Origin of the sequence: Antrihabitans stalactiti (assembly GCF_012932915.1) — a bacterium.
GTDB lineage: Bacteria > Actinomycetota > Actinomycetes > Mycobacteriales > Mycobacteriaceae > Antrihabitans > Antrihabitans stalactiti.
Genome location: NZ_VCQU01000009.1, coordinates 112,275 through 332,713 on the forward strand (window position 1 = coordinate 112,275; position 220,439 = coordinate 332,713).

At 63.9% G+C, this 220,439-nt stretch carries 202 protein-coding genes and 3 riboswitches (1 of these 205 only partly in view); of the genes, 93 read left to right on the plus strand and 109 right to left on the minus strand.

Going from position 1 to position 220,439, the window contains the following annotated elements; translation table 11 throughout:
• Nucleotides 1-118, minus strand: the start of a protein-coding gene (locus FGL95_RS23510; RefSeq protein ID WP_206072241.1) for a UDP-N-acetylmuramate dehydrogenase. It extends 1,016 nt beyond the left edge of the window; 118 of the gene's 1,134 nt are visible here — the first part of the coding sequence; it begins with the start codon at nt 116-118; the stop codon falls past the left edge of the window.
• Between FGL95_RS23510 and FGL95_RS23515 the strand changes: the two genes are divergently transcribed.
• The 5 genes from FGL95_RS23515 (at nt 117) to FGL95_RS23535 (ending at nt 4,248) form a co-directional block, all read left to right on the plus strand.
• Entirely contained in the window at nt 117-620 is a 504-nt protein-coding gene (locus FGL95_RS23515; protein WP_169591493.1) for a DUF2505 domain-containing protein, read from the plus strand. The two genes, FGL95_RS23510 and FGL95_RS23515, sit on opposite strands and share 2 nt — an antisense overlap.
• A 45-nt stretch (nt 621-665) precedes the next feature.
• A complete protein-coding gene (locus tag FGL95_RS23520) occupies nt 666-1,175 on the plus strand; it encodes a DUF2505 domain-containing protein (RefSeq protein ID WP_169591496.1) in 510 nt (169 codons plus the stop codon).
• A gap of 7 nt (nt 1,176-1,182) precedes the next feature.
• On the plus strand, nt 1,183-1,959 hold the full coding sequence (locus FGL95_RS23525; protein WP_169591499.1) for a class I SAM-dependent methyltransferase: 777 nt from the start codon (nt 1,183-1,185) through the stop codon (nt 1,957-1,959).
• Between the two features lie 35 nt (nt 1,960-1,994).
• Nucleotides 1,995-3,779 carry an acyl-CoA dehydrogenase gene (locus tag FGL95_RS23530; RefSeq protein WP_169591502.1) on the plus strand — a complete coding sequence of 595 codons (1,785 nt, stop codon included), beginning with the start codon at nt 1,995-1,997 and terminating at the stop codon, nt 3,777-3,779.
• 136 nt (nt 3,780-3,915) lie between these two features.
• On the plus strand, nt 3,916-4,248 hold the full coding sequence (locus FGL95_RS23535) for a hypothetical protein (RefSeq protein WP_169591504.1): 333 nt from the start codon (nt 3,916-3,918) through the stop codon (nt 4,246-4,248).
• A 28-nt stretch (nt 4,249-4,276) separates the two neighbouring features.
• Here the strand turns inward: FGL95_RS23535 and FGL95_RS23540 are convergent, their stop codons facing one another.
• On the minus strand, nt 4,277-5,734 hold the full coding sequence (locus FGL95_RS23540) for a hypothetical protein (protein WP_169591507.1): 1,458 nt from the start codon (nt 5,732-5,734) through the stop codon (nt 4,277-4,279).
• Between the two features lie 86 nt (nt 5,735-5,820).
• Between FGL95_RS23540 and FGL95_RS23545 the strand changes: the two genes are divergently transcribed.
• A complete protein-coding gene (locus tag FGL95_RS23545) occupies nt 5,821-6,543 on the plus strand; it encodes an LmeA family phospholipid-binding protein (RefSeq protein WP_169591510.1) in 723 nt (240 codons plus the stop codon).
• On the opposite strand, the gene deoC is transcribed toward FGL95_RS23545, so the two are convergent.
• Complete coding sequence (gene deoC, locus FGL95_RS23550; protein ID WP_169591513.1) at nt 6,536-7,201, minus strand: deoxyribose-phosphate aldolase; 666 nt, start codon at nt 7,199-7,201, stop codon at nt 6,536-6,538. The two genes, FGL95_RS23545 and deoC, sit on opposite strands and share 8 nt — an antisense overlap.
• Nucleotides 7,202-7,270: 69 nt before the next feature.
• On the opposite strand from deoC, the gene purU reads away from it, so the two are divergent.
• The gene (purU, locus tag FGL95_RS23555; RefSeq protein ID WP_169591516.1) at nt 7,271-8,158 is read left to right on the plus strand and encodes a formyltetrahydrofolate deformylase; all 888 of its coding nucleotides are present in this window, start codon (nt 7,271-7,273) and stop codon (nt 8,156-8,158) included.
• 3 nt (nt 8,159-8,161) lie between these two features.
• Here the strand turns inward: purU and FGL95_RS23560 are convergent, their stop codons facing one another.
• The 6 genes from FGL95_RS23560 to FGL95_RS23585 form a co-directional block, all read right to left on the minus strand.
• A complete protein-coding gene (locus FGL95_RS23560) occupies nt 8,162-9,208 on the minus strand; it encodes an alpha/beta fold hydrolase (RefSeq protein ID WP_240963249.1) in 1,047 nt (348 codons plus the stop codon).
• A 62-nt stretch (nt 9,209-9,270) separates the two neighbouring features.
• On the minus strand, nt 9,271-10,245 hold the full coding sequence (locus FGL95_RS23565; protein WP_338079994.1) for an alpha/beta fold hydrolase: 975 nt from the start codon (nt 10,243-10,245) through the stop codon (nt 9,271-9,273).
• An 82-nt stretch (nt 10,246-10,327) separates the two neighbouring features.
• Complete coding sequence (locus FGL95_RS23570; protein ID WP_169591518.1) at nt 10,328-11,176, minus strand: MerR family transcriptional regulator; 849 nt, start codon at nt 11,174-11,176, stop codon at nt 10,328-10,330.
• A 103-nt stretch (nt 11,177-11,279) separates the two neighbouring features.
• Nucleotides 11,280-11,579 (minus strand): DUF2516 family protein, encoded by a 300-nt coding sequence (locus FGL95_RS23575; RefSeq protein WP_420838079.1) that lies wholly within the window; start codon nt 11,577-11,579, stop codon nt 11,280-11,282.
• A gap of 94 nt (nt 11,580-11,673) precedes the next feature.
• Nucleotides 11,674-12,360, minus strand: a complete 687-nt coding sequence (locus FGL95_RS23580) for a heparin-binding hemagglutinin (RefSeq protein ID WP_169591521.1) — start codon at nt 12,358-12,360, stop codon at nt 11,674-11,676.
• Nucleotides 12,357-12,857 (minus strand): helix-turn-helix domain-containing protein, encoded by a 501-nt coding sequence (locus FGL95_RS23585; RefSeq protein ID WP_169591523.1) that lies wholly within the window; start codon nt 12,855-12,857, stop codon nt 12,357-12,359. Before FGL95_RS23585 ends, FGL95_RS23580 begins: the two co-directional genes overlap by 4 nt.
• A 220-nt stretch (nt 12,858-13,077) precedes the next feature.
• Between FGL95_RS23585 and FGL95_RS23590 the strand changes: the two genes are divergently transcribed.
• The gene (locus FGL95_RS23590; RefSeq protein WP_169591526.1) at nt 13,078-14,289 is read left to right on the plus strand and encodes a DUF7373 family lipoprotein; all 1,212 of its coding nucleotides are present in this window, start codon (nt 13,078-13,080) and stop codon (nt 14,287-14,289) included.
• A 4-nt stretch (nt 14,290-14,293) separates the two neighbouring features.
• On the opposite strand, the gene FGL95_RS23595 is transcribed toward FGL95_RS23590, so the two are convergent.
• Nucleotides 14,294-15,562: a DUF445 domain-containing protein gene (locus FGL95_RS23595; RefSeq protein ID WP_169592015.1), complete on the minus strand. Its 1,269-nt coding sequence runs from the start codon at nt 15,560-15,562 to the stop codon at nt 14,294-14,296.
• A gap of 174 nt (nt 15,563-15,736) precedes the next feature.
• On the opposite strand from FGL95_RS23595, the gene FGL95_RS23600 reads away from it, so the two are divergent.
• Complete coding sequence (locus tag FGL95_RS23600) at nt 15,737-16,444, plus strand: TetR/AcrR family transcriptional regulator (protein ID WP_169592018.1); 708 nt, start codon at nt 15,737-15,739, stop codon at nt 16,442-16,444.
• Here the strand turns inward: FGL95_RS23600 and FGL95_RS23605 are convergent, their stop codons facing one another.
• Nucleotides 16,445-17,437, minus strand: a complete 993-nt coding sequence (locus FGL95_RS23605) for an alpha/beta hydrolase (protein ID WP_169591528.1) — start codon at nt 17,435-17,437, stop codon at nt 16,445-16,447.
• A gap of 273 nt (nt 17,438-17,710) precedes the next feature.
• On the opposite strand from FGL95_RS23605, the gene FGL95_RS23610 reads away from it, so the two are divergent.
• From FGL95_RS23610 to FGL95_RS23635, 6 genes are read left to right on the plus strand one after another with little or no spacing between them, the layout of a single operon-like run.
• The gene (locus FGL95_RS23610; protein WP_169591531.1) at nt 17,711-19,108 is read left to right on the plus strand and encodes an ABC1 kinase family protein; all 1,398 of its coding nucleotides are present in this window, start codon (nt 17,711-17,713) and stop codon (nt 19,106-19,108) included.
• Nucleotides 19,092-20,342, plus strand: coding sequence for a saccharopine dehydrogenase family protein (locus FGL95_RS23615; RefSeq protein WP_169591533.1), 1,251 nt, complete (start codon nt 19,092-19,094; stop codon nt 20,340-20,342). Before FGL95_RS23610 ends, FGL95_RS23615 begins: the two co-directional genes overlap by 17 nt.
• Nucleotides 20,343-20,394: 52 nt before the next feature.
• A complete protein-coding gene (locus FGL95_RS23620; RefSeq protein WP_338079995.1) occupies nt 20,395-21,141 on the plus strand; it encodes a TetR/AcrR family transcriptional regulator in 747 nt (248 codons plus the stop codon).
• 48 nt (nt 21,142-21,189) lie between these two features.
• Nucleotides 21,190-22,170, plus strand: coding sequence for an oxidoreductase (locus FGL95_RS23625; protein WP_169591541.1), 981 nt, complete (start codon nt 21,190-21,192; stop codon nt 22,168-22,170).
• Nucleotides 22,167-22,922, plus strand: a complete 756-nt coding sequence (locus tag FGL95_RS23630) for a class I SAM-dependent methyltransferase (RefSeq protein WP_169591544.1) — start codon at nt 22,167-22,169, stop codon at nt 22,920-22,922. Before FGL95_RS23625 ends, FGL95_RS23630 begins: the two co-directional genes overlap by 4 nt.
• A 17-nt stretch (nt 22,923-22,939) precedes the next feature.
• On the plus strand, nt 22,940-23,797 hold the full coding sequence (locus tag FGL95_RS23635) for a polyphosphate kinase 2 family protein (RefSeq protein ID WP_169591545.1): 858 nt from the start codon (nt 22,940-22,942) through the stop codon (nt 23,795-23,797).
• Nucleotides 23,798-23,806: 9 nt separating this feature from the next.
• Here the strand turns inward: FGL95_RS23635 and FGL95_RS23640 are convergent, their stop codons facing one another.
• Genes FGL95_RS23640 through FGL95_RS23650 form a run of 3 tightly spaced genes read right to left on the minus strand, consistent with a single transcriptional unit; the run spans nt 23,807 to nt 27,696 of the window.
• The gene (locus tag FGL95_RS23640) at nt 23,807-25,039 is read right to left on the minus strand and encodes a S1C family serine protease (RefSeq protein ID WP_338079996.1); all 1,233 of its coding nucleotides are present in this window, start codon (nt 25,037-25,039) and stop codon (nt 23,807-23,809) included.
• 11 nt (nt 25,040-25,050) lie between these two features.
• On the minus strand, nt 25,051-26,091 hold the full coding sequence (locus FGL95_RS23645) for an NAD(P)-dependent alcohol dehydrogenase (RefSeq protein ID WP_169591548.1): 1,041 nt from the start codon (nt 26,089-26,091) through the stop codon (nt 25,051-25,053).
• Between the two features lie 60 nt (nt 26,092-26,151).
• Nucleotides 26,152-27,696 carry a serine/threonine-protein kinase gene (locus FGL95_RS23650; protein WP_169591552.1) on the minus strand — a complete coding sequence of 515 codons (1,545 nt, stop codon included), beginning with the start codon at nt 27,694-27,696 and terminating at the stop codon, nt 26,152-26,154.
• Between the two features lie 129 nt (nt 27,697-27,825).
• Here FGL95_RS23650 and FGL95_RS23655 point away from each other — a divergent pair, with 129 nt between their 5' ends.
• The 3 genes from FGL95_RS23655 to FGL95_RS23665 all read left to right on the plus strand — a co-directional run bounded on the left by FGL95_RS23655 (nt 27,826) and on the right by FGL95_RS23665 (nt 30,774).
• Nucleotides 27,826-29,697 carry an alkyl/aryl-sulfatase gene (locus FGL95_RS23655; RefSeq protein WP_169591554.1) on the plus strand — a complete coding sequence of 624 codons (1,872 nt, stop codon included), beginning with the start codon at nt 27,826-27,828 and terminating at the stop codon, nt 29,695-29,697.
• A 109-nt stretch (nt 29,698-29,806) separates the two neighbouring features.
• The gene (locus FGL95_RS23660) at nt 29,807-30,298 is read left to right on the plus strand and encodes a limonene-1,2-epoxide hydrolase family protein (protein ID WP_169591557.1); all 492 of its coding nucleotides are present in this window, start codon (nt 29,807-29,809) and stop codon (nt 30,296-30,298) included.
• Nucleotides 30,299-30,303: 5 nt separating this feature from the next.
• Nucleotides 30,304-30,774 (plus strand): DUF6328 family protein, encoded by a 471-nt coding sequence (locus FGL95_RS23665; RefSeq protein WP_338079997.1) that lies wholly within the window; start codon nt 30,304-30,306, stop codon nt 30,772-30,774.
• Nucleotides 30,775-30,784: 10 nt separating this feature from the next.
• Here the strand turns inward: FGL95_RS23665 and FGL95_RS23670 are convergent, their stop codons facing one another.
• From FGL95_RS23670 to mbp1, 4 genes are all read right to left on the minus strand, one after another.
• The gene (locus FGL95_RS23670; RefSeq protein WP_169591560.1) at nt 30,785-31,045 is read right to left on the minus strand and encodes a hypothetical protein; all 261 of its coding nucleotides are present in this window, start codon (nt 31,043-31,045) and stop codon (nt 30,785-30,787) included.
• A gap of 36 nt (nt 31,046-31,081) precedes the next feature.
• Nucleotides 31,082-32,173, minus strand: a complete 1,092-nt coding sequence (locus FGL95_RS23675; protein ID WP_169591562.1) for a glutamate--cysteine ligase 2 — start codon at nt 32,171-32,173, stop codon at nt 31,082-31,084.
• Between the two features lie 69 nt (nt 32,174-32,242).
• A complete protein-coding gene (locus FGL95_RS23680) occupies nt 32,243-33,865 on the minus strand; it encodes an HNH endonuclease signature motif containing protein (RefSeq protein WP_169591565.1) in 1,623 nt (540 codons plus the stop codon).
• A gap of 251 nt (nt 33,866-34,116) precedes the next feature.
• Complete coding sequence (gene mbp1 / locus FGL95_RS23685) at nt 34,117-34,359, minus strand: microaggregate-binding protein 1 (protein ID WP_169591567.1); 243 nt, start codon at nt 34,357-34,359, stop codon at nt 34,117-34,119.
• Between the two features lie 160 nt (nt 34,360-34,519).
• On the opposite strand from mbp1, the gene FGL95_RS23690 reads away from it, so the two are divergent.
• Nucleotides 34,520-34,936 (plus strand): ATP-binding protein, encoded by a 417-nt coding sequence (locus FGL95_RS23690; RefSeq protein ID WP_169591569.1) that lies wholly within the window; start codon nt 34,520-34,522, stop codon nt 34,934-34,936.
• Nucleotides 34,933-35,721, plus strand: coding sequence for a SigB/SigF/SigG family RNA polymerase sigma factor (locus FGL95_RS23695; protein ID WP_169591572.1), 789 nt, complete (start codon nt 34,933-34,935; stop codon nt 35,719-35,721). The genes FGL95_RS23690 and FGL95_RS23695 overlap by 4 nt, the downstream gene beginning before the upstream one ends.
• Before the next feature lie 3 nt (nt 35,722-35,724).
• On the opposite strand, the gene metE is transcribed toward FGL95_RS23695, so the two are convergent.
• The 3 genes from metE to aceA all read right to left on the minus strand — a co-directional run bounded on the left by metE (nt 35,725) and on the right by aceA (nt 40,376).
• A complete protein-coding gene (gene metE, locus FGL95_RS23700; protein ID WP_169591574.1) occupies nt 35,725-38,058 on the minus strand; it encodes a 5-methyltetrahydropteroyltriglutamate--homocysteine S-methyltransferase in 2,334 nt (777 codons plus the stop codon).
• Nucleotides 38,059-38,137: 79 nt separating this feature from the next.
• On the minus strand, nt 38,138-39,028 hold the full coding sequence (locus FGL95_RS23705; RefSeq protein WP_169591578.1) for a 3-hydroxybutyryl-CoA dehydrogenase: 891 nt from the start codon (nt 39,026-39,028) through the stop codon (nt 38,138-38,140).
• 55 nt (nt 39,029-39,083) lie between these two features.
• Nucleotides 39,084-40,376, minus strand: a complete 1,293-nt coding sequence (gene aceA / locus FGL95_RS23710) for an isocitrate lyase (protein WP_169591581.1) — start codon at nt 40,374-40,376, stop codon at nt 39,084-39,086.
• A gap of 89 nt (nt 40,377-40,465) precedes the next feature.
• On the opposite strand from aceA, the gene FGL95_RS23715 reads away from it, so the two are divergent.
• Nucleotides 40,466-40,651, plus strand: a complete 186-nt coding sequence (locus tag FGL95_RS23715) for a hypothetical protein (RefSeq protein ID WP_169591218.1) — start codon at nt 40,466-40,468, stop codon at nt 40,649-40,651.
• A gap of 149 nt (nt 40,652-40,800) precedes the next feature.
• On the plus strand, nt 40,801-42,819 hold the full coding sequence (locus tag FGL95_RS23720) for a protein kinase domain-containing protein (protein ID WP_169591584.1): 2,019 nt from the start codon (nt 40,801-40,803) through the stop codon (nt 42,817-42,819).
• A gap of 18 nt (nt 42,820-42,837) precedes the next feature.
• On the opposite strand, the gene FGL95_RS23725 is transcribed toward FGL95_RS23720, so the two are convergent.
• The 4 genes from FGL95_RS23725 to FGL95_RS23740 all read right to left on the minus strand — a co-directional run bounded on the left by FGL95_RS23725 (nt 42,838) and on the right by FGL95_RS23740 (nt 46,675).
• Complete coding sequence (locus FGL95_RS23725; protein ID WP_169591586.1) at nt 42,838-43,638, minus strand: DeoR/GlpR family DNA-binding transcription regulator; 801 nt, start codon at nt 43,636-43,638, stop codon at nt 42,838-42,840.
• On the minus strand, nt 43,635-44,483 hold the full coding sequence (locus tag FGL95_RS23730; protein WP_169591589.1) for a carbohydrate ABC transporter permease: 849 nt from the start codon (nt 44,481-44,483) through the stop codon (nt 43,635-43,637). Before FGL95_RS23730 ends, FGL95_RS23725 begins: the two co-directional genes overlap by 4 nt.
• The gene (locus FGL95_RS23735; protein WP_169591591.1) at nt 44,480-45,346 is read right to left on the minus strand and encodes a carbohydrate ABC transporter permease; all 867 of its coding nucleotides are present in this window, start codon (nt 45,344-45,346) and stop codon (nt 44,480-44,482) included. The genes FGL95_RS23730 and FGL95_RS23735 overlap by 4 nt, the downstream gene beginning before the upstream one ends.
• Before the next feature lie 87 nt (nt 45,347-45,433).
• Nucleotides 45,434-46,675: an extracellular solute-binding protein gene (locus FGL95_RS23740; protein ID WP_169591594.1), complete on the minus strand. Its 1,242-nt coding sequence runs from the start codon at nt 46,673-46,675 to the stop codon at nt 45,434-45,436.
• 137 nt (nt 46,676-46,812) lie between these two features.
• On the opposite strand from FGL95_RS23740, the gene FGL95_RS33005 reads away from it, so the two are divergent.
• The 5 genes from FGL95_RS33005 to FGL95_RS23765 are packed head-to-tail and all read left to right on the plus strand — an operon-like array spanning nt 46,813 to nt 51,567.
• Nucleotides 46,813-47,727 (plus strand): SIS domain-containing protein, encoded by a 915-nt coding sequence (locus FGL95_RS33005; RefSeq protein WP_338079998.1) that lies wholly within the window; start codon nt 46,813-46,815, stop codon nt 47,725-47,727.
• Nucleotides 47,724-48,644 (plus strand): ROK family protein, encoded by a 921-nt coding sequence (locus FGL95_RS23750; RefSeq protein ID WP_338079999.1) that lies wholly within the window; start codon nt 47,724-47,726, stop codon nt 48,642-48,644. Before FGL95_RS33005 ends, FGL95_RS23750 begins: the two co-directional genes overlap by 4 nt.
• Entirely contained in the window at nt 48,644-49,798 is a 1,155-nt protein-coding gene (gene nagA, locus FGL95_RS23755; RefSeq protein WP_169591602.1) for an N-acetylglucosamine-6-phosphate deacetylase, read from the plus strand. Before FGL95_RS23750 ends, nagA begins: the two co-directional genes overlap by 1 nt.
• Nucleotides 49,795-50,730 (plus strand): hexose kinase, encoded by a 936-nt coding sequence (locus tag FGL95_RS23760; RefSeq protein WP_169591604.1) that lies wholly within the window; start codon nt 49,795-49,797, stop codon nt 50,728-50,730. The genes nagA and FGL95_RS23760 overlap by 4 nt, the downstream gene beginning before the upstream one ends.
• 9 nt (nt 50,731-50,739) lie before the next feature.
• Nucleotides 50,740-51,567 (plus strand): class II fructose-bisphosphate aldolase, encoded by an 828-nt coding sequence (locus FGL95_RS23765; protein ID WP_338080000.1) that lies wholly within the window; start codon nt 50,740-50,742, stop codon nt 51,565-51,567.
• Here FGL95_RS23765 and FGL95_RS23770 read toward each other — a convergent pair.
• Nucleotides 51,564-52,166: a DUF1345 domain-containing protein gene (locus FGL95_RS23770; RefSeq protein WP_169591607.1), complete on the minus strand. Its 603-nt coding sequence runs from the start codon at nt 52,164-52,166 to the stop codon at nt 51,564-51,566. The two genes, FGL95_RS23765 and FGL95_RS23770, sit on opposite strands and share 4 nt — an antisense overlap.
• A 9-nt stretch (nt 52,167-52,175) precedes the next feature.
• Nucleotides 52,176-53,405 carry a lipase family protein gene (locus FGL95_RS23775; RefSeq protein WP_338080001.1) on the minus strand — a complete coding sequence of 410 codons (1,230 nt, stop codon included), beginning with the start codon at nt 53,403-53,405 and terminating at the stop codon, nt 52,176-52,178.
• 75 nt (nt 53,406-53,480) lie between these two features.
• Between FGL95_RS23775 and ramB the strand changes: the two genes are divergently transcribed.
• The gene (gene ramB, locus FGL95_RS23780; protein WP_169591613.1) at nt 53,481-54,890 is read left to right on the plus strand and encodes an acetate metabolism transcriptional regulator RamB; all 1,410 of its coding nucleotides are present in this window, start codon (nt 53,481-53,483) and stop codon (nt 54,888-54,890) included.
• Nucleotides 54,891-54,938: 48 nt separating this feature from the next.
• Here the strand turns inward: ramB and FGL95_RS23785 are convergent, their stop codons facing one another.
• Nucleotides 54,939-56,768: an acyl-CoA dehydrogenase gene (locus FGL95_RS23785; RefSeq protein ID WP_169591615.1), complete on the minus strand. Its 1,830-nt coding sequence runs from the start codon at nt 56,766-56,768 to the stop codon at nt 54,939-54,941.
• A 446-nt stretch (nt 56,769-57,214) separates the two neighbouring features.
• Here FGL95_RS23785 and urtA point away from each other — a divergent pair, with 446 nt between their 5' ends.
• From urtA to FGL95_RS23820, 7 genes are read left to right on the plus strand one after another with little or no spacing between them, the layout of a single operon-like run.
• Nucleotides 57,215-58,501, plus strand: a complete 1,287-nt coding sequence (gene urtA, locus FGL95_RS23790) for an urea ABC transporter substrate-binding protein (RefSeq protein ID WP_169591618.1) — start codon at nt 57,215-57,217, stop codon at nt 58,499-58,501.
• A 42-nt stretch (nt 58,502-58,543) separates the two neighbouring features.
• Nucleotides 58,544-59,428 carry an urea ABC transporter permease subunit UrtB gene (gene urtB / locus FGL95_RS23795; protein WP_169591620.1) on the plus strand — a complete coding sequence of 295 codons (885 nt, stop codon included), beginning with the start codon at nt 58,544-58,546 and terminating at the stop codon, nt 59,426-59,428.
• The gene (gene urtC, locus FGL95_RS23800; RefSeq protein WP_169591623.1) at nt 59,425-60,552 is read left to right on the plus strand and encodes an urea ABC transporter permease subunit UrtC; all 1,128 of its coding nucleotides are present in this window, start codon (nt 59,425-59,427) and stop codon (nt 60,550-60,552) included. The genes urtB and urtC overlap by 4 nt, the downstream gene beginning before the upstream one ends.
• Nucleotides 60,549-61,382: an urea ABC transporter ATP-binding protein UrtD gene (gene urtD / locus FGL95_RS23805; protein ID WP_169591625.1), complete on the plus strand. Its 834-nt coding sequence runs from the start codon at nt 60,549-60,551 to the stop codon at nt 61,380-61,382. The genes urtC and urtD overlap by 4 nt, the downstream gene beginning before the upstream one ends.
• Nucleotides 61,375-62,067: an urea ABC transporter ATP-binding subunit UrtE gene (gene urtE / locus FGL95_RS23810; RefSeq protein ID WP_169591627.1), complete on the plus strand. Its 693-nt coding sequence runs from the start codon at nt 61,375-61,377 to the stop codon at nt 62,065-62,067. The genes urtD and urtE overlap by 8 nt, the downstream gene beginning before the upstream one ends.
• Nucleotide 62,068: 1 nt before the next feature.
• Nucleotides 62,069-62,773, plus strand: coding sequence for a GntR family transcriptional regulator (locus FGL95_RS23815; protein WP_169591630.1), 705 nt, complete (start codon nt 62,069-62,071; stop codon nt 62,771-62,773).
• Nucleotides 62,774-62,787: 14 nt separating this feature from the next.
• Nucleotides 62,788-63,339, plus strand: coding sequence for a carboxymuconolactone decarboxylase family protein (locus FGL95_RS23820; protein WP_169591632.1), 552 nt, complete (start codon nt 62,788-62,790; stop codon nt 63,337-63,339).
• On the opposite strand, the gene FGL95_RS23825 is transcribed toward FGL95_RS23820, so the two are convergent.
• Nucleotides 63,336-64,196 carry an SDR family oxidoreductase gene (locus FGL95_RS23825; RefSeq protein WP_169591635.1) on the minus strand — a complete coding sequence of 287 codons (861 nt, stop codon included), beginning with the start codon at nt 64,194-64,196 and terminating at the stop codon, nt 63,336-63,338. The genes FGL95_RS23820 and FGL95_RS23825 overlap by 4 nt on opposite strands.
• A 104-nt stretch (nt 64,197-64,300) precedes the next feature.
• Between FGL95_RS23825 and FGL95_RS23830 the strand changes: the two genes are divergently transcribed.
• Complete coding sequence (locus FGL95_RS23830; protein ID WP_169591637.1) at nt 64,301-64,696, plus strand: winged helix-turn-helix transcriptional regulator; 396 nt, start codon at nt 64,301-64,303, stop codon at nt 64,694-64,696.
• A 7-nt stretch (nt 64,697-64,703) separates the two neighbouring features.
• Here FGL95_RS23830 and lpdA read toward each other — a convergent pair whose 3' ends face one another.
• From lpdA to FGL95_RS23845, 3 genes are read right to left on the minus strand one after another with little or no spacing between them, the layout of a single operon-like run.
• Nucleotides 64,704-66,110, minus strand: a complete 1,407-nt coding sequence (lpdA, locus tag FGL95_RS23835) for a dihydrolipoyl dehydrogenase (protein ID WP_169591640.1) — start codon at nt 66,108-66,110, stop codon at nt 64,704-64,706.
• A gap of 46 nt (nt 66,111-66,156) precedes the next feature.
• Nucleotides 66,157-66,981, minus strand: a complete 825-nt coding sequence (locus FGL95_RS23840; RefSeq protein WP_169591642.1) for a nucleotidyltransferase domain-containing protein — start codon at nt 66,979-66,981, stop codon at nt 66,157-66,159.
• Complete coding sequence (locus FGL95_RS23845) at nt 66,978-67,937, minus strand: membrane dipeptidase (RefSeq protein WP_169591645.1); 960 nt, start codon at nt 67,935-67,937, stop codon at nt 66,978-66,980. Before FGL95_RS23845 ends, FGL95_RS23840 begins: the two co-directional genes overlap by 4 nt.
• A gap of 50 nt (nt 67,938-67,987) precedes the next feature.
• On the opposite strand from FGL95_RS23845, the gene FGL95_RS23850 reads away from it, so the two are divergent.
• Complete coding sequence (locus FGL95_RS23850) at nt 67,988-70,045, plus strand: prolyl oligopeptidase family serine peptidase (protein ID WP_169591647.1); 2,058 nt, start codon at nt 67,988-67,990, stop codon at nt 70,043-70,045.
• 3 nt (nt 70,046-70,048) lie between these two features.
• On the opposite strand, the gene FGL95_RS23855 is transcribed toward FGL95_RS23850, so the two are convergent.
• Together FGL95_RS23855 and ppk2 are read right to left on the minus strand one after the other, a co-directional pair.
• Nucleotides 70,049-70,906 carry an alpha/beta fold hydrolase gene (locus tag FGL95_RS23855; RefSeq protein WP_169591650.1) on the minus strand — a complete coding sequence of 286 codons (858 nt, stop codon included), beginning with the start codon at nt 70,904-70,906 and terminating at the stop codon, nt 70,049-70,051.
• Between the two features lie 59 nt (nt 70,907-70,965).
• Nucleotides 70,966-71,910 carry a polyphosphate kinase 2 gene (gene ppk2, locus FGL95_RS23860; protein ID WP_420838080.1) on the minus strand — a complete coding sequence of 315 codons (945 nt, stop codon included), beginning with the start codon at nt 71,908-71,910 and terminating at the stop codon, nt 70,966-70,968.
• A 130-nt stretch (nt 71,911-72,040) separates the two neighbouring features.
• On the opposite strand from ppk2, the gene FGL95_RS23865 reads away from it, so the two are divergent.
• A complete protein-coding gene (locus tag FGL95_RS23865; protein ID WP_169591653.1) occupies nt 72,041-72,244 on the plus strand; it encodes a PspC domain-containing protein in 204 nt (67 codons plus the stop codon).
• Between the two features lie 7 nt (nt 72,245-72,251).
• Here FGL95_RS23865 and FGL95_RS23870 read toward each other — a convergent pair whose 3' ends face one another.
• The 3 genes from FGL95_RS23870 to FGL95_RS23880 form a co-directional block, all read right to left on the minus strand.
• Nucleotides 72,252-72,887: a TetR/AcrR family transcriptional regulator gene (locus FGL95_RS23870; protein ID WP_338080002.1), complete on the minus strand. Its 636-nt coding sequence runs from the start codon at nt 72,885-72,887 to the stop codon at nt 72,252-72,254.
• A 165-nt stretch (nt 72,888-73,052) separates the two neighbouring features.
• Complete coding sequence (groL, locus tag FGL95_RS23875; protein WP_169591658.1) at nt 73,053-74,678, minus strand: chaperonin GroEL; 1,626 nt, start codon at nt 74,676-74,678, stop codon at nt 73,053-73,055.
• Nucleotides 74,679-74,824: 146 nt separating this feature from the next.
• Entirely contained in the window at nt 74,825-75,862 is a 1,038-nt protein-coding gene (locus FGL95_RS23880) for a DMT family transporter (RefSeq protein ID WP_240963251.1), read from the minus strand.
• Between FGL95_RS23880 and FGL95_RS23885 the strand changes: the two genes are divergently transcribed.
• On the plus strand, nt 75,846-77,648 hold the full coding sequence (locus tag FGL95_RS23885; RefSeq protein ID WP_169591661.1) for a glycosyltransferase family protein: 1,803 nt from the start codon (nt 75,846-75,848) through the stop codon (nt 77,646-77,648). The genes FGL95_RS23880 and FGL95_RS23885 overlap by 17 nt on opposite strands.
• A 3-nt stretch (nt 77,649-77,651) precedes the next feature.
• Here FGL95_RS23885 and FGL95_RS23890 read toward each other — a convergent pair whose 3' ends face one another.
• From FGL95_RS23890 to FGL95_RS23905, 4 genes are all read right to left on the minus strand, one after another.
• Nucleotides 77,652-77,990, minus strand: coding sequence for a UBP-type zinc finger domain-containing protein (locus FGL95_RS23890; RefSeq protein ID WP_169591664.1), 339 nt, complete (start codon nt 77,988-77,990; stop codon nt 77,652-77,654).
• The gene (locus FGL95_RS23895) at nt 77,977-79,425 is read right to left on the minus strand and encodes an ATP-binding protein (RefSeq protein ID WP_169591666.1); all 1,449 of its coding nucleotides are present in this window, start codon (nt 79,423-79,425) and stop codon (nt 77,977-77,979) included. The genes FGL95_RS23890 and FGL95_RS23895 overlap by 14 nt, the downstream gene beginning before the upstream one ends.
• A gap of 11 nt (nt 79,426-79,436) precedes the next feature.
• On the minus strand, nt 79,437-81,131 hold the full coding sequence (locus FGL95_RS23900) for an FAD-dependent oxidoreductase (RefSeq protein WP_169591669.1): 1,695 nt from the start codon (nt 81,129-81,131) through the stop codon (nt 79,437-79,439).
• Between the two features lie 245 nt (nt 81,132-81,376).
• Nucleotides 81,377-81,904, minus strand: coding sequence for a PadR family transcriptional regulator (locus FGL95_RS23905; protein ID WP_169591673.1), 528 nt, complete (start codon nt 81,902-81,904; stop codon nt 81,377-81,379).
• Nucleotides 81,905-81,985: 81 nt separating this feature from the next.
• Between FGL95_RS23905 and FGL95_RS23910 the strand changes: the two genes are divergently transcribed.
• Nucleotides 81,986-82,417, plus strand: coding sequence for a DUF1707 SHOCT-like domain-containing protein (locus FGL95_RS23910; RefSeq protein ID WP_169591675.1), 432 nt, complete (start codon nt 81,986-81,988; stop codon nt 82,415-82,417).
• Nucleotides 82,384-82,836 carry an SRPBCC family protein gene (locus FGL95_RS23915; RefSeq protein ID WP_169591678.1) on the plus strand — a complete coding sequence of 151 codons (453 nt, stop codon included), beginning with the start codon at nt 82,384-82,386 and terminating at the stop codon, nt 82,834-82,836. The genes FGL95_RS23910 and FGL95_RS23915 overlap by 34 nt, the downstream gene beginning before the upstream one ends.
• Here FGL95_RS23915 and FGL95_RS23920 read toward each other — a convergent pair whose 3' ends face one another.
• Nucleotides 82,837-84,057: an oxygenase MpaB family protein gene (locus FGL95_RS23920; protein ID WP_169591681.1), complete on the minus strand. Its 1,221-nt coding sequence runs from the start codon at nt 84,055-84,057 to the stop codon at nt 82,837-82,839.
• Nucleotides 84,058-84,219: 162 nt separating this feature from the next.
• Between FGL95_RS23920 and FGL95_RS23925 the strand changes: the two genes are divergently transcribed.
• Nucleotides 84,220-84,816: a TetR/AcrR family transcriptional regulator gene (locus FGL95_RS23925; RefSeq protein ID WP_169592037.1), complete on the plus strand. Its 597-nt coding sequence runs from the start codon at nt 84,220-84,222 to the stop codon at nt 84,814-84,816.
• Here FGL95_RS23925 and FGL95_RS23930 read toward each other — a convergent pair.
• Nucleotides 84,810-85,472: a TetR/AcrR family transcriptional regulator gene (locus FGL95_RS23930; protein WP_169592035.1), complete on the minus strand. Its 663-nt coding sequence runs from the start codon at nt 85,470-85,472 to the stop codon at nt 84,810-84,812. The genes FGL95_RS23925 and FGL95_RS23930 overlap by 7 nt on opposite strands.
• Nucleotides 85,473-85,682: 210 nt before the next feature.
• Here FGL95_RS23930 and FGL95_RS23935 point away from each other — a divergent pair, with 210 nt between their 5' ends.
• Genes FGL95_RS23935 through atzF form a run of 5 tightly spaced genes read left to right on the plus strand, consistent with a single transcriptional unit; the run spans nt 85,683 to nt 92,170 of the window.
• A complete protein-coding gene (locus FGL95_RS23935) occupies nt 85,683-87,194 on the plus strand; it encodes an amino acid permease (RefSeq protein WP_206072277.1) in 1,512 nt (503 codons plus the stop codon).
• The gene (locus FGL95_RS23940) at nt 87,191-87,937 is read left to right on the plus strand and encodes a DUF1989 domain-containing protein (protein ID WP_169591683.1); all 747 of its coding nucleotides are present in this window, start codon (nt 87,191-87,193) and stop codon (nt 87,935-87,937) included. The genes FGL95_RS23935 and FGL95_RS23940 overlap by 4 nt, the downstream gene beginning before the upstream one ends.
• Nucleotides 87,934-88,551, plus strand: a complete 618-nt coding sequence (locus tag FGL95_RS23945; protein ID WP_169591686.1) for an urea amidolyase associated protein UAAP2 — start codon at nt 87,934-87,936, stop codon at nt 88,549-88,551. Before FGL95_RS23940 ends, FGL95_RS23945 begins: the two co-directional genes overlap by 4 nt.
• Entirely contained in the window at nt 88,548-90,557 is a 2,010-nt protein-coding gene (locus tag FGL95_RS23950; protein WP_169591689.1) for a 5-oxoprolinase/urea amidolyase family protein, read from the plus strand. The genes FGL95_RS23945 and FGL95_RS23950 overlap by 4 nt, the downstream gene beginning before the upstream one ends.
• Entirely contained in the window at nt 90,554-92,170 is a 1,617-nt protein-coding gene (atzF, locus tag FGL95_RS23955; RefSeq protein ID WP_240963252.1) for an allophanate hydrolase, read from the plus strand. Before FGL95_RS23950 ends, atzF begins: the two co-directional genes overlap by 4 nt.
• Nucleotides 92,171-92,231: 61 nt before the next feature.
• Here the strand turns inward: atzF and FGL95_RS23960 are convergent, their stop codons facing one another.
• Entirely contained in the window at nt 92,232-96,341 is a 4,110-nt protein-coding gene (locus FGL95_RS23960; protein ID WP_169591694.1) for a bifunctional nitrate reductase/sulfite reductase flavoprotein subunit alpha, read from the minus strand.
• A 125-nt stretch (nt 96,342-96,466) separates the two neighbouring features.
• Here FGL95_RS23960 and FGL95_RS23965 point away from each other — a divergent pair, with 125 nt between their 5' ends.
• From FGL95_RS23965 to FGL95_RS23975, 3 genes are all read left to right on the plus strand, one after another.
• Nucleotides 96,467-97,192 (plus strand): SIMPL domain-containing protein, encoded by a 726-nt coding sequence (locus FGL95_RS23965; protein WP_169591696.1) that lies wholly within the window; start codon nt 96,467-96,469, stop codon nt 97,190-97,192.
• A gap of 144 nt (nt 97,193-97,336) precedes the next feature.
• Nucleotides 97,337-97,969 carry a VOC family protein gene (locus FGL95_RS23970; RefSeq protein WP_169591699.1) on the plus strand — a complete coding sequence of 211 codons (633 nt, stop codon included), beginning with the start codon at nt 97,337-97,339 and terminating at the stop codon, nt 97,967-97,969.
• A 10-nt stretch (nt 97,970-97,979) separates the two neighbouring features.
• Nucleotides 97,980-99,134, plus strand: coding sequence for a PQQ-dependent sugar dehydrogenase (locus tag FGL95_RS23975; RefSeq protein ID WP_420838081.1), 1,155 nt, complete (start codon nt 97,980-97,982; stop codon nt 99,132-99,134).
• Here the strand turns inward: FGL95_RS23975 and FGL95_RS23980 are convergent.
• Nucleotides 99,131-100,156 (minus strand): beta-ketoacyl-ACP synthase III, encoded by a 1,026-nt coding sequence (locus tag FGL95_RS23980; protein ID WP_169591704.1) that lies wholly within the window; start codon nt 100,154-100,156, stop codon nt 99,131-99,133. The genes FGL95_RS23975 and FGL95_RS23980 overlap by 4 nt on opposite strands.
• 255 nt (nt 100,157-100,411) lie before the next feature.
• Here FGL95_RS23980 and FGL95_RS23985 point away from each other — a divergent pair, with 255 nt between their 5' ends.
• The 4 genes from FGL95_RS23985 (at nt 100,412) to FGL95_RS24000 (ending at nt 104,569) form a co-directional block, all read left to right on the plus strand.
• Nucleotides 100,412-100,687 (plus strand): GlsB/YeaQ/YmgE family stress response membrane protein, encoded by a 276-nt coding sequence (locus tag FGL95_RS23985; RefSeq protein ID WP_169591706.1) that lies wholly within the window; start codon nt 100,412-100,414, stop codon nt 100,685-100,687.
• A gap of 119 nt (nt 100,688-100,806) precedes the next feature.
• Complete coding sequence (locus FGL95_RS23990) at nt 100,807-101,532, plus strand: phosphatidylserine decarboxylase (RefSeq protein ID WP_169591709.1); 726 nt, start codon at nt 100,807-100,809, stop codon at nt 101,530-101,532.
• Nucleotides 101,529-102,401 (plus strand): CDP-diacylglycerol--serine O-phosphatidyltransferase, encoded by an 873-nt coding sequence (gene pssA / locus FGL95_RS23995; protein ID WP_338080003.1) that lies wholly within the window; start codon nt 101,529-101,531, stop codon nt 102,399-102,401. Before FGL95_RS23990 ends, pssA begins: the two co-directional genes overlap by 4 nt.
• Nucleotides 102,398-104,569 carry an AAA family ATPase gene (locus FGL95_RS24000; RefSeq protein ID WP_169591711.1) on the plus strand — a complete coding sequence of 724 codons (2,172 nt, stop codon included), beginning with the start codon at nt 102,398-102,400 and terminating at the stop codon, nt 104,567-104,569. Before pssA ends, FGL95_RS24000 begins: the two co-directional genes overlap by 4 nt.
• Before the next feature lie 67 nt (nt 104,570-104,636).
• Here FGL95_RS24000 and FGL95_RS24005 read toward each other — a convergent pair whose 3' ends face one another.
• From FGL95_RS24005 to FGL95_RS24040, 8 genes are all read right to left on the minus strand, one after another.
• Entirely contained in the window at nt 104,637-105,389 is a 753-nt protein-coding gene (locus FGL95_RS24005) for an isocitrate lyase/PEP mutase family protein (RefSeq protein WP_169591714.1), read from the minus strand.
• A gap of 7 nt (nt 105,390-105,396) precedes the next feature.
• Nucleotides 105,397-105,975, minus strand: a complete 579-nt coding sequence (locus FGL95_RS24010) for an ASCH domain-containing protein (RefSeq protein ID WP_169591717.1) — start codon at nt 105,973-105,975, stop codon at nt 105,397-105,399.
• Nucleotides 105,975-106,382, minus strand: coding sequence for an NUDIX domain-containing protein (locus FGL95_RS24015; RefSeq protein WP_169591720.1), 408 nt, complete (start codon nt 106,380-106,382; stop codon nt 105,975-105,977). The genes FGL95_RS24010 and FGL95_RS24015 overlap by 1 nt, the downstream gene beginning before the upstream one ends.
• Before the next feature lie 4 nt (nt 106,383-106,386).
• The gene (locus FGL95_RS24020; protein WP_240963273.1) at nt 106,387-107,637 is read right to left on the minus strand and encodes a phosphatase PAP2 family protein; all 1,251 of its coding nucleotides are present in this window, start codon (nt 107,635-107,637) and stop codon (nt 106,387-106,389) included.
• Nucleotides 107,638-107,789: 152 nt separating this feature from the next.
• Nucleotides 107,790-108,917, minus strand: a complete 1,128-nt coding sequence (locus tag FGL95_RS24025; protein ID WP_169592046.1) for a glutamate--cysteine ligase — start codon at nt 108,915-108,917, stop codon at nt 107,790-107,792.
• A 24-nt stretch (nt 108,918-108,941) separates the two neighbouring features.
• Nucleotides 108,942-109,598: a superoxide dismutase family protein gene (locus FGL95_RS24030; RefSeq protein WP_169591725.1), complete on the minus strand. Its 657-nt coding sequence runs from the start codon at nt 109,596-109,598 to the stop codon at nt 108,942-108,944.
• 97 nt (nt 109,599-109,695) lie between these two features.
• A complete protein-coding gene (locus tag FGL95_RS24035) occupies nt 109,696-110,181 on the minus strand; it encodes a LytR C-terminal domain-containing protein (protein ID WP_338080004.1) in 486 nt (161 codons plus the stop codon).
• 15 nt (nt 110,182-110,196) lie between these two features.
• Nucleotides 110,197-110,529 (minus strand): DUF3263 domain-containing protein, encoded by a 333-nt coding sequence (locus tag FGL95_RS24040; RefSeq protein WP_169591728.1) that lies wholly within the window; start codon nt 110,527-110,529, stop codon nt 110,197-110,199.
• A gap of 107 nt (nt 110,530-110,636) precedes the next feature.
• Between FGL95_RS24040 and FGL95_RS24045 the strand changes: the two genes are divergently transcribed.
• The 4 genes from FGL95_RS24045 to FGL95_RS24060 are packed head-to-tail and all read left to right on the plus strand — an operon-like array spanning nt 110,637 to nt 113,488.
• Nucleotides 110,637-111,224 carry a peptide deformylase gene (locus tag FGL95_RS24045; RefSeq protein ID WP_169591730.1) on the plus strand — a complete coding sequence of 196 codons (588 nt, stop codon included), beginning with the start codon at nt 110,637-110,639 and terminating at the stop codon, nt 111,222-111,224.
• Nucleotides 111,211-112,149: an N-acetylglutamate synthase, CG3035 family gene (locus FGL95_RS24050; RefSeq protein ID WP_169591733.1), complete on the plus strand. Its 939-nt coding sequence runs from the start codon at nt 111,211-111,213 to the stop codon at nt 112,147-112,149. The genes FGL95_RS24045 and FGL95_RS24050 overlap by 14 nt, the downstream gene beginning before the upstream one ends.
• Before the next feature lie 10 nt (nt 112,150-112,159).
• On the plus strand, nt 112,160-112,660 hold the full coding sequence (locus FGL95_RS24055) for a hypothetical protein (RefSeq protein ID WP_169591735.1): 501 nt from the start codon (nt 112,160-112,162) through the stop codon (nt 112,658-112,660).
• Nucleotides 112,661-112,672: 12 nt separating this feature from the next.
• Nucleotides 112,673-113,488 (plus strand): exodeoxyribonuclease III, encoded by an 816-nt coding sequence (locus FGL95_RS24060; protein WP_169592051.1) that lies wholly within the window; start codon nt 112,673-112,675, stop codon nt 113,486-113,488.
• Between the two features lie 16 nt (nt 113,489-113,504).
• On the opposite strand, the gene FGL95_RS24065 is transcribed toward FGL95_RS24060, so the two are convergent.
• Nucleotides 113,505-113,924, minus strand: coding sequence for a MarR family winged helix-turn-helix transcriptional regulator (locus FGL95_RS24065; protein WP_338080005.1), 420 nt, complete (start codon nt 113,922-113,924; stop codon nt 113,505-113,507).
• Nucleotides 113,921-115,672: an MFS transporter gene (locus FGL95_RS24070; protein WP_169591738.1), complete on the minus strand. Its 1,752-nt coding sequence runs from the start codon at nt 115,670-115,672 to the stop codon at nt 113,921-113,923. The genes FGL95_RS24065 and FGL95_RS24070 overlap by 4 nt, the downstream gene beginning before the upstream one ends.
• A gap of 77 nt (nt 115,673-115,749) precedes the next feature.
• On the opposite strand from FGL95_RS24070, the gene FGL95_RS24075 reads away from it, so the two are divergent.
• Nucleotides 115,750-116,223, plus strand: coding sequence for a hypothetical protein (locus FGL95_RS24075; protein ID WP_169591741.1), 474 nt, complete (start codon nt 115,750-115,752; stop codon nt 116,221-116,223).
• 102 nt (nt 116,224-116,325) lie between these two features.
• Here the strand turns inward: FGL95_RS24075 and FGL95_RS24080 are convergent, their stop codons facing one another.
• A complete protein-coding gene (locus FGL95_RS24080; RefSeq protein ID WP_169591743.1) occupies nt 116,326-116,652 on the minus strand; it encodes an N-acetyltransferase in 327 nt (108 codons plus the stop codon).
• A gap of 121 nt (nt 116,653-116,773) precedes the next feature.
• Nucleotides 116,774-116,882: riboswitch (TPP riboswitch) on the plus strand.
• On the opposite strand from FGL95_RS24080, the gene thiC reads away from it, so the two are divergent.
• Together thiC and thiD are read left to right on the plus strand one after the other, a co-directional pair.
• A complete protein-coding gene (gene thiC, locus FGL95_RS24085; RefSeq protein WP_169591747.1) occupies nt 116,875-118,524 on the plus strand; it encodes a phosphomethylpyrimidine synthase ThiC in 1,650 nt (549 codons plus the stop codon). Its footprint overlaps the riboswitch before it by 8 nt.
• Nucleotides 118,525-118,546: 22 nt before the next feature.
• Nucleotides 118,547-119,389, plus strand: a complete 843-nt coding sequence (gene thiD, locus FGL95_RS24090) for a bifunctional hydroxymethylpyrimidine kinase/phosphomethylpyrimidine kinase (protein WP_169591750.1) — start codon at nt 118,547-118,549, stop codon at nt 119,387-119,389.
• 15 nt (nt 119,390-119,404) lie between these two features.
• On the opposite strand, the gene FGL95_RS24095 is transcribed toward thiD, so the two are convergent.
• From FGL95_RS24095 to FGL95_RS24110, 4 genes are all read right to left on the minus strand, one after another.
• Nucleotides 119,405-120,274 carry an adenylate/guanylate cyclase domain-containing protein gene (locus FGL95_RS24095; protein ID WP_420838082.1) on the minus strand — a complete coding sequence of 290 codons (870 nt, stop codon included), beginning with the start codon at nt 120,272-120,274 and terminating at the stop codon, nt 119,405-119,407.
• Nucleotides 120,275-120,311: 37 nt separating this feature from the next.
• On the minus strand, nt 120,312-121,763 hold the full coding sequence (locus FGL95_RS24100; protein ID WP_169591755.1) for a M28 family metallopeptidase: 1,452 nt from the start codon (nt 121,761-121,763) through the stop codon (nt 120,312-120,314).
• A gap of 94 nt (nt 121,764-121,857) precedes the next feature.
• Nucleotides 121,858-122,628: an ABC transporter permease gene (locus tag FGL95_RS24105; protein ID WP_169591757.1), complete on the minus strand. Its 771-nt coding sequence runs from the start codon at nt 122,626-122,628 to the stop codon at nt 121,858-121,860.
• On the minus strand, nt 122,628-123,572 hold the full coding sequence (locus tag FGL95_RS24110) for an ABC transporter ATP-binding protein (RefSeq protein ID WP_169591760.1): 945 nt from the start codon (nt 123,570-123,572) through the stop codon (nt 122,628-122,630). Before FGL95_RS24110 ends, FGL95_RS24105 begins: the two co-directional genes overlap by 1 nt.
• Before the next feature lie 184 nt (nt 123,573-123,756).
• Here FGL95_RS24110 and FGL95_RS24115 point away from each other — a divergent pair, with 184 nt between their 5' ends.
• From FGL95_RS24115 to FGL95_RS24140, 6 genes are all read left to right on the plus strand, one after another.
• Entirely contained in the window at nt 123,757-124,194 is a 438-nt protein-coding gene (locus tag FGL95_RS24115) for an AMP-binding protein (protein ID WP_169591763.1), read from the plus strand.
• Between the two features lie 145 nt (nt 124,195-124,339).
• Nucleotides 124,340-130,531, plus strand: a complete 6,192-nt coding sequence (locus FGL95_RS24120; protein ID WP_169591765.1) for a non-ribosomal peptide synthetase — start codon at nt 124,340-124,342, stop codon at nt 130,529-130,531.
• 12 nt (nt 130,532-130,543) lie between these two features.
• The gene (locus FGL95_RS24125) at nt 130,544-140,707 is read left to right on the plus strand and encodes a non-ribosomal peptide synthetase (protein WP_169591768.1); all 10,164 of its coding nucleotides are present in this window, start codon (nt 130,544-130,546) and stop codon (nt 140,705-140,707) included.
• A complete protein-coding gene (locus tag FGL95_RS24130) occupies nt 140,704-141,657 on the plus strand; it encodes an ATP-binding cassette domain-containing protein (RefSeq protein WP_169591771.1) in 954 nt (317 codons plus the stop codon). The genes FGL95_RS24125 and FGL95_RS24130 overlap by 4 nt, the downstream gene beginning before the upstream one ends.
• Nucleotides 141,654-142,469, plus strand: a complete 816-nt coding sequence (locus FGL95_RS24135) for an ABC transporter permease (protein ID WP_169591773.1) — start codon at nt 141,654-141,656, stop codon at nt 142,467-142,469. Before FGL95_RS24130 ends, FGL95_RS24135 begins: the two co-directional genes overlap by 4 nt.
• Nucleotides 142,469-143,266 (plus strand): ABC transporter permease, encoded by a 798-nt coding sequence (locus FGL95_RS24140; RefSeq protein ID WP_169591776.1) that lies wholly within the window; start codon nt 142,469-142,471, stop codon nt 143,264-143,266. The genes FGL95_RS24135 and FGL95_RS24140 overlap by 1 nt, the downstream gene beginning before the upstream one ends.
• Nucleotide 143,267: 1 nt before the next feature.
• On the opposite strand, the gene thiG is transcribed toward FGL95_RS24140, so the two are convergent.
• The 3 genes from thiG to thiO form a co-directional block, all read right to left on the minus strand.
• Nucleotides 143,268-144,038, minus strand: a complete 771-nt coding sequence (gene thiG, locus FGL95_RS24145) for a thiazole synthase (RefSeq protein WP_338080006.1) — start codon at nt 144,036-144,038, stop codon at nt 143,268-143,270.
• Entirely contained in the window at nt 144,031-144,246 is a 216-nt protein-coding gene (gene thiS, locus FGL95_RS24150; protein WP_169591779.1) for a sulfur carrier protein ThiS, read from the minus strand. Before thiS ends, thiG begins: the two co-directional genes overlap by 8 nt.
• Nucleotides 144,243-145,319, minus strand: a complete 1,077-nt coding sequence (thiO, locus tag FGL95_RS24155) for a glycine oxidase ThiO (RefSeq protein ID WP_338080007.1) — start codon at nt 145,317-145,319, stop codon at nt 144,243-144,245. Before thiO ends, thiS begins: the two co-directional genes overlap by 4 nt.
• A riboswitch (TPP riboswitch) is annotated at nt 145,316-145,424 on the minus strand. Its footprint overlaps the gene before it by 4 nt.
• 34 nt (nt 145,425-145,458) lie before the next feature.
• Between thiO and thiE the strand changes: the two genes are divergently transcribed.
• Nucleotides 145,459-146,121 carry a thiamine phosphate synthase gene (thiE, locus tag FGL95_RS24160; protein ID WP_169591781.1) on the plus strand — a complete coding sequence of 221 codons (663 nt, stop codon included), beginning with the start codon at nt 145,459-145,461 and terminating at the stop codon, nt 146,119-146,121.
• Nucleotides 146,122-146,166: 45 nt separating this feature from the next.
• On the opposite strand, the gene FGL95_RS24165 is transcribed toward thiE, so the two are convergent.
• Nucleotides 146,167-148,335: a molybdopterin-dependent oxidoreductase gene (locus tag FGL95_RS24165; protein WP_169591784.1), complete on the minus strand. Its 2,169-nt coding sequence runs from the start codon at nt 148,333-148,335 to the stop codon at nt 146,167-146,169.
• A 4-nt stretch (nt 148,336-148,339) separates the two neighbouring features.
• Complete coding sequence (locus tag FGL95_RS24170) at nt 148,340-149,032, minus strand: NUDIX domain-containing protein (protein WP_169591787.1); 693 nt, start codon at nt 149,030-149,032, stop codon at nt 148,340-148,342.
• Between the two features lie 65 nt (nt 149,033-149,097).
• On the opposite strand from FGL95_RS24170, the gene FGL95_RS24175 reads away from it, so the two are divergent.
• From FGL95_RS24175 to FGL95_RS24185, 3 genes are read left to right on the plus strand one after another with little or no spacing between them, the layout of a single operon-like run.
• Nucleotides 149,098-150,513 carry a hypothetical protein gene (locus FGL95_RS24175; protein ID WP_169591789.1) on the plus strand — a complete coding sequence of 472 codons (1,416 nt, stop codon included), beginning with the start codon at nt 149,098-149,100 and terminating at the stop codon, nt 150,511-150,513.
• Complete coding sequence (locus FGL95_RS24180; RefSeq protein ID WP_169591792.1) at nt 150,510-151,490, plus strand: glutamate ABC transporter substrate-binding protein; 981 nt, start codon at nt 150,510-150,512, stop codon at nt 151,488-151,490. The genes FGL95_RS24175 and FGL95_RS24180 overlap by 4 nt, the downstream gene beginning before the upstream one ends.
• A gap of 5 nt (nt 151,491-151,495) precedes the next feature.
• Nucleotides 151,496-153,733, plus strand: coding sequence for a serine/threonine-protein kinase PknG (locus FGL95_RS24185; RefSeq protein ID WP_169591794.1), 2,238 nt, complete (start codon nt 151,496-151,498; stop codon nt 153,731-153,733).
• 49 nt (nt 153,734-153,782) lie between these two features.
• Here FGL95_RS24185 and FGL95_RS24190 read toward each other — a convergent pair whose 3' ends face one another.
• A complete protein-coding gene (locus tag FGL95_RS24190) occupies nt 153,783-154,976 on the minus strand; it encodes an acetate/propionate family kinase (RefSeq protein ID WP_169591796.1) in 1,194 nt (397 codons plus the stop codon).
• Nucleotides 154,973-157,066 (minus strand): phosphate acetyltransferase, encoded by a 2,094-nt coding sequence (gene pta / locus FGL95_RS24195; RefSeq protein WP_169591799.1) that lies wholly within the window; start codon nt 157,064-157,066, stop codon nt 154,973-154,975. Before pta ends, FGL95_RS24190 begins: the two co-directional genes overlap by 4 nt.
• Nucleotides 157,067-157,097: 31 nt before the next feature.
• On the opposite strand from pta, the gene FGL95_RS24200 reads away from it, so the two are divergent.
• Together FGL95_RS24200 and FGL95_RS24205 are read left to right on the plus strand one after the other, a co-directional pair.
• Nucleotides 157,098-157,607, plus strand: coding sequence for a nitroreductase/quinone reductase family protein (locus FGL95_RS24200; protein ID WP_169591802.1), 510 nt, complete (start codon nt 157,098-157,100; stop codon nt 157,605-157,607).
• Between the two features lie 57 nt (nt 157,608-157,664).
• Complete coding sequence (locus FGL95_RS24205; RefSeq protein ID WP_169591804.1) at nt 157,665-158,771, plus strand: GGDEF domain-containing protein; 1,107 nt, start codon at nt 157,665-157,667, stop codon at nt 158,769-158,771.
• A gap of 10 nt (nt 158,772-158,781) precedes the next feature.
• Here the strand turns inward: FGL95_RS24205 and fgd are convergent, their stop codons facing one another.
• The gene (gene fgd / locus FGL95_RS24210) at nt 158,782-159,780 is read right to left on the minus strand and encodes a glucose-6-phosphate dehydrogenase (coenzyme-F420) (protein WP_169591807.1); all 999 of its coding nucleotides are present in this window, start codon (nt 159,778-159,780) and stop codon (nt 158,782-158,784) included.
• Nucleotides 159,781-160,299: 519 nt separating this feature from the next.
• Between fgd and FGL95_RS24215 the strand changes: the two genes are divergently transcribed.
• Nucleotides 160,300-161,109 (plus strand): HAD-IIA family hydrolase, encoded by an 810-nt coding sequence (locus FGL95_RS24215; protein WP_169591810.1) that lies wholly within the window; start codon nt 160,300-160,302, stop codon nt 161,107-161,109.
• Between the two features lie 46 nt (nt 161,110-161,155).
• Nucleotides 161,156-161,959, plus strand: a complete 804-nt coding sequence (locus FGL95_RS24220) for a transglutaminase-like domain-containing protein (protein ID WP_169591813.1) — start codon at nt 161,156-161,158, stop codon at nt 161,957-161,959.
• A gap of 23 nt (nt 161,960-161,982) precedes the next feature.
• Here FGL95_RS24220 and FGL95_RS24225 read toward each other — a convergent pair whose 3' ends face one another.
• From FGL95_RS24225 to FGL95_RS24245, 5 genes are all read right to left on the minus strand, one after another.
• Nucleotides 161,983-162,861, minus strand: coding sequence for an RNA polymerase sigma-70 factor (locus tag FGL95_RS24225; RefSeq protein WP_169591815.1), 879 nt, complete (start codon nt 162,859-162,861; stop codon nt 161,983-161,985).
• A complete protein-coding gene (locus tag FGL95_RS24230; RefSeq protein WP_169591818.1) occupies nt 162,858-164,027 on the minus strand; it encodes an NAD(P)/FAD-dependent oxidoreductase in 1,170 nt (389 codons plus the stop codon). The genes FGL95_RS24225 and FGL95_RS24230 overlap by 4 nt, the downstream gene beginning before the upstream one ends.
• 151 nt (nt 164,028-164,178) lie before the next feature.
• Nucleotides 164,179-165,402 carry an O-succinylhomoserine sulfhydrylase gene (locus FGL95_RS24235; RefSeq protein ID WP_169591821.1) on the minus strand — a complete coding sequence of 408 codons (1,224 nt, stop codon included), beginning with the start codon at nt 165,400-165,402 and terminating at the stop codon, nt 164,179-164,181.
• Nucleotides 165,399-165,806 carry a rhodanese-like domain-containing protein gene (locus tag FGL95_RS24240; RefSeq protein ID WP_169591823.1) on the minus strand — a complete coding sequence of 136 codons (408 nt, stop codon included), beginning with the start codon at nt 165,804-165,806 and terminating at the stop codon, nt 165,399-165,401. The genes FGL95_RS24235 and FGL95_RS24240 overlap by 4 nt, the downstream gene beginning before the upstream one ends.
• A gap of 15 nt (nt 165,807-165,821) precedes the next feature.
• Nucleotides 165,822-165,937: riboswitch (SAM riboswitch) on the minus strand.
• Nucleotides 165,938-166,026: 89 nt separating this feature from the next.
• A complete protein-coding gene (locus FGL95_RS24245) occupies nt 166,027-166,431 on the minus strand; it encodes an Rv0361 family membrane protein (RefSeq protein ID WP_169591825.1) in 405 nt (134 codons plus the stop codon).
• A 175-nt stretch (nt 166,432-166,606) separates the two neighbouring features.
• Between FGL95_RS24245 and FGL95_RS24250 the strand changes: the two genes are divergently transcribed.
• Both FGL95_RS24250 and FGL95_RS24255 read left to right on the plus strand, forming a co-directional pair.
• Entirely contained in the window at nt 166,607-167,980 is a 1,374-nt protein-coding gene (locus FGL95_RS24250) for an FAD-dependent oxidoreductase (RefSeq protein WP_169591827.1), read from the plus strand.
• Nucleotides 167,981-168,072: 92 nt separating this feature from the next.
• Nucleotides 168,073-168,861, plus strand: coding sequence for an amidohydrolase family protein (locus tag FGL95_RS24255; protein WP_169591830.1), 789 nt, complete (start codon nt 168,073-168,075; stop codon nt 168,859-168,861).
• Between the two features lie 21 nt (nt 168,862-168,882).
• Here the strand turns inward: FGL95_RS24255 and FGL95_RS24260 are convergent, their stop codons facing one another.
• Nucleotides 168,883-169,365 (minus strand): DUF456 domain-containing protein, encoded by a 483-nt coding sequence (locus tag FGL95_RS24260; protein ID WP_169591832.1) that lies wholly within the window; start codon nt 169,363-169,365, stop codon nt 168,883-168,885.
• 51 nt (nt 169,366-169,416) lie between these two features.
• Here FGL95_RS24260 and FGL95_RS24265 point away from each other — a divergent pair, with 51 nt between their 5' ends.
• The 3 genes from FGL95_RS24265 (at nt 169,417) to FGL95_RS24275 (ending at nt 173,611) form a co-directional block, all read left to right on the plus strand.
• Nucleotides 169,417-170,514, plus strand: coding sequence for a CaiB/BaiF CoA transferase family protein (locus tag FGL95_RS24265; RefSeq protein ID WP_169591835.1), 1,098 nt, complete (start codon nt 169,417-169,419; stop codon nt 170,512-170,514).
• 67 nt (nt 170,515-170,581) lie between these two features.
• Nucleotides 170,582-171,703, plus strand: coding sequence for a terpene synthase family protein (locus FGL95_RS24270; protein WP_169591838.1), 1,122 nt, complete (start codon nt 170,582-170,584; stop codon nt 171,701-171,703).
• A 114-nt stretch (nt 171,704-171,817) separates the two neighbouring features.
• The gene (locus FGL95_RS24275) at nt 171,818-173,611 is read left to right on the plus strand and encodes a putative bifunctional diguanylate cyclase/phosphodiesterase (RefSeq protein WP_338080008.1); all 1,794 of its coding nucleotides are present in this window, start codon (nt 171,818-171,820) and stop codon (nt 173,609-173,611) included.
• Here the strand turns inward: FGL95_RS24275 and yczR are convergent.
• Complete coding sequence (yczR, locus tag FGL95_RS24280) at nt 173,608-175,089, minus strand: MocR-like transcription factor YczR (RefSeq protein ID WP_169591840.1); 1,482 nt, start codon at nt 175,087-175,089, stop codon at nt 173,608-173,610. The two genes, FGL95_RS24275 and yczR, sit on opposite strands and share 4 nt — an antisense overlap.
• A gap of 61 nt (nt 175,090-175,150) precedes the next feature.
• On the opposite strand from yczR, the gene FGL95_RS24285 reads away from it, so the two are divergent.
• Complete coding sequence (locus FGL95_RS24285) at nt 175,151-175,381, plus strand: hypothetical protein (RefSeq protein WP_169591842.1); 231 nt, start codon at nt 175,151-175,153, stop codon at nt 175,379-175,381.
• A 17-nt stretch (nt 175,382-175,398) separates the two neighbouring features.
• On the opposite strand, the gene FGL95_RS24290 is transcribed toward FGL95_RS24285, so the two are convergent.
• From FGL95_RS24290 to FGL95_RS24305, 4 genes are read right to left on the minus strand one after another with little or no spacing between them, the layout of a single operon-like run.
• Complete coding sequence (locus FGL95_RS24290; protein ID WP_169591844.1) at nt 175,399-175,938, minus strand: methylated-DNA--[protein]-cysteine S-methyltransferase; 540 nt, start codon at nt 175,936-175,938, stop codon at nt 175,399-175,401.
• A 38-nt stretch (nt 175,939-175,976) separates the two neighbouring features.
• Nucleotides 175,977-176,750, minus strand: coding sequence for an SDR family oxidoreductase (locus FGL95_RS24295; RefSeq protein ID WP_169591847.1), 774 nt, complete (start codon nt 176,748-176,750; stop codon nt 175,977-175,979).
• 47 nt (nt 176,751-176,797) lie between these two features.
• Nucleotides 176,798-179,389 (minus strand): helix-turn-helix transcriptional regulator, encoded by a 2,592-nt coding sequence (locus tag FGL95_RS24300; RefSeq protein ID WP_169591850.1) that lies wholly within the window; start codon nt 179,387-179,389, stop codon nt 176,798-176,800.
• Nucleotides 179,390-179,409: 20 nt separating this feature from the next.
• Nucleotides 179,410-180,699 carry an adenylosuccinate synthase gene (locus tag FGL95_RS24305; protein WP_169591853.1) on the minus strand — a complete coding sequence of 430 codons (1,290 nt, stop codon included), beginning with the start codon at nt 180,697-180,699 and terminating at the stop codon, nt 179,410-179,412.
• A gap of 130 nt (nt 180,700-180,829) precedes the next feature.
• On the opposite strand from FGL95_RS24305, the gene FGL95_RS24310 reads away from it, so the two are divergent.
• Entirely contained in the window at nt 180,830-181,423 is a 594-nt protein-coding gene (locus FGL95_RS24310; protein WP_169591857.1) for a hypothetical protein, read from the plus strand.
• A 30-nt stretch (nt 181,424-181,453) separates the two neighbouring features.
• Entirely contained in the window at nt 181,454-181,924 is a 471-nt protein-coding gene (locus FGL95_RS24315) for an ester cyclase (protein WP_169591859.1), read from the plus strand.
• A 276-nt stretch (nt 181,925-182,200) separates the two neighbouring features.
• Here FGL95_RS24315 and FGL95_RS24320 read toward each other — a convergent pair whose 3' ends face one another.
• Nucleotides 182,201-182,572, minus strand: a complete 372-nt coding sequence (locus FGL95_RS24320) for a hypothetical protein (protein WP_169591862.1) — start codon at nt 182,570-182,572, stop codon at nt 182,201-182,203.
• Nucleotides 182,573-182,721: 149 nt separating this feature from the next.
• On the opposite strand from FGL95_RS24320, the gene FGL95_RS24325 reads away from it, so the two are divergent.
• Both FGL95_RS24325 and FGL95_RS24330 read left to right on the plus strand, forming a co-directional pair.
• Nucleotides 182,722-183,393: a hypothetical protein gene (locus tag FGL95_RS24325; RefSeq protein ID WP_169591865.1), complete on the plus strand. Its 672-nt coding sequence runs from the start codon at nt 182,722-182,724 to the stop codon at nt 183,391-183,393.
• Entirely contained in the window at nt 183,390-184,145 is a 756-nt protein-coding gene (locus FGL95_RS24330) for a site-2 protease family protein (RefSeq protein ID WP_169591868.1), read from the plus strand. Before FGL95_RS24325 ends, FGL95_RS24330 begins: the two co-directional genes overlap by 4 nt.
• A 50-nt stretch (nt 184,146-184,195) precedes the next feature.
• On the opposite strand, the gene FGL95_RS24335 is transcribed toward FGL95_RS24330, so the two are convergent.
• The gene (locus FGL95_RS24335; protein ID WP_169591871.1) at nt 184,196-184,822 is read right to left on the minus strand and encodes a TetR/AcrR family transcriptional regulator; all 627 of its coding nucleotides are present in this window, start codon (nt 184,820-184,822) and stop codon (nt 184,196-184,198) included.
• A gap of 74 nt (nt 184,823-184,896) precedes the next feature.
• On the opposite strand from FGL95_RS24335, the gene FGL95_RS24340 reads away from it, so the two are divergent.
• Nucleotides 184,897-186,114, plus strand: coding sequence for an oxygenase MpaB family protein (locus tag FGL95_RS24340; RefSeq protein WP_169591874.1), 1,218 nt, complete (start codon nt 184,897-184,899; stop codon nt 186,112-186,114).
• Nucleotides 186,115-186,207: 93 nt separating this feature from the next.
• Here FGL95_RS24340 and FGL95_RS24345 read toward each other — a convergent pair whose 3' ends face one another.
• From FGL95_RS24345 to FGL95_RS24370, 6 genes are all read right to left on the minus strand, one after another.
• A complete protein-coding gene (locus tag FGL95_RS24345; protein ID WP_206072248.1) occupies nt 186,208-187,719 on the minus strand; it encodes a GMC family oxidoreductase N-terminal domain-containing protein in 1,512 nt (503 codons plus the stop codon).
• Nucleotides 187,677-188,264, minus strand: a complete 588-nt coding sequence (locus FGL95_RS24350; RefSeq protein ID WP_169591876.1) for a hypothetical protein — start codon at nt 188,262-188,264, stop codon at nt 187,677-187,679. The genes FGL95_RS24345 and FGL95_RS24350 overlap by 43 nt, the downstream gene beginning before the upstream one ends.
• Nucleotide 188,265: 1 nt before the next feature.
• Nucleotides 188,266-189,297, minus strand: coding sequence for an alpha/beta hydrolase (locus FGL95_RS24355; RefSeq protein WP_169591879.1), 1,032 nt, complete (start codon nt 189,295-189,297; stop codon nt 188,266-188,268).
• 82 nt (nt 189,298-189,379) lie between these two features.
• Nucleotides 189,380-191,980 (minus strand): LuxR C-terminal-related transcriptional regulator, encoded by a 2,601-nt coding sequence (locus FGL95_RS24360; protein WP_169591880.1) that lies wholly within the window; start codon nt 191,978-191,980, stop codon nt 189,380-189,382.
• Nucleotides 191,981-192,024: 44 nt separating this feature from the next.
• On the minus strand, nt 192,025-192,531 hold the full coding sequence (locus tag FGL95_RS24365) for a hypothetical protein (protein ID WP_169591883.1): 507 nt from the start codon (nt 192,529-192,531) through the stop codon (nt 192,025-192,027).
• 101 nt (nt 192,532-192,632) lie between these two features.
• On the minus strand, nt 192,633-193,271 hold the full coding sequence (locus FGL95_RS24370; protein ID WP_169591886.1) for an ArsR/SmtB family transcription factor: 639 nt from the start codon (nt 193,269-193,271) through the stop codon (nt 192,633-192,635).
• Nucleotides 193,272-193,388: 117 nt separating this feature from the next.
• On the opposite strand from FGL95_RS24370, the gene FGL95_RS24375 reads away from it, so the two are divergent.
• Nucleotides 193,389-195,389, plus strand: coding sequence for a serine/threonine-protein kinase (locus tag FGL95_RS24375; protein WP_169591888.1), 2,001 nt, complete (start codon nt 193,389-193,391; stop codon nt 195,387-195,389).
• 7 nt (nt 195,390-195,396) lie between these two features.
• On the opposite strand, the gene FGL95_RS24380 is transcribed toward FGL95_RS24375, so the two are convergent.
• The 4 genes from FGL95_RS24380 to FGL95_RS24395 all read right to left on the minus strand — a co-directional run bounded on the left by FGL95_RS24380 (nt 195,397) and on the right by FGL95_RS24395 (nt 198,479).
• Nucleotides 195,397-196,581: an FHA domain-containing protein gene (locus tag FGL95_RS24380; protein ID WP_169591891.1), complete on the minus strand. Its 1,185-nt coding sequence runs from the start codon at nt 196,579-196,581 to the stop codon at nt 195,397-195,399.
• Between the two features lie 5 nt (nt 196,582-196,586).
• The gene (locus tag FGL95_RS24385) at nt 196,587-197,372 is read right to left on the minus strand and encodes a PP2C family protein-serine/threonine phosphatase (RefSeq protein WP_169591893.1); all 786 of its coding nucleotides are present in this window, start codon (nt 197,370-197,372) and stop codon (nt 196,587-196,589) included.
• Nucleotides 197,369-197,911: an FHA domain-containing protein gene (locus tag FGL95_RS24390; RefSeq protein WP_169591896.1), complete on the minus strand. Its 543-nt coding sequence runs from the start codon at nt 197,909-197,911 to the stop codon at nt 197,369-197,371. Before FGL95_RS24390 ends, FGL95_RS24385 begins: the two co-directional genes overlap by 4 nt.
• A gap of 91 nt (nt 197,912-198,002) precedes the next feature.
• Nucleotides 198,003-198,479, minus strand: coding sequence for a winged helix-turn-helix transcriptional regulator (locus FGL95_RS24395; protein ID WP_169591898.1), 477 nt, complete (start codon nt 198,477-198,479; stop codon nt 198,003-198,005).
• A 97-nt stretch (nt 198,480-198,576) separates the two neighbouring features.
• On the opposite strand from FGL95_RS24395, the gene FGL95_RS24400 reads away from it, so the two are divergent.
• Nucleotides 198,577-199,743: a thiolase family protein gene (locus FGL95_RS24400; protein WP_169591901.1), complete on the plus strand. Its 1,167-nt coding sequence runs from the start codon at nt 198,577-198,579 to the stop codon at nt 199,741-199,743.
• Here the strand turns inward: FGL95_RS24400 and FGL95_RS24405 are convergent, their stop codons facing one another.
• Entirely contained in the window at nt 199,744-200,319 is a 576-nt protein-coding gene (locus FGL95_RS24405; protein WP_169591904.1) for a TerD family protein, read from the minus strand.
• A gap of 148 nt (nt 200,320-200,467) precedes the next feature.
• Here FGL95_RS24405 and FGL95_RS24410 point away from each other — a divergent pair, with 148 nt between their 5' ends.
• Nucleotides 200,468-200,929, plus strand: a complete 462-nt coding sequence (locus FGL95_RS24410; RefSeq protein WP_169591906.1) for a pyridoxamine 5'-phosphate oxidase family protein — start codon at nt 200,468-200,470, stop codon at nt 200,927-200,929.
• Here the strand turns inward: FGL95_RS24410 and FGL95_RS24415 are convergent.
• Together FGL95_RS24415 and FGL95_RS24420 are read right to left on the minus strand one after the other, a co-directional pair.
• Complete coding sequence (locus tag FGL95_RS24415; RefSeq protein WP_206072291.1) at nt 200,919-201,998, minus strand: FUSC family protein; 1,080 nt, start codon at nt 201,996-201,998, stop codon at nt 200,919-200,921. The genes FGL95_RS24410 and FGL95_RS24415 overlap by 11 nt on opposite strands.
• A 64-nt stretch (nt 201,999-202,062) precedes the next feature.
• Nucleotides 202,063-202,479 carry a DUF3151 domain-containing protein gene (locus FGL95_RS24420; protein ID WP_169591908.1) on the minus strand — a complete coding sequence of 139 codons (417 nt, stop codon included), beginning with the start codon at nt 202,477-202,479 and terminating at the stop codon, nt 202,063-202,065.
• 48 nt (nt 202,480-202,527) lie between these two features.
• Here FGL95_RS24420 and FGL95_RS24425 point away from each other — a divergent pair, with 48 nt between their 5' ends.
• On the plus strand, nt 202,528-203,502 hold the full coding sequence (locus tag FGL95_RS24425; protein WP_169591910.1) for an Rv0361 family membrane protein: 975 nt from the start codon (nt 202,528-202,530) through the stop codon (nt 203,500-203,502).
• Nucleotides 203,503-203,694: 192 nt separating this feature from the next.
• Here the strand turns inward: FGL95_RS24425 and FGL95_RS24430 are convergent, their stop codons facing one another.
• Nucleotides 203,695-204,825, minus strand: coding sequence for a BTAD domain-containing putative transcriptional regulator (locus FGL95_RS24430; RefSeq protein WP_338080009.1), 1,131 nt, complete (start codon nt 204,823-204,825; stop codon nt 203,695-203,697).
• A gap of 10 nt (nt 204,826-204,835) precedes the next feature.
• Nucleotides 204,836-205,873 carry a class II fructose-bisphosphate aldolase gene (fbaA, locus tag FGL95_RS24435; protein ID WP_169591913.1) on the minus strand — a complete coding sequence of 346 codons (1,038 nt, stop codon included), beginning with the start codon at nt 205,871-205,873 and terminating at the stop codon, nt 204,836-204,838.
• Between the two features lie 207 nt (nt 205,874-206,080).
• Here fbaA and FGL95_RS24440 point away from each other — a divergent pair, with 207 nt between their 5' ends.
• Nucleotides 206,081-206,764: a VTT domain-containing protein gene (locus tag FGL95_RS24440; RefSeq protein WP_169592072.1), complete on the plus strand. Its 684-nt coding sequence runs from the start codon at nt 206,081-206,083 to the stop codon at nt 206,762-206,764.
• A 2-nt stretch (nt 206,765-206,766) separates the two neighbouring features.
• Entirely contained in the window at nt 206,767-207,435 is a 669-nt protein-coding gene (locus FGL95_RS24445; RefSeq protein ID WP_169591916.1) for a DedA family protein, read from the plus strand.
• A 1-nt stretch (nt 207,436) separates the two neighbouring features.
• Here FGL95_RS24445 and FGL95_RS24450 read toward each other — a convergent pair whose 3' ends face one another.
• The 12 genes from FGL95_RS24450 to FGL95_RS24505 form a co-directional block, all read right to left on the minus strand.
• Nucleotides 207,437-208,540 carry a glycoside hydrolase family 76 protein gene (locus FGL95_RS24450; RefSeq protein ID WP_169592075.1) on the minus strand — a complete coding sequence of 368 codons (1,104 nt, stop codon included), beginning with the start codon at nt 208,538-208,540 and terminating at the stop codon, nt 207,437-207,439.
• 47 nt (nt 208,541-208,587) lie between these two features.
• On the minus strand, nt 208,588-209,250 hold the full coding sequence (locus FGL95_RS24455) for a TrmH family RNA methyltransferase (RefSeq protein WP_169591919.1): 663 nt from the start codon (nt 209,248-209,250) through the stop codon (nt 208,588-208,590).
• A 2-nt stretch (nt 209,251-209,252) separates the two neighbouring features.
• Nucleotides 209,253-210,035 carry an SDR family oxidoreductase gene (locus FGL95_RS24460; RefSeq protein WP_169591921.1) on the minus strand — a complete coding sequence of 261 codons (783 nt, stop codon included), beginning with the start codon at nt 210,033-210,035 and terminating at the stop codon, nt 209,253-209,255.
• A 50-nt stretch (nt 210,036-210,085) separates the two neighbouring features.
• Nucleotides 210,086-210,823, minus strand: a complete 738-nt coding sequence (locus FGL95_RS24465; RefSeq protein ID WP_169591925.1) for an ABC transporter permease — start codon at nt 210,821-210,823, stop codon at nt 210,086-210,088.
• 7 nt (nt 210,824-210,830) lie between these two features.
• Nucleotides 210,831-211,568: an ABC transporter ATP-binding protein gene (locus FGL95_RS24470; RefSeq protein WP_169591928.1), complete on the minus strand. Its 738-nt coding sequence runs from the start codon at nt 211,566-211,568 to the stop codon at nt 210,831-210,833.
• A gap of 9 nt (nt 211,569-211,577) precedes the next feature.
• Nucleotides 211,578-212,252, minus strand: coding sequence for an LppX_LprAFG lipoprotein (locus FGL95_RS24475; protein WP_169591931.1), 675 nt, complete (start codon nt 212,250-212,252; stop codon nt 211,578-211,580).
• A 168-nt stretch (nt 212,253-212,420) separates the two neighbouring features.
• On the minus strand, nt 212,421-213,152 hold the full coding sequence (locus FGL95_RS24480) for an anti-sigma factor (protein WP_169591934.1): 732 nt from the start codon (nt 213,150-213,152) through the stop codon (nt 212,421-212,423).
• Nucleotides 213,152-213,817: a sigma-70 family RNA polymerase sigma factor gene (locus FGL95_RS24485; protein ID WP_169591937.1), complete on the minus strand. Its 666-nt coding sequence runs from the start codon at nt 213,815-213,817 to the stop codon at nt 213,152-213,154. Before FGL95_RS24485 ends, FGL95_RS24480 begins: the two co-directional genes overlap by 1 nt.
• Nucleotides 213,818-214,002: 185 nt before the next feature.
• The gene (locus FGL95_RS24490) at nt 214,003-215,712 is read right to left on the minus strand and encodes a nitroreductase/quinone reductase family protein (RefSeq protein WP_169591940.1); all 1,710 of its coding nucleotides are present in this window, start codon (nt 215,710-215,712) and stop codon (nt 214,003-214,005) included.
• Between the two features lie 89 nt (nt 215,713-215,801).
• Nucleotides 215,802-216,911 carry a PDR/VanB family oxidoreductase gene (locus tag FGL95_RS24495; protein ID WP_420838083.1) on the minus strand — a complete coding sequence of 370 codons (1,110 nt, stop codon included), beginning with the start codon at nt 216,909-216,911 and terminating at the stop codon, nt 215,802-215,804.
• A 31-nt stretch (nt 216,912-216,942) separates the two neighbouring features.
• Entirely contained in the window at nt 216,943-217,860 is a 918-nt protein-coding gene (locus FGL95_RS24500) for a metal-dependent hydrolase (RefSeq protein WP_169591942.1), read from the minus strand.
• Nucleotides 217,857-218,801: an alpha/beta fold hydrolase gene (locus FGL95_RS24505; protein ID WP_169591945.1), complete on the minus strand. Its 945-nt coding sequence runs from the start codon at nt 218,799-218,801 to the stop codon at nt 217,857-217,859. The genes FGL95_RS24500 and FGL95_RS24505 overlap by 4 nt, the downstream gene beginning before the upstream one ends.
• Before the next feature lie 223 nt (nt 218,802-219,024).
• Between FGL95_RS24505 and FGL95_RS24510 the strand changes: the two genes are divergently transcribed.
• On the plus strand, nt 219,025-219,471 hold the full coding sequence (locus FGL95_RS24510) for a hypothetical protein (RefSeq protein ID WP_169591948.1): 447 nt from the start codon (nt 219,025-219,027) through the stop codon (nt 219,469-219,471).
• A 57-nt stretch (nt 219,472-219,528) separates the two neighbouring features.
• Here FGL95_RS24510 and FGL95_RS24515 read toward each other — a convergent pair whose 3' ends face one another.
• Nucleotides 219,529-220,308, minus strand: a complete 780-nt coding sequence (locus tag FGL95_RS24515; protein WP_169591950.1) for a hypothetical protein — start codon at nt 220,306-220,308, stop codon at nt 219,529-219,531.
• Nucleotides 220,309-220,439 lie beyond the last annotated feature (131 nt).

Consider the following 220,439-nt stretch of genomic DNA (forward strand, 5'->3'; position numbering starts at 1 on the left):
GACCGGCGAGCGGAACAGCCTCCGAGACCTGCGCACCGGCGCGCTCTAGGTCGTCAACGAGGCACGGGTCGATCGCGCGTGGATCAGGCACAACTGCAAACGGTAGCGTGCCGCTCATGGGACACCGCATCGAGCATTCCGCTACGCATACGAAATCCGTTGCAGTACTGCATGCTGCGTTCACGAGCGACCAATTCTGGAACGATCGGCTCGCGGAGATCGGTGGCCCCGGCGCGAAGCTCGTCGATACGTCCGTCACCGGCGACACGTACACCGCGAACATGATTCAGGGCATCGCCGAGCGCTACCTTCCGCCGCTGGTCACCAAGATCCGGCACGGCGACCTACGCATCAATCGCAGGGAAAGCTGGGGACCGGTGTCGAACGGCTCCGCGAACGGCACTTTCCGCGTGACCGTCGACGGTGCACCAGCCGTCATCGACGGCAAGCTCGCACTCACGACCGAGGGCACCGGCTCGAAATTGCACATCGAGGGCAACGTCAAGGTCGACTTTCCCCTGTTCGGTGGCCGTATCGAGGAAGCGATCGGCGAACAGTTGAACCGTCTCAACGACAAAGAGGACGAATTCACCGAACGGTGGACGACGACGCACAGTTAGACGGTCGTTCAAGACGGCCACCGCAGCCCGGTAACCTTTACGCCCATGGCCCGCCGAATCGACTATTCCGCCCGGTATCACTACACCATCGAACAGGTGTATTCGGCGCTCAGCAGCCGCGATTACTGGGAAGAAATCGCCGAGGAGATGCGGAAGTACTCGCCGAATCACCTCGAGTCCTTCAAGGCCGACGAATCCGGTATCGCGCTCGAGTTCCACCACATCCTGCCCCGGGAAATGCTGCCCGAGGTCGCGCAGATGGTCATGCGCAAAGACATGGTGATCACCCGCAAGCAGACCTACTCCCCATTCGGGCCAGAGGTCACCGGCACGTTCGAGGCATCGATTCCTGCAGGTCCCGGCAGCCTGACCGGGACGATGCGCCTCTTTTCGACCGAAGCGGGTTCGACGCTGCGTAGCTCACCCGAAGCGAAGGTCTTCATCCCCGGATTCGGGCCGAAGCTCGAGCAGATGATGCTCGTCAACTTGGTCGACCTGTTCCGCGGCGAAGCCGAGGTCACCGTCCGGTGGCTGGACAGGCTCACGAAGGCCTGACATCACCGTGCCCCCACCGACCCCGAAAGGGGTGATCACTCGGGGCACGACCGGCATCAACCGGTTGCGGCGCAGCGACCGCTGGCTGGTCCATGACGATCAGGTCCGGCGTGTTCTGCTCGCCGCCCCTGATCCACTCGTCGTCGATCTCGGTTACGGCGCGAGTCCGGTGACCACGCTCGAGCTGGCCGCACGCCTACGGACCGTTCGGCCCGACACCCGAGTGGTCGGCCTCGAGATCGATCCGCAACGTGTCGTCGAAGGCCGCGACGGCGTCACCTTCGCGCGCGGCGGCTTCGAACTGGCCGGCCGCCGGCCCGTTCTGGTCCGAGCATTCAACGTGCTGCGCCAATATCCAGAGGATGCGGTCGCGCAAGCGTGGGCGACGATGCAAGCGGGCCTTGCGCCTGACGGCTTGATCATCGACGGCACGTGCGACGAACTCGGTCGGCGCTGTGCGTGGGTGCTGCTCGACGCCACCGGGCCCCTCACACTGACCCTCGCCTGGGACCCGTCGACGACCCCACGTCCGTCCGATGTCGCGGAGCGACTGCCGAAGGCCTTGATCCACCGAAACGTGCCAGGCGAGGGCATTCACGCTCTGCTCACCGCTGCTGACCGTGCGTGGGACGCGACGGCGGCGCTGACGCCGTACGGTCCACGGGTCCGGTGGCGTGGCGCAATGGACCAGCTTGCAGCGCAGGGGTTACCAGTCCGCCCGATCCGGCGGAGACTACGAGATTGTGTACTCACGGTGCCCTGGGCGATCGTGGCGCCACAATAAGTACACTCGCCGCTACGTGTATCGAAAGGACCGTAATGCGCTCGACAGTTCTGTCGCGACGAGACCTCGATTTCCTGCTGTACGAATGGCTCGACATCGAGCAACTCTGCAAGCGCGAGCGTTTCGCAGATCATTCCCGCGAAACGTTCGACGGCATCCTCGACCTGAGCGAGCAGCTCGCGACTCGCTACTTCGCCACGCACAACAAACTCAATGACGCGAACGAGCCGACGTTCGACGGGGAACGCGTGACGATCATCCCGGAGGTCAAGGAGGCGCTCGACGCCTTCGCCAAGGCAGACCTGCTGAGCGCCAGCCTCGACAGCGAGGTCGGCGGGATGCAGTTGCCCGCGATCGTCGCGCAGGCAGGTATGGCGTGGTTCCAGGCGGCGAACCCAGGGACGTCGGGTTACCCCTTCTTGACGCTGGCCAACGCGAATCTGCTTGTCGCTCATGGCACGCCAGAACAGATCCAGACCTACGTTGCCCCGATGCTGGCCGGACGGTTCTTCGGAACGATGTGCCTGTCCGAGACCCAAGCCGGTTCGTCGCTGGCCGACATCACCACCCGCGCCGAGCCGCGCGACGACGGCACCTACCGGTTGTTCGGCTCGAAGATGTGGATCTCCGGCGGCGACCACGACCTGACCGAGAACATCGTGCACCTCGTCCTCGCCAAGATTCCCGGGGGACCTGCTGGGACCAAAGGCATTTCGCTGTTCATCGTGCCGAAGGTCCTGGTGAACTCGGATGGCTCGCTCGGTGATCGCAACGACGTGGTCCTCGCCGGGCTCAACCACAAAATGGGGTTCCGCGGCACGGTCAACACGGTCCTGAATCTCGGCGAAGGCCGGTTCGAGCCGGGTGGCGAGCCAGGCGCGGTCGGTTATCTGATCGGCGAACCGCACCGCGGCCTCTTCTACATGTTCCACATGATGAACGAGGCCCGCCTCGGCGTCGGGCTCGGCGCGACGGCGGTGGGCTACACCGGCTACCTGAAATCGCTGGACTATGCCCGCACCCGCACGCAAGGCCGGTCCGTTGCGACGCGGGATCCTTCGCAGCCGCAGGTGCCGATCGTCGAACACGCCGACGTCAAGCGAATGCTGTTGGCGCAGAAGGCGTACGTCGAAGGCGCGCTCGGGCTCGTAATGTACTGCGGTCGCCTCGTCGACTATCAGCACACCGCCGAATCAGACGACGAGCGGCGCACGTCGACGCTACTGCTCGACATCCTCACCCCGATCGCGAAGAGCTGGCCGTCGCAGTGGTGCCTGGAGGCGAACAGCCTCGCGATCCAGGTGCACGGCGGTTACGGCTATACCCGTGAATACGACGTCGAGCAGCACTACCGCGACAACCGACTCAACCCCATTCACGAAGGCACGCACGGAATACAAGGCTTGGATCTGCTGGGACGCAAGGTCACTCAGCAAGGCGGCGCCAGTGTTGCCGCGTTGGGCGAGCTCATCGGCGCGACGGTCGCCAGGGCTGGCGAAGGGTCCGAGCTTGCGGCACAACTGGATTCGGCCTGGCAGCGCTTGGTAAGCGTGACCGGCGCCATGTTCGCCTCGGGCGACATCGAAGCCGCAATGGCGAACAGCTCGATCTACCTCGAAGCCTTCGGCCACATCGTCATCGCATGGATCTGGCTGGAGCAACTCCTTGCCACCGAGGGACGTGACGGCGACTTCTACGACGGCAAACGCCAAGCGGCACAGTACTTCTTCGCCTACGAGCTCCCCCGAGTCGGTCCGCAGCTGGACCTGCTCGAGTCCCTCGACCGCACCACACTCGACATGAAAGACGCCTGGTTCTAACCCTCGTGAGTCTTTTTGGAGTCTATAGACTCCAAAAAGACTCACGAGTAAAAGGAGTGACAGCGCGGACCGAGCGAGCGTACGGTTCTCACCGAAACACGCCGCGCCGGTCGAGTTCGGTACGACGAGCCGTGCCGTGCGCTTCCGGAAAAGCGAGTCGGTGCTGCGTGTCGTGGATCGCTTCGGCGATCTGGGCGGCACCAACACCGCGGCGGCGCTGGGCAAGCACTACCGCGGTCACGACCGTGTTGTGATCGTCACCGACGAGCAGGCGTGGTTCGACGCGAGCGGTGACGTGAACAGTGCTGTGCCACAGTCGGTTCCGGTCTACACCTGGAATGTGGCAGGTTACCGTGCGGGTCATGCACCTGCCGCGGGCAACCGGTTCACGTTCGGCGGCTTGACCGATACCGGTTTCGGCATGATCGGGCTCATCGAGCGCGGTCAGCGCGGCGATTGGCCGTTCTAGCCGCTGCCTGGCCGGCTGCGCCACTGCTTCAGTGGCGCAGCCGGTCGAACACCGTGCGCGGATAGCCTTGCGCAGCAGCAAGACTCAGCACGGAAATCGGTTCGAACGGCTGCCGCCACAACCCGCCGTGGGCTGCGCCTTCATAGAAGAGCACCTCAGGATTGGCGTTCGGCTCCACAGGTACCGGCGCGAACAGGTCGCTCACCAACTTGGCAGCCATCAATGTTCGAGCCGTGTCGGGTGCGAAAATCTCGACGCCGAAACGCCCAGCACCGTGATAGGCGCTGGCAAGGATGGCGTTCTTCGTCACCGACTGCGTCCAGGACGCAGGCGCAACGTTGAACGAGATCCGCTGCCCCGAGTTGCGAGCAACAACGCCACGCCAGCGTTGAAGGCGTTTCGCCAGGGCATAATTCGGGCCCTGCGCCGAGATCAAGGTATCGGCAAGGCCCCAATGGTTGCCATCGCGATCGACGACTTCGTCGCAGTAGTTCGGCCGCATCAGTGCCGACCGCGTCGCCATTCGGAGCAGTTCCTGCCCGGCAGCCCGCCGGCCGCGCGCCGCCCATCGCCTGCGAGCTTCCGCCATCACATCGGCCTTGACCGCGTAGCAATCGGTGGGCGTCGCGAGGTAGGCGAGCGTCGCCTTCGGGCGGTTCTCGAGAATATCGACGCCGATCACGTCAGCGGCCAGCGTGACCTCGACGTGCGCGCGCCCGTCCGCGTACGCGTACATCCCGAAGACCAACTTCTTGCGCTTGCTGGTGTTCGCGTAGATCCAGTTCAGGACTCCCGAGAAATTGCGTGAAACGTCGACACCCGGACCAGCCGGCCCCGTCGGATAGGTCACCGTGCCCGCGCCGTCTTTGGCCTGCTGCACGATGCGACGCCAGCGGTCCGCACCCGGTAGGTCTATCGCCAAAACCTCGGCACCCCAGTCGATCAACGGCAGATACGGGCCCAACTCCGAGCCCGCGCCGACAACGACTGTTTGGTGGCCCGGGAGCGACAGCCATTGCGGATTGTCGATGACCGCGTCGATTGCAGTGACGAAGCTCGGTTCGACGATGCCGCGGTCGCGCCATGCGCGCAGCTGCGCACGCAGCGCATCGCCTTCGAGAATCTTGTTGCCGAACGGCACCCGCAGCGTTCGTACGGCCTCACGCGTCCCACGAACGACTTCCGATTCGAACCCTGCATCGGCCGCCCCGCTGATGAAGCGCATGAGATTGTGCGCGGACTGCAGCCCGGCTTCGGCGATACCGACCGCGGCAGCCGGCGCGGACGCGCTGACTGCGGTCATCGCGCGGAACGCGTCGGTGTACTCGTGCCGCCATCGCCGCGACGACTCGATCGTCTGCGCAAGGTCGGCGTCGAACCCCCGAACCGCGTCCGCGAGCACTGCGGTAGCGAACAGTGTGGTGCCGCCGCGCGGACTCGTCACGGGGAGGGTGATGCCGGCGTGCGGGTTTCTATCGACGACCATGCGGGAAACGATGCCACGATGCTCCATCCGAGGCGAGAAGGGGGATTCTCAGAGCCTCTTTAGAAACGTCGTGGAGAATCGGTCGAATGCGAAACCGCGCAGTGCTGATCTCCTCACTCATCGTGGCCGCCTTGGTCGCCGCCCTCCTCGCCGGCGAGTTCTACGCCAGGCATACCGCGAAGAAATGCATGTCCGAACAGTTCCGCAACGACCTGGGCACCAACGTCGACATCGGGTTCAGCCCGAAGCCGATGTTGCTGCAGCTGCTCGACAGCAAGGTGCCCTACGTGACCGTCGACAGCGACGACACCGCGTTCGGTCCCGCGCAGCAGATGAAAGTGCACGCTAGGGCGAACAACGTCGACATCGAACAGACGAGCCAGTCCAGCGGCACGATCGGCAGTTCGTCAGCTGACATTTCCTGGCCCACCGACGGCATCGCCGCCACCCTGCAAAACGAGGTCGGCGGGCTCGTCAACGGCGTCACCGCCGATGAGTCGGAGGGCACGCTCAATTTCTCGGTCCTCTCCGGCCTCGCGACGGTCAAGGTGAAGCCGCAGATCGTCGGCGACAAAGTCGAGGTCAAGACGGTGGAGGCGAAAGTGATCGGCCTCGGCGTGCCGTCCGATCTCGTCGACGGCATCGTCAACGCGATCTCGAGCGGCCTGCAGCAGTACCCGCTCGGAATGACTCCGAAATCGCTCGAGATAACCGACAAGGGCGTGGAAATGCGTTTGGAGGGTGGTCAGTTCACCCTTCCCCTCCCTGAGCAGGGTCAGAAAGCCAGCGGCTGCGGGATCCTCAGCTAGGCAGCCCGTCGAGCACGGACCGCGACGCCGAGAGCCCGATCCTGGTGGCTCCGGCAGCGATCATGGCGAGCGCGGCATCCGCGGTCCGGATGCCGCCGCTCGCTTTTACTCCGAGCCGACCCCCGACCGTGTCTGCCATCAACCGAACGGCATGCGTCGTGGCGCCACCTGCCGGATGGAACCCGGTCGACGTCTTGACGAAATCGGCGCCTGCGCGTTCTGCCGCGAGACACACCGCCACGATCGCGTCGTCGGTCAGGACCGCCGATTCGATGATCACCTTCAGGACAATGGACGAGTCCAGGGCCGCCCGCACAGTCGCAATCTCGGCATACACCGCCTCGACATCGCCTGCGACCGCCGAGCCGACATCGATGACCATGTCGATTTCCTGTGCTCCGAACTCGGCCGCGCGGTGTGCCTCGTCGGCTTTGACCGCGCGATGATGCTTGCCCGAGGGGAAGCCTGCAACGGCGGCCACCACCAGGCCCGGTGCGTCGACGGGCAGCATCGACGGCGACACGCAGATCGCGTAGACGCCGAGGTCGCGGGCCTCGGCCACGAGCGCGTTCACATCTGCGCTGGTCGCTTCGGGTTTGAGCAGCGTGTGGTCGATCATGGCGGCAACAGAGGCCCTGGTGGGCTCGGGATCGGACATGCCGCTGAGCCTGTCACACTCGCCCGCTGCTGATTCGTCGTGAGCATGTGGGTGGTAAGACTGAACGCCATGAGTGCGCCACCTCCCGATAGCGACCGCCGGTTCGTCCTGACCCTCGGTTGCCCGGATCAGATCGGCATCGTCGCGCGCATCAGTACCTTCATCGCCGAATTGGGTGGGTCGATCGTCGAAGCCGGCTATCACTCCGACCCGGTCACCGGCTGGTTCTTCACCCGCCAAGCGGTGCGCGCATCGTCGATACCACTCGGCGTCGACGAGTTCCGCTCCCGCTTTCGTGATGTCGCAATGCAACTCGGTCCCGAGACCGATTGGGCGCTGAGTGACACAGGGACCTTGAAGCGAATCGTCCTGCTCGTGAGCAAAGAGCCGCACTGCCTGCACGACCTGCTCGGCCGCGCAGCGGGTGGCGAGTTACCTGCGACGATCGAAGCGGTCATCGGCAACCATGCCGACCTCGCCTCTGTTGTCGAAGCGCACGGCGTGAAGTTCCACCACGTGCCGTTTCCACGTGACCCGGACGAACGTGGTCCAGCATTCGGGCGCATCCGCGAACTCGTCGATTCCCATGAGCCCGACGCCGTCGTGTTGGCACGGTTCATGCAGGTGCTACCGCCGGACCTGTGCGCACACTGGAAAGGGCGCGCGCTCAACATCCATCACAGCTTCTTGCCGTCGTTCGTCGGTGCGAAGCCATACCACCAGGCCTTCGCACGTGGTGTGAAGCTGATCGGCGCGACGTGCCATTACGTGACGCCGGAACTCGACGCAGGACCGATTCTCGAGCAGGACGTCATCCGCGTCGACCACGCGGACGAGGTCCGTGATTTCGTTCGGCAGGGCCGCGACATCGAGAAGTTGGTGCTGGCGCGTGGCCTGCGGTGGCACCTCGAGGACCGTGTTCTCGTCCACGGGGGCAAAACCGTCGTATTCAGCTGAGCGTCAGCCCGCGGCGCCGAGCCGGCGAGGACGACGGCGGCGCGAGCGAAGACGCACGATTTCGTCGTTGAAGGCATCGACAGCTTCGATGTTGCCCATGTGCCCAACCCCGGGCAGTACAACCAATTTGTCGAGCATGCCGGTTCGGTCGAGTGCCTCAGCCAGGCGCAACGAGTGCACGGACGGAGTCAGCCGATCCTGCTCGCCCGTGAGCACGACGGTCGGGACCGCCATGGCTTCGACCGCTTCGGTGAGGTCCAGCGTCGCCAGTGCCCAGCCCCACTGACCTCGCGCGCGTGCCTTGCACGACAGCACGATGCGATGGCAGAAATCCACGGCCTCTTTGTCCGCCTGCGGCGCCAGCCCCACATAGTGAAAGGCTCGGCGCGTCACGATGCCTCGTGGGATCGCGACAGGCGCGCCGACCACGTATTTACCGACCGTGCTCTGGATTCGCGGTACGAGGCTGCCGAGCGACAGAATGTTCAATTCCTGCGCGAGTTGACCGCTCGCGGTGTTCGCGAGCAGCAACGACGACGCGAAGCGTCGGACTTGGTCCGGATGGCGGGACGCCCACGCCATGAGCGTGATCCCACCCATGCTGTGGCCGACGAGTACGGCCTTCTTCCGTGACCGCAGCGAAGCGTCGAGCACAGTGGCGAGGTCGTCGCCCAAAACGTCTGCACTGGGCGTGCGTTTGCCGAGGGTGCTGCGGCCGTGACCGCGCTGGTCGTAGGCGATGACGCGATAGCGGCCTGCAAGCGCATTGATCTGTGGGTTCCAGATCTCGATGCGACAGCTCCAGCCGTGACACAGGACGATCGGCTCGGCATCGGCCGGTCCGTACGCTCGAACGTGCAGGGTGGCGCCGTCGTCGGTGACCACAGGAATTATCTCGTAGTCCAGTTCGGAGTCGCGCAACAGCTCGTCGCGCCAGTTGCGCTGGGTCGGACTTCGGCGCGCCATCACCGAACCCACCGTCGTGCGCACCGCGCCAACGGCGCTCGCCCTGATTCCCGCTCTGCCGGACTGCATCCCCTGTGTGTTCAACCAAACACTCCTTTGTGTCTCCGATCACACCGTACACACACCCGGAATCGAGGGTTGCTGAACTAGCCCGCCTCGGCGACCGCGAGGGTGCGGCGGCGAACGCGACGCTTCGAGAGCGTGCGGAGGCGCACGATTTCGTCGTTGAATGCTTGTGGCGCTTCGATATTGCCCATATGACCAGCGCCCGGAAGGACGAGCAACTGCTCGAGAGAACCGGTCTCGGCGAGCTGGCTCGCGAGGCGCTCGGAGTGGACGGGCGGCGTCAAGCGATCCCGCTCACCAGCAATGACCGTGGTCGGAACGGTGATCTTGTCGAGCGCCTTCGCGATGTCGAGGCCGCTGAGCGCGACACCCCACTTGCCACGGGTGCGGCCCTTGCAGGCGGACACGAGGCGCCAGCAGAAATCGACTTCCTCGGCCGTTGCGGTCGGGGACAACCCAACCCAGCGCATCGGGCGGCGAGTGATGAATGCGGTCGGCAACGGCACCTGAGCACCGAGAACGACCTGACCGAGCAGCCCCGGGATCTGCTTGATCGGGCCACGCAGAGGTACCACCGTGGTTTCCGCGATCAGCCGGTCGGCACCGGTATTTGCAAGCACGACGGAGCTGGCGAACTGCTCGACCTGGTGTGGGTATTTGGCAGCCCACGCCATGATGCTCATGCCGCCCATGCTGTGGCCGACGATCACGGCCTTCTTGCGCGGCGACACGGTTGCGGCAAGTACGGCAGCGAGGTCGTCGGCGAGCACATCGGACGTCAGCTTGATCCTGCCGAGGTCACTCGCGCCGTGTCCGCGCTGGTCGTACGCGATGACGCGATACTTCCCGGCGAGCACGTTGATTTGCGGGTTCCAGTAGGCGATCGAACAGGTCCAGCCGTGGCTCAGGACGATCGGCTCGGCGTCCTTCGGCCCGTACGCGTGCACGTTCAAACGCGCACCGTCCGCCGTGCTGACGGTCGTCACGTCAGGCCGCATCGGCGGCGTTCGCAACAGTTCGTTCTTCCAGCGCGCGTTCGGGTCGCGTGTGGTCACCTAACACTCCTTTGTGTTTCAGCTTGTGGCTCGTGCCACACTAGCGTGCTAGCTCCCCGCTTGCCACTGCAAGCACTGCCCCTCATGATTTCGCCTCGCCCTGAGCCGCGACAGCTAGTTGCTCGGCCGCTCGCTCCAACGCTGCAGAGATCGATTCGTCCATCACGTCGACGAGAATCGAGTGGACGACATCGTGCACCAGCGCACGACCTTTGTTGATCAGCTCGGTCAATCCGGCGACCGCTTCTTCGTCGAGATCCGACGCCACGCCGTCTGCTGGGAAGTACCGGTCCGAGACGAGCTTGACGAACCTGTCCGCCACATCGCGCAGGTCTTTTCGCACGACACCGGCGTTGTCGAGAATGTTCGACAGCGGTACGCCAGCGTCGAGCAGGAGTTCGGTCGCTTCGAGCAGGCGCGGATTGGCGACGCGGTATGCCTGACCGTCGCGCTTGAGCAGTCCACTGCGCAGTGCCTTGGCCAGGTTCGCGTCGAATTCCTCGTCGCCGAACAAGCCGCTCAGCTTCGCTGAGGTCAGTTGTTCCCCGGAAGCGATATCCGGGCGTTCGGGAGCCAGCCTGTCCACGTCCAGCACTTCTTCGACACGCATGCCGTACTGGGCAGCGGTCAGCAGTTCGCTGATGGTGGCAAAGGTGTATCCGCGATCGAGCATGCGGTTGATCAGATTCAGCCGGGCGAGGTGCGACTCGTTGTAGAAGCCGGACCGCCCTTCGCGTCGCGGCGGCGGAAGTAAACCGCGGTCTTGGTAGACCCGAACGTTGCGCACACTGACGCCTGCCTCGCGAGCTAGGTCGTCGATGCGGAATTCACGAGCGGGAGCGGGTTCGCCTTCGGCCTCACGGACGGGCTCGAGAATTGCCGCAATCCCCCGGAGCACACGTGCTGACTCCGACGTGAGGAAGTTGGCCATCAGCGAGCTGCTCCTTTGCAGAGGCGACCTCGTCGGCAGCCATTTCTACAACGGTAACATTGTCACAATGCTCATTGTCAAGGTTTGCGAAACCTTGGTGCGTCTACCAGCGAGGACCGCGCTGGATGTCGTCGACCCGCGGGCGAACGTCGACCAGATAGACGCAGACCGCGACGACGGCGATGATCCCGAGGAACGAAACCGGGTGCACCAGTAAGACGACTAGTAAGGACGCCGCGAGAATGCCGAGCCATACCGGCTTGGTCAGTTTGTCCACGGCTGGGTAGGCGTCGGTGCGCTGCCTGACTGCGTGCACCAGCGCGAAAATCGCCGCGCCGATCGCCAGCAACTGCAACGTCAACATGATCCAGCCGGTCAAGCCGGCAACCGCAGAGAACACCACGACGTCCATCATAGAAGAAGCCGCCCTCGCGCACGTTGTGCGTGAGAGCGGCTGTTCTACGACTGCGTCGAACCGTGCCCAGGTGGGCGAGGTATTAGCTGGTCGACTTCTTGGCCGGAGCCTTCTTGGCCGGAGCCTTGGCCGGGGCCTTCTTGGCGGGAGCCTTGGCCGGGGCAGCCTTCTTGGCCGGAGCCTTCTTGGCGACGGCCTTCTTGACGGCGGCAGCGGCCTCTTCGACCTTCTCGACTGCGTCGTCGGCTGCATCTTCCGCGCGACCGGTCACCTTGTTGGCGAGCTTGGTCGCCTGCTCACGGACGTCCTTGGTGCGCGCAAGCGCATCGTCGACGAGACCTTCGACGCGACCGATGCGCTCTTCGACGACCGGACGGGTGCGGAGACGCTCGACGGTCTCTTCGCCACGCTCGGCAAGATCGGCGTACAGGTCGAGGGCAACCTTGAGGTAGCGCTCAGCAACCGCGCGCAATTCCTCGACGGTGAACTTCTCGCGCAGCTCGGCGAGCTCTTCGGGCAGCTCGGACGGCAGGCCGGCCAGACGCTCGCGCAGGCTCTCGATCTGCTCCTGCAGGTCTGCGGGGAGTGCGGCGAAACGCTCACGAGCTTCTTCGACCCGACCGGAAACGTCGGTGCTGGTGTTCTCGGCACGCTCGCGAGCCTTGGCTACGACGTCTGCAAATGCCTGAACAACCGCGTCGCCTGCGCCAACGGTGGCGTACAGCGGCTTCTTGACGGTTTCGAGACCCTTTTCAGTGGACTCACTCATTTTCCGCTCTCCTCTTCTAGGGAATGGGGGGTTTCGGCTGACAACTCGGGCACATCGGTCGGCGCGAGTTCTTCTTGCGTCGAATCGTTCTCGCGACAAAACGATTCGTAGATTTCCAGAAGCACTTGCTTCTGTCGCTCTGTGATAGCGACATCGGCGAGTAGCGCATCCCGGACTGGGCTGTACGGACGTTGCTCGAGATAACCAGCACGTACGTACAACGCCTCCGAAGACACCCGGAGACCTTTCGCAATCTGCCCGAGAACCTCGGCAGATGGATTTCGCAATCCACGCTCTATCTGGCTGAGATAGGGATTACTGACACCAGCCAGCAGAGCCAACTGTCGCAAGGACACGTGAGCTGCTTCACGCTGAGCCCGGATGAAGCTGCCGATATCTTGCGCGGCATCTTTGACCTTGACTACGCGTGCAGCCAACTCACCGGTGCCGGCCGAGTCTGGTACTTCCGCGTCGGAAGCCTCGGGCGTCTGTGGCATTCTCTGCACTCTCCTGGTTGGTGTTCCGAAATCAACATTAAGTGAGAGTGCTAGCTCTTGCAAGCGCTTGAGCTAGCAACATGCGAGGCGTGGATCACAGTTTTGCGATTGCGCACCCCGTCGCACATCCGCAATGTTTGTTCTTGCGTACCACATTCAATGGCGTGTATTCCTATCACCAATGCGGCCGAAAATGCGCTGCAGGTCGAAAGGGGGGCTCGTGCAATCAGTTACGAAGAGCGGTAGGCGCGCAACGGCGCTGGGGGTAATCGTGGCGTCGGCAGCATTCGCAATCAGCTGTTCCTCGGTCCAAGGGTTCCCCAAAGCGTCCGAACTCGACGTTCGCACGCTCGATGTCGGGGCGTACTCCGCCTCGCCGCCGACAGTCGCCGATCCGAAGACGAAAAATCAGGGCATCGTCATGGAAGGAATGCGCATCGGCGATGTCGTCGCCGACCCCTACGAAGTCGATCCCACGCTCAAAACCGGCTGGAGCTCGACCGTGATCACGGACGTAGTCGTGGCGACCAGGGCGTTGTTCGCCGATGTCGCCGGTCCGGTACTGACCAGGTACGGCATGATCACGGGATTCAGCACCACCGCAGGCGACGCACCCGCGCCCGCGAAAGATTCGAAAGCACCCCACCCGGCGAGTCTGACGGTCACGGTTCTGCGCTTCCCTGACGAGAGCTCGGCACGAGACGCGGCCCGTGAAATCGACGGCACCGATTTCCGCGCAAACAAAGACAACGTCGCCGTCAAAATTCCGGGGCACCCGGATTCGAATTCGCATTGGCGGCCGAATATAGCCTCGCTTGCTGCCACTACGGCGCACGGACAATACGTCGTCGACCTCTTCGCTTTTACCAAAAGTCCGGACCTGACCGCTCTCACGGCGGTCATTTCGAAGGCACTCGATCTCCAAATGCCGCTTTTGGACAAATTCGTTCCGACGCCGCAAGACAAGCTTTCCGATCTGCCGACGAATCCAGATTCGATTCTCAGCCGTACGCTGCCGGCCAAACCCGAAGATATAAAGGTGGACGGCGTCGACACCGCTACCTACGACTCGCGCGGGTATTTGCATCTCGGCAACGATCACGAGGAACGAACTCAGCTGATCGAGAAGGCAGGCATCGAACGGATCGCATTCACCGAAGCCTCCTACGTAATTCGCGCACGAGACTCCCAAGGCGCGGCCGCGGTGCAGGCGTCATACACCGAGAGCGACGACCGGACTGCGGTCGATGGCCCCGAAGGCGTGCCCACCGCGCGATGCATCGAGATCAAGGATCCAGCGCCGGATACGTCGCGCTACTACTGCTACATCGCCTATCGCCAGTACGTGGGGATCGTGAACGGCAACGATCTGAGCGATCTGCAGCGCAAAGCGGCTGCGCAGTACGCCGTCCTGGCCAACAACGAGATCTGAGCGGCTAGCTACCGAACATGAAGTGCGAAATGGTGTAGATCGACAGGCCTGCGAGCGAGCCGACGACCGTGCCGTTGATCCGGATGAATTGCAGATCGCGCCCGACCTGCAATTCGATCTTCTTGCTCGCCTCTTCGGCATCCCAGCGCTCGACCGTGTCGGTGATGATCGTGGTGATTTCGTTCGCGTAGTTGGCGGCGATGTAGCGCGCGCCCGCAAGCAACCACTTGTCGACCTTGCCCCGCATCTCTGCGTCGTCGCGCAGTCGCTCACCGAGCTGCTGGACGTTGTCGCGAACCTTGTTTCGCAGGGTGCTGTTCGGATCGTCGACGGATTCGAGGATGAGCCGCTTCGCGACCCGCCAGGTCGCCGCAGCCAGACCCGTAATTTCTTCGCGGCCCATGATCTCGGCTTTGATCGATTCGGCCTTGACGATCGTCGCCTCGTCGAACTGTAGGTCGCGCGCAAATTCGGTGAGGAAGTTGTTCGCCGCCAACCGCACCTCGTGATCCGGGCGCGTACGGACCTTCCACGTGAACTCGACCAGCTCGCGGTAGATCTTCTCCGACAGGAGGATGTCGACGAACTTAGGCGACCACTGCGGTGAATCGCGCAACACGATCCGGTCGATGGTTTCCTGGCTGCCCAACGCCCACTGATGGGCCCGTTCGGCAAGCATGTCGAGCAACGGGACCTGCCGATTCTCCTTCAGCAGCTCATCGAGGACCTTGCCGATCGGCGGACCCCATTTCGGCTCGGCGATCTTGCGCACGATCGTGTGATCGATGATTTGCTCGACGTCCTCGTCCCGCAACACGCCGACGATCGCGCGAAGGATCGTCGACGTTTCGGCGGCGACACGGTCCGCGTTCTGGGGCACAGCCATCCAGGTGCCGATTCGCAGCGGGACCTGCGCGGACGCGACCTTCGCCGACACGACATCGGGGGCGAGAAAGTTCTGGCCGACGAAGTTGCTCAAGCTCTCGCCGAGTTGGTCCTTCTTCTTCTTGATGATCGCGGTATGGGGAATCGGCAAGCCCAACGGATGCCGGAAGAGTGCAGTGACGGCGAACCAGTCCGCCAACGCACCGACCATTCCCGCCTCCGACGCCGCGCGCACATAGCCGACCCAGCTGCCTGCGCCGCGAGATTCCTGCCAGCGGCAGAACAGGTAGACGACGCTCGCGAATACGAGAAACCCGGTGGCGACGGCTTTCATCCTGAACAGATCGCGTCGCTTTTCCTCGTCGGCGAAGCCACCTCCTGGCTGCATTGCGGGCGCAGCCGCCGCTGTCGGGCTTTGCTTCGGCTCGTCGTCGAGCTCAGTTACGGACACCTGCCCATTGTGCCCAATTTGGACAAGGAGACCCACGTACCGACCGAAACACGTTCCCATTCGGCCTAAGCTGTCCTGAACAAGTGCAACACCGTTCTCTGGAGGCTCCCCCTGACTGCCGAAAGCAGCGTCACGCCACGCGCGAAGGTTTCCAAAACCGACGGGCGCAAAAGACGCTGGCGCGAGCACAAGGTCGCTCGTCGCGAGGAACTCGTCGACGGGACACTGGATGCGATCCGCGTGCACGGCAGCAACGTCGGTATGGATCAGATTGCCGCCGAAATCGGTGTCTCGAAAACAGTGTTGTACCGCTACTTCACCGACAAGAACGATTTGACGAATGCTGCGATGGAGCGTTTCGTCCAAACGATTCTCGCGCCGCGAATCTACGAAGCGATCGGTCGGGAGCTGGACGAATACGGTCTTGCTCGCGCTGCAATTTCGGCATACGTCGAGACGATCGCATCCGACACGGCGATCTACCTATACGTGATGTCGAACGGCGCAGGTACCGATCGCGATGCAGTCGCCGATTCCGAAAAGATGATCGCCGAACTCGTGCACGTGGTGATCACGCAGCGTCTGGCCGCCCGCGGGCACGACACCGAAGGCGCATCGCCATGGTCGTACGGCATCGTCGGCGCGATCCAGCTCGCCGTCCACTCGTGGATCTCCAACCCGGTGATGCCGAGCGAACAACTCATCGACTACCTCACGATGATGATCTGGAGTGCCATCGAGGGAATCGCGCGATCCGGCGGCTCCCGTGAGGTGTTCAACGCGCAGGACCACCCACTGCCGCCACCACCGAGCGCGTAGTCAGCCGACGTTGGCACGAACGAACGCGCCGATGTTGTCGATAGCCTTCCGTCCCTCGGGAATCAGGTCCGCCGCAGCCTGGAACACGTGGAACTGACCTTCGAAAAGTTGGAGTTCGCACGGCACACCCTCTTCGGCGATCTTGGCCGCGATCAGTTCGGCGTCCACCGACAGCAATTCCGACGCGCCAGCCTGAATCAGGACCGGAGGCAGTCCGGACACGTCGAGGTAAAGCGGCGAGTGGACGCGGCCGTACTCGTCCGGGTGCCCGTTCGACCGTTCGAACTCCGTCATCCTCGCGATGAGCGAGACGAGGCCGATCGCAGGGAACAACGGATCGACCATGTCGCCGAGCCATTCGAGCTTTCGGCTTGGATCGGTGTCGATGAACGGCGACTGACAGACCACCGCGGCCGGCTTGCCGAAGCCGCGCTCGACCACGGCTAGTGCCGTCATCAGCGCAAAGTACCCGCCAGCGGAATCACCCGCGACGACGATCTGGTCGGGTGTGTAGCCCTGCTGCAGCAACCACCGATAACCGTCGACGCAGTCGTCGAGCGAAGTGGACACCGGGTGGCCGGGCAACATGCGGTAATCGACGACCAGGGCGGGTGCGCGACACGCTCTCGAAATGTCGGACACGAACCGTCGGTGGGTATTGGGTCCGCAGCAGATGAACGCGCCGCCGTGCAGGTAGAGCAGGACGCGATCACTGTGCGCCCCTGGACCGCGGATGAATTCACCATCGCAATACGGCAGCCGGACCTTGTCGACGAGCGTGCCGGGCAGCGGCCAGAGCGCCTTCGCCGCCCAATCGATAACTCCGTACGGCCATGGGAGATTCGGGGCGTAGCCCCATGCCTGGATAACCGGCCGAACCGTCACTTGCAGGACAGTTCGCAGAGCGCGGCTCCGTCTGCTCGGACCTGAATAGACGCGGATCATCGGAGCTGAAGCATCGGCGCCGCCGCGCGTAGGTCTGGCTAGCGTCATTGCGAACTCCATTGTTCGGGCGGCGACGATGCGAACGTATCGAAGCACCGATTTGGTCGGATGTCCAGCGTCACCCCGGTTCCTTACCAACTGTCCTATCAGATAGCCGAGCAGCCTCCCAGCAAACGCGCCTATAAGGTCGGTGACGGAACCGGCCGCACCCTTCGTAGCGCCCGGGGCAGGTGTGGTCCAGAATGAACACGTCTCGCTTTGACAGGTGTGCCCATCTTGTAAACCTGCGCATGCGATGACCGGATTTGGAGGAATCCACAGATGGCCAAAGGAGTCCCGACGTCGCGGCTCAGCAGAGGCTCGAAGCTTGGCGCCGCCGTGGCCGGACAGATCGTCCGCCACCAGCGCACCCGCGTATCGATGCTCGGCCGGTCCGAGCAAGCGCGGGCACGCATGGCCGAGGAATCGACGATCCAGGCGGCAGAACAGGTGGTCACGGTCCTTGGCGGCATGAAGGGCGTCGCCATGAAGCTCGGCCAGATGTTGTCCATCCTCGACCTCGACCTCGTGCCACCCGACCATCGAGAGTCGTTCCAGCGCAAGCTCGCTGTGCTGCGCGACAGTGCGCCCAAGACGTCCTTCACAGCGATGCGCACCGTCATCGAGGAAGATCTCGGCAAGCCGCTCGACGAACTCTTCGCCGAATTCGACACCGAAGCCATCGCAGCTGCGTCGATCGGCCAGGTCTATCGAGCGACGCTCCACGACGGTCGCAAGGTCGCCGTCAAAGTCCAGTACCCAGGCATTGCGGCAGCAGTCGAAGCGGACCTGAAGAACCTCACCATGTTTGCGAAGTTCTGGCGGGTGGCAATGCCGTGGGTGACGCCGGCGTTACTGGAAGAATTGCAGCTCAATCTGGGTAGCGAACTCGACTACGTGCGCGAAGCCGAAACGCAGCGGCACATCGCCGCACTCTTCGCCGGGCATCCGTTCTTCGCAGTTCCGGACAGCATTCCCGAGCTGTGCAGCCGTCGAGTGCTGGTCACAGAGTTCATCGAAGCGACCAGCTTCGAAGACATTCGCGCCATGCCGCAAGCAGAGCGCAACCGCGTCGCCGAGATCATCTACCGTTTCTACGTCGGTTCGCTGTACACCTACAACGAGTTCTGCGGCGATCCCCACCCCGGCAATGTGATGCTCTGTCCGGACGGCCGGGTCGCGTTCGTCGACTTCGGCTTGTTCAATCGGATGGACCCGGCGCACGTCGAGTTCGAACTCGCGTGCCTGCGCGCGGCAGCCGAGGAACGTGGCGAGGATCTGTACGAGTTGATGGTCGACCACAACGTGATCGACCCAACGGACGGCGTGTCCGTCAGCGAGTGCCTGGACTACGTGTACGCAGCTTCGGAATGGTGCCTCGTCGACCAAGAACTGGCGATCACTCCGGAATTGGCAAGCGGGGCATTCCTTCTCGCGATCGATCCGCGGGCCACCGAGTTCGCCGCGATGAAGCGGCAGAACTTGCCACCGGAGCATTTGTTCTCCCGCCGCGCCGACTTTCTGACGTTCGGTATCGTCGGGCAACTGGCAGCGACCGCGAACTGGCACCGCATCGCGCGAGAGTGGATCTACGGCGAACCCCCGGTAACCGAACTCGGCAGAACCAACCAGCAATGGATTGCCGACAAAGAGCGGAGTAACAATGGCAAGCAAGCGTGAATTCGATCTGGTTCTTTACGGCGCAACAGGTTTCGTAGGCAAGTTGACTGCCCTGTATCTCGCGAAGGCAGCGCCGCCGAAGGCGCGCATCGCGCTCGCAGGCCGCTCGTTGCCGAAGCTGAAGGCAGTGCGCGACGAAATCGGCGGTGTCGCTGCCAATTGGTCCGTCGTGGTCGCAGACGCAAGCGACCAGAACGACCTCGACGCCCTCGCGAAGCGGACCAAGGTCGTCGTGACGACCGTCGGTCCGTACCTTCGCTACGGCCTCCCACTCGTACAGGCCTGTGCGCAGGCAGGCACGCACTACGCGGACCTCACCGGCGAGCCACCGTTCATTCGCGAGGCCATCGACCACTACGACACGGTCGCCGCAGGGTCCGGCGCGAAGATCGTGAACTCGTGCGGCTTCGATTCCGTCCCTTCGGATTTGAGCGCCTACCTGATCTACGAGAAGTCGCTGGAAGACAATACCGGCGAACTCGAGGACACCACACTCGTCGCGAAGATCAAGGGCGGAATGAGCGGCGGCACGATCGATTCCGGACGCGCGATGATGGAAGCAGCCGCGGAGAACCCCGCTGCGCAGCGCACGATCGCCGATCCCTATTCGCTGAGCCCGGACCGCTCGCTCGAGCCGAAGGGCAGGCAATCCGACATTGCACTGCGGCGGGCAAGTTCGATCGACCCGAGCCTCGACGGCTGGGTGACGACATTCGTGATGGCCGCACACAACGGCAAGATCGTCCGTCGCAGCAACGCGCTGCTTGGCTGGGCCTACGGCAAGAACTTCCGCTACAACGAAGTGATGAGCACCGGAAGCTCCATTGCGGCACCGGTGATCGCTGCGGGTGTCACGGGCGGATTGGTGGCCGGAATGGCGACTGGAGCATTGTTGTCACGGGTCAGCTTGGGTCGCAAGGTGCTCGACAAGGTCCTGCCGAAACCCGGCACAGGACCGAGCGAGGAAACCCGCGACAACGGCTTCTTCACCATGAAGACGTTCTCCCGGACCTCTTCCGGCGCAAAGTATCTCGCCACGTTCTCCGCTCAGGGCGACCCTGGCTACAAAGCGACGGCAGTATTGCTCGGCGAGTCCGGCCTGTGCCTCGCGTTCGACGACAAGCAACTCCCGGAACTGTCGGGAATCCTGACCCCCGCGACAGCGATGGGAGAGCCCCTCGCGGACCGACTGAGGGCAGCAGGCATGACCATCACGGTCGAGAGGCTCACCTGACATGTCATACCGCCAGTAGCTAGTACTGGCAGTATGCGATACTATGCCTCGTGTGACCCGACTCGCGAGGGGCGTGAAGCGCCCGCGCACCGACAAGGACCAAGACGGTCCGCGCGTCGATGCGCGCAGCGAGCGGTGGCGCGAACATCGAGTCCAGGTCCGCAACGAACTGGTCGAGGCAGCGATCCGCGCACTCGACAAGATCGGGCCCGAAGTAACGATGGACGACATCGCGCGGGAGGCCGGCGCGGCGAAACCCAAGCTTTACCGCCATTTTTCGGACAAGCTGGATCTCTACTCAGCCATCGTCGAGAACGTTCAGGGGCTGCTGTGGGGCAGAATCATGGCGAGCATCAACCTGCTGGCAGATCCTGCCGGTGAGCTCGTCACCCGCAGCGCAGCCGAGTATGCGCTCGTCGTCACCGAACATCCCAACGTCTTTCGCTTCCTCGTACACAGCCATTTCACCCGGCAAGCCGACGAGTCCGAGCGTGCGATTGCGGCCGCGCAGGATTCGGCCCGCCGCATCGCGGCGATGTTCGCCGAGGCGATGGGTGAACAGAATGTCGACATCGAAAGCACCGAACTCGTCACGTTCGCAATCTTCGGCACCGTCGCGTCGGCGACGGATTGGTGGCTCGGTGCGAATCGGATGGTCGGCCATCCCATGCCCGTCGAAGAGTTCGTTCGCTATCTCAGCGCACTGATCGAGGGAATGATCGGCGCAACGGCTCGAATCAGCGGCATAGTCATAGACCCGCAGCAACCGCTGCACGCCGCATTCGCGGCAAAGGAATGAACGACGTCCCGACCACCCTTGCCGAAGCTTCGGCACAGAAAGCAGAGAATGCCAATGCCCAAGCGTGAAGCATTGCAAAACAAGAACTTTCGCCGTTCCGACATCCCCGACCAGTCCAAGCGCACGATCCTGATCACGGGCGCGAACAACGGACTCGGCCTGCAGGCGGCCACTGCGCTCGCCAAGGCCGGCGCGCAGATTCTGCTGGCGTGCCGCAACCAGGTCACCGGCAACGAAGCCCTCAGCCAGGTCCTCGCGGTCTCGTCACGCACAGACCATCATCTGATTCCGCTCGATCTGGCCGATCTTTCTTCGGTCCGTGCGGCCGCGGCACAAGCCAGCAGCCTTGTCCCTCAGATCGACGTGCTGATAAACAACGCAGGTCTGATGGCGATCCCCCAGGCCCGGACCGTCGATGGCTTCGAAATGCAAATCGGCACAAACCATTTCGGCCACTTCGTCTTGACCGACGCATTGCTGCCCACCTTGCTCGCTGCTCCGGTCCCCCGCGTGGTTTCCCTTGCGAGCATCGCGCACCGGCAGGCCAACATGCGGCTGGAAGACCTGAACTTCGACCGTCGTCGCTACACCCGAATGGGTGCGTACAACCAGTCGAAGCTGGCCAACCTGCTGTTCAGTGCCGAGTTGGCGCGCCGCAGCGATGCCGCACGCACACAGCTCATTTCGGTTGCTGCCCATCCCGGCGTGGCAGCCACCAACCTGTTCGATTCGATGGTCCCGCCGATCCCCGGTGCGCTGACGATCACCCACCTCGGGCTGCGCGCTTTCGGCAACAGCGAAACCGCAGGCGCATTGAGTGAGCTGTACGCGGCAGTGATGCCGGATGTCCGTAACAACGACTACATCGGACCCACCAACCTTGCGGGTGTGCGTGGCCCCGTCCGCCGGTCACCGCGGTCGAGCAAGGCGCGCAACGCCGATCTCGCAAAGGGGCTGTGGGAGAAGTCGGTCGAATTGACCGGTGCCACTTTCGCCCAACTTCAACCGAAAGCGAACTCCACCAAATGAGTCCAGCTTCCAGCGGCATCGACAACGCCCTCGACCGGGCACGCGAACTTCTGCGGGCCGAGGTGCGCAATGCACCGGCCGACGAGGGCTTCATCGACACCCTCGGCACGGAAGCTTCCACGCCGACCGTCGCCCAACGAGCGATGAACAACTCGCTCGTCGCAAAGATCTACGAAAATCTCTGGCGCCCGGCAGGAGTCGCCGCCCTCGGGCTGTGGATGGCGGACGAGCATCAGAAGGCGGCCTACGACCTACGCCTCGGCGGTCCACAGCGCGTTCTCGACGTCGCCTGCGGACCAGGTAACTTCACTCGTTTCCTCGGCTCGAGGCTGGATGGCGACGGCGTCGCGATCGGATTCGACATCTCCCGGCCGATGTTGACCCAGGCTGCGCGGGACAACCGCAGTTCCCATGCTGCCTACATTCGAGGCGATGCTCGCCGGCTGCCTTTCGACGACGGCACCTTCGACGCCGTCTGTTGTTTCGCGGCGTTGTATCTGGTGCCCGAGCCGTTCACCGTGGTCGATGAACTGATCCGGGTGGTACGCCCCGGCGGGCGCGTGTCCATCATGACCAGCTGTGAACGCGGACCGGCGCCTGTTGCCCGTGCCTTCGGATTGATCTCCAAATCCTTCGGCGTCCGGACCTTCGCTCGCAACGAATTCACGAGCGTTCTCATGCGGGCGGGCTTCGTCGAAATCGAGCAGCAAGTTCACGGTGTCGCCCAATTCGTCAGCGCCACAAAACCCTAGACCGCTACCGTCACTGGATGGCGAAAACGAAGAGTGCGTGGAGTAAGCCGGCAAGCGAAGCCCTCCGAGCAACGAAGAAGACCTCGCTTGCAGAATTCAACACGCGCGCTACTCCCGGTTTCAGTGGTGACTCGAATCAAGCGGCGGAATTGCTGACCGAACGCGGTGCCGTGTTTGCCGCGCTGCAGGAGAAGCTGTACGCGAACGGCAGATCGGGCGGCAATCGCTCCGTCCTGCTCGTCCTCCAAGGAATGGATACATCGGGTAAGGGCGGAATCGTCCGCCACGTCATCCGCGCGGCCGACCCCTCGGGCATCGATCACACCTCGTTCGGGGTGCCGACCGAAGAGGAGAAGCGTCACCACTATTTGTGGCGCATCAACAGGGCGTTGCCCGCGGCGGGCCAGATCGGGGTTTTCGATCGCTCGCACTACGAGGACGTCCTCGTCGTCCGGGTACACAATCTCGTACCACCAGAGGTCTGGGGCGCGCGATACGACGAGATCAACGGATTCGAGCGAGATCTGGTCGACGGCGGAACGACCGTCATCAAGGTTGCACTCGTCATCTCGCACGACGAGCAAAGGGACCGGCTCGCCGAACGCCTCGATCGGCCGGACAAGTACTGGAAGTTCAATCCAGGCGACATCGATGAACGCAAACTCTGGCCCGCCTATCAGGAGGCGTATCAGGCGGTGTTCGACAGGACGTCGACCGACTACGCGCCGTGGTATCTCGTCCCAGCCGATCACAAATGGTTCAGCCGACTAGCTGTCACCGAACTCCTGATCGGCGCGTTGGAGGCGATGGAGCTCGACTGGCCCCCTGCCGATTTCGACGTGGAGGCGGAAAAAAAGCGGCTGGCGCAATCCTGACCGGCGCCGTCAGTTCGGCGGACCACCGGCAAGAGTGACTCGCACGACCCGGTGACCGCCCGCCTTGTCTGTCACATCCAGCACGACCACGTCGTCGGGGCTGCGGGCAGAGATCTCCGCACGCAGCGCAGTCGAGGAATCGACGGGCTTTCCATCGATCGCGGTGATGACGTCGCCGGTGTCGAGCCCTGCGGCGTACGCAGGCGAATCGAACACAGCGATCTCGACCTGCGCGCCCATGAACTTCGGTGACTTACTGTCGGAGACAACGACACCCAGGGTCGCCGTCGGCCCGATGTGTACGGTGTCGGATCGCTGCCCGGACCGGATCTGGTCGGCGATTGCCATCGCATCCTTGATGGGAACCGCGTAGCCCTGACCAGGTTCGGGTGCTGCCTGCGGCGTCGGTTCGACAGTGGGCGTGGCGTCTGGATCCGGAGTCATCGATGCCGCGGTGATCAGGCCGATCACCTCGCCTGCGCTGTTGGCGAGCGATCCCCCGGATTGACCGGGCACGACCGTCGCCTCGACCTCGATCAGGCCGTTCAGATACTTGCGCGAGTAGTCCGCCTGGCTGCGCGCAACGATCGTCGCGTCCACATCCGTGACCTTGCCAGCGACGCTCGTCGGCGTGCCACCCGCGCCGCGCGCATTCCCCGAGGCCAATACCTCATCGCCGAATCGCACCTTGGACGAGTCGCCGACGCGCGCGGTTGCCAGGTCGACGGCGTTCACTAACTGCAGCACGGCGACGTCGTGGGTGCTGTCGTACCCGACAACGGTCGCGTCGTAGATCAAACCGTTGCCGACATCGGTGACCTGGATTTCGATCGCGCCTTTGACGACGTGATGACAGGTCAAGATCTGACCGTTCGAGCTCAGCACGATTCCCGTTCCCGCACCACGCATTTCGAGTGGCCCAACGACGACGTCGATGTTCACCAACGTCGGGTTGATGATCGCACTCACAGCGGCGAAGTCCAACGGTGGCGACGGAGCAATCGGCGCAATCGGCGCCGCAGAGGGCGTGTCGCCCTTCCATGGCAGCGTCCAGTTTCGATCGCCGACGACCTTGCCACCCACCACGAGCGCGCCGACGAGAAGACACACCGCGACCAACGCTCGGACCGCTCCCCCGCCCCGCGACGGCGCGGGCGGCTGCGCTGGGAGCAGTGGCGGCGGTTCGGCACCACCCGGCGGCACCCACATCCCGCGCAGGTGTGGTGGCACGTCGGGCGGCACGCTCACATCCTCTAAAAAGTGCCCGCGTCGATGACGAACCGATAGCGGACGTCGCTGGCAACGACGCGATCGTAGGCCTCGTCGATCCGGTCGGCCGAGATTACTTCGATCTCAGCTCCGATGCCATGCTCGGCGCAGAAATCGAGCATTTCCTGCGTCTGCGGAATTCCGCCGACCATCGAACCCGCCAGGCTGCGCCGGTTGTTGGCGAGGAAGAAGGCGCGCACCTCGATCGGGTGTTCCGGCAACCCGAGTTCGACCAGCGTTCCGTCGATCGCAAGCATCGACAAGTACCGGTCGATGTCGAGGTTCACGGAGACAGTGTTGATAATCAAATCGAATCGATTGCGCAACTGCTTGAAGGTCTGCGGATCGCTGGTGGCGTAGTAATGGTGGGCGCCGAGACGTTTGCCGTCCTCCTGCTTGCTCAAGGACTGACTGAGGACGGTCACTTCTGCACCCATGGCGTTGGCGATCTTGACACCGACGTGACCAAGACCGCCCATACCGACGATTGCGACCTGCTTGCCCGGACCCGCATTCCAGTGGCGTAGAGGCGAATACAGCGTGATCCCTGCACACAGCAGCGGTGCGGTGACGTCGAGGGCAAGCCCGTCGGGAATGGACAGGACGAAGTGTTCGGTGACCACGACCTGCGTGGAATATCCACCGAGCGTGTAGCTTCCGTCCGGCAGGGGCGAATTATAGGTAGCAACAACTCTTTTGATGCAGTACTGCTCCTCGCCCGCCACGCAGGCGCTGCATTCGCGGCAGGAATCGACGAAACAGCCGACGCCGACCCGATCCCCCGGTTTGTATTTCGTGACACCGGACCCGACATCGGCGACGAGACCGACGATTTCGTGGCCGGGGACGCAGGGGTACGTGGTCCCCTTCCAGTCGTTGCGTGCGGTGTGGATGTCCGAGTGACATATGCCGGCGTACTTCACGTCGATCAACACATCGGCTGGGCCGAGCTCACGACGGTCGATCGTCACTTTTTCGAACTTTGCGTCGGGTGCTGAGACTGCGTATGCGGCTGCGGTGACCATATATAGAACGTAACGCAGCAGGACCGAATTTGGTCACGACAGAATTTGGTCACGACAAAGTCAGCGCAGCCGTCGTTCTCGCTTCATTCGCTGAACCAGCGCCGAGATGTGGGACTTCACATCATCGAGGCCGGTGATGTAGGCCCAGTAGTCCGGATGCCGACCGCTCAGCTCGGCAGCGATACGGTCGATCCGTTCCAGCTGCGCGTCGAATTCGGCCTGCCACTGGTCAGCGGTGCCGTGATTGAGCGCGAGCATCTGCGCATCGTGCACTTTGAAGCGAACCTCGGCGACCTTGGCCTTCGGGTTGGCCCGCACCGCACGCAGCAACGCAAGCCTGCCGGTGACTGCGTCGACGTTGCGTTCGGCAGTCGACAGGTGAGCCCGGACCGCGCGGGTCAGCTCCAGCGCTCGCTCGGCATCGCCGCGGTCGAGCGCCTCGACGGCCGAGGTCAGAATCGTTTCTGCCTCCACGATCTCAGCGCTGCTGATGCGTTCGTTGGAGATCAGGTCCGCGGAGCATTGCGCGCTGAATTCGCTTTTCAACGACGCGAATGCGGGTTCCAGGCGCTCGGCTCGCGTCTGGACTGCCGACAACCGCGTCGTGACCGAGGCAATGGCAAGCCTTGCGTCGCGCTCCTTGGGCGAGGGCGGCGGCGTCGTGGCGACGGGACGAGTCCGCACCTCGACGGTGGTCGGCTCCTCTGGTGCGGGCGCAGCCTGCGGCTCCGGTTCCGGCGGCACGACCAACTGCGACACCGGTGTCAATGCTGCGACCGCGGCGTCGGCGAGCTCACCGCAACTGCGGAAGCGATCGTTCGGCTTCTTCGCCAGCGCTCGCAGAATCACGTCGTCGAAACCAACGGGTAGCCCATCGCGGACCGCGCTCGGTTGCGGAATCGGCGCCTGCGCATGCCCGTACCAGAGCTGCGGCAGGGTGCTGCCCGGGTACGGTTGCCGACCGGTCAGCAATCGAAAGAGCGTGCAGCCCAAGGCATAGACGTCCATCCGGGGGTCGGGGTCGAGGTTGTCGAACGCCTCCGGGGCCGCGTAGGGCAAGCTCGCGACCATCATGCCGCTGCTGGTCAGCTGCGTCGTCTCTTCGAGCGCTTTCGCGATTCCGAAGTCGGCCAACAACACTCGTTCGCGGCGATTCGAACCGCGTCGCTCCAGCAAGATATTGGCAGGTTTGACGTCGCGATGGAGCACACCCAGTTCGTGTGCGTAGTCGAGCGCTTCGGCGGTCTCGGTGATGATGTAGACGGCCCGCGCAGGCTCCAGCGGACCTTCCGACAGCAGCTTCTCCGCATCGATTCCGGCGACATAGCGCATGGCGATCCACAGCTGGCCACCGTCGCGTCCGCGGTCCTCGACAGCGACGACATTCGGGTGCTCCAACCGAGCCGCGTGCTCGGCCTCCAACTCGAACCTGGAGCGCACATAGTCGTCGCTCGTGAGGTTCTGATGCAGCAGTTTCAGCGCGATCTGGCGAGGTAGGCGCGGATGCGCGGCGAGGTACACCGTGCCCATTCCGCCGACACCGAGCACTCGCTCGATTCGGTAGCCGGCGAACACGGCGCCGGGCCGCAAGACCCCGTTTGCCATCGAACCCACCACCTCCGACGAAAGAGTAGCCGACCCCTGTGACCCGCGCGGTGGCCCGCGATGCGAGATCGGTTACGGTGAGATTGCCGAGCAGCTTCCAAGTCGATTCCACCTCTCGACGGAGCCACGATGGAACAACAGTCACCCTCAGCGAACATCGAAGCGGCGCATGCTGCTCACTTGTCCTCGCTGCCATTCGCCGACACCGATGATTTCGCCGACGCCGATCGCGGCTTCATCGCAAAGTTGGAGCCGGGAGTAATCACAGCCGCCGACGGTCAGGTGGTGTGGGACAACGACGCGTACGGATTTCTGGAAGGTGATGCGCCACCGTCCGTGCACCCGAGTTTGTGGCGGCAGTCGCAACTGGTCGCGCGCCAGGGGCTTTACGAAGTCGTCGAAGGTATTTACCAGGTGCGTGGCTTCGATCTCTCGAATGTGACCTTCGTCGAGGGTGACACAGGCGTAATCGTGATCGACCCGCTCATTTCGACCGAGACAGCAGCGGCCGCCGTGGAGTTCTACCGGGCGCATCGCGGCGCGAAGGACGTTGTCGCCGTGATCTACACGCACAGCCATGTCGACCATTTCGGCGGTGTCTTCGGCGTCGCATCCCAGGCAGACGTAGACGCCGGGAAGATCGCGGTGCTCGCACCCGAAGGTTTCCTAGAACACGCAGTGGCGGAAAACGTCTACGCGGGTACAGCGATGGCGCGACGCGCCGGCTACATGTACGGGGCTGCACTCGCGAAGGGACCGCAAGGGCAGGTCGGTGCCGGTCTTGGCGCGACGACCTCCGGCGGCGAAGTCGGACTCATCGTGCCGACCGTCGATATCAAGACAACCGGCGAGGTCCACACGATCGACGGCGTCGACATCGAATTCCAGATGGCGCCAGGCACCGAAGCGCCGGCTGAGATGCATTTCTACTTTCCGCGCTACCGCGCATTATGCATGGCGGAGAACGCGACCCACACGATGCACAACCTGCTGACCTTGCGGGGTGCGTTGGTTCGCGACCCACATGTGTGGTCGGGCTATCTGACCGAAGCGATCGAAACCTTCGGCGCCAGAAGTGACGTGGCATTCGCCTCGCACCACTGGCCGACCTGGGGTCGCGAGCGAGTCGTCGACTACCTTGCGACTCAACGAGACCTGTACGCCTACCTGCACGACCAGACGTTGCGGTGCATCAACAAGGGCTTCACCGGCGCCGAGATCGCGGAAATGATCGAACTGCCGCCTGCCCTCGAAGCCGCGTGGAGCACGCACGGCTACTACGGCTCGGTCAGCCACAACGTCAAGGCGATCTATCAGCGCTACATGGGTTGGTTCGACGGCAACCCCGCACGGCTCTGGCCACACGAGCCGACAGCGCTGGCCAAGCGTTATGTTGCGGCCATCGGTGGCCTGGATCGAGTTGTCGAAGTTGCTCAGCAAGCGTTCGATGAAGGCGACTATCGTTGGGCGGCAACTCTTCTCGACCACGCCATCTTCACCGACGAGGCGCATTCCGGCGCACGGACGCTGTACGCGAACACGCTGGAGCAGTTGGCATACGGCGCGGAGAACGCAACGTGGCGGAACTTCTTCCTATCGGGTGCAACCGAGCTCAGGGAAGGCAACTTCGGGACGCCTGGTAAGGCGAGCTCGCCCGCCCTCATTGCCCAGCTCACTCCTGAGCAGATCCTGGATTCGCTCTCGATCTCGATCAACGGGCCGAAAGCGTGGAACCTCGACTTGACCCTGGACATGACGTTCACGGATCTGGACGTGAATTTTCGGATCACCGTTCGCAACGGTGTGCTGATCTACGTTGCCAAACCGGCCGATGGGACGGCTGCGGCGACGTTGACGACCACCAAGGGCAGGCTCGTGGGCGTGCTGCTGGGCGACCTCACGTCACCGGGCCTCGAACTCACGGGAGACCAACACGTCCTGCAAAGTTTGATCGGTGTGCTGGAAGCGCGTGACCCGAAATTCAACATCGTCACGCCGTGAAATACCGAGTGGCCGACCGTTGTGACGCACGCGGCGCAGCGAACCTGCGCTTCCAGTCGGTCGAGCGTCCATACTGTTATTCGAGGACATCGACCGACAGGAGCGAGACGTGAACAACGGACATGGCTCGAGGCTCGACCCGGACGTCCGAATGGGCGAAACGCTGGAAGTCGAGGTCGTTCGGGCATTTCTGCGGTCGTTGCAAGCCCTGGACCCTGACGCAGCAGCCGGCCTACTCGCCGAGACCTTCCGGCTGTCCCATTCAGGACTGCCATCGGTACGCGGAAGGTCGGCGTTCCGGCACGTCTTCGGACTGGTCGCAAGCCTTGTCACACGATTCGACATCGTCGCTCTCGACATCGCGGGCAACGGCGAGACCGTGCTGACCGCTCGGCGCGAGTTGGTCAAGATCGGCCCGCTCGAAATGCTGATCTGGGCGTGCGGCACTTTCGAGGTCCGCAGCGGGGAAATCGTCCGAATGCACGACCACTTCGACTGGGCCAACATGACATTCGCCGGCTTGCGGGGGCTACTCGGCATCGTTGCTCCGCCGCTGCGCCCAAGCCGCGCACTGCTGAAACTCCCGTCGCCCCCGAGCTGACCCAGGTGAGCAATACCGGCGACGGGGAGTCACTGCGCAACGAGACGGAAACCGAAGGGCTCGACCGTAATTGGATCAGCCTTCTGCAGGAGCTTCGAGTCGTGCAGACTGGCGTTCAATTGCTCACCGGATTTCTGTTGACGCTGCCGTTTCAAGATCGCTTCGACGCTTTGAGCGACGCGATGAAGGGCGTCTATCTGGCGACCGTCCTCTGCTCCATCGCATCCACGGTGCTGCTGATTGCTCCGGTCGCCACGCACCGGATCCTTTTTCGCAGGCACCGGCTCGACCGGCTCGTCACGGCCGCCCACCGCTATGCAATGGCTGGGCTCGTGCTACTCGGCCTCGCATTGACCGGAGTCGTCGCGATCATGTTCTACCTCGTGGTCGGTGAGGTCGCCGCTATTTGCGCAGCCGTGGGTGTCGCGCTGACCTTTGCGCTGGTCTGGCTCGTGGTTCCGCTACGGAGTCGGTAGCCCGTGGAACTCAGGCTTCCCGGTCGGCGTCGAGGTGCTTGAAGTTGTGCCGACCCGCACGCCACAATAGAAACGCTCCGGCTCCCAATGCCACGACGGTCGCAGCGGCACCGATCGCGCCCCAACCCATGAAGCCATATCCGAGCGCGACCAAGGTCACGGCAAGTCCGCCGATGCCGACCAGCAGGAACACGTAGCCCGCCCATCCGGCTGGGTCGTTCGGTACGGCCGGTTCGCCGACGTCGATGTCCTGAATCGCTTTTTCGTCCATGACTTTCGGTTACCCCTGGCCACCGGGTCGAAACATCTACGACAACGTCCGCCGCGCGCACTCGGTGATGACGTCACTCAACTCTCCTCGGCGCCGCAACGCGCTGAGCTGGCGTGTTGCACCGTTACCGTGGGCAAGCACCTCGGCGACGCCCCGCGCAGCGCTGTCGAACTCGCCGAGTTCGTCGAGAGCCGGACGAACCCTCGTCAGCAATGTATTCAGCAGGTCGGCGGCTGGCAGTACCCGACCGTCGATGACGTCGATCGCTTCGCCTCCGATGCCGTCGTGTGCTCCCTTCCAGTAGGCCGCGCGCAGCGCCTGCTCCTCGAACTGCGGTTCCTCTGCGCCTCTGGCAATGTCCTCGGTCGCGGTCATCACGAGCGCTCGCACGAGGGTCGCGAGCAAGGTGCTCTCCGCGACCGTCGCCGGGACGTCGCTGACCCGAATTTCGACTGTCGGAAAGTTGGCCGAGGGCCGAACATCCCAATAGACCATGCCTGGATCGAGGATGGCGCCGCTGTCCACCATCATGTCCACCAGTTGGTCGAAATGACTCGCCGACCGCAGATACGGCGGCGGACCAGCACACGGCCAGCGCTGCCAGAGAACCGAACGCCAACTGGCATAACCAGTCTCGGCACCGCGGTACACCGCGGAATTTGCGGTCAAGGCCAGTAGAAGCGGCAACCAGGGCCGCAAGCGATTGCTCACAGCCACGGCAATCTCTCGATCGGGCACCGAGACGTGGACGTGCGCGCCGCATATCCCCTGCTCGTGGGCGACCATGCCGAAACGGTCTGCGATTCTCTTGTACCGCGGGGTGTCGGTGATGGGAAACTTCTCGGAGACTGCCGGCGGCACGGCCACCGCAAGTAGCGAGACGCCCGCGTCGGTCGCGGCCTTCGCAGCAGTTTCGCGTAGCTCGCGAAGGTGCTTGCCGAGCTCGATTGCTGTGGTCGAGACGGGTGACGTCGTCTCGACCTGGCAACTGGTGAGTTCCAGCTGCAAGTCGACGCCTTCGCGCCGCGCCGATCGGGCTACTTCCTCGTTCTTGGCAACGGGTAGGCCTGTCGCGGGGTCGACCAGGAGCAACTCTTCTTCGACTCCGAAGGTCGGGCGATCGTTCATTACCCCCGAATACCCAAAGCCACCCCGCTCGAAGCAGGACGAGCCGAGAGCCTGTCTACGGATCAGCTGTCAGAACGGCGCCGGTTCGTCCGGTTGTGTGGTTGGTAGTGCTGGTTGTTCTGGGTTTCGGGTGATGGTGAGTTTCGGTTTGAGGCGTGCCGGTGGGACTGCGGTGAGTCCGCCTCCCGGTGTGGTGATGAAGTGTTCGCCGTGGCTGCTGGTCCAGCGGATTCGGCTGCCGGGCAGTGCTTCCGCGCGCCACAGTCTCAATGTTTTGAGGGTGTGGTGGAGTTGACAGAGGCATTGCAGGTTTTCCGGGAGGGTGAGTCCGCCGTCGGGTGGGTTGGTTTGGTCGAATTCTTCGATGTGGTCGAGTTGGCATTTGGCTGCGGGCACATTGCAGCCGGGGAAGCGGCAGTGCTGGTCGCGGGCGCGGACCAGGGCTGTTGTTTCGGCGTTGGGTCGGTAGATGAACGCCGTTTTCGGTAGTCGCAGGCTGGTCGGTCCTTGGACGCGGCCCACGTGAGTGGGGCGGCGGAACTCGACCGCCCGCGCTAGCGCGACCGGTGCCGGTGCCGGTGTCGGTTCGGCAACTACTTCTGGCGCTGTCGGGTCTGGTTGCGCTGCTGTAGGTTTCGGTTCATCGGGGTCGTGATCGGCCTCGCTCGGCTCAACGGCGGCCGCGGGTTCGGGGATGACGCCGGCGTTGTGTCGCCCGCCGCGGGCGATGAACTGGGTGGCGGGTTCGCGTTCGATGAGGCCGTGTTCTTCGGCGAGGTGCAGGCATTCGGTGAGCATCACTTGCCAGGTGCCGTCTTCGGCGAGGGTGCGGGCGAGGTCGGGGTCGATGGGTCCGTGACCGTCGAGGTAGGCGGGGTTGGAGAGCAGTCCGAGCAGGGTGGCGATATCCACGGTCACTTGGACGAGGGGTGTGCGGCGTTTGTCGCTGCGTGGTTGACCGGCGACAGCGCAGTCGTCGCGTCCGCAGGAGCAGTCGAGGTGGGTTTCGCCGTGCATGAGGGCCATGAACGCGTCGGCCATGCGGTAGTCGCGTCCGCGGGTGTCGTGTGTGCAGACGGTGTCGGCGATTTCGGTGAGCCGTTGCAGCACGGCTTCGGCTTCGTCGGGGTTGACGTGGGCTTCGATGACCGAGAGGGCGTCGCCTCGACGGCGCCGCACCCGACGGAACTGTTGTTGTTCTTTGCGGAGGGCGGCGTATTCGTCGGGGCTGGCCCGAATCAGCGTTTTGTCGATCGCGCGGGCAAGCGGACCGGGTGAGAGCCGCAACGCCGAAGAGAGGATCTCTTCTTCGGCTTTGTCGACGGTGTCGTGGGTGAATCCGGTGGTGGCGCGGCAGATCCGGGCGACGCGGGGGTAGTCGAGTTCGCCGGCGGCGAAGGCGGCATTCACCCGAGGGAGTCGCAACCGCAAATCCATGCCGACGCCGGCGAAGGTTTCGGCGGTGGTTTTGGAGACGCCGAGGCGGACGGCCATTTCGGCGAGGGCGTTGTTGCCGCAGTCGATGATGTCGCCGGTGGCGAGTTCGGCGTCGCGTTCGATCCAGTCCGACCAGAAGTGCCCGGCGGCGGTGATTTTGGCGTGGGCGGCTTTGTTTTCCGCGACGGATGCGGTGGTCATGTGGTCGAGCAGTGAAATGGATTGTGTGAGAAACGATCCCCCGATATCGAACATATGTTCAGTGTACCCGTGATGGAGGACACACGCCAGGATTTTCCTCGGCGAACTTGCACAGAAACCGCAATGTGCGGTGGCCGCTCCGGCGAGTCGTCACGCATCGAGTGGGGACCTGGATGCGCTCGGAACGCCACCAGCCGACATCACCGACCGACCCGCGACAGTCGTTCAAGATAGGCAACTGACAGCCACACAAAACGACCCCACTCGAAGCGGGGTCGTTTTGGGTACTGCCCTGAAGAATGGGGTCAGCGATTCTGCTCCGCGCGCTGCCGCGCCTCATTCACTTCAGCTTCTGCACGAGCCTTTTCAGCCTGCGCCTCGCGCTTGGCGACCTCGAGCTGGGCCTCGCCCTTGTCCTGCTGGGCTTCACCTTCACGAGCCAGGTCGTCGCGGCCGAGTACCGAGCCTGCGACCTCCTTGACCTTGCCCTTGATTTCCTCGACTGCGCCCTTGATGCCTTCGGCGGGTCCGCTGTTTTCTTGAGCCACGTGCATCTCCTCCGGTAGTAATTTGCTTGCACTCCAGGCCTACCCGAGCGTTCCGAACGTTAAACACTGCAACCGGGCGAGCTTGAGAGTGAAGGCAACTGGGTAACCTGTCCGAAGGCGAGGAGCCGCTATCCATGAGCACGGTCGACTCGGAGGTCCGATGGGCAAATTGAACGCGATCGAACCCGACACGCAGTCGGGGAACGCTGTTGTCGAATTACGCGTCAGCGCCGATCCAACCCAGTTGTCCGTCGTGCGTGCGGTCGCAGGCACCATCGCGGGCCAGGACGACTTCGATCTCGACGCGATCGCCGATGTGCGGTTGGCCATGGACGAGGCCTGCTCTTTCCTCATCGTGCGCGCTAAACCCGACAGCATCCTGACGTGCAGCTTCCAGCACTCACCCGACCACCTTCGAGTGCGGATCAGCACGCGCACAGTCGACGGCGAAGCCACGACGTCACGCACATTCGGTTGGTACGTACTAGAGACTCTCACCGATTCGATCGCTCTGGAGCGCGACGGCGACGTCACGGCGATCGAGTTCACCAAGAGCAAGGTTGGCCCGGACGCGTGACGCCCACCGCGAACTCCAATAAGAACTCGCGGAATTCCGACGACTACAACAATGTCGGGGCCGCGTTCGAGGAAATCGACGCTCTCCCGGCCGACGATCCTCGCCGGGCCGCGCTGCGCGACCAACTGGTGGTTCGGTGTCTGCCTCTTGCCGAGCACATCGCTCGACGATTCGACGGCCGTGGCGAACTACACGACGACCTCGTCCAAGTAGCCCGTGTCGGCCTGGTCAACGCGGTCGATCGATTCGACGTCAGCCGCGGCTCCGACTTCATCTCGTTTGCTGTGCCCACGATCATGGGCGAGGTCCGAAGGCATTTCCGCGACACCGGGTGGGCCGTGCGCGTGCCACGCCGGATGAAGGAGCTCCACCTTGCGCTGAGCAAGACGACAAGCGCGTTGTCGCAGCGGCTGGGTAGACCACCCACCGTCAAAGAGCTGTCCGCGGAGCTGGATCTCGACCCCGACGAGGTCAGCCAGGGCTTGGTCGCCGGTAACGCCTATCAGACCGTCTCGGTCGATACGACGGTCGGCAACCGAGGCGAGGACCTCCCGTTGGTCGAGGTGCTCGGCGATTTCGACTCCGCGCTGCAGAACGTCGAGGATCACGAAGCATTGCGACCACTGCTCGAGGCGCTCCCCGAGCGCGAGCGGACCGTGCTGCTGTATCGATTCTTCGGCAATCTCACGCAAACTCAGATCGCCGACAAGTTGGGCATCTCACAGATGCATGTGTCGCGGATTCTCGCGCGCACGCTTGCCCAGTTGCGCGAGAACCTCGAGTAGGGGCTACTGCTCCTGTGCCTTCGCCGCGCGCCGCCGGATACGGCGGGCTGCGGCGACAAGGTTGCGCAACGACGGCTCCAGTTGCCAGCCGTGCCGCGTCTTCAGCCCGCCGTCAGGGTTCGCCCACAAACGGTCTACGTCGATGGATTCAGCTGCACGAGTGAGCAATTCGTCGAGCTCGTCGATATCGGGAATCCGCGCGGACCGACTCTCGTACACACCGGGACCGACGCCACGCGTGAGTCCGGCGCCCTCGGAGACATCGCCCTTGAGAGCCTCGAGGACCCAGTCGATCGAGCGGGTTGCAACGATTGCCGTGACGTCGGCGTCGAGCTCCTCGATTGCGTCGACCACGATCTGCAAGCCGGAATACCCGATGTGCGTATGTATTTGGGTTTCGGCCTTGACGCCGGACGTTGCCAGCCGGAACGCACCGACCGCCCACCGCAAGTACTCCTCGCGCCCCTGGTGCCGGAGCGGGAGCAGTTCGCGAATTGCAGGCTCGTCCACCTGGATGATCTTGACACCGGCGCGTTCGAGATCGACGACCTCGTCTCGGATCGCGAGCGCCACCTGATCCGCTGTATCGAACAACGGCTGATCCTGCCGGACGAACGATCTCGCCAACATCGTGACCGGACCGGTCACCATGCCTTTGACGGGTTTATCGGTCAGCGACTGGGCGAACGTCGCCCACTCGACCGTCATCGGCGCCGGACGTGCGACGTCCCCGTAGAGGATCGGCGGTCGCACACAGCGGGACCCGTACACCTGCACCCAGCCGTTATGGGTAAAGGCGAAGCCCTCCAACAACTCGGCGAAGTACTGGATCATGTCGTTGCGCTCGTGCTCACCGTGCACCAGCACGTCGAGACCGATGTCTTCCTGCAGTCGGATCGTCGCCTCGATCTCGGCCTTGATGCGGTCGGTGTACTCGTCGTACGCCAACCGGCCCTGCCCTAATTCGTACCGCGCCTGGCGGATCGCGTCGGTCTGCGGGAACGACCCCAGAGTCGTTGCAGGGACTAGCGGCAACTGAAGCTTCGCCTGCTGCGCAGCCTTACGCACCTCGTACGGCTCGCGCTCGCGCATCTCCGGCGTGACCGCGTAGACCCGTTGCCGGACAGCGTGTTTCTGCTTGAAATGCACCGAGGTGGGACGTTTGCGCCACTTGTCCGACGGACCATCGGTCAGCGCTTTGGCCAGCGAAACGACCTCCGTCGTCTTCTGCTTCGCGAAAGCCAGCCGGTCGGCGACGTTGCCTTCGATCTCGTATTCGACAAGGACGTCGTAGGGCACATGCAGCAGCGTGCACCCGGTCGATACGACAAGGTCCGGGCAGACCGCAGCGAGCTCATTCAGGTAGGTCAGCGTCACGAAACGGTCTGCGCGCCAGACATTTCGGCCACTGATAACGCCAGCGTAGAGCCGTTTACGTTTGATACCAGGCACTTTGGCGAGATCGTCGGGCTTGACCCGGTGGGACGCGAGGTCGAGACCGATCGCTTCGACCTTGGTCTGCGCGAGGATCGTCAACGCCTCCCCGAAGTCGCCGTACGGTCCGGTGACGAGCATTCGCGGGCGCATCGCCGACGTCGAAAGTCGTTGGTAAGCACGCTCGAACGCGGCCAGCTCTTCGGCTGAGTGATCGCTGGTGAACGACGGTTCGTCCAGCTGAACGCAGGTCGCGCCACGCTTGGCGAGAATCTCGAACAGCTCTTCGTAGATCGGCAGCAGTTTGTCGAGCAGGCCGAGCTTGAATGACGCTTCGTCGACCGCACCGCCAGCGGGATTGGCACCTTTCGGGCCGATCTTGCAGAGCAGCAACAACGACACCGGCCCGAGTACCACCGGCCGAAGTTCGATCCCACGCTCCAACGCACGATCGAACTCGTCGAGCAATGCCTCAGGGTGCAGCGAGAACTCGGTCGTCTCGTCGAGCTCGGGTTGGCGGTAGTGGTAGTTGGTGCCGAAGAACTTCACCAGTTCCAGCGGCGGAAAGTCCGGGCGTCCGCGGCACATCGTGAAGTAGAAATCCAGCGGATCGAGGTCAGCCTCAAGGGGTTTGAACCGCGTCGGCACAGCGCCGAACAGCAGCGCGTTGTCGAGAACATGGTCGTAATAGGAGAAGGTGTTGCCGGGAACTTGAGTGATGCCGGTGGCGGCGAGTTCGCTGAACGCCTGCTCCTGCAGCTCCCGACCGACAGCGATGAGCTCTTCTTTGGTCGAGCTGCCGTGCCAGTACGATTCCAGGGCACGCTTGAGTTCTCGATGCGGCCCGATCCTCGGATATCCGAGAACGCTCGAACCGTATCCCTCGGCCCCTTTACTGGACATCAAGCTCCCTCACAGAGACGAAAAAGTGGGTGCACGGTGAGCCTATCGACTCTCCGTGCACCCACTCTTGTGAAGCCCCTTATTTCGAACTGCGACCGTTCTTGGCCTCGTAGGTGTAGAAGCCCGCACCGGATTTCTTACCCGTCAAGCCCGCTTCCACCATGCGCATGAGGAGCGGCGGAGCCGAGTACAACGGCTCTTTGAACTCCGCATACATGGAGTCGGCGATCGACTTCACAGTATCCAGACCGACGAGGTCGGTCAGTGCGAGTGGACCCATCGGGTGCGCACAGCCGAGCACCATCGCCTTGTCGACATCGTCCTTGGTGGCAAATCCCGACTCCACCATGCGAATTGCCGACAGCAGGTACGGCACAAGCAACGCGTTCACGACGAACCCGGACCGGTCCGCCGAGCGAACGACCTGCTTGCCCAGTACATCGCTCGCGAAGGCCTCCGCACGCTCGGACACAGCCGTGCTCGTCTTCAACGTGGTCACCAATTCGACCAGCGGCAGTACCGGCACCGGGTTGAAGAAGTGCATACCGATGACGCGGTCCGGCGATTTGGTCGCGATGCCGAGCTTCATGATCGGAATCGAGGACGTGTTCGACGCCAACACTGCGTTGGGGTCGGTGACGACCTCGTCCAATTCGCGGAAGATCGCGGTCTTGATCTTCTCGTCCTCGAGAACCGCCTCCACGACGAGCTGTCGATCGGCGAAATCGCCGAGGTCGGACGTGAAGCGCAACCGCCAAGCGGCCTGCTCCCGCTCCCGCTCGGTGATCTTGCCGCTGCTGACACCGCGGTCGAGCGAGCGCAGAATGCGCGATCGCCCGGCCGCGGCCAGCTCACGGGTCTGCTCGAACACCAGCACGTCGATGTGCGCTCGCGCACATACCTCGGCGATCCCGGCGCCCATCTGCCCGGCGCCGATCACGCCGACGCGTTGAATCTTCTCGCTGGTCAACGTCAGCTCCTGTGTTTCGTCATGTAAGCGGTTTCGAGAGAGAAACGGCTCAGCCTTAGTGGAACTGACCCTCTTCGGTGGAGCCCTTCAGCGCCGCCGTGGAGGTGTCCGGGTCGACCGTGGTGGCAACGGTGTCGAAGTAGCCCGCGCCGACCTCACGCTGGTGCTTGATGGCGGTGAAGCCACGCTCGTCGGCTGCCTTGAACTCGCGCTCCTGCAGGTCGACGAAGGCCGTCATGCCCTCGCGGGCGTAGCCGTACGCCAGGTCGAACGCGGCGTAGTTGAGCGAGTGGAAGCCGGCCAGGGTGATGAACTGGAACTTGAAGCCCATCGCGGCGAGCTCACGCTGGAACTTCGCGATGGTCGCGTCGTCCAGGTGGGCCTTCCAGTTGAAGGACGGGCTGCAGTTGTAGGAGAGCAGCTGGTCCGGGAACTCGGCCTTGACGCTCTCGGCGAACTTGCGCGCGACCTCGAGGTCCGGCACGCCGGTCTCCATCCAGATGAGGTCGGCGTAAGGGGCGTAGGCCTTGGCGCGAGCGATGCAGGGCTCGATGCCGTTCTTGATGCCGAAGAAGCCCTCGGCGGTGCGGGTGCCATCGAGGAACGGCTTGTCACGGTCGTCCACGTCGGTGGTGAGCAGCGTCGCGGCCTCGGCGTCGGTGCGCGCGATGACGACGGTCGGCACGTCGGCGACGTCGGCAGCCAGGCGAGCCGAGGTCAGCGTGCGGATGTGCTGCTGGGTCGGGATGAGCACCTTGCCACCGAGGTGGCCGCACTTCTTCTCCGACGCGAGCTGGTCTTCCCAGTGCGTGCCGGCGGCACCGGCGGCGATCATGGCCTTCTGCAGCTCGTAGACGTTCAGCGCGCCACCGAAGCCGGCTTCACCGTCGGCGACGATCGGGACAACCCAGTTGTCGACCGACTTGTCGCCCTCGACCTTGGCGATCTCGTCGGCGCGCAGCAGGGCGTTGTTGATGCGGCGAACGACGTTCGGCACCGAGTTGGCCGGGTAGAGGCTCTGGTCCGGGTAGGTGTGACCCGACAGGTTCGCGTCACCGGCGACCTGCCAGCCCGACAAGTAGATGGCGCGCAGGCCGGCGCGAACCGCCTGGACAGCCTGGTTACCGGTCAGTGCACCGAGAGCGTGGATGTAGTCGTCTTCTTTGTTGACGCCTTCCCACAGGATTTCGGCGCCACGACGGGCGAGGGTGTGCTCTTCGACGACGCTGCCCTGCAGCTTCACGACCTGCTCAGCGCTGTAGGTGCGCGTAATTCCCTTCCAGCGAGGGTTGGTGTCCCAATCCTGCTGGATCTCGGCAGCTGTCTTCGGGGTGCCGGTGGTCGACATCTCTGCTCCACATCTATTGGTTGATCAAGCCCGCCGCGGATCGGCAGGCTTCGCATCTTTGCGAGGCATAACGTGCGTACTGTTTAAGAGTGGCACAGCCGAAAAGTGCCGTCTACCTGTTGCTAATGCCAATCTTGGCTAGCTTTTCAAAGTCGTTTGCTAAGTTTGCAAATCTGCGCGAAGAGTTCACCTCTCTCCTGCGAGCAATTTTTCCGCCGAAAACCGCGCTGGCCTTGTCGTTTGATCGGCCCAAGCCGAACGCGCGTACTGCTTGATTCGGTGCGACGATAAGGGGTCGCCACGGTTGTCGACGGGCATAGTGTGGCAACTCTCACAGTTCGCCAGACCGCCACTCGGCCTCCCCCGGAATTTGGGGTACGCCCTTTCGTTCGTTTGATGCCCGCACAGTGGAATAGTCGGTCGCGTGGAGAGACAGGAGCACTTCGGCCAATTCCGGCTGGAGCGGTTGCTGGGAGCCGGGGGCATGGGCGAGGTCTGGCTGGCCTACGACACCCTCACCGAACGCAATGTCGCGCTCAAAGTGCTGCCGCCGCATCTCTCGACCGACGAGATCTACCGCCACCGGTTCATGCGCGAAGCGAAGATCGTTGCCGCGCTGCGCGAGCCGCACATCGTCCCGATCCACTCGTTCGGCGCCATCGACGGCCAGCTGTACATCGACATGGCGCTCATCGAAGGACGCGACCTCGGCACCATTCTGAAAGCAGGCCGACTGACAGTTCCGGTCGCGGTCGACCTCGTCGCGCAGGCCGCCGACGCGTTGGACAGTGCACACGACGCCGGCCTCGTTCACCGCGACGTCAAGCCGTCGAATCTGTTCGTGACCGACCGCAAGGGCTTCGTCTACCTCATCGACTTCGGCATCGCCCAGTCGTTGAGCGAGAATCGGCTGACCTCGACCGGCTGGGCGGTCGGGACCTTGGCGTACATGGCACCGGAGCGGTTCAGCGGGGACTTCGACGCCAGCGTCGACATCTATGCACTGGCGTGCGTTCTGCACCATTGCCTCACCGGCGAACCGCCGTTCGGCGCCTCGACGACGCCCGAACGCCAGATGCACGGGCACCTCACTCAGCCGCCCCCGCCCGCGAGCAAGGTCAACGCCAGCGTCCCACCGGCATTGGACGCCGTGATCGCGCGCGCGATGGCAAAGAATCCCGCGGACCGCTACCCGAGCGCAGGCGAATTCGGTGACGCAGCGCGGGCGGCGCTCACCTCGCCACTGCCGTTGTCGGGCTCCTCGAGGGTGCTGAAACCGCCTGCGCCGGTTCTGCAACCACCTGCCTCGCCACCGCCCGTCTCGCAGCCCGTCGGCCAGACGACAAGGGTCACCCGACCCGGACCGCCGCCACTGCCGCCACAGGCACCACCGCTGTCGTCCACGCGGCCGAACCGCTCACGATTCGTCTTCGGCGCACTCGCGATATTCGCCGTGCTGGCCATTGCGATCGCGGGGTACCTGTTCGTTGCGCGCGACAAGTCGACCGACACGACTGCCAGCCCCGGGGTCTCTCCCTCTGCGGTGGTCACGACCTCGCAATTGCCTGCGCCGCAGCGAACCGGCGTGATCGAGGTCGGCAGCAATCCGATTGCGATAGCTATCGACGCCACGACCGGGACCGCTTACGTGACCAACGGCGGTAGCGGTTCACTGTCGATCATCGATGTCGCCACCGCAACCGTGCGGTCGACGGTCAAGGTCGGAAAGAGCCCTGCAGGAGTTGCCGTCGACGCCAAACGTCGGGTCGCCTACGTCGTCGACAACGGCGACAATTCGGTGTCGGTGATCGACACAGCCAGCGCGAGCGTGATCGACACGATCGAGGTCGGCGGAAACCCCTGGGACGTTGCAATCGACGCAGACTCGGGCGTTGCGTTCGTCGCCAATCAGGACGACGCCACATTGTCGGTCATCGAGAATCGCGCTGTCGTCTCGACAATCCCAGTCGGCGTCAAACCGATTGTGCCGCTGGTCGATACAGCGAATCACACGCTGTACGTCTCGAACTTGGGCGCCGACACCGTCTCGGCGATCGACACGGTCACGCGCGCGGTCGTCGCGACGATCAAGGTCGGCGACGAGCCCAATGGCGTGGCGCTGGATCCGGCCAACCACGCGCTGTACATCACCAACCGCGCCGCGCACACCGTCTCGGTGATCGACACAGCCACCAAGACCGTGACCGACACGATCTCCGTCGGAACCAAGCCTGTCGCAGTCGCCGTCGATTCCGAAGCCCACACCGCGTATGTGTCGAACATCGACTCCGACTCGCTGTCGCTGATCGATACCAGCACTCGCACCGTGACCGACTCACTCCCCACCGCGAAGCTTCCAGTGGGCGTGGCGGTGGATCCTCGCACGCATTCGATCTACCTGAACAGCTTCGACGCCGGCTCGGTCGAGGTGTTCTCGCGCTGACCTTGGCACTCACGAGGGTTAGACCAAGTCGACCTCGACACCGGCGTCGCGGAGTGCAGCCACGGATTCGGGGTCGGCAGCGGTGTCGGTGACGATCACGGCCACGTCGGTGATCGGGCAGATCCGGGCGAGAGCGCTCGAAGTCAGCTTCTCCGCTCCGGCGACGACGAGCACGGTCTCGGATCGCTTCACCATCTCGGCGGAAATGCCTGCTTCGCCGAGATGCCTGCATTGTGCACCGCCGTCGGCGGTCACGGCGTTGACGCCCAGGATGAGGACGTCCATGCGGATGTCTTCGAGAAAGCGCGCCGCGAACGGACCGTGCAGCTCGTAGGACTCCCGGCGTGCCACACCGCCGATGCAGATCGTCCTGATGTGTGGCCGCAGCACCATTTCGGCGGCGATGTTGAGGGCGTTCGTCACGATCGTCAACGGCTCGCCGCCGGACTGCGCCAGTTGCGGGCGCCCGCCCAACACCCTCGCGATTGCGGTTGTCGTTGTGCCGCCGTTGATTCCGACGACGGCCCCCGCCGCGATTCGATTGGCTGCAGCATCGGCGATCCGTTGCTTGGCATCTTTGCCGACGACTTGGCGATAGCGCGTGGGCAAGTCATAGGCGACCGATGTGGCGACGATTCCACCGTGCGTGCGCGTCGCAAGTTGCTGATCGGCGAGCGAGGTGAAATCGCGACGCACGGTCGCCGCCGAAACCCCGAGCCGCTGTGTGGCGTCCTCGACGGTCAATCGGCCGTTCTCGGCGAGCAGTTCGAGCAATTGGCTCCACCGCAGCGACCGGTCGCTCGGGTTCGGACCACTCATTTCACGCTGCCAGCCGTGAGGCCTGCGACCAGGCGTTTTTCGATCACCGCGAACAAGATGACGACGGGGATGATGGCGACCGCCGAGATACCGAACACGTAGTGCCATGCCGTCTGGTATTGACCGATGAATTTCGTCAGCGCCACCGACAGTGGCTGATTCTCGGGTGTGCTCAAAATGATCAAGCTTGCGGCGAATTCGTTCCAGCAGGCGACGACGGTAAAGATTGTGGCCGTGACGATTCCAGGCCAAACCAAGGGAAGAATCACCCGGATCAGCGTCTGAATCTTGCTCAGCCCGTCCAGTGCAGCGGCCTCTTCGATCTCCTTCGGAACCGACGCGAAGAAGCTGTGCAGAATCCACACCGCGAACGACAGGTTGAAGGCGCCGTTCACCAAAATCATTGCCAGCCAGGTGTTGTGCAGTCCCAAGCTGAGGAATTCGCGCAGCAGACCAGCCGCGAGGACGGTCGGCTGCAGCATCTGGGTCGCGAGCACGAGGAGCAGGAACGGCACCCGTCCGGGGAACCGTCGGCGCGCGGTGTAGTACGCGGCGGGGACTGCGACGAGCAGGACGAGAACCGTTGCGCACGTCGAAATGACGATCGTGCTGACCAAGTTGTACGGCAGCGGCGTCTCCGGCGTCGACCACATATCGACGTAATTTTCGGGATGCCACGACTGCGGAAAGTACGTCGGCGGAATGCGCCGAATCTCGGTCTGCGACTTCAACGAACCGAGCAACATCACGATGAACGGGATGAGAAAGACCAGCGCGATGACGACGCCGACAGCGGTCAGTCCCCACCGCCTGCGCGGACGCTTGTTCCACACGATGTCGGTCATCGATCGACCTCGTCCATCGGCCGGACGGCTACGACGTAGATGCCGATGATCACCAGGATCAACACGAAGTTCAGCACGCTCATCGCTGCCGCGGTGTCGATGTGGCCGCCTTGGCGAAGCAACTTGAACGTCAAAGTTGTTGTCGTGTCGGATTTGTAGCCCGCAATGCTGCCTGTGAGGACCTGCAGAATTGGCAGCGAATTGAAGACGTTGATCATGTTCACGATCGTCGCGACCGCAATAGCCGGACGTAGCTGCGGGAGGATGATCATCCGGTACCGCTGCCACGGACTTGCACCGTCGACCGCGGCGGCCTCCCTGACGTCCGACGGAATCGATTGCAGGCCTGCAAGAATCGTGTACGTCGTGAACGGAATCGACACGAATACCGCCACGACGATCGCCACCAGGAACGCCTGGACCGGCTGCTTGGTGAAGCCGTAGCCGCGGTCGAGCACTCCGAGGTCTACAAGGAGCCGGTTCACGATCCCGACGTCCTGGTCGAGCATGTAGTAGAAGATTGTCGTCGTCATGACCACGGATGCCGCCCATGGCACGAGAATCGCGAGGCGCACCAGTTTGCGTCCCGGAAACTCCTTGTCCAGGAACTGCGCCAACGCGAGCGACAACAGCAACGTCAGCCCCACGACCACGACCACCCAGATCGCGGTGTTGACGAAAATCCGTGCAAGCCCGTCGGTGTCGAAGAGCTCGGAGAAATTTTGCAGGCCCGCGTTGCCGCGATCGCGCCCGGCCGCCGACAAGTTGCGAGTCGACGTCCAGATCATGAAACCGGCGGGGAACAGCACGATCGCCACGATCAGCGCGATCGCCGGACCGATCCACGGCAACGCCACAAGCATGTCGAGAAGACGACTACGACGCTTGCGAATGGAATGCTTGGCGAGCGCCGACAATCCCTCAGCCCTTCTGTGCGAATGCAGCCGAAGCTACTTGGCGGCGTTCGCTACCTTCGTCAAAACCTCGGCGGGGCTTGCTCCTTGGTCGATCGTGCCTGCGAGTTGTTGCAAAGCTCCCTGCGCTGCTCCCCATTTCGGGTTGTTGCTGGGGTAGAACTTCGCCGTCGGAAGAGTTGCGACGAACGTCTTCGTGACCGGGTCTCCTGCCAACTTCTCGGCGCCAGAGATCGTCGTCGGGATGAACCCTTCGGTCTGAACGAATTTCGCATACACGTCGGGTGAGTAGAAGTAGTCGAGGAACTTCCTGACCTTTTCCTGCTTGGCCGGATCGTTCTTGAACGACATCAAATGGTCGGCAACACCGAGCGTGACCGGCACACCCGTCTTGCTCGGCGTCGGTGCGGTGCCGTACTTCAGCCCGGGGTTCTCTTTCGCGAGCTGCGCCACGGTGGGCGGGAGGCCTTCGATCATCCCGACCTTGCCTTGGATGAACGCGTTGATGACGTCTTTGCGATCGGTCGCGCCGGGGTTCGGCTGGGTGGCCTTTTCGTCGATCATCCGCTGCATTGCGGTGACGCCCTCGACATTTGCCGGCGTATCGATCGTCAGCGTCTGATCGTCGCCCCACGAGCCGCCCGCGCCGAACGTCCAGATCGACGTCTCCCCTTGTGCCTCCTCGCTGCCGAGCGGTAGACCGTAACCCGATACGCCACCGAGGTCGTTGATCTTCTTGGCGTCGGCGAGGAGTTCGTCCCAGGTCTTCGGCGGCGCTGTGATGCCTGCCTTGTCGAACAACTCCTGGTTGTAGAAGAGCGTGCGAGTCGACGCGAAGATGGGCAGCCCATACTGCTTGCCGTCGATCGACGCGTTTCGCGCAAAGTCGGGCTGGAAATCAAGGAGTACGCCCTCGGAGACGACGTCTTTCGCCTCGTAGATCAGCTGCTCCGGCTTGACGTAGCTGGCGTAGGCGTCGATGTTGAGGATGTCCGGCGCCGATCCGCTCTGGATCTTGTCCTGAACGGTCTTGTTGATCGTCTTCCACGACTCCATTTGCAGCGAAATATCGACATCGGGGTTCTTGGCCTCGAAGTCTTTGATGATCCCGTCCCAGAGAGCCTTCGTTCCATTTTCGCCGTCGGTGTAGATCGGTGCGAGGAACGAGACCGAGTCCTTGTTGTCTTCGTCGCCACCGAATCCACACGCCGGCGCGCCGAGGGCCGCGCACGTCAGCACAGCCGCCAAGCTGAGCGCTCTCCTGGATAGACTTTTCACGTCGCCGCCTCTCTGAAGACTTCTCCCGCTCAACCTGATCGAAACTTAGGGCAGCAATCTACCGCCAAATATGCTCGAATGTGAGCGATCACCGGCTCATATTGACAGAGATGAGCAGACCTGGGCATTCTGTCTTCGTGACCAACAGCGTCGGTAGGTCGGCGAACGGCTCCTTCCTTGCAGCCGAGGTCGCGAGCCAGCCGCAAGATTGGGCAAACGCGGCGACAACCGCCGAGGTCCATCGTGACCTGTTACCGGCTCCTGGGGAGCGAGTTGCCGCAATCGGCTGCGGCACTTCCCTTTTCATGGCGCGTACGTTCGCATCAGCGCGGGAATCCGGCGGTCAGGGCGTGACGGACGCCTGGCCGGCCAGCGAGGTCCGCACAGATCGCAGCTACGACCGCTACCTGTTCATCTGCAGGTCCGGCACGACGACCGAGGTCGTCGATGCGATGCGGTCCGTCCCGGCGGGATCGCGTTCGACAGTGATCTGCTCCAGCCCGCAGACGCCCGTGCTCGAGCTTGCCGATCCGATTCTCATCGACGAGGTCGACGAGAAATCCGTCGTGCAGACGAGATTCGCGACCACGACGTTGGCAATCCTGCGCTGGCATCTCGGGGAAGATCTGACACCGGTGATCGAGCAAGGCCGCGCCGCACTCGCCGAACCGGACGACGCACTGGCCGGTGTGCGAAACGCCGAGCAGATCACGTTCGTTGGACAGGGAATGGCCGGGCCGCTGGCCGACGAGGCCGCGTTGAAGTTACGCGAATCGTGCCAGGCATGGGTCGAGTCCTACCTGGCGACCGAATACCGTCACGGACCGATCAGCATCGCAGCGCCGGGTCGCGCGGTCTGGGCGCTGGGACCGCTCGTGGCCGGCCTCGCCGACGACGTGGCCGCGACCGGTGCGCACTGGGAACACCGCGACGTCGACCCGATGGCCGAACTCCTTCGAGTGCACCGCCTGTGCCTGCTACGGTCTGCCGACCTCGGACTCGACCCCGACAATCCGCGCAGTCTGCACCGCTCAGTCATTCTCGAACCGTGACGGACAACGAGCTCGTCCTCGGCATCGACGTCGGTGGCTCCACGATCAAGGGTGAGATCAGCGACGGCTGGGGCAAGGTGGTCGCGGCATCGAGTGTTTCGACCCCACGAGGCGACGCGGCGGTCACCGCGATTGCGGAATTCGGTGCTGCACTGCTGGATACCCTCGCCGCCGAACCAAGAGCGCGAGTCGGTCGCGCAGCAGTCCTGCTGCCGGGGATTGTCGACACCGAACACGGAATTGCCGTGTTCAGCGCGAATATCGGCTGGCGCGATGTGCCGGTCGCCGGGGTCTTCACCGAGCGCTGGGGTATGCCTGTCCTCGTCGATCACGATGTCACCGTTGCCGGTTGGGCCGAATGGCGCTTCGGCGCCGGCCGCGGCTACGACGACGTGTGCATCGTCGTTCTCGGCACCGGAATTGCCGGCGCGCTCGCTGTCGGTGGCCGACTCGTCACGGGCGGGCTCGGACAAGCGGGGGAATTCGGCCATGTCGTAGTTCGCCCGAACGGGATCGCTTGCCCCTGCGGGAACGTCGGCTGTGTCGAGACTGTTGCATCGGCGGCGGCAATTGCGCGCGAATACGCCCGGCGGTCGGGTCGATCGGTTGCCGGCGCAGCGGACGTCGTTGCACTCCTCGCGACCGATGCTGTTGCGCAGCAAGTGTGGTCGGAGGCGATCGACGCGCTGGCCGACGGCCTCGCCGGTGTGGTGCACGCCGTGTCGCCGGAACTGCTCGTGCTCGGCGGCGGACTTGCGGCGGCCGAGGACCTGCTCGTGAAGCCACTTCGCTCCGCCCTGGAGGCTCGGGTGCGAGTGGTCCCGGTGCCCGATGTCGTTGTCGGCAGGTTCGGCTCGCGTGCGGGATTGGTCGGTGCCGGACTGCTTGCCTGCATCGGCCAGCGGAGCGAAAGCTGATGAATACCAGCATGTTTGCGATCCGTGGGCGGGTAGTGACGCCGGACGAGGTACTCGGCGACGCGGTCGTGACGATCATCGGCGACCGTATCGAAGCAGTCGACTCGTTCGAAGAATGGCACGCGGCCAACGCGGGCGCGACAGCGCCCCAGCCGGTCGGCACGCTGCTTCCGGGCCTCGTCGACATCCATTGCCACGGCGGAGGTGGGCACGCGTTCACGACGGCCGACGTGACCGAAATGGCAGCTGCGGCAAGGCATCACCATGAGTTCGGCACGACGACGCTGCTCGCAAGCCTGGTGACAGCGCGCCCCGAGACGTTGACCGAGCAGGTCGCGACACTGATTCCACTTGTCGACGACGGGACGCTCGCGGGAATCCATCTCGAAGGCCCGTTTCTGTCCGACGTTCGTTGTGGCGCGCAAGATCCGGCCTATCTGCTGGAGCCCGACCCGGCATTGACGGCCGTGCTGCTCGAAGCGGGTAACGGGCGGGTCCGGGTGATGACTGTGGCACCCGAACTTGACGGCTACGCCGAACTCGCGGCGCAACTCCGCGCACGCGGAGTCATTGTCGCGATCGGCCATACCGATGCGGACTATGCAACAACTCGCGACGCATTGCGCGACGATGCCTGCCTGGTCACGCATTTGGCGAATGGGATGCCGCCGCTGCACCACCGACGCAGCGGACCGGTCGGCGCGTCGCTGGTCGCGGCAGCTGACGGTGACGCGGTCGTCGAGGTGATCGGTGATGGAATCCACGTCGACGCCGGGTTCGTTGCGATGGTGTTCGCCGCGGCTCGTGGCAACGTCGCCCTCGTTACCGATGCGATGGCTGCGGCCGGAATGCCCGACGGCACTTATCAACTCGGACCGCAGCGGGTGGCTGTCGAAGATGGCATCGCGCGCATTGCGAACGGGTCCATCGCGGGCGGTACGAGCCATCTGATCGAAGTGCTGCAGCGTACGGTGCGAGAGTCGGCAATCCCGTTGGTCGACGCGGTGCGAGCGGCCAGCGAAATACCCGCCGCAGTTCTCGGACTCGACGGGACCTGCGGATCCATTCGGCCCGGTCGGTACGCCGACCTGATTGTCGTCGACGACGACCTCGAACTGGGCAGCGTCATGCGGCGTGGCAGCTGGCTGTCGTGATCCTCACCGTCACAGCGAATCCCGCCTACGACGTGACCTACGAAGTCGGCCAGCTCGTCCGCGGCGAAGTCCACCGCGTACGCGCCGTGTTCGAGCGCCCCGGCGGCAAAGGTGTCAACGTCGCGCGGGTCCTCGCTCAACTCGAAAAGTCATTCTGTGTCATGGGATTCGGCAACGCCGAATTCTCGGCGGCGCTTCTCGACCTGGGTTCGACCGTCGACCTCGTGCATGCACTCCCCCGCATTCGGCGAACCCTCGTCCTTTCGGAAACAGCTGCAGGAGTTACTACCTCGCTATGGGAGCCGGGAGCATCGGTGAACGATCCCGACGCCGCGGACCGGCTCGTTGCGCGGGTCCAAAGCCGGTTGGCCGACGCGACCGGCGTCGTGATCTCCGGCAGCCTGCCCGGCGAAACAGCGCCCGACCTGCCTGCCCGGATCGCGCTGGCCTCGACCGAGGCTGGACTGCCGGTGATCTGCGACATCGACGGCGCGGCACTGGAATTGGTGGCGCGGTCCGTACCCGGGGTGGTGCTGGTTCCCAACAGCGACGAACTGCAACGGCTGGCCGGATCACCCCTGCCGACCCCTGGAGACGTTGTCGCCGCCGGCCGCCGACTGCGCGCACAGGGCGTCGGGGCAGTCGTCGCGACGCGCGGCGCAGTCGGGATGATCGCAGTGACCGAGGACGGAGCCTGGCACGCAGCACTTCCAGAGCCGCTGCCCGGCAACCCGACCGGTGCGGGCGATGCAGCTGCGGCCGCCATCATGGCTCATCTTGCAGAGCCCGGACCTCTCGACTGGTCCGCGCTGCTGACCGACGCGGTCGCGACATCCGCCGCCGCAGTCACACGGCCCGTCGCCGGCGAGATAGACAGGGCCTTGCGCGATCACTTGCGTCGGACCGTCCGAATCGAAAAGCTCGATAGCTGAGGAGATGTCGTGCCACTGATAAACATGTCGGCCGCTCTTACGGCAGCTCGACCGGGCGGTCTCGGTTCGTTCAACGTGATCACACTCGAACACGCCGAAGCCATCGTCGGCGGTGCCGAAGCCGCGAAATCCCCTGTTGTGCTACAAATCTCGGAGAACACCGCGAAATACCACCGCGGTCTCGCGGCTGTCGCCGCGGCGTGCTTGCACATTGCGGCAGCCAGCACCGCGAACGTCGTCGTGCACCTCGACCACGCGACCTCGCCCGACCTCGTCCGTGAGGCGGTCGACTTGGGCGTGCGGTCGGTGATGTTCGATGCGTCGATGCTGTCGCACGACGAGAACGTCGAAGCCACTGCGGCAGTGGCAAAGTGGTGCCAAGATCGCGACGTCCACGTCGAAGCGGAACTCGGTGAGGTCGGCGGCAAGGACGGGGTACACGCTGCCGGCGCTCGAACCGACCCAACCGAAGCCGCCGAGTATGTGGCCGCCACCGGCGTCGACGCGTTGGCCGTCGCGGTCGGGTCGTCGCACGCGATGCTCACCCGCGATGCGGTCCTCGATGACGACCTGATCGTCAGAATCGCTGCGGCGGTGACCGTACCGCTCGTGCTGCACGGCTCGTCGGGCGTGCCGGATGCCGGACTGCAGTCCGCCGTGCGGCACGGGATGTCGAAGATCAACATCGCGACTCACCTGAACCAAGTCATGGCGACTGCGGTTCGGTCCGCGCTGACCGACGAACTGCTGGTCGATCCGCGAAAGTACCTCGGGCCAGGCAGGACTGCCGTACAGGCTGAGGTCGAGCGGCTACTCCGCGTCCTAGCGATCGACTAGCTCTTGAGCCAGTCGATCGCGATGGCGACGACCGCGGCGTTGAAGAAGAAGCTCAGTACGCTGTGCGCGGTCACCCGGTTTCGCATCCTTGACGTGACAACGGTGACGTCGGATACGGCGAAGGTTGTACCGATGGTGAATGAGAAGTACACGAATTCCGCCAGCTGCGGATTGGGACATTCGGGAAATTGCAGTCCGCCGCTGTCGAGGCAGGCGCGCGCGTAGATCTGCGCGAATGTCGTGTGCAGTAGCAACCACGACAGCAAGACTGTCGCGGCAGCGACGCCCTCCTCGGTCGGGTTGCTCCCGGTGGCCGAAATCATCACGAAGCCGCCTGCCAGACCAGCACTGCTGGCCACAACCGCGAGCACGGCCGTATACCAACGGGGACCGACCAACTCGGACAGCTGAGCAGCGCGGTCGACCTGTAGTTCGCCGCGCAGGGAGTGCCAACCGAGCACGACGTAGACACCCACCAGCACGTCCCAGGACAGCATCAGCCCAAAGCCGGTGTAGACCTTGAACACGAGCAACACCAGCCAGATGATTCCTAGACCGGTGAGGCTGAACTCGAGTGTCCAGAGGACTCGTTGGCGCATCACACCTATCTAGTTGGTGCTGCAGCCAGGCGCAACAGGCTTGCCTGCGAGCCGGTCGTTCAGCCAGTCGAACGCTGACGGTAGGCCGGACAGGGCGACGATCAGATGCTCGCCGACCAACTCTTCGAGCCGGACTCTGGCCCCCTTCGAGCACCACTCACCGAACAGTCGCTCGGCGCCTTCACGCGGAATCCAGATCTCCTGCTGACCCTGATAGATGAAGACCGGCGCTGTGGGCGCCTGCCCACCCATCCGCGTCGCGGCCAGAACCTGTTGCACGACAGGCGTATCGACGACGTTCGGAACGTCGGTCAACGCCTCGACCGGAATGGGTGCGACGACACCCGGTGGCGCGAGCGCGGCCAAACACCAGTCCTTGGCGATCATTCCGAGCCGCCAACCGTTGTCGTTCATCAGTGGGATCAGTTCGGTGTACTCGCGAGCTACGCCCATCGTCGCCGCAAGGAAAAGGCTCGATGACATGTTCTTGCCGTTCATCGAGCCGAGCAGAATCCGGTAGTCGACTGGCGCTCCGCCCATGACGACGCCTGCAATGTTGAGCTCCGGAGCGTAGGTCGGCGCCAGCTCGGCCGCCCAACCCGCGGCGATCGCCCCGCCGGAATACCCGCTGATGCCGATCGGCGACGACGGCGCCAGCCCGAGCCACGGTGAATTCACGGCCGCGCGAATCGAATCGAGTACGGCGTGGCCCGATATCCGACCCGCGGCATAGGCCTGATGTGGGCCCTGATGGTCGGTCACGATGACCGCGTAGTTCCGAGCAAGGAGAATTTGCACGGCCGCGAGCTCGATCTCACTGCCCCGAGGCAGGGTCCACGACGGCACGCAGGTCAGACCTAGCGAGTCGATCGCCGTGTTGTACGCGACCACCGGTCGCGCCCCGGGTCCGGGCCATGGCGTCAGCGGAACCATCACCGTCGTGACCACCGGAATGGGGCGGTCTTTCGAGTCGGACGACCTGACCAGCAGTTGGGTGGTGGCGACCGGGGTGAGCAGCGGGCCTACCGAGGCGGGGCGCGAACTCAGCACCGTTCCGGGTGCGGCGTTCTCGAAGCCTGGCGGTGCGTCGAACCAGCGATCGCCCAACGGCGTCGGATACAACGCGGCAGGGTCTCGCGGCGGATTCTGCAAATCCGAGATCGGATCCGCTGCGACCGGCGCGGGCACCCCCAGACCGCAGGCCAAAGCGACGATCAGCCCCGCTACCTTTGCGCGCACGAGATGCAGCCTACGACTTAACAACATTGCGAATGAGGCATTTGCAGACCCGGCTACGGTCCGTACGCTGGACTTATGTCCAAGACGTATGTCGGAGCACGGTTGCGGCAGCTCCGCATCGAGCGCGGGATGAGCCAAGTGTCGCTGGCGCAATCCCTCGAAATCTCGGCGAGCTACCTGAACCAGATCGAGCACGACGTCCGACCGTTGACGGTCCCCGTCCTGCTTCGGATCAGCGAGGTCTTCGGTGTGGACACCACCTTCTTCTCGTCGCAGGACGACACGCGATTGATCGCGGAGTTGCAGGAGGTGGCCCTCGACCAAGAAATGGGCATCACAGCCGACGCAAGGGAAATTGCGGACATGGTGTCCACGCATCCGAGCATGGCGCGAGCGATGGTGAACATGCATCGCCGGTATCGCAACACGAGCGCACAACTGGCAGCCGCCACCGAGGAACGATTTGCCGACGGCGCCGGAAGCGGATCGATCAGCAAGCCGCACGAAGAGGTCCGCGACTACTTCTACCAACGGCAGAACTACTTGCACGAACTCGACACCGCCGCAGAGGATCTCACGGCACGGATGCGCTTTCACCGCGGCGATGTCGCCGGCGAGATCGCGCGCAGGCTGACTCAAATTCACGACGTCCAGATCATCGAACGGATCGATCTCGGTCCGAATGTATTGCACCGCTTCGACCCCGACGCTCGTGTGCTCGAGATTTCGCCGCACTTGTCCGGAGGTCAGAAAGTATTCAAATTCGCCGCCGAACTCGCGTACCTGGAATGCGGCGACCTGCTCACCAGGCTGGTCGACGAGGGAAACTTTGCATCCGAGGCGTCGCGGCGCCTGGCGATGCTCGGGTTCGCCAACTACTTCGCCGCAGCCACGGTGCTGCCGTACGGCCAATTCCATGACGTCGCCGAGGATTTCCGCTACGACATCGAACGACTGTCGGCGTTCTTCTCCCAGAGCTACGAAACGATCTGCCACCGCCTCTCGACTCTGCAGCGCCCGAAGCAACGCGGTGTTCCGTGGTCGTTCGTGCGCGTCGACCGCGCGGGAAACATGTCGAAACGCCAATCCGCCACGGGTTTTCACTTTTCGTCGAGCGGCGGCACCTGCCCGCTGTGGAACGTCTACGAGACGTTCGCCTTCCCAGGCAAGATCATGACGCAGATCGCGCAGATGCCCGACGGCCGCAAGTACCTGTGGGTCGCCCGGACAGTCGAGCGCCGCGCAGCCCGATACGGCCAGCCGGGCAAGACATTTGCCATCGGCCTCGGTTGCGAGCTACGCCACGCGGGCCGCGTGGTCTACGCCGACGGTCTGGACCTGGACGACGCCAAGGCCACGCCTATCGGTGCCGGCTGTCGCGTCTGCGAGCGGGAGAACTGTCCGCAGCGCGCGTTCCCGCCGCTAGGCAAGGACCTCGACATCAGCGAACACCGAAGCATGGTGTCCCCCTACGTATTACGCTGACCCTCGTGAGTCTTTTAGGAGTCTATGGACTCCTAAAAGACTCACGAGTCAGAAGGCGGCTTCGTCGAGATCCATGATCTCGGTGTCGATCGACGCAATGATCGCCTTCGTCGCGGCGAGCTTCGGGAGCACGTTCTTGGCAAAGAACGACGCGACAGCGACCTTGCCTTCGTAGAACGGGCGGTCCTTGGCTGACACGTCACCGGCAAGCGCGACCTGCGCGATGTCGGACTGCTTGAGCAGCAACCACCCGATCACCAGGTCGCCGACCGCGTACAGGAACCGAACCGATCCGAGCCCGACCTTGTACAGCTCGGACGGAGTCTGCTGCGCGGCCATCAGGTAGCCGGTCAACGTCATCGTCATCGCTTGTACGTCGTCCAACGCCGCCGCGAGCAGATCACGCTCCGGCTTCAGGCGGTCGGAGTCGTTGTCGATGAACGCCTTGATCTGCCCGGCAAGGTGCCCGAATGCAACACCGCGGTCGCGCGCGATCTTGCGGAAGAAGAAGTCCTGCGCCTGGATCGCGGTCGTGCCTTCGTACAGCGAGTCGATCTTCGCGTCGCGGATGTACTGCTCGATCGGGTAGTCCTGCAGATAGCCGGACCCGCCGAGCGTCTGCAGGCTTTCGGTGAGCAGTTCGTAGGCCTTCTCTGACCCGACGCCCTTGACGATCGGCAGGAGTAGATCGTCGACGCGATGGGCGAGATCGTGATCGGCGCCCGAGACGAGTTGTGCGACATCGTCGTTCTGATGCGCAGCGGTGTAGAGATAGACCGCGCGCAGACCTTCCGCGTACGCCTTCTGCATCGCGAGGCTGCGCCGAACATCCGGGTGGCGGGTGATCGGAACGCGTGGTGCTGCCTTATCCGTCATCTGCGTCAGGTCCGCGCCTTGGACGCGTTCCTTCGCGTAGGCGAGCGCGTTGAGGTAGCCGGTCGACAACGTGCCGCTGGACTTCACGCCGACCATCATCCGAGCGTTCTCGATGACCTGGAACATCTGCGCGATGCCGTCGTGCGTCTCACCGACCAGGTAGCCCACTGCGGGTACATCTGTTGCGCCAAAGGTCAATTCACACGTCGGCGAGGACTTGAGGCCCATCTTGTGCTCGAGACCGGTGACGTAGACACCGTTTCGCTCACCGAGTTCGAGGGTCTCCGGGTCGAACAGGTAGTTGGGGACGTAGAACAGGCTGAGCCCCTTCGTGCCCGGACCAGCACCTTCCGGACGAGCCAACGTCAGGTGGAAGACGTTCTCGGCGGTGTCGGAGACGTCGCCGCCCGAGATGAACCGCTTGACTCCCTCGATGTGCCACGTGCCGTCGGGCTGCTGGATCGCCTTGGTCCGTCCGGCGCCGACGTCGGAACCGGCGTCCGGCTCGGTCAGGACCATAGTCCCGGCCCAGTTCTTCTCGAATCCTGCTGTTGCCCAATGCTTCTGCTGCTCGGTCCCGATGTTGTACAAGACCGAGTTCATCACCGGACCCATGTTGAAGAAGATCGCGGCGGGGTTCGCGCACGTGATGAGTTCCTGGATCGCCCATGCCACCGATGCGGGAGCGGGCACACCACCCATTCCTTCGGGCAGGCCGATGCGGCTCCAGTCGGAGTCGTGGACCGCCTTGACCGTCTTCCGCAGTGCATCGGAGATCGTGATCGAGTGCGTCTCGGCGTCGAAGACTGGCGGGTTACGGTCGGCATCGGCAAACGACTCCGCGATCGGGCCTTCGGCGAGCCGCACGACTTCGGACAAGATGTTGCGGACCGTTTCCGAATCCAAGTCGCCATAGGCGCCGGAATCGAGCAATTCGCCGAGGCCAAGCACCTCGAAAAGGTTGAACTCGATATCGCGGATGTTGCTCTTGTAATGCCCCATGGCGTGACTCCCTCGTCGGCGCAGACCTACGCGCCAGAACCTTGCCTTACGGCGTAGAACCTGCGCAACCGTAGGTTACCCCCAGCGCTTGCGCCTTCGCCGCACCGGAAGTCGACGACGAACACGCCGACCCGGTCAGTGCCATCATTCCTGCCAAGACTGCGGCCAACTTCTTTGCGCGTCGATCGAACAGCATTATTTCCCCCTGATCGCCCCCGATAAATCTTCTCAGGAGTCTATGCGCTCCTAAAGACGCACAACAAGATAGTCCCAACGGCGAGGGCTTTGTAACTCAGCGGAAATCCGGGACACATACTCGTCATCGAGATTCATTCGGGCGCAATACTTTCCCTTTAATGTCTGCGTTCACGAATACAGCCGCTGTATACAACGGCGGATACGCGGCGTGTTCGATCGTCCCTTCCGGTTGAACGAAAGGCCCGTCAATGCCAGATTCTTGTGCCAATCCTCGCCAACGGTCCAGACGCTTTCAGCGATTCGTCGCACTCCCCACTGCAGTCGCGGCCGCCGGACTGGTCCTTGCCGGCTGCGGCTCCAAGGCCGGCGATTCCGAAGCGTCCAAATCGTGTGTCGATACGTCGGGAGACACCGTCAAGGTAGGCGTGCTCAACTCGACCTCAGGGACGATGGCGATCAGCGAGGTGACCGTCCGCGACTCCATCTTGCTGGCCATCGACCAGATCAATGCCTCGGGCGGCGTACTGGGCAAGAAGATCGAACCGGTCCGCGAGGACGGGCAATCCGAGCCGAAGGTATTCGCCGAGAAGGCCGAGAAATTGATCAGCAGCGACTGCGTCGCAGCGGTATTCGGTGGCTGGACGTCCTCGAGCCGCAAGGCCATGAAGCCGGTGTTCGAGGGCAAGAACTCGCTTCTCTATTACCCCGTGCAGTACGAGGGCCTCGAGGACTCGAAGAACATCTTCTACACCGGCGCGACCACGAACCAGCAGATCATTCCGGGCCTCGACTACCTGAAGGAGAAGGGCGTCAAGTCGCTCTATCTCGTCGGCAGCGACTACGTCTTCCCGCAGACCGCCAACCGCGAGATCAAGGCCTACGCCGCCGCGAACGGCATCGAAATCAAGGGCGAGGACTACGCACCGCTGGGTTCGACCGCCTTCGGCACCATCGTCGACAAGGTTCGCGAGAAGGACGCAGACGCGGTCTTCAACACGCTCAATGGCGATTCCAACGTCGCGTTCTTCAACGAATACAACAACAAAGGCCTCAAGGCCGCGGACATGCCGGTGATTTCGGTGTCCATCGCCGAGGAGGAAGTCGCGGCGATCGGCGCCCCGGTGCTGCAAGGGCAGCTGGCGGCGTGGAACTACTACCAAACGGTCGACACACCCGCGAACAAGTCCTTCGTGACGGCCTACCAGGCGAAGTACCCGGGCAAGCCGACGTCCGACCCGATGGAGGCGGCCTACGCATCCGTCTACCTCTGGAAGGCAACCGTCGAAAAGGCGAAGTCGTTCGACGTCAAGGCAATTCAGGACAACGCTGACGGCGTGAGCTTCGACGCACCGGAAGGCAAGGTCACCATCGACGGCAGCAACCACCACATCACGAAGACGGCGCTCATCGGCGAGATCAAGCCGGACGGGCTCATCTACACCGTGTGGGCATCACCCGCGCCGATCAAGCCGGATCCGTACCTGTGCTCGTATGAATGGGCGAAGTCGCTGCAAGATTCGGGCTCCTGCAAGTAACCGGCTAGGCATCGACGAGACATAGAAGGGCGGGACATCGGCATGGAAGTCCTGATCGGGCAGTTGTTCACCGGGCTCAGCCTCGGGTCGATCCTGCTGCTCGCAGCGCTGGGCCTATCGCTGACTTTCGGTCAGATGGGCGTAATCAACATGGCCCACGGTGAGTTCATCATGGCTGGCTGCTACACGGCCTACGTGGTGCAGAAGGTCTTCTCCAGTGCCGGTGTCTCGCTTTTCATCTCGCTCTTCGTCGGATTCATCGTCGGCGGAGCCATGGGCGTGCTGCTGGAGGTGACTCTGATCAACCGGATGTACAAAAGGCCGCTCGACACGCTGCTTGTGACGTTCGGAGTCGGGCTGATTCTTCAGCAGGTCGCTCGCGATATTTTCGGTGCGCCTGCCGTGAATGTCGCATCTCCCGAGTGGCTTCGCGGCGGCGTCGAGATTCTCGGTGCCGTCATCCCGAAGGCGCGAATCTTCATCATGATCCTTGCGGTCGTGTGTGTGGCGGTCCTTGCACTCGCACTGAAGGTGACGCCGCTCGGGCGGCGGATTCGCGCTGTCGTGCAGAACAGGGACCTCGCCGAGACCAGCGGGATATCCAGCCGCAGAACCGACATCAGCACGTTCTTCATCGGATCAGGCCTGGCCGGAGTGGCCGGGGTGGCGCTGACCCTGATCGGCGCGACGAGTTCTACCACGGGCCAGTCCTATTTGATCGACGCCTTCCTCGTCGTGGTGATCGGCGGCCTCGGCCAAGTCAAAGGCGTTGTCATCGCGGCCTTCTCGATCGGACTACTCAATGCATTCATCGAACACGAAACGACGGCATCACTGGCCAAGGTGATCGTGTTCCTCCTGATCGTCGTGTTCCTGCAGGTGCGACCCCAAGGCTTGTTCACAGTCAAGACGAGGAGTCTCGCATGAGTTTCCTGCGCAGCCGAGGCGGCACGATCATCGGCTTTGCCGTCGCTGTTGTTCTCCTGTTCGCTGCGGCCCCCGCCATGCTCAGCGATTTTCGGCTCAATCTACTCGCGAAGTATCTTTGCTTTGCCATCGTGGCAGTGGGCATCGGATTGGCTTGGGGCCGTGGCGGAATGCTCACCCTCGGTCAGGGCGTGTTTTTCGGACTCGGCGCCTTCATGATGGGCATGCATCTGAAGATCGCAGATGCCGAGATCGCGCACAGTGACGTTCCCGACTTCATGGGGATTGCGGGCATTCGCGAACTACCCGCCTACTGGGAGCCCTTCAGGTCACCTGCCTTCGCTCTGTTCGCGATTGTGGTCATTCCCCCGCTGGTTGCGGTAATCCTCGGCTTCGGCGTCTTCAAACGCCGCGTCAAAGGCGCCTACTTCGCGATTCTCAGTCAGGCGCTGGCGGGCGCGATCGCGATCTATCTCACCGGCCAACAGAGCATCGGCGGATCCAACGGGCTCAACGGTTTTCAAACGTTCTTCGGCTTCAACCTCTACGACCCGGTCAACAAGAAGATGCTGTTCTACATTGCCGCAGCAACGCTCATCGTCGTCCTTCTCGTGACGTGGCAGTTGATGAACAGCCGCTACGGCGAACTGCTCGTTGCGGTGCGTGATCAGGAAGAGCGCGTCCGTTTCCTTGGCTACGACCCCGCCAACATCAAAATCGTCGCTTACGCGGTCGCTGCACTCTTCGCGGGAATCGCTGGGGCACTGTTCGTCCCGATCGTCGGATTCATCACGCCGGCAGATATCGGTATCGCTCCGTCGATCGCATTCCTCATCGGTGTGGCAATCGGTGGGCGGACAACACTTTTCGGTCCTGTCATCGGCGCAATTGCCGTCGGTTGGGCTACCAGCACGCTGTCCGAGGAATTCCCGTCGGGCTGGACGTACTTTCAAGGCGCACTGTTCGTCGTCGTCGTCGGCTTCTTCCCCGCCGGCCTTGCCGGTCTCGCTGCGCTGCGGCTACGCCGAAAAGCCAAGGTCGGTCCCGAATCGCCGCCACCACCGGTGGTGACCGAGGGCGTCGACGATGTGACACCCGACTTGGCGAAGGAGCCGGCACGATGACGACAGCGGTCAGCCACGAGCCCACCTTCGGGGGCAACGTGGGGATGGGGACCGAGTACCTCGAAATACGTGGGCTGACGGTCAGTTTCGACGGATTCAAGGCGGTCACGGATGTCGACCTCACCTTGTTGCAAGGCGACCTCAGATTCTTGATCGGCCCCAACGGCGCAGGCAAGACGACCGTGATCGACGCCATCACCGGTCTTGTGCCCGCAACTGGGTCGGTGCGTAAGTCCGGCGTCGAACTGCTCGGTAAGAAGGTGCACCAGATCGCCCGACTCGGTGTCGGGCGAACCTTCCAGACTGCGAGCGTGTTCGAACAACTCACGGTCCTGCAAAACCTCGACATCGCCGCCGGTGCGCATCGGTCCGTACTGACGATGCTGCGCAAGCGTCGCTCGATCTTGCCGAAAATCGAAGAGGCACTGGAAATCACCGGTCTCGGCGATCTCGTCGACAAACCGGCAGGCATTCTGGCGCACGGGCAGAAGCAATGGCTGGAGATCGGCATGTTGCTGGTCCAGAACGCGTCGGTCCTGCTGCTCGACGAGCCCGTCGCGGGCATGAGCGCCGAAGAGCGCGACGAGACCGGAAACCTGTTGCGGCGCATCGGTGGCGAACGCACGGTCGTCGTCGTGGAGCACGACATGGACTTCATGCGCGCGTTCGCGACGTCGGTCACCGTCCTCGCCGGCGGCAAGATCCTCAGCGAGGGAACGGTCGAAGAGGTCCAAGCCGATCCCAAGGTGCAAGCGGTCTACCTCGGCACCGCTGCGGGCGGCGAAGAGCTGGCCAAGGTCGCCGCCGAGACAGGAGAAGCGAATGCTTGAACTCGTCGACGTGCGGACCGGATACGGCCGCTCCGAAGTGATTCACGGTGTATCCCTTTCCGTTCCAGCGGATGGCGTGGCTGCGGTGATGGGCCACAACGGTGCTGGGAAGACGACCCTGTTGCGCGCGGCAGTCGGCCTGCTGCCCGCCAAATCGGGGAAGGTCCTCTTCGACGGCGACGACGTCGGCAAGCTGCGTCCCAGCGCGCGGGTGCGCCGCGGCATCGCATATGTGCCGCAGGGCCAGCAGTCGTTCGGGCAGCTGACCACCATGGAGAACCTGCAGGTCGTCGCCGACGGCCGCAAACGCGGCAAGGCATTGATCGAAGAATCGCTCGAGCTGTTTCCCGCATTGCGCGACTTGTCGGCCAGACGCGCAGGCCTGCTCTCCGGCGGCCAGCGCCAGCAACTCGCCATCGCGCGAGCGTTGATCACCGAGCCGAAGTTGCTGATTCTCGACGAGCCGACCGAGGGAATTCAGCCGTCGGTCGTCGCCGAAATCGAACGGACCATCGTCGAGCTCACCGCGCGCGGTGGGCTCAGCGTGCTGCTCGTCGAACAGCACATCGGGTTCGCATTGCAGGCGGCGCAACGGTATTACGTCCTGCAATCCGGTCGAGTCACCTCCTCCGGCGACGGCGGGGCTGCGGCCGAATCGACCGTTCGCGCCGCGATGGCAATCTGACATGGTCGGCCGGGGGTCGCGACAGGACCGCCCGCTCGGCGAGAAGGTGTACAACTCGCTGCGCAGAGATCTCGCGTCAGGGTCGATCTCGCCGAACGAGCGGCTCGGGGAAGAGCGGCTGGCCGAGCTCTACGGCGTGTCGAGGACTCCTGTCCGCGAGGCATTGGCGCGGCTGCTCGCCGACGGGCTGATCGAGCGTGACCACCATGGTCTGTATCCGTACCGGCCACGCCTGGACGAGCTGGACGGGTTGTACGAACTTCGAGTAACGCTGGAATCCAAAGGAATTCAGCGGGTACTCGACGATCCGACGCTCAGTCACGACCACGCTCTGCTGCGGGCAGAACTCGGGACCTGGGAGCAATACCGAAGCGCATCGCCGAGCGCGGGCTCCGACCTCGTCATCGCCGACGAACATTTCCACATGGTCTTGCTGTCGTCATCAGGCAACCCCGCACTGGCCGACGCATTGGAGGCGGTGAATGCACGGGTACGGCCCGCCCGAGCGCTCGATGCGTTGTCCGACGAACGAATCACCACGATGATCCGCGAGCACGTGCACATCGCCGAGCTCGTACTCGAAGGTCGGCTCAGAGCGGCCCGCGATTCGCTGATCTCCCACATCGCAAGCTCACAGACGACCGTCTTGGAACGTGCCACACGAGCGCTATCGATGGCGAAGCTTGGGCTCGCGGTCCGGGATTGAGTAGCGTCGAAGGCATGACGACACCGCAGCAGTCCGAAGCCCCCCGCATATCTCCGGGGCGACTGAAAGAACTCGGACCGATCAACTGGGTAGTCTGGCAGGTCCTTTCCCGCGGATCGGGCACGCAGGACGCGCATTTGTTCAGCACTCTCGGCCGCGCAGGTGGCCTGTTTCGAGGGTGGCTGTTCTACAGCGGCAAGCTGATGCCAGGCGGAAAGCTCAAGCGTTACGACACCGAGCTGGTCATTTTGCGAATCGCGCACCTGCGCAGCTGCGAGTACGAGACGGACCACCACGTCCGGCTGGGCAAGAGAGCCGGAGTGACGCGCGAGCTGTTCGAACAGGTGAAGGTGGGTCCGACAGCGCCAGAGTGGAGCGACAAAGATCGCGCACTGCTCACCGCCGTCGACGAACTCGTCACGGTCAAGGATCTGACCGACGCGACGTGGGCCGCGCTCGCCGAGCACTTCGACGAGCGGCGGCTGATCGAGTTCCTGCTTCTCGTCGCTCAGTACGACGGATTGGCGACCACGATCACTACGCTGCGGATTCAGCGGGATTTCTAGCGCGCCAAAGCCGTTCGCAGGACAGTTGCGACGGGGGTAGACGAGCGTCCGAGCAGCCGTTGAAGGTCGCCGCTGTCGGTATCGAGGGCGCCTGCAGCGGCGCCGACGTCGGAGTCCGCCAGCACGCTCGCGAATCCCGATGGAACGCCGGCCTGTTCGAGCGCGCTCACGTAATCGGCCGCTGACAGGTTCAGGTAGCGGACAGCTTCGCCACTGACCGCCGAGAGCTGTTGCGCCAGTTCTGCATACGTGAGCCGCTCGTTTCCGCCGAGCTCGTAGACCAACCTGTCGTGCCCCTCGGAGGTCAGGACAGCCGCCGCCGCTTCGGCGTAATCGGCGCGCGCTGCACCGGCGACCTTCCCTTCGCCCGCACTGCCGATCAGTACGCCGCGCTCGACGGTTGCAGCCAGTCCGTTGGTGTAATTCTCCCAGTACCAGCCATTGCGAAGCAGTACATAGGGGACGCCGGACGTCGCGAGAATCTCCTCGGTCGCCTTGTGCTCGGCGGCGAGAGCCAGCGGGCTGCGGGACGCGTCGAGGATGCTCGTGTACGCGATCGACTGCACACCGGCGTCGGCCGCCGCGCGGATCACGTTGGCATGCTGCTCGACCCGCTGCCCCACATCACTTCCGGAGACCAGCAGCAATTTGTCGACGCCTGCGAGCGCTTCCTTCAGCGCAGCCGGATCTTCGTAGGTCGCCTCACGGACGACGACACCACGGTCGGCAAGGTCGGCGACCTTGGCCGAATCCCGCACCACGGCAACAACATCGGCCGGTTCGGTACCTCGCGCGAGCACCGCCTCGACGACGAGACGCCCTAGGTTGCCACTTGCTCCGGTGACGGCGATGGTCATGCGCACTCCAAATTTCGTAGTAACTTCCCTTTCGAATGACACTAACTAAAATGCAGCACTACCGCAATAGCATGTGACCACGGCGACGGTTGTACCATGTATTCATGCAATCGGAGAACGCCGCGTGGGATGCCACCACCCTCGAGGCGGACGTCTTCGACCGGAACTGTCCGTCGCGCGAGACTTTGCTCGACGTCACCGGTCGATGGGGCGTGTTGGCTCTCGTCGCATTGGACGACGGTCCGCAGCGGTTCAACGCATTGCGGCGCCACGTCGACGGTGTGAGTGAGCGAATGCTGTCGCAGACCCTGCAGGCGCTGGAACGCGACGGCTTGGTACACCGCGAAGTACTCGCGGCCATCCCGCCGAAGGTCGAGTACAGCCTGACGCCACTGGGCGAGGAAGTCGCCGATCGGCTACGAGGCCTGATCGAGCTACTCGAAGGGAAGATGCCGGACGTAACGGCGGCGCAGGCCGCTTACGACGCGCGCCGCCGCTGACCGGAAATCAGAAGTTGATCATGTGGCCTGCGAGGCCGTGCAGTGCCTCTTGCAGCGCCTCGCTCAGCGTCGGGTGAGTGTGCACGTTGCGCGTGAGTTCGTTGACCGTCAGGTCCCACTTCTGCGCGAGCGTCAACTCCGGCAACAGCTCGGAGACGTCCGGCCCGATCAGGTGCCCGCCGATGAGTTCGCCGTACTTCTGGTCCGAGATCAGCTTGACGAATCCAGTCGGGTCGCCGAGTCCGTGCGCCTTGCCGTTCGCCGTGAACGGGAAGGTCGCGACCTTGACGTCGTAACCTTCGTCGCGCGCCTGCTGCTCGGTGAGGCCGAAGCTCGCAACCTGCGGCTGGCAGAACGTCGCACGCGGCATCATGCGGTAGTCGTCGATCGGGAGCGTCTCTGCACCTGCAATGGTTTCGGCCGCGACCACCCCCTGTGCCTCCGCGACGTGCGCGAGCTGCAACTTGGCGGTGACGTCACCGATCGCATAGATGTGTGGGACGTTGGTCCGCATCTGGTTGTCGATGGCGATGGCCTTGGGCCGGTCGCTGAGTTCGACGCCGGTGTTCTCCAGCCCGTAGCCCTCCAGGCGCGGAGCGAAGCCGACAGCCTGCAGCACCTTGTCGACGGTGACCGTCTCGATGTCGCCGCTCTTGTTGTCCTTGATCGAGACCGTGACCTTCGAGCCGTCGTCCTCGATCGACTGGACCGCAGCGCCGACCTGAATCTTCACGCCGAGCTTCTTGTAAGCCTTCGTGATTTCCTTCGAGACGTCGGCGTCCTCGTTCGGCAGCGCACGGTCCAGGAACTCGACGATTCGCACGTCTACGCCGTAGTTGGCGAGGACGTAACCGAACTCCATGCCGATTGCGCCGGCACCGACGATGATGATCGACTCGGGCAACTCGCGCGTCAGGATCTGCTCTTCGTAGGTCACGACGTTCTTGCTCAAGGACGTGCCAGGCAGGAGTTTCGTCTCCGTACCCGTCGCGATGATCACGTTGTCGAACGTGAGCGTCTCCGTACCGCCCTTGGACAGCTCCACGCTGATCGTCTTCGGATCGGTGAAACTGCCGAGGCCGTCGAACTCGGTGATCTTGTTCTTCTTCATCAGGAAGTGCACGCCTTTGACGCGACCGTCCGCGACCTTGCGGCTACGGTCGAATGCCACGCCGAAGTCGAAGCTCACGTCGCCCGAGATGCCGAACGTCTTGGCTTCCTTGTTGAAGATGTGTGCCAGTTCGGCATTCCGCAGCAGGGCCTTCGACGGAATACAACCGACGTTGAGGCACACCCCGCCCCAGTACTGCTTCTCGATAATGGCGGTGTTCAAGCCCAGTTGGGCCGCGCGGATCGCCGCGACATAGCCACCGGGACCGGCACCGAGAACAACGACATCGAAGTGTGAGGTCACGGCGACGAGCCTAGTACCGCGCGGTTGCGGCTGCACACGGATCCCCTCACGGCTCCTCGCAGACCGACCTCGTTTCGGCGATCAGTTCCTCGGCGACGGCCAGTGCGTCGGCAAGCTCGGTCGGTGTCGAGCCGAGCTCGCCCATGAGTCGGTGTGCGCGAATCGCGAAATCTGCGGGCGCGTCTGGGAGCGCGCTGGCCGCGGCGATCGCGCCCTTCTCGTTGATCAGCCACCGACCGGCATGGCCATGTAACGCGTGAGCGCAAACTGTGACCGCCCGAAACAGGCACCCTGCGATGAAAGTCGTGTCCGCACGGCCGATGGCTTTGCGCGCGATTCGGACGTCGAACGTCGCCTCCCACAGTCGGGCAACCAGACTCTTGCTCAAGGCCTCTGGATAGTCCCGCATCGTCCGGCGCAGGCCGTCCAACTCTCCCGTTGGGTCGGCGAGAACCAGCGCGAGAGCGAGTTCGCCGGCGTATGCGAAATCCGCGAACCCGAAGGGATGTCCGTTCTGTGCGTGGAACCCGTACGCACCCTGCTTCGCCCCTGCCCAGACCGCGATCACGCGGTCGAGATCGCGGTACAACCAGTCGACCGCGCCGCCCTCGATCGTCAACCACGCCCCACCGTCGACCCAGGGTCCCCATTCACCGCGCGCTGTCACCGTGGCGTCCACTCCTGCCACCTCTCGGGCAAGTCCGGCGAGCGCAGCCGTATCGAGCGGAGGACGGTAGTAGAGCCCTATATCGACGTCGGAGTCCGGCTGATGTGTGCCGCGTGCGCGGCTCCCACCGAGGGTGACGCCGACGATTCCTTCGACGGTGGTCAGCCGGAACGCCAACTCCCGCAACCGCTCATCGCCGATCATTGCCACACCTCCCGCGCGATTCGCATGAAGTTTCCACCCATCACCGCAGCGATCGCGTCGTCGTCGTGGCCACGAACGCGCAGCACGGCATCGAGGGTCAAGGTGTCTTCCGGCGGGACCCAGTGCAGGGGACCCCAGCTCGTATAGGCCGCGGAGAACGCCTCCGGGTTCGTCGCCAGCATCAGATTGAAGTCCGCGTGATCGAAGCTGTAGTCGGACCCGACGCCGACGTGCGAAATGCCGAGGAGATTTACCCCGTATTCGATTTGGTCGGCCATTGCTTCGAGACGACGAGCGTCGTCGCCGGGTCCGTTGACGCCCAGAAAAATTCCGACGCCGTTGATGCCCACAACTCCGCCGGTGTCGGCGCATGCGCGGGCTTGGTCGTCGGTGATGTTGCGGGGATGAGCCCACAGTGAAGCGAAATTGGAGTGGCTGTAGATCGTCGGTCGAGCACTCGTCGCGGCGAGGTCCAAGCCGGTTTGTCGCGAGCAGTGCGAGCCGTCGACGAACATCCCGACCTGATTCATCTCACGGACCAAGTCGCGACCGTATGCCGTCAGACCAGTGTCGTTGCTGTCCAAGCAGCCACAGCCTGCTGCATTGGCGTGGTTGTACGTCGGCAACAGCGAGCGCACGCCGAGGTCGTAGAAGTGGGCGACGTTGCTCAGGTCACCTTCCAAGGGTCCGGAATCTTCGAGATCGAAGGCCAGGGCGATCTTGTCGTTCGCGACGGCGCTGACGATGTCGTCGACCGTCCGGACCGTGTCGAATCGCCCGTCGCTGGTTGCACGGTCGGCGAAGTCGGTCGCGAAAGCCGTCGAGTCCGCGCGCGTTTGTGGCGAATAGCCCACGTTCACAGACAGATACGCGCCAAGGGGGTTGTGGTAGCGCGCGAGCTCGCTGATGTCCGCCGCGTGTATCAGCGGTAGGCAGCAATGCTGTTCCCAGATCACGGCTACAAATGTAAGCGGCCGCCGAACTCGGTGAGCGAGGCTCGGACACAATGGGTGCCGTGAGTGACGATCCCTATCTGTGGCTAGAGGCTGTCGAAGACGAGGAAGCGCTCGGCTGGGTCCGTGAGCGCAACGCCCGCACGACGGCGTTGTTCGCCGCGGGCGAGCAATTCACCGAGCTCGAAGACCGGCTGCTCGCAATGCTGGATGCCGACGAGCGGATACCGCTGCCTGGCCGTCGCGGCAAATTTCTGTACAACTTCTGGCGCGACGCACAGCACACGCGTGGGCTCTGGCGCCGGACGTCGCCCGAGGAGTACCGCAAAGACGAACCCGACTGGGACGTTCTGATCGATCTCGACGCGCTGTCCGACGCTGAGGACGAGAACTGGGTCTGGGCCGGAGCCAGCGTCTTTCGACCGGATCAGCACCGCGCGCTGGTCGAACTCTCCCGCGGCGGCGCCGACGCCGGCGTCGTTCGTGAATTCGATATGGCGACGCGCACATTCATCGATCCCGAGGATGGCGGGTTCTACTTGCCTGAGGCGAAGTCGTCGGTCAGCTGGATCGATCCCGACACCGTCTATGTCGGAACAGATTTCGGCGAAGGCTCACTCACCGAGTCCGGCTATCCGCGGATCGCGAAACGTTGGCGTCGCGGTACCGCACTGGCCGACGCCGAGACTGTGTTCGAGGGTCGGGCGGCCGATATCTCCATCTCCGCAGGATTCGACCGTACGCCCGGCTTCGAGCGCCATTACGTTTCCCGTTCGACCGACTTCTTCAACCACGAGATCTATATCCAGCGCGCGGACGGTTCGCTCGAGCAGCTCGACACACCCAGCGATGCCGGCGAATCCTGGTACAAGAGCTGGCTCTTCGTTCGAACCAAGAGCCCATGGGATGTCGGTGGCAACCAATTTCCGACCGGCGCCCTGCTCGCTATCGATTTCGACTCATTCCTCGCAGGCGAGCGAGATTTCGACATTCTGTTTCTGCCGGACGCGCACACGTCGCTCTACCAGTACACCTGGACCGAGAACCACGTACTCCTGGTGACGCTTTCGGATGTGCAGACCAAGCTGTTCGTCGTCACACCCGGAACGGACGGCTGGACGACCGTGCCGCTCACCGATGCACCCGAGATGGCGTCGACCTCCGTCCTGACCGTCGACCCGCTCGAAAGCGGCGACGAGTTCATGCTGACGAGCAGTGGCTTCACCAATCCCACAACGCTTCTCGCGGGCTCGGTCGGCGCAGACCTCGTTGCCATCAAGCAGCAACCCCACTACTTCGACGCCGAAGGTGTTGTGACCGAGCAGTTCTTCGCACAATCGCTGGACGGCACTATGATTCCGTATTTCGTTGTGCGGCAGGCGAACGCAACCGGTCCAACCTTGTTGGGCGGCTACGGCGGTTTCGAGGTCTCCCGGACGCCGGGGTACAACGGCAGCAACGGAATCGGCTGGCTGTCGCGTGGCGGCATCTCGGTGACGGCGAACATTCGCGGCGGCGGCGAATACGGACCCGAGTGGCACACACAGGCTCAGAAGGCCGGACGACACAAGGTGTACGAGGATTTCGCCGCGGTCGCAACGGATTTGGTCACGCGCGGCATCACAACACCTGATCAACTCGGCGCGGTCGGCGGCAGCAACGGCGGACTTCTGATGGGAGTCATGCTCACGCAGTACCCGAAGTTGTTCGGCGCGTTGGTCTGCCAGGTCCCGCTGCTGGACATGAAGCGCTATCACCTACTCCTCGCCGGAGCGTCGTGGGTGGCCGAATACGGCGATCCCGACGACCCCGCCGAGTGGGACTTCATCAAGCAGTACTCGCCGTATCAGAACGTCGCCCGCGATGCGGACTACCCGCCGATCCTGCTGACGACCTCCACCCGCGACGACCGCGTCCACCCCGGTCACGCACGGAAAATGGCTGCGCGGCTGGAGAAATACGGTCACCGCGTCTGGTATTACGAGAACATCGAAGGCGGTCACGGCGGCGCGTCGAACAACGCGCAGATGGCATTCCAGTCGGCGTTGATCTACGAATTCCTGTGGGACCGCCTCAACCCCCGTGCGCGCGTCTCACCCCCACAGGGGTGAAAATCACGCACGGTCCCGGAGCCAGGTTTCGATTCGATCGACGGTAGAGGCGGAGTTTCGAATCCAGCCGTTGTGTCCCAAGGGTTCCGGCTGATGCCACGTCGTCACGTCGGCATTGGGCACCTTGCCGTAGAGGTGCGCCGCCGATTCTGCCGGTGCGACATCATCGCCCTCGATGGAGATGGACAGAATGGGCAGCTTCAGCCGCGAGATCCGCTCTTCGTAATCGATGTCGGCGTCGGTGGGGTCGAACTTTCCGGTCCGTGCCAGACGCGCCCAGTCGGCGATGAGCACCTTCGACTGCCGACCGAAACCGCCGACTCGATCACCCGGCCAGAATCCGGCGATGTTCGCGGTCAACGACATTGCGGCGGAACCGGCCAGCACCTTCGGCGACCACGGTCCGGTGAAACTCCGGTAATAAGGCGTGCCCGACGCGACGAGGATCATCCCGCCGAGTCGTCCGCGAATACGAGCCGCGTACAGCAAGCCCACCTGTCCACCGAAGCTGTGACCGAGCAGGTAAGGCGTGCTGTCCGGAAAGCGCTCCCGCACAACCTCGAACATCGCCGGGAAGTCGACGGACGCGAGTTCGTGGTAGCCATAGCGGCTGTCGCGCGTCGGCCTCGGTCGGCTGTCGCCTTGACCTCGCAGTTCGACGACGGCGACGTCGAAACCTCGAGACGCCAGGTCCGTAGCGAAGACGTCGTAGTAACCGCCCGGAATGCCCAGGCCTGGAACCACGACGACCACCGGCCGCGGCGCATCAGGCGTCGGCGGATGGCAATGCGGTCCGTTGGCAGGGAAAAGCCAGACCGGAGACGTACTGCCGTCCGGCATTTGGATCTGAACCGTCTCCACGACACGAGCCTAGAACTGTGCGCGAATTTCACCCCTGCAGGGGTGAGACGCGCGCACGGTTACTCGGCTATGACGTCACGCGCGCGGCCGACGATCAGCGGATCGGCTTGACCGACGATCTCCTCGTCCCGGTTGTCGTACTCGAACCGATTCAGGACGTGCCGCATCGCGTTGAGACGGGCGCGCTTCTTGTCGTTGCTCTTGACGACGGTCCATGGTGCGAAGTCGGTATCGGTGGCGCGGAAGTTCTCTTCCTTGGCCGAGGTGTAGCGGTCCCACTTGTCGAGGGAAGCGAGGTCCATCGGGGATAGCTTCCACTGCCGCACCGGGTCGACCTGCCGGATCGCGAACCGCGTGCGCTGCTCCAGTTGCGACACCGAGAACCAGAACTTGACGAGGTGAATGCCGTCGTCGACGAGCATCTGCTCGAAGAGTGGGACCTGACGGATGAAGCGCTCGTGCTGCTCGTCGGTGCAGAAGCCCATGACCCGCTCGACGCCCGCGCGGTTGTACCAAGAGCGGTCGAAGAACACCATCTCCCCAGCTGCAGGCAAGTGGTCGACGTAGCGCTGGAAGTACCACTGCGTCGACTCCCGGACCGACGGCTTTTCGAGTGCGACGACCTTGGCTCCGCGCGGATTCAGGTGTTCCATGAACCGCTTGATGGTGCCGCCCTTACCTGCGGCATCGCGACCCTCGAAGACGATGACCATCCGACCACCGGTGGCTTTGATCCAGTTCTGTAGTTTCAGCAGTTCGATCTGCAACAGCCGCTTGCTCATCTCGTACTCCGAGCGCGACATCCGGTGGTCGTACGGGTAACCCTCACGCCACGTATCGACGATCACGCCGTCGGGATGCGTCAGCAGAACGGGATCGTCGTCATCGTCATCGTCGACCGCGAAGCCGGACGTGTCCGCGAGATCCACCGCGGTACGCAGATCGGCGATGGCACTCAAGTATTTGATCTCGGCAACGTCGGGTCGCGCAGCAAGCTCGGTCACCAGCGGAAAATTAGTCGGCACAGACGTCGCCGTGGTGAACGAGCGATGAACGCGTGGTCGGGAATTTCAGGGTGCAGATCAGGGTCAATCCCGATGTTGCGCGCGGACCGCCCCAGACAGACTGGGACACATGACATTCGAAACGCAACCCGCCCGCCCGTTCGTCCGTTCCAGTTCCGACCGTTGGGTCGCCGGTGTGTGCGCCGGCCTCGCCGACTACTTCGGGCTGGACCCTAGCCTGGTCCGCGCAGCTGTTGTCGTCGGTTCGCTGTTCTCGTTCGGAACAGTCGCGCTGCTCTACATCGCAGCGTGGATCCTGATGCCGGAAGCCTGAAAGCCGGTCAGGTAGTTGCGCCGATCGCGCCGATCAGGGTCCGCGTCAGGACCCTGATCACGTCTTCCAGTGACGGGCGCGGATCGGCCATGCTCCAGTCGTACAGGACGTAGTTGACCGCGCCCAGCAGCGCACTCACCCGCATCTCGTAGTCGCCTGCCGGAATTTCGCCATGAGTGGCGGCATCCTCGGCGGCGTGGGCAATCAATCCGCTCCAGATCTTGCGCTGCTGGAGCCGATACTGCTCGACCCTCGGACTTGCTCCGACGGCCTCGACGATCGCGACCTTGGCTCGCCGAGGGTCCGTACCAATTGACCTGATGTAGGCACGCGTGCACGCCTCGACCATGCGCGTGACGCCGTCGTTCGCGGTTGCCGCAAGTGCCATCGCGACCGCCTGTCGCGAGTCTGCCTCGATCGTGTCGAACAGCTCGATGAGCAGCGCTTCACGCCCGGCGAACTCTTCGTAGAACTGCCTCGAAGACAGTCCGGCAGCTTTGCAGATTGCACCGACCGAACTGTTCGAATAGCCGTCGCGCGAAAACACGGTCAGACCCGACTCGAGGAAACGCTCTCGGCGCTGCCTTTGTCGGTCTTCGATCGGGAGGCCCGCATAGGTGCGGCCGACTGATACGTGCGTCACACCCAAAACCATACCCAATGCCCGGTATGAATAGATATAGCAGTCTTCATGTTTGTCAAGGACGCTCGAAAGATACGGCGAAATAGAGATCCATACGGACCAGAGCCAAGAAAAGGGCCGGCCTGCCCAACGGCAGACCGACCCTTTTGTCGTACTGGGGTGGACTTAGAAGTCCATACCGCCCATGCCGCCGGTCGGGTCGCCCGCGGGCGCTCCGGCCTTCTCCGGCTTGTCGGCGACAACGGCTTCGGTCGTCAGGAACAGAGCCGCGATCGACGCTGCGTTCTGCAGTGCCGAGCGGGTGACCTTGACCGGGTCGTTGATGCCGGCCTTGAGCAGGTCCTCGTACTCGTTGGTGTCGGCGTTGAGGCCGTGACCTGCGGGGAGACCGCGAACCTTCTCGGCTACGACGCCAGGCTCGAGGCCCGCGTTGTAGGCGATCTGCTTCAGCGGTGCTTCGAGGGCTACGCGCACGATGTTCGCGCCCGTTGCCTCGTCGCCGACGAGCTTGAGGTCGTCGAGAGCAGGCGCTGCCTGCAGCAGGGCCACGCCACCACCGGCGACGATGCCCTCTTCGACGGCTGCCTTGGCGTTACGCACGGCATCTTCGATGCGGTGCTTGCGCTCCTTCAGCTCGACCTCGGTGGCTGCGCCCGCCTTGATGACTGCAACGCCGCCGGCCAGCTTGGCCAGGCGCTCCTGCAGCTTCTCGCGGTCGTAGTCCGAGTCGCTGTTCTCGATCTCGGCGCGGATCTGCGCGACGCGACCCTTGATGGCTTCGGCATCGCCGGCGCCTTCGACGATCGTGGTCTCGTCCTTGGTGACGACAACCTTGCGCGCCTGTCCGAGGAGCTCGATGCCTGCGGTCTCCAGCGAGAGGCCGACCTCTTCGCTGATGACCTCGCCACCGGTGAGGATGGCGATGTCGGCGAGCTGCGCCTTGCGACGGTCACCGAAGCCAGGCGCCTTGACGGCGACGGACTTGAAGGTGCCACGGATCTTGTTGACGACGAGGGTCGACAGCGCTTCGCCCTCGACATCTTCGGCGATGATCAGGAGCGGCTTGCCGGCCTGGATGACCTTCTCCAGCAACGGAAGCAGGTCCTTGACCGTCGACACCTTGGAGCTGACGAGGAGGATGTAGGGATCCTCCAGGACGGCTTCCTGACGCTCGGCGTCGGTGGCGAAGTAGCCCGAGATGTAGCCCTTGTCGAAGCGCATGCCCTCGGTGAGCTCGAGCTGCAGGCCGAAGGTGTTGGACTCCTCGACCGTGATGACGCCTTCCTTGCCGACCTTGTCCATGGCCTCGGCGATGAGCTCGCCGATGGACGGGTCGCCTGCGGAAATGCCAGCAGTGGCGGCGATTTGTTCCTTGGTCTCGACCTCGACGGCGTCGCGAAGCAGGCGAGCCGTGACGGCCTCGACGGCCTTCTCGATGCCGCGCTTCAGGCCGAGCGGGTTGGCGCCGGCTGCGACGTTGCGCAGGCCTTCGCGAACCAGCGCCTGGGCGAGAACGGTAGCGGTGGTGGTGCCGTCACCTGCGACGTCGTCGGTCTTCTTGGCGACCTCTTTGACGAGCTCGGCACCGATCTTCTCGTAAGGGTCGTCCAGCTCGATCTCCTTGGCGATGGAAACACCATCGTTGGTGATCGTGGGGGCGCCCCACTTCTTCTCCAGAACGACGTTGCGACCCTTGGGGCCCAACGTCACCTTGACTGCGTCGGCGAGGGCATTGAGTCCCCGCTCGAGGCCGCGACGGGCCTCTTCGTCGAACGCGATGATCTTGGCCATTGCGAAGTGATCCTCCGGAACATTGAGGTTGACACGCAGGACGAGCCTCTTGGGGTCGTCCCATACAAGCTGCTGGCCAGGCGCGGTGCCCGCGACGGACGCTCGGGCGTGTCAATTGCCCGACCTCACCGGTCCCGACCTGGCACTCACGGTTCGAGAGTGCCAACTGCCTTTTTAGCACTCGGGTGTGGCGAGTGCAAGGTCGGGACCGGGTCCACCTCGACGGAATCGCGTGCCATGGCAATCGTGGCGGCGACCATCACGATCACGGCGATGATGAGGATCGCGGACACGGCGGCGCCGGCACCGAGGTATTCGCCGAGCACGAGGAATCCCAGCGTGGTGGCAACGACGGGCTCGGCAACGGTCGATGCGGGCAGCGAAGCCTGTAGCGAACCTGCCTGATACGCGTTCTGCTGCATCACCGTCGCGGTGAGGCCGACGACGACGAGGGCGTAGGTCTCCCCCGACGTGAACAGCGCGCCCAGCCCACCACCGGCATGTGCAACGACGCCCTTGGTCAGCACGGCGGCGACGCCGAACAAGGCGCCTGCGATGACACCGAGAAGCAACGCCCGCCGCGGACCCGGGTTGCGCCGCGCGATCAGCAAGCAGAACGCGACGACCGGCAACCCGACGGCCCCGATGATCGCCCAGTGCTCGGCTTCGGCGTGTTCGCGCCCTGGCTTCGGGTCCCCCAGCACGACCAACATCGCGACCGACGTCGTGAGCGCGGCCGCCCACCCCCACTCGGCGACGCTGATCCGGCGTTGGCCGGACAACACACCGAGCAGCAAGGCGAACAGCAGCGACGTGACCAGCAGAGGCTGAACCAGCAGGATCGACCCCTTGCCGAGCGCTGCAGCCTGGAACACGTAGCCGAAGACGCCGACGATCGTGCCGAACCACCAGATGGGCGAACGAGTGAGTGAACCGACGGCACCGAGTGCACCGAGATCGTCGTCGGGAATCTTCGCGGCGGCACGTTGCCGAACTACCGCGCCCACGGCGATACACAGCGCCGCTATCAGCGCAAAAGCGACAGCCAGGACTTGATGGGACATTCCGGACAGAATACCGCCGGTCACCGACATCTTGGGGAATTGCCAGGAACGACCTGTACCGTGGACCGCTGGCCACGAATCGATACGTCCGGGAAAGTAGGAGATGACCCCAACCAGCATCGCGGGACCTCTGCTCGAAAGACCGCCCACACGGGCGGGCGTCGAAACGTCCCGAAGCTGGTGGCAGCGGATCCGAGCCCGATGGTCACGCGCAGACGCGCTGGTTGCCCTCACATTCCTGACGCTGGCCGTGTTCGTACTGCACCGGCAGTGGCGCAATCTCGACAACGGCTACCTGGTCAAGAGCGGTCAGGACCAGACCATGTGGGAGTGGTTCTTCGCTGTCGCAGCGCATTCGGTCGCGAACTTCGAGAACCCGCTGGGTACAACGCTGCAGAACCAGCCGCTCGGCGTGAACATGATGGCCAACACCGCCATGTTCAGCGTGAGCATCCCGTTTGCACCGGTCACACTCCTCTTCGGCCCGACCGCTACGTTCGTCACGGTCCTCACTCTCGGACTCTGTGGGACGGCATTCGCCTGGTACTGGCTGTTGTCGCGATACGTCGTCGATTCCCGCCTCGCCGCCGCGGTGGGCGGACTTGTCTGCGGCTTCGCGCCGGCGATGATCTCGCATGCGAACGCGCATCCCAACTTCGTCTGCCTTTTCCTCTTCCCGCTGATCATCGCGGCAATCCTGCGACTGTCCACCGACGGCCGATGGGTGCGTGACGGACTTGTGCTGGGATTTCTCCTCGCAGTCCAGATCGGCCTCGGCGAGGAACCGCTGCTCATCTTCGCCTTCGGATTCCCGCTCTTCGTGCTCGTCTACGCACTCCACACACCGCGAGACGGGCTCGCCCGATTCGCAACAATGGTCCGGCCGCTCGCCGTCGCAGCTGTGACCGCGTTCGCGCTGACCGGGATCGCGCTCTGGTACCAATTCTTCGGTCCGCAGAGCTACGGCGCTGTCGACCACAGCCGCTCGAGCAACGACGTCAAATCGCTCTTCCAGTTCCCGTCCGAGTCGCTGGGTGGGTGGTTCGCTCCCGGCCAGAACGTCGCTATCAACCCGACCGAACAGAACGCGTACCTCGGCTGGCCACTGCTCGGCGTCGTTGCGATCGTTGCGGTGTGGCTGTGGCGAGACCGGCTTGTTCGCGCGGCGACGGTGACGTTGGTGGCAATGATCGTGCTGTCACTCGGATCGGAACTTGTGATCGGCGGCGAGCACACGGGCATCACGATGCCGTGGCAGTACGTTGCGCACCTGCCGCTGCTCGAATCGCTGCTCGAGACGCGGTTCATCCTGGCGGCGATACCCGCGATCGCGATCATGCTCGCGGTCGCGACCCAGCGGGCGCTGGCCTCGCGCGCCACGCAGGTGTTCTGGTTCGGCGCGTTGCTGATCGCGCTGGTCCCGCTCGCACCGACACCGCTGCCGATCGTCGACCGCGGCGAAACCCCCGAATTCTTCACCGACGGCGCCTGGCAGAGCTACGTCACCGACGGCTCGGTCGTCGTTGTGCCGATCCCCAATCCGCAAGACGCACGCGCGCTGAGATGGCAGGGCGCTAGCGACTTCGGCTTCTCGATCGCGGGCGGCTATTTCGTCGGCCCGACCGGCACGGGTCACAACAAGGGCAATTACGGACCGCTTCCCCGCCCTACCGCCGATCTACTCGCCAAGGTGCAACGGACCGGAACGGTCCCGCCGATCGATGACGCGATCCGCGCGGACGCCGCCGATGATCTCCGGTTCTGGCGCGCCGACGTGGTGGTCCTGCCCCATACCCAGAATCAGGACGCGATCCGGCTGACTGTCCAACTATTGCTCGGCGAACCAGGCCGTCCCGTCGACGACGTATGGGTCTGGGACGTGCGGACGCCCCAACAATCTGTGTAAAGCTCAGTGGATGTGGCTGCGCCAGTCGCTCGGTACGCGCTCCGCCGGACCAGGGGCTGTCTGATCTACCGGATGGTGCGCCGGACCGACTAGTTCGGGACCCTCGTACATCTTGTTGGTCTCGTAGTTCCAGAACCAGTTCTCCCCGGGCTCGTAGCTCTGTACGAAGGGATGCCCACTGGTCGCGGCATGCTTCGTCGCGTGTTGCTCGGGTGAAGTGTCGCAACAGCCGACGTGACCACATTGGGCACAGCGCCGAAGGTGCACCCACCATCCGCCTGCTTCGTCGCAATCCACACAGCCCGGACCGCTCGGCGGCACCGCTGGATCAATCCCCTGCATCAGTCTCTCCTTCGGGTGCGGTCAACGGCAGGCGCACGATGAATCGCGTATTGCCGGGCTCTGATTCGACTCTGATATCGCCGTGGTGCTTCTTGACGACAATGCGGAACGAGATGTCCAGGCCGAGGCCCGTCCCTTCACCGACCGGCTTGGTGGTGAAGAACGGCTCGAAGATCCGATTCTTGATCTCATCGGGCACGCCCGGCCCGGTATCGACGATTTCGACTGCGACACAGTCGTTTTCCTTGTAGGTGCGCACAGTCAAGGTGCCTACACCGCCCATTGCACCGACGGCGTTGTCGATCAAATTGGTCCACACCTGATTCAGCTCGGCGGAGTAGCACGGCAGCAAGGGCAAACTGCGGTCGTAGTCCTTGACGATCTTGATGTCATCGCCGATCTTGCGGGCAAGCATCACGAGCGTGCTGTCGAGCAACTCGTGCACGTCGACCACCTGGAACGGCGCGCGGTCCATTTGCGAATACTGCTTCGCGGCGCCGACGAGCTCCGAAATCCGTTTCGTCGAATCGGCGATCTCGTTCATCAGCAATTCGGTCTCGATGGTGTAGTTCAGCCACCGGACAGCGCCTTCGAGCAATCCCGTCGTCTCGATTTCGACCGATCCTCGGACTCGTTCGAGCCAGTCGCTGTCGATCCCAGCCTGCACGAAATTCGGGGCGAGGTCCCAGCCGCCGGCAATGCCCTGCTCTTCGAACCATTCGCCTAGTTCGTCTTCGCGGTCGGCTTCCTCCATCGGCGTCATCGTCGGAGCCTTGGCAACCATCTCGGCGGCCTCCTCCTGAATACGCATCAGCACGTCCAACGTCTCGGTCGAGAATTTGCCCTTCGACAGCAGGCCGAGTTTGTGCCGCATACCTGCGACACGTTCCCGGAGCGACGACGTAGCGCGGACCGCAGCTGCGGCGGGGTTGTTCAACTCGTGGGTCAAGCCGGCGGACAGCTGGCCGAGCGCGAGTAGCCGCTCTCGCTGGTCGATGATCTGGCGCGAGTTCCTGTTGCCGAAGAAGATGCCCTCGAGTAGGTGGACCGCCATCGGGAACCATTCCTGCATCATCTGCGCGAAAATCTGCGCGTCCAGCACGTAGAAGCGCGTCGGCTTGATGACGTACATGGACGCGGCGTACTTCTGCTCCACCCGATCGCCCAGATAGGCACCCCACGCGCCGGAGTACGAGCCTCGATGACTCGTGCGTACGGTCTCGATCTCTTCGCCGCCGGAAAGCTTCGTGAGCGTGATCTCACCCTCGATCATCACGTAGAAGCAGGTCGCGGTATCGCCCTCACGAAACACCGGGCCCGGCTCGAACAGTTCGATCCTGCCGTCGCGGCAGAGCCACGCGAGTTGTTCGTCGTCGAGTTTCTCGAACAGGAACAGCGTTCGTAATTCTTCAGGGTTACAAGCGAGTTCACTCATGGCAGCTTCCTTTACGGCTTTGCCAAATACTTGTGGACGAGCATGACTGCCATTGCTCCTTCGCCGACCGCGGATGCGACGCGTTTCGCGGAGTCCGCATGCACATCTCCTGCGACGAAAACCCCTGGGACACTCGTTTCCAGGTGGTGTGGCGGCCGATCGAGCGACCAACCCGGCGGTCGGGAGCGCCCGACCAACAGGTCGGAGCCGGCGAGGACGAATCCGCGCGAATCCCTTTCGATGACGCCATCGAGCCACTCCGTTCCGGGGGCAGCACCGATGAACAAGAACAACCATTGCGCGTCGACTATTTCTTCGGTTCCGGAATTGTTGTCCCGAAGGGTGATCCGCTCCAGATGATCGGCACCTTCGACCCCGACGACCTCCGAGCACGAGCGAACACGGACGTTGTCGATCTGCTCGAGCTGTTGAATCAGATAGTGCGACATCGAATCTTCCAACGAAGGTGCTCGTACCACGATCGTCACCGAGCGTGCGCTTCGCGAGAGATAGACGGCAGCTTGTCCGGCCGAGTTCGCGCCACCGACGATGTAGATGTCCTCGTCCGCGCAGCGTGGCGCTTCCGTCATCGCGGAGCCGTAGAACACACCGCGGCCGGTGAAGTCGTCGATACCCGGTGCGGGATGGCGTCGATACATCACACCGGTTGCGACGATCACCGTGTGCGCGGCAAGGCTGTCGCCGTCGGCGAACCGAACCGTCCGCGCGGAACCGTTCACTTCGAGTCCGACAACCTCGCGAGTGGTGAGGACCTCCGCGCCGAACTTGGATGCCTGCCTGCGGGCGCGGTCCGCGAGTTGGCCGCCCGACACTCCGTCGGGAAATCCGAGATAGTTCTCGATCCGCGAACTCTGCCCCGCCTGGCCGCCGGTCGCCGTGCGCTCGACCAGCACGGTCCGCAAACCCTCGGATGCACCGTAGACGGCCGCACCCAATCCGGCTGGGCCACCACCGATCACGATCAGATCGTAGAAGTCTTTCGACGGAATTGTTGCCAGTCCGACGTGTTCGGCAAGTTCTGCGTCGGTCGGGTCGACCAAAGGCTGCCCGCCCGCCGTGATCACGACGGGAAGATGGTCGGCGTCAGCGCGAGCTGCCTCGAGCAACCGGATCCCTTCCGGCTCGTCGGACATGTACCAGCGATACGGTAATTGGTTGCGCGCCAGAAACTCTCGCACTTCCGAGGATCGCGCCGACCACCGATGCCCGACGACCTTCGTCTCGGTGATCGGCCGCTGGTCGGTGCACAGCCACGCGTCGAGTTGCGCGTCCATCACCGGATACAGCTTCTCTTCCGGCGGGTCCCAGGGCTTGAGTAGATAGTGGTCGAGATCGACGACGTTGATCGCATTGATCGCGGCGTCGGTGTCTGCGTAGGCCGTCAGCAGCACGCGTCGCGCGTAGGGGTGTAGATCCATCGCCTGTTCGAGGAACTCGATGCCGTCCATGCCCGGCATCCGATAATCGGCAAGCAACACCGCGACAGGCTGGCCGCGCAACTTCATTTCACGCAGCGCCGTGAGGGCGGCTTCACCGGATTGGGCGCGCACGATTCGATAGTTCTCGCCGTAGCGGCGGCGAAGGTCGCGGACCACGGCGCGGGATACACCCGGGTCGTCGTCGACGCTCAGAATCGCAGGCTTGAATTGTGTGGCTGGCTCATTGGGAGTGCGGGGTTCCGTCACACAACGAGTATGCCGCGCTCCGTCACACTCGGTGGTGCAGAACCTGGTCGATCTCTCTGGGCGTAAGAAGGCGTTCGAGCTTCTCGCTCGGCCAAGTCGTGGGATTGCCGCGCATGCGCGCGGACTTCAGTAGTGGCAGGGACTGCTCGCTATGGCGACCCAGGATCGATTGTATTTTCACGAATGATCACTCCGTGTTGGTGCGGTCGGTGTTGCTCTCTCCATCGCCGATACTGCTCCCGCTATTACGTGTTACGCGTGAGGCGCGCGGGAAGATTGTTAAACCACTCGATAACTGCGCGCTCGTAGTAAATACCGAAATCAAGGGTCGCCAATGCGAATCGGTTTCCGTCCAATTCGTGACTGGCGGCTGTTTCCAAGTAGCTCGCCAATTGGCGTTCGTGCATCTGCTGGTGGTCGCGGAGCATTTCCGCGAGCCGCTCGGGCGCGAGATACTCCCCGAACACCATGGTCAACAGCAATGGATAGCGAATATTCTCCGGCCCCGGCTCACGATCGAGCCATTCCGCAAACGCGGACCGGCCTGCCTCCGTGAGCGAAAAAGGTTTGCGCTCTCGCGGGCCCGTTTTTTCAGCGCGTATCAGACCGTCCCGTTCCATCGCAGCAAGTTCCCGGTAGACCTGGCTCTGCGTGAGCGACCAGAAACCGCCGATCGATTCTTGCGCGACGACGACGAGATCCCATCCCGTCATCGGTCCGCGATGCAAGAAACCGAGCAGCGACGCCGCAGTGGCGTTCAGTGGTCGATCCATCTCGGGCAACTCCCTCCTTGACATTCCACTGTGGAAGGTTGACGATGAATTCACCGACATTCCACAGTGGAAGGTAGAGCAATGATAGACGACAACAACAGTCGAGTTTCGGATGCCGAGCGGGAACGCACGGCCCGTTCGTTGGCCGCCCACGTCGGTGCGGGCCGTTTGAATATCAGCGAGTTCGACAGTCGCGTCGCGCGCGCGTATGCCGCGACGACGCGATCGGAACTCGACTCTGTGATGCAAGATCTTCCCGACGAGGCACCCACAAAAGCGGTTCGCAGAGAGCGCTATTCGCAGTCACATTGGCTGCCCTGGCTCGGCGTGGGCGTGCTGTGCATTGCGATTTGGGCAGCGACGTCGATCGCGACCTGGAACCTGCTGTATCCGTGGCCGGTGTGGGTCATCGGTCCGTGGGGGCTGGCCCTGCTGGCGCGGACTAGGCTCGAGACACTGCCACCGACATTGGAGTCACTGTGCCGAAAAACCTCGAAGCAACCATCGACATAAACGCAGCACCCGAGGCCGTCTGGACCGTCGTATCGGACCTCAAGCGGATGCCCGAGTGGAGCCCGCAGTGTCGAGTGATGCAGCCGCTCGGCAAGCTCAAAGAAGGCACCCGCACCATCAACATCAACAAGCAGGGCTGGAAGTACTGGCCGACCACGTCGAAGGTGGTCCGCTTCGAACCGAACAAGGCAGTCGCGTTCAAGGTCGTCGAAAACGGCTCGACCTGGTCATTCGAGTTGGCGCCCAGCGCCTCCGGGACCAAGTTGACCGAGCGACGAGACGTCAGCAACGGGACCACGAAGGTTTCGCAGATCGGTATCGGCAAGGTTCTCGGCGGCGAGCCGTCCTTCGAGGTCGAACTCGTCGACGGCATGCAGTCGACCTTGGCCAAGATCAAGCGCGCGGTAGAACAGGGCTGATCAGCGCGGACGGTTGGTCTGCGGAATTTCGATGCTGATCGGCCGCAGCTCGGACATGTAGAGCAGCACGAATTGCCGAAGGATCTCGTCGAAGGTCCAGTAGGCCTCCGGCGCCATCGGCAAGGGCAGAATCCCTTCGCGAACGGCGATGTAGGGATTCCAGGCGACCTCCAGCAACGGGCTCCACACGGGCTCTCTCGGGATGTTGAGCCAGTTGGCGACCTGGTCGCCAAGCGCAAAGCGGGTCAGAGCGCCGAGAACCGGCCTGCTCAGCAGGGTGAGGTCGAGCTGAGCACCGAGGTTGAGCAGGAGATCGGCGAGTGCAACGCCTTCCGGAGTCGGTGCGAGCACCGGATCGAGCACCTGCACTGCCTGGGATTCGGCCTGATCCCACGAGGCGGGGATGTACTGGTCTTCGATACCGAGCATGTGTGCGCTCAGTTGCCAGGAGTGCAGGAAGCCCTCGGATTCGTCGGCCGCAATCGGCACGTTCCACTTCCGCAATATTCGCATCGCGGTCGTGGGCAAGCTGTGCCAGGTGACCATCATGTCGTTCTGACTGATCGGTGTGTTTTCGGGGGAACCTGCTGTCCAGTAAGGGGATTGCGGTAGCAGGTGGCGCACTCCCGCGTGGACCAGGCGAGTCTTCAGACAGGTCACGATCATTTCGCCGTCGGGCGCGTAGGCGTTGCGCGTCCCGATGTCGTACCCCAGCTTGGCGGTCTTGGAGATGCGGTCCTTCATGTACGCGCCACCCTTGGAGTGGTAGACCGCGCGCGCCTCGTTCGGGATGACGGTGCTCATCATTCCGCTGGCGAAGCCGTACAGCACTCCGAGGTAGGTTCCCCGCTTCTCTGTGAATCTGAATGCGTTCGCGAGCTTGCCCTGATCTGCCCAGTCCGGCAGTTGGCGGGCCCGTTCCATGAAGTCCCGCAAGTCCGCGGGCAGACCGTTCGGCAACGGCTGACCGTTCTTGGTCCACGTACGTAAGAGTTCGTTGACCTTGGGCACGTCGCCGCGGTCGAGCAGCGAGGCGACGAGTGGATCGGCTTCGGAATCCCACACGGTCAGTGGGTCCGCGCCGTTCCCGGATCCGAGCACCGACCCCGATGGCGACCAGGTCCACGGGTTCGCTCGCGCAGGCGCGGCGGCCGCAAAAGCGCCGAGTACACCCAATGCGCCGCCTGCCTTCAACATGTTTCGCCTACTGAGATTGTTCATTTCGTCTCCCCGTCGCCACGTAAGGCATGATGCAATGAAACAACTTGAGTTACGTCGTACCATAGATAGCATGGCGTGACAGCCATCACAAGAGCGGGACAGGAGCAGCTCGTGGAATCTGCTGGGCAGAAGTCTTTGCTCGAGCGCGCCTTGGTCGATGCCATGGAACAGGCTGACGACACAGACCAGACCCGCACGCGTCTACTCGACGCGGCGTACGACCAGTTCTGCAGGATGGGCATCCAGCGGTCGTCGATGGAGGACGTGGCTCGGCGCGCGAACATGTCCCGCATCACGGTCTATCGGCGGTTCGCCAGCAAAGACGCGCTGGTCGAGCAGGTCATACTGCGGGAATTCCGGCGCTACTTCGAGCGCTTCCTCACCGAAATCAGGGATGCCAAGACTGCTGCCGATCGCGTGGTGCTGGGCTTCGTCAGCTCACTGCGTGCCATTCGAGGTAACCCCTTGATCGGCGGACTACTTACCGCTGAGCCGAACCTGCTGGCCAGCTCGATGATCGGCGACGACGGCCGCATGCTCGCCGCTGTCCGAGAATTCCTCGCCGGTCAGCTTCGCCGGGAACAACTCGAAGGCAACGTTGCGAGCAGCCTCGACGCCGAGCTCGTCGCCGAAATGATGGTGCGCATCAGCGCGTCGTTCCTCGCGATCCCCTGCCACATCGTCGACCTCGACGACGACGATCAACTCGCCGCGATTGCCCGGCAGTTCCTCGTGCCCATGCTGGAGCCCACTCAGTAGGTGCGGTCGCTCAGTCGCCGCGCCGCCGTCTGCACAGCGGCGATATCACCCGACCAGCCGAGTACCCGCAACGCCGCTTCGGGTATGAGACGCGGCGCGTGCTCGGGTGACGCGCCATCGTCGGACCGCATGTTGATCACTGTCTCGACCAGTCGAAACGGTAAGTATTCGACGCCGGCGGCAACAGAAACTTGGCCTTGCGCCAGCACTCGCCTCGCCAGCGAGGCGTAGTTCGCACGCAGCTCGTCTCGACGGACCCGGAACGACTCGAAACGCTCGGTCCGCAGCTCGGGGAGTAGATACAAGGCACCGAGGTTCCAGCGACTGCTGCACAACTGCGCCGTGTCGAACGACGCCAGCGCGTACAGGCGAGCATCGGCGTCGCCGGCCTCTTTCAGCAGTTCTGCCGACAATGCGAGCGGCTCGGCGACCGTGTCGGCGAGCAACGCGTCCAGAATGTCGTCTTTCGTCGCGAAGTGGTGGTACAGCGACGCTTGCCGAATCCCGACCGCGTCGGCGACACGCCTCGTCGATGTGTTCGCGTAGCCATTGTTGGTGAACAGTTCGGCTGCGGCATCAAGGATTTCGGCGCGCGGCGTGGTGCCCGGCCGACGACGCTGTTCCAAGCGTGGTCGGCCTGGTCCGGGGTTCACCATGATCACCATCATGTCATCCGAGTGCCGACGTGAGATTTCTGTCATCTGACAGAAATCCACGAAACGCAGAAGTTACATCCGGCCATCGAGTGGATACATCACCGTCACCACAGCGGAGCGTCCACCTGGAAACCTTTCGGGTGACAGGTAATCGAGTCCGAAGACAAAGGAACCATCGTGAGTGCACCCCCGCTGACGTCTACGACGCCGATGACGAACCCCGAACCGAGCTCCGACGATTCGGACCTCGCACACTTCGGATACGAGCAACTACTCCATCGCAAGCTGGGCCGATACGCGTCCTTCGCTGCAGGCTTCTCGTTCGTCTCGATCCTCACGACGATCTTCCAATTCTTCGGCTTCGGCTACTCCTTCGGCGGCGCGGCGTTCTTCTGGACGTGGCCACTGGTCTTCGCCGGCCAGCTGCTCGTTGCGCTGAACTTCGCCGAACTCGCCGCTCGCTACCCCATCTCGGGTTGCATCTATCAATGGTCGCGTCGACTGGCAGGGGAAACGATCGGCTGGTTCGCCGGCTGGTTCATGATCATCGCGCAGATCGTCACGGCCGCTGCCGCAGCGATCGCCCTGCAGGTCGTCATGCCGACGATCTGGAGCGGCTTCCAGCTCATCGGCGACGACCCGGCGCTCACGTCCACCTCGGGTGCAGCGAACGCAGTCGTGTTCGGGTCGATCCTGCTGGTCGTCACGACGACGATCAACTGCATCGGCATCGACCTGATGTCGCGCATCAACTCGATCGGCGTCACACTCGAAATCATCGGTGTCGCTTCGGTTGTCGCATTGTTCTTCACCCACGCCGAGCGCGGTCCGGGCGTTGTGTTCGACACCTCGCAGGCTGTGCCGGGTGGATATATCGCCGCCTTCCTGGTGTCCGGCCTGATGGCCGCCTACGTGATGGTCGGATTCGACTCTGCCGGTGAGCTTTCCGAAGAGACGAAGAACCCACGCGCAGTCGCGCCTCGCACCATCCTCACGGCCCTCACAGTCTCCGCAGTGGGTGGTGGTCTGATGCTGATCGGCGCACTGATGGCAGCGCCGAGTCTCGACGACGGTGAGCTTGCCACCGGCGGCCTTGCCTACGTCATCACCAGCAAGCTCAGCACGCCGGCCGGAACGGTCCTGCTGTGCACGGTTGCCGTCGCGATTACGGTCTGCACCTTGGCAATTCAAACGGCAGGCTCGCGACTGATGTTCTCGATGGCTCGTGACGGGAAACTGCCGTTCGCCAAACAACTCTCGACGGTGCACCCACGCTTCGGCACACCGATGCTGCCCGCGATCGTCATCGGCGTACTGGGTATCGCATTGCTGCTCGTCAACCTCGGCAATGCGGCAATGTTCACCACCCTCGCGAGCGTCTGCATCGTGACGCTCTACCTCGCGTACCTGCTCGTCACGGTCCCGCTGCTGCTGCGACGACTGCGTGGCTGGCCCAACCGCGAGCCGGAGTTGAGCACCGACGGCACGAAGCTGTTCACGCTGGGTCGCTTGGGTGTTCCGATCAACCTGCTGGCAGTCGTGTGGGGCGGGGCGATGGTGGTCAACCTCGCGTGGCCGCGCGCCGAAATCTACGACCCCACCGCAAAGGGTTGGTGGATGCTCTGGGCCGCACCGCTCTTCGTTCTCCTGACGTTCGCCGCCGGTGCCGCGGTGTTCGCATACCTCCGGTCGCGCAAGGTCGACGAAGAGGTTGCCGCGTGACTACCGCCTCGACAGCCGGCGCACGCCAGCACGCGCGAAGCCAGGCCGCCATTGCGACCGTCCCCAAGCCCGCTACTCCCGACGGCATCGACGAATCGTTGATCACGTGGTCCGAGGTGATTCCGCCGGCGGGCTATGCGACGAAGGTGCTCGGCCGCGGTACTCGACTTCGCCTCCGCAACCCGGCAGGCGGCGCGTGTGCACACGTACTGCTGCTCCGCGCGGGATCACCCTGGGAGCGACTCAATGTTGCCGACACGGTGAAGGTTCCGTGGCAGGCATATCTCGGCGTCGGCCACCCGTTGCTGTCGGACCAAGGCAGGGTCCTTGCGACCATCGTCGCCGACACCGCAGGCACCCACGACACACTTTGCGGCACAACGCCGCAAGCGCGTGAACTGCTGGCGCGGGGAGGAACGAAGCACGGGCTGACCGTGCGCGACATCGGCCCGACCATTTCGTTCTTCCGCGGCGTGCGAGTCGATCCCGATGGTGGGCTGCGGGCTTCCGGCAATTCGGCGGCAGGCACGTTCATCGACCTGCTGATTCACCTGCCGGTGATCGTGCTGGTGACCGACGCGCCGCATCCGCTGGACGAGCGGCCGACGACAGACCTCGAAGTGATCGCCTGGGGCGCACCCGGTGAGCTGTCGACGCTGATGAATGACGACCCGGAATACCAACGGGCCGTGCAGAATACCGAGGAGGCGTGGGGAGCCGCGCAGAACTGGGGAGCATCATGACCGCCGTTGCCACCGACGTCGTATTGGACGAGGTCGTCGCAGCATGCGCACCATGGTCGGCAATCGTCCGGGCAGGCGAAGTGCTCGACATCATCGATCTGTACGGCAACCAGGCCGTCGACTGCCTGCTGTACTCCGCCGACGATGTCGCCATGCGCTACAGCGCGCAGGCGACGATCACCGCGCAGCGCAACATCTTTCTCGGACTGGGCAGCGTATTGCGTTGCGACGACGGCACTCCCCTGATGACGGTGATCGCCGACGACGTCGGCAATCACGACACCATCGCCGGTGCGTGCTCGCAGGAATCGAACACCTTGCGCTACGGGCACCACACGGCACATCAACACGCCTGCGCGGAGAACTTCCTCGCGGAGTCGGCGAAGTGGGGGCTCGGCAAGCGCGACCTGGTGTCCAACATCAACTGGTACATGAACGTGCCCGTCGAGACCGACGGCACGCTCGGCATCGTCGATGGCATTTCGGCCCCGGGCAAGAAGGTCAGCCTGCGAGCCGAAATCAACACCTTGGTCATCGTGTCCAATTGCCCGCAGATCAACAACCCCTGCAACGGGTTCGATCCGACACCGGTTCGGATGGTCATCTCCCGATGATCACTGTTACTCGCCCTGGAATGCTCACAACGGTCCAGGATTGGCCGGGACGCACAGGCTACTGGCACATCGGCGTTCCGCCGTCCGGTCCGATGGACGACCTGTCCTTCCGCCTCGGAAACCGCGCGTTGGGCAACGATGAGGGCGCCGCGGGCCTCGAAGGCACGATGTCGGGGCCGGCGTTGCACTTCACCGCGGCGACAAGGGTTTGCGTCACAGGCGCGCCCACCACGGTCACGCTCGACGGGCAAATCGTCGAGCAGTGGCGGACCATCGAGGTCGCGGCCGGGTCGGTGCTCGACATCGGCACGGTACGCGGCCCGGGAATGCGGTGCTACGTCTTGGTCGGCGGCGGCTTCGACGCACCCGACTATCTCGGCAGCGCAGCAACATTCACCCTGGGCAAGTTCGGCGGGTTCGAAGGCAGGGCGCTCGCCGTCGGCGATGTGCTGCGGACCCGTCCGTACGACGGTCGGCTGCGTGGGTCCGTCGGCGTGCCGATGGAGGAGCAGCCTGTATTCAGTCACAGGTGGGAACTCGCCGTGACCGAGGGTCCGCATGGTGCCCCGGAGTTCTTCACTCGCAAAGACATCGAGACGATCACGGGTACCGACTACGAGGTCCACTTCAATTCCGATCGGACCGGCGTTCGCTTGTCCGGACCCAAGCCCGACTGGGCCCGGACCGACGGCGGCGAAGCCGGCCTGCATCCATCGAACATCCACGACACCGCGTATTCCATTGGTGCACTGGACTTCACCGGCGATACGCCGATTCTGCTAGGACCGGACGGTCCGAGTCTCGGCGGCTTCGTCTGCCCGGTAACGGTTGTCGCTGGCGATCGTTGGAAGCTCGGACAGCTGACCCCCGGTGACAAAGTTCGCTTCGTGCCCATCCGCGCGGACCGCGCCCCATCACCACGGGCGCTGGGTGTGTCGCGTCGCGCGAACCTCCCGATGGTCTTCTCCTCCGGCGGCGATGGCGACGACGGCGTTCTCGCCCGGCACGACGTCGACGATCAGACCAGCGTCACCTACCGGCGTGCCGGCGACGACGGCGTCCTCGTCGAATACGGCGCAATGACCCTGGATTTGGGGCTTCGCGCACAGGTCCATGCATTGCATCAGCACCTCGACAGCCGCAAGGTCGACGGCATCGTCGAGCTCACGCCAGGTGTGCGGTCACTGCAGGTCCGGGTCGATCCCGACGTCTTGCCGGTGCCGAAAGTCATGGCGATCCTCGCCGAAGCCGAGGCGTTGATGCCGGCACCCGACGAACTCGTCGTCCCCAGCCGGACCGTGCATCTGCCGTTGTCCTGGGACGATCCAGCGACGCGCGAAGCGATCATCCGCTACATGCACGGCGTTCGGTCCGACGCTCCGTGGTGCCCGTGGAACATCGAATTCATCCGCCGCATGAACGGACTCGACACAGTCGCAGACGTTTTCGACACCGTCTTCGACGCGGAGTACCTGGTGCTGGGTCTGGGTGATGTGTATCTGGGTGCGCCCGTCGCGACGCCGATCGATCCACGCCATCGACTGGTCACGACGAAATACAACCCAGCCCGCACCTGGACGCCGGAGAATGCCGTCGGGATCGGTGGCGCCTACCTGTGCATCTACGGCATGGAAGGTCCGGGCGGCTACCAGTTCGTCGGTCGGACGACGCAGGTGTGGAATCACAACCACCCCAACAGTTCCGGACCGTTCGAGTTGGGAACGCCCTGGCTGTTGCGTTATTTCGATCGGATCTCCTGGTACCCGGTGAGTGCCGAAGAACTGCTCGACCTACGCGCCGACATGGCACGCGGAAGTGGCGAGGTGAAGATCGTCGACGGTGAGTTCTCGCTCGCCGAGTACCGTTCCTTCCTCGCAGCGCAGGCATCGTCGATCGCGGAGTTCAGGGCGCAGCAGGCTTTGGCGTTCGGGGCCGAACGGCAGGCATGGAATCAGGCAGGCGAAGTGTCAGCCAGTACGAGGCAGTTGGAAGGGGCTCTTGCATGACGGTCTGGATCGCCCGTCGGGACGACGACGAGGTCGCCGGCGAACTCGCAACGGCATCGGGTCCGCTTGCGGGATTGCGGCTTGCGGTCAAAGACAACGTCGACGTCGCCGGGCTGCCGACCACCGCAGCCTGCCCTGCGTACTCGTACGATCCGGACAGCGACGCCGCTGTCGTTTCCGCATTGCGGGCGGCCGGAGCGGTCGTGGTCGGCAAGACCAACCTCGATCAGTTCGCCACCGGACTGGTTGGTACCCGGTCGCCGTACGGCCCTGTTCCGGACTCGCGGCGGCCCGAATACATCTCGGGCGGTTCGAGTTCCGGCTCAGCGGTCGCGGTCGCGCGCGGCGAGGCCGACATCGCGATCGGCACCGATACCGCCGGGTCGGGCCGCATTCCAGCTGCCCTCCAAGGCATTGTCGGGATCAAGCCGACGGTGGGCGTGCTCTCGACCGAGGGCATCGTGCCCGCATGCCGAAGCTACGACTGCGCCACGATTTTCGCGCCCGACCTGGTCTTGGCCAATCGTGCGATGAGTGCGATGGCCGCGGGGGCGCCTGGCCGCACCTGGCCGGCGGACGCTCGGCTCGCCGCGCCGCCGACCCCGACGGTCGCCGTGTTTCGCGAACTTCCCGAGCTCGATTTCGAGTGGAAGGCTGCGTTCGCGCGCACGGTCGACGACCTCATCGCACGCGGTGCCTGGATAGTCGAGATCGACCCGACGCCTTTCCTTGCCGCCGCGAAGCTGCTGTACGACGGTGCGATCGTCGCCGAAAGATATTCGGCTGTCGGTGAATTCGTTGACCAGCACCCGGACGACGTAGATCCGACCGTCGGTGGAATCATCTCGTCTGCCCGCGATCTACCAGCGCACCAGTTAGTTTCGGATGTTGCGGCGCTGGAGCGTCTGCGCGCGGATGCGATGACCGCGCTTTCGGGTGTCGACGCTCTCCTGGTACCCACCGCACCGTTTCACCCGACGATAGCTGAGGTCGAGGCAGACCCCGTCGGCATCAACTCGCGCATGGGGACCTACACCAACTTCTGCAATCTGTTCGACCTCTGCGCGGTTGCGGTCCCCGCTGGGACGGCAGGTGAGGCCCAATTCGGCGTCACCGTGTTGGCGCGAGCGTTCGAAGATGCGGTCGCGCTCGATGTCGCAGCGCTGGTGGCCGGCGTCGAATCACCCTCGGTCGCATGGCCACTCGCCGCTGCATCCGTCGTCGAGCTTGCGGTCTTCGGCGCGCACCTGCGCGGGCAACCGTTGGAGCATCAGCTCAACGCGCTCGGCGCCCGATGGGCCGGACCGCTCGCCACCGCGCCGCGCTACCGGCTCGCCGCTCTCGATACGGTCCCCCCGAAGCCAGCGGTCACGCGATGCCCACCCGACGAGGTCGGCGTCTCGTTAGCCGGTGAACGCTGGCTGCTTTCACCCGCAGCGCTCGGCCAATTTCTCGCCGCACTCCCCGCACCGATGCAGTTGGGGTCCGTCGAATTCGACGACGGCACATGGCGAACCGCCTTCGGCTGCGACGGCTCCGCCGCCGCACAAGGTAAGGACATCAGCGAATACGGCGGCTGGCGCGCAGCGTTGGAAGCTGGCGCAGTCGGCTGAGTTGGTCACCCCTCGTGAGTCTTTTTGGAGTCTATAGACTCCAAAAAGACTCACGAGCAGGTCAGTAAACGTCTCGGACGTAACGCTTTTCGGCCGTGAGCTTCTTCTTGAAAGCCACGGCTTCGTCGGGACCGAGATTGCCGTGGATCTGGGCGATCTTGAGTAGCGTCTCGTCGACATCTTTCGCCATGCGCGCGGCGTCGCCGCAGACGTAGAAGTGCGCACCGGCATCCAGCCAGCGCCACAATTCGGCGCCGTGCTCGATCATGCGGTCCTGGACATAGACCCGCTCGCGCTGATCTCGCGAGAACGCAAGGTCCAGGCGGTTCAGGAAGCCGTCTTCGACCATGCCGTCGAGTTCGTCGCGGTAGTAGAAGTTGGTCGCTTCGCGCTGTTCGCCGAAGAAGAGCCAGTTCTTGCCCGAGCAGCCGAGTTCGCGACGTTCCTGGAGGAAACCGCGGAACGGTGCAATTCCGGTTCCTGGGCCGACCATGATCATCGGAGTTGTCGGATCGGCGGGCGGACGGAAATGCGGCGCACGCTGCAGGAAGACCGCGACCGAGCGGTCCACTGCACCGTCGGCGAGGAACGTGGAGCAGACACCGCCCCGCGCATCGCCGCTGTCCGCTTCGAATCGGACGACAGAGACCGTCAGCTGGACCTCGTGCGGACTCACGAGCGGACTCGACGAGATCGAATACATCCGCGGTTGCATCGTTTTGAGCACCGATCGCCATTCCGACAGGTCCGCAGCGACTGGGAATTCCCGCAGGACGTCGACGGCCTGTTTGGCCCAGAGGAACTTGTCGAGTTCGTTGCGGTTGTCCCGGCGCAGCAGTTTCGCCAGTCGCGGATCATGGTTGCGTTCGGCGATGAATTGCAGCAGGTCCGTCGATACGCGGCAAATGTCGAACCGTGAGCGCAACGCGTCCTCGAGCCGAACCTCGCGATCGTCGATCGACAGCTCCGAGTTCGCGTCCAGACCGGTTACCGTAAGCCAATCCTGAACCACCCCCGGACGATTGGCCGGGTACACACCGAGCGCGTCACCCGCGTCGTAGGTGACGTTGTACTCGGAGATGTCGAAGCCGAACTGTCGGACTTCCTTCGACGAGCCATTCAGTGTCAATGGCGTGTTACGGGACAACCGAGCCAACACCGGCGCCGAGCGCGTGAACGAGGACGTGATCGTGGTCGACCCACGCGGCGTCATCGGACCGCGCGGCGGTGAAATCTTCATCGCCTCTTGCGAATCGAGGGCTTTGACCGCCCGATCGAGCCAATCCCGAAATGGCTCTTCGAAATCGGGTTCGCTGTCGACGCGCGGCAGCAACGGCGTTGCACCGAGCGCGCTCATTCGAGTGTCGATGGCCCGGCCGTGACCGCAGAAGTCGTCGTAGGACGAATCGCCCATCGCGAAGAGCGCATAGCGAACGTCTTTCATCGCCGGTGCGTCGGCGGCTGAAAGTCGCGACCAGAAGTCGGCGCCGTTGTCCGGCGGTCCGCCGTCACCGAACGTGCTGGTGATGATCAGGACGTCACGAGCTGAAGCCAATTCGGCTAGTTCGCAGGTGTCCATGTCCACAAGTCGTGGTGTAAGTCCGTGCGTGGCAAGCTCTGCCGCGCAAAGCTCCGCGCAACCTTCGGCGTTGCCGGTCTGCGAGGCCCACAGCACGACGACCGAGCGGCCCCGCACTCGGTCCTCGTCCAGCACGCCGACCGACGACGACTGCGGCACCGAGACTCTCGAATAGGTACCGGCCAGCATCCCGTCGATCCACAACCGCGCCGATTCCGACACCGGCGCTTCGCGAGGCAAGACCGGCAGTCGATCGGGTGGAGCCAGATGCAGCGCGGATAGGAAGCCACCGACGTAGAACTTCTCGGCCGCCGACAGTTCCGGTGGTGCAAGGTCGATACCGAGTGCCGATGCTAGTGGGTGGCTCGCCGAACCGCGTGGCGGTTCGGCCACTGCAGTCGGCTTGGATACCTGCGACACACGACGCAAAGTCACTGCGCAGGCTTTGAATTCGGGCTGCAATGAGTCGACATCAACTGCGTCGTTCGTGACGGCGTTGATAGTGACGTACTCGCCGTGCTCGTCGTTCCAGTGAAACGGCGCGAAGCAGTTGCCAGGCCTGACTCGATCGGTGATCACCGCAGGCAGCACTGCTCTGCCCCGCCTGGACGCGATTTCGACCTGGTCGTCGGCCGCAATTTCAAGGCGCTCGGCGTCGCTCGGGTGCACCTCGATGAACGGTCCGGGGTTTAGCTTGTTGAGCTTGGCCACCTTGCCGGTCTTGGTCAAGGTGTGCCATTGATGTTGCAGCCGGCCAGTATTGAGCACGAAGGGGTAGTCGTCGTCCGGCATTTCGTTCGGCGGCAGATGCGGACGGGCGAGAAACTGCGCGCGCCTCGTCGGCGTCGGAAAGGCAAGGCGCGGTTGACTACCGGACTCGTCGACGTGCAACGTCTGGCTCATGCCGTCGTTGATGTAGCGGATGGGATGACGGTCTGCGTCGTCGTCGGGAGGGCACGGCCACTGCACCGGAGTGTCGCGCAGCCGTTCGTACGTCGCGCCGCGTAAGTCGTAGCCCGTCTTCGGGTTCCAGAAACCGCGAATCTCGTCGAAGATCTCTTCGCTACTGGTGTATGCGAAGTCTTTCTCGAATCCCAGCGCCGCGGCGACCTGGGCGATGAGCATCCAGTCGGGTCGCGCGTCGCCAGCAGGTTCGATAGACCGTTGCAAGAGCGTCAGATTCCGCTCCGAGTTCACGTAGACCGCGTCGGCCTCCGCCCACATCGTCGCGGGCAACATGATGTCGGCATAGGCATTCGTCGCCGTCTCGGTGTAGGCGTCTTGGGTGATGACCAGCTCAGCCGCCTCGAGCCCGGCGACGACCGTCTTCCGATTCGCCACGGTGGCAACCGGATTGGTACAGATGATCCAGCAGGCCTTGATGTCGCCCTTGCCGAGCTGGTCGAACATCTCGATCGTCCCCGGACCGATGTCGGTGCGTATCGTTCCCGCTTCCAAACCCCAAGCCTGCTCGACGAATTCGCGATCGTCGGCCGAAACAACGGACCGCTGACCCGGCAAACCTGGCCCCATATAACCCATTTCGCGGCCGCCCATGGCGTTCGGCTGACCGGTCAGCGACAACGGACCGCTACCCGGACGGCAGATCGCCCCCGTAGCGAGATGGAGGTTGCAGATCGCGTTCGTATTCCACGTGCCATGGGTGCTCTGGTTCAACCCCATCGTCCAGCAGGTCATCCACTCGCCGGACTCACCGATCCACTGAGCTGCGGTCCGGATATCCGCGACTTCCAACCCAGTGATCGCACTGACGCGATCCGGCGTGTAGTCGGCGAGGAATTCCGGCATGCCATCCCAGCCGTCGGTGTACTGAGCGATGAAGTCCTCGTCGATCCAGCCGTTTTCGACGAGCAGGTAAAGAATCCCGTTGAGCAACGCCAGGTCGGTCCCGGGAGCGATCTGAAGGTAGAGGTCCGCGCGGTCGGCGGTTGCGGTCCGTCGGGGGTCGACGACGATGAGCTTGGCGCCTTGCTTGAGGCGGTCCGCCATGCGCAGGAACAGAATGGGATGGCAATCGGCCATGTTGGCGCCGATCACGAAGAAGACGTCGGCAGACTCGAAGTCCGTGTACGAACCGGGTGGACCGTCCGCGCCGAGTGACTGCTTGTAGCCGCTGCCCGCACTCGCCATACACAACCGAGAATTCGACTCGATGTGCACGGTCCGCAGGAATCCCTTGGCGAGTTTGTTCGCCAGGTACTGCGCTTCGATCGACATCTGGCCCGACACGTAGAGCGCGACCGCGTCCGGTCCATGTTCGTCGACGATCTTGCGCAATCGAGCGGCTGCTTCTCGGACTGCCGCGTCGACGTCGATAGGCTCCGGCGTAGCGCCTCGATGGCTTCTGATGAATGCGGTGTCCATTCGGCCGGAGGCCACCATCATCTCCGCGTGCGTTGCGCCCTTCGTGCACAACCGACCGAAGTTGGCAGGATGCAGCTTGTCGCCCGAGACTTTGGCTATTACTCGAGCGCCAGTCTGCGAGTCGTCTTTGGTCTCGACCAGCACGCCACAGCCGACGCCGCAGTACGAACATGCGGTCCTCGTCTGTGTGCTCTGGTCAGGGGACATATTGGCATCGTGACTGCCGCAGGTTTCAACGACGTTTCCGAACAGGTTCGGCGGAGGTCATTTATCCCTCACCGACGCGTTTCGCGTCCTGAGAAGCGACGAACGTCACACGTAGACTCGCGGCCATGAGGAAAACTCAGCGCATCACAACTTGCCTGCTCGCGGGTACGGCGGCCGCCGCATTGCTGTTGACCGGGTGTACGAGCGACGCAAAATCGGACGGCAAAGGCGAGGTCACTGTCGTCGGGACGGGCGAGGTCCAGGGGACCCCCGATGTGATGAACGCATCGGTCGGCATCGAGGCCACCGCCAAGGACGTCTCGGGTGCCGTCAGCGCGATGAACGACCGCGCAAACGCGATGATCGACGCACTGGGCGCGGCGGGCGTCGCCAAGGAAGACATCAAGACGAGTGAACTGTCCATCCAGCCCGAGTATTCGACCCCCGGCCAGGCCGGCGGTACGTCGACCATTTCTGGATACCGCGCGACCAACACGGTCCGGATCGTGGTGCGCGACCTGTCGAAGGCGTCGGAAATCCTCGACAAAGCGGTCAAGGCCGGTGGTGACAACGCGCGCCTCGGCAGCATTTCGTTCGACATCAAGGACGACACCGAGCTGCTGAAACAAGCGCGCGAGCGCGCATTCAACGACGCGAAGTCCCGCGCCGAGCAGTACGCGCAGTTGTCGGGCGAATCGCTGGGCAGCGTGATCACCATCAGCGAGGTCGGCGGTAACACGCCATCCCCGAGTCCGCTGCTGCAGGAGAAGTCGGCAGCGGCGGACTTCGCCGTCGAGCCTGGTCAACAGACGGTCAGTTTCCAGGTCACGGTGAAGTGGAGCCTGAACTAGCCCCGTGCGCGCGTCTCACCCTCTCCGGGGTGAAAATCACGCACGGTTGTGCCGCGCGAACTGTGCGCGAATTTCACCCCTCAGGGGGTGAGACGCGCGCACGGGGGAGGGTAATTCGGGCGATGCGGGATTAGCGTTATCGCCGTGAGCAGCAACAACCGTGGCCGACCCCGCCACCCGGATGTGCTGACGCCTGCGGAATGGCGGGTGGTCGACGCCGTTCGCCACGGACTGTCGAATCGGCAGATCGCAAGTCGGCGCGGGATCAGTGTCGACGCGGTGAAGTATCACGTCGCCAACGCGCTCATGAAGCTCGGCCTCTCGCGCCGTACCGAGTTGAAGACCTGGCGCGGCGCCCCGTACGACAGCCCGACCGCGCAACCTCGAGGAGACGACGCGATGACCCTCCACCTCGGACCGCTCGGCCAAGTCTCCCGGACCGTCAGCGACATTGCAGTCGCCGAGCAGTGGTACGGCACCACACTCGGACTGCCGCATCTGTTCACCTACGGCGACCTAGCCTTCTTCGACTGCGGCGGAACCCGACTGTTTCTCACCGCAGCGGAGAGCGGCATGGTGGCCGAACAGTCCGTGCTGTATTTCCGCGTCGATGACATCCAGAGCGCATTCGACGAATTAGCCTCGCGCGGAATCGAATTCCTCGGCGCACCGCACATGATCTTCAAGCATCCGTCCGGCGTCGAGGAATGGATGGCGTTCTTCAACGATCCCGATGGTCATCCGTTGGCGATCATGGCCCAGGTGCAATCCACGTAGCCTGGATTGTGTGCGCGCAAGACGGTTGATCGATTGCATCGTCGTTGCGGCATGCCTGGCGGCATGCGGTACCGACGAACCGGTCCAGCCAACACCCAAGCCGCCGTCGACCTTTCCCGCGCTGGATGTCACGACCGTCATGGCCGACCTGGACCATCCGTGGGATGTCGTGGCAGCGCCGGACGGAACGGTCCTGACCGGCGAACGCAGCGGCCGTTTCGTCGTACGCAGACCAGGTGGCGAGCCGACGGCAGTTGCGGCCGATCTCGACGATCTGTTCGCCAACAGTGAGACCGGACTCATGGCAATTGCATTGGCGACAGACTTCGCACAGAGCCGGAAGGTGTTCACCTGTCAGGGCTTTCGGGACAGCCAGACGACCGACATCCGGGTCATCGCATGGACGGTCGACCCGGCATGGTCGCAGCTCACCCGAACGGGCACGGTGCTCACTGGCTTGCCCGTCAGCAATGGTCGACACGGTGGCTGCCGCATCCTGCCCATGCCGGACGGCACGCTCTTCGTCGCGACCGGTGATTCCGCGCGCCCGACCATCCCGCAGGACCTCGGTTCGCTCGGCGGCAAGGTCCTGCACTTCGATGCCGGCACCGGACGACCCGCTGCGGGAAATCCCTTCCCCGACAGCCCTGTCTACACACTCGGTCACCGCAATGTCCAAGGTCTCGCGCTCCGGCCGGGCACGGACCAGATCTACTCCGTCGAACAAGGTTCGAGCAGGGACGACGAGGTGAACCTGCTGCGCTCGGGCGGCAACTACGGCTGGAAGCCGGACCGTAATCCGAACAGGTACGACGAATCCGTCCCGATGACCGATCCGGAGCGGGTACCGGGAGCGATTGCGGCGGTGTGGAGTTCGGGATCGTCCACGATCGCCACGGCAAGCGCCAGCTTCATCACCGGACCCTCGTGGGCACCGTGGGACGGCGCGCTCGCTATCGGCGTGTTGAAAGGCACCCACGTGCGGTTGCTGCGACTGTCCGACGACGGCACAACCGTGGTCGACGAGGTCGCGCCCGCGGAACTCGACGGGAGATTCGGACGCATCCGAACGGTCGCCGCGCAGCCGGACGGGTCGTTGCTCGTCACAACCGACAACGGCGACAACGACGTCGTCCTGCGCGTGACCCCCCGCGCCTCGGGTTAGAGCCCTGGAAGCGTCACGACCTGCGAGGCGTAGGACAGCCCAGCGCCGAAGGCGATGAGTAGCGCCGTGTCACCGGCTTTGGCTTCGCCGTTGCGCAGCATCGTGTCCATGGCGAGCGGAATCGACGCTGCCGACGTGTTCCCGCTTGTTTCGATGTCGTTGGCGACTGCACAGTCGTCCGGCAGCTTCAGAATTCGGGACATCACCTCGGTGATACGGCCATTGGCCTGATGCGGGATGAGTGCGTCCAACTGCTCGGTGGTGACGCCTGCCCGGTCGAGCGCTTCGCGGCACACTTTTTCGAGCGAGTGTGCGGCCCAGCGGAAGACCGTCGTGCCTTCCATCGTCAGGTAGGGCCGAGTCGCGTCCGTGCCTGTCGCGTCGATCTCGTTGAAGAACTCCATCCAGTCCTTGGTCTGGCGGATCGCCTTCCAGCTTTCACCTTCCGAACCCCAGACGGTCGGGCCGATGCCGTTGGCGTCTGACGGCCCGACCACGACAGCGCCCGCGCCGTCGCCGAACAGGAACGCTGTGGAGCGGTCGGTGAAATCGAGAGTGTCGGTGAGGCGTTCGACGCCGACGACGAGAACGTGGCGCGCCGTTCCGCTGCGGACCATGTCCGCTGCGAGCGAGACACCGTGACAGAACCCGGCACAGCCTGCCGAGATGTCGAATGCAGCTGTGGCCTTCATCCCGAGGCCACTCGCGATCTGTGGGGCAGCGGCGGGGGTGAGCAGCAGCCACGTCGACGTGGCCACCACTACACAGTCGACTTGGTCAGGCGCGATACCCGCCGCCTCGATCGCATCCTTCGACGCCTCGATGCTCATGGTGAGTACGGTCTCGTCCGGACCGCAGAAGCGCCGCGTCTTGATCCCGGACCGCGTCCGGATCCATTCGTCGCTCGAATCGATCGCGCCGGCGACCTCATCGTTGGTCACGATCCGTGCCGGGCGATATACGCCGAGCCCGAGGATCGAAGTGTTCCGCACGCCCGTCGTAGTCGCGATCTGTGTGGGCATTGTCGGGCTCCTGGCGTCAGCGTTGATTCCAAAAAGTGAGGGCCCCTCATATTCTACTGGACCGTTCGAGACGTCGCACGAGCCACGTTGTTTCCGCCTCCCGCGGGCTGGGTATGCCCGTTTTGCAGTCGTCAGGAAACAACTGGCACGACACACATTTGCCGTCGCCAAACGGCTGCAATTGTGGTGTTGTTGACCTACGGTTGACCCCGCACTCAGCGCCCTGAGTGCGTTCGCAGGAGAAAGGGAACTCCCATGTGGGGCATCATTTCTACGATCGTGATCGGGCTTCTCGCGGGTGCAGTCGCGAGGCTTCTCGTACCCGGTAAAGAGAACTTCGGCTGGATCGGAACGATCGTCCTCGGTGTCGTCGGCGGCTTCGTCGGTGGCACGCTCGGCAGCCTCGTGTTCGCACCGCATAAATTCGACATCACTCCACCCGTCAACCACGCCTTCTTGGGTGCGATCGTCGGCGCCGTGATCCTTCTCGTCATCTACAAGTTCGTCAGCGGCAGGATGAGCCGAACCTGACGCCAGTCCCACCAACGAACGTTCGATGCCAGGCCGCTCACGTAAGGTGTGAGCGGCCGGTATTCGCAAATTTGCGCGACCCCGGCGTATCCGAAGATCCGAAGAAGTTAGAGGAGCCCGTGGCACGCCGACCAACCCCCCTCGGCACTCCCCCGCAAACGAGCGTTCGACACGTCGTCGATCTCGTGCGCGCGGCGGTCCCACCCCTTCATCCCGCCGGCCTTCCGTTCGTGCTCGCCCCACTCGCCGTTGCGGCGCTGGGACGAAATCGCACGTGGCTACGTCGCGTCAGCCTCGCATCGGCGGGCGCATCCGCCGCGTTCTTCCGGCATCCGCACCGCACGCCGCCGAACCGGCCCGGAGTTGTGGTCTCACCGGCTGACGGCGAAATCGCCCTTGTCGATACTGCGCCCGCGCCGCCTGAGCTCAACCTCGGCGACGAACCGCGTCCCCGCGTCAGCATCTTTTTGTCGGTGCTCGACGTGCACGTGCAGCGCAGCCCCGTCGGCGGAACGGTCAAGACGGTCATTCACCAACCGGGCCAATTCCTTTCGGCTGACTTGCCGGAAGCCAGCGACCGCAACGAACGTACGAGCATGCTGCTGGAGACCCCAGCAGGCGAACAGATTGCGGTCGTGCAGATCGCAGGGCTGCTCGCGCGACGGATCATCTGCGAGCCCGAGGTCGGTGACACGATCGCGATCGGCGACACCTACGGCTTGATCAGATTCGGCTCACGCGTCGACACCTACTTCCCCATCGGCACGCGGCTACTCGTGGAACGCGGCCAGCGGGCGGTGGGCGCCGAGACGGTGCTGGCCGAGCTCTCGCAATCAGAACCGTGAGCACGAGGAAGTCGCTCTCGGGGCGTGCGCGCCGTATTCGTCCGGTGCGCCTGCTCCCGAGCGTCATCACGATCCTTGCCTTGTGCGCGGGGCTGTCTGCCGTCAAATTCGCGCTCGACGACGAGCTCAGCATCTCGCTCGCGATGATCGGCGCGGCAGCAGTCCTCGACACTCTCGACGGCCGGATCGCGCGACTGCTCGACGCGACTTCCAAGATGGGCGCTGAGCTCGATTCGCTGTCCGACGCAATCTCGTTCGGTGTCGCACCTGCACTGATTCTCTATACGACGCTGCTCGAAGACAGTCCGACCGGCTGGATCGTCGCCCTGATCTATGCAGTCAGCATCGTGCTGCGGTTGGCGCGATTCAACACACTGCTCGACGACGACACCCGCCCGAGTTACGCGCGCGAATTCTTCGTCGGCGTGCCCGCGCCCGCAGGTGCACTGATAGCGCTGTTGCCCATCGCTGCGTTCGAACAATGGGGCCGCGGCTGGTGGGACGGCTACTACTTGGTCGCAGGCTGGACCGTGTTGTCGGCCGCGCTGATCGTCAGCCGCATCCCGACGCTGGCGATGAAATCGTTCTCAGTGCCGCCGCATCTCGCATCGGTGTTGCTCGTTCTTGTCGCGATCGCCGCAGCGGCACTCGTTACCTATCCACTGGTCCTTCTGATGGTTCTCGTGGCGATGTACCTGGCGCACATTCCGTTTGCGATCCGGTCGCAGCGCTGGGTCGCCGCCCGACCCGAATCCTGGGATCGAAAGCCTGCCGAACGTCGAGCCGAGCGGCGCGCGATCCGGCGCGCACCCGACCGTCGGCGCAGGTCCTCCGCCCGTTTGCGTCTGCGACGGCCCGGAGACCGGTGACGATGCCCGAGCTGGCACTCACCGCCCGGCTGAACAGTTCGGCCGCCGACACCCGCCGCGGCGTCGTCCGGCTGCACCCAGAAGTGCTGACCGCGTTGGGGTTGCGGGAATGGGACGGCATTGCCCTGGTCGGCTCGCGCAGGACCGCTGCGGTCGCCGGAATCGCACCGCCCGGAACACCTACCGGGATCGCGCTGCTCGACGACGTGACCCTCTCGAACGCGGGGATCAAAGAAGACGCCTCGATCGTCGTGTCCCCGGTGCCGGTGTACGGCGCAAAACGCGTGTGCGTGAGCGGATCGGCGCTGGCGACCCAATCGATTTCGGCGCAGACATTGCGGCAAGCCTTGCTCGGAAAGGTCGTGACCGTCGGCGACACAGTCTCGCTGCTGCCGCGCGACCTCGGTCCCGGCACGAGCACAGCTGCAGCAGCACAAGCACTTTCCCGCACCTTCGGCGTCGCGTGGACCTCGGAGTTGCTCACCGTCACCAGCGCGGACCCATCCCCCGGGCCGGTGAGTGTCCAGCCCAACACGGCAGTCGACTGGGGTGCCGGCGCGGCACCCGGCGCGACTTCAGCTGTCGATTCCGTCGACATGGTCGCCCCGACGCCGGTCGTCCCAGTCGAAGACCTGGTCGGCGCGACCGCACAGGCGGCCAAGCTCAAAGAATGGCTCGGCCTTGCCCTCGACGAGCCCGAGCTGCTGAAGAAGCTGGGCGCTTCACCACATCTCGCCGTCATGATCACCGGCCCTGCCGGCGTCGGCAAGGCCACCCTCGCGCGGGCGGTTCCGGTCGGACGCAAGCTCGTCGAGCTCGACGGTCCGAGCGTGGGCTCCCTCGACATCGGCGCCCGCCTCCGTGCGGTTGCGGATGCGGTCGCCACGGTCGCGGCGGGCGGTGTTCTGGTGATCACCGATATCGACGCTCTTCTACCGAACGAGCCCGAACCTGTTGCGACACTGATTCTCGATCAGCTCCGCGCCGCCGTTCGAACACCTGGCGTCGCTTTTCTTGCCACGACTGCGCATCCGGATTCCGTCGATGCACGGCTGCGAGATCCGCAACTCTGCGATCGCGAACTCGCCCTTAATCTTCCGGACGGCGCGATTCGAAAAGCGCTGCTGGAACTACTGCTTCGGAAAGTGCCGACGGGAACGCTCAAACTCGACGACATCGCCGCCCGCACACCTGGATTCGTCGTCGCAGACCTGGCAGCCTTGTGCCGTGAAGCTGCGCTGCGTGCCGCGTCGCGCGCGAGCAAGTCTCGCGAAGAACCGGTGCTCGAGCAAGACGATCTTCTAGGCGCCCTCGAGGTGATCCGTCCGCTGTCTCGTTCCGGCACCGAGGAACTCGCGGTCGGCAGCCTCACACTCGACGACGTCGGCGACATGATCGAGACGAAGCAGGCGCTCACCGAAGCGGTGTTGTGGCCGTTGCGCCACCCGGATTCGTTCGCCCGCCTCGGCGTCGACCCGCCTCGCGGTGTCCTACTCTACGGACCGCCCGGCTGTGGAAAGACCTACCTCGTCCGCGCGCTGGCCAGCACCGGCCAGCTCAGCGTGCATGCCGTCAAAGGCGCCGAGCTCATGGACAAGTGGGTCGGCGCCTCGGAGAAGGCGGTCCGCGAATTGTTCCAGCGCGCGAGAGATTCCGCGCCGTCGCTGATCTTCCTGGACGAAGTGGACGCGCTGGCACCACGCCGTGGCCAGAGTTCGGACTCCGGTGTCACCGACCGCGTGGTTGCGGCGCTGCTGACCGAACTCGACGGGATCGAGGCCTTACGTGACGTCGTCGTGCTCGGCGCCACCAACCGGCCCGAACTGATCGACCCGGCGCTCCTGCGGCCCGGGCGGCTCGAGCGGCTCGTCTTCGTTTCCCCGCCGGACGCGATGGCGCGCAGAGAGATTCTGCGCACGACCGGGCGCGCGGTGCCGCTGGCCGACGACGTAGACCTTGACGCGCTCGCCGACGACCTCGACGGTTACTCGGCCGCCGACTGTTCGGCGCTGCTGCGCGAAGCCGCATTGGCCGCGATGCGACGCAGCGTCGACGTCGCCGACGTCACCGCCGCCGACGTCGCATCGGCACGCAAGGCGGTCCGGCCGTCGCTCGATCCCGTACAGGTCGCGGCTTTGAAGGCTTACGCCGAGAATCGTTCGGGCTGAGTCCCTTCCCACCCTCGTGAGTCTTTTAGGAGTCCATAGACTCCTAAAAGACTCACGAGGGTGGGGGTCACTGCCAGAGCGCGAGCAATCGATTCGCCTCGGCCGCGAGCGCGAACTGTAGGAACGGGCCGAAGCTGACCCGCGCAACACCTTGATCGGCCAACTGCGCCTTGTCGGTCTTGTCCGGCAGCGCAATCGCGTTCACCGGTAACGGCAACTCGGCGGTCAGTCGACGCTGCACCGCATCGCTGTGCACGCCAACGGGATACAACACGTCGGCGCCCGCGGCCGCCGCTAGCTTCAGTCGCGCGATGGCGCGGTCGACACGGTCGGACTCGTCACCAATCTTTCGCGCGATGACATCGGTGCGTGCGTTGACCACCAGCCGGACCTCAGCCTCGTCGGCAGCCTGGCGTAGCTGCCCTACGAGATCGGCGTGCTCCTGCGGCTCACGCAGCCGCCCGCCTTCGCTGTGTACCGTGTCCTCGATGTTCAGCCCTACCGCACCGACACCGAGCAAACCGTCGATGAGACGTGCGGGCTCCAGTCCATAGCCGGACTCGATGTCGACTGATACCGGCAGCGTCACCGCGGCCGTGATCTGTGTGACTCTCGTGAGCAGGTCGTCGAACGTCATGCCTTCGTTGTCTGGTTTGCCGATGGAATCGGCTACCGGATGGCTGCCGACGGTCAAGGCGCTGAAGCCTGCCGCGACCGCCAAGTTCGCCGACCAGGCATCCCACACGGTCGGCAGGATCGCGGGGTTGCCAGGCTGGTGCAGCTTCAGGAATGAGTCGGCCAAGTCGCTCAGGGTTGTCATCAGTCGATCATTGCTCGAGTGCGCGCTCGGCCGCCAGGAAGGTGCAACCTCGCGGACTGAGTCGGTACCCGACCAAGAGACTTTCGGTCAGTCCGAGGTCTTTGAGCCTGCGAACCTTGATCTTGAACGGATCGCGTTCCATCCCGACCAGCGGAGCAAGTTCGCGTGCCACGACTTCCGGATTGTTCTCGATCAACTCGAGGTAGGTCCGGGTCCATGGGGTGCCTGCGTCCATGCGCGCCAGTCGTTTTCGCAACGAGGCAAGCTCGTCGGCGTCGATGTCGCCGCTCTCCCGCAACGCGTGCCGCGGGTCCGGACCGCCGTAGGCCACACCGATCCGATACAACCGATCGCCGGTCGACTTCTTGTCGAGCAATTTCAGCAGAGCGGCTGCGGAATCGAATCCGGCTGCCCGCGCGTCTTTTTCGGTGATCCTGCGGACTTCCTTGATCGAGGTGATTTCGACGACGCCACGGGCATTGCGGATGCGAGACCCGACGTTGATCCGCGGTTTGTCCCACCGCCGGAACGCCACGGTGATCGTGCCTGCTGCGATGCCGTCGATGGTGGTCGGCGGAATCAGCATCAGTCCACCAGACCGAGATCGGCGAGCCGGCGAAACACGAGCATCGACCCAGGCGCCACATGCGGCATCGCGGCATATTCGGCAACGGTGAAATACCGCAGCTCAGCGATCTCGCTCGTCGGACGGGGCTCGTCGTGCAGGTCCGCGATAAAGCACGTCATGTGCAGCGCGGTGCCCGCAGGATGGCCGTATGCCTCGGCCTCGAAGACACCAAGTTCTTCGACGCTGTCGGGCACGACGCGCGTCCCGAGTTCCTCCCGAATTTCGCGATGCAACGCGTCTTCCGCGCTCTCGCCTGGATCGATCTTCCCGCCCGCCATATAGAAGGCGACGTTGTCGACCGACCGTGTCTGCAGCAACCGCCGACCGCGAACGTAAGCCAGGGCTGCTGTCCGGATCTCGGGCACGGCGTCAGCTTAGCTGAGCCTCGATCTGCGGAGCGGCAACCGCACGACGACCCCAGAAGGTCTGATAGAAGACGACAGACATGACGACGAGCGACCCGACGAGCAGCGGCGCGGAAATCTCGGCATTCTCGGCGATCGGCACCGCGAGGTAGCGGTACGACAGCAGCAACGCGACGAACAGCACAGAACCGCCGGCGACGAGCCGTACGCGGAACCAACCCCACCCGCGCTCAGGGTCGCGCAGCGCCGACTCGACCGTGAGGCACAGGACCGCGCCCGCAATCAGGTCCACGCCGTAGTGGTAGCCGAAGCCGAGCGTCGCCATCAGGGTGCCAACCAGCCAGAAACTACCCATGAACCGCAGCCAGCGCGGTCCGCCCCTGGAATGGATGAAGATCGACAGCACCCAGGCGGTGTGCATGCTCGGCATGCAGTTGCGCGGAGTGAAGTTGTCGAACGGTATTGCGCCGGGATCGGTGTTCAGCGACGGCACGAGGTTCGGCCACGCGTCGATCACCTGCATGCCGTTGCCCTCGGCGCCGAACGCGAAGATCGGACCTACGACAGGAAAGAGGAAATAAAAGATCGGACCGATGAGCCCCATGACGATGAACGTCCGCACGAGGTAGTGGCTCGGCCACGAATCCGGGTCGCGGTAGACGCGATGTAGCTGCCAGCACGCGACGATGATCGCGGCGAACGGAAGCTCGCTGTAGACCCAGTGCAGCACGGCGCTACCGACCGGACCGGACGCGTCGACGACGTTGCCCATCACCCACGAGGGGTTACCGAGCGCGCGGTCCGCGACTTCGAGGTATTCGTCGAGCACCATCGGCCGAGTCAACGAAGTAATAAAGAGCCAGGTCTCCGCGATCTTCGCCGCCATGATGAGCAGTGCTCCGAGCGCCATGCCGCGCAGCGCGAGCGACCGCTGCACCCCGGTCCACCGCACCGCGACGAAGACTGCGAGCACGGTCAACACGATGAGCGGCCCGTTTCCGAGCGCAAGTCGGTTGCCGAGCAGGAGCCGAATTCCGGCGGTCACGACGTCCAGCGCTAGAGCCGAGGACAACGTGATGATGCGCATGCGTTTGTCGAGGCCGACCATCGCGATGATCAGCCCGGCCCACGGCACCGAGTACGACGTCGGAGTCGCGACGAAGTCTTTCGCAAGGCCGAAGACAGGTCCGAGCAGACCCGAGCGAGTGGCGATGACCTGGATGACGATCATCAGCACCACACAAGCAATGACCATCCCGGGTAGGAAGGCGTGCGGCGACGCCAGACGCCGGATTCCACGCTTGGGGGCTTTGATCAACACCCACATATAGTAAACGGCCTATTAACCTAGACTGCCGCCCGATGAACACCGGCCCCGTCATGTGAACAACGAGATACGCGCAGGGGTCAGGAATCCAGCTCCCGGACCAGCGAGTCGACAACAGCCACCAGATCGCCACCTGCTGCAGCGGCCACGCGGCGTTGTCGCTGGTAAGAGGCTCCTCGGCGCGGAATATCGGCTACCGACGCGAGTTCCTCGACACAGCCGAGCTTGCGCGCGACGGGTGCGAGCCGCTCCAGCAAATCGTACAAATCGTCCGTGACCAGCCTCTCGTTGCTGTCTGCATCGAGAATTATCTCCGCGTCCAGGCCGTATCGAGCCGCTCGCCACTTGTTTTCCTGCACGTGCCAGGGCGGGATGCTGGGTAGCGTCTCGCCCTTTTCGAGGCGCTGATCTGCTTCGACGACGAGGCAATGGATCAACGCGACCATCGCCGCGAGCTCGGTTCGCGTCGAAATCCCGTCGCAGACTCGTACCTCGATCGTGCCCCACTTCGGCGCGGGCCGGATGTCCCAGTGCATGCCGCCGAGCTGGTCGATGACGCCGGTCTTGAGCTGGTCGTGGACGAACGATTCGAATTGTCCCCAGTTCTCGAACTGGAACGGCAGGCCAGCGGTCGGCAGTTGCTGAAACATCAGTGCGCGGTTGCTCGCATACCCGGTATCCGAGCCTGCCCACATCGGCGACGACGCGGACAACGCGAGCAGATGCGGATACTGCAGCAACAACGAGTTCAGGATCGGGAACACCTTCTCCTGATGGGACAAGCCGACGTGGACGTGGACGCCCCAGATGAGCATCTGCCTGCCCCACCACTGCGTCCGCTCGATCATCTCGTCGTAATGCGGCGACCGCGTCAGCTGCTGCGTCGACCATTGCGCGAACGGGTGTGTACCCGCGCAGTACAGATCGACTCCGAGTCCATCGGCTGCGCGTCGGACGATGTCCATGGTCCCGCGCAGATCGTCGACGGCCTCGCCGACGGTGTTGTGGACTCCGGTGACCAGCTCCACCGTGTTTCGGAGGAGCTCCTTGGTGACCTGTGGTGTGCCGTCGTGTGCCTTCAACTCACCGACGGCATCGAACACTTCCGAGGCGTTGTTGACCAGGTCTCGCGTCGTCTTGTCGACGAGCGCAATCTCCCATTCGACGCCGAGAGTGGGTCGCGGCGACGACGCGAACGGAACTGTCAGCGAGCCGGAGCCCGATCCGGCCACCTACTTGATGACGCCGCAAGCCACACGGGCGCCCGCGTCGCCGGTCTTCAGCGTCTCCTCGTCAGGTCCGGGTACGCCGTTGGCGCTGTAGCGCTGGTTGATGTTTCCGAAGTTGTCGGGCAGCGCATGGATGATGACTGCCTTGCCCTTGACGTCTTCGATTGTGAAGGCGTCAGTCGTCGTAACGAGTTCGCCCTCTTTGTCTTCGCGAACCTGAATCGACGTCAAGTCACCCTTCGCGCCCTTTTCGGTCGGACCGTAGTGGCCGCCTGCGGAGGTGAAGTCGCCGACGCACTCGCCCTTCTCGTGCACGTGGAAACCGTGGAACCCGGGATCCACGCCCTTCACGTCGGCTTCGATCTGAACGTAATCGCCGTCCTTCTTGAACGTGACGGTGCCGACGACCTTGCCGGTCGAGTCCTTGAGCTCTGCAGTCACCGAATCGCCTGCTGCCTCGGCTGCCGTGGTCGTTGCAGCGTGCTCGCCACTGTGCTCGGCGCCAGACGGCGCAGGAGAACTGGTGAACGGCGCTGGCGTCGTTCCCTTCACGTCAGTGGGGTTCTGGTCGGGCGAGCATGCAGACAACCCGAGAGCAGCGACCGACAAAGCCGGTATCGCAAAACCCACGATCAACCGACGGGATATGGGCAAAGCCATTTCGAACCGCTCCTCTACGTATGGGCAAGCACAGAGCAAGTGGACATGATCATAGACGGGCGGTTTCTCCGCCGGACCGAAAGGATCAGACCACGGGTCAAGGGGCAGTGACGATCACGATGACGCCTGGTGGGGTGTTCTTCAATCCAGCCAACCGCTGTTCCGACTTCACGCCGAGCGTATCGGCGATCGCTGCGGCAGCTTCTTTCTCCCCTGTCGATGTCCCGTAATAGACAGTCGTCTTCTCGAGTTGGGTTTCGGTGTAGTTCCCAGTCTCGGTGACAGTCCAGCCCGCGGCTTCGATTGTTGTTTTCGTTTTGGCGGCCAACCCGCTGATATCGCTGTTGTTGTACACCCGCACCGGGATCGTTTTGTCCACCGGCTTCGCCGCAGTTGTGGTCGCCGACGGACCGCTCGGACTCACAGCGCTGGGCGCAGACGTCGTCGTCTCGGAGGAATCGTCGGAATCGGATTTGGTCAACGACAATGCGCCGAGACCAACGAAGACGATCGCCAGCGCTATCAGCACCATCGCGAGCGCTCGAAGGGGCGGCCCTCCCGGGGGCGGGTTCGGGTTGCTCACCTTCTAGACACTAACTCAGGTGACGTCGAAGCCGAGCCGACGCGCAGCACGGGCTTTCTGCCTGCTTGCACGCAACCGGCGCAGTCTTTTGACGAGCATGGGATCCGCCGCGATCGCCTCGGGCTTGTCGACCAGTGTGTTGAGCACTTGGTAGTAGCGGGTCGCGGACATGTCGAACAGTTCTTTGATTGCTTCTTCCTTGGCGCCGGCGTATTTCCACCATTGACGCTCGAACGACAGAATGTCATGCTCGCGGCGAGTGAGGCCGTCCTCCCCACGCTCGTTCGCCGTTGCCGAGTTACCCGCTGGCCCAGGCTGATTCCGGCTACGCGCTGCTGCGCCGTCCATCTCACTCCTTGCGAATTACACAGTTGTTCTTCGGGGATCATTCAACCATGATCTACAGACCGCGCTGACGTGAACGCTCGCGAGTCGCGCAAGTATCCTTGACGACCATGGCAATTCTCCCGATCCGCATAGTCGGCGATCCGGTGCTGCACAACCCCACGCAGCCGGTCACACAAACTCCAGCCGAACTGGCGGAGTTGATCGCCGACATGGAGGAGACGCTGACTGCCGCGAACGGTGTCGGATTGGCCGCGAATCAGGTCGGAATCCCACTGCGACTCTTCATCTACGACTGCCCCGATGTCGACGGCGACGGAGCCCGCCGCAGAGGTGCTGTCATCAATCCGGTTCTGGAGACGTCCGCGATCCCCGAGACGATGCCGGACCCCGAGAACGACGATGAAGGCTGCCTTTCCGTTCCGGGAGAACAGTTTCCGACCGGGCGAGCAGACTGGGCGCGCGTGACGGGCACCGACGCCAACGGCGAACCGGTGACCATCGAAGGCACCGGCTTCTTCGCACGCATGCTCCAACACGAAGTCGGGCACCTGGACGGCCTCCTCTACGTCGACGTGCTGGTCGGTCGAAATGCACGTGCGGCGAAGAAGGCCATCAAGCGAAACGGTTGGGGAACACCAGGTTTGCAGTGGATTCCCGGAACGGTCGCCGATCCGTTCGGTCATGACGAAGACTGACATTCCGATCGGGTCCCGCGTCGTCCTGCGGTATCGCTTACCCGCCGGGTACGAACGGCCCATGACCGACGTCATCGGCGAGCTCGTCTCGCTCGACCCCCCGACGGTCCGTACGGCGGCGGGCGCGGTGGTGCAGGTCGCATCGGACCGAGTTGTGGCATTGAAAGCCTTGGGGCCCAGACCCATCCGGACCAGTGAGATTCGGGAACTCGAGATCGCCGCGGCGGACGGGTGGCCAGGGCTGGAACGCCACTGGATCGACGGCTGGTTGTTGCGCTCCGGAGCCGGCTTCACCGGTCGGGCGAATTCTGCTGTACCGCTCCAGCAATCGGCCACGCTCGACTCGCTGGATGCAATACGGCAGTGGTACGCCGATCGAGGCCAGGGCCCGCGGCTCCTGCTGCCGGATCGGCTCTGTACGGTGCCTGCGGGCTGGACTACCTACGACGAGGTTCTCGTGCTGGCCGCCGACATCACGAACCTCGCGTTGCCACCTGGTCCGGCGATGGTGGCGATCGCGGCCGAGCCTGGTGCCGAATGGCTTTCGCTGTATCGCTACCGAGGCTCGGTGCCACCACCCGCCGCTCTGGATGTGTTGACCTCGGTACGGCACGGCGAACTCGGGTTCGGGCAACTCGGTGCGATAGGCGGCAAACCGATGGCCATTGCGCGCGCCGCGGTCACTTCGGCGACCGACGGGAGGCGCTGGGTGGGCCTGACTGCCGTCGAGGTCGACGAAGCCCACCGCCGCCACGGCCTCGGCTCGCTGATCTGCGCGCGCATGGTCGCGTGGGGCCGTGACCGCGGCGCGACGCACGCGTACCTGCAGGTGTCGGTTGACAACGAACCTGCTCTCGCGATGTATCGGAGGCTGGGCTTCGTCGACCACCATCGGTACCGCTACGCCATTCCGACCGCCGGTTAGGGTGGGGGCCATGCACAAGCGGGTGGCTGCAATGGCAGCTGGGCTAGCGATAGTTGGGGCTGTCTTCGTGTCGGGATGCGGTTCCGATTCGAAAGACGCGGCGGCGAAGTCCACCGCGAGCGCCGCAAATTTGTCGACCGAGTCGGTCTGCGGCCTGCTGACCGCGGCCGACATCAAGGACGCCCTGGGTGTCGAGCCGGGCTACTCGATCTACCAATCCAACACCTGCGAGTGGAAAGCCCACGAAGGTGACAACGAGTCGATCCTCTCCTTGTCGGTCCAGCCGGGCGGCATCGACATCTTCAACGACCTGAAGCCGAGAATCGCCGATGCCTCCGCACCCACTGCTGGCATCGGCACCGACTCCTTCATCAGCAAGGGCGAACGCTGGCTGTATTTCGTCGTCGGCAAGGACGTGTACACGGTCGTCGTCAGCGCGAAAATCGACCCGACCAAGCTCGACCAAGCGTCGATCGCGCTTGGCAAGGCCGCAGCACAACGAGTGGCCTGACCGCCGATCGTGCTGCGAATAGCTACCTGGAACGTCAACTCGGTCCGAACACGGCTGGACCGCGTCTTGGACTGGCTCGATCGGTCCGACGTCGATGTCCTCGCCATTCAGGAAACGAAATGTCGTGACGACCAGTTTCCGTACGAGCAGTTCGATGCGGCCGGGTACGAGGTGGCACACGTCGGACTCAATCAATGGAACGGCGTCGCGATCGCCTCGCGCGTTGGTGTGGCCGACATCCAGGTCGGCTTCGCGGACCAGCCCGGCTTCGACCGCTACGAGGCCGACACTCTCGACATCTTCGGTGAAGTGACGGAGGCGCGCGCCATCGGAGCGACCTGCGGCGAGGTCCGGGTGTGGAGCCTCTACGTGCCGAACGGTCGATCGCCCACAGACCCGCATTTCGAGTACAAGCTCGACTGGTTGGCGAACCTGCGCACGGACGCTATGGGATGGCTCACTGCGAACCCGGATGCGCAGATCGTGTTGGCAGGCGATTGGAACATTGCGCCGACCGACGACGACGTCTGGTCGGTCGAGTACTTCGCCGACAAGACGCACACCACCCCCGCCGAACGTGCCGCCTTCGACGCATTCGGCGAGGCCGGCTACACCGATGTGGTCCGGCCGTTCACTCCGGGACCTGGCGTCTACACCTATTGGGACTACACACAACTGCGGTTCGCCAGACGCGAGGGCATGCGCATCGATTTCGCCCTCGCCTCCCCCGCCCTCGCCGCGCGCGTCGTCGGCGCGTCGATCGATCGGGAAGAGCGCAAAGGCAAAGGCGCCAGCGACCACGCGCCGGTGGTGGTTGAGTTCGAATAGCGCCGCCGGCGCCCGTTCAGGTGAGGGCTTGCTCGATCGCGGCAAGTCCGGTCGCGAGCGAATTCCGTTGCGCTGCATCGAGTCGTTCCAGGGCAGTGGCGAAAAGCTGTATCCGACTGGAGGTCAGGCCCGTGACCAGCTGGCGGCCGGCGTCCGTCGCGGAGAGCAACTGCGCCCGTCCGTCGTCGGGGTCGGCAGTACGGACCAGGTACTCGGCCTTCTCCAGCGCTGTGACGATCCTCGACATCGTCGGTGCCGTAACCCGCTCTGCTGCAGCAAGATCGCCGAGCCGCATCGGCCCGGACCGCGTCAACGTCGCTAACGCAGACGCGACTCCGGAACTCAGCGAACCTGCGTCGCCGGTCTTGCGAAGCGCGCGCGTCACGCGGCCGAGCAACAGATACAGTTCTGCGGCCTCGTTCAGCGCGTCGCTCACGCGGCCAATTGTGTCTCGTCGTGCACGTAGCGTCCACCTGCGAACCAAGACGCGATCGCGCCCAAGAACATCATGAGCGCCGCGGCGACGAAGACGACGACCAATCCGGAGTGGAACGGTCCGGAGATCAAGTGCGGGAAGAAGTCCTGCCCGGTCAGCACCGCCTTGTCTACACCGGGCGCGTCGAGAGCGCCGCTCGGTCCGAGCAACTGCTCGACGGGGTTGAAGCCGAGGAACGCGGCGAAGAGACTGCCGACCGGCGGCAACCCTGCGACCGAACCGGCCACATCAGCCGAGACGCCTTGCTCCTGCAAGCCCGACCCCATCGCCGAAGGCAGGGTGTTGGAGAGTCCGATGATCATCAGCGAGAAGAAGATTCCGATCGAGAGGGCGGTGCCGCCGTTGAACAGCGTGCCGCGCATTCCCGATGCCGCACCGCGTTGGTCCGCGGGGACGCTCGACATGATCGCTGCCGCGTTGGGTGACGAGAACAGCCCGGACCCGATTCCGTTGAGCAGCACGATGAACGCGAACAGCCAGTAGTTGAAATCGACCGGGATCAACAGCAGCGCAATGAAGGTGATGCCGACGATCGCCAAACCACCGGTCGCGAACGGTCTCGCACCGTAATGGTCGGACAGCCAACCGGAGATCGGTCCGGCGGCGAGGAAGCCGACGGTCAACGGCAATAGGTAGATTCCCGCCCACAACGGCGTCGATTCGTAGTCGAACCCATGCAGCGGAAGCCAAATACCTTGCAGCCAAATGATGAGCATGAACTGCAACCCGCCGCGACCGACCGACGCCATCAGGCCCGCCAGGTTGCCGAGCCCGAATGCCTTGTTCTTGAACAGCGCGAGATGGAACATCGGCTGCGCGACCACGCTTTCGACGTAGCAGAACACGCCGAGCAGGACCACACCACCGATGACCGCGCCCAGCACCAACGGGTTGGTCCAGCCGGTCGATGCGTCACCGTATGGCTGGATCCCGTAGGTGATTCCGGTGAGCAGCGCGGTCAAGCCGAGCCCGAAGGTGAGGGTGCCTGCGACGTCGAGTCGACCCGGATTACGTTCGCCGAGTTCGTGCAACGATCGATACCCCCAGACCGTGCCGAGGATTCCGATCGGCACGCTCACCCAGAACACGGCGCGCCAATCCCATTCGGAGAGAACGCCACCGATGATCAGGCCGAGGAACGAACCCGCGACTGCAGCAACCTGGTTGATACCCAACGCCATTCCGCGCCGGTTCGACGGAAACGCATCCGTCAGAATCGCTGTCGAGTTCGCCATCAACATCGCGCCGCCGACGCCTTGCACAACACGCCAGAGGATCAACCACATCGCGCCAGCCCCGGTATCGAACGGGTCGAACGACAGCGCAATCGCTGACACGGTGAAGACGACGAAGCCGAGGTTGTAGATCTTCACCCGGCCGTACATGTCACCCAGCCGACCGAACATCACCACCAACACCGCGGATGCGAGCAGAAAGCCCATGAGCAGCCACAACAGGTAGCTGACATTGCCCGGTGCCAACGGGTTCAGGTGGATGCCACGGAAGATTGCAGGCAAGGAAATGATCACGATCGACGAGTTGATCGTCGCCATGAGGACGCCGAGCGTCGTATTCGAGAGCGCAATCCACTTGTAGTGCGGGTGGTCGCGGTCGACGCGCAGTCGACGTCTGATGGTCGAGACGTCGCCGGCGTCCGCCTGGGGTTCTTCGAGCACAGGGACAGCCATGTCGACCGACTTTAGTTGCGTAATGCTAACTAATCAATTTGGGCAGGTTTGTCGGTGGTCGCACATAGCGTCGACGCATGGAGACAGACCCGACAATGGCAGCGATCATGCAGGCGGTTACGTCCAGCCGAGCCGGTGATCAGACTGGCGCGCGGACGACACTGCTCGACCTCTGGCACACCATCGGTCCGCACGGTGATCCACTGCACCGCTGCACGCTCGCGCATTATCTGGCGGATCTGTACGACGATCCGGCGGAGGCTCTCGCGTGGGACGTCCGCGCACTCGACGCCGCCGACGGGCTGAGCAACGAACGTGCCGGCGAGTACCACGCATCGCTCGACGTCCGCGGGTTCTATCCGTCACTGCACCTGAACTTGGCCGACAACTATCGCCGACTGGGGTCGTTCGAGGCTGCGCAGCGCGAGATCGATGCCGCTCGGCGCTGCCTGGACGTCCTCGCCGACGACGCCTACGGCACCATCGTGCGAGACGGCGTCGCAGGCGTCGCGGCGGCGATCGAGGCCAGATCGACCGACCGCCGACACTGACTCACTTCGGGCACCAGATCGGCGACTTCGCGGTAGTTTTACGGACTCCGCGCACCCCATAGGGACCGCGAAGTCAGCAAAACCATCGCGAGGTGGGAGCGATTAGACCGGGATGCACACATTCTGATATTCGGGATGTTCGGCGACGAATCGCTGCACGTAACTGCAGACCGGCCTGACTTTCCAGCCGTATTCCCGCGCGCGATCGAGCGCCCCTTTGACGATCACGCCCGCGAGACCGCGGTGACCGAAATCCTCGGTGATCACCGTGTGCATGAACGACACGACCGGCCGGTGCGGCGTTCGCGGTCGGCCGGTTTCGTATTCGTAATACCCGATGATCCCGACCAAGTCGCCGTTCAATCGCAACTCGAATCGGTTCTGACCTGCATTGTCCGTAACTTCGACGCTGGGCGAACCTGCTAGCACGACACCTCCATGACCCTCTACCCGCCACAGCGCTGTGATGTACCTCACCATTTAATAGGTGATTGGAGCGCCTGTCACCCACCGAGTTGCAACTACTGCGTTAAGGTCGCGAACGGACAACTACACAACACACGGGGGCTCGCACCAGCGGGCTGAGAGGACGGCTAGGGCCGTCGACCGTATGAACCTGACCGGGTAATGCCGGCGTAGGGAGGATACGAAATGCTCGATAAAAACGTGCGCGACACATCTGTCTCCGAGAGCACAGTCACGACCGGCCCGATCGAGGGCAGCCACAAACATTACGTCGACATCGACGGACTGACCGTGCCCGTTCGTCGGGTCGAGCTGACCAATGGCGACCACTTCGATCTGTACGACACGTCGGGTCCGTACACGGACTCGACCGCGACGATCGATCTCGACGCCGGACTGCCGAAATTGCGGGACCAGTGGACCAAACCCGATCCCGTCGACGGCGCCGCGACCCAACTTGCTTGGGCACGCGCGGGCATCATCACCGCAGAGATGCGGTATATCGCTGCCCGCGAGGGACTTCCGGTCGAATTGGTGCGCGATGAGGTTGCCGCCGGGCGGGCTGTGATCCCCGCCAACCATCGCCATCCAGAGGCGGAACCGATGATCATCGGTAAGCGGTTCTTGGTGAAAGTCAATGCGAACATAGGCAATTCAGCCGTGACGTCATCGATCGCCGAGGAGGTCGAGAAGATGGTGTGGGCCAGCCGCTGGGGCGCCGATACCATCATGGACCTGTCGACCGGCAAGAATATCCACGAGACGCGTGAATGGATCATGCGCAATTCACCGGTGCCGATCGGCACGGTCCCGATCTATCAGGCACTGGAGAAGGTCAACGGCGACCCGACCGCCCTGACGTGGGAGATCTACCGCGACACCGTGATCGAGCAATGCGAGCAGGGTGTCGACTACATGACCGTGCACGCCGGCGTGCTGCTGCGGTACGTGCCGTTAACGGCCAAGCGGGTCACCGGCATCGTCTCGCGCGGTGGCTCGATCATGGCAGCGTGGTGCCTGGCCCATCATCGAGAATCGTTCTTGTACACCCACTTCGAAGAGATCTGCCAGATCCTGCGGCGGTACGACGTGACGTTCTCTCTCGGCGACGGACTGCGCCCAGGATCAATCGCCGACGCCAACGACGCCGCTCAGTTCGCCGAACTGCGCACCCTCGGCGAACTCACGAAGATCGCGAAATCCTATGGCGTGCAAGTGATGATCGAGGGTCCTGGCCATGTCCCGATGCACAAGATCGTCGAGAATGTGCGGCTGGAAGAAGAACTGTGCGAGGAAGCGCCGTTCTACACCCTCGGACCGCTCGCCACCGACATCGCACCTGCCTACGACCACATCACGTCCGCGATCGGCGCGGCGATCATCGCCCAGGCCGGGACTGCGATGCTGTGTTACGTCACGCCCAAGGAGCACCTCGGACTGCCGAACCGCGACGACGTCAAGGTCGGTGTGATCACGTACAAGATCGCTGCGCACGCCGCCGACCTCGCCAAGCAACACCCACATGCACAAGAGCGAGACGACGAATTGTCCAAGGCGCGCTTCGAGTTTCGGTGGCACGACCAGTTCGCGCTGTCACTCGATCCCGATACCGCCCGCTCGTACCACGACGAAACGCTGCCTGCCGAGCCCGCCAAGTCCGCACACTTCTGCTCGATGTGCGGCCCGAAGTTCTGCTCGATGCGGATCAGCGCGGACGTCCGCGAGTACGCCGAGCGCAACGGCTTGACGGATGTCGATGCGATCGAGGCGGGAATGGCTGCGAAGTCGGAAGAGTTCGTCGAGGCAGGTTCGAAGGTCTACCTGCCCGTTGTCTGATTCGAAACGTTAGGGTCCGATCGTGAATCTGCTGCCACTGCCGCCGAACGGCACCACCCCGCTCCGTGTGCTCACGATCGCGGGGACCGACTCCGGCGGCGGGGCGGGGATTCAAGCCGATTCCCGCACCATGGCGTTGTGCGGCGTGCATGCCCTCGTTGCCGTCGCCGCGGTGACGGTCCAGAACTCGTTGGGTGTCAGCGGCTTTCACGAGATTCCGCCGCACATCGTCGCCGACCAGGTGCGTTCGGTCGCCACTGATATCGGTGTCGGCGCCGCGAAGACGGGCATGCTGGCGTCGAGCGCGATCATCGAGGCGGTGGCGGGCGTGTGCAACGAGGTCGGGATCGGGCGGAGTGGAACCGTTCCCCTCGTGGTCGACCCCGTCTGCGCGTCGATGCACGGCGACCCGCTCCTGCACCCAGAGGCGCTCGATGCAGTTCGGCACACCCTGATTCCGCTGGCCACGATCGTCACACCGAACCTCGACGAGGTCCGGTTGATCACAGGGATCGACGTGGTCGACGACGCGACCGCCCGCCAAGCCGCCCAGTCGCTGCACGCTCTGGGTGCGCAATGGGCTTTGGTCAAAGGCGGGCACCTGCGCACGTCCACCGAAAGTCGCGACATCTTGTTCGACGGCGATCGTTTTCTCGAGTTCACCAGCACGAGAATCGACACCGGAAACGATCACGGCGGTGGCGACACCCTTGCTGCGGCAATCGCATGCGCGTTGGCGAACGGCTACGACGTACCGAACGCCGTCGAATTCGGCAAGGAGTGGGTTACGCGGTGTCTGGAAGCTGCCTACGATCTCGGCGCCGGCCACGGACCGGTGTCGCCGCTATGGCGGCTGCACGAGTAGATCGTGCACGAGTAGCTACAGGGGCTTGAGGGCGAAGATCCGCAGGTCCTCCGGAACGCCCGAAAGCGGGGCGGCGAAGAAGCTGCGGCGGTACGGCTTGATCGTGAAGCCCAGCTGTTCCAGGGTGTCTGGGCGCAGTGATTGCAGCGTGTTTGCGGAGATCATGGTGTTGCCGTTGCCGCCGGCCTCCATGACGCGTGCCGCGATCGTCACGTCCACCCCCAGCCAGTCGCCGCCGATTTCCTTCGGGGCGCCGGTATGAATCCCCACTCGCATCTGCGGTTTGAAGCCCGCCACCTCGACGTGCTCGAGATGCTCTCTCGCGACGACGACCGCCTGGACCGCGCGATCGGCCGACGTGAACACGGCCATGAGTCCGTCGCCCATGCGTTTCACCACGTGCCCGCCGCGTTCGACGATCGGCGGTTCGATCGCCTTCGCAACGCCGCGCAGCAACTCCAGAGTTGCGTCGTCGCCCGCGCCGAGGGACCAACTGGAGAATCCGACCAGATCCGTGAAGACGATAGTGACCTCACGGCTACCTTTGCCGCGACCGACTCGTTCGAGGCCTGCTTGCCAGACCTGGAGCGCCCCGAGACCGAGTTCCCGTGCGACACCGCCTTCGTCGCCGACCAGCCGGTCCGCCGCGCGGGCCACGGCGGACGCGCCGCCAGGGCCTGCGGTCGAGAGTGGATCACCGAAACCGGGATCACCGGGCAGCAACGACCGAAAGCGACGAATCGCCGCGATCAACGTGGGCCTGCGATTGGCCTCTTCCAACCACTCAGCAAACCCACGGCGACCTGCATTTTTGACCGCGCTCGACCCACCTTGCGCGTCGGCGACGGGGTGCGGTTCCCGTTCGCCGATGGGTCTGTCGGCCACCGGACGAGCGTATATCAGCGCACCGTCAGGTGACTTGTTACTTGTCATCGCCCCGCGCCGATGCACGGTCGGCGCGCGACGGCACGCCGTTCGGGCCTTCGATCGACAAGGCGTACGTCGCGACGGAGTACGCCACCGCGTCGCCATTGCGACCGAAAACTTCGCGGTTCACATTAGCTAGAGTGTCGCCAGGCGCATGGTAGTTAGGGTCGAACGGCTTGTCAGCCTCCCCGCCCCATTTGGCCGCCTCAGCTGCGGACTTGATCTCTTCCGCGCCGGAGAACACCCCACCCGAGGGGATCTTGTGTTCGATGAACGGGCCGTAATCCGAGCGGCCGTCGAAATCGGTTCCGTCGGGCGTGACACCTTCGCGCAAGAGAAACGAGTTGAAGACCCGCTCGATCGCCGCGGAACCATCCGGACCTGCCGGCTCGCCGAGCTTGTCGGAATTATCACCGTCGTAGGTCAGATACCCAGGGTTCGGCGATCCAAGCATGTCGAAGTTCAGGTACATCGCAATGTCGAGTCGTTGATCGGGACTCAGGTGGTCCACATAGTCGGTCGAGCCGAGCAGACCGAGCTCTTCCCCACCCCACCACGCGAAGCGGACCGCGTTCGCCACGTTCGGCTCGCTGCCCAATTGGAGGGCAGTCTCGAGTACGGCCGCACTGCCGGTTCCGTTGTCGTTGATGCCAGGGCCCTCAGGGACGCTGTCGAGATGCGCCCCGACCATGATCACGTTGTCGGCCGAGCCGGTCTTGGTCTGGGCGATGATGTTCTTCGACTTGAGGGTCGTGGACTTCGAATCGATCGCGAGTGTTGCTTCACCGCTGCCGACAAGGGCGTCTACGTCTTTGTCGCTGATCGCCGCGGTCGGGAGCTTTGCCGAGTTGTCTTCGCCGAGAGTGCCGACGCGGATGTCGTCTCCGGCGACGACGACAAGTAGGGCAACGGCGCCGTGTTCGGCGGCAAGCTTTTCCTTGGCGGCGAACGTACAGTCGCCGCGGTGGACGAGCGCGATCGCACCGCGGACGTCGATTCCGTCGTAATCGGTCGCGTCGCAACCAGGCTTGTCCCCGGTCGGAAGAACCGCCAGGCGGCCCCGCACACCGTCCTTCGGTGTGGCGGGCGAATAGCCGAGCGCCGAAATCTTGAAATCGCGGTCGCCGGCCTTCAGGCTCTCTCCGTTCACCTCGAAATCGTGGATGTCGAACTCCGGGGTCTGGACGTCGAAACCCTTCTCTTTCAACTTCGATGTGACATACGCAACGCTCGCGTCGTAGCCCGTCGTCCCGGCAGCGCGATTGCCACCGTTCTCACGTGCGATCTTGTCGAGTGCGTCCAGGTGCGCGACCATCGCGTCGGTCGTGACAGCGGCAGCAAGCCCGTCGGGGGTGAGCGGTGCCGATTGCTCGTCGGACGAACTACAACCCGCCGCGACCAGCGCAAATGCCACAGCCGAGATGGCGATGCGTGCTGCCGTCTTCATCGATTGGTTCCCTCCCGCTACAAACCAACACATTACCTACATACGGCGGGCGGCCCGACGCAGTTCAGCGTCGGGCCGCACGCACGAGTAACGGTCAGGCGTCGCGCTTGTTGACGACGAACACAGCCGCGCCGAGGATCACGAAGACGAACACCGCGAAGTAGACGAGGCTGCCCCACGGTCCCCAGTGGAAGTCGATCCCGTTGTCGCCGCTCAGGAAGTTGTTCGCATTCTGAAAAGGCAGGAACGCCTGGATCTTTCGCCCGACATTGCCGAACAGTCCGAACAACGACTCGATCAGCAACGGCCACAGGACGAGCAGCGAGATCGCGCCTGCGGACTGCCGCAACAGGACGCCGATTGCAATCGCCAGAGTGACGCACAGGAAGGCGTAGATCGGTACTCCGTAGATGCCGCGCCAATCCGCTTCGCTCGACAACGTCAGCGCCTGCTGGGCTTCGGAGTTCGCGACGAGGCCCGCGATGATGTACGCACCGAAGGCCAGTGCGGTTGTGAGGACTGCGCCGAAGAAACCGACGATCGCCACCTTTGCAACCACGACGGTCGTCCGCTTGGGCACCGCCTGGAAGGACGTCTTCAGCGTGCCGAACCGGTACTCGCTCGTGACGACGAGAGCCGCCAGGATCATGAGGACCATGACGCCGAATCCGGTGATTCCACTCGATGCGGTCCCGGTGGTCAGGCCTGGGAAGCCGCCCGCTTGGTCCGGATGCGCGACCGCCTGATTGGCGAACACACCCATCAATGCGGCGAAGCCGAGGCCGAGCGCAATGATGATGACCGTGCACCACAACGGCGACCTGGTCGATGTGATCTTGATACGTTCTGCAGCCAATACGCCCATCAGAGCGCACCTCCCATTACTTCTTGAAAGTCTTCGCCGTGGTACTGGACGTCGCCGCCCGTGAGCTTCATGAATGCCTCTTCGAGTGAGGCGCGTTGCGGCGCAAGCTCGTACAGCGTGATTGCGTTCTCGCCCGCAAGCCGGCCGACGTCGTCGGACGTGGTTCCGAGAACCGACAGCGCCGGTCCGTCTTCGCCGATGCCGTCTTCGCGAACGGTCAGTCCGCGCGAGGTCAGCAGGCTGCGAAGCAGGTCGAGCTGAGGGCTGCGCACCCGGACCGTCGACTCCGACGAACGTTCGATGAACTCGCCGACCGTGGAGTCCGAGATCAAACGGCCGCGGCCGATGACGACGAGATGCTCAGCGGTCTGGGCCATTTCGGACAGCAAGTGGCTGGACACCAGGACCGTGCGGCCCTCGGCTGCCAAGCGCTGCATGAACTTTCGGATCCAGACGATGCCTTCCGGGTCTAGGCCGTTGACCGGCTCGTCGAACAGCAGTACCTGCGGGTCCCCCAACAACGCGCCCGCAAGCCCGAGCCGCTGCGACATACCGAGTGAGAAGCCACCCGCCTGCTTGCCTGCGACCTCGCTCAGCCCGACCAAGCGCAACACCTCGTCGACGCGGGATTTCGGGATGCCGTTGGACGCGGCCATCCACTGCAAATGGGCCCGCGCCGATCGGTTCGGGTGCACCCAACGGGCATCGAGCAACGCGCCGACCTGGCGCAGTGGGTTCGTCAGTTCGGCATACGGCTTGCCGTTGACGAGTGCGACGCCGGAGGTCGGGCGGTCGAGCCCGAGAATCATCCGCATCGTGGTCGATTTGCCTGCACCGTTCGGTCCGAGGAAGCCGGTCACGTGGCCCGGTTGGACGGTGAACGATAGATCTTCGACGGCCGCTGTCGCCCCGAAGTGTTTGGTCAATCCCCTCAATTCGATCATGTGACCAGGATGCCGGAGATCGTTAGCAGGCACATCGACCGGAGGTCGCGACTCGGGTCATCCTTAAGGATGACCCCCAGGCACCGAAGGGGTCGCTACGTCACCCCTTCGGTTGATGTTCCACAGGGGGTCGATCGGCGAAGTTTAAGCGTAGAAGAAACACTCGCTCGAACAGGAGCCGGCAATGCCGAACCCCCCTACTTCACGTCTGGCACCGGACGGAGTCGCGGCCGCGACCGCTGACTGCACACTCACCAACATCGATTTGTACCGCTGGTCGAATCGGCTCACGCGAGTACTGGCCGATCACGGCGTCGTGAGCGGGAGTCGGGTCGCAATCGTGCTGGACCACTCGATCGAGTCGATGGTCGCCAGCGTGGCGGTCGCCAAGATCGGCGCGCGCGAAATCGCCGTCGATCCACGCACTCCTCGAGCGAACTGGAATCGAGCCCTCGCAGCTACGACTGTCGGGGTGACGACGAGGGCGCATCGCGAACGCCTGTCCGACGCGGTCTGCTGGCTGGTGCTCGACGACAGGGCAACCGTCATCAGATACAAGACAGTCTCCGACGAATCCGTCGCCGAATTCGAGCTTCGCCGCTCCACCCCGATATCCGCTTAGGGACGCAACTACCTGCCTGGTGGGTGCGATCCGACCAGGCGCATCCACGTAGCCCACTACTCGTTTCCTACCGATTCGCTGCTCATACGCTGGCGAAGACGGCTGATTCGCCGCCGGAACGCGCCGGCAGACAGCGAGGTCACACATGCACGAACAATTCCGGGCGTCGATCGACAGCTCGTCAAACCTATTGGGTGCCAACATTTTCCCCCTCTCTGCAGCGCAGCGCGGCATTTGGTTCGCGCAACATGTGGCTGGCGCAGCGCCGATATCGATCGCGCAATACGTCGACATATCGGGGCAACTCGACATCGATGCGCTGACGGCGGCAACCCGTCAGGCGGGCAGGGAGTTCGGCACCGGCTACCTCCGATTGGTGGAGTTCGACGGGGTGCCGTATCAGGTCGTCGACGAAACCCTCGACGACGAGCCCGCATTGCACGATTTCCGTGGCGATCGGGATCCGGTGGCCGCAGCACACGCCTGGATGGACGCCGAGTACTCGGCGCCGCTGGACCTATTGCGCGATCGTCTCGTGAAGGCCGAACTCCTGCGGATCGGAGACGAACGCTGCTTCCTGTATTCCCGCATTCACCACATCGCGTTGGACGGGTACGCCGCGATGACGATGGTGCAGCGGATCGCCGCGCTGTACAACGCGCGAGTCAACGGGGAGCAAGAACCGCCCCGGCTCGCGGACGATCTGCTGTCGATCGTCGAATTCGATGCGGCGTACCGACGCTCGCCCCGTTTCGCGGCCGACGGTGAGTACTGGCGCGAACACCTCGCGGGATTGCCCGAGGTCGTCAGTCTTGCCAGCGGCCGAGCCCCAGTGCATTCCCATCCGCGCCGCGTCAGTGCAGAATTGCCTGCCGAGACGTCCGCCCTGCTCGACGCGCTGGTCGCAGCCTCGAATTCCAGCGTCGCGGTCGTCATCGTCGCGGCGTTCGGCACCTACATGTCACGCATGACTGGGCACTCCGACATCACCCTGAGTTTGCCGGTGTCCGGCCGAACCACTGCTTCCCTGCGACGGTCCGGCGGCATGGTCGCCAACGTCGTGCCACTGCGCGTGACTCTCGACCGAACCACCACAATCGGGCACCTGGTCCGGACCGCGCAGAGCGAGTTGACCGGCGCGCTGCGCCGACAGCGTTATCGCCAGGAAGACATCATGCGCGACCTCGGCTACGCGCGCGACAACACGGCGTCGTTCGGACCATCGGTCAACATCATGGCGTTCGACGCTCGGATCGAATTGGGCAAGTCCGTCGGCACGCTGCACGTGTTGACCTCCGGCCTGATCGAGGACCTGTTCGTCAACCTGTATCCCGGGATCGGTGGGTCGAGCACCCATATCGACTTTCAAGCGAACCCCAACATGTACAGCGACGACGAGCTGCGTGGTCACCACGCCCGGTTCCTCGACTTCCTGCACGGATTTCTCGCGGCAGGTCTCGACTCCCCGCAGTCGTCGCTCGAACTCATGACCGGTCGAGAACGAGCCGAGCTCGTCCCAGCGTGGGGACGACAGTCCGAACCACCGTCCACACTTCCGACGATCTTGGAGAAAGCGGCTGCTCGGAATCGAGAACACCCAGCCCTGATCATGGGCGATACCGAGGTTACCTACGCGCAACTGGAACGCCGGTCGAATAGCCTCGCGAACGTCCTGCTCGACATGGGCGCTCGCCCGGAAACAACTGTTGCCGTTGCTCTTTCGCGATCGATCGAATCGATTTGCACACTGTGGGCGATCGCCAAGACCGGCGCGGCATTTCTGCCGGTCGACCCGACCTACCCCAGGGACCGGATCGAGCACATGCTCACCGATTCCGGCGTTCGGACGGGGGTCACCACCCGCGCGGACAGAGCCGGACTGCCGGACTCGGTCGAATGGCTCGTGATCGACGATTTCGCCACCATGCGAGCCATACGGATGAGCCCGGATACACCGATCACCGACGATCACCGAGGTGCATCGATACACCTCGATCACGCCGCGTACATGATCTACACATCGGGCTCGACGGGGAAACCCAAGGGCGTAGTCGTGACCCATCGCGGACTTGCCAACTTCGCCGCAGAGCAACGCGATCGCTACGTCGTCGACGCCTCCGCACGCGTTCTGCACGTGTCGTCACCCAGCTTCGATGCCTCCTTGTTGGAACTCCTCCTCGCCGTCGACGCAGGCGCGGCCCTCGTGATTGCGCCGAAGGACGTCTTCGCCGGGCCGCCGCTCCAGCAACTACTTGCCGACAAACGGATTTCACACGCGTTCATCACGCCTGCCGTTCTGGCCACTCTGGATCCGACCGCGCTGCCACAACTGCGCGTCCTCACCGTCGGCGGCGAGGCAGTGCCCACCGACCTGGTCCAGCGCTGGACACCCGGCCGGCAGTTCCATATCTGCTATGGGCCGACGGAAACGGTCATCGTCGTGCTGATCAGCAGCGCCCTTGGCGTGGCCGATCCAGTGAACCTCGGTGGACCGATCCGCGGCGTGGCGGCGGTCGTCCTCGACGAATGGCTGCAGCCGGTTCCTGTCGGCGCACCCGGCGAGCTCTACATCATGGGTGTTCAGCTCGCCCGGGGCTATCACCGTCGTCCGGCGTTGACCGCCGCACGATTCGTGGCGAACCCGTTCGGCGCTCCGGGTAGTCGGCTCTATCGGACCGGCGACGTTGTGCGCTGGAGTCGGCCGGGAACTCTGGAATACATGGGCCGCAGCGATTTTCAAGTCAAGATTCGCGGTCTCCGGATCGAACTTGGTGAGATCGACGCGGTGCTGATGCGTGACGACAGTATTTCTTTCGCATTGACCCGCTCGGTGCAGACCCCCTCCGGGGGAACAGTTCTCGCGGCGTATGTACAGCCGAATGCGAACACCGCCGTCGACGTCGGCCGATTGAAGAGTTACGTCGCCCAGTTCCTTCCCGAGTACATGGTGCCCGGGTCGATAACCGTCCTCGATTCGTTCCCCCTCACTCCAGTCGGCAAGGTCGACCGCACTGCTCTTCCTGCACCAGATTTCACGGCTCAGAGCGCTACCGCACGTCCGCCGACGACTCCGCGCGAGGAAGTCCTCGTCGCACTCTTTGCCGAATTGCTCGCCGTCGAGTCTGTCGGTGTCGACGACAGCTTCTTCGCCCTCGGGGGCGACAGCATCCTGTCGATCCAGCTCGTGGCCCGCGCAAAGGCTGCCGGCGTAAACATCACGGCGCGCGACGTATTCGAACGAAAGACCGTCGCCGCCATCGCGGCTGTTGCAACCGACGCTCAGGCCCAAGAGAAATTGGAAGAGCTGGAAGGCGGCGGTATCGGTCCAGTCGCGATGACGCCCGTCATCGCAACAATGCTCGCTCGAGGCGGACCGATCGATCGCTTCAGTCAGGCAGTACTCGTTCGGGTGCCTGCCGATCTCGACCCCGAGATCCTCACAACTGCACTACAGGCGGTAATCGACCACCATGATGTGCTGCGTGCACAGCTCGCCGACGGCCCCGCTGGAACTCGGCAGCTCGAGTGCCGCTTACCGGGAACAGTCGTTGCCGCAGATCTGTTCAGCCACATCGTGGTTGGAGCAGATGAGACATCGGATGCTGTTGCCGAGAGGGAATTACACGCTGCCGCAGATCGATTGGACCCAGCGGCGGGCACGATGTTGCAAGCGATCTGCATGTCGCAACCTGGCCTCGACGGCCTACTGTGGCTGGTGATTCACCATCTCGCGGTCGACGGCGTGTCCTGGCGAATCCTTCTGCCCGACTTGGTGACTGCATGGTCGATGGCAGCGAACGGCACGCCTGCGATGCTCGGCGAGGTCGGGACGTCGTATCGACGATGGGCCCATGCATTGACCGAGACCGCGCACGACGCACGGCGCGTCGAAGAACTGCAGCGCTGGCGGCAGGTCGCGCAGGCCGAAGACCCCACTCTCGGTGCTCGCGCGATCGATCCAGCCGTCGACACAGTAGCGACTGCTGCCGAATTCACGGTCACTCTCGACACGGCGACGGCGAGCAGTGTGCTCACCACCGTCGCCGACAAATTCCACTGCAGCGCCGACGTTGGAATGCTTGCGGCACTTGCGATCGCCGTCGCACGGTGGCGCCGACAGCGCGGCTGCGACGGCGACTCGGTGGTACTGAACCTCGAAGGTCATGGACGCGAAGAGGGAATCGCTGCAGGCGCGGACCTGTCGCGCACCGTCGGGTGGTTCACCACGATCTATCCGGTTGCATTGCGCTGCAACGACATCGTCGCCGGCAATGGATCCGACAGCGGGCTGGACGCCGCGATCAAGGCGGTCAAAGAGCAACTTCGCGAGATGCCCGACCGCGGCATCGGATTCGGCCTGCTGCGCCACCTGAACGCCCACACGGCGGAGTCCCTCGCAGGCCACCGCGAACCTCAGATCAGCTTCAACTATCTCGGCCGAACCGGTGCCGGTGGCGGCGACGGGGTCTGGCTGCCGATCCGATTCGCCGCGACGCGCGACGCCGCGATGCCGTTGCCTGCGGTGCTCGATATCAACGCACTGACTCGCGACACCACGGCAGGCCCCGAGCTAGACGTGACGATCACCTACGCGTCGAAGCTCTTGGACGAGAACGATGTACGCGAGCTCGTTCGGATCTGGGTCGAGGTCTTGCAGGCCGTCGCCGTTCGAGCTGCCGTTCCCGGTGCCGGTGGCCACAGCCCGTCGGACTTCCCGTTGACCTCGGTCACCCAATCCGAGATCGACCGATGGGAAAAGCGCTATCCGGCACTGACCGACGTCTGGCCGCTTTCCCCGCTGCAGTTCGGCATGCTCTTCCACGCGCTCTACGACACCGAGACTGCCGACGACTACACGGTCCAGGTCCGGATGACCGTGAGCGGTCCAGTCGATTCTGCCCGCATTCGCCGAGCGGCACAGCAACTCGTCGATCGCCACGAAATTCTGCGCGCTGCATTCGTGGAGACGGATTCGGGACCGCGCCAGGTCGTCGTCGCCCATGCGGAAATCGATTGTCGTGAAATAGATCTCACCCATATTGTCGACGACGAGGAGCGTGCCGACGCTGCCGCCCAGGCGATTGCCAGCGACAAGGCAACGCGCTTCGACCTCTCCCGGGCACCGCTTCTCCGCGTCACCTTGATTCGCACGGGCTCCGACCAGCATCAGCTACTGATGACCAACCACCACGTGGTGTTGGATGGCTGGTCGACGCCGTTGCTCGTGCAGGAGTTGTTGCTCCTGTACGCCGATGTGCCTGCGGCACACTTGACACCGGCTCGTTCGTATTCCGAGTACCTGTCCTGGCTGAGCAAACAAGACCCCGAAGAATCGAGAGCGCCTTGGCTGCAGTCACTTTCCGGCGTGGAAGCCCCGACCCGAGCAGTGCGCAGACTGGCACGCATCGAGTCGACCCAGACCGGAAGGGTCTCGACCGACGTTGGCGCAGACACGATCGCCGCTATCGGGGCTCTCGCGCGCGACTACAGCGTGACACCTAACACGGCCATTCAGACGGCGTGGGCGATCGCGCTGTCCACCTTGACCGGTCGCAACGACGTCGTGTTCGGCGGCACAGTGTCCGGGCGGCCGCCGCAACTGGCCGGCGTGGAGTCCATGATCGGCCTCTTCATCAACACAGTTCCGGTACGGGTGACACTGGATCCGCGCGAAACCGTCGCGCAACTATTGGTTCGCGTCCAGCACGAACAATCCGCGGTCCGCGAGGTCCAACACGTCGGTCTCGCCGAGATCCATCGGGAACTCGGACTTCCCGAACTGTTCGATACGTTGACGGTGTACGAGTCCTATCCCGTCGACAAAGGTGCGCTGGGGCGTTCGCTCGAGGTTGCCGGCATGCAGGTGCTCGATATCGAGATCGACGATGCGACGCCGTACCCGTTGAGCCTGATGGCAATTCCGGCCAAAACCAGCGGGATTGCGGGCGGTGAATCCCTGAAGTTGTTGCTCAAGTACGCCGCAGACGAGTTCGACGACGGCGCAGCACACGAGCTTTTGACGCGATATCTCCGGCTTCTCGACGATCTCACGCGAAACCCGCATGCCCGCGTCGGATCGCTGCAACCGTCCAGCTCTGCCGAACGTTCGACTCTCGCACCGGTTTCCGGCATGCCGCAGGCAGAGCCGGCGACGCTGCCCATGCTTCTGCGCACTGCGGCAACTATCGACCCCGACGCAGTCGCGGTGTCGTCGGGCGACCACGACCTCACCTACCGTGAGATCGACAGCTGGTCCAATCGTCTCGCCCGCGTGCTGCTCCGGCACGGCGCCGGACCGGAAAAGTTCGTCGTTATCGCGCTGACCCGGTCGGTCTAGTCGATCGTCGCCGTGTGGGCTGTCGCGAAAACCGGTGCGGCATTTCTTCCGATCGATCCGAACTACCCGCCCGACCGGATCGAGCACATGGTGACGGACTCTCGCGCATCGGTGGGCGTGACGGTCCTGAACGAAGGAGCCAACCTCCCGGCAACGATCGACTGGTTGTTGCTCGACGACATCGCAACGATCCGACGGACCATGACGGTCAGCGACGAACCGCTCACCGATTCCGACCGCGCACCGATTCACCTCGATCAGACGGCGTACGTCATCTACACCTCGGGCTCGACCGGAAAGCCGAAAGGCGTTGTCGTGTCCCATCGCGGCCTGGCCAACTTCACAGCTGAGCAACGTGAGCGCTATTCCGTCGACGCGGAGTCGCGCGTGCTGCATGTCGCGTCGCCGAGCTTCGACGCGATGATGCTCGAATTCTTGATGGCGGTCGGCGCTGGTGCCACACTGATCGTTTCGCCGCCCGATGTCTACGCAGGCCACTACCTGCAGCAACTGATCGACGACCGGCGGGTGTCGCACGCATTCATCACGCCCGGTGTGCTTTCGACGCTCGACCCTTTCGCGACCCCTACCTTGCGGACGTTGGTGGCAGGTGGCGAGGCGGTGCCGGCCGAACTGGTCCAGCGTTGGGCCCCAGGCCGTAACCTGCACAACGGTTACGGACCGACGGAGACCATCATCATGGTGGCAATCAGCCACGCGATGGACCCGAACGAACCGGTCACGATCGGCGGCCCAATTCGCGGCGTCGAGGCTGTCGTGCTCGACGCCTGGCTGCGCCCGGTGCCACTCGGCATAGCCGGCGAGCTCTACATCGGCGGCGCGCAGCTCGCCCGCGGGTACCACGACCGACCAGAACTCACCGCCGATCGGTTCGTCGCGAATCCTTTCGGAAAGCCCGGTGCACGGCTTTACCGAACAGGGGATGTCGTGCGCTGGATCATGGCATCGAGCGGCGATCTCGAGCTGGAGTATCTGGGGCGCACCGACTTTCAAGTCAAGATTCGCGGCTTGCGAATCGAATTGGGGGAAATCGACGCCGTCCTTTCTGCGGGCAACGACCTCGAGTACGCCGCCACACTCGGCCTGCGCGGCCCGGCGGGGTCCACCGTTCTCGTGTCGTATGTCGTGCCCGCCTCGGGAGCCGCCGTCGATCCCGATCAGTTACGCGAACGAGTCGCAGCGGCGGTACCCGGCTACATGGTTCCGTCGGGTGTCATCGTCCTCGACGCGGTGCCGTTGACACCGGTCGGCAAACTCGACCGAAGCGCACTGCCGATGCCTGATTTCTCGGCTGGTCGCAGCCCATTCCTTGCGCCGCGAACACCTGCCGAAGAGTCGGTCGCTGCGGTGTTCGGAGAAGTGTTGAATCTCGACCGAGTCAGCATCAACGAATCCTTCTTCGATCTGGGTGGCAACTCGTTGCTTGCGACGAGAATCGTCGCCCGAATCAACGCGACGCTGGAATCGACTGTCTCACTGCGTGATCTGTTCGATGCCCCGACGGTAGCGCAGCTGGCCGCGCGGCTGCGACCGGCGTCGGATCGTCGCGACCGAACACAGCTCGTGGCCCGGACCCGACCAGAGCGGATTCCGCTTTCGGCGGCGCAGCAACGGATGTGGGTACTCAACCAGCTCGATACCGATTCCCCCGCCTACAACGTTGCGATTGCCCTGCGGCTCACCGGCAACCTCGATGTCGCGGCGCTCAACACTGCAATCGGCGACGTGATCGGCAGGCACGAAAGTCTGCGGACGATGTACCCGTCCGATGCCCTGGGTCCAGTTCAAGTGATCTTGGCGCCCGCCGCGGCGACGCCGGAGCTCACCGCGGTTACTGTCGCTGCGCGAGACGTGTTCGAACACGTTGCCGCGCTGGTAGGCACCGGATTCGATGTGACTGCGGGAGCACCGTTGCGCCTGGGACTGCTGCGCCTTGCACCGGATATCCATGTCGTTGTAGTCGTGGTCCACCACATCAGCACCGACGGCGTGTCGATGGCACCGCTCGGCGCAGATCTCATTGCGGCATACGCGGCTCGTGCCGAAGGTCTTACGCCCCAGTGGGAACAGTTGCCGGTGCAATATGCCGACTTCACCCTCTGGCAGAGCGACGTCCTCGGTGACGAGAACGACGACGAGTCGCTCGCTGCGCGACAGGTCCGGTTCTGGTCGGAAACCCTCGCGGATTTGCCCGAACGCCTGGAGTTGCCTACGGATAGGCCACGTCCGGCCGTTCAGACGATGCGCGGGGCGAGCATCGAGTTCAGCATCGACGCTGCAACGCACCGCAACGCAATGGAATTCGCTCAACAACGCAACACGAGCCTCTTCATGATCGTGCACACGGCGCTCGCCGTCGTACTGGGGCGACTGTCCGGAACCAGCGACATCACAGTTGGCACACCGGTCGCGGGCCGTTCGGAACAGGCCCTCGACAACGTGGTCGGGATGTTCGTGAACACGCTCGCGCTGCGCACAGTGATCGATGAGCAGGCCACTATTGCGGACCTGCTCTCGAACGTCCGCAATGTGGATCTCGATGCGTTCGCCAACGCCGACATCCCATTCGAGCGGATCGTCGTAGCGCTCGACCCCACCCGCTCCGCCTCGCATCACCCGATCTTCCAGGTCATGCTGTCCTTCGAGAACTTCGCCATACCCGTGGTCGAATTGCCTGGTCTCACAGTTCGACTCGAAGATCTTCGACGCGAAACCGAGCAATTCGATCTGTCCCTCGTATTGCGCGAGAACGCGGGCGGCCTGACCGGCTCGCTGAGCTATGCGACCGACCTCTTCGACGCGGCCACAGCCCGCGCCTTCACTGAACGCTTCGCCAGCGTTCTCGCCCAGGTCTGCACGCAGCCCGACCGACGGGTCGGCGCGCTCACCGTGCTTTCCAACACCGAACGCGAGGCATTGGTTCCCGCGCGCGGTCGAGATGGTCTGCCCGCTCGAACGTGGCCAGACCTATTGACTTCCGCTGTCGCATGCCACGCCGACGACCCAGCGCTGATCGCGGGTACCGAGACGCTGACCTATCGCGAGCTGGATGAACGGTCGAATCGGCTGGCGCGCGTACTCATCCGGGCCGGGGCGCGACCGGAGTCCATGGTCGCGGTTGCGCTACCTCGCTCGGTCGAGTCGGTCGTGACGATGTGGGCGGTCGCGAAGACGGGCGCTGTGTTCGTCCCTGTCGACCCGAATCATCCGGCCGAACGGATCGCTCACATCCTCGGCGATTCCGGCGCTCTTATCGGAGTGACCGCAGCAGGGTGGCGCGAACCCATCCCGGAAACTCTGGAGTGGGTCGTGCTCGACGATCCAGCCGTGCAGTCGACGTGCGCTGCGGCGGAAGCGACGCCGATCACCGACGACGACCGACGCAGTCCGCTACGGATAGAGCACTGCGCGTACATCATCTACACGTCCGGTTCGACCGGACTACCCAAGGGTGTCTGCGTAAGTCACCGCGGGCTCGCCAGCCTGGTCGCGAGCTCGGCCGCTGCCCGCGCTGCGGCTCTGCCGCCGTTCCGGATCACCCACCTCAGCTCACCGGTCTTCGATGTGTCGGTGGAGGAGCTGCTTGTCGGTTTCGCCGCCGGCGCGACCTCTGTCATCGTGCCCACGTCTGCGTACGCGGGTCCAGAGCTCGCCGAAGTACTTGTCGGACAACATGTAACGCATCTCGATGTGACGCCGGGTGTGCTCGCAACCCTCGACCCCGACGACGTCGCGGACCTGCGATCGGTGGTGGTCGGCGGCGACGTCTGCCCACCCGACCTGGTGGCCAAGTGGAGCGACCGCGTGCGGATGGTCAACGCATACGGACCGACGGAAACGACAATATCGGCGACCTACAGCGCACCGCTGTCGCTCCACGACTCGATCTCGATCGGCAGCCCAGCCGATGGAGTGTCCGCACTGGTCCTCGACCGGGCGTTGCGACCGGTTCCGGTCGGCGTCACGGGCGAACTCTATCTCGGCGGCGACGGACTGGCCCGCGGATATCACCGCCGTGCAGGACTTACAGCCGACCGGTTCGTTGCCGACCCGACCGGGAACGGGGACCGTATGTATCGAACCGGCGACCTGGTCCGTTGGAACCCCGACCACACACTGCACTACGTGGGCCGCAGTGACTTTCAAGTCAAGATTCGTGGTCAGCGCATCGAGCTCGGCGAGATCGATTCGGCACTGCTCGCACACCGCACGGTCGGCCAGGTCACGACCATCGGGCACACGAGCGCTGCGGGGAAGACTTCGCTGGTTGCGTACGCCGTCGCGGCAGAGAACGAATCGCCCGATTCTGCGGAACTGACCGAATGGCTGCGAGATCGCTTACCCAGCTACATGATTCCCGCGTCCATCATGATCATCGAAGCGATCCCGCTGACGCCGATCGGCAAGCTCGACCGCTCCGCATTGCCCGAACCCGTATTCGCGGTCGAGAGCGAGTATCGCTCGCCGCGAACACCTTTGGAAACAGCCTTGGCAGCCTTGTTCGCCGAGGTGCTCGGTCGCGAACGCGTCGGCATCGACGATTCGTTCTTCGCCCTCGGTGGGGATTCCATCATGGCGATTCAGCTGATGTCCCGGGCGAAGGCCCAAGGCCTGCGATTCAGCGCTCTGCAGATCTTCGAGCACCGAACAGTGGCCGAGCTGGCGACGGTGACCGATACCGCAGTAGTAGTTTCGCTCGAGGAACTGGAGGGCGGCGGCGTCGGATCGATGCCGATGACGCCCGTGGTTCGCTTCATGGTGGACGAGGGTGGCGGCTTCGACCGGTTCGTTCAGTCCGTGACCCTCGCTCTGCCCGTGGGGATTTCGCGACCAGATCTGGTCGCGACACTCACCGTCGTCATCGATCATCACGACATGCTGCGGTCGAGCCTGCGGCTCGAAGACGGGCAGTGGCAACTGGCGGCAGGACCGGCAGGCAGTGTCGTGGTCGACGACGTGGTCCATCGAGTCGAATTCGATGCCAAGATCGGTGCGCAGGAGCTACACGACCTGGCCGAGGCCGAACTCGATTCCGTCATGGATCGGCTGTCTCCTGCAAACGGCAATGTCCTGCAATGTGTCTGGCTCGATCCGGCGACACCCGACCGTGGCGGCATTCTTGTCGTCGCCGCGCATCATCTTGCCGTCGACGGCGTGACGTGGCGAATTCTGGTGCCGGACCTGCTGTCCGCATGGGGCCAATTGTCCTCGGGCGCAACACCGGTGCTCCCGGAACCGACCACGTCGATGCGGCGATGGGCACATGCGCTGGCGGACGAGGCGCACAAGCCCGATCGAGTGGCAGAACTTTCGTTGTGGCGCAGCATCATCGATGGTCCTGACCCGCTCGTCGGCGGACGCGACCTCGACCCCGCGGTAGATCTGGCAAGCACGGTCCAGACGGTCACCGTCGAGGTGTCCGCGGAAATCACCGACGCCCTGCTGACCCGGCTACCCGCCGCCTTCCACGGCGGGGTCAACGACGGGCTGCTGACCGCGCTGACGTTGGCATTGCTGACATGGCGGGGGCGGCGCGGAGTGACCGAAGCCTCGGCACTGATCCGCCTCGAAGGGCACGGTCGCGAAGACGCCGTCCTCCCCGGCGCAGACACCTCGCGGACGGCGGGTTGGTTCACCACGCTCTTCCCGATCCGGCTCGATCTCCGCGACATCGATACCGACGAGGCATGGTCAGGCGGCTCGGCGATGAACAATGCGATAAAGGCCGTCAAGGAGCAACTACGTGCGGTGCCAGACAAGGGAATCGGCTACGGCCTGCTGCGTTGCCTCAACGAGGAGACCGCTCCACAGTTGCCACATCGGCTACCCGGCCAGATCAGTTTCAACTACCTCGGCCGCGTCGGCGCAGCCGAAATGCCCGAGGGCTTAGCAGGACTCGGCTGGCTTCCGACCGACGAACTCGGCGACCTTGCGCTCCGCATGAATCACGACATGCCGGCAGCCGCCGTGATCGATGTCAATGCCATGGTCAAGGGCGACCGCCTTTCCGCCCATTTCAGCTACCCGGAGACGTTGCTGGATCGTGGCGATGTCGACGAGTTCGCCGACCTGTGGCTGGCTGCCCTCGCTCAGGTCGCACGGCATGCGCAGTCATCGACAGCGGGCGGTCACACACCATCCGATTTCACCCTCGTCGACGTCGCGCAGCGCGATATCGAAGTGTGGGAAGCGCGTTATCCATCGTTGGACGACGTCTGGCCACTGTCACCGCTCCAGGCTGGACTGCTGTTCCATGGAATGCTCGCCGATTCGTCGGTCGACGCCTACGTCGTCCAGCTGGTTCTCACCCTTTTCGGAGACGTCGACAGTGCTCGACTTCGCGTCGCGGCGCAGGCGATGACGTCGCGGTATCCGAATCTTCATGCGGCATTCGTGGTCGACTCCAGCGGGCAATCGGTCCAGGTTGTCGGGCGAAACAGCGCGGTCCCGTGGGCGGAGCTGGATCTGCGCGACGTGGCCGGCGCCGATCGCGATGCGAGGTTCGCCGACATCGCAGCAGCAGACCACACCGCCGGCTTCGATTTCGCAGCTCCGCCGCTGATTCGATTCACCCTTGTACGGGTCGGCGAGACCGCCTGGAAGCTGATCGTCACAAACCATCACATCCTGATGGATGGCTGGTCCATGCCGCTGCTGATGCGCGACCTTCTCGTGCTGTACGCCACGCGAGGCGACACATCGGCCCTTCCTCCCGTCGCCTCGTACAAGACCTATCTCGCATGGCTCGCGGACTGGGATGCGACAACCTCGGTCCAGGCCTGGCGCGACGCGCTCGCAGGCATCGACGAGCCGACGCTCCTCGCCGCACCGAACCCAGAACGACGAAATTCCGGCACTGGCCGGATCGAGTTCGGCCTGAACGAGGAGCAGACGGTGGCAGCAACCGAGGTTGCCGCCCGGTTGGGCATAACGATGAACACCCTCGTCCAGTGCGCATGGGGCATTGTGCTCGGGCACGCTCTCGGTCGGGATGACGTCGTGTTCGGTGCGACAGTCTCGGGGCGGCCACCACAGCTGGCGGGAGTCGAATCCATGGTCGGCCTGTTCATCAACACCATTCCGGTCCGGATGCGTTTCGAGCCCAGCCACACCGTCGCCGCGTTGTTACGACAGGCGCAACACGATCAAGCGAAGCTGCTCGATCACCACTACCTGGGCCTCCCAGCGATTCACTCTGCAGTCGGCAGCGGCGCACAATTCGACACGCTGGTGGTCTACGAGTCCTATCCCGTCGACGCAGAAGGTCTCCGCCAGCAGGCTGCAGACATCGATGGCATGTCGGTCGGCGGAATCGAAGGCGGCGACACAACCCACTATCCGATGACCCTTGTCCTGCACAAGGACAACTGCCTCGAAGGCATTGCGACCTACGCCCTCGATCTTTTCGACGAGGTCTTTGCCGAGGCGATGGTCGATCGGCTGGTCCGTGTACTCGCCGCTGTTGTCGACGATCCCGAGGGCAGTGTCGGTGACATCGAGCTGATCACGAAGGCCGAACGCACAGAACTGGTTACGCGGGTCGGCGCCAATGGTTCGCCACCTGGTCTGCTCTCCGACCTGATCACACGGGCAGTAGAGCGAAATCCGGAAGGGATCGCGATTACGTTCGAAGGCGCATCGACGTCCTACCGCGCATTCGACGAAGCGTCCAATCAGCTGGCGCGAGTTCTTATCCAACGTGGAGTCGGACCCGAAGATGCTGTCGCGCTTGCTATTCCGCGCTCGACTGAATCAGTGGTGGCGCTCGCAGCAGTAGCCAAGTCAGGTGCCGCTTTCGTCCCGGTCGATCCAAAATACCCCTCGGAGCGGGTAGCCGACATGATCGCGGATTGTGGTGCGACGGTGGGATTTACGTTAACGAGCCTACGTCCGGAATTGCCCGATTCCGTATCCTGGATAGCGTTGGACGATCCGTCCTGCGTCGCTGCCGCAACGCTGTGCTCGGCAGCCCGGGTAACCGACGCCGACCGGATTCGGCCGTTGCGGCCGGCTCATCCGTCCTACGTCGTGTACACGTCCGGATCGACTGGGGTGCCGAAAGGCGTTGTGGTTACTCATGCCGGCCTACCGAACTTTTCCGCCGAGCAACGCGAGCGGTACACGGTGACGACAGAGTCACGCATCCTGCATTTCGCGTCTCCGTCGTTCGACGGCTCGGTACTCGAATTCTTGATGGCGATCGGTGCCGGCGCGACCTTGGTCGTCGCGCCGCCGACGATCTACGGCGGCGCAGATCTGTCCGCGTTCATCGCGCAGGAGCACGTGACGCATGCGTTCATCACAACTGCGGCGCTCTCCTCCATGGACCCGACGGGACTCGACTCGTTGCGAGTTGTCTGCACCGGGGGCGAAGCGTGCCCGCCAGATCTGGCAGCGCGGTGGGCAGGTACCGACGCCGCAGGGAGCAGGAATTTCTACAACGCCTACGGACCGACGGAGACGACGATCATCACGATGATCAGCAACCCGCTGACCGCGCAGTCACTCCTCACGATCGGCGGACCGATCCGTGGAACGCAGGCGTTGGTCCTCGACCGGCAGCTTCGCCCGGTTCCTCCGGGTGTGCCCGGTGAGCTGTACATCAGTGGAGTACAGCTGGCACGCGGCTATCGCGCGCGCCCGGAATTGAACGCCGCCCGGTTCGTTGCAAATCCGTTCGCGGTCGGTATCGGCGACCGAATGTACCGCACCGGCGACATCGTGCGCTGGACCGCGCGAGGTGAGTTGGAATTCATCGGACGCGCGGACTTCCAGGTGAAGCTTCGCGGCTTCCGTATCGAACTCGGTGAGATCGAGGCGGTGCTCGCCGCCCTGCCGACTGTCGGTCAGACCACGGTGATGGTCCGTTCCGACTCCGTGGCAGGCGATCAACTGGTGGGTTACCTCGTGCCGGCAACACCGGAGTGCGTTATCGACACGGCCGCAGTGCGCGCCGCGGTCGCCGAGAAACTGCCCGCGCATATGGTTCCAGCCGCATTGGTGGTCTTGAACTCGTTGCCGCTCAACATCAACGGCAAGGTAGACCGAAAGGCGCTGCCCGCCCCGGACTCGGGGACCCGCGAATACCGGGCGCCGTCTACCCCGCTGGAGCGGACCATTGCCGACGCATTCGCCGACACGCTCGGTGTCGAGCAGGTAGGTCTCGACGACTCGTTCTTCGAACTAGGCGGCAATTCATTGCTTGCGATGGCCGTGATCGGCAGATTGCGAAATGCCCTCGACACCCCCATTCCCGTGGTGTGGATCTTCGACGAACCAACGACGGCCGCTCTGTCGCGACGGATCGCCGCGTCCGACGGTAGTGAGAGTGACGCCGACAGCGGAGGTCTCGGAATGCAAGTCCTGCTTCCGATCCGGCTCGGCGGAGATCGCGAACCACTCGTTTGTATCCACCCCGCCTCTGGCATCGCGTGGTGTTATCAAGGCCTCGCGGAGACGGTGGACCCGGGACGGCCGATCTACGGACTGCAATCCCCCGATCTCAGCGGCGACGACAGCCCGCCCGCCTCGGTCATCGAGTTCGCTGATCGATACGTGCGCGAGATCCGGTCGATCCAACCCCACGGTCCGTATCACCTGTTGGGGTGGTCGTTCGGTGGCGTGATCGCACACGAGATTGCCGTGCGACTGCGCGAATTCGGTGAGGAGGTCGGGCTTCTCGCAATGCTCGACTCCGACTGGGGGTTGTACGACGACGTCGACTATCCGCCGATGTCTGCGGGCGACTTCGTGCACACGTTCGGCCCCAGTTTTGGCATCGACTTCGTTCCACCGCAATTGTCTGCGTCGGAAGTCGCGCGACTGATTGCCGATCGATTCGGACTGGACGACCAATTGCTCAGCGCCGCAACGCTCCAGCGGATAACCGATGCGTACAACCGGACCGCACAGACACGCCGAGGCCACCATCGGTCCTTGTTCGACGGCGACCTGGTCTATTTCGCAGCGACGTTGGGCGAGCAAGTGCCGGAATACGGAGCAGCCGGTTGGCAACCTTTCATCGGCGGCGAGATCGTCGACTACGGCATCGCTGCCACGCACGACGACCTCACATCCCCCGACGTGCTGCCCACCATTGCGTCCGTACTCAACGACGTATTGAACAGCCGGACCCGTGCGGTGGCGCAGTCATGAATTCGGACCTGGCAGTCGTCGTCGACGGAGTCGAGAAGTCCTTCGGCACCGTGAAAGCGTTGCGCGGCATCAGTTTCGACGTCGGCCGTGGACAGATTCTCGGCGTACTGGGGCCAAACGGCGCGGGCAAGACGACGATGGTGAACATCTTGTCCACGTTGATCGATGCCGATCGCGGTCGTGCCTCCGTCGCCGGGCACGACGTCAGAACAGAGGCGCCGAGTGTGCGTCGAAAGATCATGCTGACCGGGCAGTACGCGGCCCTGGACGACATGCTGACCGGAGCAGAGAACCTGGTGATGTTCGGCCGCTTGATGGGCATGACCAAGCGCGAAGCTCGTTCGAGGGCAACGCATCTCATCAAGGAATTCGATCTCGTGGATGCGACGAATCGACGGGTCGGCACCTACTCCGGCGGTATGCGCAGACGCATCGACATCGCGTGCGGGCTCGTCGTCATGCCCGAAGTGGTCTTCCTCGACGAGCCCACCACCGGTCTGGATCCGCGCAGCCGCCAATCCGTCTGGGACCTTGTCAGCAGCTTCAAGGAATTCGGAATCACGACGTTGCTCACGACGCAATACCTCGAGGAAGCCGACGCGCTCAGCGACCGGATCATCGTGATCGATCACGGGACGGTCATCGCCGAGGGCACCGCCGACGAGCTGAAGGAAAGGACCGGCGGGAGCTACTGCGAAGTCGTCCCGCTCGAACTGACCGACATGCCGACGATCGTGGCCGAACTCGGTTCGATGTTGCCAGACGAGTATCGGACGGCGCTGCTTCGGGACGCAGACCGAGTCGTCGTGCCCGCACCTGAAGGCGCCAAGACTTTGACGGAGATTTTGCGTCGGCTCGACTGCGCAAACATCGATCTTCGTGACATCGCACTCCGGCGGCCGTCGCTCGACGATGTCTTCCTGTCCTTGACCGGTCAGGTGGCGCAATGAGTCTCGCTGCCACGGTTGCGCGCCGACCGGAGCCGACGGCCATCCGCCAGTGGTGGGTGCTCACCGTCCGCTTGACCCAGCCGTCGCTCCGCAACGGCGAGATGGTGCTCGCCGCCCTCGCGCCACCGTTGTTCACCTTGGGCTTCTACGTGCCGCTCAACATCGTGATGTCGGTGTTCGGACACGGGCTCAGCAGTTATGCGCAGTTCCTCATGCCGATCATCGTCCTCCAGTCGCTCGGATCGAACGCTCTGACAGCAGCGTTCCGATCGGCGAGCGACGCCGCTGACGGCATGAACCAACGCTTCAACTCGATGCCCATCGGACGGCTCGTTCCGTTGGCGGCACGAACGGCAATGAACGTATTCCGCGCGGTCGTGTCCGTCATCATCGCGATCATCTCCGGATACGTCATCGGGTTCCGGTTTGCGAACGGCGCACTGCACACCGTCGGCTTCTGCCTGTTCGCGCTGGCCGTCGCGACCGCGCTATCGCTCGGCGCCGACGTACTCGGGTCGCTGTCGCGCAGCCCGGAGGCGACAACGCAGTCTCTCGCGCTTCCGATGCTGATCCTCGGCATGCTGTCGACCGGTTTCGCCCCTGCGAGGCAGTTTCCTGAATGGATTCAGCCGTTCACTCGAAACCAACCCATTTCGCAGTTCGTGTACGCGCTTCGTGCACTCGCGGGCGACACAACATCCGGTGCCGGCTCGGTGTCGTGGGCGTTGATGGGTCCGCCCCTGGCATGGGTCATCGCGATGGTGGTCGTCTTCGTGCCGTTGTCGATCATCGTCAGTGCAAGGAGGGCCTAATGGCGGTCCACGAGTTGCCCGCCGAGCATTCGGTTCGCTCGCTGGTCGTGCACACTGCCATCCACACAAACAGGTTGTTGCTGCGTTGGGTTCGCGACCCGGTCACGCTGGCACAGTCGACATTGTTCCCCGCGCTAATGTTGGTCATGCTGAACATCGTTTTGGGGCGCCAGGTTTCGGCGTTCGCCGGGCATGACGCACTGCACATGACGGTACCGATGACGGCGATAGTCGGTGTGATGACGGGGTCCGTCGTCAGTGCTGTCGCGCTCGGTCGGGAACGACGAACCGGGTTGCTCGCCCGATTCTGGGTGCTGCCCTGCCACCGTGCGTCCGGCCTGGTATCGCGAATTCTTGCCGACGCCGCACGGATCCTGTTGTGCACCATCGTGATCGTGGGCACTGGCTGCGCAATCGGATTCCGCTTCGACAACGGCATCGGCCCCACGGTCTGCTATTTCGTTGTACCGCTGCTGTTCGGTTTGGCGTTTACGACGGCGGTTACGGCGATCGCGGTATTCACTGCCAAAGCTGCTCTGGTCGAAGGTATCTCGTTGGGGACCTCGCTGTTGATGTTCTTCAGCACAGGATTCGTTCCGCTGCAGGCTTATCCGCAGTGGGCGCGGCCCGTGGTCGAGCAGCAACCGATGTCGAAGGCCATCGACGCGATGATGGGACTGTCTCTCGGTGGTCCCGTGCGCGGACCGATGATCGCGGTCATTGCGTGGTCGTTATCCATCATCGCAATCTTCGCGGTCCCGGCTGCGATCGGCTATCGGCGCGCGTCCCGCAGGTGAGTCAGGTCACGGAAGGCGACGACGCCTGCGCCCAGAAGCGCTTCGGAATTCGGCCTGCCAGCCGCGCGCGGTAGCCCGCCCGGACCGCATCGGCCATTGCCGCGGCCATCAGCGGTGGGTTCTTCGCCCTGGTCACGGCGGTGGCGAGCAGGACAGCATCGCACCCGAGTTCCATCGCCAGCGCTGCGTCGCTTGCCGTGCCGATGCCGGCGTCGAGAATGACCGGGACATGCGCACCGTCGACGATCATCTCGATGTTGTGCGGGTTTGCGATGCCGAGCCCGGTCCCGATCGGCGAACCGAGCGGCATCACGGCAGCGCACCCAGCTTCTTCCAGCCTGCGCGCGACGATCGGATCGTCGGTGGTGTACGGCAGGACCGTGAATCCCTCGTCGACGAGCTGTTCTGCGGCGCTGAGCAATTCGACCACGTCCGGCAGCAGTGTGCGTTCGTCGGCGATGACTTCCAGTTTGACCCACTCGGTTTCGAGCGCTTCGCGCGCGAGCTGCGCGGTGAGCACTGCTTCGCGGGCGCTGCGACAACCTGCCGTGTTCGGCAACGGCATGATCTCGAGTCGCTTCAATAGGTCGAGAACGCCTGTGCCGCCGGCAGAATCGACACGCCGCATCGCGACCGTCGTCAGCTCGGTGCCGGACGCGATCAACGCTTCCTCGAGGACCGTCAGATTGTCGGCCCCGCCCGTTCCAGTGATCAGCCGCGAACCGAAGTTGCGGCCTGCGATGACAAGTGGGGCGTCGACGATCTCAGCCACCCTGCACCGCCGTCAAAATTTCGAGCTCCCAACCTTTTTGGACCGGCTCGTCCCAGCGCGAGCGTGGGAACACACCACCCCCGATGGCGATCGCGATGCCCTTGTCTGGCAGCTTCAGGTGTTCGAGCAACTCCCGGACCGACATTTCCTCGGTCAGCAGGTGGTCTTCACCGTTGACGGTGATCCCGATTCGAGTTGGCGCGCTCATTGTTTCGCTCCTGCATCGTGGTTGAACCGCTCAGGGTCGGCACACTTGACTTCGACCAGCGTCGTGCCGTCGAGTAGCGCGAGAATCGCGTCGACGGTGATCGGGACCAGCAATATTCCGTTGCGGCCGTGGCCGGAGGCGACCACGACTCGTTCCGACAATCGGCCGATCAGCGGCAAGTTGTCGGGGCTCATCGGTCGCAGGCCGGCGCCGCATTCAGCAAGTTCGTATTCGCCGATGCTCGGCAGCAGAGTTTGGGCGTCGGCAAGCAAATCGCGCACGCCTGCAACGGTGACCTGGGTGTCGCGCCCGGACTCGTATTGCGTTGCACCGACGACGATTCCGTCGCCTCGCGGCACCAGATAGACCGGCCGCCCGTGGACCCGGGCCCGCACGACCCGACTCGGCGGCGGTTCGGTCCCCGGCCTGCTACGCAACCGCAGGATCTCGCCTTTGACCGCACGTACCGGCAGTCCCGGCCACAGCGTCGCGGTCCGGTCACCAGCGGCCAACACGATCTGGTCCGCAACGAGTTCGTCGAGGTCGGCGACCGCGCGCTCGACGATCTCGACTCCAGCGTCGACTGCGGCACTGCGCACCGCGTCGAGCAGCGCCCTGTTGTCGACTGCCAGTTCGGATGGCGCCGACAGCCCGAGGCGAACACTTCGTGAGAGCGACGGCTCAGCCTCGCGAACCTGGGCCCGAGACAGAACTTCGAGGTGATAACCCTGCGCACCAACCCATTCGGCGACGGTGTGGAGATCCGCGGCGTCGGCGGCGTCGATCGCGACGCTCAGCGACCCCTTCGCCGTGAAGACCGAGCGACCGGTCACTGCTGCAATGCGGTCCGCAAACTCGGGCCATCGTGCCAACGACGCGGCGCCGAGCTCGAGCGTGGCTTCCTCGCCGGGCCAGCCCTCCGAGAGCGGGGCCAACATGCCGCCAGCGACCGACGAGGCGCCCGAACCTGGCGCGGGATCGAACAGTGTGACCTGCCATCCGGTCTGCGCAGCACGCCACGCGATCGACAGCCCGATCACGCCGCCACCGACGACCGCCAATGTTCGCGTCACTGCTTCACCTCGCTCCCTGCGCCGGCATTGCCCGGATCAGGTCTTGACGGTCGGGCACTCGCCCCTCTCAGCCTCGTCGCAATCGAGGCTCCCGTGTTCAATTACTCGTAACCCCACGGTAGCGGCTACCTTCGATTTCGTGCATCAGCATTCTGTCAGGGGCCAGCATCCACGTGAACGGCTGGCCACCGCATCCCTGTACCTCTGCACAGACGCCCGTCGCGACAAGGGCGACCTCGCCGAGTTCGCCGACGCTGCGCTCGCCGGTGGCGTCGACATCATCCAACTACGCGACAAAGTCATCGATGCGCGCGAAGAACTCGCCGCCCTCGCTGTGCTACGCGCCGCGACGCGGCGGCATGGTGCGCTCCTCGCCGTCAACGACCGGGCCGACATCGCACTCGCAGCGGGCGCCGACGTGCTGCACCTCGGCCAAGACGATCTACCCGTCCACTACGCGCGCCAGATCCTGGGGAGCGACGTCATCATCGGGCGGTCCACGCACAACCGAGCGCAGGCCGGGTTGGCTGCGATCGAGGAGCACACCGACTACTTCTGCACCGGTCCGGTGTGGGCCACCCCCACCAAGCCGGGCCGCCCGGCCGCGGGCATCGAGCTGGTCCGCGCGACGGCTGAATCCGGTCCGACGCGGCCGTGGTTCGCGATCGGCGGGATCGACAACGCCCGGCTGCCTGAGATCCTCGGTGCCGGCGCAACCCGCATCGTCGTGGTCCGTGCCATCACGGAGGCCGCCGACCCCGAAGCTGCTGCACGCGAATTGAAAACCCAACTCCCCTCGTGAGTCTTTTTGGAGTCCAGGGACTCCAAAAAGACTCACGAGCAGGTGCTAAGCGACGGGCTCGATCCGGACCGGGACTCCGTTGAGGTGGGACATGCCCGCCAGTCGCTCGACGTCGACGATCGCCGTGGACATGACTTCGTTGACGTTCACGCCGCCAGCCGCGTTCGCGATGCGCCACCCACCGCCGCTGTGACCCCAGCCGTGCGGAACGGCAACCGTGCCTTCGCCGACCTCCTCGGTCAGCGTGGCCGGTAGCTCGACCGATCCGGCTTCCGACGCCACGCGGCACGGTTTGCCGTCCTCGATGCCGGCTGCGGCAGCGTCCGCGGGATTGATCCTGGCGGTGTGCTCTCGGTCGCCACGCATCAAACTCGGCGAGTTGTGCATCCACGAGTTGTGCGACTTCAGCTCACGAAGTCCGATCAAACGCAGCGGAAATTCTTTGCTGTCCTTGCGCAGCCCGAGTTTGGCAAGGACGTCGAGGATCTCGGCGGGTGCAAGCTGCACCCGTTTCCTCTTGTGTCGCACCACCCTGCGGAGCACGCCGGTCTCGACGTGCTCGCGAAGCACAACACCATGTGGGTTCGCGCGGAGCTTGGCCATGCTGAGCCCGCCGCGGCGCGCACCGAATCGATCACCGAACGGACCGAGCCGCATCGCGACGTCGATCATGGTCAGCGGGTTGGTCGGCACCATTCGTCGCGCTCGGCTGAGGAGGCCGCCGATCCGGTTGGTCGGTGTCGCCACGAAGGGAATGACGCCGATTCGCCGAGCGATGTCGTCGATGATCTGCCACTCTTGCCGCGCCTCGCCGTACGGTGCGACGACGGCTTCGGTGTGCTGGATGAACGGTGTCGTGCTCAGCGCCGAGAACGGCAGTGGGATGTCCTCGCGCTCGAGGAAGGTCGTCGCAGGCAGGATGTAGTCCGCTTTGCTGTTCGTGTCGTTCATGTAGAGGTCGATCGATACGAGCAGGTCCAGTTTGCCGAGTGCGGCATCGAGTTCGCGACCGTTCGGCACCGACAGCACGGGGTTGCCCGCCGATGTGAACAACGCACGCAGCTGACCTTTCCCGGCGGTCGTGATCTCCTTGGCCATTACCGCCGCAGGGAAGGAACCGAGCACGTCGGGGAAGTTGCCGATGCGCGAGCGCCTGCGGTCGTAGCCGACCAGACCGAGGTTCTGCGCCGTCGCCAGTCCGGCGAAAGGTTCTTCGCCGAAGACCAAGCCACCCGGGCGATCGATATTCCCGGTGACGACCGCCAGTGCGTCCAGCAGGAAGGCGACGAGCGTGCCTTGGCGGCCGAGGCAGGTTCCGGTCCGCCCGTAGACCGCTGCGCTGGATGCGGCTGCCAACGACCGGGCGAGGTCACGGACCTCGCCGGCAGGGACTCCGGTGATGGATTCGGTGAGCTCGGGCGTGAAGCGTGCGACGGCGCGGCGCAGCTTGTCGACACCGTCTGCTTGCACCGCAAGGGTTTTTGCGTCGAACAGCTGCTCGGCAAAAATGACCGAGAGCATCGACGCGAGGAGCCAGGCGTCGCCGTCCGGCCGGACCGACACATGTTCGAACAGTTTCGCGGTCTCCGATCGCCGCGGATCGACGACCACGACGCGGCCACCCCGCTTGGTGATCGCCGTGAGTTTCTCCCTGATGCGCGGCGCGGTGACACCGCTGCCGTGGGAGACGATGGGGTTCGCGCCGACCATGAGGAGGAAATCGGTCCGGTCGAGGTCGGGAATCGGCAAGGCGGTCAGACTGCCGTACAGCAGATGACTGGCGACGAAACGGTTGTTGATGTCCTGGGAGCCCGCTGAGTAGAGGTGCCGCATCCCAGTGCCCAATGCGAATCCGAGAATCCACATGGTGTGCGAGTAGGAGAACGAACTGGGATTGCCGAAATACCAACCGAGGCTTTCGCGACCGTGTTCGGCGATGATCGCGCGAAGCCGCGCGCCGATGTCGTCGAGTGCGGAGTCCCAGGACACGCGCTCGAAGGTGCCGTCGGGCTTGCGCCGTTGGGGATATAGCACTCGGTCGGGGTCGTTCTGGACCTCGGTGAACGCGATCCCCTTGGGGCACGCGTTGCCCCGTGACAGCGGGTGCTCGCCGTCCGGCCTGATCTTGACCAGCCGACCGTCCTCGACGGTGGCGATCAGTCCGCACAACGGCTCGCAGATTCGGCAGAAGGTGACCTTTTCCTCTATTGGCACGTAGTCAATAGAACACCTCGGCGGGCGTTATCGCCAGTAGGAAATCCGAGACTCCCGCATATCGGGCGGTGTCGGTAGAGATGACTGCGGTCCAACTCGTGGGAGCAGTCATGATTTCGGCTTCCGCTCGATCGACGCCGGGCAGCCAACCGAAGCCGCCATCGGGCAGTTCGAAGGTGCGCGGCAACGCTTCCGCCAATTCCGGTCGATCGGCGACCCCGTCGAGTACCAGCGTCATCGACTTCGCCTGCAAAGCTTCCCAACTTGCCTTGAAACCTGGGTGCAGCCGCAGCTTCCCGACCTCGGTTTCGGGTACCCAGCGCAGCTCCGTGCTCTCCAAATTGCGAGTGGTGGCAAGCGTCGACGCGGCATCGGCGATCACCGTCGTGTAGGTCCAGCCGCTGCGGGCCTTCGCGGTCACGCGTTCAGCACGCACTCGGAGCATCTCCGCGATGATTCCCGCTTCCTCTTCCGCTTCTCGGACGGCGGCGTCCACAGTGCTCTCGTGGCTGTCGCGCGCGCCTCCCGGCAGTGCCCACGTGCCGCCCTGGTGGCTCCACACCGCGCGATGCTGCAGCAAAACCGCTGGTTGCCCGCCTGTCAGCGGCGCGCGCAGTAACAAACCGGCAGCGCCGTGCAAACCCCAGTGCCGGCTGCCGTCGGAACTCCACGACCAGCCGTCGCCATCACCCCGCATCGAAATGCCTCGTCATCACCATCGACTTTAGCGGCCGGAATAGAATCCGACCTGCGCTCACTCCCGTGAACGCTTCCGCTCCGCTGGAGGTCTATGTGGCCGGTGACACCGCACCGTCGCAGGTCGAGCGCAGCGAGGGGAACTGGCTACGGACCCTGACGGACACTCACGGCACGCTCACCCCGAAAGCCGCAGTGGCATTGGTCCGGGGCCACCTCGATCCGAACGACATCCGCGCATTCATGCGGTCCTCGCCTGCCCGGCTGTTGGCGATCGGCCTGGTCCTCGTCATCGTCTGCATCGTTGCGGGCGTCGTCGCGGCGTTGTCCATCAACGAACGCCAGAACGACCTCAACACCCTGCTCGACCAGACCGAACCTTTTGCGAGCTCGGCGCAGCAGCTCTACAGCTCCCTGTCGGTCGCAGATGCAGCAGCCGCAACCGCATTCATTTCCGGCGGCATCGAGCCCAAAGCGGTTCGCGACACCTACACCCAAGCCGTCGGTGAAGCCGCCGCCGAGGTGGCAGGAAAGGCTGCGGGGACCGAGGATTCCGATGCGCCGACGGTCCAGCTGCTCAGGTCCGTTGCGACGCAACTGCCGGTGTACGCGGGGCTCGTCGAAACGGCGCGCGCGAACAACCGAAACGGGCACCCGGTCGGTGCCGCGTATCTGGGTGAAGCATCGACGTTGATGCAGGGCAAGATCTTGCCGAGCGCCGAGGAACTCCATTCGCAACAGTCCGCGGCGGTCCTGCAGACCCAGCACCGATACACATCGCCGCCGTGGCTCGCGTTCGCCACCCTGGGCTTCGCGTTGGTTGCCCTGCTCGTCGGACAGGCGATGGTGGCTCGGCGGTGGAAGCGAGTCTTCAACCCCGGCTTAATGATTGCGACGTTGGTGATGATCGTCGCATTCGGCTGGGCGGTGATTGCCGGATCGTTCTCTGCGGCAGCGGCCGACCGCGCACTCGAGCACGGAACGAACCCGCTCTCCCGACTCACCGCGAGCCGGATCCTCGCACAACAAGCACGGTCCGACGAGACACTCAAGCTCGCTCGGCGCGACACATCGGGCGAATACGACGCAGCCTTCGACGCCGACATCAAGCGCCTCCGTGAGCTGCTCGACGGCTACCCCACCCGGATCGAGGGCTCCGAACGCGTCGACCAAGCTCGCGACGCGCTCGATCGTTGGCTGTCGTCCCATGCCCGGATGAACGACACGTTGGCAAAGGGCGACTTCGTCGGCGCGTCGATCGTTGCGGTCGGCGAGGGCGCAACCGACTCGGCCAGCGCATTCACCACCCTCGACAAGGCGTTGGCCCAAGGCATCGAGGAGACCCGAGACGCATTGCGGTCCAATATCTTTCGAGCGTCCAAGGATCTGAATACGCTGGCTCCAGGCGTGGCTGCGCTCGCATTGTTCGCCACGCTGTGGATCGCCCTCGGGCTGTGGCCGCGCCTGCGGGAGTACCGATGAGGCGGCGGATTCTCCAGTGCTGCAGCGCAATTGCGCTCACCGCTGCAATGCTCGGCGCGAGCGCCTGCTCGGCGCCGCCATCCGAAACCACTAACGCCGAGCGGACCGCCTATACCGAGCCGCCACTGCCGGGCAAGGCGGAGCCAGCGACCTCGCCACAGGCCGCGCCGCCGCCGGCCAATTGCGGCGACCCGACCGCGAGCCTGCGACCGTCGCGTGACCCAGAGCAGTCCGGACCCACCATCGACGCCATCCGCGCCCGCGGCAGGCTGGTCGTGGGTCTCGACACCGGTAGCAACCTGTTCAGCTTCCGCGATCCGATCTCCGGGACCATCGAAGGCTTCGACGTCGCCATCGCCAAAGAAATCGCCGGCGACCTGCTCGGCGATCGTGAGCGCGTCGAGTACCGAATTCTCGGCTCGGCGGATCGCGAGATGGCACTACAGAACAAGACGGTCGACATCGTCGCCAAGACGATGACCATCACCTGCCAACGCCGCCAGAAGGTCACCTTTTCGACCGTGTACTTCCAAGCCAACCAGCGCATCCTCGTCCTCAAGGGGTCCGGCATCGACGGGATCGCGGACCTGGCAGGCAAGCGCGTATGCGTGGTGAAGGGGACGACGTCACTGCAACACATCCAGCAATATCAGCCGGCAGCGTCGCTGCTGACGGTCGCCAACTGGGCCGACTGCCTCGTCGTGCTGCAACAACGGCAGGTCGACGCCATCAGTACCGACGACTCGATTCTCGCCGGACTAGCGGCGCAGGATCCGTACCTAGTTGTCGTCGGAGCGACGATAAGCCCCGAGCCGTACGGCATAGGAATCCCCAAGGGCAACGACGATCTCGTTCGGTTCGTCAACGGGACGCTGGAACGGATCCGCAACGACGGCACCTGGAACGCGATCTACAACCAGTGGCTTGCCGTGCTCGGCTCATCGCCGGGTCCGCCGCAGCCCAGGTACGAGGACTGAGCGGGATGGGCGACGCCGAGGAACAGAGCACACAGGGCACGCAAGCCGCGCGCCCTGAGCCCGAATCGACGAGCCGAACCGAAATGGTCGACACTGCGGCCACAGCGCGATCATCGGGCCGCAGTACGCGGACTGCCCGAACTCGCTCCGGAAATCGACGGCTCGGCGACGGTCTGGTCGAAGTACCGGTCGTCCCCGCCGTCGACCCACAGTCAGCGGTGCTGACGAACCCCGTTGTGGCGGAGGGCAAGCGGTTCTGTTGGCGCTGCAGCAAGCCGGTCGGACGCACGACAGCGACAAGCCGAGGCAAAGCCAAGGGCAAGTGCGAAAATTGCGGTGCCGAATACGACTTCAGGCCGCAGCTCGAAGAAGGCGACATGGTCGCCGGCCAGTACGAGATCCAAGGATGCATCGCGCACGGCGGGCTCGGCTGGATTTACCTTGCCATCGACCGCAACGTCAGCGACCGCTGGGTCGTGCTCAAAGGTCTACTGCAAACCGGCGACGCCGAGTCTCAGGCCGTCGCTGTCGCGGAACGGCAGTTCCTCGCCGAACTCAACCACCCGAGCATCGTCAAGATCCACAACTTCGTCGAGCACCCCATGCCAGACGGACGACCCATGGGCTACATCGTCATGGAGTACGTCGGCGGACATTCGCTGAAGGATCTACTCAACTCACATAAGCCGGAACGCATTCCGGTCCCCGAGGCGATCGCCTACATCATCGAGATCTTGCCCGCGCTGGAGTATCTGCACGCGACCGATCTGGTGTACAACGACCTCAAACCCGACAACATCATGCTCACCGAAGACCAGCTGAAGCTGATCGACCTGGGCGCGGTCGCGGGCATCGAATCCTACGGATACCTCTACGGCACACCGGGATACCAAGCGCCCGAGATCACCAAAACCGGTCCGACCGTGGCGTCCGACATCTACACCGTGGGTCGAACTCTGGCGGTACTGACCCTCGATATGCCGATGGAACACGGGAAGTACCTCGACGGGATCCCCACCCCGGAAGACGAGCCCGTGTTGGCGGAATACGAGTTCTACTATCGCCTGCTCATCCGCGCCACCGATCCCGATCCGGCACTGCGCTTCTCGTCGGCAGCGGAACTGGCAGCACAGCTCTCCGGTGTGCTGCGCGAGATCGTCGCCAAGGATTCGGGTCTCGAACAGCCACGATTGTCGACCATATTCAGTCCGCAGCGAACGAGTTTCGGCACCGACGACGCGATCGCCCAGACCGATGCGTTCGCGGACGGGATGCGCAGGAATCAGGGTCTGGACCCGCACGACGTGGCTCGCGCGTTGCCTGTCCCCCTTGTCGATCCGACCGATCCGTGTGCAGCACTCCTCGCGGCAGCAGTACACAGCGAGCCGAGCCAAACCCTGGAATCGTTGCGCCACGCCCGCGAAACCGGCTCGGCAACAGTCGAATCGTCGACCTTCGATGTCGAGCTCACTCTCGCCGAAGTCAAGACTTACCTCGATCTCGGCGACAGCGCGGAGGCCGAGGCTCGGCTCGCGGCATTGCGGGAAACGGCGGGCCCCAACTGGCGAATCGACTGGTACAGCGGACTTTCCGCACTGCATCGCACCGACTACGAGGACGCCTTCGAACGTTTCGACGCCGTGTTGCAGGCGATGCCAGGCGAGATCGCGCCGAAGTTGGCACTTGCCGTCACCGCCGAACTGATTCTTCAACAATGGGATTCGACCGATCCGGAGCACTGGCGGCGTTACGTGGAGAAGTTCTACGCCACGGTGTGGCGAACCGATCACGGAATTGTGAGCGCTGCGTTCGGACTCGCCCGCCAGCTCACTCAGCAAGGCGACCACGCCGCCGCGGTAGCCGCACTCGACGAAGTACCGCCGACGTCACGCCATTTCAGCGTCGCGCGAATGACCGCCATCCTCGTACTGCTTGCGAAAAAGCCGATCGAAGAAGACACCCTCTACGAAGCAGCTGAAAGAGTGAAAGCGTTGCCCCCCGACGAAGGTCGCGCGCTGCAAATGCGCACCCTGGTCCTCGGCACCGCACTGGAGTGGGTGCGGTCTGGGAACGACGCGACCAACCCTGCTCGCACCCTGCTCGGCGTGACGTTCGACGAACGCGGACTGCGCTGCGGAACCGAAGCGGGCCTGCGTTCGCTCGCCCGCAGCGCCCCGGGCCGTCGGCATCGTTACGCCCTGGTCGACCTCGCCAACACGATTCGGCCGAAGAGCTGGTTCTAGGACCTCGTGAGTCTTTTTGGAGTCTATAGACTCCAAAAAGACTCACGAGCTAGGTGGTGATTGCGACCGCCGCGCGGGCGATCGCCAGCTCTTCGTTCGTGGGCACCACCAGGACGGTCACCGGCGAACCCTCTGGTGAAATGACCCGAGCGGTGCGACTTTTCGCGGTATTGCGGCCCGGGTCGACGGCGATGCCGAATTTCTGTAAACCAGCCAACGCATCCGCACGGACCGACGCGCTGTTCTCGCCGACGCCTGCGGTGAAAGTGATGACCTCCGCGCCGCCCAATTCGATCAGGTAAGCGCCGATATAGCGGCGCAACCGATGGATGTAGACGTCGTAAGCAAGCTTTGCCGCCGTGCTGCCGTCCTCGATCAGCTGTCCCAATTCACGGAAGTCGTTGACGCCCGACATCCCCATGAGCCCGGACCGTCGGTTGAGCAGTGTGTCGATGTCATCGACTTTCATTCCTGCGCTTCGGTTCAGGTGCATCAGAATGCCTGGATCGACGTCGCCGCTGCGAGTGCCCATCACCAGGCCTTCCAGCGGAGTCAACCCCATCGACGTGTCGATCGGTTTGCCGCCCTGGATCGCCGACGCCGACGCACCGTTACCCAGATGCAGCACAATCTGATTCAGGTCGGAGTTGTCGCGACCGAGGAACTCGGCCACAACGCCGGACACGTATTCGTGCGAGGTGCCGTGAAACCCGTATCTGCGAATGCCATGCGCCCGTGCGACTTCGACGTCGATGGCGTAAAGCCGTGCTGCGGCCGGTAACCCATGAAAGAACGCCGTATCGAAGACGGCGACGTGTGGCACATGCGGCAACAACGCCCGCGCGCATTCGATCCCGACGACGTTCGGCGGATTGTGCAACGGCGCAAGAGTGGATAGCCGTGAAATCTCCTCCACGACTGCGTCATCGATGACGGTGGGCTTGTAGAACACCTCACCCCCGTGCACAACGCGATGCCCGACTGCCCGCACGCCGGCTCCGGTCAAACTGTGCCCGGAATCATCGAACATCTTGAACGCCAATGCGAGCCCAGCGGCGTGGTCCGGAATCGGGCCACGGTGTTCGATCACTTCGTCGCCGCACTTGTGCGTGATGTACCCATCGCTCTCGCCGATTCGCTCGACCAAGCCGGACGCGACGGCAGCGCCGGTGTCGGTGTCGACGAGCTGATACTTGAGCGACGACGACCCGGAATTGATAACCAGAACAAGCGAATTCGTCACGACTTCGTTCCAGCCGCCTGGATCGCCGTGATGGCAATGGTATTCACGATGTCCGCGATCAACGCGCCTCGGGACAGGTCGTTGACCGGTTTGTTCAAGCCCTGGAGGACCGGCCCGACCGCGACGGCACCGGCGCTGCGCTGTACCGCTTTGTAGGTGTTGTTGCCGGTGTTGAGGTCCGGGAAGATGAACACGGTCGCGCGGCCCGCGACCAACGAGTCCGGCAACTTCGACTTGGCCACGGTCGGTTCGATGGCGGCGTCGTATTGAATCGGGCCCTCCAACAGCAGGTCCGGGCGTCGCTCGCGCGCCAACTGCGTTGCCCTGCGGACCTTGTCGACATCGGCGCCGGAACCCGACTCACCCGTCGAGTAGGACAGCAGCGCCACCCGGGGTTCGATGCCGAACTGTTCGGCCGTGACAGCCGATGAGATCGCGATGTCGGCGAGTTGCTCGGCGGTGGGATCGGGCACGACGGCGCAGTCGCCGTAGGCGAGCACTCGGTCGGACAGGCACATGAGGAACACACTGGACACAGTATCGACGCCCGGGGCCGTCTTGATTATCTCGAACGACGGACGAATCGTGTGCGCGGTGGTGTGGGCGGCACCGGAGACCATGCCGTCGGCAATTCCCAAGTGCACCATCATCGTTCCGAAGTACGAGATGTCGGTCATCACCTCGCGGGCACGTTCGAACGTCATTCCCTTGTGCGCGCGCAACTTCGTGTACTCCTTGGCGAAGTCATCGAGCTGTTCGCAATGCAGCGGATCGATCACCTTGGCAGCACTCAGGTCGACGCCGAGTTCCGCCGCGCGACCGCGAATCGTGTTCTCGTCACCGAGAATGGTCAGGTCGGCGATCTGCCGCTGCAGCACGCGGCCGGCAGCCCGCAGTATCCGATCGTCGTCACCTTCGGGCAACACGATGTGTTTGCGGACTTCCCTTGCGCGGTAGACGATTTGGTACTCGAACATCTGCGGCGTCACCACCGACGGGATCGGAACGTCGATCCGCTTCAGCAGCTCGCCGGCGTCCACCCGCTGCTCCATCAGGCTCAACGCGGTGTCGATCTTGCGCTGGGAACCGACCGCAACTCGCCCTCGCGTTTGCGCTGCGGCGCTTGCAGTATCGAATGTGCCGAGGCCGGTCGTCAGAATCGGCAGACGCGGTTTGAGGCCGGCGACCAACTTCGCAATCGCCGGATGCGGTAACAGACCGCCGTTCATGATGATGCCGGCCAACGACGGGAAGCCCTCGGCTTCGTGCGCATTCACCAGACTCAGCAGTACGTCGGAGCGGTCGGCGGGCGCGATGACGACGACGCCTTCGGTCAGTCGTTCGAGAATGTGCTCGGCAGTCATGCCGCCGACCATCACTCGCAGCGCTTCGCGCTGCAGCAACTCGGTGTCGCCGGTGTAGAGCTCGCCACCGATCGCATGGCACAACTCGGCCATCGTCGGAGCGTTGAGGAGTGGCACCTCGGGCATGCTCCATGCCGGAACCTCGGTCTGTGCAAGGACCTTCGGGATCTCGTCGAGCGTGGCGGGATCACAACGATTCACGATGACCGCGATGAGGTGCGCCTTCTGCGCGCTGAGCTCGGCCTCGCACACATTGACCAGCTGCACGACCTCGTCGGGCGTTCGGCCCTTGCCACGGACCGTCAACAGCACGGGGGCGCCGAGGTTCACCGCGATGCGGGCGTTGAAGTTCAGTTCGCTCGGACTGACGATGTCGGTGTAATCGCTGCCGATGATGACGACCGAGTCGCATTGCTCGGCGACGGTATGGAAGCGCTGGACGATCTCGCTCAGCGCCGCGCCCGGGTCCTCGTGCACCTGCTCGTAGGTGACGCCCATCGCCTGCTCGTAGGTGAGATCGGCGGTGCTGTGCTCGAGCAGCAGTTCGAGGATGTAATCCGGCTCCGTCGTCGACCGGGCGATGGGCCGAAAAACTCCGGCCCGAGCGGTCGTCGCGCTCAACATGTGCAGCAAACCGAGAGCGACGGTCGATTTGCCGGTATCGCCCTCCGGTGCGGCAACGTAGACGCTGGAGGTCCTGTGAACGGCAGACTCCGTTGTTGACATGTGCGCAGCTTAGTTCGGCGACAATTCGTATATGACAGAGAAGGCGTTCCCCGACGTTCGCTGGCACCGCGCACGTCCTCGTTTGAAGAAGGCGCTGACGGCTTTCGGGTCGACTCGCGCCGGCTCGTGGTGGATTCGCACGGTCACCCCGCTCGATCGCGCGCTGCTCGCGCGGAGCAAAGGGCGCATGACGATGTTCGGTCCGACTGGAATCGCGCTGATACTGCTGACGACGACCGGTCGGAAATCGGGTCTGCCGCGCACGACGCCGTTGATCTACACGCGAGACGGCGATCGGCTGTTCGTGGTCGGCAGCAATTTCGGGCAGGCTGGTCACCCCACGTGGACCGCCAACCTGCTGGCAAACCCGGAGGCCATCGTCACGATGGCGGGCAAGGAAATACCGGTCATTGCCGAGTTGATCACCGGTGCCGAATGGGATCGGGCCTTTGCCACCTTCTCCGATTACACCCACGCGTACGACGCCTACTTGGACCGAACCGACCGGACGTTTCGTATATTTGCGCTGACTGCTCGCTAACAGCACGACCAACGATCACCGACTGGTGGCGAAGAATCTGGGGGTGGCCGAAAGCGGATGGCTGGCAATCTCGATCTGCGCGAGTGGTGGAACGACCCGTTCGATCGTGGCTGGCTGCTGAGCTTTTTCGAGTCCCGGTCGCTGACCGGCGTGGTCCGAGTGCTGATCGCACTGTGTGCCGGCGTGCTCGGTGCGGTCCCCGCCCTGGTCCTGCTCTCCCCCACTGGTCCGACAGGTTTGCCTGGTCGCATCGCCCTCTTCGTCATCGCTGTCGGCACGTACGGCTGGGCCGCGCGGTGGTTGGCCGGGGACTGGCCGACGCAGGTGACGTCGTTTCTGTTCATCATCTGGTCCGATGTGGCGATCACGTTCTGCATCGCTAGCGACACAGACGCGCTCGCGGGTTTGGCCGGGTCTACGTCATTCGTCCTCATCGGTGCCTACGTCACGTTCTTCCACGGTCCGAAGACGCTGGCGTGCCATCTCGTGTGGGCTTTCGCGTCGACCGTCGCTGTCGCGATTCCCTTGATCATCGGCGCAGATCCTGCACTTGCTGTTGCGAAGCTGCTGGTGTTGCTCGTGGCGAACGTTGCCGTTCCGCCGCTGCTCCAGTTCAGCTTCTGGCTGATCCGATCGGATGCCGTCGATTCGTTGGTAGACCCTTTGACGGGCTTGCTCAATCGACGCGGGCTGCACTCCCGTGTGCCGTTGCTCGTCGATCAAGACTCGGCGGTGGACTCGGCTCAACTGGTGATGATCACTATCGATCTCGATCACTTCAAGGAAGTCAACGACACCCTCGGGCACGCGACAGGAGACGAGGTTCTGGTCCGGACCGCGCTGCGGATCAAGTCCGTGGTTCGAGGTAGCGCGGTGCTCGCCCGCTTGGGTGGTGAGGAGTTCGTCGTCATGGACGTCGTGCCTGCGGACGTGATCACCGAGTTGGCCGAGCGGATCCAGCAAGCGATCGGCGCGCCCGCCACGCACGCGCCGGTCACCGCGAGTGTCGGTGTGGCTGCGATCCCAGCGCGGGACTGGCTGCTGTCCGTCGCGTCACCGACCGAGCAACTCGACGCACTGCTCGATCGCGCAGACCATGCGATGTACCGCGCAAAGAACAGCGGTCGCAACACTGTCGCTATCGACTTGGGGACAGGCTCCTAGCGCAGTCGAATCAACGCAACCGCGGCGCGAGATCACGCTCGAACAATTCGAGGAACCGTCGCTGGTCGTGACCCGGCGCGTGGAACACGAGGTGATTCAGTCCGGCATCGAGATACGGCTTGATGCGCTCGACGACGTCGTCGGGGTCGGAACCAACGATCCAGCGTTTCGCCACCTGCTCGATAGGCAGGGCGTCGGCCGCAGCTTCCATCTCGATCGGGTCTTCGATGCTGTGTTTCTGTTCCGGCGTCAACGACAGCGGCGCCCAGAAACGCGTGTTCTCCAGCGCCAGTTCTGGATCGGTGTCGTAGGAGATCTTGATTTCGATCATCCTGTCGATGTCGTCGACGGACCGTTCGACCTTCGCAGCGCCCTCCGCAAGCGCTGGCATGAGCTTTTCGGTGTAGAGATCCATGCCTTTGCCGGACGTGCAGATAAAGCCGTCGCCCGCCCTACCTGCGTATCGCGCGACGACAGGTCCACCTGCGGCGATATACACGGGAATGCCACCCTCGGGCACGTCGTAGATCGATGCACCCTTGGTTCGGTAGTACGTGCCGTCGTAGTCGACCCGATCGCCGACCCACAGTTGCCGCATCAACTCCACCGCCTCACGCAGCCGCGCGAAACGTTCCTTGAAGTCCGGCCATTCGGCGGCATAGCCGGTCGCGATCTCGTTCAACGCCTCGCCGGTCCCGACGCCCAGCATGATCCGGCCGGGATACAGGCAGCCCATCGTCGCGAACGCTTGCGCGATGACGGCCGGGTTGTACCGGAACGTCGGCGTCAAGACGGAGGTCCCGAGCTGAATGCGATTCGTCCGCTCCCCGACCGCCGTCATCCATGACAACGAAAACGGCGCGTGCCCACCGTTATGTCGCCACGGTTGGAAGTGGTCGCTGACTGTGGCACTGTCCATGCCGTGTTGCTCAGCGAGGACCGCCAATTCGACGAGGTCTCGCGGTCCGAACTGCTCTGCCGATGCCTTGTATCCCAGCTTCAATGCCACGTCCCGAGCCTACTCACAACAGGCCCAAGAATTCGGCACAAGAACTGGTCGCACGTCCGGTAACAGTCTGTTATATTTTCGAGACCTTCTCGAGCTGTACAGACCGAGTTAGTTGGGATAGAAGGTCGTCGAAGTTGAGGGTGTTTGCGGCTCGGTAGTTCGATGCGCCAATGCCGCCGCACAGTGAAGGGGCGATCACCCATGCACCATCCGAAACACCTCTCGCGTTCCAGCAGGCCGGATCCGGCTACCAGCGCCGAGCCGAGACACCGAGCCGAATCGGCCGAGCAACCAGTCTCAGGACCACGACATCGAGCGGCCCCAGATCTACCCGGTGCAGGCACGCTCTTCGGTGACGGTCGGCCGAAGCATTTCGCGAATCGGCGGGTGGACGATCCGCCGTCGGCGGTCGACGACATATACCTCGTGGGACGCAGTCGCCTGAGCTTCTGAGCTCGGTCAGGTGAATTCTTGGCCTCGGTACCGACTTTTCGGCCGATAGCGCAGCACAATGAATCGATGACCGACCACGAAGCCAGCACCGGACTGTCCTACCTCATGGATATGGACGGGGTTCTCGTCCACGAAGAGCACCTGGTGCCCGGCGCCGACCGGTTCCTTGCCGAGTTGCAAAGCAACGGAACGCCTTTCATGGTGCTGACGAACAACTCGATCCGCACCCCGCGTGATCTGCAGGCGCGGCTGCGCCGGTCGGGGCTCGACCTGCCCGAGACCGCGATCTGGACCTCCGCACTTGCCACCGCAACTTTCCTCGGCAATCAGCGCCCGAACGGCAGCGCATACGTCGTCGGCGAATCCGGCCTCACGACCGCATTGCACGACATCGGCTACGTCCTCACCGATAGCGACCCCGACTACGTCGTGCTCGGCGAAACCCGGACCTACTCGTTCGAAGCCATCACCACCGCGATCCGTTTGGTCGAGCGCGGCGCTCGTTTCATCGCGACCAACCCCGACGCCACCGGGCCTTCGCGAGACGGTTCACTGCCCGCAACTGGCGCGGTCGCGGCGCTGATCACCCGCGCGACCGGGCGCGAGCCGTACTACGTCGGGAAGCCGAACCCGCTGATGATGCGATCGGCTTTACGGTCCATTGGGGCGCATTCGGCGAGCACGCTGATGATCGGCGACCGCATGGACACCGACGTCGTCTCGGGCCTCGAAGCCGGGCTGCGAACGATTCTGGTACTCACTGGAATCTCGACGCGAGAGAGCGTGGAAGGATTCCCGTATCGGCCGACACTGGTGCTCGATTCGGTCGCGGACCTGATCGGGCGCACACAAGATCCGTTCGCACCACTCGACTGAGGGACTCGTCGAGCGGCTCCGGCGACACCCTGGCAGTATCGGGCCAATGAGGCGTGAGGTTTCGGCATCGTTGAACGCGGACATCATCGAGCCGACCGAACTCGAGTTCCAGATCGCGGTCGCGTTTCACCCCGGCGCGGAAGTGACGGAATCCCTGTCGTTTTCGCTCGACGGCGAACCGATCGTCGCGCACGAGGTAATCGCTGCCCATGGCACTCGAATCCACACCTTCCCCGCCGGCGTCGGCAATCTCCAGGTGCACTACGAGGCCACCATCGTCGGGCAATCGGAGCCGCTGCCGACCACCGATTACGACTTGTCGAAATACTTGCGGCCAAGCCGCTATGCCGAGGCAGACAAGTTCTTCGGCTATGCCGCAACGGAGTTCGGGAAGTCCAAAGGCTCTGCCGAGCTGCTGGAGCAGGTGTCGTCCTGGGTTGGCTCTCGACTCACCTACATGCCGGGCAGCAGCGACCCGATCGACGGCGCGGTCGAGACGCTACTTTCCGGCACCGGCGTGTGCCGCGACTATGCGCACCTCGTCGTGGCGTTGCTGCGAGCCGTCTTCGTACCCGCCCGGGTCGTGGCGGTCTACGCGCCCGGCTGCAATCCGATGGACTTTCACGCCGTGGCCGAGGCCTATATCGACGGAGTGTGGCGAGTAGTCGACGCAACCTGCCTCGCTCCCCGATCGACGCTGGTCCGAATCGCGACCGGCCGCGACGCATCCGACACCGCGTTCATGGACAACCACGGTGGCGCAGTGAACCTCAACGCTGCGTGGGTCACCGCGTGGGTCGAGGGCGAGCTGCCCATCGACGACGTCACCGAGCTGGTGTCGATCGCGTAAAGCTCACCCCTCGTGACCGTTGATCAGCGCGCCAGCAGCCGGACCGCCGAAATAGCCGCCAACTTCTCCGGATTCCGGACGATGTAGATACGACTGACCAACGAATCGACCACCTCGATCATGACCGCCGAATCGAGGCGGTCACCGAAGCTCAGCAACACTGCAGGCAGACCGTTCAGCACTGTGAACTCCGGCACCAACCCTGGTTCGAAGTTGGTGGCGATACCGACCAGGTAGCGGGCCACATGGTCCGCGCCGATGATCGGTCTGCGTGCTGCGCTCAACTTGCCGCCACCGTCCGACAGCGAAACTGCATCGGGTGCAAGCATTTCCATCAGCACGTCGACCGCGCCCGTCGACGCCGCGAGCAGGAACGACGCAGTGATCGCCGCCGCCTCTTCGGCATCTGCGACGTAGCGCCTGCGTCGAGCCTGCACATGCTCCCGCGCGCGATGTGCGATCTGGCGAACCGCTGCAGCGGACTTGCCGATGGTCTCGGCAATCTCGGCGTGGCCGAAGCCGAACACCTCGTGCATGACGAAGACGGTGCGCTCGTCCGGACCGAGCGTCTCGAGGACGAGAAGCATTGCCATGGAGACAGACTCGGCAAGAACGACGTCGTCCGCTGCATCCCGCTCGGTCCGGATCGGCTCGGGCAACCAGTTCCCGACGTATTCTTCGCGCCGTCGTTGTGCGGTCCGCAGGCTGTTCAGCGACTGCCTGCTGACAACCTGCGCCAGATACGCGCGTGGACTCTCCACCGAAGCCAGGTCCACCTCGGACCAGCGAATGAAGCTTTCTTGCAGCACATCGTCGGCATCGGTTGCGGTGCCGGTGATTTCATAGGCAATCGCGAAAAGGAGCGGTCGGTACTCGTCGAAGAGGTCTGCGTGCGTCGTCACGCTGTCACGAGATCCTTCCGACGGCGCGGCGCAGGCATCGCGAGCTGCTGCCGCTTCATTCGTCCTTGAATTCTCAAGCCCCACAGGGTCGCCCGGCAGACCAGCTCTTTCACTACAGCCGCCGACGCGCCCCGCATAATCATGCTACGCGGCGAGTCGTCCAGATGGGCGAATTGGATAACCCCCGATCGCCTGCCCAACGAGATGTTGGTCCCGACGAAGCCGAACGAAACAGGTTCAGCCGCAGTACCTTCCAACCCAGCCAACACGGTCGAGCCACCGTGCGCCCCCAGCGGCGACGCCGATTGACAACTCATCCGGTTGTACCAACCGATCTCCGGCGGCAACGAGATCGCGTCACCGACGCCGACGATGTCCGGCCGACCCAGCGCGGTCAAAGTCTCGTCGACCAGCAGGCGTCCGGCGTCGTCCGTAGGGAGCCCACTGCGCGTTGCCAATTGGGGCGCACCGAACGAACAGCAGACGACGGTGGCAGCACTCGTCCGAGTACGGCCATCGGCGGTGACGACCCCTCCATCGACAACGCGCGTCACCGCCGTGCCCGCCTCGACCTCCACGCCGAGCTTCTCCAGCTGCCGGACGATCGCACGTCTCGCCCGGGCCGACACTCCTGCCGCAAGGTCGCCGGCGGCCAACAGGGTCACGTGCACGCGAGGGAGCTGCTCGGCGATCTCTGCGGCGAGTTCGATTCCCGTCGGTCCGCCGCCGACGACGGTCACTGTGGCGGCATCGGGCAACTCGGCCAGTCGCGTCTTCAATTCGCGCGCCTCATGCAATTGCGCGACGAACAGGGCGTGCTCGGCGGCTCCCGGAATCGCAGTCGTATTCGACGTGCTGCCAACGGCATACACGAGTCGGTCGAATGGCAAGGTCGAGCCGTCACTCAGCTCGACCTCGCCGTCACCGATCCGATCGACCCACTCGATCCGGACCTGCGCACCCTTGTGCACGAGCGTGTTCAACGGCACCAGCGCGGTCGACGTCCCCGCCGCCAGCTGATGCAGCCGAATTCGCTCCACGAAGTCCGGGCGCGGGTTCACCACGGTCACCGCGATGTCCTCGCGCCCGGCAGCGAGTATGCGGTTGGTCGCCATGACCCCCGCGTACCCCGCACCAACAACCACGACCTGCCGTTTGTTTGTCATGCCCTTTAGACACCGCAGCCGCGGGAAATGTGACACCCCACCCAACTCCCGTGCGCGCGTCTCACCCCCAGAGGGGTGAAATTCGCTCACAGTTGCTCGCGCAGAACCGTGCGCGATTTTTACCCATGGGAGGGTGAGACGCGCGCACGGATTAGGGGGTGAGGGCCTGATCCAGATCGCCGAGCAAATCCTCGACATCTTCGAGTCCCACCGAGATGCGGACCACGGAGTCGGTGATTCCGACGGCCGCTCGACCTTCCGGACCCATGGCGCGGTGCGTCGTGGTCGCGGGGTGGGTGATCAGCGACTTCGCGTCACCCAGGTTGTTCGAGATGTCGACGATGCGGAGGGCATCGAGGACCTCGAAGGCACGCTTCTTACCGAGTCCCTCGGGCGCCGCGAGCTCGAAGGTGACGACCGTGCCGCCGCCCTTCATCTGCCGCTTGGCGAGGTCGTACTGAGGATGGGATTCGAGGTACGGGTACTTCACCCATGCGACCGACGGGTGCGACTCGAGGAACTTCGCGATTTGCAGCGCTGACCCGGTGGAGTGGTTGACGCGCAGCGGCATCGTCTCCAGACCCTTCAACAAGGTCCAGGCGTTGAACGGACTCAGCGCCGGACCGGTATGGCGCATCAACGTCTTCACCGGACCGTCGATGTACTCCTGCGTGCCCAGAATCGCGCCGCCGAGGACCCTGCCCTGACCGTCGATGTGCTTGGTGCCCGAATAGACCACGACGTCGGCGCCGAGCTCGAAGCTGCGCTGCAGCAACGGGGTCGCGAAGACGTTGTCCAACACCACTTGGGCCCCAGCAGCGTGGGCAAGTTCCACCACGGCGGGCACGTCGACAAGCGACTGCATCGGATTGGACGGCGTTTCGAAGAACACTGCGGTGGTCGGCACCGAGAGCGCCTGCTCCCACTGGTCGAGATCTTCGCCGTCGACGAAGACGGTCTCGATTCCCCACCGCGGCAGGATCTCGTTACAGACCACGAAACACGAGCCGAACAGGCTGCGGGCCGCGACGAGCCGGTCACCGGCCTTCAGCAGCGCACCGAGTGCGGTGAAGACTGCGGCCATGCCGCTGGCTGTCGCGAAGCATGCCTCGGCCCCGTCGATGAGCCGCATCCGCTCCTCGAACATGGCGACCGTGGGGTTGCCGTAGCGCGAGTAGACGTAGTGGTCAACGTCGCCGGTGAACGCGGCCTCAGCTGCTCCGGCACTTTCGTAGACGAATCCCGAAGTCAGGTACAGGGCTTCGGCATTCTCTTCGAAACCGGACCGCATCAGTCCGCCGCGCACACCGATCGTCGCGGGACCGACGCCTTCGGGCAACGGCTTCTCGAACGCCCCACCCGTCGGCTTGCTCATGACTGCTTCCAGGGCAGGCCGAGGACCTTCCAGCCGTTGACGTTGCGTTGGCCTGCGGGTCCGACCGCGCCTTCGAAGCCTTCGAGAACGTTGTACGACGGACCGATTCCTGCATTGGTCGCTGCGATGGCCGTATGCACGGACCGGTTTCCGGAACGGCAGAGGAAGACGACCGGTCCGTCGGTGACGCCGGCGGCCTTCAAGTCTTCGACGAAATTCGCGTTCCGACTGCCCGTATTGTCGACCCATTCGATGAAGATCGGGGTCTTGCCGATTTCGGTGGTGTCGGGGATGCCGATCTTGCGCCACTCGCCGTCGGTCCGTACGTCGACCAACACCGCGGCCGGATCGTCCCGAAGCAGGTCCCATGCCTGCTGGGGAGTCAGATCACCTGCATAGCTCACTTGAATGCCCTTCCGAATCCACACTTGCCGTGTCCGGTATTGGAGCACGGCCAGGTCGTCACCCGGAGCACCCCACCGTGGCGGAGGGTTGCCGACCAGCGAGCCGGGGCTTGTTGCTGGTACTCATGACCTGACACGAGGATCGCTGCTCAGCGGCGCGATTGTCAACTTCGACCGTGCGTGATTTTCACCCCTATGACGGTGAGACGCGCGCACGGGGTTAGTTGCAGACCAGCCACTTCCCGTTCCTGCGGACGAAATTCCAGGTCGCGGTCTTCTCGTCTTTGTCGTCGACCTTCGTCGTGACTTCGGCTTTCGCGCTGTTTCCGTCGAGGGCGACATCGGCGACCTTCTCGTAGCTCAGCTTGCCTTTGCGGTCGGCGAGAATCTTGCCGTCGAATTGGGCGCAGGCGGTGTCACGTTTGCGCTGCTCATCGTCGCCGTTGCGAGCAGCGATGAACTCGGTGACCGACACCTCGATCTGTTGGCCTTCGGTGAGGTTGTCCTCGGCAGGCGAGATGATCCCAGCGATGATGACTGCCGCGACGATCGCCAGGACGACGGCCAATGCTGCGATGATCGGGACTGCGGTACGCGGCGGCTCGGGCTTGCTCTCGTCGGTCACGTGCAGGATCTTCCCCTGCGTGTCCGGTTTCGGGCAAACAGGTCACCCTGATCCCCCGCTGCGGGAGGGGCGCTGTGCCGAGACGATAGAATAGGCACTTCGCATATGTTAGGCGAGGCTAATTTGCGGCCTCGCGTCACACGAATTTCGTTCGTAGAGAAGGTGCACGGTAAAGATGACTGATCAGTCCCGCCCGCTCCGGGTCGCCATCATCGGTGCAGGCCCCGCAGGCATCTATGCCGCGGATGCCCTGATGAAGTCTGAGACCGACGTCAGCATCGACCTCTTCGAGCGCATGCCTGCGCCGTTCGGCCTCATTCGGTACGGCGTCGCGCCGGACCATCCGCGCATCAAGGGCATCATCTCGGCCCTGCACAAGGTGCTCGACAAGGACCACGTGCGGCTGCTCGGCAACATCGACTACGGCAACGACATCACGCTCGACGATCTGCGCCACTTCTACGACGCGGTGATCTTCTCGACCGGCGCGAACGCGGACCGCAATCTCGAACTCCCTGGCGTCGACCTCGACGGCAGCTACGGCGCCGCCGACTTCGTGTCCTGGTACGACGGCCACCCCGACGTCCCGCGTGACTGGCCGCTCGAGGCCGAGAAGGTCGCGGTGCTCGGTGTCGGGAACGTCGCGCTCGACGTTGCTCGCGTGCTCGCCAAGACGGGCGACGAACTGCTGCCGACCGAGATCCCGGCAAATGTTTACGAGGGTCTGAAGGCGAACAAGGCGGTCGAGGTCCACGTCTTCGGTCGTCGCGGTCCCGCGCAGGCCAAGTTCACGCCGTTGGAACTTCGTGAACTCGACCACTCGCCGACCATCGAGGTCATCGTCGATCCTGAAGACATCGAATACGACGAAGCCTCCGAGGCGGCCCGCCGCAACTCGAAGATCGTCGACATGGTGGCGAACACGCTGCAGGACTGGGCAATTCGCGACCCAGGCGACCGGCCGCACAAGTTGTACCTGCACTTCTTCGAATCGCCGACCGAGATCCTCGGTGCGGACGGCAAGGTCGTCGGTCTACGGACCGAACGCACCGAGCTCGACGGCACCGGAAACGTCCGGGGCACTGGCAAATTCAAGGACTGGGAAGTTCAGTCGGTGTACCGCGCCGTCGGGTATCTCTCGCAGAACGTCTCGAACCTGCCGTTCGACGACCAGGCAGGGACCGTGCCCAACGAAGCCGGCCGAGTCCTTGCCGACGACAGCACGGACGGAAAGTTCCTTCCCGCAACGTATGTCACGGGCTGGATCAAGCGCGGCCCGGTCGGTCTGATCGGTCACACGAAGGGCGACGCGAACGAAACGGTCGCCTGCCTGCTCGACGATCGCGCTGGCTTCGTCGGCGCGGTGGAACCGGACGAGAACGCGATCATCGAGTTCCTCGAGAAGCGCGACGTTCCGTTCACGACGTGGCAGGGCTGGTACCGCTTGGACGCTCACGAGCGTTCGCTCGGCGAACCCGAAGGGCGCGAACGGATCAAGGTCGTCGAACGCGAAGACATGTTGCGAGCGAGCGAACCGCACCGCGCCTGACACGTACTCGCAACAGGTGGGTACGTGAAGTGCGCCGCATTTTTTACTCCCACCACACAAACGGTTGATCGTTCTGGGGCATGCTTGTAGGCGTGTTCGACGCGCATCTCCACATCATCGATCCGCGGTTTCCGCTTGTCGAAAACAACGGCTACCTACCTGACCCGTTCACGATCGCCGATTACCGCGAACGCACGAGCGCGTTGGGCATCGATGGCGGCGCGGTCATCACCGGGTCGTGGCAAGCGACCGACCAGACGTATCTGGTTGCCGCACTGGCTGAGCTCGGCGAAGGCTGGGTCGGCGTCACCCAGCTTCATCCCGACGCGACCGACGACGACATTCTCGAACTCGACCGCGCCGGCGTCCGTGGGATCCGGTTCAACCTCAAACGCGGCGCCATCGACATCGCGGCCCTGACCTTGCAAGCCCTGCGTGCGCACGAACTCGTCGGCTGGCATGCCGAGCTCTACGTCGACGGATCACTGCTGCCGTCGCTCGCACCGGTGCTGACCAAGCTCCCCGCTGTCAGCATCGATCATCTCGGCATCTCCGGTGAAGCGCTCCCATTCCTGCTCGAGTTGGTCGACCGAGGTGTTCGGGTCAAAGCAGCGGGCTTCGGTCGCGTCGACTTCGACATCCCGAATGCGTTGCGCCGCATCCATAACGTCAGTCCCGAGGCGTTGATGTTCGGCACCGATCTCCCCGGCACGCGCGCCACACGGGCATTCGAGCCCGCCGACGTCGAGCTGATCAAAGAGACGATCGGCGACGACTACGAAGCTGTCCTCTGTACCAACGCGCGCAGCTTCTACCGGCTGCAACCCAAGCAGGCCGCGGAGCCCTCCGACACCGCAGAATCACTGCCCGCGGTGGAGTGAACGCCGACGCTCAGTAAGCCCTCACGTCAGGAAGGCGCCTACGAGCCAGACACCACTGGCCAAGAGTGCACCGAACAGCTCGATCAGCATCGACAGGCCGACCGCTTTGACGGCATGCCACGTCGATGGCCATGCAGTTTCGTGGCTGCCGAGGCGAGCGAGCTCGGCGAGGTAGGTGCCGAGAATGAAACCGACGAACAGTCCGACTATCGGTATCACGAAGAATCCAGCGATACCGAGCACACCACCGAGGATCAGCGACCGCGTCGGAACGCCCGCGTCCTTCATCTTCTTTCCAGGCACGGTGTATTTGATGACGCCTGAGATGATCAGGAAGACCGTGGCAATCGCGAACACGGTCCACGCGGTTGCGGACCCTTCGACAATCGCCCACACCAGGATCGCGCCGAACACCAACAACACACCGGGCAGCAGCGGCAAAACGATGCCGACCAGGCCGATCAAGATGACAAGTCCGACGATGACCTCGCCCCAACCATTCATGCGGAGAACCCTAGCTTCGAACACTATTGGCGGTTCGCTAACGTCTAGGCCATGACGACTGAGAACGCCGCAAAGCAGGGGCCCCTCGCCGGTATTCGCGTGATCGAACTTGCGGGCATCGGCCCCGGACCGCACGCGGCTCTGCTCCTCGCCGACCTGGGTGCGGACGTCGTTCGCGTGCAGCGCGCAGGCGGGATTCCCGCCGCAGGCATTCCCAACGACCAGCAGCTGCGCAATCGCACGATCGTCGAGGCGAATCTGAAAGATCCCGCTGACATCGAGAAAGTGCTCGGCCTGATCGAGCGTGCCGACGTCCTCATCGAAGGGTTCCGGCCCGGAGTGACCGAACGAATGGGCCTCGGACCAGACGACGTCGCAGCGCGCAATCCGCGCATCGTCTACGGCCGTATGACCGGGTGGGGCCAACAGGGTCCGCTCGCGCAGAGCGCAGGTCACGACATCAACTACATCTCCCTGACCGGGGTGCTCCACGCGATCGGCCGCAAGGGTGAGCGCCCGGTGCCACCGCTGAACATGGTCGGCGATTTCGGCGGCGGGTCGATGTTCCTCGTCTTCGGCATACTCGCAGCGCTGATCGAGCGCCAGACCTCGGGCAAAGGCCAGGTTGTCGATGCCGCGATGGTCGACGGCACCCTCGCGTTGTCGCACATGATCTGGGGCTTCCGCGGTCGCGGGCTGTGGTCGGACGAGCGTGGCGTCAACATGCTCGACACCGGCTATCCGTTCTACGACACCTACGAAACTGCCGACGGCAAGCACATGGCCGTTGGCGCGCTCGAGCCCCAGTTCTATGCGGAGTTGCTGAAGGGCCTCGAACTCGACGCTGCAGACCTGCCGCATCAGCTCGATCAGTCCGGTTACCCGAAGCTGCGGGAGATTTTCACCGACAAGTTCAAATCGAAGACGCGCGATGAGTGGGCCGCCATTTTCGAAGGAACCGATGCGTGCACCACGCCCGTCTTGACCTTCGCCGAGGCGCCCGACAACGCACACATTGCTGCGCGCGGATCGCTCATCGACATCGACGGCGTCGTTCAGCATCTGCCCGCGCCGCGGTTCTCGCGCACCCCGAACGGCATCCCGACTGCGCCGCCACGCGACGCGGCCGACCCGTTGACATTGTGGTGACCTGCGCGTTGCAGTAGCTACGATCACAACTGTGTCGACTGAATACCGCAGCCTTTGAGGCACGCTCATGAGCGATGAACCGAAGGCTTGCCCGGGAATTCCAGAAGACACCCGGGTTCACCTACCGCCGTTGGACCAGCTGTTCACCTGCGGATTGCATCCTCAGTACTACGACATCCTGCGCAGCCACGAGGACTGGGTCTATCGGCATTTGCTGCCGGGCGAGCCGAAGTTGGCGTACAACGTTCTGCACGACAACCTCGGCGCTCTGTTCGTCTGTATGGCTTATTTCGAGCACGACGCGGACAAGGTCAAAGACATCTGCGACCTCATGACGTGGCTGTTCATCCACGACGACGACGTCGTAGACCTTCGCACGGCACCTGACAGTCCGAACAGCGTCCGTCAAGCCGCCGTCGACGACTATCTCGGCAAGATCGAAGACGTTCTCGACGGCGGCGTAGCGACGGACACCCGCTGGGCGATGGAGAGCATTCACGACTTGATCGAGCGGTTCACTGCTCGATCGTCGCCGAAGCTGCTGGCTCGGTTGCTCGATGCGCTCGGCTTCTACAGCACCGTCGCCACCAGTTCGGAGGTCACCGACCTGCTCGATCATCGAATCACCGATCTTGCCGAGCACATGGAGCTTCGATCGACCGGTGGCAGCTCGGCCAGTCAGCTGTTCCACGTCGTCACCGAGTACATCCACGGCGTCGATCTGGATCCCGAAGTCGTCGCGATGGAGTCGGTAGACCAGTACTGGCGTGCCATTATGGACTGCTGGTACCTACCCAACGACTTGCTGTCGTTCCGAACCGAATGCACGCGTGGCGATCACAACAACGCGGTCTGCGTTTTGCGGCGCTCCGAAGGGCTTTCGTTGCAGGAAGCGGTCGACCGGTTGGCCTGCTTGATCAACGAGAGGCAGGCCGATGCGGCGCGCCGATACGCCGAAATCTCAGAGTCACCACTCGCGTCGATCCCTGGTTTGCTCGCGTGTCTCGAAAACTTGCAACACGTTGCCGCCGCAAACCAACGTTGGTCGTATATGGTGCCGCGGTACCACGGCGAAGGCTTCGTCTGGAACGGCGTGCTGACGGGAGAACTGCGTCTGACTCGGAGTCATACTTACTTCCCGGACGTACCGGCAACCCGCGTTACCGAGCACGGTTTTATCTCGGGATAGACGGATCGCAGGAAAATCGGTCGGCCGCAACATAGCGTTAATGATCCTGAAGTTTTTAACTAGGCATCCTCTAGCAAACCCGGGAGGATGGGAGCGAGCGGTAATGTGAGCAGCGTGCGGCGACACCAAGTCTTAGACGACGCCGGCGCCCCTGCACGGGTGCCATTTGCACTGGCGACGTCTCCGGTGATGGCACGGACGACCGGCGGCCTGTTCGTAATGGGCGGCGTACTCGGTATGACGCTTGCGATTCTGATGCCGCACGAGGGGCCCGGTAACCGGGTTGTCGTGGCGATCGTTGCGATCGGAGCCTTGGTCTTCGGCATCGGACTTGCGGTCATCGGCGACCTGGTACACCCTCGCACTCATCAGTTGCTCGTCCCACTGGGCACGATTCTGATCAGCGCGACCATTCAACAATCCACGTCGAACACCGCCGCATTGGCGTTGGCGAGCTTCTATGTGTTCGTTGCGTGCGATTCGTCGTTCTTCTTTTCCTGGCTGCGCGCTGCCGCTCAAATCGTGTTTGCAGTCGCCTGCTGCATGATCGTGCTCGCGTCACGCGACGGACTGCCGTGGTGGTCCGGACTGGTGCCATCCGGCGTCACCATCGCGGTCGGCGCCGTGGTCGGCGTGCTCGCGAGGCTTGCATCCGATGCCGACATAGATTCACTGACAGGTCTGTTGAACAGACGTGGGTTCGATACGCGCCTGCACCTCGAAATCGCTCGCGCGACCCGAACCGGCTTGCGTCCGGCCTTGATCCTGTTCGACCTGGACCGCTTCAAGACGGTCAACGACGAACTCGGCCATCGTTCCGGCGACGCGGTACTGCAGAAGGTTGCCGACTCGTGGCAGCAGTTGCTGGGTCCGTCGAGAATTCTGGCGCGCTACGGCGGCGACGAATTCGCTCTCCTCGTGCCCGATATGTCCGAGCAAGGCGCTATCGCACTCGCCGATCAAATGCGAGAGTCGATCGCGTTCGGCTGCTCTGCGGGCGTGACGTCATGGCAACCAGGGGAATCCGGGTCGTTCCTTGTCAGTCGCGCCGACGTCGGTCTCTATCGCGCCAAGCAGGCAGGCCGCAACCGGACCGTTCTGGAGTCGTCACGGCGGCCACCGCTCGCAGTCGAATTGGTCGAGGCGATCGCGCGCGAAACGCTCGACGTGCATTACCAGCCGATCGTGAGCCTCACCGACGGCGGAACGATTGTGGGCGTCGAGGCGCTCGTCCGGTGGAAGTCGGTCACGCAGCCGTCGGTCAGCACCGAGGAAGTAATTCGCGTCGCCGAAGAGAACGGCCTGATCGCCAACCTCGACCGGTTCGTGCTGTACCGAGCCTGCCGCGACGCGCTCGACATTCAACAGTCGGTCCCCGGGCAGTCGATGATCCTCAACGTCAACGTGTCCGGCCTCGAACTGGTCGAAAAAGACTATGTCGCGCGAGTGGACGAAGTCCTCCGCGCAACCGGCTGGCCCGCCGATCAGCTGATCCTGGAAGTCACCGAGAGCGTTCTCGACGTGAACACACCAACCGCAATCTCGAATCTCGGCGAACTTCGGGGTCGCGGAATTCGCATCGCCATCGACGATTTCGGTACCGGCTACTCGTCGTTGAGTCGGCTGAAGACGCTGCCGACCGACTTCCTCAAGCTAGACGGCTCCTTCATCACATCGATCACCGACGAGGGCGAAGCGCCGCCGCTGCTCGAGGTCATCGCGCTGCTCAGCGTCTCGCTCGGCCTGCCGGTGATTGCCGAAGGTGTGGAGAACGAACACCAGGCAGCGGTCCTCGCATCACTGGGTTACTCACTCGCGCAGGGGTACTTCTACGGTTATCCGCAGTCCGCGCCCGACATTGCCAAGCAATTGTCGCGCGACGCGCAGGTCCCGCTTCCAGGCCGCTAAACGCACACCAAGGTCGCCGACGACTCGTCGCTTCGCGGCGCGAGGACCTCGTACGCGGCGGCGATACCGCAGACCGCAAGTGCAAGATCCTGCTCGTTCTGCGCATACGGCAGCCGGATGAATCGTTCGAATGCACCCTCGACGCCGAAGCGCGGACCTGCGGCGAGCAGGACCCCGAAGTTCGGCGCAGTCGCGGCGAGAGCGGTCGAGACAGGCGCAGGCAGCTGTACCCACAACGCCATACCGCCTGCGCCGATGAGCGGGCGCCAGTCGGGCAAGTGTGAATCGATCGCGTCGAGCAGCGCGGTGCGCTGGCCGCGCAACAGCTCACGACGACGTTCGAGCATCGGCTCGGCTTCGGCGAGCAGGTATGCGGTCGCGAGCTGGTCCATCACGGGGGTGCCGAGGTCGACCGCGGCACGCGTTCCAGCGAGCCGAGTGATCAACGACGGATTGGCCCGAATCCAGCCGACTCGAAGGCCGCCCCAGAACGATTTCGATGCGGAGCCGATGGTCACCAACTCGGATCCGCGATTGAAGGCGGCGGCCGGAATGACGGGATCCATATCCAGATTGAGCTCGGCCATCGACTCGTCGACGACGACGGTCATCCGCGTATCGCGGGCAATGCGAGCCAGTTCGGCGCGGCCTGCCTCGTCCATGCACAGCCCGGTCGGGTTGTGGAAGTCGACGACGAGATAGGCCATGCGTGCGGCGGTTTGGCGTGCCGCACTTCGGATTCCGTCCAGGTCCCACCCACCGGAGTTGCCCTCTTCGGGGCGCAGCGGCACCGGCACGGGCCGCGCGCCGGCGCTGCGGATCGCCTCGATGCCGTTCGGATAGGTCGGGTGCTCGATCAGTACGCGTTCTCCGGGCGCGGTCAGCGCCGCGAGCAGCAGGCGCAGCGCGTGCTGCGCGCCGAGGGTCACCATGATCTGGTCCGCCTCGGTGGGTAATCCGCGCTGGCGATAGCGCTCGGCGATCGCTTCGCGCAGCACCGGAATGCCGATCGGTTCCATACCGTGCGACGGCAGATAGGTCGGCAGCGCCTTCAGCGCGGCGGCGTACGCACCTTCGACCTCTGGCGGTGCGGGTAATGCTGCGTAGCTCATATCGATCGCCGGCGCGTCCGGCTTTGCGGTGGTGGCGGCGAACATCAGCCCGTTCGGGGCAGTGCCCGACGGCAGCGCGACCGTACTGCGCGAGCCCTGCCTGCTGATCAGATAGCCGTCCTCGCGCAGCATCGTGTACGTCGAGGTGATGGTGGTTCGGCTGAGGCCGAGAGCGGCAGCGAGATCGCGCTCGCTCGGAAGAGCCACCCCGAGTGGAATCCGGCCGTCGTGGATAAGCAACCGAACGCCGTCTGCCAACGCGTGGTACGCGGGCCGGGCCGTCTTGCGCCGCCCGTTCGCATCGTCTTGCCGCCACTGCCCGAGATCGCGCGTCAACGACGACACTCCCAACACCCTCATAGCCATGCGGTCCAGTATTTGCGATCTGGCTATTTTTTGCAAGGCCAGATGAGCGGATGGTTATGGCATGACCACGATCTTGACACTCCTCATCCTCGGGGCTTTCGCAGCGGCGATCTACCACTTCGCTCCGCACAGCTCCAAGCACGGCCTATTCCACCTTGACCAGTTCCGACCTGCCGCACCACTGGCCGGTTTTCTGCCTGGCGACTACGAGCAACAGCGCCTGTACGCCGACATCGCAGCGATCCACGCCCACGACGACCACGACGACTTCCACCAGTCCACTGCCGCATAACTGGACTGGTCCGGCCGTCAGAACAGGGTCGGCGCGTCGAACCCCGGCGCCTGCTCCATCGTGAGCAGAGCGCGCTTGGTCACGACGCCGCCGTACGCCGAGAACCCGCCGATGCGATTACCTGCGGCAAGCACCCGGTGGCACGGCACGATGATCGGCACCGGGTTGCGGCCGAGCGCTTGGCCGACAGCTTGGGCGGCTCCGCGAGAATCGACCCGCTCGGCGACCTCGCCGTAGGTGAGCGTCGTACCCGGTTCGATCGACCGGGCGACCTCGTAGACCCGCCGGTCGAAGAGTCGCAGTCTGGTCAAGTCCAGGTCGATCCAGCGCAAGTCGTCGACCGCGCCGTCGAGATGACGGCAGACACCCTCGATCGCCGCGCGGACCGGCTCGGGCGGCGATTGCTCCGGTGCCGAACGGCAGTACCGCGCGAGCCGTTGCGCCGTCGCACTCGCATTCACCTCGGGCAAGGCCAGAGCCTGGATGCCGGCCTCGCTCCACACAACTCCGCACCTGCCGAGGGCGGTGTCGAAGTAGGTGTAGCCGAGCGGGGTCATGGCTTCAGTGTCTACCCGACCACCGACATTGCAGATGCCTACATGTAGGCGCCGCCATCGACTCGAATCTCGGTGCCGGAGATGTATTTACCATCGTCGGACGCCACCATCGCGACAACTCCTGCGATGTCCGCCGGCGAGCCGAGGTTGCCACCGTCGACCATCCCGCCGAGTTTCGCGAACAACTGGCCATCGATGTCTTTCGGCAGGTCGAGAATCGACTTCGTCGTGATTCCGGACCTGATGCCGCCCGGCGCGATATTGACAGCGCGCAGACCCTTTTTGACGTATTCGAGCGCGATCGCATGGGTGAATGCGCTGACCGCGCCTTTGCTCGCCGCGTACGCCGCCATGTACGGCGCGCCGAAATAGGCCGAGGTGGACGAGAAGTTGACCACGACGCCGCCGTGCGGCGATTCGAGCAGCGACGGCAGGGCCTCCTGCACCATGAGGAAGGTTCCGGTGAGGTTGATGCCGATGACGCGATTCCAGTCTTCGAGCGGCATTTCGTGCGTATGCGCGGTGCGCAGGATGCCCGCGGCATTCACCAAAACGTCCAGGCCGCCCAGAAACTCGCGCGCCTCGGCGTGCCCGGCTCGGACGGATTCTTGATCACTGATGTCGACGATCACGGTCTTCAGCCGGTCCGCGGCGTCGTCGCCTGCGTCCTTCGCGGTCAGTTCCAGTCCGGCTGCGTCGACGTCGACCGCGACGAGCCGCGCTCCCTCCGCCAGCAGGCGCAGGGCGACGCCCTGACCGATTCCAGAACCCGCACCGCTGACAAGCACGCGACGGCCTTCATACCTCTGCACTGGGGCATCCTTCCGACAGCAACGAAACTAGAACACGTTCCAGAATGCTACCCCAGCGCGCGCTTGATCGCGCGTGCCAATCCGTCCCTGTCCGCGGCATCCAATTTCATGCAAGCCCGATAGACGTGACCTTCGACGGTCCGCACAGAGACTGCCAATTGGTCGGCGATGTCCTTGTTCGACATCCCAAGCGCGACGAGGGCCGAGATTTCGCGTTCTCGCGCGGTCAATGGCAGCGGATGTGTCTCGGCGATCAGCGCAGGTGTCTTCGCTCCGTCGCACTCGGCCGCAAGCCGTAGCGCGATCGTCGACGACGCCTGCTGGCCGCGCCTGTTCTTGGACCGCCCGTACGCCACTGCAGACTGCGCAGCCGCTTCAGCCGCGACGACCAAGGCCCCCACGCGCTCCCACTGCGCCGCCGCAACCGCAAGCCCGGACCCGTCGTCGGCGGCCAACGCAGCGGCATGGTCGGCCTGCATTCGGGCTGGCGCGACGTCGAGCATTTTTGCGAGCTCGGCAAGCCGCGGCGCGACCGTGCGGTCACCGAATCGCAGCGCGACGAAAAGTCCGTCGGCTTCGACGGTGTAGCGCCCAGACTGCGCGGCCGCGTCGGCACCGTGCCGCGCGTGCGCTATCGCTGCTGCGGTGCGCCCTTGCGCTGCGGCGAGCCACGCACGCGACATTTCCAGCTCCGCAGCGAACATCGCGATGTGATCGCCGGCAAGCACCTCGGCCCGCGCGAGCGCGTCGGCCGCTTCGTCGACCTGCCCCAGCGCCGCTGACGTTTGGCACAAGAATGCCGCTGCGAGAAACTCCCAGGCGTAGCCCACTCCCTCCAACGCTGCGATCGCCTGGACGAACTCGCGGCGCGCCGCCTCGAGCCTGCCGCGCTCCAGGTGGACCTGACCGAGCAGCACACCGGCCTTGGCGCGCGCGGGTTGCTGGCCGATCGCATACCCCACATAGCGCAACGCGGCCAGCTCAGCGGCTTCGAACTCGCCGCGAACCAGCAGCGCGGGAATCTCGATGAGCCCGAGGTTGAACCGAAGCAGCCCTGACTTCGACTGCGACGCATCGCGCAGACCGCGCGCAATAAGCTCCGCCACATCCTCGATCCGCCCGCACTGGATGTGCACACTCGCGGCCGTGAACGCCGCCCAGCCATGCGTCACCGGACTGCGAGTAACCGACGCGAGCACAGCTTGGGCTGCCCGCTCCGCGTCGTCCAACCGATCTGTGAAGGTGGCGTTCCACATCTCGACGAAGTCGAGGGCTCCCGGGAACGTAACCCGTTCTCGAATACCGGCGAGCAACGCCGATGCCGCGGCGTCGTCGCGACACATCCAGAAGAGATTCGCGGCCCTCGTCGTGGCCCAGATGACGAGGTCGAGCTCGTCCAAGGTGTCGGGGTCGACACCGGCCAGAACAGCCTCGGCCTCGGCCGCCTTGCCATGCCACGACAGCGCCTGCGCAAGTACCAATGCGGCGCGAAAGCCGCCTCCGAGTTGCAGCGCGCGCCGCGCGAGCCGCTCGCCCAGTTCGAGATCGCCGAGGGTGATCGCATCGCCGCCCGAATCGACGAGTGAGGCGACATCCGGGTCGCGGTCGCTGTCCAACGCAAGGGCGGCGAGTCGAATCCGGTCGCTGACGTGCGCGGGCCGAGTCGCCGACATCGCGCCGACGAGTTCCCCACGGATTCGTCGCGCCTTGAGCGTGCCGGTCTGGTTGCGGATCACCTCGCCGTAGATCGGGTGGGTCAGCACGACCGCGCGGTGCGGGGCGTCACCGATCACCTTCGCCAACCCCGCCTCGAGTACGACCTCGACTGCGGCCGGATCGCGTAATGCGTGCAACATGCCCGAATCGAGGGTGCCGCCGAATGCCAGCAGTTCCACGACGGCGAGCGGTGCCTCGTCGAGATCCTTCAATCGCGATTCGACGAGGGTCGACAGCTGTTGATTGATGACCGTTGCGCCGCGCAGCTGCCAGATTCCCGCGACACAGCGCAAGTTTCCGGCTTCGATCGCGCCCTCGACGAGGTGGCGAAGAAACAACGGGCTGCCCTGCGAAACCTGGAAAAGCCGGTCGGCACTGACCGATTCGAGTGGTCCGTCGAGGACCGTCTCGACCAGCTCGATCACCTCGGTACGGGTGAACGGCGCCAGGTCGACGCGCACCAAGAGGCCCTCACGCCAGAGCGCGCTGATCGGCTCCGGAATGTCGCGACCCAGTCGGACTGTGACGACGAAGTTGGCGGCGCGCTCGGTCGCGAGCTGATGGACCACTGACGCCGACAAGTGATCGAGCAGATGGGCGTCGTCGACGCCGATGACGACTTTCGAGCCGCCGAGCAGCAGATTGTCGCGGATCGCACGCAGGACAGCGTGCGGCTCGTTGCGATCCGACAGCTCGACGAGGTGGGCGAACGCGCCCAGCGGAATTCCTTTTGCAGTCTCGGTTCCGGCGACCCACCGACGGATACCGCGGGCACTCTTGACTGCGCTGCGCGCCAACGTCGTCTTGCCGACGCCGGCGTCGCCGATCACGACGACGCCCCGCGGCCCGTCGGCTGCCCGCATCGCGGCCGTCACAGTGTCGAGGTGCCCTTCCCTGAGCACCGTCGGCCATTGCGACAACATGCGGGTGTCCTATGAGTCGATCAAGCGAGGATGTCGCGACGCACAATCGTTTGGTCGCGGCCCGGACCGACTCCCACGCAGGAGATATGTGCGCCTGAGAGGTCCTCGAGTCGGAGCACGTAATCCTGGGCGTTCTTGGGCAGATCCGCGAACGTGCGGGCACCCGAAATGTCCTCCCACCAGCCCGGCATCTCTTCGTAGATCGGGCGCGCGTGATGGAAACCGGTCTGCGTCATCGGCATGTCCTCGACCCGTTCACCGTCGACGTCGTATGCCACGCAGATCGGCACGGTGTCGAGGCTCGACAACACGTCGAGCTTGGTGAGGAAGTAGTCGGTGATGCCGTTGACCCGCGTCGCGTAGCGCGCGATGACGGCGTCGAACCAACCGCATCGGCGGGCACGTCCGGTCGTCACGCCGACCTCGCCGCCTTGCTTGGCCAGATATGCGCCGTGCTCGTCGAACAGCTCGGTCGGGAACGGTCCGGAGCCGACGCGCGTCGTGTACGCCTTCAGGATGCCTAGCACGGTCGTGATCTGGCTCGGTCCGACGCCGGACCCCACAGCGGCCCCACCTGCAGTCGGATTCGACGAGGTCACATACGGGTAGGTGCCATGGTCGACGTCGAGCAGCGTGCCTTGGGAACCTTCCAGCAACACGATCTCGCCACGCTCCAACGCCTCGTTGAGCTGTAGCCGGGTGTCGCTGATGCGGTGCTTGAAACTGTCCGCTTGCTCGAGCACCTCGTCGACCACCTGCTGGGGATCGAGCGCTCGCCGGTTGTAGATCTTGACCAGCACCTGGTTCTTGTATTCCAGTGCCGCTTCGACCTTCTGGGTGAAGATTTTCTCGTCGAGAACGTCGGCAACCCGGACACCCACGCGGGCGATCTTGTCCTGGTAGCACGGTCCGATGCCGCGTCCGGTCGTGCCGATTTTGTTGTTGCCGAGGAAGCGCTCGGTGACCTTATCGATCGCCACGTGGTACGGCATGATCAAGTGCGCGTCAGCGGATAGCAGCAGCCGATCGGTGTCGACTCCCCTGCGCTCGAGTCCAGCGAGTTCGTCGAGCAGCACACCGGGATCGACGACGACACCGTTGCCGATCACGTTCGTCACGCCGGGCGTCAGGATGCCGGACGGGATCAGGTGCAGCGCGAAATTGTCGCCATTGGGCAGCACCACGGTGTGGCCTGCGTTGTTTCCGCCCTGGTAGCGGACGACCCATTGGACCCGGCCGCCGAGAAGATCCGTCGCTTTGCCCTTGCCTTCGTCGCCCCATTGGGCGCCGATCAGCACGATTGCCGGCATTGATATCTCCTACGATCGAACGCGCAATCCGCGATGGCGAGCTGCAGCTGACTGCCGTACGGAGGCAGTGGCCGGAAGCACAGTCTAGTCGAGCGGGTATCTATCGACCGAACCGATGACGCGAGGCGACATGGGAACCACCGCAAGCTGGGTCAGATCCCATCGCATGATCGCCTTCTTCGCCCTGGCCTACGCGTTGTCGTGGTCGCTGATTCCGTTCGGATCGTTCCTCCCGACCGGCGCCCTGATCGCCGCACTGGTCGTGATCGCGATCGCCGACGGTCGCCCCGGATTTCGCGAACTCGGGTCTCGCATCGTTCGCTGGCGGGTGCACTGGATCTGGTACGTGGCGGCGCTCGGCGTGCCCATCGCAATACACGTCGTGACGATCACCGCCAACGCCCACTTGTCCTCGGCGGCCATCTCTTTCGATCAGCTCGATCCGTGGTACGGCCTGGTCGTGGTGTTCGCGTCACGCCTCGTCGACCCGCTGAACGGTCCGGTCGCCGAGGAGCCGTCGTGGCGCGGCTTCGCGCAACCCACACTGCAGCAATCCAATTCGCCGTTGGTGGCGACCCTGATCCTCGCCACACTCGTGACGGTCTACGCTTGGCTGTTCAACCGCGCCGACGGCAGTGTGCTGATCACGCTGCTCGCGCACGCTGCCGAAGGAACGGTCAGACGTCGACCTTGTGGCCCGACGGCATCGACGCCGACCGCGTGATTTTCCTGAATGCGGTGGCCTGGACCGTAGTTGCTCTCGCAGTCGTTGTGGCCGATCGAGAGCTGTGGCTCAACCGGCGGCTGCGGCAATAGAATCGCCGACCATGACCGGTGCTGTGGATCGCGCGTTGGAAATCTGGAAACCCCTCCGCCGGAAGGAGACAGCGCACTCGACCTCTTCCGGTCCGCATACGCCGATCCGGTCATCATCAACGACACACCTTTCACCTGCGCCCAATTGGTCGACCGGGCGCGAGCAACCCATAAGGCCTTCGCCGACCTGGAGATGGAAGTCGTCGACCGTATCGACGCAGGCGACAAGGCAGCCGTCGCGTTCCGCCAATCAGGCAAACACGTTGCCGCATTGCCGATGCCGGGCGCGGTCGAGCCTTCCGGTCACGTAGTCAGCGGAATCGGAATGGACATCTTCACGATCGTCGACGACCGCATCGCCCGAATCTGGGTGGTCTCCGAACTGCTCTCACAGCTGGTCCGCGGCTAAGGCCTCAGGCAACCCCGCCGGTGCGCAGCCGCGCAGCCTGCGGCTGAGAAGGTTCTCGCCCGAGGCAGCTGGCTCGTGCAGCAGAACCTGCCCCGCCGCGCCGAGGGGGCTGTTGCGCGAGCATCGCCCGAGAAGAAAGTCGCATAACCGCCCCTTCGGCGCCCGAACAGGCGATCCGCACCCCTTTTCCGAGATGGCTCGGCGTGTCGCACGGCGCGTCGGGGTGCGAATCCTGAAAGGGGGGCGGCTGAGGGAGTTCTCGCTTAAAGCGCAGCCTCAGGCAGCGTGCTGCGCGGCGTGGCGCTCGGCGGGAACGACCTCGACCTCGATGGTTGCGGCGACTGCGAGAACGCGGGCGCAGCATGTCGGCGGCGTCCACACCTCGACTCCGTCGGCAGCGTCGTCATGGTCGGAGTAGAAGTAGAAATACACGGGCCGATCGCGATCGCCATCGATGTGGTAGGTCACGCCCCACTCGTGTTCGCTGTAGGAAACCTGCTTGGCGCGGAAGACCGCGGCAGAGCGTGCACGGATGACTACGGGAAGGCTCCAGGCCTCGCGGTCGATCGCCGCGACGTCGAGCTGCAATTCTTCCCAAGTGTCGTTGACGACTCGAACGACTAATCCTTGCGGCGTCGGCCTAGACATCTCATTGCACCTTCGGAGTGTTCACATACGGCGGTCTACAGGTTGATCGCCCGCCGCAACCGTTTTGTTGCACACTTCCGGCTATCGTTTCAGGGCAGCGGACTTTTTCGCTTGATCTATTCGAGGACCAATCCAGTCGAGGAGCACGTTTGGACATCTTTGTCCTGCGATGTGGTGATGGCCCGGTTCCGATCGCGCTCACCACTCAACCCGCGACCGCAGTGGGGACTGTCCCGGTGGCGAGCGAACTCGACGAGCTATGGCCCCTGATCGACGCCGCCGAACGGCCCCGACTCGTCGTCTTGGGCGGCGACTCCGGGCTCGCAGCGGTGTTGACGGCACTGATGCGGACCGAACGGCTCGGGTTGGAGATCGGCTACGTGCCTTTCGAGCGAACCCCAGCGTCGAAGATCTATCGGACCGGAACTGGTGCAGTTGCGGCAGGCAATGCACTGCACGGGAAACCGGCCGAACTACCGCTCATTCGCGACGATGCCGGCGTGGCGATCGTCGGTCGAGCGGTCGTCAGCGGTCGGGCGGGTGCCGAACTCGAGGGTGAGGCATACGTGGACGACACCAGGCTGTTCAGCGGAACAATCGCTGCGGTGCACGTGGAACCGACCCTCGAGATGCCCGGGTTACGTGCCTACTCCGACAGCGGGCGACGCCTTTCCCGCAAGCGCTGGGTCAGCGGACGCGCGATGCAACTCGGCACTGTGGAGGCGGTTCTGCAGCGCGACGGCATCCCCGACTCGCGCCGCGTGAAACGGACCGCCTTCTATCGGCACCACGAACCGTGGAAGCTGGTCCAGCCTCGATGAGGACCGCCGTGCGGCCCAGTCCGATCTTCCTGGGTGTCGTGGCCTTGGCGATCGCGGGAGGCGCGCTCGCTTGGACCGCTGATCTCGATTCGTGGCTCGCCAAAGCGGGCGTGGTGATTCTCGTCGTCTTCGGCTGGATCGTCTCGGTGTGCCTGCACGAATTCGCACACGCGTACACGGCATGGCGCGCGGGCGATCGTGAAGTCGAGGTGCGCGGCTATCTGACGCTGAACCCGCTCAAGTACAGCCATCCGCTGCTGTCCATCGGACTTCCCGTCCTGTTCATCGCGCTGGGTGGCATCGGCTTGCCTGGCGGCGCGGTCTATGTGCGGTCCGGGATGTTCGGTCCGAAGGTGCAGCGCCAGATCAGCCTCGCCGGACCGTTCGTGAACGCAGCCTGCGCGGTCGTACTACTGGTCGTGGTCCGGGTGTTCGGCAGCGCTGAAACCCATTCGGCATTTTGGTTCGGCATGAGCTTCCTCGCGTTCCTGCAGGTCACCGCGACCGTGTTGAACCTGCTCCCCGTCCCCGGGCTCGACGGCTATGGTGCCATCGAGCCATCGTTGAGCCGCGAAACCCAGCGAGCGCTCGAACAATTCAAAACCTACGGACTGCTCGTTCTGATGGCCGTGCTGTTCGTCCCGCAGATCAACGCCATCTTCTTCGACGCCATCTACGGGCTTTTCGAGCTGTCCGGCATTCCGTCGTGGTGGTCGAGCAACGGGGCATACCTCACGCAGTTCTGGCGATAGGTCCTGTGCGTGAGTTTGGCCCCCAGAGGGGCCAAACTCACGCACAGTTCCTACGGGCGCCGCGCGGTGACTGTGGCGAGGGTGAGTGCCACACAAATATCTGCGAGTTCGGTCGTCGATTCCTTGGGGTCCCGCAGCCAGGCCTCGATGAGCTGATTCACCCCGCCCACGACGAACAACGCGCCGCGGCGAAGGTCCGCGGGATCGGCGGGTTCGAAACCAAGCAGTCCGGGCCCGTAGTGCAGGACCAGCTCGACGATCGTGTCGAGCATCCGATCGCGACCTTCGCGAAGACCCGCGATGTTCGACTCGGTTGTCAGAATTCGGTGACTGTGCGGATCGGCAGCGACGGCGTCCAGAAATGCGGTGAACGCTGTGCGCAGCTTGGCACCGAGGTCTCCCGGATCCGCGAGACTCGCAGTGACCATTGTCGCGGTCAGTTCTGTGCGAAGCTGGTCGGCGATCGCGACCAGCAAGTCGTCACGGTTCGGAAACTGCTCGTAGAAGTACCGCGGCGTCAGCCCAGACGCGCTGCACACGCCCCGGACCGTCACCTCGGCGATTCCGGATTCGCCCCAGATTCGCTTACCCGCTTCGAGGAGTTTGCGACGGCGTTCGGCGCGACGGTCCAGCGCACTGATTCCGCCGTAGTCACGCACCACGTTTGATCGGGCCATTGACTGAATCCTAGCCCGTCCCTATATTTGGAACACATTCGTTATCCAAATCGACGACTCAAAGGAGAGCCGCGATGAACCCGACCGTTCCGACGCGCCATCCCGACGCGCCCAGGGGGGTTCCGGCGACGGTGCAGGTGTTCGCCACCGCATTGGGCCTGCGCAAACCCGACGCCGAGCAATGGCAGAAACTCGGGGAGAACCTCGTCGTCGGCGACGAACCCATGGACCGGCTGGTCGAATGGATGGCTGCTTCCGGGATGAAAGAGATGCGGGCGTTGTTCGATCGCGCGCTGACCGACGGCATCGCCAGCGTGCCGGAAGCCCCGCAACCGTTGCGCGAGTTCTTCCTCGAAGTGGAGGCCACACCCGACTGGGTCGACATGGACAAGATTCGTCGCGGCGCGAAGGTCCTGACCAGCACGGGTGCTGACGGCATGTACGTGGCGCGGGATGTCGCACTGCAAGGCGGGTACATGTTCTCCGGTTTCAACAAGACGCTGCTACGGACCGGCGCGCTGGAGAAGGGCTCCAACCAACGTTTCGCCGAGACGATGCAATGGGCTTTGGATGTCGTTTCCGAAGACGGTATGTCGCCGCTGGGTGTCGGCTATCGCTCCACAATCCGGGTCCGGCTCATCCACGCGTTCGTGCGTCGGCATGTCGCTGCGATGCCGGACTGGAACAGTGCCGAATGGGGGCTGCCGGTCAACCAGACAGACATGGTCGCGACGTTGGTTGGTGCACTGATCACGCCCGTTCTGGGTGGCGTCGGGCTGGGCATGGTGTACTCGCCGGCAGATCTGGACGCGCTTGCCCACCTCACGCGTTACGTCGGTTGGCTGATCGGTGTGCACGAGGAGTCGCTACCAGTGAGTTTCCGCGACGCGGTCCGAGTGCTCCTGCACACCCTCAGCGCACTGTCGAATCCGGACGAGACGACCAAGACTCTGGCTGTTCCGATGTCGACCGACCCGCTTCTGTGGTCCTACGACCGCCTGCCGAAGCTGCGTCGCCGCATCGCGCGATCGCAACATCTCTCGTTGACGGCGACCGTCCTCGGCCCCCGCGCGATGCGGTCGATGGGTCTGCCTCCTTACGTGCTGCCGTGGTACCCACTGCTTCGGATTCCGATAAACGCGGCCCACTCTGCGGTGCGATTCTTGCCCGGCGGCCTCGATCGAGCCGCCGACCGCGGCGCGCGCGAGCACGCAGCGTTCTTCGCGACCATCACAGGCGGCGCCGCCACGACTATCGGCGCCTCGGCAAGTCACATCGGACGAGCGGCGTAGAGCTACCGACCGTCCGTGACCGCCACACGATGGTCCGTTGCGAGCTTCGGAATCACGGGACGGTCCCCCTCAGATTCGCGACGGACAAGTCGTTCACATATCGGCGAGCAAAGCCTCGACCGCCCGCTCTGCCAGCGCAGCAATGGTTTTCGACGGATTGCGACCGATCGCGCGTGGGACTATCGCGCCGTCCATCACGTACAACCCCTGGTGGCCGAATACTTTGCCTACATCATCGACGACGCCCGCCGCCGGCGATGCCGCCATATTGCATCCGCCCAAGGGGTGTGGCGTGACGAGTCCCTTGAACAACCCCCAGCTAGGTAACCGGATCGGGTAGCCGCCGGTCGCCTTGCTGAGGCGAACATGCATCTCCTCCATGGCGTCGATCGCTTGCTCGGATCGGGCCGGGTTCCAATTCAGCTTCATGGCCGTTCGCCAGGGCCGCAGCCACGACCTTCCCAGATAGAAATCGCCGTCAGCGGCGTCGATCGCCTGGCCGAACCACGGCATGACGGAACCGAAACCGCCGCGTCGGGATAGCCAGGCCCAGAAGCGACCCGGCTTCGTGTCTGCCTCGAAAATCACGTTGGCCAAATTGGGAATGCCGCCGTCCTCGATGAAGAAGCGGGCAGGCGGGTACCCGTCCAGAAAGCTGATTGCCGATGTAATCGTCGGTCCATTGGTCGGCTGCGGACTTCGACTCTTGTACTTGGCCGGAGTGAGGAAATCACCATTCGAACTCCACCCTCGGCCGAGTGCGCGCGGAAGCGTCGTCAACCCGCGCTGTCGCGATCGCAGCAGGATCTCGGTCGAACCGATTGATCCCGCAGCCAGAATCAGCCGAGGCGCGACGATCTCGCTGGGCACCGCCTTCCCAGACGAGTAGTCGACATAATGCACGCGCCAGCCGCCGGACGCCCCGGAGATATGACTGACCTGGCAGTGCGCCCGGATCTCGGTCTGGTCGTTGGTCTGCGCCTTGGCCAAATAGTTCAGGTCGAGCGTCTTCTTCGCGCCGGTCGCACACCCGATGTCGCAGTTGCCACAGAACGTGCAACTCGCGAAGTCGACGGCGAGTTCGAGACGTTCGAACTTCGCGCCCTCGCCGATTGCGACGGCAGCCTCCTGCAGCAGGTTCATTCGACTGACCGGCCGATCGACGGGGACCCGCTGCGGGCTCAACATCGTCGACACGCGCTCGTAGTACGGCGCCAACACGGCTCCGTTGATCGCCGATGGCCACCCGGATTCGAAGACCTTCGAATCTGCGTCGATACACACATTGGCGTAGATCAACGACCCGCCGCCGACGCCTGCTCCACACACGACAGTCATATCGCCGTCCAACCGGCGAACATCCATCCAGCCGTCACGCTCGAGGGGATTCTTCGGGTCGTAGAACCAGTTCTTCCCGGATTCAGCCGGAGTGTCCTCGGTTCTCCACTTTCGGCCGCGTTCCAACATGAGGACCCGCTTACCCGCCGTCGCGAGCCTGCATGCCGCGACCGCGCCGCCGAATCCGCTGCCGACGATCACCACGTCGGGAGTGCCGTTCGTGGTCATGGCCGCCGCCGCAGGATGTAGGTGCAGACCAGCGCCCATGCGAAGAACGTGAGGTAGCGAACAACCGCGAAGTGCCGCAACGGCCACACCACGCCGGTCCCCCGCATCGTTGCAATCGACGCTACAAGGCCCAACACGTTCAAGCGGAGAATGCCGCTTGCGACGACAACGCCCGCCCCGCCCTTGGCAGTTCGTACCTCGACAAGCAAGGTCGTTGTGGCGGGCCACATTCGCCATGGGCCCGCGATTTCGACCCGCTTGACGCCGCGTAGCCAATGTTCGACGCCGTCGAGCAGGATCGGCGCTTCGTAGATCATCAGCGACGCGCGATCCCCAGCCGGAGAGAACAGGTTGAAATCGCCTTTGCTGGTTGCATGTTGGGCACCCCAGCGCGGGATCTCGAACGCAGCGTTCAAGTTTCCGCGATGGTGCGTATCCGTGAGAAATGCTGCGATGTCGTCGATGTCGATTCTTGCTCGTAGCGCGATCCCCGATGAACCGCGTGTGCGGTAGCCCTTGCGGGGATCGGTGACGCCTTTGGCGAGCTGCCCGGTCATTACCTCGTGAAAAGTCATCCCGCTCATGTCATTCCCTGTTCAGCTCGTCGAGAATGAACGGAAAGACCTCGGTCGCAGCGTCTTTGCCGAGAAAAATGTCGAGGTGACCATAGCCGTGCATCTTCTGGAAGGTGTGCCTACCTGGCGCGACCTTTTCGAAGAAGTCGAAGGTCGCCGCCATCCCGGTCGGCACGAAGCAACGGTTCATCGAACCCGTCATGAAGACGAACCGCGCGTCCGTTTTCGGCATCTGCGAGGCGAATCGCAGCGGCAGTACCGACAGCGGGTACTTACCGGTCGATACCAGTTCACCGGCTTTGAGGCTCGCTTGAATCTGTTCGAAAAAGGCAATCGGCGCCCAGCCGACCTCACCCTTGATCCAGTCATGGGTCGCGTCGTCGAGATTCTCGTGGCGCCAGAGGACCGGCCAGCCTGCCCCGTACACGACACTCGACATCCGGCATACGGGGTTGCGGCATTCTCGGTGCAGCAGCATCAACGACCGCGTGACCTTCGCCCAGAACCCCGGAGCGTGATATCCCCACTGCGCATCCATACCGTCGACGCGATGCCGCAGCGCGCCCATGGCGAACGGCATCTTGATGTCCATCAAGGTCCGGACATCGGCGTGCAACGCAATCGCATTGCTCACGACGGTCGTCACTTTGGGCAGGTCAGGGAGCAAGCCGGCGCAGATCGACATCATGAAACTCGTCGAACCCTGGCAATGCACGAGTGCTTTCATCGTGTCCCACCCGGTCACTTCGCCGATCTTCGCGACTGCCGCGGGGTGGTCGTGCACCGCCGCATCGTCGAGGGTGAAATCGCTCGGCTCGACATCGATGCTTGCCCGCCAGTTCAGCATCCAGACGTCGTAGCCCGCGTCGGCGAGCACGTGCGGCAATGGCCTCGCGACGGGTGGATTGAAGATGTTGGACCGCACGCTCATCCCGTGGACGAGCATCACCGGACCGCGGTATGGATCGGGCGGCGTCAAGCGAAGAAAGAACAGCGGCTTTCCGTCGCCCGCATTGAACTCGATCCTTGTGAAGTCAGACAACCGAGCCCCTCCCGGTCACCCCGACTGGAAATTGTTCAGTGCAAGTCTCGCCGGTATCCGGTCGGAGGACATGCGTAATCGACTACCTGTTCTCGGCCCTCACGGCTGCGCCGAGGGCAGTGCGATCGGCGACCGCCAGTTTGGCGCAGGCCCGATAGATGTGGCCTTCGACAGTTCTGACCGACACAACGAGCCGATCAGCGATCGCACGGTTGGACAACCCGTCGGCGATCATGATGCCGATCTCTCGTTCCCGTGTGGTGAGCGGAAGCGCCCTCGCACCGGTCGCGAGCGCGGGTGTGAGCGCATTCCCGCACAGCGCCGAAAGCCGTTGGGCGGCCGCGGCCGCCGCGAGCTCGCTCGACCGCTCGCCCGAGTTGGCGTACGCAGTTGCAGCGAGGGCTGAGGTGTCCGCTGCGATGAGCAGCATGCCCAGTTCTTCGAAATCTGCTGCGACGGCGTCGAGCGCGCGACCGTCGCGCGCGCTCAGCGCCGAGCTCATGCGGACTGCGACCGCGGCGAATGCGCCGGGCACCGCTCGTGCTCGCTCCCCGAGTTCGACCGCGACCGACTCGTCGCCGAATTGAGCAGCGGCCATGAGCATCTTGGTCGCGACCGCCAGCTGGTCGCCTTCGATTGCTGAAACCGCCGCCTCACGCGCCAGCGCCTGTGCGCGGACCTGATCGTCGTCGCACGCCGCCATCCACGCCCGTGCGAGCAGCAACTCCGGCCGGAAGATGCCAACATTGTCGCCGTTGAGATGTTCGGTTCGCTCCATCGCGTCGCGCGCTTCTTCGCGTCGCCCGAGGGCGGCTGCCACTTGAGTAAGACTCGCCAGCGCCAGCATCGCCCACGAGTACCCGGTTCCTTCCAGTGCCGCGGCGGCCTGGCGCAGTTCGGCGAACGCCGCATCCAGCCGTCCAGCCGCGAACAGCACTCGACCCAGCAGCACCCCTCCCAGCGAGCGGCCGGGCTGCTGCTGTTCGGCGAAGTCGACGTAATGCCGGGCGAGTTTCTCGGCCTCGTCGATCCGGCCCGTCATCACCAGCGCAAATGTCTGGCCGAGTCCGCAGGTGTATCTGATGTTGCCGGTCTCGGACAACAGAGCAGCTTCGAGACCTGGCACCGCCAGCGGCTCGACCTCGTCGAAGCGACCGGAGAATGCCAGCCCGACGGCACCGCTCGACGCAGCCCAGGCCCGCGCGAGCGGTGGGCTTCCCGGCGAACTCATCACCCGCGCAACCGTTTTCAGCGACTCCGGAATTCGGTTCTCGAACAGCATGAACGTCGCGTCCAACGCATCGAGAAGGTCATGCACCATCCGCTCGGTCGCGCGGGTCCTGATCAGTTCGAGGAGCGCTCGCCCCTCCTCGGGGCTACCCAGCGGCCAGAACAGATTGGCAGCACGTGGAAGCCCCCACATGACCAACTCGATCTCGGACAGATCGCCCGGATCGTATTGCCCCAGCTCGGTTTCGGCCTCCTTTCCTCGACCGGTCCAGGCCAGCGCGTACGCAAGATAGATCGACGCGAACAGTCCCCCGTCACTGTCTTTCGCGCCGCGGGCGAGTCGTTCGCCCAGTTCCATCGCCCCGACCCGAAGCGTGTCGCGCGCGGCATCGATGAGGATCTCGGCTGTCGGCGGCGAGTCGCTGTCCAGACCGAGCGCAGCGAGCCGGATCCTGTCGACGACGTGCTCCGGTTTGCGGACCGAGATTCGCCGCACCACCTCGCCGCGGATCCGGCGGGCGGCAAGCATCGGCGTGCTCTTGCTCAGGACCTCGCCGTAGAGCGGATGCCCCAGCCGGACAACGAGCCCCGCTTGTCCGCGCGCAACACGGACAAGCCCGTCACGCTCGGCAGCCTCGACCGCCTCTTCGGAGCTGAGATCGGTCAGCACGTCGAGATCGAGCGGCTCGCAGAACGACAGCAGCTCCAGCACGCGGCGTTCCTCCTGCGACAGCCGATCGATTCGGCTCGCCACCAGCGTGTTCAGGTGCGGGGTGATCGCCGCTTCGCCCCGCAGCTGCCACACACCCGCGACCTCGCGCAACGCGCCGCTCGACATCGCGCCTTCGATGAGATGGCGCAGGAAGAGTGGGTTTCCTTCGGAGACGCGGAAGATCCGGTCTGCGCTGGATGCCTCCAGCGGTCCGCCGAGGACGGTCTCTGCAAGTTCGACGGTCTGTTCGCTGGTGAACGCGGACAGCTCGATGCGCGTAAGCCATTCGTCTTTCCAGAGCGCGGTGATCGCGTCGGGCGCAAGTTCGGAGTCTCGGATGGTCACGACCAGTCTTGTGGAACCGCCCATCGCCAACTGGTGCACCAACGTCGCCGAGAAATTGTCGAGCAGATGAGCGTCGTCGATGCCGATTATCGATCCGCCGAGCCCAGCGACGAGCTCGTTTCTCGCGGTACGCAGCACCGTCGCCGGCTCGATGGGACTGCTGATCGAGATCAAATGAGCGAACGCCCCCAGCGGAACGTTGCGCGCGGTCTCGGTCCCGACGACCCAGCGAAACGGCTTCCCCGAAACGCGCACAGCCTCTTTCGCGAGAGTCGTCTTGCCGACTCCGGCGCCGCCGGTGAGGACGACCCCGTTCGCGCTGCTCGTCAGGCGCAACGATGCAACGATCGCATCGAGCTGCGCAGCTCTACCCAGCGCCGGCCACACGGTCCCCATGTATGGATCTTATTGGCCGAATGTGACTTTCTGCCTGGTAGCGGTCAATGCAAATAGACGAATCCTGGGTGCGGGTCGACAACCGCGGACCCCGTCGCCCCGATCTGGACCATCGCGGCGACGACGCCACCCTTACCCGCGACGACCGTCGCAGACCGCATCGAACCGACCCCTGCTGCGACGCACTGGTCGGCGACAAGTCGCTGCACGCCCCCCGACATCGATTCCAGGTTGAACCACACGATCGCGAGCGGCACACGCTCGATCGGCGATCCGACGCCGCCGTCCAGACTGAACCGGACGACATCGGGGTCCCCGAGCACCCGCGTCGCGCGAGCAAGCGGATTCGGTCCGTCGATGTAGTGCGGTTGCACCTGAAATGGGCTGGCGGACAGTCGGGCTGGCTCCATCGTGGAAATTCCGAGGTCGAGCAGGCACCGCGCCGCATCGATCGCGTCACGGTCCCCGCTCGCAGCACGGTCTGCCAGCGCGGCCTCGGCCGACTCCAGGCGGAATCGGTCGAACAGGTCCGGATACGACGGCAAGAACATGCAGGTCCCCTTGATCCAGACTGCGGCCCCCCTCGTGGCCGCAGTCTGGGTTCGACGTTATTGACGCGCGAGGCCGCGGGCGCGAGTAGTGCACTACCTCATTAGGCGAGCAACTCCCTCAGCTGCGAATTCGGCTCGATCACCCGGACCACCGCGCCACCCGACGCGGTCGCCACGCCGTAACGGCCCATGCTCGTGTCACGCGGCACCAGCAGCCAGTCCTCTGTCCACCGGTCGATGTGCGCGATGTCGAGCAACGGACCTGGACCTAGTGCACGCTCGTCGGCGCGGTCCGTCAGGAGCACCACAGGCCGATCCGCGCCGAGCAGACACACCCCTTCGCTGGGGAACCACATCGTGCGCAGCCCGATATCGAGCCAGCCACCGATTGCCAGGTCCATGTCGGCGACCGGGTGCACCGAGCAGAGCAGTGCGGGGCGCAGCCCGGCAGCGAATCGCCCCAGAGGAGCGCGCTCGGCACCTGCCGCAAGCTCGCCGAGCGTGTGCGCAGTCGATCGCAGTTCCGTGGCCTGCACTCGATAGCGCACGTCGCGACCGGTTTTCCCTGCGGTGACCAGCCCCGCGTCGCGCAAGATCGCCAGATGCTTCGTGATCGCCTGCCGCGTGACCGCGATGTGGCCGAGTAGCTCGGTCGCCGACATGGGACCATGGCGCGCAACTGCGTCGAGGATCGCGCTGCGCGTGCTGTCGGCAAGCGCGGCGAACACCGGTGCCGTCATCGATGCCTCCAGAATGTGCAATCGATCGGTTGCGTATTCGAGGGAGCCTAGCGCGCGTCGATACCGGATGATGGGTGTTGACCGAGTGCCGGAAGGGTCGAGAAGGGAAGTCGGAAAATGGAATCGGCCCTGAAGCCGGGTGACGTATTCGCTGGATACACCATCCAGGGGATCATCGGTACCGGTGGCATGGGCGCGGTCTACCTTGCGCGCCACCCCAACCTTCCACGCCTTGTCGCACTGAAATTGCTGCACCGGTCGTTGACCGGCGACAACAGCGTGCGCGCGCGGTTCGAGCACGAAGCCGCGCACGCAGCCCGCCTCGAGCATCCCAACATCGTCGCCGTGTACGACCGCGGCCGCGTCGGCGACCAACTGTGGATCGCCATGCAATACGTCGCAGGGACCGATGCAGGCAAGCTCGTCGCACGCGGACCGGTTCCACCACAACGCGCACTGCACATCATCACCGAGGTCGCGAAGGCGCTCGATCACGCGCATCGTCTCGGAATCCTGCATCGCGACGTCAAGCCGGCCAACATCCTTCTCGCCGAGGGCACCTACGACGACGCGGACGAGCGCGTCTTTCTCACCGATTTCGGCATCGCAAAAGCGCTCGACGAGACCGGCCACCTGACGCAGACAGGGATCTTGCTCGCCACGCTGCACTATGCGTCGCCCGAGCAACTGGAAGGAAGGCCGCTCGACGGTCGGTCCGACGTGTACTCGTTGGGCTGCACGCTCTACCACCTGGTGACAGGGCATCCTCCGTACGAGGCGCCCAGCGCAGGCGGCATCATCATGGGCCACGTCAGCCGTCCGATTCCGAGGCCGACGAGCTTCGTCGCTGCCGTACCCCCTGCCTTCGACGACGTCATCGCACGGGCGCTCGCAAAGAACCGCGACGAGCGATACAGCACCTGCATGGAGTTGGCGACGGCCGCGCGCCATGCCGCCCAGTTCCCCCGACGGCCTGCACCGGAGCCCACGGTCCTGCGGGACCAGGTGCGGCCACCAACTCCCCAACCGTGGCAACACCAGCCGGTTTCGCCCGCGCCGTCGACATCGTTTCTGCACCGACCGATCGCCGCCGTCCTCGCGGTGCTGGTCGCGATTGCGTGTGTCGTGGGTTTTGCGATCTGGCGGGTGAACAACCAAAGCTCCAACGATTCGAGCGCAGACGCCGCGAAGAATCCAGGCAATGCCTTTCAAGGCATGTACAACGTCAAGATCCAGTCGAATGTCTACAACGGCGTCGCTGTCGCTCCGGACAAGCTCGAGAAACCGCTGGAGGTGGTCTGGGAGGTCCGGTCGCAGTGCGACGGCAAGGCGGGTGAATGCGTCGCAGTCGCCTCGTCGAAGACGCCCGGCACCGACGGCTATTTCACGCTCGACCGCATGGAGTTTCGCTACACAGACGGCAGGTGGGTTCGCAATTTTGTACCTGAACAGCGAATTTGTCGTTCCGCGGAGACGCAGGAGGAGCAGCACGAAACCTGGGTCGCCATTCAGACCATCACACTGACGGCCCCGACCCAACCGACCGACGGACCCATCGAGCGCCTGTCCGGAAAGGCGGTCACCACCCAAGGCGGGACCTGCCGCGGAATTTGGGAGTCGACGATGGACCTGGTCCGCAGCGGCGATCTGCCTGCCGACACCGCACCGTTGACCGACGCCAACCCGGCCGACCCCGGCAATCCGAACCCTCCCGGAGCCGCGTTTCGCGGCACCTACGAACTCACGACGACGCTGACCTCGACCCCGCCCGGTAGCGAGTCCGCAAACAGAACCCCGGTCGTCGAACGATGGACAGCGTCACCCGCGTGCACACACGATGGGAACGAGTGCGTGGTCGTCTTGTCCAGACCCGAGACCGACCACCCGCGCGTCTTCAAGTTCGTCGACGGCGCGTTCGAACAGTCCTATCAAGCCGTGAAGTCGAAATGCGACTCTGGGGTCGATGCAGGCAATCCGCGCTACCTCGATGTTCTGAAGCCGACCACCACGGGTGCCGGGCCTGCGCAGAAGTTGACCGGTACGACGACGATCACCTTCACCGGCGCCTGCCCAGGCGTTTGGAAATTCACCATCGACGCGGTTCGCATCGGCGAGTGAGCACCGCTCAGGGCAAACCTTCGAAATAGAGCCGAACGCCGTCACAGATGTCGAGGACGTCGCCGTCCGACACCTGGAAGGGCTCGTCGGGCCGAAGGCGTTCCGCGGGCTGGCCGCCGCGCAACAGGAAAGTGCCGTTGGTGCTGTTCAGGTCGACCGCGAACACATGCCAGCCGTCGATTCGGATACTCAGGTGCGAGCGCGAAATCGCCCGAGTCGGACTGCGGACCGTGATCAGATGCGGCACATCGCCTTCCGTGGCCTGCTTGACGCTCGGCCGCGCGCCCAGCACCATCGACCCGACCAACGGGACGTTGGTTCCGTTCGACATCCGAATCGTGCCGAGCGACGGGCGCTCGACAGGCCGAGGTTCGCCCTCCAGCCCTTGGCCGCACAGGAGGCATTCGGTGCGGTCCGGCGGGTTGGAATGTCCTGCAGGGCATGCCAATCCGAGCACCATCGGCGCTTCGGCAGGTTGCGGCAATTTGATGTCCTGCGCGACTGCGCCACCGACGGGATTCCACGCTCTCGTAAGTCCGTCGTGGTCCCCGATCGCCTGCCCAGGAGCGCGTTCGACGACGGGCGCCGCAGGTGGCGGTGGCGCCCCGGTTCGAAACGTCGGCTCGGGCACACCGACGGCGGGCCCGGGCGTTTTGGTGAGCACTGGCGGCGCGGGTTCGGGTTCTGGAGGTGCTTCGGCGACCACGGCTGCGACCGGCTCGGGCTCAGGCGGCGGGGCCGACTCCGGCTCAGGCACGGGTTCTTGTTCTGGTTCCGGTTCTGGTTCGGAAACGTTCCAATGCAACGTGATCTCGTTGGCGAGCACGATTCCCGAGACGATCGGCAGTTCGATGGTCGCGCCAGGGCCGCCGCCGCGCACGATCGCGGTCGCCAGCGGCGCGTCGCGGCCGTCGGCGTGATCGCCTTTGTGATCGCGAAGGTCGGCGACGACTTCACCACGCGCGGAAGACTTTCCGTTGCCGCGGGGACCGGCGTCGCGCAGGACGATCGCATACGACGGCACCGGACCTGCCTCGTCGAGCATTGTTCGCAGCGCGGCTTCATCGGCACCGGTCAGCATCGCTTCGTACAACGCCTTGACGCGGTGGGGCTCGACACTCGGCGGGACGAAGACGGCTCCACGATCGCAGATCACGGCAGGCCAGCCGCCCGGTCTGTAGGTGTGGGCCATGGGGATCAGCCTCGTAGCACCGGCAACGGGGCGGTTTCATCGGTCGGCGCGTCGGCGTGGATCGCGTCGACGATGACAACGGTGACATTGTCGTGGCCACCGGCCTCGATCGCGGTGCGGACGAGTTCGTCCGCCGCCGCCTGTGGATCTTCGATTGTGCGCAGCACCTCTTCGATGCCGCCGTCTTCGATCTCTTTCGTCAGTCCGTCCGAACAGACGAGGATCCGGTCGCCCGCGACCATCGGCAACAGCCACACATCTGCCGGGTAGTCCGTCTTGGGCAGGATCGCGCGGGTGACGATGTTGCGGATCGGGTGGAAATTCGCCGACGACGGATTGATGTCGCCGGAGTCGATGAGCTCTTGGATCGCCGAATGATCGACGGTCACTTGTGCGAAGCCACCGGCGTCGAGCCGGTAGGTCCGCGAATCGCCGATGTTGACGACCATCCAGTACGGCACCGAATCCTGGACTGTGACGATGACGCCGCTCAGCGTCGTACCCGGCGGGCGACCGTCGACCTCGATCTTCGAGATTCGCTCTCGCGCCTCCGCGAGACTCGAGGTCAACATGTCGCCGGTGACCGGCACGCGTCCAGCCAGACCCGCCATCGCGGCAACGGCCTCACGACTCGCGATATCACCCGCAGACTGACCGCCCATGCCGTCGGCGACGACGAACACTGGCGGGTCCGTGCAATACGAATCTTGGTTGGCAGACCGAACGGAGCCCACGTCGGTCGCAACCCCCCAGTTGAGGGTCGCGCCGGCGATCACCGAGCTCTCTGTCATCGCTGCACTCCGAATCTGCGGGCACCCATGTGGATGGTAGCGCCAGGAGGCGTCCGAACGCGTACGCCCGGCATAAGCCGCGCCAGCCGTCCTGTTGTTTCCACAACGGACCCATTTGTGGACGCTCTGTCGCGCACCCACAGGCCCGCGTCGTCGAGCCCGAATTCGAGGTGAGTTTTCGACATCGAGAAGGTGTCGTCGTCGATAGCAACGAGGTGAATGACCTTCTCCCCCGGCAACGGCGATGGCGCTCGACCGATGAGTCCGGCACCGGCGACTGCGATCACAGACCCGTCATCGAATGCCAAATGCCATTGCCGCTCGGGTCGATCCCAGCGAGTGACGACGATCGGCGGCGGGACTGCCATGGGCTCGGCCGCATTCTCGTCGTCCAGCCACGGCGGCAACGGCGTACTGCCGCCTGACGAGAGTTGCCCGTCTTCTCTTTGGGCTGGTTTCTTCCGACCGGACCATCGCGCGAACACGCCACCGAACCGTGACCTCGAACTTAGCGACGGTGGATTACGCATCGGATCCATTCCCGCTCTTTCTTGTGGCTCCGGTTTTCTTGTGCGCAGAGCTTCCTTCGGATTCCCTGGGATGCGCTTAAAGAAACCTTGGATCCGAGCCTCAGCTGGGCAGTTGGAGCCGCAATTCACTCACGTCCGTGACAGCGCCGTCTGCGCCGCGGACCTCGACCCGAATGGGCTCACCGGTCGCCGCTTCGACGACGGACAGCGGCGCGCCCTCGGCGCCTTGGAGATGCTTGTCGCCCCACTGCATGAGGGCCATGACTACCGGCAACAGGTCCGCGCCCTTCTCGGTCAGGATGTATTCGTAGCGGGTGCGCTGACCCGGCTCTTGGTAGGGCTGTTTGTCGAGCAGCCCTGCCGCGGTCAAGTCTTTCAGCCGGGTCGCGGCGACGGCCTGCGTGATCCCGACACGCTGCGCGAAGTCGTCGAAGCGGGTGGTGCCATACAACGCCTCGCGCAGGATCAAGATCGCCGACCGGGTGCCGACAACCTCCATGGCCTTGCCGATCGAGCAGCGAGAGGTCTTCCATCGCGAGCGGTCTGCGAGGACGTCGTCGAGCTGAATTGCGGACATGTGATCCATTCTACGGCTAACTTGCCCAATCCATAGTCAGCTCGTATCCTGACTATAGAGTTCCAAAGTCAGCGTCGATGGAAGGGATCAAGAAATCATGAGGGATGCAGTAATCGTCGAGGCAGTCAGAACTCCGGTGGGCAAAGGAAAGCCGAACGGTGCATTGCACGACATCCACCCGGTCGATCTGTTCGCACACAGCCTCCGCGCGGTCGTCGAGCGGTCCGGAATCGATCCGGCGCTCATAGACGACGTCATCGGTGGCTGTGTCACGCAGGTCGACGAGCAGGCATACAACATCACCCGCAGCGCGCTGCTTGCCGCCGGTTACCCCGAGTCGGTCCCAGGCACGACGATCGACCGCCAATGCGGAAGCAGCCAGCAGGCAGTGCATTTCGCCGCGCAGGGCGTGCTGTCCGGGGCGTACGACATCGTCGTCGCCGGCGGTGTCGAGTCGATGGGACGCGAGCCGATGGGCAGCAACATCCGCGACGGTTCGCCTTGGAGTCCGGCACTGGCCCAGCGCTATCCGGATGGGCTTGTCCCGCAGGGGATCAGCGCAGAGCTGATCGCGTCGCGCTGGAACCTCTCACGCACGCAACTCGACGAGTTCGCCCTTCGCAGCCACGAAAAGGCAGCTGCGGCAACGCAAGGCGGACAATTCGCGAAGCAGTTCGTCACGCTCCCCGAACTCGCCGCCGACGAAGGCATCCGCCCAGGCGGCACCCTGGACCGGCTCGGCAGCTTGAAGCCGGCCTACTACAACGATGCCTGGGCACAGCGCTTCCCCGAGATCGGCTGGAACATCACGGCCGCCAACGCAAGTCAGATAAGCGACGGCAGCGCGGCAGTGCTGATCACGACCAGCGAGAAGGCCAAAGAACTCGGTCTGACGCCGATCGCCAGGTTGCACAGCTTCGCAGTCGTCGGCGACGATCCGCTGCTCATGCTGACGGCGATCATCCCCGCGACCGCAAAGGTGCTGGCACGGTCCGGGCTGTCGCTCGACGACATCGGCGTCTTCGAGGTCAACGAGGCCTTCGCGTCCGTGGTCCTCGCCTGGGCGCACGAAACCGGTGCGGACCTAGACCGAGTCAACGTTCATGGCGGAGCGCTCGCGATCGGCCACCCGCTCGGCGCGAGCGGTGCCCGCATCCTCACGACGATGCTGGGCGCCATGGCCGACCGCGGTGCTCGCTACGGTCTGCAGACGATGTGCGAGGCAGGTGGTCTGTCCAACGCGATGGTGCTCGAACGGCTTTAGTCAGCCGACGTTGATGCCGAAGTCCTTGACGATCCCGTAGAGGCCGGACGCATAGCCCTGGCCGATCGCGCGGAACTTCCACTCCGTACCTCGGCGGTAGAGCTCACCGAAGATCATTGCGGTTTCCGACGATGCGTCTTCAGTGAGGTCGTACCGGGCAAGTTCGGCCCCACTCGTGCGATCGACGACGCGGATATAGGCGTTGCGGACCTGGCCGAAGTTCTGCCGCCGGGCGTCGGCGTCGTGGATCGAGACGGGGAACACCACCGACTCGACCTGCGGCGTCAATGCCCGCAGATCGATGTTGATGCTTTCGTCGTCGCCTTCCCCCTCGCCGGTCAGGTTGTCGCCGGTGTGCTCGATCGCGCCGTCCGGCGACCGCAAGTTGTTGTAGAACACGAAGAAGTTGTCGTGCAGCGCTTTTCCGCCTGCGAGGCCGATCGCGCTCGCGTCGAGGTCGAAATCCTGGCCAGTCGTCGCCCGGACATCCCAGCCGAGTCCGATCGTCACTGCCGTGAGATTCGGCGACTCCTTCGACAACGAAACGTTGCCGCCTTTTGCCAGTGTCACGCCCATCCTGTAACCCTCCTGAACTTCGCAGCTTGCCTCGTCTCTTTCGAGCCTACCGAGACTCGCGACCTTCGTTGTGGGACTTTTTTGGAGTCCTGAGAGTCCAAGCGGCGCATTGCGAAGTTTGTCGGTATCGACGCGCACAATCGGTGCTATGGCTACCTGGAAACAGTTCTCGGACGAGGCGCCTGCTCTCGCCGAAGCGATCGCTGCGCGCTTCCGCGCCCACAAGCACCACATCATCGCGACCATCCGGCGCGATGGCTCGCCTCGAGTCAGCGGCACCGAGGTCGAGATGTTCGGCGACCTCCTCGTGCTCGGTTCGATGATCGGCGCCCGCAAGGCGCGCGACCTGCAGCGCGACCCGAGGTACGCGTTGCACAGCAATCCGGTCGACGAGAAGATGGCGGGCGGCGACGCGAAGGTCGCTGGTCGTGCGCGTGAACTGTCCGGCGACGAGAAAGAACAAACCGTCGCGCACTATCTCGAAAACCCTGGCGAGGCACATATTTTCGCGCTCGACATCGACGAGGCCGTGCTCACCACCGTCGACGACAAACACTTGTACGTCGACCTGTGGCGTCCCGGTCAGGCGGTCGTGCGCACTACCAAGTGATGTCCGGCTCCGGCGGGACGAACGGGTTGGGCACAGTCGGCGGGAGAGTAGCGAGCGCAGCCTTACGGTCGACACCCGTCACCTGCAGCAGGTCGACGATCGTCGAACGTAGCTGAGCGAGAACGACACTCGCCGACAGTCCGGCCTTACGCACCAGGTCGAAGCGAGCACCCGCCGCGACCGCCCGCAATTCGCGTTGCGCCTCCGCCAGACCAGGCCGGTCCTCGAGGCCGGCAAGCGTTGCCGACCGAACAGTTTCGACGGCGTGCGACAACTTTTCGACCTCGTCGACCAAACGTGGGTCGAGGATCTCGTCGTCGCGAACGAGTGACAGCGATCGGCGCACGAGGACGCGGATGTTGCGGACCGCATTGTCGAGCGGATCGGCGATCTCTGCCAACCTGGCGACCTTCGCCCGGGTGTTCCAATGCAACGGCGAGATGCGGCTGATCTCGTGGCCACCCCTCAGATCGTTTCGCAGCGCATCGATCTTGGCCTGAGTATCGCGGGCGAGATGGAGCGATTCCGCTATGGTCTTCGCGTTCTGCTCCATCAGTCCGTCGGCGCACATGCGGAGCACTTCCGCTGCCACACCGAGGATTTCGCCCGCAGTGTCCTTTGCACGCAGAATCGGATTGGTCGGGACCATCGCTACCACCGCGACGCCGACCAGCCCGCCGGTCAGGGCATCGATCATTCGATCGAAGCCGCCGTTTGCGCCTGGCGGGAGCAAGGTCGCAACCAACACGGCCGAACTCGCAGCCTGGACCGTGATGACCGGTCCGCCGTCGAGCAGCACCGCCGCAATCATCGCGAGAGCGACAACCAGAACGATCTGCCATGCTCCGCTGCCGATCATATTGATCAGCACGTCGCCGATTCCAACGCCGACCGCTACCCCGACCACCAACTCCACGGACCGGCGGAACCGTGCTCCCAGCGCTACACCGAGCGAGACGACAGCGGCAATCGGCGCGAAGAACGGCTTCTGGTGGCCGATCGGGACCGTCGCCACCCACCAGGCGCACCCAGCGGCCAGCGCGCATTGCAGGATCGGAATCGCAGTCAGCCGAAGGCGGCTCCACGATGCGCGCAGACGGGCCTTCCCGCGAGACGCATCCAGACGTAGTCGTCTATTCGATGCCAAGTTCTTCGGCTGCGCGAGGATCGCAGTCCTCCAGGAGGTCGAGGCATCGCGCGTATTCGTCGTTCTCGCCGATCTGCTTGGCGGCGAGCGCCAGCACTCCGACGCAACGCAGGAAGCCGCGGTTCGGTTCGTGGCTGTACGGCACCGGACCGAATCCCTTCCAGCCGTTGCGCCGCAACTGATCCAGGCCGCGGTGATATCCGGTGCGCGCGTAGGCATATGCCGTGATGACCGCGCCGTCACGCAAGGCCGCCTCGGCAAGATAAGCCCACGCGATCGACGCGGTGGGGTGGTCCGCGGCGACCTTTGCAGGTTCGGCGTGGTTGAGCAGTTCCGATTCGGCTTCATCGTCTCCGGGAAGCAAAGTCGGCTGTGGTCCGAGCAGGTCACCAAAAGACGTCATGAGCTACATTGTGCCTTTCGGGGTCTAGCGCGAGAAACGGGGTGAAGCGTGCCGAAGGACGAAAAGGCGCCGCAGCAGCCGAATGTCGACCCTGGGGAGTCGGTGCCGGATCCTGAGTCGACGCAGGCGATGGCTGCGATCGACGATTCCGAACCTGAAGACACCCCTACCGACAAGCCGTCTACTGCGGACAAGCCGATCGTCTCGGACGAGACCGCGCCGATGCCGGTCACACCGCCGCCGCCCGTCCCGCCGAAGGCACCTGCACCGAGGCGTGTTCCCCCACCGGCCGTTTCGCGACCGCCCGCCCCTCCGCAAGCAGGCCCGACGGCACCGACCCAGCCGATCAGGCGGGTCTCGCCGCCGCCACCGCGCCAGACTCATCCGCCGACCTCGCCGCCGAAAGCTCCGGCACCTCGTCCGCCGGTAGCGCCGCCGGTTTCGGTGGCCAAGCACCCCGAGCCGCCGGCGCCTGCTCCCCCGGCACCCACGCCGCCGCCCCCGCCCGTGGAGTCCGCGCCGAAGCCTCCACCGCCTCCCGCCGCGAAGCCGCAACGTGTGCTCCCCGCCGAGCCGCCGCCTCCCCGTAAGAAGGGTGGCAAGAAACTCCTCGTGCTCGCAGTGCTGGTCCTTCTGGCAGCTGCCGTCGTTGCCGGGGTCTGGGTAACGCGCAGCAGCGATTCCAGGAAGTCGACCGAAACTCAGGTCAAGGAATCGATCGAGCTGTTCGGACACGCCCTGACCACCGGTGACATCCAAACGCTGCGACGCACCACCTGCGGACCGTTCGGCGACTACTACAAACAGATTTCCGACGAGCGCTTCGCCGAGGTCTACAAAGCCGAGGTCGATCAGAAGTCGATCCCTGTGGTCCAGAGCGTCGGCCGGGTTTCGGTCACCGACGACACCGCTATCGCCGAGGTCACCGTCTACCGCAAGGCCGATCCGAGCAACCGCCTCACCCGGACCCTCAACCTGATGCACGTCGACGACGCGTGGAAGGTCTGCGAGCCACCAGCCTGACCCAACCAGCCTGACCCAACCCTCGTGAGTCTTTTTGGAGTCCAGGGACTCCAAAAAGACTCACGAGGGTTGGGGGTTGTGCAGTCTTAAGCGTTCGTTAAGCAAACTCCAACGACCCCGCGGCATTGTCTTTCATGGCTGGGGATCGGGTGCGGCGGAGGGGACCGCATCCGGTCCCTGCCTCATTGGTACCTAGCGCGAGGTCTCTTCGAAAACCATGGTGGTGGAACCGATTCGGATGGCGTCGCCGTTTCCGAGCAGCGCTCCGCCGTCGATCTGGTGACCGCGCAGGAACACCCCGTTCGCCGACTGCAAGTCTCTGATCAGCAATCCGGCCGGACTGGGTTTGATCTGCGCGTGATAGCGACTTACCTTCGGGTCGTCGAGTTCGAGATCGTTGTCGGTCATGCGGCCGATCCGAAGTCCGTCCGCCGGTATCGCCACCGTCCGACCGTCCTCGACCCGCAACCGCCCACGCCGGACCGCGTTCGGCATTTCACCGACGGTTTCACTCATTGCCTTCGCCAGCCGCTCCGCCTGACCGATCGACCCGGGCACGAGCGGCTCCTGCCGCAGAACCTGCTGCTCGAGCTGGACGAGAGCCGGACTCGGATCGATGCCCAACTCCTCGGCCAGGATCGCCCGGACCCTACGACACGCATCCAGCGCCTCGGCCTGACGATTCGACAAGTACAGCGCCGTGATCAGCTGGCCCCACAACGGTTCGCGCAGCGGAAACTCGCCGGTCAATGCGATCAGTTCACCGACGACCGCGCTCGCGCGGCCGCAGGCGAGGTCGGCGTCGATTCGTGCCGACACCGTCAGGAGTCGCTCCTCTTCGACGGCCGCAGCGAAATCGTCGGCGAACTGCAGCCCACGTAAGTCCGAAAGAGCCTTGCCACTCCACTCGGCGAGGGCCGCTGCGAAATGCTTCGCTGCGGCAGCCGCGTCGCCCGCCTCGGCAGCCTTCGTCCCCGCCGCGCGGGCTGCCTCGAACCTGCCGAGATCGCATTCACCATCGTCGATGTGCAACTTGTAGCCGGGCGACGCGGTCGCCAAGATCGCCTGCGCGTCGACTCCCGCGTTGCGCAACGTCTTTCGCAGGTTCGACACGAACACTTGCAGGCTCGATGCGTACGCGTCGGGCGCGTCGTTGTCCCACACGGCATCGGCGAGCGCTTCCGACGGGACTGCCCGCCGACGATTGACCGCGAGCAGCGCAATCATCGTGCGCGGCTTAGGACCGCCCACCGGAAGCGGAACACCGTCGACCATCAGCTGCACTGGACCGAGAACGCGCAGGTCGACGCGCGGGCTCGCCACAGGACTACGCCTAGCCGGCGCTGACTGAACGACCCGCGGACTTCAGGTCGTTGCATGCCTCGATCACGCGGGCGGTCATGTTGGCTTCGGCCTTCTTGAGGTAGCCACGCGGGTCGTAGACCTTCTTGTTGCCCACGTCGCCATCGACCTTCAGCACACCGTCGTAGTTGGCGAACATATGGCCGGCGATCGGGCGCGTGAACGCGTACTGCGTGTCGGTGTCGACGTTCATCTTGACGACGCCGAACTTCAGCGCATCGTCGATCTCGGACTTCAGCGAGCCGGACCCGCCGTGGAAGACGAAATCGAATGGATGTGAGCCCTCGGGTAGTCCGAGCTTGGCGGCGGCGACACGCTGGCCTTCTGCCAGGACCTCCGGCTTGAGGACGACGTTGCCCGGCTTGTACACACCGTGGACGTTGCCGAAGGTTGCGGCAAGCAGGTACAGACCGTTCTCGCCATGGCCGAGCGCGTCGATGGTCTTCTCGAAATCTTCGGGTGTGGTGTAGAGCTTCTCGTTGATCTCGGCTTCGACGCCGTCCTCTTCGCCACCGACGACGCCGATTTCGACCTCGAGAATGATCTTCGCGGCCGCAGCGGCTTTCAGCAGTTCCTTGGCGATCTCGAGGTTCTCGTCGATCGGGATTGCCGAGCCGTCCCACATGTGGGACTGGAACAGCGGGTTCTTGCCAGCGTTCACACGCTCCTGCGAAATGGCGAGCAGCGGACGCACGTAGGTGTCCAGCTTGTCCTTGGGGCAGTGGTCGGTGTGCAGCGCGATGGTCACGTCGTACTTCGCGGCGATCACGTGCGTGAACTCGGCCAGCGCCGTCGCGCCGACGACCATGTCTTTGATACCGAGGCCCGAACCGAATTCGGCGCCACCGGTAGAGAACTGGATGATGCCATCGCTACCCGCATCGGCGAAGCCCTTGATGGCAGCGTTGATGGTTTCCGATGACGTGCAGTTGATCGCGGGGAAGGCGAAGGCGTGCTCTTTCGCCCGACCAAGCATCTCGGCATAGACCTCGGGAGTCGCGATAGGCACTGAACAGACCTCCGTGTGCGTCGTGAATCCGCCCGGATCAGGGCGGCTTTGAATCTCGCTGCCTAATACCCTAGGACAGACGAGCTTCGTACCGGTACCGAACCCGGACCTCGTGGTATAGAACGCGCTCACCGCCGGTATTGCGGCGACCACCTGCGCGACGCCGGTACTGTAGGGCAGGTGATTGAGCTGGCGGCCTCGGATGCTGTGACGACGAACTTGGCATTGATGCCGCAATGGTTGGACCCGATGTATCTCCTGAACGAGAAGTTCGCGAGCGTGGTGATTCCGGCCATCCTGGTCATCGTGTTCATCGAGACCGGACTGCTGTTCCCGCTGCTCCCGGGCGATTCGCTGCTGTTCACGGGCGGGCTCCTCGCAGCCCAAGACGGCGATCCGAACATCTGGATTCTGGTTCCGGCAGTCGCTTTGACGGCCATTGCGGGCGATCAGTGCGCGTACTGGATCGGACGCAGGATCGGTCCGGCGCTGTTCAACAAGGAAGATTCGCGATTCTTCAAGCAGAAATATGTGACCGAATCGCACGCCTTCTTCGAGAAGTACGGGCCGAAGACGATCATCCTGGCCCGATTCGTTCCGATTGTCAGAACCTTCACGCCTGTTCTCGCGGGTGTGTCGAAGATGACGTACCGCAAGTTCCTCACCTTCGACATCGTCGGCGGCATCTTGTGGGGCGGCGGCGTCACAATCCTCGGTTACTTCCTCGGCAACGTCGGCTTCATCCGCGACAACGTCGAGGGAATCTTTTTGCTCATCGTGTTGCTCTCCGTCTTGCCGGCGATCATCCACGTCGCGCAACGCGTGCGCGCAGGTCGTAAGCCCGTCGATCTTGCCGATCCGGTCGCGACCCCGAACGAGCCTGCTGGCTGAGTATGAATGCTGCGTCGCACGGTTTCGGCGTTCTCGAAACCGCTGGTCCAGTGGTCGTGTGGGTAGTTGTCCTCACGCTCGTATTTCTCGAATGCGCTCTGATCATCGGGTTGTTCCTCCCTGGCGATTCAATGCTGATCACAGCAGGCATCGTTCTCGCGACGCACACCACGGGCGGTCAGCAAGCCTGGGCCTTGTCGGTCGGTGCGATGATCGCCGCGATCGCGGGCAATCAGGTCGGCTATGTCATCGGCCACCGGACCGGGGCAAAGCTGGTTGCCAGACGCGACGGCAAATATCTGAACACCGCGAACCTCCATCGGGTCAACGGAATGCTGGACCGCCATGGTTTCTGGGCGGTCCTGGTCTCGCGTTGGATCCCCTGGGTGCGGACGCTGTGCCCGCTGGTCGCAGGCGCCGCCAAGATGGACCACACGAAGTACACGATCGCCAGCACGCTCGGAGCCATCGTGTGGGCGCCGGTTCTACTGTTGCTCGGCTTCTACTGCGGGACGTTCCTGCACCGCATCTCATGGCTCATGCCGGTTGTCATCGGAGTGATGGTGGCGGTCCTCGTTATCGGAACGATCCTCGGGATCCGGCACTACTACCAGGAGATGGCCAAGCCCGCCGAAGAGGTCGAGGTCGACGAGGTCGAGCACGAGCTCTGAATCACGACGCGATCCGTGCCGCGGCTTCCATGAGCATCCAGCCGCTGAGCTGAACCGAGAGGTCGCGTTCACCGAAAGACGACGACGACACCGACCCGCCACTGAGCACTGCCACCGAGTCCCCCAGGTCCGGCACGCGCGCCTTGATGGACCACTCCGGACCGAACAACGGCAGACCGTCGACTGCCAGGCTGTTCTCCCACGCTGCTTCGGCAGACGCCAGCACGATCCGTGCGGCAGTTTCGCGGGCAAGGACGTCGGCATCACTGTCGCCGGGCAGCACCCGCGCGACGAGCGCGAGATAACGCGCGAGAATCCCGTCGAACAGGCCGCCGTCGCCGCCGTCCGACCCGACGATCACCCCGTTTGTCGTGAGCCGCTGCTCGACCGCCGCGACGAGCGAATGCACACGTGCACTGTGGCGCGGTTCCCCCAGCTGGACTGCCAATTCCGTTTCGAGGCCGAGCACGACGCCCTGACAGTAGGTGTAGATGTTGCGTTCCAAGCCGCCGGCGGCTGGACGAGTGCCGTCGAAAATCAGGCCGGTCTCCGGATCGCGCAGGGTCACGTCGAGCCAGTCCGCCATTTCCTGTGCGCGCCACACCTTTCCGGTGCGAAGCAGCAGGATTCCTGCCGGACCGTTCGCCGGTGCGTTGTAGAAGTTCGAGCCGACGCACCATGGAATGCCGCCACCTGCCTCGGGTGCCCATGACTGGTAGAGCTCGGACTCGAGGGCACCGACAGCGCGACGGAAGTCGATCAGCTGCGTCAGTTGCGCGCGTTCGAGGGCGATGCCGAGCCATGCCATGTCGTCGTAGTACTTGTTGGTCCAGCCAGTGAGGTTGCGAACCCGGACGCCCCGGGCGATGCGTGCGATTCGGCGCTTCCGCGCCGGGGTGGGCTCCCGCTCCGCAGCGTCGACCGCGCAGTCGATCAGATGGGCCTGCCACCAGTAGTGCCAACGCAGCATGAACCGCTCGTCGGGGACGGCGGGCCAGCCGACCACTCCGAGCCTGGTACCCGGCAGGCCCCAGACCCGCCGAAGGTGTCGTGCCTCGATCGCACGTTCCGCTGCGTCGGCGCGTGCCGACCACTCCGCTTGCATAGTCATGATCTTGTCCGATGCGTCGTAGAATCTGCGCGTGAATCGCGCTACCACGCCGTCCCGAGATCGGCGTGTCGGCGAATCCACGCGTGCATCGCAATTCCGGCCGCGACGCCGGCGTTGATGCTGCGCGTAGAACCGAACTGCGCTATGGAGACAGTCATTTCGGCGCCGTCGCGCGCATCGTTGCTCACTCCCGGACCTTCCTGCCCGAACAACAGCAGGCACGCACGCGGCAGTTCCGCCGTTTCGATCGGGACCGAGCCGGGTGTGTTGTCGACTGCGACGACAACAAGGTTCGACGCAGCTGCGAACTCGAGCAAGGCGGCGACATCGGGATGATGAATGATCCGCTGGTAGCGGTCGGTCACCATCGCTCCGCGCCGATTCCATCGCCGTCGTCCGACGATATGCACAGCCTCTGCAGCGAACGCGTTGGCTGTGCGCACGACGGTGCCGATGTTCGAGTCGTGGCCGAAGTTCTCGATCGCCACGTGCAAGCTGTGGCGGCGAGTATCGATATCGGCGACGATCGCGTCGCGGGTCCAGTACCGGTACGCATCGACGACGTTGCGCCGGTCACCGAGCTCGAGCAACTCGGCGTCGTACCGCGGGTCGGTCGGCGGCGGCGTCCCGTATTCGGTCAGCCATGGCCCGACCCCATTGGGGTGTTCGGCCCACTCGGTGGGGCCGGGCTCGTCGGCAGACATGGTCAGGATCGGGTCAGCACTCGACTGGCGGTCCGAACGATCCAATCCGGTGAATACTTCGCGGCTGCCGCAAACGCCTTGCCCTGCAGGCCGACGACGTAGTGCACCGTCGGAATCCAGCTGCGCTTCTTGGTCGCGTTCCAGACCTCGTCGGCAACATTCTCCGGTGTGAGCTTTACGCCGAGCGACTTCGTCGAACCGGTCTCGACTCCGTCGATCATCTTGGTCTGCACGAAGAGCGGGAAGATTGCGATGACGCGAACGTCGTCTCGACGCCATTCCAGATCCAGCGCCTCCGTCAGGCTCTTCACCGCGGCTTTGGTTGCGCCGTAGGTCGCAAGTTCCGGCTGGCCGTAGAACGCCGACGCCGAGCACATGTTCACGACCTGCGCGCCTTTGGTCGCCCGCAAGTACGGGAATGCCGTTTGCGAGCCGTGGACCACGCCACCGAAGTTGATGTCGATCATCTTTTGGTGCGTGGCGGAATCCATCTCGTCGAATCGCCCGGCGGTCAGCACGCCTGCGTTGTTGATCAGCACGTCGAGCCGTTCGTGTACGGACCAGAAGTTCTTCAGCGCCGAGCGCCATTGCGCTGGATCGGCGACGTTCATCAGCCCTGCGTACGAGGCGCCGCCCGCCTTGCCGATCTCCTCACGCAACGAGCGCAAGCCTGGTTCGTCGACGTCGTATATGCCGACCAGGTAACCCTCTCGCGCGAAGCGCAATGCGGTCGCGCGACCGATGCCGGAAGCGGCACCGGTGATGAACACAGTCGGTTTACTCATACGGGCCAGAATAATTGCCCTGAATCAGTGGGTCGCTCCGCTCCGGCCGGTCACGCGGATCGGCGGCGCAGTGTCGCGGCTCCGCCGGCGAGTAGAACGACCGCGAAAGCGACGATGATCAACAGGTCACGCCACATGAGATTTGTCGGCAGCGGATACGTCTCGATTTCCCCGAGCGCCTCGGCGGCATAACGCAGCGGGACCGCATGGCTCACCGCCTGCAGCACCGACGACATGTCCTCGCGCGGCCAAATCAGCCCGCACAGCAAGATCTGCGGAACGACAACGGCGGGCATGAATTGCAGCGCCTGGAATTCCGTACGGGCGAATGCGCTGGTCAACAGGCCTGTCGACGAGCCGAGAACCGCGGTCGCCGCGGCGATCACGATCACCACAGCTGGGCTTCCTTGCGATTGCAGGCCGAGCAGCAAATAGCTGACCGCCGTCGCGATTACTGCTTGGACGACGGCCACCATCGCGAACGCGATGCCGTAGCCGAACAGCAGATCGAGCTTGTGCACCGGCGTGCTCAACAGACGCTCTAGCGTTCCGCTGACTCGCTCACGAAGCATGGCGACGCTTGTGACGAGAAACATAGAAACGAAGGGAAAGATGCCGAGCAGCATGAGCCCGATCTGATCGAAGATGTCGGGTCGGTCGGCAAAGATGTTTTTCAGCAAGATGAGGAGCACGCTCGGCACCAGCAGCAGGACCGCCAAGGTCCGGTGGTCGTGCCGAATTTGCGTGAGCACACGAAGGACTGTGTTCAGCGTGATCTTGATCGACATGGTCGCCTCAGCTTTTCGCTGGTTGGAGTTGGTTCAGGATCAGCCGCAGGAACGCTTCCTCCAAATTGGGAGCACCTGTGGCGTGCAGCAGCGAGGCCGGGGCGTCGTCGGCCAGCAGTCGGCCTTCGCGGAGCAGTAGAAGCCGTTCGCAGCGTTCCGCCTCGTCCATGACATGACTCGAGATCAGCAGTGTCGTCCCGGCGGCAGCCAACGCGTGGAACTGCTGCCACAGGTCGCGCCGTAATACTGGGTCGAGCCCCACCGTCGGCTCGTCCAGCACGAGGACCGCTGGGTTCGCGACGAGAGCACACGCAAGCGAAACGCGCGCTTGCTGACCACCCGAGAGGGAGTTGACCATCTGGTTCGCGATGTCGCCGAGCCCCACAGCCCGGACCGCTTCGTCTGCCGCATTTCGGGATACGCCGTAGTTGACGGCGAAGTAGCGGACGTTCTGCCGAATCGTCAAGTCGCCGTATACCGATGGCGATTGCGTGACGTAGCCGACCTTGCTGCGCAGCGCGGGCGAGCCAGCCGGAGTACCCAGAACGGTCACCGTCCCGGACGTAATCTTCTGCACGCCCACGATCGACCGCAGCAACGTAGTTTTGCCGGAGCCGCTCGGACCGAGCAACCCAGTCACGCTGCCTGCTGCGACGGTGAAACCGACGCTGTCGAGTACGCACTTGCCGCCCCGATTCACGACAAGGTCGTCGACTGCGATGGCATGTTCATGTGGTTTGTCCATCGAATCCCCTTATGCCGGTGCCGTTATCGAGATCGGCTTGTTGACGTTGGTCACCTGCACTGCGAGCGTTGCCGACTTTCCGTCTCGTCCTGTGAATGTCAAGTTGGTCCGCAGCGGTGCATGCGGCGCTCTGACTCGCAGCCATACCGTGAAGGTCGCGTCAGAACCTGCTGTCGGAATAAGCTCTGCCAGAACATCTTCAGGCACGGTTCCGACGATCTTGAAAGCTTCTACACCCGCGACGTCTTCCTTGCCTTGCGTCGTGGCGTCGCGAATCTGGCTGAGCGTGTGGCCCAATCCCCTTTCAGGGTCGAGCATTCGAGCCGGGCTGGGCACCGTGGCGGCAATCTGCGGCGGCGCAGGCAGGTACTTGCCGCTCGGTCCCACGACGAAGAGCATGCCGTCCGATTCCGCGAATTCGACCCGCTGACCCCCCGGCTTGCGGACCGCAATACCGTGCGCCGCAGGAGGTTTGCGGGTGACATCGGCGTCGACACTCTCGACTGCCAAACCATCGCCGTCTGCCGTCAGGAGAATATGCGCGCTCCGCACGTCTTTCGTTGCCGCTGCGGCGTTTCGAATCATCAACTGGGCGTCCGGTAGTCCGCCGGAACCGTCCCCCGCGCAGCCTGCGACCGACAGGGCCGCCAACAGGGCGCATGCGAGCGTGGCCACGGATCTCATGCATGAGGCTTACCACAACGGCGACCGTTGCCGTCGAGCCCGCATCGTCTCTATTAAGGGGTACTAATTGATCAATAAACCAACGTCTTACCACGCGATAATTAGTCGAACGTACCGATCCTGCAAATCACGTTCGGGTCGGGCATTACCAGACCGTGCATTCCGATGTCAGGTAAATGCGACTTTTACGATTGGGTTCGTCGGCTGGGGCGAACCGCCTTGCGGTTCGATGGAAAGTGCCCACGCTGTTGCGTCGCCGACGTCGGTGACAACCGCCGTGGTCGTCGGTGCGATCGCGTCCGTAGCGATGAGCCCGGCAGAGACCGGGTTGCCACTGCTGGGGATCAGCCACATCTGGTACACCGTGTCAGCGGCAGGCTTCGCAACATCGTTCATGATGACCACCGCAGCGTGCTCTTTGCGGGAGTAAACGACGGTTGCTGTGCCTCCGGTGGCCACCGCCGCATCGGCAGTTCGAGCATCGGGAGCATCCAGAACCGTGGCTGCCGTCGACGGTGTTTGCTCCGGCTGCAGCTGCTGCCCGATGAAGACGCCGCCGGCAAGGAGGACCACAGCTGCCGCTGCCGCTGCCACAGCTATACGCCAGCGTCCACTCTTCGCCGTGCGGCGTTCGGTCAACTCGTCGACCGCGGACTCTTCGACCGGTCGCTGGTTCGACTCCGCCATGATTTGGGCGAGCAAACGGCCGCGCAAAGCGGGCGGCGGTTCCACAAGAGTGACCGAACTGAGCGACGCGAGAGTCTCGTTAGTTTGCCGAACCGTTGCCTCGAAATCTGCCGATTCGGGGCCCGCGAGGATGTCGGCGACGCGGCGCTGTTCGTCCGAATCGAGGTTGTGCAGAGCGTGACCGTGCGCGAGATCGACGTACTCGTCGTTCATCAGCTCACCGCCAAACATCCTCGAAGTCGAATCAAACCGTCACGAATACGAGACTTGATGGCGGAAACCCCGACACCGAGGTGGTCTGCTACCTCGCGATACGTGTATCCACCATAGTAAGCCAGCTCAATCGATTCACGCTGACTGGAAGTAAGCGTGTTCAGACACTCCAAGACGGCTCGCCGTTCGATGCGATCCCACACTTCCTCGATGACGGTATCGAACTCACCGGGCAGATTGAGGGTGCCGTAGGTGAACTCGCGATCGGTGTGCGACTGCTCGGAGCGCACCCTGTCGACCGCACGCCGGTGTGCGAGCGTCATCAGCCATGCCGGAGCCGATCCCTTTGCTGGATCGAAGCTGGACGCCGTGCGCCAGACTTGAAGGTAAATCTCCTGGGTTGTCTCCTCGGCAAATCCTGCGTCTCGCAAGACACGTAACGCGACGCCGTAGACCCTGGCCGACGTGCGGTCGTAGAACGTCGCGAAAGCTTTGGCATCCCCACGGCCGACAAGCGCCAACAACTCTCCGAGCTCGCCTGCTTCGACTTTCCGCACAGCGAGCACACGCGAGACATCGGTCGGGCACTGCGGGTCGCTCGACGAGGAATCATCGCCGCCAGGCGGAACAGGGGAGTCACTAAAGGGACGTGCGGGCGTCACCATAGATACCTTAGTGCCCCACCCCGTGGTCTGGATCACAGATGGTTCAGATTTGCATGATCCAATTTTCGGAATTACTTCTTGTCAGAGGCATCTGACGGTTGTAAACATCAAAATTGCCGTCGCAGATTCAAATTCTTTCCCGTTTGCCCCTCTGGGCAACCGACTGAACGGTCTGCGCAGGACCCTCACTGGCCGTCTGTGAAGGTGATACGTACCGAGATCGGCGTGCTCTGCAGGGCACGAAATGTCGCACCCGTCAACGCACCGAAGACCGGGTTCGACGCGAACGTGCGCGAGCGAGCAACGACGTCGTCGTCGTGAACGAACTCCGCAGTCCCAGACCGCCACCGATTCCCTTGGCGCAGGCGCACTTTCGGGTCTGCGCCGATGTTACTGCCCCACCCGGAACGCGTGCCGTGCTGGCAGATCACCCAGGCACCGGTTTCGTCGAAGGATGCCGCGACAGGGACGCGACGAGCCAGGCCGGTCTTGCGACCGGTCGTCTCCAGGTCGGTGGCGAGCGATGTCTTGATGCCGATTCGGTCCAGCGCCCGGACCGTCGGGTTCGCGACATAGCGACCGATCGCGCGTTCGACCTTGAACTTACGCAGTGTCTTGTCGGACTTATTCTGTTGGGACACAGCGGAACTCCTTTTGCTTCGAAAGGCGTCGATGCCGTTTCGCTTGACCATGGTCACCGCCGTCTGCCACGAAGGCCGGCTCGGATCAGGATCGGTTCCTGCACCGAGGCGATGCAGTTGGTCGGTATGCCACTGTAGATCGAGCGCACCGTTGATGCTCTTGACGTTCGGATGCGTTGAGACCCGCGCCGGCAGGCCGAGCGTGATCCGTGGCGAGTGGAGGCGGTCCGTGCGTTCGGTGAGGACGTCAGCGGCCGCCGTCGGCGTGATCGCGGTCGGGCGTCCGAGCCCCACGACATCGCACGCACCCGACTCGACCGCGTCGAGCATCGCAACTCGAGACCGGAATCCACCGGTGACAGCGAGCGGGACGTGCGCGGCGGCATTGCGCACCGATTGCGCGTATTCCAAGAAGTAGGCCTCCCGCGCCTTCGTGCTCGCGGACTGCGTCGCTCCCTGACCCATCATCGCAGGCGATTCGTAACTGCCACCGCTGATTTCGATGAGATCGATCTTCTCAGCCGACAAGCGCTCGACGACCGACTGCGATTCCTCTTCGGTGAATCCACCACGCTGGAAGTCGGCCGAGTTGAGCTTGATACCGACTGCGAATCCGGGATTGACGACCGATCGGATGGCGCGCACCACTTCCAGAACGAATCGCATACGACGGTCCGGGTCGCCGCCCCAACGGTCGGTCCGTAGGTTCGCCAGCGGCGAAAGGAACTGTGACACAAGGTATCCGTGCGCACCGTGGATCTGCACGCCATTGAAACCCGCCGCCTCGGCGACGCGCGCGGCGGTGGCAAATCGCTCGACGATGTCGACGATTTCCTCGTCGGCCAGCTCACGCGGCGCGGGTGCGCCAGGAATTCCCATTGCGACAGCCGACGGAGCGACCGGCTTGTCGCGCGTCGCCAGTGGATTCGCCTGCCGTCCCGGGTGATTCAGCTGCATCCAGATCGGCACCCCGCCGTCCTGGGTCGTCTTCGCCCACCGCGACAGTGCGTCCAGATCACGATCATCGGTGATCACAACGTTGCCCGGCTCACCGAGGTGGCGGCGATCGACCATGACGTTTCCGGTGACGACGAGTCCATAGCCGCCCGCCGACCACCGGGCGTAGAGCCGTTCGAGCCGCTCGTCCGGCGCATTGCCCGCGTTGCCGAGGCCCTCACTGAGGGCAGACTTCATCAGGCGGTTCGGCAGAACCTGCCCGCATGGGAGCGTCAACGCATCGTGCAGAACGGCCATCTTCGGGGACTCCTCCGCCGGTCAATCAGTACACCGATTGGTCTACTTCAAGTACCGTAGTACACCGATCGTGATACCCGCAAGGGACGTCAGAGGTCGAGTGTGAGACGTCCACCGGCAGAGCGGGAAACGCAGATCAGCATCTCGCCACGCTCGCGATCCTCGTCGAGCAGAGTGACCTCGCGGTGTTGCGGAGTCCCCGCCAGCACATGAACAACGCATGTCCTGCAGAAGCCCTGCTGACACGAATAGGCGATGTCAGGACGGCTCTTCCTGATGACGTCGAGCGCGGTCCGGTCCGCAGGCACCTCGAGCACCTCACCCGTCTTGGCCAGCTCGACCTCGAATGCCACGCCGTCGACTACCGGTGGGGCGGAGAAGCGTTCGTAGTGAAACTCCACATCGGTGACTTCGCGAAGCACCTCGAGCATGCCCCCGATCATCGACACCGGGCCACAGCAGTACACAGCAGAGTGTTCGCGGACATCCGCCAACAACTCTTTGGCGTCGGGCAGGCCGTGCTCGTCGTCGGTCCGCACGGTCACGCGGTCGCCGAACGACTCGACCTCCTCCAGAAACGGCAAGGAGTCGCGGCTGCGGCCGGTGTAGGTCAACGTCCAGTCCAGCTTCAGCCGCTCCGCGAGCCGAGCCATCGGCAAAATCGGGGTGATACCGATGCCACCTGCGACGAAATGCAGTCGCTCCGAAGGGGATCCAAAGCCAGGCGCTGCGAACCCGAAGCCGTTGCGGGGTCCGCGCGCGATCAGCGCACTCCCTACGGTCAGGGTGTCGTGAATCTCGACCGAGCCACCGCCGCCGTCGGGAATGCGGCGAACTGCAATGCGGTACGTGCGTCGATCCGCCGGATCGCCGCACAACGAGTACTGACGCTGGCGTCCGGACGGCAGGCGCAGATCCAGATGCGCGCCGGGCCGCCACGCAGGCAACTCGCCGCCGCCGGGATCGACCAACACCAGACTGATCACGTTCTCGTCGTGCGCCTCGACGCGTCGCTCGCGCACGACCAACGTCATGCTGTCGTCGGACACCTTCGATACGACGTCACGTCGATTGATCAGCGTCGACGTCTTGATGTACGCCCCTACGAACTTCTCGTAGAAGCGCATCGTCGCATCGCGTTTGGGCTTGCCGTACAGATTGAGCGGGACCCCGTCCGGTATCGGCCGGCGACCCGTCACGGTAGCGACTTTCTGTCGCTTCGCTCCGGGGTCACGACGCGGCTGCTCTGGCTGCAGGCGATTTCGCCAAGTAGGCAAGCGCCTGCGCGGTACTGCCGACGGAATCGGGCGTGTAGCCCGGCTTCAGGCAGATCGCGAGGGTTTTCACGAGCATCGGCACGGTCGGCAGCGAACCCCGATACATCGAGCCGAACACTCGACCGATGACGCCTAGGTAGCCTGGGTTGTCGAGCGAGTCATCCTCGTGCACAAGATACTTCGTACCGCGGACGAGGAAGACGAGAAGGCTCGCGAACGCGATGACCATGGCGGTGTTACGGCGCGCGTAGCCCATGTCGAAGTAGACGGCGACGTCGTGCGCGACGTTGCGATGCTCTACTTCCTCGGCCCCGTGCCAGCGGTACAGGTCGAGCATGTCGGGATCGGCGTCGAAACTCTCCAGGTCCGCGTTGACCACCCAGTCGCCGAGGAACGCGAACATGTGCTCCAGACCAGAGATCACTGCGAGCCGCTCGAGCAAGTACTGCCGCTGCGCAACTTCGCCGAATTCCGGCCGCGGACCGAGCACCTTCCGGAAGATGAATTCCATCTGATCGGTGAACGGCTTCGAGTCGATGCCGTTGCCCTGGAGGAATTCGCCGATTGCCTTGTCGTGCGTCTCCGCGTGCATCGACTCCTGGCCGATGAACCCGAGGATGTCCTTGCGAAGCTTCTCGTCCTTGATCAGCGGCAGCGCCTCGCTGAAGGTCGAGCAGAACATCCGCTCACCCTCGGGGAGTAGCAAGGTGAGCGAGCTGATGAGATGCGAGGCGATCGGGTCCAACTGCATCCAGTGCAGTGGAGTCGCGGCCCAGCCGAACTTCACGTTGCGGGCGTGCAGCTCCACCTTGCCGGGATCGGTCTGGACGATCGGGTCGTCGGACTTGGTCCCACGGTTGAGAAGCCTCATCGCGTGCCCTCCTCGTTCACGGATTCGATGAACTGCACGGCCTTGTCGGCGATCACGCCGGGCTGCGAGTACGGCAGCCAATGGCCTGCCTGCACCTCGGTGCGGACGAGCCGGTCGACCCAGCGCTCGGTGTCGTCGTAGCCCTCGGGCCGCACAGCGACGTCACGCGTATTGAGAATGAGCTGCACCGGCACTGTGGTTGTGCGGGTACGCGGATTGCGGACGACGCGGGCAATGATGTTTGCCCTGTACAGCCGCAGGCCGTTGATCATGTCTTGTTTCAGGGTGTCGGCGAACTCGAGCTTCTCGCTCGGCAAGCCCTCCATCGCCCACAACAAGCGCGACCAGATCTTCTTGTTGCCCGCCGCCCGGAAGATGGCATCCGAGACGACCGGCGTCATGAACAGAAATGTGTAGGCCGACGCGGCCAATTGGCTGAACGGTCCGGCGAGGTTGCGTGGCGTGGGCTTCGAGAGCCGGTCACGGACCCACTTGCCCAGGTGATCGAGATTCGGACCGGAAATAGAGGTGTACGACGCAATGCGCTGCTCGGCATCGGGCTCACAGACCGCGTCCCATGCGACGACCGCACCCCAGTCGTGTGCGACGACATGAACCGGGGCATTGGGGCTGACCGCGTCGATCACGGCGAACAAGTCCTTGGAGAGCTCGGAAAGTTCGAAAGCGGAAGTCGCCGTCGGTGTAGTCGATTCGCCGAACCCGCGCATGTCGTAGGCGATGACGCGGAAGCGATCCGCCAAGCGGTCGATGACGCCGCTCCACAGGTGATGGGTGTCCGGCCAACCGTGTACCAGGATGATCGTCTCGGCATTGGAAGGTCCGTACTCGAACGCTGCGAGTTCGATCGGGCCGTTGGTTACGGTGAATCGACGGCCTGCGTCGAATACGCGCGGCGGGGCGATCTCACTGATCAACGTCATTGTCAACCTGTCCTTGAACGGTCCCGTACCGAGGGGCACGGTGTGTGTTACTGCGAGTACGGATACACCGACAATGGACGATAGGGCCCTAGTTGTCAAGCGGAGAGAGCACCGCTCACACTCTTGCCCCCACTACCCCTTGTGAGTCTTTTTGGAGTCCAGGGACTCCAAAAAGACTCACGAGGGTGGGGCGTGGCGCGCCTATCCTGGAAGGGAGGCAACCATGAACCACGAGCGCATCGTCCGGACTGTCCTCGGCATCGCGGCCGGGTATGTGATTCTGCTCGCGGTGTGGTCGAGCTGGTTGGTCGCCCACACTCCCCCGGATACCGTTCCGTTTCAGGTCGTCGGGCTCGTCGGTTTGTTCTTCTTCCTCATCGGGGTCGGCATGATGTTGGCGAACATTCCTTCACGCGAGAACCGTCGAATCCGCAAGAGTGGTCTCGAAGGATGGGCACGAATCGAGGGCGCACATCTGGTCGCGCGTACGGACCACGCATCCGAACTCACCGAACTCGACCTGGTCCTGACGGTGCCAGGGTCCGAGTCCTACAGCGGCCGGCTGGTGTTCGATGTCGCGCCGATCGACAAACCGCGGTTCGCGGTGGGCGAGACGATCTCGATTCGAGTCGATCCCCACAACAGGGACCGAATTGTGCTGTGCCCCTGAATAACGCGAGCGGCCCCGCACCTTGGCGAAGGTACGGGGCCGATCGAGGTTCGTGAGCTAGGCGTTGGCAGAAAGGGCGAGAACGACCTCGCTTTCGTTGCCCGGCAGATAGCGGACCTGCACCACCCTGCCGACCTGGACCTGCGACACGCTGCTCGGCGGAAGGAACTTCTCCACTCGCGTCGCGAAGGTCGAGCCATCCGGCCGCGTGACGATCAAACCGAGGTCGAGTCGCGAATTGCCGTTGCGAATTTCGCCGGGAACCGACAGCGACTGCACGACAGCCTGGGCTGCGACGCCCTTTGCTGCAATGTCCAGCTTCTCTTGCGTCGTAACGCCTTTCCGGATCATCGACTGGTCGAACGCCGCCTGAATCTGCGCCGTGTCGCCCGAACGATCGACCTCCACCTTGTCGGTGCGGTCCGCCAAGTAGCGGACCGGGAGTACCACGCCCGGGCGGAGCAGCGCCAACTCCGTCAGGGGCACGATCATTTTCGCGGATGACGGGAACACTTTCCCATCGGCGCCTTCTACGCTGAAGTCGATCCGCACCTGCGGCTGGTCGTTGAGCGTCGTTCCGGTCGGACGAACGCCCGTCACGGTTCCGATGCCGACCAACCCATTGCGAAATGCTGCGCTGTTCTTGCCAGTGAATGCGGCCATGATGCCGTCGCCGCTGAAGGCGAACACCATGATGGCGACCGTGATTGCGACGATCGGCCACACCATAGCTGCACTCGCCCAACCGAACACACCGCCGGTAGACCCGACCCACAGGTAGTAGCTGACCGACACAGCGACGAATGCGAGCGCGCCGATTCTGATGTTCGTCTTCATGATTTCGTCCCTAAGGTTGTTGGTGTCTGGGGTTGGTGCCCTGGATGCCCAGGGCGGTGGGGTGTAGCTGATGATCGGATGCCGCTTTTGTGGCTCGAAAGGAGTGGCTGCCCCGCCGTGCTGGACGCTCC

Excerpts from the sequence above, each read along its gene's own strand:
- FGL95_RS23515 (WP_169591493.1), top strand. The coding sequence starts at position 117 with ATGGGACACCGCATCGAGCATTCCGCTACGCATACGAAATCCGTTGCA.
- FGL95_RS23520 (WP_169591496.1), top strand. The coding sequence starts at position 666 with ATGGCCCGCCGAATCGACTATTCCGCCCGGTATCACTACACCATCGAA.
- FGL95_RS23530 (WP_169591502.1), top strand. The coding sequence starts at position 1,995 with ATGCGCTCGACAGTTCTGTCGCGACGAGACCTCGATTTCCTGCTGTAC.
- FGL95_RS23540 (WP_169591507.1), bottom strand. The coding sequence starts at position 5,734 with ATGGTCGTCGATAGAAACCCGCACGCCGGCATCACCCTCCCCGTGACG.
- FGL95_RS23545 (WP_169591510.1), top strand. The coding sequence starts at position 5,821 with ATGCGAAACCGCGCAGTGCTGATCTCCTCACTCATCGTGGCCGCCTTG.
- deoC (WP_169591513.1), bottom strand. The coding sequence starts at position 7,201 with ATGTCCGATCCCGAGCCCACCAGGGCCTCTGTTGCCGCCATGATCGAC.
- purU (WP_169591516.1), top strand. The coding sequence starts at position 7,271 with ATGAGTGCGCCACCTCCCGATAGCGACCGCCGGTTCGTCCTGACCCTC.
- FGL95_RS23570 (WP_169591518.1), bottom strand. The coding sequence starts at position 11,176 with ATGGCCAACTTCCTCACGTCGGAGTCAGCACGTGTGCTCCGGGGGATT.
- FGL95_RS23580 (WP_169591521.1), bottom strand. The coding sequence starts at position 12,360 with ATGAGTGAGTCCACTGAAAAGGGTCTCGAAACCGTCAAGAAGCCGCTG.
- FGL95_RS23585 (WP_169591523.1), bottom strand. The coding sequence starts at position 12,857 with ATGCCACAGACGCCCGAGGCTTCCGACGCGGAAGTACCAGACTCGGCC.
- FGL95_RS23595 (WP_169592015.1), bottom strand. The coding sequence starts at position 15,562 with ATGCAGCCAGGAGGTGGCTTCGCCGACGAGGAAAAGCGACGCGATCTG.
- FGL95_RS23605 (WP_169591528.1), bottom strand. The coding sequence starts at position 17,437 with ATGACGCTAGCCAGACCTACGCGCGGCGGCGCCGATGCTTCAGCTCCG.
- FGL95_RS23610 (WP_169591531.1), top strand. The coding sequence starts at position 17,711 with ATGGCCAAAGGAGTCCCGACGTCGCGGCTCAGCAGAGGCTCGAAGCTT.
- FGL95_RS23615 (WP_169591533.1), top strand. The coding sequence starts at position 19,092 with ATGGCAAGCAAGCGTGAATTCGATCTGGTTCTTTACGGCGCAACAGGT.
- FGL95_RS23625 (WP_169591541.1), top strand. The coding sequence starts at position 21,190 with ATGCCAATGCCCAAGCGTGAAGCATTGCAAAACAAGAACTTTCGCCGT.
- FGL95_RS23630 (WP_169591544.1), top strand. The coding sequence starts at position 22,167 with ATGAGTCCAGCTTCCAGCGGCATCGACAACGCCCTCGACCGGGCACGC.
- FGL95_RS23635 (WP_169591545.1), top strand. The coding sequence starts at position 22,940 with ATGGCGAAAACGAAGAGTGCGTGGAGTAAGCCGGCAAGCGAAGCCCTC.
- FGL95_RS23645 (WP_169591548.1), bottom strand. The coding sequence starts at position 26,091 with ATGGTCACCGCAGCCGCATACGCAGTCTCAGCACCCGACGCAAAGTTC.
- FGL95_RS23650 (WP_169591552.1), bottom strand. The coding sequence starts at position 27,696 with ATGGCAAACGGGGTCTTGCGGCCCGGCGCCGTGTTCGCCGGCTACCGA.
- FGL95_RS23655 (WP_169591554.1), top strand. The coding sequence starts at position 27,826 with ATGGAACAACAGTCACCCTCAGCGAACATCGAAGCGGCGCATGCTGCT.
- FGL95_RS23670 (WP_169591560.1), bottom strand. The coding sequence starts at position 31,045 with ATGGACGAAAAAGCGATTCAGGACATCGACGTCGGCGAACCGGCCGTA.
- FGL95_RS23675 (WP_169591562.1), bottom strand. The coding sequence starts at position 32,173 with ATGAACGATCGCCCGACCTTCGGAGTCGAAGAAGAGTTGCTCCTGGTC.
- FGL95_RS23680 (WP_169591565.1), bottom strand. The coding sequence starts at position 33,865 with ATGTTCGATATCGGGGGATCGTTTCTCACACAATCCATTTCACTGCTC.
- FGL95_RS23690 (WP_169591569.1), top strand. The coding sequence starts at position 34,520 with ATGGGCAAATTGAACGCGATCGAACCCGACACGCAGTCGGGGAACGCT.
- metE (WP_169591574.1), bottom strand. The coding sequence starts at position 38,058 with ATGTCCAGTAAAGGGGCCGAGGGATACGGTTCGAGCGTTCTCGGATAT.
- aceA (WP_169591581.1), bottom strand. The coding sequence starts at position 40,376 with ATGTCGACCACCGGCACCCCGAAGACAGCTGCCGAGATCCAGCAGGAT.
- FGL95_RS23725 (WP_169591586.1), bottom strand. The coding sequence starts at position 43,638 with ATGAGTGGTCCGAACCCGAGCGACCGGTCGCTGCGGTGGAGCCAATTG.
- FGL95_RS23730 (WP_169591589.1), bottom strand. The coding sequence starts at position 44,483 with ATGACCGACATCGTGTGGAACAAGCGTCCGCGCAGGCGGTGGGGACTG.
- FGL95_RS23735 (WP_169591591.1), bottom strand. The coding sequence starts at position 45,346 with ATGCTTGTGGCGTTGCCGTGGATCGGTCCGGCGATCGCGCTGATCGTG.
- nagA (WP_169591602.1), top strand. The coding sequence starts at position 48,644 with ATGAATACCAGCATGTTTGCGATCCGTGGGCGGGTAGTGACGCCGGAC.
- FGL95_RS23770 (WP_169591607.1), bottom strand. The coding sequence starts at position 52,166 with ATGCGCCAACGAGTCCTCTGGACACTCGAGTTCAGCCTCACCGGTCTA.
- ramB (WP_169591613.1), top strand. The coding sequence starts at position 53,481 with ATGTCCAAGACGTATGTCGGAGCACGGTTGCGGCAGCTCCGCATCGAG.
- FGL95_RS23785 (WP_169591615.1), bottom strand. The coding sequence starts at position 56,768 with ATGGGGCATTACAAGAGCAACATCCGCGATATCGAGTTCAACCTTTTC.
- urtA (WP_169591618.1), top strand. The coding sequence starts at position 57,215 with ATGCCAGATTCTTGTGCCAATCCTCGCCAACGGTCCAGACGCTTTCAG.
- urtB (WP_169591620.1), top strand. The coding sequence starts at position 58,544 with ATGGAAGTCCTGATCGGGCAGTTGTTCACCGGGCTCAGCCTCGGGTCG.
- urtC (WP_169591623.1), top strand. The coding sequence starts at position 59,425 with ATGAGTTTCCTGCGCAGCCGAGGCGGCACGATCATCGGCTTTGCCGTC.
- urtD (WP_169591625.1), top strand. The coding sequence starts at position 60,549 with ATGACGACAGCGGTCAGCCACGAGCCCACCTTCGGGGGCAACGTGGGG.
- urtE (WP_169591627.1), top strand. The coding sequence starts at position 61,375 with ATGCTTGAACTCGTCGACGTGCGGACCGGATACGGCCGCTCCGAAGTG.
- FGL95_RS23815 (WP_169591630.1), top strand. The coding sequence starts at position 62,069 with ATGGTCGGCCGGGGGTCGCGACAGGACCGCCCGCTCGGCGAGAAGGTG.
- FGL95_RS23820 (WP_169591632.1), top strand. The coding sequence starts at position 62,788 with ATGACGACACCGCAGCAGTCCGAAGCCCCCCGCATATCTCCGGGGCGA.
- FGL95_RS23825 (WP_169591635.1), bottom strand. The coding sequence starts at position 64,196 with ATGACCATCGCCGTCACCGGAGCAAGTGGCAACCTAGGGCGTCTCGTC.
- FGL95_RS23830 (WP_169591637.1), top strand. The coding sequence starts at position 64,301 with ATGCAATCGGAGAACGCCGCGTGGGATGCCACCACCCTCGAGGCGGAC.
- FGL95_RS23840 (WP_169591642.1), bottom strand. The coding sequence starts at position 66,981 with ATGATCGGCGATGAGCGGTTGCGGGAGTTGGCGTTCCGGCTGACCACC.
- FGL95_RS23850 (WP_169591647.1), top strand. The coding sequence starts at position 67,988 with ATGGGTGCCGTGAGTGACGATCCCTATCTGTGGCTAGAGGCTGTCGAA.
- FGL95_RS23865 (WP_169591653.1), top strand. The coding sequence starts at position 72,041 with ATGACATTCGAAACGCAACCCGCCCGCCCGTTCGTCCGTTCCAGTTCC.
- groL (WP_169591658.1), bottom strand. The coding sequence starts at position 74,678 with ATGGCCAAGATCATCGCGTTCGACGAAGAGGCCCGTCGCGGCCTCGAG.
- FGL95_RS23885 (WP_169591661.1), top strand. The coding sequence starts at position 75,846 with ATGACCCCAACCAGCATCGCGGGACCTCTGCTCGAAAGACCGCCCACA.
- FGL95_RS23880 (WP_240963251.1), bottom strand. The coding sequence starts at position 75,862 with ATGCTGGTTGGGGTCATCTCCTACTTTCCCGGACGTATCGATTCGTGG.
- FGL95_RS23890 (WP_169591664.1), bottom strand. The coding sequence starts at position 77,990 with ATGCAGGGGATTGATCCAGCGGTGCCGCCGAGCGGTCCGGGCTGTGTG.
- FGL95_RS23895 (WP_169591666.1), bottom strand. The coding sequence starts at position 79,425 with ATGAGTGAACTCGCTTGTAACCCTGAAGAATTACGAACGCTGTTCCTG.
- FGL95_RS23905 (WP_169591673.1), bottom strand. The coding sequence starts at position 81,904 with ATGGATCGACCACTGAACGCCACTGCGGCGTCGCTGCTCGGTTTCTTG.
- FGL95_RS23910 (WP_169591675.1), top strand. The coding sequence starts at position 81,986 with ATGATAGACGACAACAACAGTCGAGTTTCGGATGCCGAGCGGGAACGC.
- FGL95_RS23920 (WP_169591681.1), bottom strand. The coding sequence starts at position 84,057 with ATGAACAATCTCAGTAGGCGAAACATGTTGAAGGCAGGCGGCGCATTG.
- FGL95_RS23925 (WP_169592037.1), top strand. The coding sequence starts at position 84,220 with ATGGAACAGGCTGACGACACAGACCAGACCCGCACGCGTCTACTCGAC.
- FGL95_RS23930 (WP_169592035.1), bottom strand. The coding sequence starts at position 85,472 with ATGGTGAACCCCGGACCAGGCCGACCACGCTTGGAACAGCGTCGTCGG.
- FGL95_RS23935 (WP_206072277.1), top strand. The coding sequence starts at position 85,683 with ATGACGAACCCCGAACCGAGCTCCGACGATTCGGACCTCGCACACTTC.
- FGL95_RS23945 (WP_169591686.1), top strand. The coding sequence starts at position 87,934 with ATGACCGCCGTTGCCACCGACGTCGTATTGGACGAGGTCGTCGCAGCA.
- FGL95_RS23950 (WP_169591689.1), top strand. The coding sequence starts at position 88,548 with ATGATCACTGTTACTCGCCCTGGAATGCTCACAACGGTCCAGGATTGG.
- atzF (WP_240963252.1), top strand. The coding sequence starts at position 90,554 with ATGACGGTCTGGATCGCCCGTCGGGACGACGACGAGGTCGCCGGCGAA.
- FGL95_RS23960 (WP_169591694.1), bottom strand. The coding sequence starts at position 96,341 with ATGTCCCCTGACCAGAGCACACAGACGAGGACCGCATGTTCGTACTGC.
- FGL95_RS23965 (WP_169591696.1), top strand. The coding sequence starts at position 96,467 with ATGAGGAAAACTCAGCGCATCACAACTTGCCTGCTCGCGGGTACGGCG.
- FGL95_RS23980 (WP_169591704.1), bottom strand. The coding sequence starts at position 100,156 with ATGCCCACACAGATCGCGACTACGACGGGCGTGCGGAACACTTCGATC.
- FGL95_RS23985 (WP_169591706.1), top strand. The coding sequence starts at position 100,412 with ATGTGGGGCATCATTTCTACGATCGTGATCGGGCTTCTCGCGGGTGCA.
- FGL95_RS24005 (WP_169591714.1), bottom strand. The coding sequence starts at position 105,389 with ATGACAACCCTGAGCGACTTGGCCGACTCATTCCTGAAGCTGCACCAG.
- FGL95_RS24010 (WP_169591717.1), bottom strand. The coding sequence starts at position 105,975 with ATGCTGATTCCGCCGACCACCATCGACGGCATCGCAGCAGGCACGATC.
- FGL95_RS24020 (WP_240963273.1), bottom strand. The coding sequence starts at position 107,637 with ATGGTCATTGCTTGTGTGGTGCTGATGATCGTCATCCAGGTCATCGCC.
- FGL95_RS24030 (WP_169591725.1), bottom strand. The coding sequence starts at position 109,598 with ATGGCTTTGCCCATATCCCGTCGGTTGATCGTGGGTTTTGCGATACCG.
- FGL95_RS24040 (WP_169591728.1), bottom strand. The coding sequence starts at position 110,529 with ATGGACGGCGCAGCAGCGCGTAGCCGGAATCAGCCTGGGCCAGCGGGT.
- FGL95_RS24045 (WP_169591730.1), top strand. The coding sequence starts at position 110,637 with ATGGCAATTCTCCCGATCCGCATAGTCGGCGATCCGGTGCTGCACAAC.
- FGL95_RS24050 (WP_169591733.1), top strand. The coding sequence starts at position 111,211 with ATGACGAAGACTGACATTCCGATCGGGTCCCGCGTCGTCCTGCGGTAT.
- FGL95_RS24055 (WP_169591735.1), top strand. The coding sequence starts at position 112,160 with ATGCACAAGCGGGTGGCTGCAATGGCAGCTGGGCTAGCGATAGTTGGG.
- FGL95_RS24070 (WP_169591738.1), bottom strand. The coding sequence starts at position 115,672 with ATGGCTGTCCCTGTGCTCGAAGAACCCCAGGCGGACGCCGGCGACGTC.
- FGL95_RS24075 (WP_169591741.1), top strand. The coding sequence starts at position 115,750 with ATGGAGACAGACCCGACAATGGCAGCGATCATGCAGGCGGTTACGTCC.
- thiC (WP_169591747.1), top strand. The coding sequence starts at position 116,875 with ATGCTCGATAAAAACGTGCGCGACACATCTGTCTCCGAGAGCACAGTC.
- FGL95_RS24100 (WP_169591755.1), bottom strand. The coding sequence starts at position 121,763 with ATGAAGACGGCAGCACGCATCGCCATCTCGGCTGTGGCATTTGCGCTG.
- FGL95_RS24105 (WP_169591757.1), bottom strand. The coding sequence starts at position 122,628 with ATGGGCGTATTGGCTGCAGAACGTATCAAGATCACATCGACCAGGTCG.
- FGL95_RS24110 (WP_169591760.1), bottom strand. The coding sequence starts at position 123,572 with ATGATCGAATTGAGGGGATTGACCAAACACTTCGGGGCGACAGCGGCC.
- FGL95_RS24115 (WP_169591763.1), top strand. The coding sequence starts at position 123,757 with ATGCCGAACCCCCCTACTTCACGTCTGGCACCGGACGGAGTCGCGGCC.
- FGL95_RS24120 (WP_169591765.1), top strand. The coding sequence starts at position 124,340 with ATGCACGAACAATTCCGGGCGTCGATCGACAGCTCGTCAAACCTATTG.
- FGL95_RS24130 (WP_169591771.1), top strand. The coding sequence starts at position 140,704 with ATGAATTCGGACCTGGCAGTCGTCGTCGACGGAGTCGAGAAGTCCTTC.
- FGL95_RS24135 (WP_169591773.1), top strand. The coding sequence starts at position 141,654 with ATGAGTCTCGCTGCCACGGTTGCGCGCCGACCGGAGCCGACGGCCATC.
- FGL95_RS24140 (WP_169591776.1), top strand. The coding sequence starts at position 142,469 with ATGGCGGTCCACGAGTTGCCCGCCGAGCATTCGGTTCGCTCGCTGGTC.
- thiS (WP_169591779.1), bottom strand. The coding sequence starts at position 144,246 with ATGAGCGCGCCAACTCGAATCGGGATCACCGTCAACGGTGAAGACCAC.
- FGL95_RS24170 (WP_169591787.1), bottom strand. The coding sequence starts at position 149,032 with ATGCGGGGTGATGGCGACGGCTGGTCGTGGAGTTCCGACGGCAGCCGG.
- FGL95_RS24180 (WP_169591792.1), top strand. The coding sequence starts at position 150,510 with ATGAGGCGGCGGATTCTCCAGTGCTGCAGCGCAATTGCGCTCACCGCT.
- FGL95_RS24185 (WP_169591794.1), top strand. The coding sequence starts at position 151,496 with ATGGGCGACGCCGAGGAACAGAGCACACAGGGCACGCAAGCCGCGCGC.
- pta (WP_169591799.1), bottom strand. The coding sequence starts at position 157,066 with ATGTCAACAACGGAGTCTGCCGTTCACAGGACCTCCAGCGTCTACGTT.
- FGL95_RS24200 (WP_169591802.1), top strand. The coding sequence starts at position 157,098 with ATGACAGAGAAGGCGTTCCCCGACGTTCGCTGGCACCGCGCACGTCCT.
- FGL95_RS24205 (WP_169591804.1), top strand. The coding sequence starts at position 157,665 with ATGGCTGGCAATCTCGATCTGCGCGAGTGGTGGAACGACCCGTTCGAT.
- FGL95_RS24215 (WP_169591810.1), top strand. The coding sequence starts at position 160,300 with ATGACCGACCACGAAGCCAGCACCGGACTGTCCTACCTCATGGATATG.
- FGL95_RS24220 (WP_169591813.1), top strand. The coding sequence starts at position 161,156 with ATGAGGCGTGAGGTTTCGGCATCGTTGAACGCGGACATCATCGAGCCG.
- FGL95_RS24230 (WP_169591818.1), bottom strand. The coding sequence starts at position 164,027 with ATGACAAACAAACGGCAGGTCGTGGTTGTTGGTGCGGGGTACGCGGGG.
- FGL95_RS24235 (WP_169591821.1), bottom strand. The coding sequence starts at position 165,402 with ATGAGCAAGCCGACGGGTGGGGCGTTCGAGAAGCCGTTGCCCGAAGGC.
- FGL95_RS24250 (WP_169591827.1), top strand. The coding sequence starts at position 166,607 with ATGACTGATCAGTCCCGCCCGCTCCGGGTCGCCATCATCGGTGCAGGC.
- FGL95_RS24260 (WP_169591832.1), bottom strand. The coding sequence starts at position 169,365 with ATGAATGGTTGGGGCGAGGTCATCGTCGGACTTGTCATCTTGATCGGC.
- FGL95_RS24265 (WP_169591835.1), top strand. The coding sequence starts at position 169,417 with ATGACGACTGAGAACGCCGCAAAGCAGGGGCCCCTCGCCGGTATTCGC.
- FGL95_RS24270 (WP_169591838.1), top strand. The coding sequence starts at position 170,582 with ATGAGCGATGAACCGAAGGCTTGCCCGGGAATTCCAGAAGACACCCGG.
- yczR (WP_169591840.1), bottom strand. The coding sequence starts at position 175,089 with ATGGCTATGAGGGTGTTGGGAGTGTCGTCGTTGACGCGCGATCTCGGG.
- FGL95_RS24285 (WP_169591842.1), top strand. The coding sequence starts at position 175,151 with ATGACCACGATCTTGACACTCCTCATCCTCGGGGCTTTCGCAGCGGCG.
- FGL95_RS24290 (WP_169591844.1), bottom strand. The coding sequence starts at position 175,938 with ATGACCCCGCTCGGCTACACCTACTTCGACACCGCCCTCGGCAGGTGC.
- FGL95_RS24300 (WP_169591850.1), bottom strand. The coding sequence starts at position 179,389 with ATGTTGTCGCAATGGCCGACGGTGCTCAGGGAAGGGCACCTCGACACT.
- FGL95_RS24305 (WP_169591853.1), bottom strand. The coding sequence starts at position 180,699 with ATGCCGGCAATCGTGCTGATCGGCGCCCAATGGGGCGACGAAGGCAAG.
- FGL95_RS24310 (WP_169591857.1), top strand. The coding sequence starts at position 180,830 with ATGGGAACCACCGCAAGCTGGGTCAGATCCCATCGCATGATCGCCTTC.
- FGL95_RS24320 (WP_169591862.1), bottom strand. The coding sequence starts at position 182,572 with ATGTCTAGGCCGACGCCGCAAGGATTAGTCGTTCGAGTCGTCAACGAC.
- FGL95_RS24330 (WP_169591868.1), top strand. The coding sequence starts at position 183,390 with ATGAGGACCGCCGTGCGGCCCAGTCCGATCTTCCTGGGTGTCGTGGCC.
- FGL95_RS24335 (WP_169591871.1), bottom strand. The coding sequence starts at position 184,822 with ATGGCCCGATCAAACGTGGTGCGTGACTACGGCGGAATCAGTGCGCTG.
- FGL95_RS24340 (WP_169591874.1), top strand. The coding sequence starts at position 184,897 with ATGAACCCGACCGTTCCGACGCGCCATCCCGACGCGCCCAGGGGGGTT.
- FGL95_RS24345 (WP_206072248.1), bottom strand. The coding sequence starts at position 187,719 with ATGGGCGCTGGTCTGCACCTACATCCTGCGGCGGCGGCCATGACCACG.
- FGL95_RS24350 (WP_169591876.1), bottom strand. The coding sequence starts at position 188,264 with ATGAGCGGGATGACTTTTCACGAGGTAATGACCGGGCAGCTCGCCAAA.
- FGL95_RS24360 (WP_169591880.1), bottom strand. The coding sequence starts at position 191,980 with ATGGGGACCGTGTGGCCGGCGCTGGGTAGAGCTGCGCAGCTCGATGCG.
- FGL95_RS24365 (WP_169591883.1), bottom strand. The coding sequence starts at position 192,531 with ATGTTCTTGCCGTCGTATCCGGACCTGTTCGACCGATTCCGCCTGGAG.
- FGL95_RS24370 (WP_169591886.1), bottom strand. The coding sequence starts at position 193,271 with ATGACGGCACCGGTGTTCGCCGCGCTTGCCGACAGCACGCGCAGCGCG.
- FGL95_RS24375 (WP_169591888.1), top strand. The coding sequence starts at position 193,389 with ATGGAATCGGCCCTGAAGCCGGGTGACGTATTCGCTGGATACACCATC.
- FGL95_RS24380 (WP_169591891.1), bottom strand. The coding sequence starts at position 196,581 with ATGGCCCACACCTACAGACCGGGCGGCTGGCCTGCCGTGATCTGCGAT.
- FGL95_RS24385 (WP_169591893.1), bottom strand. The coding sequence starts at position 197,372 with ATGACAGAGAGCTCGGTGATCGCCGGCGCGACCCTCAACTGGGGGGTT.
- FGL95_RS24390 (WP_169591896.1), bottom strand. The coding sequence starts at position 197,911 with ATGGATCCGATGCGTAATCCACCGTCGCTAAGTTCGAGGTCACGGTTC.
- FGL95_RS24395 (WP_169591898.1), bottom strand. The coding sequence starts at position 198,479 with ATGTCCGCAATTCAGCTCGACGACGTCCTCGCAGACCGCTCGCGATGG.
- FGL95_RS24400 (WP_169591901.1), top strand. The coding sequence starts at position 198,577 with ATGAGGGATGCAGTAATCGTCGAGGCAGTCAGAACTCCGGTGGGCAAA.
- FGL95_RS24405 (WP_169591904.1), bottom strand. The coding sequence starts at position 200,319 with ATGGGCGTGACACTGGCAAAAGGCGGCAACGTTTCGTTGTCGAAGGAG.
- FGL95_RS24410 (WP_169591906.1), top strand. The coding sequence starts at position 200,468 with ATGGCTACCTGGAAACAGTTCTCGGACGAGGCGCCTGCTCTCGCCGAA.
- FGL95_RS24420 (WP_169591908.1), bottom strand. The coding sequence starts at position 202,479 with ATGACGTCTTTTGGTGACCTGCTCGGACCACAGCCGACTTTGCTTCCC.
- FGL95_RS24445 (WP_169591916.1), top strand. The coding sequence starts at position 206,767 with ATGAATGCTGCGTCGCACGGTTTCGGCGTTCTCGAAACCGCTGGTCCA.
- FGL95_RS24450 (WP_169592075.1), bottom strand. The coding sequence starts at position 208,540 with ATGCAAGCGGAGTGGTCGGCACGCGCCGACGCAGCGGAACGTGCGATC.
- FGL95_RS24455 (WP_169591919.1), bottom strand. The coding sequence starts at position 209,250 with ATGTCTGCCGACGAGCCCGGCCCCACCGAGTGGGCCGAACACCCCAAT.
- FGL95_RS24460 (WP_169591921.1), bottom strand. The coding sequence starts at position 210,035 with ATGAGTAAACCGACTGTGTTCATCACCGGTGCCGCTTCCGGCATCGGT.
- FGL95_RS24465 (WP_169591925.1), bottom strand. The coding sequence starts at position 210,823 with ATGTCGATCAAGATCACGCTGAACACAGTCCTTCGTGTGCTCACGCAA.
- FGL95_RS24470 (WP_169591928.1), bottom strand. The coding sequence starts at position 211,568 with ATGGACAAACCACATGAACATGCCATCGCAGTCGACGACCTTGTCGTG.
- FGL95_RS24475 (WP_169591931.1), bottom strand. The coding sequence starts at position 212,252 with ATGAGATCCGTGGCCACGCTCGCATGCGCCCTGTTGGCGGCCCTGTCG.
- FGL95_RS24480 (WP_169591934.1), bottom strand. The coding sequence starts at position 213,152 with ATGAACGACGAGTACGTCGATCTCGCGCACGGTCACGCTCTGCACAAC.
- FGL95_RS24485 (WP_169591937.1), bottom strand. The coding sequence starts at position 213,817 with ATGGTGACGCCCGCACGTCCCTTTAGTGACTCCCCTGTTCCGCCTGGC.
- FGL95_RS24490 (WP_169591940.1), bottom strand. The coding sequence starts at position 215,712 with ATGGCCGTTCTGCACGATGCGTTGACGCTCCCATGCGGGCAGGTTCTG.
- FGL95_RS24500 (WP_169591942.1), bottom strand. The coding sequence starts at position 217,860 with ATGAGGCTTCTCAACCGTGGGACCAAGTCCGACGACCCGATCGTCCAG.
- FGL95_RS24505 (WP_169591945.1), bottom strand. The coding sequence starts at position 218,801 with ATGACGTTGATCAGTGAGATCGCCCCGCCGCGCGTATTCGACGCAGGC.
- FGL95_RS24510 (WP_169591948.1), top strand. The coding sequence starts at position 219,025 with ATGAACCACGAGCGCATCGTCCGGACTGTCCTCGGCATCGCGGCCGGG.
- FGL95_RS24515 (WP_169591950.1), bottom strand. The coding sequence starts at position 220,308 with ATGAAGACGAACATCAGAATCGGCGCGCTCGCATTCGTCGCTGTGTCG.